Genomic DNA, 223,566 nt, shown 5'->3' with positions numbered 1-223,566 from the left:
GGAGCCGTGGCGGTCGTGTCCTACCTGCTGATCCTCAGCGGTCTGGTCGGTGGTTTCGGCGTCGGAGCAGCGGATTTCACGCAGCGGCTCAGCGGTGCCGGGGTGGCCTGGTGGTGGTTCTCGGCCGCCGCGATCGTGCTGGTCGCGGTGCTCGGCCTGCAGCGCATCGACGTCAACGGTCGCGTCCTCGCGCTGCTCCTGCTGGCCGAGGTGTGCGTCCTGATCGTCTACGACGTGGCCTTCTTCGTGACACCGGCGTCCGGAGCGGGAGTCGGCTCGCTGGATCCCGCGGTGCTGCTGACCGGGTCCTCGGGGGCGATCGTGCTGATCGCCTTCAGCGGCTTCATCGGTTTCGCCAACCTCACCGTGCTCGCCCAGCAGGCCCGCGACCTGCGCACCGTCCTGAACGCCGGGTACCTGTCGCTGCTGGTCCTGGGCGTGCTGTTCTCGGTGTCCACCTGGGCGATCGCCGCGGTGACCGGAACGGGCGGCGTGGTGGCCGCGGCTGACGGGCATTCCACGGGGCTGCTGTTCGCACTGGCCGCGGAGCGGTTGCCGGTCGCCCTGGTGGACCTGGGCAACTGCCTCTACCTGACCTCGTTGTTCGCCGCCGCGCTGGCGTTCCACCACGTGTGCGCCCGCTACCTGTTCTCCCTCGGCCGCGAAGGGGTGGGCTTGTCCTGGTGGGCGCGGACCAGCACGCGCACCGCCGCACCGGTCGCGGGCTCGTTGATCGCGACCGCGGTGGCGACGGTCGCCGTGGTGCTCACCGGCGGGCTGGAGCTGGACCCGGCCGTGCACCTGTTCTTCTGGAGCATCATCACGGGTGCTCTGGGGGTCTTGCTGCTGGTCCTGCTGACGTCGGTCGCCGTGGTCGGCTACTTCCGCGGCGTCGCCGGTCACGGGCACGGCGCGTGGCCCACCGCGGTCGCGCCCTCGGTCGCGGCGGTCCTGCTGGCGATCGCGCTGGTGCTGGCCGTGTCGTCCTACGGCACCACGCTCGGCCTCGCGCCCGGGCACGTGCTGGGCTGGGTCGTGCCCTCGGGCATGGCCGCGGTCTTCGCGGCCGGGCTGGCGTGGGGCGCGGTGCTCAAGCGGACCAGGCCGGAGGTCTACGCGCGCATCGGGATGGGCGCTCGGGCCACCGTCGTGCGCATGGGTCCCGAAGCGCTGGTCGGCCGTTGATCCAGGTCGCGGGAGGGCACCCGGCTCGGTGCCCTGCCGCGGCGACGAGGTGTCAGGTTTCGGCACCCACGTAGCGGAATACCCAGGTTCCATCACCGTTCTTGCCCGAGCGCTCGTAGATCAGCCGAGGTGGTACGGCTTCCGGGTTGCGAGCGCGCGCGGGCAGGGTGATGCGCGGGATCGGTTTTCCCGATGAGTCGGCCGAGACGGTCACTTCCTGACCGTCCTGCGGCCCTCCGCGGAGCCGGACCCGGATGTCTGGCACGGCGACCCCTTTCCTTCTCCCAAAGACGCGAGGACAACGACGTCGGCTAGGACCCGCGCGCCCTCCGCCCGGTTCCCGCGGTCACTTGATCGTGTGCGCGAGGAGATCATCACGTTCACCAGATCCAGCGGCTCATGCTGGAACATCCTGGTACAAACGACGGATGAACGTAGCACGAACGGTGCGATTGACCTTCACAGCCGGTGCGCTCGAATCCGGGACGCACACCAACCTCTCGGCCGTGCGCACCGACGGGGAGCACCTGTGGATCGCGGGCGACGAGACCGCCACGGTCGAGCGGCTCACCTGCGACGACCCGGGCAAGCCCACCGAGTACCGGGAGCACGTGAGCTTCCCGCTCGCCGACGTGATCGACCTTCCCGGTGAGGCCGACGAGGAGGTCGACGTCGAGGGGATCTCCCGCAACGGCCCGTTCCTGTGGGTGGTCGGATCGCACAGCGCCAAGCGCCGCAAGGTCAAGTCCCACCACTCCGACGCGAAGGCGGCCAAGCGGCTCGCCTCGGTCAGCGCCGAACCGAGCCGGCGCGTGCTCGCCCGGATCGCGCTCTCCGATGCCGTGCCCGCCGCGCGCACCGACGACGGCGCGCCCAGCGCGGCCCTCGGCAGGGGAGGGCTGTTCGACCTCCTGGCCGACGACGATCACCTGGCGCCGTTCCTGTCGATCCCGGGTAAGGACAACGGGCTGGACGTCGAAGGCATCGCCGTGCACGGCGAACCCGGTCACGAGCGCGTCTACCTCGGACTGCGCGGCCCGGTGCTGCGCGGCTGGGCCGTGGTGCTGCTGGTGGAACCCCGCGAGGACGACGGTGAGCTCGAGCTGCGCAAGCTCAACGGCCACCGCTACGCCAAGATCTTCCTCGACCTCGACGGCCTGGGCATCCGCGACATGTGCGTGCACGGCGACGACCTGCTGCTGCTCGCCGGTCCGTCGATGGACCTCGACGGACCGGTCCGCGTCTACCGCTGGCCGGGCGCGGCCACCCTCGACACGGCCGACGTCGTCCACCGCGCCGAGCTGCACCGCGAACTCGACCTGCCGCACGGCGAGGGCGACGACCACGCCGAAGGGCTGGCCCTGCTGCCCTCCGGCGAACTGCTCGTCGTCTACGACAGCCCCGCCGCTCACCGAGTGGACGAGGCGGGCACCGTCCTGGCCGACGTCGTCCCCCTCTGAGCCGCCTGGGTCAGGGCGCCGGGGCGACCAGGACGTGGAGCGTTCTCGGTCCGTGCACGCCCTCGACCCGCTTGAGCTCGATGTCGCTGGTGGCCGACGGCCCGCTGATGAACGTCGTCGGCCGGGCCGGGTCCAGCCGGGACATGGCCGCGGGAACGTCGTCGGCGACCTCGTGCTCGGCGACCACGCAGATGTGCACGTCCGGGACGAGGGTGACCGCGCGCCGGCCCTGTCCCGGACCGTGGTCGAGGACGATCGTGCCGGTCGAGGCGATGCCCACCGCGGCTGTGGTGATCACCGCGTCCACCTGCTCCAACGCCTCGGTGTCGGCCGCCGGGTCGACGAGTTCGAACTCCTCGCGCAGCGCCTCCGACCACGCGTGTGGTGCCCCCTCGGGGATCAGCAGGCGCCGCGCTCCGGACGCGCGCGCCGTCGTGGCGATCGCCGAGGGGACCGCGTCGGCGGCCACCCTGTCCACAGTGGCCTTGTAATCGGCGACCGCCTCGCAGAACAGCCCCACCAGGTCGTCCGCCGGGCGGGACGTGCGGTAGTCGCGGGGAACGGTCGACAGGGGCTGGCGCTCGGTGCCGCGCAGGGCTTCCCGCACGCGCCCCAGCACGGCTTCGCGAGCCGAATCCCTACTCATCCTTGCCTCCTCGGGTCCGCTCCCACCAGGACCGGAACGATTCCTGCGCCGGTGCCGGCGCGTCCCGCGCGTCCGTCCACCGCGACAGCGGTGCCGGCAGGCGCCCGATCTTCCCCTTGCGGCCGATGACCTTCCGGCTCAGCGAGGCCGCCTTCTGCGCCCACGCCAGCCGCTTCGCGTCACCCAGGACCCACGAGGCCACGCCCATCAGCGCGTCCAGCGGCTTGTCGCGGGCGCTGGAGTGCTCCTCGACGACGCGGGTCCGCAGGTGCACCAGCAGGTCCGGGATGTCGATGGCCACCGGGCACACGTCGTAGCACGCACCGCACAGGGAGGACGCGAACGGCAGCGATTTGTCCATTTCGGACTCGGTCCCGCGCAGCTGCGGGGTCAGCACCGCGCCGATCGGACCCGGGTACACCGAGCCGTAGGCGTGGCCGCCGGTGCGCTCGTAGACCGGGCACACGTTCAAGCAGGCCGAGCAGCGGATGCAGCGCAGCGCCTGCCGCCCGACCTCGTCGGCCAGCGCGTTGGTGCGACCGTTGTCCAGCAGCACCACGTGGAAGTTCTGCGGGCCGTCGCCCGCCGCGACGCCGGTCCAGGTCGAGGTGTAGGGGTTCATCCGCTCACCGGTGCTCGACCGGGGTAGCAGCTGCAGGAAGACCTCCAGGTCCTGCCACGTCGGCACGATCTTCTCGATGCCCACCACGCTGATCAGCGTTTCGGGCAGCGTAAGGCACATCCGGCCGTTGCCCTCGGATTCGACGACCACGAGGGTGCCGCTGTCGGCGACCGCGAAGTTGGCGCCCGAGACCGCCACCTTGGCGCGCAGGAACTTCTCCCGCAGGTGCCTGCGCGCGGCCTCGGCCAGCTTGGCCGGGTCGTCGGTGAGGTCCTCGGGAGCGGGGGTGCCGACCTTGCCCATCTCGTCGCGGAAGATCTCGCGGATCTCCGCGCGGTTGCGGTGGATCGCCGGCACCAGGATGTGGCTCGGGGTGTCGTGTCCCAGCTGGACGATCAACTCGGCCAGATCGGTCTCCCAGGCGTCGATCCCGGCTTCCTCCAAGGCGCCGTTGAGGTCGATCTCCTGGGTGGCCATCGACTTGACCTTGACCACCTCGCGCTCGCCGGTCTCCTGGACCAGCTCGGTGACGATCCGGTTGGCCTCGTCGGCGTCGCGGGCCCAGTGCACCGTGCCACCGGCGTTGGTCACCGCGGCCTCGAACTGCTCCAGGTAGGTGTCCAGGTTGGACAGCGCGTGCGCCTTGAGCGCCGCGCCGGACTCGCGCAGCTGCGGCCAGTCGTCGAGCTCGTCGACGACCTCGGCCCGCTTGTGGCGGATCGTGGTGGTGGCGTTGGCGAGGTTGTGCCGCAGCTGCGCGTTCGCGAGCTCGCGCTTGGCCGCGTGCGGGAAGGACGGCATTCCCAGGTGCGTGGCGCTCACAGCTCTCCTTCCGTCGAAGCCAGGATCTCGGCCAGGTGCAGCACCTGGACCCCGGACCGCTCGCGGGACAGCAACCCGCCGATGTGCATCAGGCACGAGGCGTCCCCGGCGCACAGCACCTCCGCACCGGTGTCGCGCACGTGCCGCGCCTTGTCGGAACCCATCGCCACCGACACGTCGGGGTTCTTCAGCGCGAACGTGCCGCCGAATCCGCAGCACTGCTCGGCGTCGGGCAGCTCCGCCAGTTCCAGCGATCGCACGGCGCGCAGCAGGCGCAGCGGCCGGTCGCCGACCCGCAGCAGCCGAGCCGAGTGGCAGGTCGGGTGATAGGTGACCCGGTGCGGGAAGTAGGCGCCGACGTCGGTGACGCCCAGGACGTCGACGAGGAACTCCGAGAGCTCGTGGACCTTCGGCGCGGTGTGATCGACCGCGCGGGAGAGCGCGCGGTCGCCGTCGGCGACCAGCGAGTGCTGGTGGCGGACGGAAGCGACGCACGAGCCCGACGGAGCCACGATCGCGTCGTAACCGTCGAAGGCCTCCACGAAGGTGCGCACCGAGGACTTCGCCTGCTTCCGGTACCCGGTGTTGGTGTGCATCTGCCCGCAGCAGGTCTGAGCGGCGGGGAAGTCCACTTCGCAGCCGAGCCGTTCCAGGACCTGCAGAGTGGCCTTCGGAGCTTCGGGGAACATCGTGTCCCCCAGGCAGGTCGCGAACAGTGCCACCTTCATGAACGCATCACCGGTTCCTCCTCCGTTGGCGGCTCGCGAGCATCTTCGCGCACTGCGCGCTGCGACACCGGATGTTGCGGACCATTCTGTGGTCGGACCATAGCAGGGCGGACGGGGATTTCCGAGGAGCGGTTCGCCGAGCGGAGGAGTCCCTCCGTCCGGTCAGCGGACCACCGCGCGGGACTGGGGCGAGACCGCCAGGTCAGCGGCGATGCGTCGGGTCGTCTCCAGCAGCGGCGGCAGCAGATCCTCCCGGGCCGCTTCGCGCGTGGTCCTGCTGGCGTGCGAGGAGATGTTGGCGGCGGCCACGATCCGGCCGTAGCGGTCGCGCACCGGGGCCGCGATCGAGCGCAGCCCCACCTCGAGCTCCTGATCGACCAGCGCCCAACCCTGCTCCCGGACGCGGGCGAGCTCCTCGACCAGCTCGGCCCGGGAGGTGATCGTGTGCGGGCCCAGCCGTGCGAGGTCGATTTGGTCGAGGTGGGCGCTGAGCTTGTCCTCGGGCAGGTCGGCCAGCATCACCCGGCCCATCGAGGTCGCGTAGGCGGGGAAGCGGGTGCCGATGTTGATCGAGACGGCCATGATCCGCGAGGTGGGAACGCGGGCGACGTAGACGATGTCGGTGCCGTCGAGCACCGACACCGACGCCGACTCGTGCACCTCGGAGACCAGCTGCTCCAGGTGGGGCTGGGCGATCTCCGGCAGCGACACGCTGGAGAGGTAGGCGAACCCGAGCTCCAGCACGCGCGGGGTCAGCGCGAACACCCGGCCGTCGGTCCACACGTAGCCCAGGTGCACCAGCGTGTGGAGGAAGCGGCGGGCGGCAGCGCGCGACAGGTCGGTCGCGCGGGCGACCTCCGAGAGGGTCATCTCCGGGTTGGACTCGTTGAACGCGCGGATCACCAGCAGTCCGCGCGCCAGCGACTGCACGTGGCCGGTGCTGTTGTCGGACTCGGAGTCCATCGATGATCCCCTCGTCGGCGGTGTCGCCCTGCGTCAGGAGCCGTTCCAGTATGCGGTGGCGGCCCCCGTTCCAGGTACAGCGCTCGGCTGGAATCGCGGTGCAGCCCGATCGTTCGGGCGAGAAGCCTACTCCGTTCGCTCTTCGGCGAGGACCGCATTGGCGATACCGAACGCCGTGTTGGCGCGCGGCACGCCCGCGTAGATGGCGACGTGCATCAGCACTTCCTTGATGCGCTCCGGTTCCAGCCCGTTGCGGCGGGCGGCGCGCACGTGCATCGCGAACTCGTCCTCGCAGCCGGTCGCGGCCAGGATCGCCAGCGTCAGCATGCTGCGGGTCGGCCGGTCCACGCCGTCGCCGGTCCACACCTCGCCCCACGCGTAGCGGGTGATGAAGTCCTGGAAGTCCGCGGTGAACTCGGTCTTGCGCTCGGTGGCGCGGTCCACGTGGGCGTCGCCGAGAACAGCGCGGCGCACCTGCATCCCCGCTTCGTGACGGGCTTCGTCGCTCATGCGGCTCCCCCGAAGTGCTCCAGCAGGAGCTCGTTGACGGCGTGCGGCTGCTCGGCGTTGGCCAGGTGCGCGGCCGGGGAGAGGACCTCGACGCGAGCGCCCGGCACGGCCTCGGCGATGCGCTCGGCGTGCGACGGGGGAGTGGCGGCGTCCTCGGCCCCGGCGATCACCAGGGTGGGGGCGGTGATCCCGGCAAGGCCGTCGAGCACGTCCATGCCGGCGATCGCCTCGCAGCAGGCCGCGTACCCCTCGGCGTCGGCCTTGACGATCATGTCCTCGAACTTCTCCCGGATGTCGGGGCGCTCCGCGGTGGCCGGGGTGAACCAGCGGGGCAGCGACGGCTCGACCATCGCCGCCATGCCCTGGGCGCGCACCTTCGCCGCGCGCTCCAGCCAGGGGGTGGTGCCCAGGTCGGCCGAGGTGCAGATCAGCGCCAGCCGGTCGATGCGCTCCGGCGCGCGCTCGGCCAGCCACATCCCGGTCATGCCGCCCAGCGACACCCCGGCGAAGTGGGCCTTGTCGATGTCCAGCCGGTCCAGCAGCTCCAGCACGTCGCCGCCGAGCTGGTCCAGCGAGTACGGGCCGGGCTCGGCGCCGGTGCCGCCGTGGCCGCGTTGGTCGTAGCGCAGCACGCGGAACCGCTCGGACAGCGCCGGTACCTGCTCGTCCCACAGGCGCAGGTCGGTGCCCAGCGAGTTGGACAGCACCACGACCGGGGCCCCGTCGGGCCCGGTCAGTTCGTGGTCGACGTTCACCGCTTCTCCCATCTGGTGTGCGATTCCAGTGCTCGGTCGATGAAAACCGATGCGGCGCCGAGGTAATCCTCAGGCGAGGTGGCCGAGACGATCTCGTCCTCGGTGAGCACGTTCCGGACCCTCGGTTCGGCGAGCAGTTCCGCGCGCAGCGAGCTGCCCCGCTCGACGGTGCGGCGGCACAGCTCCGCGACCAGGTCCTGGGCCCCGGTGCGCCCGAGCGCGCCGGACAGGTGGCCGGCGACGTTCTCGGCGAGCACCAGGCCTCGGGTGAGATCGAGGTTGGCGGCCATGCGGCCCGGGTGGATCCGCAGGTCCGCCAGCAGTTCCCGGGTGCGGTGCGCTGCGGCGGCGGTCAGCCGGAGCAGTTCGACCAGCGGCTCCCACTCCGACTGCCACTCCCCGGCCGCGCGCTCGTAGGCCTGCGGCATCGCCGAGAGCAGCGTCGCCACCAACCCGGGTGCCCGCTTGGTCGCGGCGCTGATCAGCACCGAGGTTGCGGGGTTGCGCTTGTGCGGCATGGCCGACGAGCCGCCGGGCTTGCCCTCGGTGAGCTCGCCGACCTCGGTCTGGGCGTGCAGCTCCACGTCCAGCGCGATCTTGCCCATCGCGCCGGAGGCCGCGCCCAGCGCGCCGGCGAGTTCGGCGATGCGGGTCCGATCGGTGTGCCAGGGAAGCACGGGTTCGGCGAGACCCAGCCGCGCGGCGAGGTCGCCCAGCACTTCGGGCCCGTTCGGTCCCAGCGACGCGAGGGTGCCCGCCGCGCCGCCGAACTGCACCGCCAGCGGGACGCGGCGCAGCGCGGCGATCGCCGAGTCCAGCGCGGTCAGCCATCCCGCGCAGCGCAGGCCGAAGGTGGTCGGGAGCGCCTGCTGCAGCAGCGATCTGGCCACGAGCGCGGTGTCGCGGTGCTCGTCGGCCAGCCGGGCGCACTCCTCGGCCGCCGCCCGCAGGTCGGTCAGGATCAGTTCCAGCACGTCGCGGGTGATCAGCACGGCTGCCGTGTCGAGGACGTCCTGGCTGGTCGCACCCCGGTGCACGTGCGGGCGCGAGCCGGGAGCGACCGCTGCCGCGAGGTCCGCGACCAGCGCGATCACGGGTGTCGCCGAGGCGGCCGCGCGCTCACCGATGGCGGCGGAGTCGAAGTCCTCGGCCCGGCAGTGCGCGGCGATGTCCGCGGCGGCGTCGGCGGGCACGATCCCGGCGCTCGCTTGGGCGGCGGCCAGCGCCGACTCGAAGTCCAGCATCGCCTGCAGCCACGCGTCGTCGCTGGTGCGCGCCGTGGCCTGCTGGGTGCTGAACATGGTGCGGAACAAGCCGGCCTCCCTCGATCCTGTGTGGACTCGCGGCACCATCAGACCGCGAAGAACACCGTTTCGCCATCGCCCTGCAGGCGGATGTCGAACCGCAGTCCCTCGGCGTCGGGGGTGGCGAGCAGCGTGTCCCGGCGTTCCGAGGGGACCCGCGAGAGGACGGGGTCGCTGGCGTTGGCCTGCTCGCCGGGGAAGTACACGCGGGTGACCACCCGGTTGAGCATGCCGCGCGCCAGCACGGTCACGTCGATGTGCGGTGCCTCGGTCCCGCCTTCCGGGGTGGGCAGCGGTCCGGGTGCGACCGTGCGGAACCAGAACCGGCCTTCGGCGTCGGTGGGGCAGCGGCCGAAGCCCTGCCATCCGGAGGATGCCGGGCGCGGGTCGGCGGGGTGGTCGAAGCGGCCCTGCTCGTCGGCCTGCCAGATCTCGATCACGCCGTCCGGCACGGGGTTCCCAGCGCCGTCGCGCAGAACGCCGTGCAGCACGAACGCGCCTTCGCGGCCGGAGGGGACGAGTTCGGGCCCGTCGTCCCACAGCATGCCGCCGGGCAGCGCGAAGAACGGGCCGATCGTCTGGGACGGGGTGGTGGCGGGTTCGGCCATCAGTCGTCGTCCTCCTCTTCCTCGTCCTCGAACACGGTGGCTTGGGGGCCGCGCAGCACGATGTCCCACGTGAAGCTCAACGCCCACTCGGGAACGGTCGAGTCGAGGTCGAACCGCGAGATCATCCGGTCTCGCGCCTTCTCGTCGCGCACCGAGTTGAAGATGGGGTCCTGGTAGAACAGCGGATCGCCCGGGAAGTACATCTGGGTGATCAGCCGCTGCGTGAACGCCTGCCCGAACAGCGAGAAGTGGATGTGCGCGGGCCGCCACGCGTTGTCGTGGTTGCGCCACGGGTAGGCGCCCGGCTTGATGGTGACGAACCGGTAGTTGCCCTCGGAGTCGGTCATGCAGCGGCCGGTCCCGGAGAAGTTCGGGTCCAGCGGAGCCGGGTGCCGGTCGCCCTGGTGCAGGTAGCGCCCGGCCGCGTTGGCCTGCCAGATCTCCACCAACGTGTTCGGGACCGGTTTCCCGGCCGAGTCCAGCACCTTCCCGCTGACGATGATCCGCTCGCCCAGCGGCTCGCCGTCGTGCTGGGCGGTCAGGTCGTCGTCGTGCTCACCGCACCGGTCCTGGCCCAGCAGCGGACCGGTCACCTCGGTCAGGTGCTGGGGCAGGTACTGCAGCGGTTGTTTCGGGTGCCGCAGCGCCGACGACCGGTACTCGGCGGAGTCCAGCGGCGGGTGCGAGGCATCGTCGGGCGCGTAATCCGGCAGGATGAGACCGGATTCGGACCGGGTCTCATGAACGGTCATGGGAAGGCTCCTCGGGCGGCTCTGCCAGTGGTTCTTGCGGTGTTCCCGCGGGCCGAAGCGCGGGATGGGGCGAGACGTCGGCGACGCTCACCAGGGCTCACACGGTAGCTTTCAGAGCCCGCAGGAATTCCAGCTCCTTTTCGCTGGGCGGATCCTGCTTCCCGAGGTCGTCGGCGATCTTGAGCTCCCACCCGACGGCCTCGCGGGCCTGCTCGACGGTGGAGCCGGGGCTGAGCTCGGTGAGCGTCAGCTCGCAGGTGTCCGGGTCCGGTCGCAGCACGCCGAGGTCGGTGATGACCTTGACGGGGCCCCGCCCGCGCAGGCCCAGCTCGTCGCGGTCGCCCTTGCCGGTGCCGTACCCCAGCGAGGTCACGAAGTCGACGCGGTCCACGAAGCTGCGGGGGCTCATCCGCATCACGATCAGCACCTCGCGGCACGAGGCCGCGATCTCCGGGGCACCGCCGGCTCCCGGCAACCGGACCTTCGGATTGCGGTAGTCGCCGCCGATGACGGTGGTGTTGATGTTGCCGAACCGGTCGACCTGCGCCCCGCCGAGGAAACCGATGTCGATGCGGCCGGGCTGCAACCAGTAGTTGAAGATCTCCGGGACGCTGATCACCGAGTCAGCGGTGTCGGCCAGCACGCCGTCGCCGATGGACAGCGGCAGCCGGTCCGGCTTGGCACCGAGAGTTCCCGATTCGTAGATCAGCACGAGGTTCGGCGCGTGCGTGCGGCGGGCGAGGTTGGCCGCGGTGCTGGGGAGGCCGATGCCCACGAAGCACTTCGCTCCGTCCTCCAGCGACCGGGCGGCGCCGACGGTCATCATCTCGTCGGAGGTGAACTCCTGGCTCATCGCGCGCTCCTGTTCGCACCGCGGACCTCGGTCTCCAGCCACTGCTCGAAGCGCTCGCGATCGCGGCCGATCGGGTCCCACTGCTGGTAGTAGTCGTTGTCCCGTTCGTAGTAGCCCTGCGCGTAGGACGGGTGCGCGCCGCGCGGGACCTCGGCGACCGCGGTGACCGCCCACTGCGGCAGCACCACGGACCCGGGGACCGGGGTGAGCTCGTCGACGATCTCCTCGACGGTGACCAGCGACCGCGCGGAGGCCAGCACGGTCTCCTTCTGCACGCCCGTGATGCCCCACATCTGCACGTTGCCCGCCCGGTCGGCGCGCTGCGCGTGGATGATGCCCACGTCCGGGTTGACGGCGGGCACGGCGGTGAGCCGCTCGCCGGTGAACGGGCACTCGATCGGCTTGATCGTCTCGGTCTGGTCGGGCAGGTCGGTCCCGGTGTAGCCGCGCAGCACCGCGAACGGCAGCCCGGAGGCTCCTGCCGCGTAGCGGTTGGCCATGCCGGCGTGGCTGTGCTCCTCGATCTCCAGCGGCACCGGCCACGAGTTCTGGATGGCGTCGCGGAAGCGGTGCAGCGAGCCGACGCCGGGGTTGCCGCCCCAGGAGAAGATCAGCTTGCGTGCGCAGCCGGCACCGATCATCTGGTCGTAGACGATGTCCGGCGTCATCCGGACCAGCGTGAGGTCCTTGCGGCTCTGCCGGATGATCTCGTGACCGGCGGCGACCGGGATGAGGTGCGTGAAGCCCTCCAGTGCCACCACGTCACCGTCGCGGACCAGTTCGGCGACCGCCTCGCGAAGGTCCAGGATGCGTGCCATCCCGACCACCTCTCGTTGTGCGCATAGTGAACAAATGTGCTCTATGCGAACGATAGTGGGCGGCAACGGGCCGGGTCAAGTCGATTTCGCCTGGTTGAGGCGCCCGGGGTGTCTAGAGCTCGCCGGTGGGCGGGAGTCCGTCGGCGGGGAGGCCGAGCACCTCGACGGCGGCTTCGGCGGCGGCGGTCGCCTGCAGGTACCCGGTCTCGCCCCAGGCGAGCAGGTCGCCGGCCTTGCTCGGGTTCACCAGCAGCCGCCGGTAGGTCCGCCCGCTGTCGGGGTCGGGAGCGGGCGGGTGCGCGCAGGAGATGAGCGCGGCCATCCGGACCTGGGCGTAGGGGGAGACGCTGTCGTTGACGCACTGGTAGCCGAGGTAGTGCGGGTCGTGGATGTCGACCGTGACCTCTTCCATGGCCTCGCGGCGCAGGATGTCGGCGTAGGCGACCTCGCCCGGCTCCGGCCGCCCGCCGGGCAGGGTGTGCTTGCTGCCGTCGAGGCGGATCAGCAATCGCCCGTCCGGGACGAACAGGAACCCGTACACCTGCCGCACCGCCAGACCCGCCGGAACGGGATCGGTGTGCCAGGAGAACTTGGGCATCGGTGCGGGTCCCTTCGACAAGCTGCCAGAAACGATCACTTTACCCGAGGGCCGTCGTCCAGCACCCGCGTTCGAAAGGGTGTTTCCACTGCGGACGACGGTCGTTTCGGACATACGGGATGAGCCCGCTCGCGTGACCCGGTTCACCGGTCGGCGATGCGGTCCGGCCCTGCCGGGGCGGGGGCTCCGAGTCCTGCCGCGACGTCGCTCCCGGAACAGTCCACAGTGGTCTGGGTGGTGCTCAGCCCTCCGGGCTCAGCACCACCCAGACCTGGCCGGGGGCGACGGGCAGCGGTGCGCCCGCGCGGTCGGTGTAGGTGGTGGGCGCTTCGGGCGAGGGGCGGTTCCAGGTGCCCTCGAAGCTCTTGCCCTCGCGCAGCACCACGGCCGGGCCGCTGCCGATGGTCTCGGCCACCGGTGACGGGTTGCCCGCGGCGTCGCGGACCACCGACTCGTGGGTGCGGACCTTCTGGATGATCACCGTGGACACGCCGACCCGGCCGCTGTGCACGGCGGCGTAGGGGTCGCCGTCCATCGAGACCATCCAGCGCTGCGAGGGGTGGTGGTAGAAGAACCCGACGGTCGCGGCGGGGTAGCGGACTTCGTAGCGCTCGGCGGGTGCGCCGCCCTGGGGAAGGTCGCCGATCATCGGCCGGGCGGCTCCGGGCCACGGCTGCGCGGGCGGGAGCCGGGTGGTGTCGACGAAGAGGTTGTGCGGGACGGGGCGCGCGTCGTCCCGGGAGTAGGCGTCGGGGACGTGGGCGTCAGAGGCGTCGGTGAGCGGGGCCGCTTGGATCGTCGGCAGCACCTCGGGTGCCGCGCCGGAGTAGGCGAGGGTGGGCCTGCCGTACTGCGGAAGGATTTCGGCGTCGGTCTCACGGGCGCTGCGCACCGGACCGACCGTCTGGGGCTTGTGGGTCGCGAAGATCGCCAGGATGCGGCTCAGGCCGCCTTCGACGGGTTCGACGTAGACCACGTCCGCCGCGTCGATGCCCACCGGCGGACGCCCTTCCGGCGAGTTGTCGATCTTCACCGCGGTCACCGGGGGTCCGTCCGGTGCCGATCCACCGCCCTGCTGCCCGGACGTCGTGCCGCCGCCCTGCGGTGGCGGCGGTGGTGGTGACGGCTGGCAGCCGGTGGCGCCCAGCAGCGCGAGCATGAACAGCACGGCCAGGAGCGTGCGCGAGCGGGTGAGCATGGTGCAGGCGAACTCCTTCCCCCGCTGTCCGAGGCTACGGATGCGGAAAGAATTCGCATTTTGATCGAGGTCGCACGGGGTCGTGAGGGGCGCGCCGCTGAATAAGTTAGCCTGGCTAATAGTTGATTCGAAGCAACCGTTCTCCTCGGGTGCGCGGTGCACGACAGCGCCGAGACGAAGGAGGTTCTTTGACCGAGGCAGACCCGCCCTCGACGGTCCGCACACTGGTCAGCACCCTGTGGTTCCCCGCGTTCTTCATCTGCGGCTTCATGCTGTGCTACCTGCTGCCGATGCACGCCCCCGCACCGCACCACATGCCGGTCGTGATCGTCGGTGACCAGGCCGCCCACCAGCTCGCCGCGAGCTTCCAGACCAGCGCCCCGGGGGCGTTCGACATGACCGCGGTTCCCGACGAGGCCGGCGCGCGGCAGGCAGTCACCCAGCGCGAAGCGGTCGCCGGGTACGACCCGGACAACGGGGAACTGCTCTACGCCAAGGCCAACGGGTCCGCGCTGATGATGGTCCTGCAGCAGATCTTCACGCCGGTCGCCGCCGCCACCGGGCATCACCTGGTGCTCACCGACCTCGCTCCGTCCGCTCCGGGCGACGTGATGGGAACCGGGCTGCTGTACTGCCTCCTGGCGATGAACATCCCGCCCTACGTGACGGTGATGATGCTGCTGCGGGCCGAGCTGCGCGTCCGTCAGAAGCTCGCCGCTCTGGTCGGGGTCGGTGCGTTCGCCTCGGTCGTCTGCTACCTCGCCGCGCTGTCGATGGGCGTGATCTACAACGAGCCGTCGCTGCTGCTGGTCGGGTTCCTGCTGACGCAGGCGGTCGGGTGGACCTCGTTCGGGCTCGTCCCGCTGGTCAAGCAGTTCCTGCCCGGGGTGGCGATGGGGTTGTTCGTCCTGCTGAGCATGCCGTCGTCGGGCGGTGCGATCCCGAAGGAGCTCGTGCCGCCGTTCTTCCAGGCGCTGCACGGAGTTCTGCCGCTGGGCCAGGCGGTCGACGCGATGCGCGGGATCCTCTACTTCGGCGGCGTCGGAGCTCCCCGCGCCGTCATCGGCTTGTGCTGCTGGCTCGCTCTGGGGATCGCGCTGGTCTTCGGGCACCGGTGGTGGGTGCTGCGCCGGGCGGGAACCGGCGCGGTGTCCGTCTCCGCCGGGACCTACGAGCACGAGGACGACAGCGGCGTGGTCCTCGATCCTGCGCTGGAGGCGCCGAAACCCCGCAAGCACCGCACGCTGTCGGGATCCGTGCGCGATCCCGGCGGAACTCCGGTGCCCGGCGCGATCCTGACCATCACCGACCAGTCCGGGCTGCAACTCGCGCGGCTGGTCGCCTCGACCGCCGGCGAGTACGCGGTGCACGACCTGCCGGAGGGCTTCGCGACGGTCGTGGTCTCGGCTCCCGGCAGGCGACCGTCCGTCGACCGGGTGCCGATCCGGTCCGGACGGCCGGGCCACCAGGACTTCACGCTGCGCTCCGAGCGGGAGGTCGCCGCGCGGAGGTGACCGTGCGGTATCAATGTGGCCATGAGCAACGCGCAGGTCGCAGTGGTGACGGGTGCCGGTACCGGGCTCGGGCGGGTGATCGCCCGGGCGCTGCTGGCCGAGGGGTACCGGGTGGCGCTGGCCGGACGGCGCCCCGAACCCCTCGCCGGTACCGCCGGGGATTTCGCCGAGGCCCACGCGATCCCCACCGACGTCACCGATCCTGACTCGGTGGCGGCGCTGTTCGACGCGGTGCGCGAGCGGTGGGGACGGCTGGACCTGCTGGTCAACAACGCCGGAACCTTCGGTCCCGCCGGCAACGTCGGCGAGCTCTCGGCGGCGGACTTCACCGGTGTGGTGCAGGCGAACCTCACCGGCTCCTTCCTGTGCGCCCACCACGCGTTCCGGATGATGGCCGATCAGGACCCGCGCGGTGGCCGCATCATCAACAACGGGTCGATCTCCGCGCACGCGCCCCGGCCGCGCAGCGTTGCCTACACGACGACCAAGCACGCCATCACCGGGCTGACGAAGTCGATCTCGCTGGACGGCCGGGCGCACGACATCGCCTGCGGCCAGATCGACATCGGCAACGCGGCGACCGACATGACCTCCGGCATCTCCACCGGTGCCGCCCAGGCCGACGGCTCGGTGCGCCCCGAACCCACCTTCGACCCCCGGCACGTCGCCGACGCCGTGCTCTACATGGCCGGTCTGCCGCTCGAGGCCAACGTGCAGTTCATGACCATCACCGCCACCGAGATGCCCTTCATCGGCCGCGGCTGACGCTCCCGCGCCTCACGTGCGGTTCCAGGACTTGGCGAGCAGCTCGTAGGAGCGGACCCGGTCGGCGTGGTCGTGGGTGATGGTGGTGACGACGAGCTCGTCGGCACCGGTCACCTCCTGCAAGGTGGCCAGCCGGTCGGTCACCTCCTCGGGCGTGCCGACGAACTGGGTGGCCAGCCGGTCGGCGACGATCTCCCGCGCCTCCTCGTCCCACGGGAATCCGGCGGCCTCGGCGGGGGAGGGGTACGGGATCGCCCCCGCGCCGGCCCGGATGCTGTGCACCCACGCCCCGTACGGAGACGCCAGCTCCCGCGCCCGCTCGGTGCTGTCGGCGAGGACAACGTCCGCCGAGACCACCACGTAGGGCTGGTCGAGCTGGTCGGAGGCGACGAAGTTCTCCCGGTAGGACTCCACCGTCTCCAGCACCGTCGCGGGCGTGATGTGGTAGCTGGCGGCGAACGGGATGCCGAGGCGTCCTGCGGTGACCGCGCTTTCGCCACCGCTGGAGCCCAGGATCCACAGGTCGAGGTCGGCTCCTTCAGCCGGGTTGGCGCGCACCGGCTCTCCGTCGGGCCCGGGGAACCCGCCGTCGAGGAACTGCCGCACGCGGGCCACCTGATCCCGGTAGTCCAGCTCTTCGGCCGGGGCCCCGACCAGTTCCGCCTGCTGGTGCAGCCGCGCCGCGTACTTCTCCGACCGAGCCACCGCACGGGGTTTCGAGGGCACGACCAGGCCGTCGACCGTGGAGCCCTCGTTGCGCGCGGGCGCGGTCAGCCGCTCGGTGAGCTCCTGCGTGCGCTTCTTGCCGGACCTGCCCACGCCCAGGTCCACGCGGCCGGGGTGGAGCTGGGCGAGGGTGCCGAACTGCTCGGCCACGGTCAGCGGCGAGTGCTGGCCCAGCAGCACCGCCGCCGAGCCGACGCGGATCGTGCTGGTCGCTCCGGCGATCGCGGTCAGCAGCACCGCCGGTGCCGCGGAAGCGACACCGTCGGTGAGGTGGTGCTCGGCCACCCAGTAGCGGCGGTAACCGAACGCCTCGGTCCGGCGCGCCAGATCGAGGGTGTTGTGCAGGGCCTCCTTCGCGGTCCGCCCGGAGACGATGGGCGAGAGGTCCAGGACCGACAGCGGGACCGACATCGAGTACCTCCGGGGCATGACTGGTTGTTTCAGGGTCGGTTTGCGTGGCGGAACCTGACCCGTCTTCTGGGCTCCGCAGTCTGAACTGACCCCTCAGTGAACGGGTTCGGGTGCCAGGCCGAGGTTCTCGCGCAACGTGGACCCCGGGTACTCGGTGCGGTAAACGCCGAGTTCCTGGAGGATCGGCACGACCTGCTCGACGAAGTCGTCCAGACCGCCGGGCGTCAGGTGCGGTACCAGGATGAACCCGTCGGAGGCATCCTCCTGCACGAAGCGGTTCATCTCCTCGGCCACCGTGGTGGCGCTCCCGATGAACGACTGCCGCGCGGTGACCTCGATGATCAGCTCGCGGATCGAGAGCCGCTTGGACTCGGCGAGCTCGCGCCAGCTCCGGGCCGTGGCGAGCCGGTCGCCGAACATCCGCGTGCTGGCCCGGCCCTTGCTGATCGCATCACCGTCGACGACCGGGTCGAAGCCGGGCAGCGGGCCGTCCGGGTCGAGCTCGCTGAGGTCTGCGTTCCACAGCTGCTCCAGGAAGGAGATCGCGGTCGGTCCGCTGACCTGCTGCTTGCGGATGAGCGCGGCCTGCTCCCGCGCGTCGGCGTCGGTGTCGCCGACGACCACGGTCGTCGCCGGGAACACCAGCAGGTCCTCCGGCGAGCGGCCGTGGGCGGCCAAGCGCGACTTGACGTCGGCGTAGAAGTCCTTGCCCGCCTGCAGGGTTCCGTGCCGGGTGAAGATCGCATCGGCCGCCGACGCGGCGAACTCCCGCCCGGTCTCCGAATCCCCGGCCTGGAAGATCACCGGCCGCCCCTGCGGGCTGCGGGGAACGGTGAACCGGCCGCGGATGTCGAAGTGCGCGTCGGAGTGCTCGAACGCGCCCGCGCGCGGATCGGTGAGGAACCGCCCGGAGTCCTTGTCGGCCGCGATCTCGTCCCCGCGCCAGGAGTCGAACAGCTCGGTGGCCGTGCGCAGGAACTGCCGAGCGCGCTCGTAGCGCTGGTCCTCGGGCAGGAACCCGCCGCGCCGGAAGTTCTCGCCGGTGAAGGCGTCCCACGAGGTCACCACGTTCCACGCCGCCCGTCCCTCCGAGAGGTGGTCGAGGCTGGCGAACTGCCGCGCGACCTCGTAGGGCTCGTTGAACGTGGAGTTGATGGTGCCCGCCAAGCCGAGCTTCTCGGTCACCCCGGCCAGCGCCGCGAGCACCGTGAAGGTGTCCGGGCGGCCCACCACGTCCAGGTCGTGGATCTTGCCCGCGTGCTCGCGTAACCGCAGTCCCTCGGCGAGGAACAGGAAGTCGAACTTGGCCCGCTCGGCGGTCTCGGCGAGGTGCGTGAACGAGGAGAACTCGATCTGGCTCAGCGAACGCGGATCGCTCCACACCGTGGTGTTGTTGACGCCGGGGAAGTGGGCGGCCAGGTGGATCTGCTTGGTCACGACGTGCCTCCAGCGGTCGCGTAGCGGTTGGCCGGGCGGTCCAAGCCGAGCCGCGAGCGCAGCGAGCCTGACTCGTAGGTGCTTCGGAAGAGCCCGCGCCGCTGCAGTTCCGGCACGAGCTCGTCGGTGATCGCCGCGAGGTCGTGCGGCAGTTCCCCCGGAAGCAACCGGAACCCGGTGAGGCCGCCTTCCGCCAGGGACCGCAGGAGGTCGGCGAGCTCCCCGGCCTCGCCCGCGAAGACCGGTGCGTCCGAAGTAGACGGCCGATCGAGCGCGTCGAGCCGTGCCCGGCGATCGGCCGAGCCGGAGCCCAGGAACACCACGACATCACCGAAGACGTGCGGCGATGCGCCCGAACCGGCGTGCGTTCCCACCTCGGTCACCGCTCGATCGGCCGCGGCCGGGCCGGCTGCGGCGGTGAACACGACGTCGGCGGCCTGGGCGGCGAACCGGTACTCAGCGGGATCGGTGGCCCTCGCGGTCACCAGCGGTTGGCCCTGCGGCGGGCGGGGTGTGATCGACGGTCCCTTGACGTCGAACCACCTGCCGCGGAAGTCGATGTGGTGCAGCTTGTCCCGGTCGATGAACCGGCCGGTGGCCACGTCGCGGATCTCCGCGTCGTCCTCCCAGGAGTCCCACAGCCGGCGGACGACCTCCACGTGGTCGGCGGCCTCCTCGAGCAGCTCCGCGGGCGCGATCGCGCGGCGGCCGAAGTGCGCGTTGTCGCCGCCGCTCGCGCTGACCTGGGGCAGCCATCCGGCGCGGCCGCCCGACACGTAGTCGAGGGTCGCGACGGACTTCGAGACGTGGAACGGCTCGGTGTGGGTGACCACGACTTCCGGCACCAGCCCGACGTGCCGGGTCCGGGGAGCGATGCGCGCGGCGATGAGGCCGGCGTCCAACCGGCCGCGCACGCGGTCGGTGCGTTCGTCGGGTCCGGCCGGTGAACTCGACTGCGGGCCCAGCGAATCGGCGAGTGTGACGAAGTCCAGCAGTCCGGACTCGGCTCGCCGCACCAGGTCGAGCCAGTAGCCGGCGGTGAACAGCTCGGTGGGTCTGGCGTGCGCGGATCGCCAGGAGGCCGGATGCCAGCCGGTCCCGTCGAGTCCCACGGCCAAGTGCCACTGCGTTCGATGAACCATCCTCGTGTCCTCCCTGCGCGACGGCGCGGGTCGAGGGGTGGGAGCACCGCTGCGGTGCGATGTGGTGGAGAACCGCTGCGCGCCAACGGCGATCAGCCGGGGCGTGCGGAACGGAGCGAGAGGAGCGGCGAAGCCGGTTACCGCTGACAGGCGGCGGCGATCACCCGGAGCAGGTCGATGTGGTCGCGCGTGACCAATCGCAGCCGGAGAGCCATGTGCACCAAGCTAGAACCGCCGATCGGGGTCGTCAACGCGGTTCACCATGTGGGCAGCGAGATCGGTGCCGGTCAGCGCAGGACGACGCGGGTGCCGTCCTCGCGGCCGGGCAGCACGCGGCCGATCACCGGGAAACCGGGCACTTCGCCGACCACCAGCAGGCCGCCGGAGGTCTGCGCGTCGGCGAGCAGCAGCACGTCGTCCTCGCCGGTGCTGCCCGCGTCGAGGTGGGGCCGCACCCAGTCGAGGTTGCGCCGGGTGCCTCCGCTGACGAAACCGTCGCGGACCGCCTCCCGCGCGCCCTCCAGGAGCGGCACGGCCGCGACGTCGACCTCGGCCGTCGTGCCGGAGGCCCGCATGGTCTTGAAGAGGTGTCCGAGGAGCCCGAAACCCGTCACGTCGGTGGCGCACACGGCCCCGGCGCGCAGCGCTGCCCGGGAGGCGTCGCGGTTGAGCTCGGTCATCGTGGCCACGGCGTGGGCGAACCGCTGTCCCGTCTGCTTGTGCCGGGTGTTGAGCACCCCGATGCCCAGCGGCTTGGTCAACGTCAGCGGAAGGCCCGGTCGCGCCGCGTCGTTGCGCAACATCCGGTCGGGATCCACCAGGCCCGTGACCGCGAGCCCGTACTTGGGTTCCGGATCGTCCACGCTGTGACCGCCGCCCAGGTGGCATCCGGCGGCACCGGCCACCTCCGCACCACCGCGCAGCACTTCACCGGCCAGGTCGAACGGCAGCACGTCGCGCGGCCAGCCCAGCAGGTTCACGCCGAGGACGGGAGTCCCGCCCATCGCGTAGACGTCGGACAGCGCGTTCGCCGCCGCGATCCGGCCCCAGTCGCACGCGTCGTCGACCACGGGCGTGAAGAAGTCGGTGGTCACCACGATCCCGGTGCCCTGATCGGTGCGCACGACCGCCGCGTCATCCCCGGTGTCCAACCCGACGACGAGCTTCGCGTTCGGCTCGGCGACCTCCGGCACGATGCCGGCGACCACGTCCTCCAACTCGCCCGGCGGGATCTTGCAGGCGCACCCGCCGCCGTGCGCGTACTGGGTCAACCGGTACCCGCTCATCAAAGGTCCTCGCAGCCGGTGACAGGAAGCTGGCGGAGACGGACGGGAATCGAACCCGCCGCGCCGAGCTGCTCGGCGCCATCGGCTTTGAAGGCCGTGGAGGCCACCAGACCCCAAACGTCTCCGGCACCCACTCTAGGAGAGATCGTCCACCGGCACAGATCAGCCGGTCACCGACTCCGGGAGGCCGAACTTGGCGAAGTCGACGTCGAAGAACGACACGACGTGGCTGATCCGGTGCTCGCCCAGTTCGAGGACGTGCAGCTGAAAGGGACGGAAGACGTCGTCGTCACCGCGCAGGTAGACGCCGAAGGCGAGCTGCCCGTTGGCGCGGGTGGGACGCAGCCGCAGCCCGTCCGGGCCCGCCGGGCACTGCCGGGCGTTGAGCTGCCCGATCCGCTCGCCACCGCGCACCCACAGCCGGAAGGGCGGCATCTCCCAGACGGCCTCGTCGGTGAACAACTCGACGATGGCCGGCACGTCCTTGGCCTGGAACGCCGCGACGTAGCGCTGCAGCAGCCGCTCCTGCTCGGCCGACAGCGGCTGGGGCCGGTCGTCCTGCGAGGGGGCCACGTCGGCGAGCTGCGCGCGGGCGCGCTGCAGGACGCTGTTGACCGCGGCGGTGGAGATCGCCAGCGCGTCGGCGACCTCGGCGGCGCGCCACTTCAGCACGTCGCGCAGGACGAGCACGGCCCGCTGCCGCGCGGGCAGGTGCTGGAGGGCGGCGATGAACGCCAGCCGGGTGCTCTCCCGCAGCCCCACGATCGCTGCCGGGTCGGTGGCGGTGTCGGCGATCATCCCGTCGGGGACCGGCTGCAGCCACGGGACCTCGCCGGAGTCGACGAGCTTCTCGTGCGGTACCTCGTCGGCCGGGGCACCCAGACCGCTGGGCAGCGGACGTCGCTTCCGGCTCTCCAACGCCGTCAGGCAGGTCGTCGTGGCGATCTTGTACAGCCAGGTGCGCAGCGAGCTCCGGCCTTCGAAGCGGTCGTAGGACCGCCAGGCCTTGATGTAGGTCTCCTGCACGAGATCCTCTGCGTCCTGCAGCGATCCGAGCATCCGGTAGCAGTGCGCGAGTAGCTCCCGGCGATAGGAGTCGGCCTGCGCGACGAAGTCGTCGGTGGGTGCGGTCGAGGTGACTGGCATGGCGCTGGTCCTTCGGCGTGAGGTGGCCCTACCCGATGTCGACGACCGTAGCGCGGCGGTCCGACAAAAGGGTCAGCAACGACCCTCGCGCCAATAGCCCATGAACGCCACTGAGTGCTTGGGGATGCCGTGGTCGTTGACCAGCAGTCGGCGCAGCCCCTTGATCACCGCCGCCTCCCCGGCCAGGAAGCCGTAGATCGAGCCCGACGACCCCTCGGGCACCTCCCAGAGCGTCCGGGCGTCCACGTCGACGTCGTCGAGGTCGGCCGAGCTCGCTGCCGCGTCGCGCACCGGCCGCAGCTCGCGCAGCGCCTCGGCGACCCCTTCGCCGAGCATCTTGCCGTGCGGCGCTCCGGCGCGGGCGTACCAGCGGACGTCGACCCCGGCCGGTCGCTGCCACTCCTGCTCGTCGCCGTCGGCGGGGACCTCCACGCACACCACGCCGCGCGCGTCGGAGGGGAGCGATTCGACGATCGCGGCGAGCGCGGGCACCGCCGTCTCGTCCCCGGCCAGCACGAGCCGGTCGGCGGAGGCCGGGGGAGACCACTCGCAGCCCCACATCCGGCCCGAGCCCGGGCGGTCCGGCGCGAACAGGCCGATGACCTGCCCCGGACGTGCGCTCGCGGCGAAGGCCGAGGCCGGGCCGGCGTGCCCGTCGTCGAGCCCGTGCAGCACGAAGTCGACGTCGACCTCGCAGGCCTCCGGCCGGTAGTCGCGCACGGTGTAGGTCCGCAGGTCCGGGCGGATCTCCTCGGGGAGCTCCAGCCAGCGCGGGTACCAGTCGTCGCCCTCGGGGAAGTCGTCGAGGGAGCGGCCCTGCTTGGGCAGCACGACCTTGATCCGCTGGTCGTGACCACCGAACCCGAACCCGGACAAGCACGCGCCGCTGAAGGTGATCCGGACGAAGCTCGGACCGAGTCGACGCACGCCGGCGACCTCGACGGGGAACAGCTGATACGCCGGTCGCGCGTCGACGTGTGGCCTGGTTCGCGTCACTGTCATCCGAAACCTCCTGATCGTTCTGCTAGGTTAGCCTAACCTAATAGCAGCAGGAGGTCGACCTTGCGTCACTCGATCCGGGCCGTCGCGTTGGCCGCGGTCTCGCTCACGGCAGTCGGAGCGCTGTCCGCGTGCGGATCATCGCAGCCCGAACAAGCCGGCGGCGGCTGGTCCTACACCGACGATCGCGGCGTCGCGGTGACCCGTCCCGAGCGCCCGCAGCAGATCGTCGCACAGGTCTCGGCCGGGGCGGCGCTGCAGGACTTCGGTGTCACGATCGCCGGGACGTTCGGGCCTCTCGTGCGCGACGACGGCTCCGTCGAACCGGAAGCCGGTTCCCTCGACCCGCGGCAGGTCGCCGACGTCACCGGCGCCGGTTATGGCGAGGTCAACCTGGAGCGGTTGGCCTCCCTGCACCCGGACGTCCTGGTCAGCGGCAAGTACGCGGAATACCCGGGTCTGTGGCATCTGGTCGAGGACCAGGAGCAGAAGGTCCGCCAGATCGTCCCGACGCTGGGCGTCGCGCAGTCCGGCATCGCTCTGCCCGCCGCCATCGAGAAGTACCGGGAGCTCGCCCGGGCGCTGGGCGCGGACGTGGAGTCCCCGAAGGTCAAGGCCGACGAGCAGGCGTTCGACGACGCCGCCGGGCGCCTGCGCGACCTCGGTGCGCGGATGAAGGCGCAGGGCAAGACGATCCTGCCGATCGGCGGCACGAAGGAGGAGTTCTTCGTCGTCGTGCCCGCCCGCAACCCCGACCTCGACTACTACGTCAAGGAGCTCGGCTTGCCGATCACCTCGCCTCGCGAGCCCGACCAGGCGAGCGGCGGCTACTACGAGCGGCTGTCCTGGGAGAAGGCCAACGCCTACCCGGCCGACATCATGCTCTGGGACGCGCGGTCGGCGTCGATGACGCCCGAGCAGATGAAGCAGAACCCGGTCTTCGCCGCGACTCCGGCCGCTGCCGCGAACCGGTTCGTCGAGTGGGACGCGGTCGCCCCGATGAGCCACGCCAGCTACGCCAAGATCATGAACAAGCTGGCCGACCAGATCGAATCCCACCTCACGCCGTGAGAGGCCTCGCCCACTCCCGGTTTTAGTCCGAACTGAGCCGACATTTCGGGCACGATTGCCGCCTGATTAGGACTAAGGAGTCGTTTCAGAATGCGGCGGAGCCGCTGTTTCAGGTGTGGGACTCAGCTGGCACCGCCGCGGGTTCTCACACGTCGTCTGGCGAGTACGCCGCGACGCCGTGTATTGGCATACATCAGGAGTGGCGCACGGAGTCCAGGCGGCGTGTGAGGTTCCGCTACCCGCACCGCCAAGCAAGGTGATTCTGCAACGACCCCTAAAACCGGGAGATGCCGAGGTAGGAGGCTTCCGGGACGGTCCGGTGGGGCTGGAGGTCAGCCTTTGAGGTCTCGGACTTCTGCTAGGAGTTCGAGGGAGCGGAGCCAGGCAGCGCGGTCCACGGCGGACGAGACGACCATCAGCTCGTCCGCTTGGGCCTGCTTGGCGAACTTCTCCAGGTAGTCGTCCACCTCGGCCGGGGTGCCCACCGCCGAGTAGCGGGCCATCGACTCGACCTGACGTCCCGCCGGCGAGGCCAGCAGCGCGTCGATCTCCTCGGTGCTGAGCGAGCGGCCCTGCGCGAGCATCCGACTCGCCCGGTAGCGCTTGGCCTCCAGGAACTGGTGCTCGGCGTCATCGCCGCTGTCGGCGGCGATGACGTTGACCCCGGCGATGACGTGCGGCTCGGACAGCTGCGCCGAGGGCTGGAACTCACGCCGGTAGTGCGCCGTTGCCGCCTCCAGGGCGTCCGGCGCGAAGTGCGAGGCGAACGCGTAGGGCAGGCCCAGCAGGGCGGCGAGCTGCGCGCCGAACATCGACGAGCCCAGCACGTACAGCGGCACGCGGGTGCCGTACCCGGGCGTGGCGTTGACCCCGGAGATGCGGGTGTCACCGGCCAGGTAGCCCTGCAGCTCCAGCACGTCCTGCGGGAAGGCGTCGGCGGCGGTCGGGTCGCGGCGCAGCGCCCGCATCGTGCGCTGATCGCTGCCCGGGGCACGTCCCAGGCCGAGGTCGATGCGTCCCGGGAACAGCGTCTCCAGCGTTCCGAACTGCTCGGCGATGGTCAGCGGCGCGTGGTTGGGCAGCATGATGCCGCCCGCGCCGAGCCGGATCCGGCTGGTCTGGGCCGCGACGTGACCGATCAGCACGCTGGTCGCCGAGGACGCGATGGTGGGCATGTTGTGGTGCTCGGCGTACCAGATTCGGTGGTAGCCCCACCGCTCGGCGCGCTGGGCCATGTCGACGCTGGCGGTGAAGCTGTCCACAGCGGTCTCCCCCTCACCGATGTGAGCCAGGTCGAGAACGGAGAGATCCACGGTCACGGCAGCATCAGCCCTTTCACGCACGCACCACGGGCCGGGACCACGCGCCCCGGCCACCCCGGGCAACACCGCAGCGACCGCCGATATTTCCGCCGCCCGCGTGAGCGGCGCCGCACCTCTCAGGCCCTGGGGCCGGTGCTCGCGCGGATGACGAGGTCGGTGGCCAGCTCGACCCGGTTGGTCTCGAACCGTCCGGTGTCGGCGTGACGCAGCAGTGCCCTGGCCGCTTCGGCGGCCATCGTGGCGACGGGCTGGTCGACGGTCGTCAGCGCGGGCGAGATCCATTGCGCCATCGGCACGTTGTCGAACCCGACGACGCTGAGGTCCTCCGGGATGCGCAGCCCGCGCTGCTCGGCGGCGCGGTAGGCGCCCAGGGCCTGCAGGTCGTTGGCGGCGAAGATCGCCGAGGGCGGGTCCGGGAGGGCGAGCAGGTCGGTCGCCGCCTGCTGGCCCCGGTCGAGCGTGAAGTTGCCGTCGGAGATGAGCTCGTCGGTGACCGCGATGCCCGCGCTCATCAGCGCCGAGCGGTAGCCGTCGAGCCGCGCGACGGAGCACTGCAGCTGCGGTGGCCCGCCGATGAAACCGATCCGCTCGTGCCCCAGCGCGACGAGGTGCTCGACGGCGGCGCGGGCACCGCTCCAGTTCGTCGCCCCGACCGAGGCCACCTGCTGATCCGGCTGGCCCAGCGAGTCGATGATGATCACCGGCACGCCGAGGCCGTGCAGCTGCTCGGCGTGCCGCGGACCGAGTTCGGTGACCGCGAGGATGATGCCGTCGGAGCGGCGCGCGGTGAGGTTGTCCAGCCACGCTCGTTCTGTCTTGCGCCCGTCGTGCACGGCCGAGACCACCACGCCCACACCGGCGTCGTGGGTGACGCCCTCGACGCCGCGCACGATCTCCAGCGCCCACTCGTTGTCGAGCGTGTGGAAGACGAGGTCGATGAGCCCGGCGCGACCGCTGCCGTGGTTGGCCCTGCGCGAGTAGTTGTGCCGGGTGATGAGCTTCTCGACCCGTTCGCGGGTGCGGGCGGCGACTTCGGGGCGGCCGTTGAGGACCTTCGAGACGGTCGGGACCGAAACACCGGCCTCCCGCGCGATGTCGCTGATGGTCACGCGGTTCTTCTTGGCCTCCGCCACCGTGCCTCCTCGCTGGACCGCCGCCACCGTACCTGAAAGTTTCGGAGCCTCCGCCCTCGTCATCCCGACACCGTCACCGGTGTGTCGAGGACGCGATCGGGACCCACCTCGCGCACCTCGCCGATCAGGCGGAACTCGCCGGAGAGGCGCGATGTGGCGCTGTCGCCGCCGACGTGGACCTCGATGGTGCCGGGCTCGACGATGCGCCGTCCACGCGCACCGGTGTAGGCGGTCCGGTCCGCGTGCAGCCGGAACGACACCGTGCGGGAGCCGCCTGCGGGCACCGGAACCCGGCCGAACCCGGCGAGCTGGCGGAGCGGACGGGTCACCTGCGCGACCGGGTCGCGCAGGTAGAGCTGCACCACCTCGTCGCCGTCGCGGCTCCCGGTGTTGGTGATCGTGCAGGAGATGTCCACCGCCGCGTCGGTGGGCACCTCCTCGGCGCTGATCGTGAGGTCCGAGTACTCGAAGGTGGTGTAGGACAGGCCGTGACCGAAGGGGAACAGGGCTGTCGGGTCCAGCGAGCTGACCTCGCTCGCCGCGCCTAGGGGAGCGGTCAGGTAGGTGCCGGGGTTTCCGCCCGGGGTGGCCGGGACGGACACCGGCAGCCTGCCCGAGGGGTTCACCTCGCCGGTGAGCGCTCCGGTGAGCGCCGCCGCACCGGCCTCGCCCGGGAAGAACACCTGCACCACGGCCGCGACCCGGTCGGCGAGCTCGCCCAGGGCGTAGGGACGACCGCTGGACACCACCAGCACCACGGGTGTTCCGGTGTCCACCAGTTGTTCCACCAGTGCCTGCTGGTCTCCGGGCAATCGCAGGTCGGCCGCGTCGCAGCCCTCGCCTGAGGTGCCGCGGCCGAACAGGCCGGCCCGGTCGCCGACCACGGCGATGCACAGGTCGGCGGCGGTCGCCGCGGCCCGTGCCGCAGCGAAGTCGGTGCGGCCATCGGGCAGCTCGCACCCCTGGACGTGGTCGACGTGCGCTGCGACGCAGGCGATCTCGTTGCGGAAGGTGGGCAGGTCGATGCCGTGCGGCCAGTCCGGGTAGGACGCGCCGACGTGCGCCGGGAACGAGTAGCAGCCCAGCAGCGCGAACGGGTCGTCGGCGAGCGGGCCCACCAGCGCCACGCTGCCCGGCTCGCGCACCGGCAGCGTGCCGTCGTTGGTGAGCAGCACGACCGACTCCTCGGCGAGACGCCGGGCCAGGTCCCGGTTCCGGGCGGAGTCGAGCTCGCTGGGCCCGGGCGTCTCGGGCGACCAGTCGGGGTCGAGCAACCCCAGCTCGACCTTCTGCCGGAGCACCCTGGTCAGCGCCCGGTCCACCAGCGCTTCGCCGACCTCGCCGGAGCGGACGAGCCGGGCCAGCGGTTCGGCGTAGCAGCGCGCGTTGGGCAGTTCCACGTCGACTCCGGCGCGCAGCGCGGTGGCGCCCGCGGTTCCGGGGTCCTCGGCCACGCCGTGCAGCTCGTGCAGGAACGACACGCCGAAGTAGTCGGCGACGACGGTTCCGGTGAATCCCAGCTCGCCGCGGAGCAGATCGGTCAGCAGCGCTTCGTCGGCAGCCGAGGGCATCCCGTCCACGTCGGTGTAGGAGTGCATCACCGAGCGGGCGCCGCCGAGCCGCAGCGCCATCTCGAACGGCGGCAGGACGACGTCGGCGAACTCGCGCGGTCCCATGCTCACCGGTGCGAGGTTGCGGCCCGCGCGGGAAGCCGAGTATCCCGCGAAGTGCTTGAGAGTGGCCACGATTCCGCTGGATTCCAGCCCGGCGACGTAGGCCGACCCGATGGTGCCGATCAGGTAGGGGTCTTCGCCGATGGTCTCCTCGACCCGCCCCCAGCGCAGGTCCCGGGCCACGTCGAGGACCGGGGCGAGTCCCTGGTGGACACCCGCCGAGCGCATGTCGGCGCCGATGCGGGCGGCCATCTCGCCCACGAGGTCCGGGTCGAACGAGGCGCCCCAGGACAGCGGGACCGGGTAGGCCGTGGCTCCCCACGCGGTGAACCCGGCGAGGCATTCCTCGTGCGCGAGCGCGGGGATCGCGAAGCGGCCGGCGGTGGTGATCTCGCGCTGCAGCCGGGTGAGCGCGGCGGCGCCGCGCGCGGGTTCGACGGGTGCGCTGCCGAACACGCGGGTGAGCTGTCCCAGCCCGTTCTTGATCATCTCGTCCCACGCCGGGGTGTCGTCGGCGAAATCCGCCTGGTGCGGTGCGACTCGCTCTTCCGCGCCCGAGACGTAGATCCACATCCCGACGAGCTGGTTGAGCTTCTCCTCCAGCGTCAGGCGGGCCACCAGGTCGGCGACCCGCTCCTCGGCCGGGAGCTCGGGATCGCGGTAGGGCGGGCGGTCCTCGGTCGGACGCGACTGCGGCATGTGCGGCGACTCCCGTCGTGGTCGGGCGGACGACACCGCCCGAAACAGTTTCGGTCACGGCGTCCCGAAATGGCTTTCGTCGAGCGCCAGAGTGCCACATCGTCCGTCGAGAATGCCGTTGAAACAAGGATCGAGGGTGCAATGATCGCGGGCCGAAATGTTTCGGAAAACTGATGCTTGTCGATCTGCTCGCGGCTGCGGTACCGTCTCGCCGACCGGAACCGGCTGTGACCGCGAGCACACGGCATCCGGCTCTCCGCGAGCTCCGCACCCCTGCGACGGGAGTTGACGATGCGTGGACTGCGACGTCTGAGCGCGGTGGCGGCGGTGCTGGCGGCGGCGCTGACCTCGACCGGCTGCGCCGTGCTCCTCCCGCCGAGCGAAGGCAGCACCGGGGTGATCACGTCGTGGGCGATCAGCGGCGGCGGCGAGGAGGAGCTGATGCCCGGCCAGGGCGAGCGGTTCCAGCAGCGGACCGGGCGGCCGGTGCAGACCCAGTTCTTCCAGAACGACCCGTACAAGAACAAGCTCTGGGTCTCGATGGGCTCGGGCACGCCCCCGGACGCGTTCTTCGGCTGGGGCGGCGGTGCGCTGGAAGAGTTCATCGAGGCCGGCCGGGTCGCCGACCTGGCGCCGGCGATGCGCGAGCACCCCGAGTGGCGGCAGAACTTCCTGCCCAGCGTGATGAGCCCGGTCGACATCGGCGGCGGCACCTACGGCATTCCCGTCGGAGGCATCCAGCCCGTCCTGCTGTACTTCAACGAGGACGTCTACGCCGAGACCGGGCTGCGACCGCCGCGCTCGTGGAACGAGCTGCTCGACCAGGTTCCCCGGCTCCAGGAGGCCGGATACCTGCCGATCGCGTTGGGCGGCGCGGATTCCTGGACCTACCTGATGTGGGAGGAAGCGATCGTCGACCGGGTCGCCGGGCCCGGGGCCTTCCAGGCCGTGCTCGACGGTGAACCCGGCGCGTGGCTCAACCCGGACATCATCAGGGCCAACACGATGTTGCAGAACCTGGTGCGCAGGGGAGCGTTCGGCAACGCCTTCGCCTCCACCAGCGCCGAACTCGGCCAGCAGCGCACCCTGCTGGCCAGCGGACGTGCCGCGATGATGGTCCACCTCGGCTCCGGTTACTCCGATCTCCTCGGCGATGACGAGGACTGGGTCCGCGAAGGGCATCTCGGCTGGGCCCCGTTCCCCGCGGTCGAGGGAGGCAAGGGCGATCCGGCCAACCTCGTCGGCAACCCCACCACCTTCATGTCGGCCACCGCCGGGCCGGACGCCGAAGAGGCCGTGGACTTCCTGCGCCAGGAGCTCTCCAGCGACGCCTTCACCCAGGGCCGCCTGGCGCGCGGTGACGTGCCGCCGGTGACGGGAATCGAAGACCAGCTGCGCGCCTCGGACGACGCCGACTACATGACCTTCGTCTACGACCTGGCCAAGAACGCACCGCACTTCCAGCAGTCCTGGGACCAGGCGCTGCCGCCCGGTCCAGCGCAGAACGTGCTGATCAACCTGCAGAAGCTGTTCCTGGAGCAGATCAGCCCGCAAGAGTTCTCCGAGCTGATGGAGGAGTCCTCGAGATGACCGCCACCGAGCTCCTGCGGCCGGCCACCCCGACCCCGGATCCGAAGCCGCGCCGCTCCACGCGGCACTGGACCGAACCCTCGACCTGGTTCGCCGCGCCCGCGATGCTGTTCTTCGCGGCGTTCGTCATCGCTCCGATCGTCGTCGTCATCGTTCTGTCCATGATGGACTGGAACGGCATCGCCGATCCGCGCTTCAACGCCGGGGAGAACTGGGGCGAGCTGGCCGCGGACTCCGGCATGTGGCACTCCGTGTGGGTGTCGCTGCAGGTGATGGTGCTGAGCTGGGTGGTGCAAACCCCGATCAGCGTCCTGCTCGGCGTCTACGTCGCCGGGCAGCAGCGGTTCCGGGCGGTGCTCGCCGCGCTGTTCTTCCTGCCGCTGGTGCTGTCCTCGACCGGTATCGGGATCGTGTGGCGCAACCTCGTCGACCCCGAGTTCGGGGTGCTGCCCGCCCTCGGGCTTCCCGGGCTGAACCTGCTGGGCGATGCCGACCTCGCGCTGCTCACCCTCATCTTCGTGGTGTCGTGGCAGTTCATCCCGTTCCACACGCTGCTCTACCAGGCCGGGGTCCGGCAGATCCCGGCCCAGCTGCACGAAGCCGCCGAGCTCGACGGAGCGGGTCCGGTGCAGCGGTTCTTCCGGATCACCCTGCCGCAGCTGCGCAACACCCTCGTCACCTCCAGCACCCTGATGCTGGTCGGGTCGCTGACCTACTTCGACCTGTTCTACGTGCTCAGCGAAGGTGGTCCCGGTGATGCCACCAGGATCCTCCCGGTGACCATGTACGTCACCGGTTTCCAGCAGTACCAGCTCGGCTACGCCAGTGCGATCGCGCTGCTGCTCGTGGCGCTGGGCACCGCGCTGTCGCTGGGACTGACCAAGTACTCCGGCTTCGCCCGGATGCGCAGCGATCAGGAGGGCGCGTGATGCTGCGAATCAGAGGTCGGCTACCCGACGCGGTCGCGCTGCTGTGGGCGCTGCTGGTGGCCGTTCCGCTGTACTACGTGGTGGTCACCAGCCTGCGCTCCGAGCAGGCGGCCACCACCGGGAACCCGCTGGCGCTGCCCGGTTCTCCGACGCTGGAGAACTACGGGCTGGTGTTCTCCGACGGCTTCCTCGCGTTCCTGCTCAACAGCGTGCTGACCACGGGTCTCACCGTCGTGGTCGTGCTCGCCACCGCGCTGCCCGCCGCCTACGTGGTGGTGCGCGGCAAGCGGCGGCGGCACCAGTGGTTGTTCCGGATGTTCCTGGCGGGCCTCGCGATCCCGCTGCAGGCCACGATCATCCCGGTGTACGTGATGATCGTGGAAGCGGGGCTCTACGACAGCCTGCTGGCGATCGTCCTGCCCGCGATCGCCTTCGCGATGCCGCTGTCGGTGCTGATCCTCAGCAACTTCCTGCGCGACATCCCCGAGGAGCTCTACGAATCGATGTGCCTGGACGGCGCGGGGCAGTTCCGGGTGCTGGTGAACCTGGTCCTGCCGCTCTCGCGGCCCGCGCTGCTGGCGGTGGGCATCTACCAGGCGCTGCAGGTGTGGAACGGCCTGCTGTTCCCGCTGATCCTCACCCAGCGCGAGGAAACCGCGATGCTGCCGGTGATGCTGTGGCAGTTCCAGGGCCAGTACACGGTGAACGTGCCGGCGATCATGGCCGGTGTGGTGCTCTCGGCGATCCCGGTGCTGGTGCTCTACGTGCTCGGCAGGCGGTTCATGATCGCCGGGCTGACGGCGGGGGCGGGTCGCTGACCCGGCGTCAGCGCGTCCGGGAACGCTCCAGGTACCGCAGCACCGCGGTGTCGGCGCAGGCGGCCGGCCCGCACGATCAGCCCGAGCGGGCCGGCCTCGACCCCCCGAGCGGTCGAGGCCGACCCACGACCGGTCAGGACTTCAGCTCGACCACCTCGACGCCGTAGGGCGCCAGGGTCACCTCCGACACCGCTTCACCGTTGAAGCTCCGCAGCGAGCCCGCGGTGCGCGGAGTCGCGGTCGCTTCGCCCGGGTGCTGGCTCACCAGCCACGCGAAGCGGCGTCCGTCCTCGTGCACGAGGACGTCGGTGAGCACGCGCGGATCGTCGACCACGACCTCCCGGTCGACTCCGGCGATGTCGGCCAGCGCGGCGTAGAGCCGGTGCGCGTCGTCCGGGTTCACCCGCGTGCTGCGGGCCGCGAACAGCTCGACCGGGTAGGTGCACAGCACGGCTTCGCCCTGGCCCGAGGCGTGGCGCAGCAGCGCGGGGTTGCCGTGCGCATCGGTGGCGACGACCTTCGCGCCGTCCGGGACGACCGGCAGGAACGCGCGGCTGTGCTCGTTGCCCGACACCCGGAAGCGCAGGGTGTCACCTTCCTCGATGCCGCCGAAGTCCTCGGTGAAGGTGAAGCGCACCTCGTCGTCGTCGACCTCGTCGACCACGCCGTAGGTGATCTGCTTGCGCACGCCGAAGGTCTCGTCGAAGTAGGGGATCCACGGCTGCCGGTGGTGGCCCACCTCGCCGGCCGTGTAGGACAGGTACAGCACGGCGCCCTCGGCGACCCGCTCGCGGAGCCGCTGCCAGGTCGGTCCCTGGATCTGCTTCACGCACGGCAGCAGGTAGAGGTCGCAGTCGGCCTCGACGCCGTCGCGCTCCGGCACGAAACCCACCGGCAGGTCGGCTTCCCGCGCCGCCACGTACGCCTGGTGCAGGGTGTCGAAGATCAGCGGCCGGTCGTCGTCCTGGGTGAAGGGATACCCGCGCTCGAGGTACTCGGTGACCAGCAGCCCGGCCCGGGCCTCGCTGCGTTCGCAGTGCGCGAAGTCGACCTGCTCCAGCACCTCGGCGAACGCGGCCAGTTCCCGCAGCGGCGGTTTCGGCGCTCCGGTGCGGTCGGTGATGCCGAAGTGCATCTCGAACGGGTGGTGCGAGTAGGGGCCCTGGGCGATCAGGTCGTCGTAGTCGGTGTTGTTCCAGGCCACCCAGCCCGTCGAACCCGCCAGCAGCGAGTTGTGCAGCGTCTGCCGGTAGTAGTGCGCGGCGTTGTCCGGCGAGACCTGGTCGCTGGAGAGCCCGAACTCCTCCAGCACCACCGGTTTGCCCGCCACCGCCGACAACTCGCAGATGAACGCGGCGATGAGGTTCTGGCGCACCGGGTCGCTGTCGATCCGGTAGACGTGCGGGCCCACGAAGTCCACCATCGCGCCGGTCTCGCGCACCGAGAACCCGTTGTCGACCCCGGTGACCTCGATGCCCCAGGCGCCGTCGCCCAGCGACACCGGCTGCGTCCCGCCGCCTGCGCGCACGGCCTGCACCATGAGCCGGGACCACGCGCTGACGTGCTCGGTCGGCGCCTTCGGCTCGTGCCGCAGCCTGCCGTAGATCGGCATCTCGTTGCTGAGCAGCCAGCCGGCCACCGCCGGGTGCTCGGCGAACCGCGCGGTCATCTGCTGCACGAACCAGGCCTGCTGGGACACCAGCCAGACGTCGGCGTAGAGGTCCCGGCCGCCGCGCCACTGCGGGTCCCAGTTGTCGCCGGACATGTGGCCGACGATGAAGGTGGGGATCGACGTCATCCCGGTTTCGGTGTGAGCGTCCAGGAAATCCCGGTAGTGCGCGACCTTCTCCTCGTCCACCGTGTCCGGTTCGGGCATGAAGTCGGGCCAGTAGAAGAACGAGCGAGTCTGCCGCAGGCCGTGCGAGTGGAGCACCCGCAGCTCCTCGCGCACGACCTCGGGGGAGTAGTTGCGCCACATCAGCGGGCCACCGGTGCGCGACCAGAAGTTCGCGCCCAGCCACACCTGGGGCTGTCCGTCCACGGTCACTTTTGCGGAATTGCGTCGCATGAGGAACCTTTCGCAGTGGTGGAACCTGCACGGCGTGCGACACCGCGAGGTGCGTCGGAGACCGGTCGCGGATCAGCGGTCCGCGACCGGCCGCGTCACTTGACGGCGCCGGCTGTCAGCCCCTGCGCGAGGTAGCGCTGCAACGCCAGGAACCCGATGACCACCGGGATGCTGACCACCAGGGAAGCGGCCATCACCTCGTTCCAGTACACCGAGGTCTCGGTGGAGTACTCGCGCAGCCCGACCGCCAGCGTTCGCGAGTCGGAGTCGGTCATGATCGACGCGAAGAGCGTTTCGCCCCAGGCCGTCATGAACGCGTAGATGCCGACCGCGGCGATGCCCGGGCGCGCCGCGGGCAGCACGACCCGCCACAGCGCGCCCAGCGGGCTGGCACCGTCGATCAGCGCGGCCTCGTCGAGATCGCGCGGGATGGTGTCGAAGTAGCCGACCATCATCCAGATCGCGAACGGCAGGGAGAAGGTGAGGTAGGTGACGATCAGCCCGAGGTGGCTGCCGTAGAGCTCGATCCCCGTGTAGCGGCCGATCGTGGCGTAGATCAGGTACAGCGGCAGCAGGAACAGGATGCCCGGGAACATCTGCGTGGACAGCACCACGATCCGGAAGCCGTCTCGCCCCCGGAACCGGTACCGGCTCACCGCGTAGGCCGCCAGGATCGCCAGCGCCAGCGACACCAGCGCTGCTCCCAGCGCCACGATCGCGCTGTTGATGAAGTAGTCGGCCAGGTCGATCGTGGACCACATGTCCACGAAGGGCTCGAAGGTGAGCTCCTCGGGGATCCACTGGAACCGGTCTCGCACGGATCCCAGCGGTTTCAGCGCCGAGGTCACCATCACGTACAGCGGCACCAGGGTGAACAGCGTCAGCAGCGTCAGGCCCACGACCCGCAGGACGCGGAACCACCTCGGCTCAGGCATCCTTCATCCTCCGCGATGTGAAGGCCAGGTACCCGGCCGTGACGACCAGCAGGAACAGCAGCAGCAACGTCGACATCGCCGAACCGAGACCGAAGTTCCAGGTGATGAACGAGTTGTTGTAGATGTGGATCGACAGCAGGTTCGCCGCGTTCGGCACCGACTTGTCGAACAGGATGTAGGGGACGTTGAAGTCGTTGAACGTCCACAGGAACAGCACCAGCACCAGCACCTGGTTGACCGGGCGCAGCATCGGCAGCGTGATCGAGCGGAACTGCTGCCACAGCCCGGCGCCGTCCACGGTGGCCGATTCGTAGACGTCGTGCGGGATCGACTGCATGCCCGCCATCAGGACCAGGAACGCGAACGGCCACAACCGCCACGTCGCCGTCGCGACCGTCGCCAGGAACGCGTTGTCGCCCAGCAGCCAGAACGTCTCGCCGTCGGTGAGCCCCAGCCCGCCCAGCGTCGCGTTGAGCATGCCGTCGTCCTGGTCCAGCAGGAACTTCCAGACCATCGCAGCGGTGTAGACCGGTAGCGCGTAGGGCACCAGGAACAGCGTGCGCAGCACCGCGCGGCCCCGGAACGACCGCTGCAGCAGGGTCGCCGCGAAGACGCCGAGCAGCCAGGAGAGCCCGACCGTGAGGATCGAGAAACCGGCCGTCACCGCGAACGAGCGCAGCAGCGTGACGCCGACCGCGCTGTCGAAGTCCAGCGCGAACCGGAAGTTGGCCAGTCCGGCCAGCGGTGCGTTCAACCAGTCCCGCAGGTAGAACTGGGTCAGCTCCAGCACGCTCATGTACAGGCCGCCGAGCATCGGCAGCAGGTGCACCAGCAGCTCGAAGCACAGGGCCGGGGCCACCAGGAGGTAGGGCAGGAGCTTGCGGCTCGGCGTCCACTTGCGTCGCGGCGGAGCCGGAGGTGGCGCCGTAGGCCGGGCGGGGGAAGGGGCAGCGGTACTGGTCATCCTCCGGTACCTCGCATCTTCTGCTCGGCGTCGGCCAGCGCCGCCCGCACGTCGTCGGTGGTGACCTCGCGGCCCGTGGCGATCTCGGCGAACAGGTCGCGCATCGCCGACCCCACCGTGGTCTCAAAGTGCGCCTCGGTGGGGATCATCGGCGCGGGCTCGGAGTAGTTGGCCAGCACGTCGGAGAAGACCTCGTCGCGCTCGGTGTGGAACGCGGGATCGTCGTAGGCGTCGGTGACCACCGGCAGCGTCCCGTACTTCTTGTTCAGCGAGGCCTGGATGTCCTTGCTGGTCAGGAATTCCACGAGCTCCAGAGCCTGCTCGCGCTTGGGGCTGTCGGCGAACACCGCGACGTTGGAGCCCGCCACGTGGCTCAGCGCGGGCGTCCCGCCGGGTGGCAGCGGGTCGGGCGCGGGAAGCCGCACCACGCCGTAGGCGTCGGAGGACATCCCGTTGTCCTCCAGCGTGGGGATCACGCTGTTCTGCGCGATGAGCATCGCGGCGTTGCCGTCGGTGAAGTCCTCTGCGGCGCTGGAGGTGTTGCCCTCCTCGGCGTCGCTGGGGCTGACCACCTCGTGCCTCGACATCAGGTCCAGGTAGCGCTCGACGGCGGTCACCGCACCGGGGGAGTCGAACTCGGGCCCGTTCTCGGTGATCAGGTCGACGCCCTCCCACCGCGCGAACATGAAGGCGAAGTGCGAGTTCTCGGTGTAGCTGGCGCCGGGGAGGGTCAGTCCCCAGCGGTTGCGGGCGGGATCGGTGAGCCGCTGGGCCGCCTCGGTGAACTCGTCCCAGGTGCGGGGTGGCGCCAGGCCGGCTTCGGCGAAGAGCTTCTTGTTGTAGAACACGCCGTAGCTCAGCCCGTACAGCGGCAGCGAGGTCGGGACCTGGCCGGCCATGCCCGTCGAGGACATGCTGCTGTCCAGGAACCGCTCCCGGCCGCCGAAGCGCTGCATCATGGCGTCGTCGAACGGCACGAAAGCGCCGGTGGCCTGCAGCGACGCGGCCCAGGTGTTGCCCAGGTTCACCACGTCGGGCCCGACCCCGGAGGTCGCCGCGCCCAGGATCCGGTTCAGCAGATCGGACCAGCCGATGACCTCGACGTTCACCTCGATGCCCGTTTGGGCGGTGAACTGCGCCAGTTCGTCGTGCAGGATCTCCATGTCCTGCTCGGCGCTCTTGCCCTGGTTGCTGGCCCAGTAGGTGATCGTGTTCGGGTCGTCGGCCGAGCCGGCGCATGCCGTCAGCGTCCCGGCGAGCAGGGTCGCGATCAGCGACACCGCCGCGAGTGAGCGTTTGATCACGAAACGACTCCTCGGCCTCGTCGGACCCGTCGTTGGGCCCGCCGCTCAAACTAGGGACTTAACCGGTTAAGCAGAAGAGTCGGGCGTTTCGGCGTGACCGATTCGTTACTCGTGGTGTTCGCGGGCTGCTCCGGTCGGCGCAGCCGTCACCCGGAGGCCGCGGCCGTGCTCTCGCGCGCGATCAGCTTCCTGGGCTGCAGTCGGGAGTCGTCGGCGATGCCGGTCTCGATGAGCTCCAGCAACATCAGCGCCGCGCTCGCCGCCGCCGCGCCCACGTCGTGCGAGAACGCGGTGATGGCGGGGCGAACCACCCGGCACAGCATCGAGTCGTCCCACGCCAGGACCGAGAGCTCCCCGGGAACCCGCACTCCGAGCTCCTCCGCCCGGGCCACCGAGGCCACCGCCATCACGTCGTTGTCGAAGATGACCGCGGTCGGCGGATCGGGCGCGTCCAGCAGCCGCGCGGTGGCGGCCACGCCTCCGCTCTCCGTGTAGTCGCCGTGGTCGCGCACCAGCGTCACCCCGGGGAACTCCGCCGCCGCCCGGCGCAGTTCGCGCTTCCGGCGGGCCGTGTGCCGCAACTCCTCCGGGCCCTGCACGTGCCCGATCCGGCGGTGGCCCAAGCCGGCCAGGTGACCGATCGCGCTGTCGGCGATGTCGTGCTCGTCGACCCACAGCACCGGGATCCCGGCCATCGGCCGCTCGGTCCCGAAGAACACCGCCGGAACCCGCAACTCCCGCAGCAGAGCGGGTCTCGGGTCCTGCACGCGCAGATCCGTCAGCAGCACCCCGTCGACCCGGCGTTCCGCCCACCACCGGCGGTAGGTCTCCAGCTCCGTGGCCGGATCGGAGGCCAGCGCCAGCTGCAGCGAGAACCCGTGCGCCGAGAGGGTCTGCTCTAGACCGGCGACCACCTGCATGAAGAACGGCTCGGTGCGCAGCACCTCCGGCGACCGCGCGAGCACCACGCCCACGGTGGCGGCCCGGTCGCTGGACAAGGCCCGCGCGGCGCTGCTCGCCCGCCAGCCGAGTTCCGCGGCCACGTCGAGGATCCGGTCGCGCGTCTCGGGCGACACTCCGCCGCGACCGTTCAACGCGTAGGAGACGGCGGCTTTGGACACGCCCACCTCGCGCGCGATGTCGATGATCGTCGGTCGCTTCACGCGCCGCAGTATGCAGGTCCGCACGCGTGCGACGCGAAAACGGGCTCCGCGCCCGCTGATCCGGGCAGGGGCAGCGGTAGCATCCGATCCACCCGATCGCCGACTTCCCGACGGGACGACGCCATGGCCGATTCCGACACGCCGCCCGCCTCCACGGACTTCCCGTGGTTCGAGCGAACCCGGGTCTTCGTCGTGGAAGGCGAGGTGCTCGCTTCCGCCCACCGACCGGCGGAGCCCGACGAGGATCGCTTGTTGCCGCACCGTTCGACCTGCTAGAGCTCGAAGCAGGATCGGGGCGAGCGGAGGGCTGACCGGTGAGCGCAGGGCATTTCGAGGGGCTGGCGGCGGTGGTCACCGGGGGAGGTGCCGGCATCGGGCTGGCCGTGGCGCGGACGCTGGCGGGCCGCGGAGCGACGGTCGCGGCGCTGGACCTGGATCCGGCCGCGGTCCCGGACGGGATCCTCGGGATCAAGTGCGATGTCACCGATGAGGACGCGGTGCGCGAGGCGGTGGAGCGGGCCGTCGAGAGGTGCGGTCACCTGGACGTGCTGGTCAACAACGCGGGCATCGGCGCGCAAGGCACGGTGGAGACCAACTCCTACGACGAGTGGCGACGGGTCTTCGACGTCAACGTCCTGGGCATCGTGCGCACGACTCGGGCCGCGCTGCCGCACCTGCGGAAGTCGCGGTCGGCCTCGATCGTGAACACCTGCTCCATCGCCGCGACCGCGGGTCTGCCCGACCGCGCGGCCTACAGCGCGAGCAAGGGCGCGGTGCTGTCGTTGACGCAGGCGATGGCCGCCGACCACCTCGCCGAGGGGATCCGGGTCAACTGCGTGAACCCGGGAACCGCCGACACGCCGTGGGTTCGACGACTGCTGGCGTCCGCGCCCGATCCGGACGCGGAGCTGTCCGCGCTCAACGCCCGCCAGCCTTCGGGGCGACTCGTCTCGGCCGACGAGGTGGCCGCGGCGATCGCCTACCTGGCCGGTCCTGCGGCCGGGGCCACCACTGGCACGTCGCTGGCCGTGGACGGCGGCATGCAGGGCCTCCGGTTGCGCAAGTGACAGCCCTGGGTGGATCCGGTGTGCGGGTGAGCGCACTGGGATTCGGCGGCGCGGTGATCGGGAACCTCTACCGCGCGGTGCCGGAGGACGTGGCTTCGCAGGCGGTGGCGGAGGCCTGGGACGCGGGGATCCGCTACTTCGACACCGCACCCCACTACGGGCTCGGGCTGGCGGAGCGACGGCTCGGGGAAGCGCTCGCAGGGCGTCCCCGGCACGAGTTCTCGGTGTCGACGAAGGTCGGTAGGATGCTCGACCCGATCGCGAACCCGGCCGGCAAGCGCGACGTCGAAGGCGGTTTCGACGTCCTGGCGGACTTCGCGCGGCGCTGGGACTTCAGCGCCGACGGCGTCCGGCGCTCCCTGGAGTCCAGCGTGGACAGGATGGGTCTCGACCGGGTCGACCTGGTGCTGCTGCATGACCCGGACGAGCACTGGCAGCAGGTCCTCGACGAGGCGTACCCGGCGCTGCACGCCCTGCGCGAGCAGGGCGTCGTCGGCGCGATCGGCGTCGGCATGAACCAGTGGCCGATGCTGCGCCGCTTCGTGACCGACACGGATCTCGACGCCGTGATGCTCGCCGGGCGGTACACGCTGCTGGACGACTCCGGCGAGCCGCTGCTGGCGGAGTGCGCGCGACGTGGTGTGCCGGTGCTGGCGGCGGGAGTGTTCAACGGCGGGTTGCTGGCCACCGACGACCCGGCGGGCAACGCGGTCTACGACTACCGCCCGGCCTCGCCGGAGCTGGTGGCCGAAGCGCAGCGGGTGGGGGAGATCTGCCACGCCCACGGTGTCGCGCTGCCGCAGGCGGCGATCGCCCACGCCGCGCGGCACCCGGCCGTGGCCTCGGTGGTGCTCGGAGCCCGCACGCCGCAGGAGGTCCGCCGCAACGCCGAGCTGTTCCGCGCACCGGTGCCGAACGCCCTGTGGGCCGATCTGGCGGACGGGGACCGGCCGGTCAGAAGAGGATGACGAGCCGGCCGCGGGTGCCGCCGGCTTCGAGCCGCCGGTGGGTCTCGGCGCCCTGCTCGGGCGGGTAGGTGTCGGCCACGCGCAAGGTCACCGCGCCGTCCTCGACCTGCCGGCGCAGCCGGTCGAGCTCGCCGCGCTCCTCGCGATAGTCGGCGACGAGCACCGGGTAGTACCGGATGCCGCGCTCGGCCTCCGCCGTGAAGAAGCGGACGGTGGCGATGCCTCCGCCGTCGCGCACCGCCGGCTCGACCTTGTCGTTGAGCACCGCCGCGTCCACGACGGCGTCGACTCCCTCCGGTGCGATCTCGCGGATGCGGGTGGCGACGTCGTCGCCGCGCTCGACGATCTCGTCGGCGCCGAGGGCGGCCACCAGGTCGCGGTCGCTCGCCTTGGCGTCGGCGATGACCCGGAGACCGTCGGCCTTGGCGAGCTGGATGACGTAGCCGCCGAGGGCCCCGGCGGCACCGGTCACGGCGAGCAGGCTTCCGGGCGGGAGGGCCAGCTGGTCGAGGGCGAGCCGCGCCGTGAGCCCGTTCATCGGCAGCGTCGACGCGGCGGCGTGACCGGCGCCGGACGGCGCGCGGGCGACCGACTCCGCGGGCAGCACGAGGCTCTCGGAGTACGCGCCGTGCCCGCCGGACGGGATGACGATGGCCATCACGTCGTCGCCGACCCGCAGATCGGTGTCGGTGCCCTCGCCGATCTCGTCGACGACACCGGCGGCGTCCATGCCCGGCACGTAGGGCGGCGCGTGCTCGCGGTAGCGGCCGGGCATCCAGCCCGCGCGGCCTGCGGTGTCGGTCGGGTTGACCGCCGCCGCCCGCACCCGGACCCGCACCTCTCCGGGACCGGCGTGCCGCTCCGGCACCTCGTGGACGTTCAGGACCTCCGGACCGCCGAACTCGGCGAAACCCACCACGCGCATGGTGATCACAACCCGCAGCGGTCGCTCGCTATTCCCGAGGTGCCCGCTCGGGTGGCGTCGCGGCGATCGGGCCCGGTCCGGTTATGGTCATGCCCCATGCGGAAGTTTCAGCAGGTGGACGTCTTCACCGACACCCCTTACTACGGCAACCCGGTCGCGGTGGTGCTCGACGCGGAGGGCCTCTCGGACGAGGAGATGCAGCGCTTCGCCGCGTGGACGAACCTGTCGGAGACGACCTTCGTGCTCCCTCCGGTCGCCGACGGTGCCGACTACCGGGTGCGGATCTTCACACCGTCCTCCGAGCTCCCGTTCGCGGGCCACCCGACGCTGGGGACCTGCCACGCGTGGCAGGCGGTTCACGGTGAGCGCGACACGACGGTCCAGGAGTGCGAAGCCGGTCTCGTGACCGTGCGGCGCACGGGCGAGGGGCTGGCGTTCGCCGCTCCGCCGCTGCTGCGCTCCGGGCCGGTGGAACCGGACCTGCTGCGGCGCATCGCAACGGCGCTGGGCGTCGGGCTCGACGAGATCGTCGACGCGCAGTGGGCGGACAACGGGCCAGGCTGGGTCGCCGTGCTGCTCGCCGACGCCGACGCGGTGCTCGCGCTGGACCCGGGTTTCCGGGATGCGCTGCACATCGGTGTCGCCGGCCCGCATCCCGAGGGCGGTCCGGCCCGCTACGAGGTCCGCGCGTTCGCGCCTCTGGGCGGGGGTGGCTGCGTCGAGGACCCGGTCACCGGCAGCCTCAACGCCTCCCTCGCACAATGGTTGCTGGGTTCCGGCCGGACGACGGCCCCCTACACCGCGCGGCAGGGAACGGCCCTCGGCCGCGCGGGTCAGGTCCGCATCGATACCGACGAGCAGGACCGGATCTGGGTCGGAGGCAGCACCGTCACCTGCATCGAGGGCACCGTGGTCATCTGAAACCCGAGCCGGGCTGAGCCGTCCGAGTGGGCGCAGCGCTGTTCGGCTGACACCTCGGCGTTGCCCTGCGATGCTGCGTCGTATCGCGGGACATGAGGAACTTCGGGGCAGATCAGCGATGACCGGGCTGGGCATCGGGGTGCTCGTGGCTGTGCTGGCCGCGGGCCTCTCGGTGTGGTGGTGGGTGGCGCGCCCCGGTGAGCAGCGGCGGGAGGTCTCGCCCGCCGAGCTGGTCGACGTCGCGCCGCCCGCCGTGCCGGGTCTTCGGCCCGGCGGGACGGTGGACCCCGGCCGGTTGTCCTCGGACTGGGGCGCGCAGCAGCAGGCGACCGCCAGCTGGCAGAGCGGTGAGAGCGTCGAGATCGATCGCACCGTGCGCCGCTACGCCGCGCCGCGGTGGGCGGACTGGGCGTTCGGCCGCGTCGATCCGCGCGGTGACGAGCGGTTCGACGACACCCCGCAGCGGTTCCCGGACCGCGCACCGGCCGGTGCCGACGAGGCGCGGTACGTGTGCGGTGAGATCACCGGCAGGCCAGGATCGTGCGACACCTGGTGGGTCGACCTGCGTTACGGGCAGTACCTGGTGCAGGTGCAGGGCACCGGCGTGCCCGGCGCCGACCAGGAGATCCCGCCCTGGCTCGATCAGGAGGTCGCGCGCATCGAGGCGCAGTTCGCGGCCGTTGTTCCCCTCGCGCAGCGGTAGCGTCGCACACCGAAAGCCGGTTCGTCAGCGTCACTTTCGCGGTGTCCGGCCTTCGATCAGGACGGCGAGGCCGTCGATGATGCGGTGCAGGCCGAATTCGTATGCGTGCTGGGGGTTGTGCGCGGCCTGGAGCTCGGTGCCCGCGGCCGAACCGATGCGGGCCGCGTGGGGGTATTCGTCGGGGTCGAAGACCTCCGCCAGCAGCGGTTCGTTGGCGCGCCACCACTGCTCGTCGGTGGTGGCGCTGTCGTGCTGCGCCGCAGCGGCCTGGGCGGCGGCGAGCTCGGCGGAGTGGACGAAGTCGAGCACCAGCGTGAGCGCGGAGTCGATGCGCACGTCGTCCAGCCCGACGTCGAGGAACGCCCCCAGCTCGTGCTCGTACTTGGCCATCAGGCCAGGACCCAGGGGAGGGCGGCTCGTGGAGACCCGCAACGCCCAGGGATGCCGCTGGTAGAGCGCTCGGTTCTGCGCCGCGACCGCCTCGACGCGCTCCCGCCACGGCAGGCCCTCCAGCGGTTCTCGCGGCATCCGCTGGTAGATGCCGTCGAGCATCAGGTCCAGCAGCTCGGCCTTGCCGGGGACGTAGGTGTACATCGACATCGTGGACACCTCGAGCCGCTCGGCGACCCGGCGCATCGTCACCGCCGCGAGGCCGTCGGCGTCGGCCAGCGCGATCGCGGCGTCCACGACCTGATCGATGCTCAGCCCCTTGCGCGGGCCGCGCTGCGGGGCCCGCTCGCCGAGCTTGTGCCGCCACAGCAGTGCGAGGGTCTTGCCGGGGTCTCCGGCGCTGCTGCGCTCAACCACCACGAACCACCTCCGTACCATGTACAGTGTACGTGGTACGGGAAAATGCGCAGAAGGGGGTTCGGGATGCGGATCAAGGCTGCGGCGGTGTCGCTGAACGTTGAGGACGTGGCGGCTTCCAGCCGGTTCCTGGTGGAGCACTTCGGTTTCGACGAGGCGATGGCCGCCGACGGCTTCGCCTCGCTGAACAGGCAGGACTCCGGGGTCAACGTGGTGTTCCTGCGGCGCGGCCTGGCATCGCTGCCCGAGGACCAGCGCGACGACCACGCCGCCGGGTTGATCCTGGCGTTCGAGGTCGACGACCTGGAGGGTGAGCTCGCGCGGCTGCAGGCGGAAGGGGTCGCGATCACCATGCCGCTCACCTCCGAGGAATGGGGCGAACGGGCCTTTCAGGTCCGCGACCCCAACGGCGTGATCGTCCAACTCGTCGACTGGAACGGCTGAGCCGCGCCCTCGGGCACAGAGGTCGTTCCAGTGCTCGTCCCGCCGGGTGCGGAGCGGGAGGGCGTCGAGGGCGGGCGCGGCATATCCTCGCGGGCATGCAGCTAGATCTTTCGGGGCGCACCGCGCTGATCACCGGTTCCACGCAGGGGATCGGGTACTCCATCGCTCAGGGGCTGGCCCGCGCCGGAGCCCGGGTCGCCATCAACGGGCGCACTCCGGAGCGGGTCGAGGAGGCCGTGCGTCAGCTCCAGCAGGACGTTCCCGGCGCGGACGCAGTCGCGGCGGCGGCCGACGTCACCAGCGAGTCCGGTACCGCAGACCTGGCCCGGGCGCTGCCGCAGGTCGACGTGCTGATCAACAACCTCGGCATCTTCGGCGCCCAGCCCGCGATGGAGATCACCGACGACGACTGGCGCCGCTACTTCGAGGTCAACGTGCTCTCCGCGTTGCGCCTCACCCGGGCCTACCTGCCGGGGATGACGAGTGCGGGGTGGGGCCGCGTCCAGTACATCGCCAGCGACTCGGCGGTGGTCATCCCGGCCGAGATGATCCACTACGGGATGTCGAAGACCGCGCTGCTCGCGGCCTCGCGCGGGTTCGCCAAGGAGGCCGCGGGAACCGGGGTGACCGTGAACTCGGTGATCGCCGGGCCGACGCACACCGGTGGTGTGGAGAAGTTCGTCTACGAGCTCGTCGACCCGTCTTTGCCGTGGGACCAGGCGCAGCGCCAATTCATGCTCGAACACCGGCCGCAGTCGCTGCTGCAGCGGCTCATCGAGCCGGAGGAGATCGCGAACATGGTGGTTTACCTCAGCTCGCCGCTGGCCTCGGCGACCACGGGTGCGGCGGTGCGCGTCGACGGCGGTTACGTGGACTCGATCCTGCCCTGATGGCCGTTGCCGGGCTCAGGGTTCGGCGAGCGCACGCGAGATGGCCCGTCCGGCGGCGCGCACGAGTGAGCTGAGCGAGTTCGAGGTGGAACCGCCGTGCCGCACGACCAGCGAGACCGCGGCGACGACCTCGCCGCGGTGGTCGTGCACCGGCGCGGCCACCGACAGCGCGTCGTCGGTGACCTGCCGGTCGCTGACCGAGTACCCGCACGCGCGGGTCTCGGCCAGCATCCGGCGCAGCACCGCCGGATCGGTCACGGTCAGGTCGGTGAAGCGCGGGATCGCCTCGCCGAGGACGTCGTCCTGGATCTCGCGGGGCGCGTGCGCCAGCAGCACCAGCCCGACGCCCGTCGCGGTCATCGCGAACCGCCCGCCCACGCGGGTGCGCACCGGAACGGCTCCGCTGCCCGCGATGCGTTCGACGAAGACCACCTCGCTGCCCTCGCGAATCGCCAGTTGCACGTTCTCCCTGGTCACCGCGGAGAGGTCTTCCATTGTGGGCAGTGCGCGCTCGCGCAGCCCGAGACCGCGCGGTGCCAGCGCGGCCAGTTCCCACAACCGCAGGCCGACCCGGTAGGTGCCGTCCTCGCCGCGTTCCAGGGCGCCCCAGGCCACGAGGTCGCCGAGCATCCGGTAGGCGGTCGACGTCGGAAGTCCCGCCCTGCGGGCGAGTTCGCTGAGCGACAGCGCCGTGCGTTCCGGAGAGAAGGCGTCGAGCAGGTGCAGCGTGCGGCGCACCACCGGGCCGGTCGCTCCGGCCGGACGTCCTCGCCGCTCGGCCATCACAGCCCGATCGTGCGTCTGAGGAATGCGTTCCCGAACTTGCCTGACGGGTCGAAGCGGCGTGCGAGCGAGCGGAAGTCGGCCAGCTTCGGGTACAGCAGGTCCAGGTCGGCGGGCTCGGTGGTGAACAGCTTGCCCCAGTGCGGGCGGCCGCCGAACGGTTCCAGCGCCGCTTCGATGTCCGGCAGCAGCCGCTGCACCGACTGCTGCTGCGGATGCCAGGTGAAGTGGAAGGCCACCGAATCGGAGGCGTGCGCGGGGCTCAGCCACAGGTCGTCGGCGGCGATGGTGCGCACCTCGCCGATGTGCAGCAGCGGAGCCATCTTGTCGGCGAGCGGGTGCAGCGCCGCCAGTGCCGAGGCGCCGTGCTCAGCGGGCACGAAGTACTCGCTCTGCAGCTCGTCACCGTGGCTCGGCGTGAAACCGGGCTTGAAGTGCGGCAACCGCTCGTGCGACGCGCCCGCGACGCCCAGCTGCTCGGTGAGGTTGTCGATCGCGCTGCCGCGCAGCATGTGGGTGGTCGTCGCGGCCGGGTGGGTGCCGCGCGGTGGGGCCGGAACGTCCACGGCCACGCGAGATTTCGCCCAGACCTGCACGACATCGTCGAAGTCGGTGAACACGCTGACGCTGTAGGCCGACGAGGTGATCGCCGCGAAGTCGTTCAGCAGCGAATCCCAGTCCAGGCCGAGGTGCACGGTCGTGGCGACGTCGAAGGCCGGTTGGATCCGCAGTCCGACGCGGGTCACGATGCCCAGCGCGCCGAGATGCACCACGGCGCCGGGGAATTCGGGGTCTTCGGGGCGCAGGCGGACCAGTTCGCCGTCGGCGCGGACGAGGTCCAGCCCGGCCACCGCAGCGCTGAGCGAACCGTTGCGCACGCCGGAACCGTGGGTGCCGGTCGCGGTCGCCCCGGCGATGGTGATGTGGGGCAGCGAAGCCAAGTTGTGCAATGCGTGACCGGAAGCGGCCAGGTGCGCGGCGAGTTCGCCGTAGCGCATGCCCGCCGGAACCCAGGCGACCTCACCGTCGATGTCGACGTCGCGGGGCAGCGCGTCCAGCGAGAGGTGATCCGCCGTGGTGTCGGCGATGTCGTTGAAGCAATGTCGCGAGCCCAGCGCCTTGATCCGCTCGGTCTCGGAGACGATCCGCCGCACTTCGTCGACGCTCGAAGGTCGGTGCGTCCGCTGCGCGCGGTAGGTGAGGTTCTTCGCCCAGTTCGTCGTGCCGGCCACGCGAAGACGTTAACCCGCGAGGGCCCGGCAGCGGTACGGCCTGCGGCCGGACCGCCCCAGGAGGCCTCAGGCGGAGATGTTCGCGGTGAGCTTGCCCAGCGCCGTCCTGAGCTGCTCGACGACCTCCGGGTCGTCGGCCGGGTGGGTCTCGGCGAAGCGGGTCATGGAGCCGGGGATGCTCAGCTTGATCTCGTCGACGACCGAGGCGCCTGCGATGCCCGCGGACTTGCGGGTCTCGTCTTGCGCCCAGACCCCGCCGTACTGGCCGAAGGCGGTGCCGATGACGGCGGTGGGCTTGTCGGACAGCGCGCCCGCGCCGAACGGGCGGGACAGCCAGTCGATCGCGTTCTTCAGCACGGCGGGGATGGTGCCGTTGTACTCGGGCGAGAACAGCAGGAACGCGTCGGACGAACCGGCGACCTCGCGCAGCCGGGTGGCGGCTGCGGGCACGTCGGCCTCGGTGTCGATGTCCTCGTTGTAGAAGGGCAGGTCGCCGAGACCGTCGAAGATCACGATCTCTGCGTCGCTGGGGGCGAGGTCGCGCGCGGCCTCGGCGAGCTGGCGGTTGTGCGAACCGGAGCGGAGGCTGCCGACGAGCGCGAGGATCTTGACGGACATTGGTATCTCTCCAGTTGAGGAGTACGGTGAAGGACAAGCGGACCGTGGTCCGGATCCATTTCTACCACGCAAGCGGACTGCGGTCCAGATAGAGGTGGGAGGCGTTACGCTGTGCGCATGGGTGCTGGCATGCCGCCGATCGAGCCGACCGGAGACGTCTTGCGCGGACCGGCCGAGCTGGACGTGACGGTCTCGGACGGAAGCCGTCGACCGCGCGCCGACGCCGTCCGCAACCGGGCCAAGCTGCTCGACGCCGCGGCCCGCCTGATGAACGGCGGCTGCGGTGCGGCGAACCTGACCATGGACGCCGTCGCCGCCGAGGCCGAAGTCGGCAAGGGCACGGTGTTCCGCCGCTTCGGCGACCGCAACGGACTGCTGCTGGCCCTGCTCGACCACGTCGAGCAGCGACTGCAGGAGGCGTTCCTGTCCGGGCCGCCCCCGCTGGGTCCCGGGGCGCCGGCCATCGAGCGGCTGCGCGCCTTCGGTCCCGCCGTGATGCGCCACGAGCTCGACAACATGGACCTCTACCTGGCCGCGCAGCCACCCGTGGAACGCCGTTGCCAGGTGCCCGCGCGCGGCCTGCGCCGCAGCCACCTGGCGATCCTGCTCCGCCAGAGCGAGGCCACCACCGACATCGAGCTCGCCGCCGAGACGCTGCTGGCCTCGCTCGACACGGCCCTGCTGCACCACCTGGTGGAGCAGCGCGGCTTCAGCCGGTCCCGGCTCGACGCAGGCTGGCAGGACCTGGTGACCAGGCTCGCGACACCCCTGCCGTGATCTTCCGCTGAACGGGAAGCCCGATTTGGCGAATCGGTGTTCGCGGTGCGAACCTCCGGCGGCTCAAGCGTGAAGGGAGTCCGCCGGTGCACGACCCGGGATTCGAGTTGCCGCCCCCAGGGTTCCGCGGGAGTCCGCGATGAGCGCACTGCCCAGGCGCACCTTCCTCGCCGCGGCCGGGCTGGGCGCGCTCGCCGGGGTCGCGGGCTGCGCGCCGGGCGCGCACCGGCCGGTCGCCGCCACCTACCTGACCACCTCCTACGACGACCTGTACCCGGGCGTGGAGATGTTCCTCGGGAAGGCGCGCGAACTCGGCGGATTCGACTTCGACGTGTTCCCCTCCGGGCAGCTGCTCGGAGCCGAGGAGCTCGTCCCCGGCATGTTGCACGGCGTCGCCGACGTGGTCGTGCAGACCAGCTCCTACGTGTCCTCCAGCTTCCCGATCCTCGGCGCGCTCGAACTCCCCTTCACCGCTCACGACTTCGGGCGCTACCTGCGCGCGTGCGACCCCGAGAGCGGTGCGTCGCGGCTGATCAACGAGGAGCTCGGCAGGCAGAACATGCGCGTGCTCGGCGGGATGGCCACCGGGTTCGAATACCTCTGGACCATCGACAAGCCGATTCGCACCCCCGAGGACGTGCGGGGACTGCGGATGCGCGTCGCCGGTGAGATCGAGGGCGAAACCGTCAAGGCGCTGGGCGGTGCGCCGGTGTTCCTCGGTTCGGCCGAGCTCTACCAAGCCCTGGAACGCGGGACGATCGACGGGATGATGAGCTACCTGGGCACCGTGGTCTCCCGCGACCTGCAGGAGATCCTGCGCTACGGCACCGCCGCTCACTTCGGGGCGTACACGGTGGACGCCTACTGCCGCAGCGACTGGTACGACTCGCTCGCCGGGCAGCAGCGCCACGCCCTGGACGAAGCCGGGCGGGTGCTCTTCCACGACGGGACCGCGAAGCTCATCGACGTGCACGAGCACGACTACCTGCCCGCGGTGCGCGCGGCCGGGGTGGAGCTGATCGAGCTCGACGAAGCGCAGCAGAGGCCGTTCCAGGACGCGGCGTCGGCCGTGCACCAGCGATGGCGCGACCTGCTCGGCGACCCGATCGCCGCGCAGCGGGCGCTCGACCTGATCCGCGAAGCCTGAGGAGCGCTGATGCTCGACCACCTCCGCCGCCTCGTGCTGATCGGAACCCGGTCGCTGGCCGTGCTCGCCATGATCACGACCGGGCTGATGATGCTGTCGATCAGCTACGACGTCATCGCCCGCTACGCCTTCCGGGCGCCGACGGACTGGGCCTACCCGCTCAACTCCAGCGCCGTGCTGGCCGTGACCGTGCTGGCGATACCGCACCTGTACGCCACCGGGCACCACATCTCGATGGACCTGGTGCACCGGTCGCTGCCGCCGAAGCTGCGGCGGGTCGCCGACGCGGTGACCGCGCTCGCCGCCGCGCTGCTCGGACTGGTGCTGGCGGTGACCGGCTTCCAGTCCGTGCTGGTGTCCTACGGCCACGGACTCACCGGCTCCGGGACCTTCAGCGTTCCACTGTGGATACCGGACCTGATCCTCTGCGCCTCCGGCGCGTTCCTGCTGCTGGTCGCGGTGCTCTTCCCGCCGCACGCGGAGCCGGAGCTCGCCGCGACCGCTGCGGGCGCCGACCCCGCGCAGGACGGAGCGAACGCGTGATCCTCTCCCACGGACTGGTCGTCGCGCTGGCGGTCCTCCTGCTGCTGGTGCTCATCGCGATGCGCACGCCGATCTTCATCGCCCTGTCGGTGTCGGGCATCGCCGGTCTGCTGTGCCTCTCGGGGCCGGACGGCCTCAAGCTCGTCCCGCTGGCCATGGGCGCTCAGCTGCAGGAGTACGCGCTGGTGGCCGCGCCGCTCTACATCCTGCTCGGCGAAGCCCTGGCCGTGACCGGGCTCGGGCGCGACCTCTTCGGCGCTGCGCACCGCTGGTTCACTCGGGTTCCCGGCGGGCTCGGGTCCTCGGCGATCGCGTCCTCCACGCTGTTCGGCGCGATGTCGGGGGTCAGCATCTCCTCGGTGGCGCTGATCGGGAAGATGGCCGTGCCCGAGATGCTCTCGCGCGGGTACCGGCCCGGCTTCGCGGCCGGCTCGGTGGCCGCTTCCGGTGCGCTGGCCATGCTCATCCCGCCGAGCCTGATGTTCATCCTCTACGCCTCGGTCACCGGTGAGAGCGTCGCCTCGCTGTTCGCCGGTGGCATCGTGCCGGGTCTGCTGCTGGCGACCCTGATGATCGGGTACGTCGTGGTGCGCGCCAAGCTCAACCCCGACAGCGCGCCGCGCGACGGCGAGCGCTTCAGCTGGCGGGAGCGGTGGGCGGCCATCGGCAAGATCACCCCGGCGCTGGTGCTCATCGTGCTGGTGCTCGGCTCGATCTACACCGGCTTCGCCACGCCCACCGAGGCGGCGGCGATCGGAGCCCTGCTGGCGTTCGCGATGACCGGGCTGGTGTACCGGAAGCTGGGATGGCAGAACCTCAAGCTCATCTTCGCCTCCACCGCCACGGTCTCCGCGGCGATGCTGGCGATCGTCGGGTCGGCGTTCGTGTTCACCCAGATGCTCGTCGTGGCGCGGGTTCCCGAGACGCTCACCGACTTCGTGGTGGGTCTGGACGTGCACCCCTACGTCGTGCTGATCGGGATCATGCTGGTGCTGATCCTGCTCGGATGCCTGGTGGACGCGGCGTCCCTGCTGCTGGTGGTGACGCCGATCCTGGTCCCGGCCATCGAGGAGCTCGGCTTCGACCCGCTGTGGTTCGGCGTGCTGCTGGTGGTGAACCTGGAGATGGCGGTGATCACGCCGCCGGTCGGTCTCAACCTCTACACGATGAAGTCGGTGGTCCCGGAGCTCGACCTCGGCGACATCTTCAGGGGGATCGCCCCGTACCTCGCGATCGAGTTCGCCCTGATCCTCCTCATGATCGCCGTACCGGGCACGGCCACCTACCTCCCCAGCCTCATCACCTGACCCGGCCAGTTCTAGGAGTCATCTCCCGACTTCCCAGTTTTAGTCCAAACCGAGCCATGATCATGTCCGAAATGTCGGCTCAGTTTGGACTAAAACTGGGAAATGCCGGGGACGTCTCGGGTCAGAGCCAGGTTGGGCGGGCTGCTCCTCGGGGGAGGAGGACGTGGCGGTAGTGGCCCGGGGTGGCCGTCATGCGGACCTGGTCGGTGACGCCCTGGTAGTGGCCGAGAGGTGTGTCGGCGGTGAAGGTCTCGGGGTCCAGGTAGCGGTGCTGCTCGTCGATCCCGGCGACCTCGGCCGCGTACTGCCGGTCGAAGACGCCGAGGCTGAGGATCCACAGGGCCGCGCGGGTCAGCGAGACGTGGACCCGCCAGCTGCCGCCCTCGGTGGCGCGGCGGGCCAACGCGCTGCTGATCCCCGCGGTCAGCAGCCACGACACGATGTAGTCGTTGACCACCAGGATCGGTGAGAGCTTGGGCCTGGTGCCGTCGCCCTCCAGGTGCATCATCCCGACGAGGCTGCCCGCGGTCTGGTCGAAACCGACGCGGTCGGCCCACGGACCGCTCTCGCCGTTGAGGGTGGTGGTCGCGTGCACGATCCCCGGTCGCAGCTCCGCGGCTTCGGCCGGCGAGAGCCCGAGCTCGCCGAGGTAGCCGGGGCGCCGGTTGGCGTAGAAGACGTCGGCGCCCGCCAGCAGATCGGCAACGGTCTGCCGGTGCGTCCGGGGATCGACCGTCGCCGAGCGCACGCCGACGTTGGCGCTCATGTAGGCGCCCTCGTGCTCGAACTCGCCCGGTCGCCACAGGTTCAGCACGTCGGCGCCGTGCAGCGCCAGCGCGCGACCGGTCCCGGCCCCGGCGATGACGTGCCCCATCCCGAGCGCGCGGATGCCCGAGAGCGGTTGCTCGGCACCGGGTGCGAGCGGTTCGGGTTCGGCGTCGCCGATGCGCTCGATCTCCACCAGCGGCATGCCGGCGAAGTGCTCGGTGTACTGCGGTTCGGCGAGGATCTCCTCGGCGGTGCGCAGCATCGGCATCACCACGCCCGCCTCGACGCCCGCGTCCTCGAGGTCCCGGGCGTTCCACCGGCCAATCGCCGCCGCGACGGCCTGGGAGTCCTCGGGTGCGTTGAGCAGCTTCTGCGCACCGGCCTTGATCTTCGGGTACGGGTTGAGCGGCATCACCCAGCGGTCGTCGGCGGTGGGGTAGAAGCGGAACCCCAAGGCCTGGTTGGATTCCCCGCCACCGGGATATCCGTTGAGCAGCTCCCACTTGCGGTCGTAGAACGGGCACAGCCGGTGCGGTGCGGACCGCAGGTCGACCTCGATGTCCTGGCCCTCGCCGCCGCGCATCCGCCAGAGCCGCGCGATGGCGGCGGACTTGGCGGCCAGCGTGATCGCCGCCGCGCCGCCCAGCCGCAGCGTGCTGGGCACGACCGGGTCGGCGCCCAGGAAGCGGACCTGGCCACCGGTGTCCGAGGGGCTCATCCCGATCCCGGCCAGGACGTCGGTGAACTCGGCGTGCGCGTCGAAGTCGTCGTCGGTGCGGGGTTTGGCCACCGCTGCGGTGATCCGGTCGGTCAGCGTCACAGGTCGCTCCCGTCTGGGACGTGTTCGGACGTTCGGCCCGGTTACTGCGGAAACTGGGAGGTGGCGAGGAAGATCTGGGAGCTCCACTCGACGATCTCGGACTCGGTGGCGTCCAGCTCGCCGTCGAGCCAGGTGGTCAGCGTCTGGGCGAGCCCGCCGACCAGGAACCCCGACAGCAGCTCCAGCCGGGCGCCGCCCTGCACGCCGTAGACCTGGCGCGCTTGCGTGCCGAGCAGCTGGGTGAACAACCGCGTCGACTCGGTCCGCCGGTGCACGAGCGGGGTGCCGGACAGGAACGGCGAGAACAGCAGCCTGCCGCGTCGCGGATCGTCGGCGATCAGCCGCACGATCCTGGCCAGTCCGGTGCGCACCTTCTCCTCGGGTTCCTCCACCGCGGACACGGCGTCGAGAGCGGTGGTGGCGATCTCGTTGACGACGTGGTCGTAGACGGCGGTCGCCAGCTCGTCGCGGTCGGTGAAGCTCTCGTAGAAGTAGCGGTTGGCCAGCCCGGCCTGGCGGCAGACGCCGCGCACGGTCAGCGCCGCGTCGCCGTCGGGGGAGCCGAGCAGTTCCAGCCCGGACTCGATGAACAGGGCGCGACGCTCGGCCTGGCGGTCCGAGCCCGCGACGCCGCCGTAGACGCGCAGAGGAGTGGTGGCCACCGACCCATCTTGACATCTCGGGCGGCTACTCGTCTCATGTATGTGAGAACGAACGTTTCCAAAAATGTCGCCGGGTGGTCGCGGAGGACGTGCGATGCAGCGAAGCAGCAGCGTGGACGATTCGGTCCTGGGCGCCGGCCTGCTGGCCGGTGCGGCGAACGTGATCATGCAGCTCAGCCACCCCGGTGTCGGCCACGGCGTGGTGGAGAGCCGGGTCGACAGCGGCAACCTGTTCAAGCACCCGGTCAAGCGAACCCGCACCACGATCACCTACATCGCCGTCGCCACGCTGGGCTCCGACGAGGAGCGCAAGGCCTACCGGCGCGCGGTCAACAAGCAGCACGCGCAGGTCCGCTCCACCGACGACAGCCCGGTGTCCTACAACGCGTTCGACCCCGAGCTGCAGCTGTGGGTCGCCGCCTGCCTGTACAGGGGCATCGAGGACATCTACCGCCTCTTCGGCGACGTCTCCGATCCCGACCTCGACGAGGTCTACCGGTCTTCCTCCGCGCTCGGCACGACGCTGCAGGTGCGCGAGGAGAACTGGCCGGCCGACCGCGCCGAGTTCGAGCGGTACTGGAACGAGCAGCTCGACAAGGTGCACATCGACGACACCGTGCGCGAATTCCTGCACGACGTGGCGGCGCTGAAGTTCCTGCCCGCGCCGATCAACGCGGTGTTCGGGCCGTTCAACGTGTTCATGACCACCGGGTTCCTGCCGCCGAGGTTCCGCGAGGAGATGCGCCTGGAGTGGACGACGCGCGACCAGGAGCGGTTCGACCGCATCATCTCGGTCGTCTCGGGCGTGCTCGGCGTGACGCCTCGCCCGCTGCGCCGCTTCCCGTTCAACCTGGCGCTGTGGGACCTGCGGACGCGGATGCGGCGCGGAAAGCCGCTGGCCTGAGCGGGATCCGCGAACTCCGCCGAAAATCCCCCCGCCGACAACCGAACCTGCCGGGCTCGACGCCCGTTGGGTGAGAGGACGACGGTGTCGGCGAGGAGAGGACCTGCGATGTCGCTGCGGGGGAAGAGGTTCGTGGTCCTGCTGGCGGTCGTGGCCGCCGCAGCAGGGGGCGCCACCGCCACGGCCCAGCCCGGACGGCCCGAGACCCGGTGCGCCGCTCCGGACGGCGACAGTGCGGCCACCAGGGTTGAACCCGGCGCCGTCGACCTCGACCCGGCGGCCGTCCGCGACGCCCTCACCTACGCCAACACGCACCTGCGCGCCTCGGTGCAGGTCTTCCGGCACGACTGCCTGGTCGGCACCGGCGCCCTCGACCCCGTCACCCAGAACGTCCCGGTCAACGTGTGGAGCTCCACGAAATCGGTCGTCTCGCTGCTCACCGGGATCGCGAGGGATCGAGGGCAGCTCCAGCTCGACGACCCCATCGACCGGTACCTGCCGCAGGGACCCGGCTGGGGCGATGCCGCGCATCGGGCGATCACCGTCCGGCAGCTGCTCACCCAGACCAGCGGGATCCGCCAGGCGATCGCCAGCGAAGCGGCCACCACCGGCACCGACGTCGACATCGCCCGGGAAGCGCTCGCGCAACCGCTGGTGCGCGAACCGGGCAGCGCGTTCGAGTACAGCCAGCGCGGAGTGGACCTGCTGGCCTTCGTCGTCCAGCGCGCCGTCGGACGCGACCTCCAGGAATTCGCGCAGGAGGCGCTGTTCGCGCCGGTCGGCATCGCCGCGCACGACTACGTCTGGCTCCGCGACCGCTCCGGCAACACCTACGGCTACGCACACCTGTTCATCCCGCCCGAGCGGTTCGCCCGGCTCGGCCTGCTGATGGCCCACGACGGTGAGTGGAACGGCACCAGGGTCGTGTCCGCCGACTACGTCTCGCAGCTCCGGCAACCCACCGCCACCAACGGCTGCTACGGCTTCCTGTTCTGGACCAACGCGGGCAAGCCCTGCACGAGCGCGAACGTGCCGCACGCCCAGACCGTGGACCGGCAGATGATCACCAGCGCTCCCGCCGACCTCTACGCGATGGTCGGCGCCTTCCACCAGAACAACTTCGTCATCCCCAGCCTGGGCATCGTGGTGACCTGGACCGGGCTGCTCGGCGACACCGCGCCGAACGCCGCCGGGATCGCCAGTTCGCTGCCCGCCGACCTGTACCACAACTTCTTCCGGATCCTGCTGCGCGGAATCCGCGACCAGCACGTCCCGGACCCGGGTCCGTACCAGAACCCCCCGTTCGACTTCGACTTCAACCCGATCAACTACGCCGATCCGAGGGTGCTGCTCACGGACCTCGCGCCGCACCCGCAGTGCAACGTGCTCGTCTGCGACGGCACGGTTCCGCTCCGCGGCCTGGCCCAGAACGGCGAGGCGGTCCTGGGCTCGGTCCTCGGCCGGTGACCTCGGCCGCTCGGTCAGGGTTGGGGAAGTTTTCATGAAAACTTCCCCAACCCTGACCGGCAGTGCGGGCCTCCGTCCCGGGGCGAAGCGCGGACTCTCTTCGGGGGATCGTCCTCGCTCGCGGCTGCGATCGGCGGCATGCTGGTGATGGCCTGCGCCGCCCGACCGGCGGCCGTTCCGGGGAGGACGCATGACCATCGCCGAGCAGCCCGCCACCGCGACCATCCACCCGCTGGACCCGATGACCGCGCAGGAGGTGACCCGAGTTCGCGAGGTGCTCGACGAGGCCGGGCTGCTCGGCGAGCACGTCCGGTTCACCTTCGTCGCGCTGGAGGAGCCGGACAAGACCGCAGTGCTGGAGCACCGGCCGGGTCAGGAGGTGGACCGCCGGTTCCGGGCGATCCTGCTGGACCTGGCCACCGGTGCCTCGCACGACACCGTCGTCTCCACATCGCGGTCCACCGTGGACCAAGTCCGACGGCTCGACCCCGCGGTCGACGGGCAACCCCCGATCATCGATTCCGAGTTCGAGCTGGTCGAGGAGATCGTCAACGCCGACGAGCGCTGGACCTCCGCCCTGCGCAAGCGCGGGATCGACCCGGCGACGGTGCGCCCCGCACCGCTGTCGGCCGGGGTGTACGACGAGCCGGGGGAGCGGGGCAAGCGGATCATCCGGTCGCTCGGGTTCCAGCAGTTCCACGCGGCCGACCACCCGTGGGCCCACCCGGTCGACGGCCTGTGCGCCTACATCGACCTCACCGGCCGCGAGGTCACCCGGGTCATCGACCACCGCGAGTTCCCGGTCCCGCAGGAATCCGGCAACTACGACGACCCGGAGGTCACCGGCCCGCAGCGCACGAGCCTCAAGCCCATCGAGATCACCCAGCCCGAAGGCCCCAGCTTCACCGTCGAGGGCAACCGGGTGCGCTGGGAGAACTGGGACGTGCGGCTCGGCTTCAACGAGCGCGAGGGCCTCACGCTGCACCAGCTGTCGTTCCACGAGCGGCCCGTGCTGCACCGCGCGTCGATCGCCGAAATGGTGGTTCCCTACGCCGACCCGTCGCCGGTGCGGTTCTGGCAGAACTACTTCGACTGCGGCGAGTACATGTTCGCCCGCTACACCAACTCGCTGGAACTGGGCTGCGACTGCCTGGGCGAGATCCACTACTTCGACGCCGTGGTCGCCGACGACTTCGGGCTCCCGCGCACCATCCGCAACGGGATCTGTTTGCACGAGGAGGACTTCGGGGTGCTGTGGAAGCACACCGACCTGTTCACCGGCTCGCAGGAGACCCGGCGGCAGCGCAGGCTGGTGATCTCGTTCTTCACCACCGTCGGCAACTACGACTACGGCTTCTACTGGTACCTCTACCTGGACGGCACCATCCAGCTGGAGTGCAAGGCCACCGGCATCACCTTCACCTCGGCCTACCCCGAGGAGGGTCACGACCACGCCAGCCAGATCGGGCCGGGCCTGGGAGCTCCGTTCCACCAGCACCTGTTCTGCGCCAGGCTCGACGTGGCGGTGGACGGCCTGCGCAACGCGGTGGACGAGGTGGAGGCCGAGAGCGTCCCGGTCAGCGACATCAACCCGCGCGGAAACGCCTTCCGCGCCAAGCGAACCCGGCTGACCACCGAACGAGAAGGTGCGCGGCTCGCCGACAACGCCAAGGCCCGCACCTGGCACATCGTCAACCCCGAACGGCAGAACCGCTACGGCGGCAACACCTCCTACGTGCTGCACCCCGAGGGGCAGCCGGTCATGCTCGCCGACCAGTCCTCGTCGGTGCACGCCAGGGGAACGTTCGCCACCAAGCACCTGTGGGTCACCCGCTACGACCCGGACCAGCGCTTCCCCGCGGGCGATCTCGTCAACCAGAACCCGGGTGGCGCCGGCCTGCCCGCCTGGACAGCCGAGGATCGCGACATCGACGGAGAGGACATCGTCGTGTGGCACACCTTCGGCCTGACCCACTTCCCCCGGCCCGAGGACTGGCCGATCATGCCGGTGGACCGCGCGGGATTCGCTCTCAGGCCCGTCGGCTTCTTCGACCGGAACCCCACGCTCGACGTCCCGCGCACGACCGGCTCGCACTGCCGGGAGGACTGACGACCGGGCTCACCGGCCTCGGACCTGCAGGGACCCGAGGAGCTTGGCGGTGGCGCGCTCGATCTCGTCCACCGCCTGTTCGAAGCTCTCGGCGTTGTGGGCGGCGGGCGCCCGGAATCCGGAGATCTTGCGGACGTACTGCAGGGCGGCAGCGCGGACGTCGGCGTCGGTGACCTGCTCGGCGTAGGGCGGGCGGAGGGTCTTGATGCTGCGGCACATGCCGCCATCATCCGCCTGTCCCAGGTCGGTGACCAGCGGTAGCGTGGGCCGGTCACCGAATCCTGGGGAGGGAACATGGCTCTGCCGATCTGCGTCACCTGCGGGATGCAGTACGCAGAACCCCGCGAGGACTGCCCGGTGTGCGAGGACGAGCGCCAGTGGGTCCCGCGCGACGGTCAGCAGTGGACCGACCTCGACGCCCTCCGCGCCGAGCACAGCGCGGTGCTCCGCGAGGAGGGCGATGTGCTGGGCATCGGGTGCGAGCCGAAGTTCGCCATCGGCCAGCGCGCGCTGCTGGTGCGCACCGAGCACGGCAACGTGCTCTGGGACTGCGCGGCCTACCTGGACGACGAGATCGTCAGCGCCATCAACGATCTGGGCGGTCTGATCGGCATCGCGATCAGCCACCCGCACTACTACACGACGATGGTCGAGTGGGCCCGCGCCTTCGACGTGCCCGTCCACCTGCACGAAGCCGACCGGCAGTGGGTGGGCCGCCCGGACCCGGCGATCCGGTTCTGGAGCGGCACAACACACGAGATCGTCCCCGGCTTGACGTTGATCAACCTCGGCGTCCACTTCGCGGGCGGTACGGTCCTGCACCGCGCCGCCGGGAGGGGGTCGCTGTTCAGCGGCGACATCGTCCAGGTCATCCCGGACCGCACGCACGTCGGCTTCATGTACAGCTACCCGAACCTCATCCCGGAACGGCCCTCCGTCGTCCAGCGGGCCGCCGAGCTCCTCGACGAACTCACCTTCGACTCCCTCCACGGGGCCTGGTGGGACACCGTGATCCCCACCGGCGCCCACGAGATCGTCCAGCGCTCGGCGACCCGCTACCTGCGCTTCGTGCGCGAGGAGTGAGGCGCGGGGCTACGCGGGCGCGCGACGCAGCGGCACCGGCTTCCACCAGGTCGCGCTGCGCAGCGCCCACTCCGCGGGGCCGTACCGGAACTTCCCGAGCCACCAGTGGCTGAAGCCGGTCTGCGCGGCGAGCACGCTCAGCGCCAGCACCAGCGCGGTGGACCAGTCGGTGGATTCGCGCAGGCCCAGCGGACCGGACGCGGCGACGACGAGCAACGTGGCCGTGAGGTAGTTCGTCAGCGCCATCCTGCCGAGCGGTTCCACCAGAGCCGCCACCGGCCGGCCGATCCTGGTGCGGATCACGAGCAGGAAGGCCGAGGCGTAGGCGACCGCGCCGAGAACACCGGCCCCCGCGGTGATGCGGGTCGCCAGCGGACCGTCCGGCGGGTACACCAGCTGCGCCCAGACGGCCGCCACGCTCAGCAGCAGCGCGACGCCCAGCACCGCGGCGAGCTGCCCGGGACGGCGGTCGATCGTCCGCGCGATCCCGCTCCGGGCGCAGACCAGCCCCAGCAGGAAGAGCCCCGGGATGCCGAGGATCCCGCCCGAGACCACGGTGAACCCGGCGATGGTGACGAGAGCGCTCGCGGGCAGCAGAACCCAGGTCGGCAACCACGACGCGGGCAGCAGGACCAGCAGCCCGAAGATCGCGTAGGGCAGCAGCGCTTCACCGGGCTGCAGCACGTGGTGGGCGGCGCCGATGAGCCCGAGGACGAGCAGCCTGCGCGCCAGCATCAGGCGCGGGCGGCGGGCGCGTTGCTGAGCGCCCTCCAGGAACAGCGAGAAGCTCAGCCCGAACAGGAACGCGAAGATCGGGAAGAAGTGCTGCTCCACCAGCATCCCGAGGCCGGTCGAGATGAGGTGCGAGGCGCCGCTCTCGGCGCCGTGGGTCATGTGGTTGATCTGCGGGATGTTGACGAGCAGGATGCCGCACAGCGCAAGACCGCGGAGGGCGTCCCACTCGGTGACCCGGCGCGGCGCGGTCCCGCCGGTGTCGTTAGGAGACGGGTGGTTCGGGCTCGAACCGGCGGGGCGGGGAGGTCGTGGATCGGCGGTCCGGGCCGCGCCCGCCCGGGAGGATTCGCTTCCTGAGGTGCTCATGACGACCACGGTGCCTCGCGAGCGCCGCTGCGCGCCTCGGCCCGCGGGACGATCTCGATCAGCCGAAAGTCCGGAATCCGGCCGACCGTCAGCCGGTGTGGTCGGCGGTGACGGCGCCGGTCGACCACGCCCACGCCGCGATCTCCACCCGGTTGCGGGTCCCCAGCTTGGACTGGACGTTGGTCAGGTGGGTCTTGACCGTCCCGAGCGAGACGTACAGCTCGGCGCAGATCTCCTGGTTGGTGCGGCCCACCGCGACCAGCCGCGCCACGTCCAGTTCGCGCTCGGACAGCACCGCGGGCGGCGCCTGCGCCGGACCCGGCGCTTCCTGGGGTTCCAGCCGGTGCAGCAGCCGGACCGTGACCGCCGGGGAGATCAGCGCGTCCCCGCGGTGCGCGGCTTCGACGGCTTCGACCAGCAGCGCGGGGCTGGCGTCCTTGAGCAGGAACCCGCAGGCGCCGTTGCGCAACGCCTGGTGCACGTAGTCGTCCTGGTCGAAAGTGGTCACGACCACCACGCGCATCGGTTCGGTGGTGCCGGGGCCGGCCAGCAGCCGGGTCACCTCCAGGCCGTCGAGCTCCGGCATCCGGATGTCGACCAGGCAGACGTCCGGGCGGAGCCGCCTGGCCAGCTCGACGCACTCGACGCCGTCGGCGGCCTCGCCGACCACCTCGATGTCCGGCCGGGCGTCGAGGATCATCCGGAAACCGCTGCGCACCAGCCGCTGGTCGTCGGCGATGAGCACGCGTGTCGGGGTGTCGCTCACGCCGACGAGTCTGGCACGCCCAGCACGGGGAAGTCGGCGGCGATGCGCCAACCGCCGTCGGGCGTGGCGCCCGCCTCCATCGTGCCGTCCACGGCGGACACCCGTTCGCGCAGGCCGACGACGCCGAAACCGCCGTGGCCGCCCACGGGTGGCGCGGTCCGCTCGGCGGGTGCCGTGTTGGCGACCTCCACCCGCAGCCGGTCGTCGGCCAGGTCGACCCGCACCGACACCACCGCGCCGGGCGCGTGCCGCCGCGCGTTGGTCAACGACTCCTGCACCAGCCGGTGCACGGAGGTCTCCACCTCGGGAGCGAGCCGCGCGCCGCGAGCGGCCGCGGCGATCGACAGCGTCGCGCGCTGGTCGTCGCCGCTGCTGAAATCGCTGACCAGCGCGGCGATCTCGCTGAACAGCTCGCCGTGGCGCCGGGGCGGTCCGTCGACCTCCCGCAGCACCCGGACCAGCCGCCGCATCGAGTCGAGCGTCTCGGCCCCCGCGTCGTGGATGTCGGTCAGGATCGCGTCGATCTGCTCGGGCGCGGTCTCGCGGATCGCGCGCGCCGCGTTGGCCTGCACCACGATCCCGGTGACGTGGTGGGCGACGAAGTCGTGCAGGTCGCGCGCCAGTTCCAGGCGTTCGCCCTGCCGCACCGACTCCACCGCGCGGGCGCGGCGGGAGTCGAGCACGCGCAGGTAGCAGCCGAGGCCGATCACGCCACCTGCGGCGAAGGTGAGCAGGAACGAGAAGCTGAGCAGAGAGGTGAACTCCTCCCGGTCCCAGCTGAAGAGCCGCGCCGGTCCGGTGATGACGGCCAGTCCGAGCGGCAGCGCGACCAGCGGCACCGGGATCCGGCGGCACGCCCGGCCGAGCAGGATCAGCAGGCAGAACGACTCCGTCACGCCCCAGCTGCCTTGAACCCCGGTCGTCAGCAGCATCGTCGCGGTGAGCGCCAGCGAGCCGACCGCGGCGATCCAGGAACGCCGGTTCAGCGAGAGGTACCGGTCGGGGACGAGCAGCAGCAGCGCGGCGGCTGCTCCGGCGACCAGCGGCGGGATCCAGTTGTTGTCCGCGTCGCGGATGCCGTCGGAGGACTCCAGGTCGAGCAACCACACGAACAGCAGCGCCCCGCACAACCCGGCGGTGAGCGCGTGCCGTGCGGGGCGGGGGAGGGCAGCGCCCTCGGCGGGAACCTCGTTGTGCACGTCGAGAGGCTATGACATGCGGATTCCCCACCGGATCAGCCGCGCGGACGAGGTGACGCTGCGGGCATCGGCCACGCGGCCGATGCCCGCTCCGCGCTCAGGCCGCGTCGTGGGCGACGTTGAGGTCGCGATCCTTGGTCTCCGGAGCGATCAGCGAGGCGGCGAAGCTGATGGCCATCATCACCATCATGTAGATCGCGACCGGGACCCACGATCCGCCGAACGCGGCCATCAGGCCCGCGCAGATCAGCGGCGCGACACCACCGCCCAGGACCGCCGAGAACTCACGGCCCAACGCCACGCCCGCGTAGCGGTAGCGGTTGCCGAACAGCTCGGGGAAGTAGCTCATCTGCACCCCGACCGAACCGTGGCAGGCCAGGACGAATCCGAGCACGATCGCCACCGTGATGGCGACCGGGGACCCGGTGTTGAGCGCGACGAAGGTCGGCACGGGCAGCAGCACCAGGGCACCCATGATCGTGGCGTAGACGTTCTTGCGGCCGACCACATCGGACAGCGCGCCGAAGCCGAACGCCGCGATCCCACCGCAGATCGCGCCCAGCAGCAGCACCTTCGGCACGAACGCCTTGTCCACGCCGACGGTCGAGACCAGGTAGGAGGCCATGAACACCTGGTAGGTGTAGGACTGGGCGTTGGAACCGACGTTGAGGAAGAACGCCAGCAGCAGAGGCTTGCGGCCCTTGCGGAACGTTTCGGAGATCGGTGCGCGGGTTTCGCCGACCTGCTCCTTGAGCTCCTGGAACACCGGGCTCTCGTTGAGCTTCCGGCGGATGATCAGCGCGGCGATCGTCACCAGCAGGCTGCTGCCGAACACCAGCCGCCATCCCCAGGTCATCAGCGCTTCCTCTGGAAGCGACTGGGCCAGGATCCAGGCGACGGCGCCGAGCGCGGTGCCCAGCGCGGCACCGGTCATCACCAGCGAGGCCAGCGCACCGCGCTTGCCCCTGCCCGCCGTCTCGGTGAGCAGCGTCGCGCCACCTGCCTGCTCGGCCCCGGCTCCCATGCCCTGGAAGAACCGGCACGCCACCAGCAGGACCGGAGCCAGCAGCCCCACCTGCGAGTAGGTCGGCAGCAGGCCGATGGCCAGCGTGGATCCGCCCATCAGCAGCAGCGTGGCCACCAGCACCCACTTGCGGCCGAGCCGGTCACCGAAGCGGGAGAAGATCAGCCCGCCGAGCGGGCGCGCGGCGAAACCCACCGCGTAGGCGCTGAAGGAGGCCAGGATGCCTGCGATAGGGGAGATGTTGGGGAAGAACAGCTTGCTGAAGATCAGCGCCGACGCCGTGCCGTAGATGACGAAGTCGTACTGCTCCAGCGTCGTGCCGATCAGTCCGGCCCACGCTGCGCGCCGGACGGCCTTGCGGTCCGGTGGCGCCTCGGTGGTCGTGTCCGCTGCGGAACTTCTTTGTTCGCTCATTCGGGTCCACGCAATCTGGTCGTGCTGCGTCAGTTCTGGGCTTGCAGGGCTTCTTCGGTCGCCGCGGCGACCCCGTGGGCGGCGAGCACGTCGACGAACTCCGCGACGCGCGCCTGGAACTCCCGGTGCGCGGCGAGCGCGTCGCCGAGCAGGCCGTCGCGCAGTGCGGCGGCGACGAAATCACCAGTGCCCGAGGCACTGTCGTGAGCGGTGCGGATCCGTTCGGCGGCCGGGTCGGCGAGGGCCGCGGTGTGCTCGGTGGCCCTCGGTGCGGTCGTGCAGCGCAGGTAGGCGGCCACGCACAACGCGAGGTGCTGCGGCATCCGACCGGCCTCCAGGTGCAGCGCGGCAGCTTCGGGCACGCGCTGGGCGAGCTTGGTGGACCCGTCGGAGCCGACCTGGCGCGTGCGGTGGCCCAGCGCGCTGTTGCTCCAGCGCGTGAACAGCTGCTTGGAGTAGTCCTCGAACTCGATGCCGGAGGGCATCGTCAGCGTCGGCAGGTAGTCCTCGCGCATCAGCCGGTCGGCCGCTTCGGCGATGTGCGGGCGCGCGGTGGACTCGGCGATCAGGTCGCAGCCGTCGAGCGCGCCCAGGTAGGCGATCAGCGAGTGGGTGCCGTTGAGCAGCCGCAACTTCATCAGCTCGAAGGGCTCGACGTCGTCGGTGAAGGTGGCTCCGCCGTGCTCCCAGGCCGGGCGTCCCGCGGCGAAGCGGTCCTCGAGCACCCACATGCTGAACGGCTCGGCGGGCACCGGGACCTCGTCGCGCAACCCGAGGCGATCGGCGACGGCCTCGCGGTAGGCGTCGGTGGTGGCGGGCACGATCCGGTCGACCATGCCGTTCGGGAAGGTCACCGAGGTGCGCAGGTAGGCGAGCAGGTCCTCGCGCTCGGCGGCGGGAAGCGCCTCGGCGAACTCGCGCACCAGCTTCCCGGTGAGCTCACCGTTGCCGGTGAGGTTGTCGCAGCTGAGGATCGACACCGGCGAAGCATGCGCGGCGCGGCGCTGCAGCGCGCGGGCGAGCCGGCCGATCGTGGTGCGCGGTGACCCGCCCGCCAGGTCGGCGCGGACACCGGGGTCGTCCAGGTCGAGACCCCGGGTGCGCGGCGAGCAGGTGTAGCCCTTCTCGGTGATCGTCAGGGTGACGATGCGGGTCTCGCGGGCCGCCAGCGCGTCGAGAACCGCGTCCGGGTGGTGCGCCGCGACCAGGACGTCGCTGTGCACGGCAGGCACCCCGACCTCGGTGCGCTCGGGCGAGATCTCCACGACCCCGTAGCGCATCTCCTGCTCGCGCATCGCTTCGGCGACGGTGGCCGAGGAGTTCGCGACGCCGACGATCGCCCACGGCCCCTCGGTGTGCTCCAGCGCGCGGGCGGTGTGCACGGCCTGGTGGGCGCGGTGGAAGTTGCCGAGCCCGAGGTGGACGATGCCGGGCGCGCCCAGCGCGCGGTGGTGCTGCAGCGCGGAGACGGGCGTGGTGGAGGCGTTGAGACGGTGCATGGTGGGCCAATCGACGGACGGGTTCAGCGGGCGGCGGGGGCTGTGGAGTCGCGCACCACGAGCTGCGCGGGCAGCTGGTGGTGGCGTGGAGGCGGCCGGTTCCCGCCCAGGATCGGGCCGAGGAGTTCCACGCTCAGCGCGCCCGCCTTGGACCACGGGATCGAGATGCTGGTCAGCGAGGGACGGGAGACGTCGGTGAGCGCCACGTCGTCGATCCCGATGACGCTGAGGCCGTCGGGCACCTGCACGCCCAGGGCGCGGGCCCCCTTGATCACGCCGAACGCGACGAGATCGTTGTGGGTGATCACGGCGGTGGCGCCGGTGGCCAGCACGCTGGCGGCCACGGCGGTCCCGGACGCGACGGTCTCGGCCTGCCAGCCGAGGACTTCCAGCTCGATTCCCGCTTCGGCGGCCAAGGTTTCGACCAGCTGCACGCGGCGGGGGCTGGACCAGGAGTGCGGTGAGCCGGAGACGAACGCGAGGCGTTCGTGGCCCAGCGCGCAGAGGTAGTCGATGGCCTGGCGGAGGCCCTCGCCCGCGTCGGCGAGCACGCAGTCGACGCCGGAGTGCTCCTGGTTGATCAGCACGGCCGGCGTCGATCCGCACAGCTCGACCAGCTCGTCGGCGGGCAGCCGGGACGAGCACACCGCGATGGCCGCGACCTGGCTGCGCAGGTGGGCGATCGCCTCGCGCTCGCGATTCGGGTCGCGGTCGGTGTCGTGCAGCACGAGGGTCTGCTTGCGGCGCCGCCCTTCGCCCTGCGCCGCCTTGACCAGCGTCCCGTACACCGGGTTGGCGATGTCCGGGACGACCATCGCGACGGTCGATCCGGCGACCTGGGCCTCAGCGGACTTGGTCGCCTGGTAGCCCAGGTCCTGGGCGGCGTCGAGGACCTTGCGCAAGGTGCCCGGTCCGAGCCGCTGCGGATCGCTGAAGGCGCGCGACGCGGTGGACAGGGCGACGTCGGCCCGCTTGGCCACGTCGGTCAAGGTCGGCGCCATCGCCCCTCCGCTCCGTCACGCCCCGGCGGTGCACCGGGTGGAGCAGATATTGACCAACCTTGCGCAAACTTGTCAACTCGCTTGCCGAGCTCACTCGGCCAGCGCGCGGCGCAGCACCTGCCCGACCTCGGCGATCTGCCGCTGCGAGACCTCGGCGGACAGGATCGCCTGCGAGCCGTGGAACGTGCCCGCCCACTGGTGCAGCTCGACCCCGACGCCCGCCTGCAACAGGCGCTGGGCGTACTCCAGGGCCTCGTCGCGCAGCGGGTCGAACTCCGCGGTGGCCACGTAGGCCGGGGGCAGTCCCGACAGGTCGGTGGCTCGGGCCGGTGCCGCGTAGGCCGTGGGCGTTGCCGAACCGAGGTAGTGCCGCCACGTCGTGGCCTGCTTCTCGGAGGTCATCCAGGGCGTGTCGGTGAAGTTGCGGGACGACCAGGACCGCATCCGGTCGTCGAGCTCGGGCTGGTTGAGCAGCTGGAAGCGCAGCGCCGGTCCGTCCTGGTCGCGGGCGCGCAACGCGACGGCCGCCGCCAGGCACGCGCCCGCGCTGTGCCCGCCGACGGCGATGCGCGCCCGGTCGACGCCGAACTCCGCGGCGTGCTCGGCGGTCCACAGCAGCGCGGCGTAGGAGTCGTCCAAGCCGGCGGGGTACGGGTTCTCCGGAGCGAGCCGGTAGCCGACCGAGATCACGGTGGTGCCCGCCAGCTCGGCGATGCGGCCGGCCCACGGGTGCTCCGTGTCGAGGTCGCCCATGACGAAACCGCCGCCGTGCAACCACACCAGCGCGCCCTGGGCCCGTTGGGGCCGGTAGATCCGCACCGGGACGTCGACGTCGCCGGGCACCAGCCGGTCGGTGACCTCCATCCGGGAGGTGTCCGGTGGCGCGGCCGCGGAGGCGAGCTCGGCGAGCCCCTTGCGGGCGGCGGCCGGATCGCTGAGGTCGGCCTGCGGGAACAGCGGGATGAATGCTTCGAGTTCGGGATCCATACCGGTAGCCTTCCCTGCCTCGCGCCGTCGATCAGCCGCCACGCGTCGCGCGTTCCGGCTGACCCGCGCACCGGATGTCGCCTAGTCTGCGAACCATGGAAGCACTGGCCGCGCGGCTCTCGCACCTGGATGCGGAAGCGGGCGGAGCGGTCCGAGTCGTGATGTTCTACGACACGCTGATGCGCAGGAGGGTCGATCTGCCCGCGCTAGTGCGCGCCTCGGCGAACCTCGCCGAGTGCGTCGCCGCCGTGCGCCTCGACGGCAACGCCCGCACCGTCCGCATGGCCCCCGACGGCAGGCCCGCGCCGGAGCCCCCGCTGCTGCCGTCGGCGACCGTGCCGATCACCCTCGACGACGAGCGCGTCGGATGCGTCTGGCTGGAGCGCGCGGGGACCCCGGCGAAGCTCGACGACCTGCTGCTGGACCGGCTCGCGATCGCGGCGGCAGCGGTGGTCGAGCGGCACGGACCGGTGCCCACGACCATAGCCGACCCCGCGTTGGTGGAGCTCGTGATCAGCGCCGGCGTCGACGAGCCGCCCCGCACCCGCGCGCTCAAGCTGCTGGGACTGCCCACCGACCTGCCGCTGCGGGTGGCCGCGATCCGCAGCACGCGTCACCTCGACCAGGTCGCGGCCGCGCTCTGCCCGACGCGACCGGTGAAAGCCGCGACGCTGGGCGACATCGGCGTCGTGCTCGCGACCACGGTGGACGCGCATCGCCTCCCACCGGACGTGCGGGCGGGAATCGGCGCGGACGAGAGCGTCGACCGGTCCTGGTGTCAGGCACGCACCGCGCTGCGCTTCACCGCCCCGCACCGTCCCGTGGTGCACCACCGCGACCTGGGCGCCGCAGCGCTTCTCGAACACGCGACGCCGGAAGCGTTGCGGGCCAACGGAGATGTCGCCGCGATCGAGCGGCTCGCCGCCGATCCCGACGACCTGGCCACCCTCGACGCCTACTGCGCGACCGGATCCCGCCGGCGCGCCGCCGAACTGCTGCACCTGCACCACAGCAGCGTCGCCAGGCGGATCGAACGCCTCGGCACCGAGCTGGGCATGGAACTCACCGAGTCCTCCGGACTCGTCCGAGCCACGCTCGCGCTCACCGCCTGGCGACTGACCTCGGGGTGAGCCCCCGCCCACGCCGCACCGCAACTCCTAGGAGCTGTTGATGAGTTGTTTTGCTTGGCGGTGCGGGTAGCGGAAACCCCCGAACGGGAAAGCGCAGCGTCTTCGTGGACTCCGTGCGCCGCTCCTGATGTCTTCCGCTTACCCCGGGGTGGACATCGGCGTCGGCGGCGTACTCGCCACGAAGGCGCTGGCGAACCCGCGGCGGTGCAGGCTGAGTCCCACACCTGAAACAGCGGCTCCGCCGCAATCCTCAAGAACTCCTAGTCGAGGGTCGAGCCTGGTTGGCCGAGGGCTTCGCCGAGGCGGAGCCGGTAGAGGCGGGTCGGGCGGCCGCGCCGGGTGGGCTGCGCGCTCCCCTCGGAGGTGACGAGCTCGGCGGTCCCGAGCTTGCGGATCAGCCGCCTGCCGCTCGGATCGGTGATGCCCAGGAGCGTGGCGAGCTCGCTGGGGGAGACCGCGCGGCCGCGCAGCTCGCGCTCCAGCGCCACCAGGCGCGACAGGGTGGTGGCGCTCAGGCCGACCTCCCGCGCCAGGCTCTCCAGCTCGGTGCTGTGATCTCGGTAGGCGAATTCGGCGCGACGACCCGACCCGCCGATCGGCCCGATGATCACCCCGCTGTCGTGGATGACGAATCCGCACGAGTTCGGTTCGGCCTCGGCCCGCACCGCGGCGCGCTCGGCGAGCGCGATCCCGGCCCGCACCGAAGCACCCAACCCGAAACCGGCGGCGACGCGCACGTCCATGCTCCGCTCGGCCTGCTGCAACGCCGGCACCACCTGCCAGTCCGAGGTCGCGCGTTCCAGCAGCGCCTTGTGGGCGAACACGACCAACCCGCGCTTGCCCCGGTTCTCCAACCAGGACCCGGCCAATTGCGGGTCCTGCAGCAGGAGTTCGCGTAAGCCCGCCCGGGCGCGCTCGACGTCGTCACCATCGCGGACGTGGAACACGCCCGCGGCGAATCGCGCACCGTCGGCCTGGCCGGAGCTCACGTGCAGCAGCAGGTCCTGCAGCTCGCCGCGCACCGAATCCGCGGTCAGGTCGGCGTCGACCACTGGCGCCTCGGCGCGCAGCGCTTCGGCGACCGCCTGGCGCGGCGTGATCACCACCCCGCCGTTGCGCAGCGCCGTGCGGTGGTGCGCCAGGATCTCCTCGACCGGCTGCCCCGACGCGTAGGGGAGGGCGGAGTGCCGGAGGCCCAGGGACCCGGTGACCTCCTGGATGACGTCGGGTTCGAACGTGTCGATGCTGGCTCGCCGGTGCTCCGGGAAGTCGTTGCGCATCCTGGCCACCGCCAGCGCGAGCTCGAGCGCGCCCGGCCGGGTCACCGTCACCGGCAGTCCGTCCGGGAGCCGACCGCGCACGACCTCGTAGGAACCCGGACCGACCAGCAGGCCGTTCATCCCCGGCGAGGACAGCAGCTCCTCCAGCCGGTCGCCTGCCTGGTCGCTGTCACGCCACACGCCCCAGCGCAGGGTTGCGCCGGTGATGGTGCTCGCGGCCTGGCGGAAGACGTCTTGGTGCCGCGCGTGCACCAACACGCCGATCACCACGCTCATGTCGCCACCTGGATTCAGTTCGCTGACGAAACTTCACCAGGATTGCGCGATCAGTGTTCGCGGTCAACGCGATCGTGCTAGTCGGTGATGATTCGGATGCGGTCGGCGTGATCGAGACGATAGCCGACTCCGCGCACCGTCGTGATGAGATCCAGCTCAGGGCCCAGCTTGTTGCGGATCCGCCGGACGTGGACGTCGACCGTGCGAGTCCTGGGCTCGCTGGAGAAGTCCCACACGGCCGCGAGCAGCGTGTTGCGGTGGTGCACCCGTCCGGGATTGCGCGCGAGGAACACCAGCAGGTCGAACTCCAGCCGGGTGAACCCGATCCGGGTGCCGTCCTGGCGGATGATCTGCCTGGCGGCCACGAGGATTCGCAGCTTCGGCGGATCGGCCGCCTCGGTGTCCACCGTGGACTGCGCCGGGATCGTTTCGCGCAGCTCGGCGTTGCGGGTCAGTATGCTCTCCAGAAGACCCAGGTCTTCGCGGGTGACGACGAATCGGGCGGTGACTTCGACGAGACCGGCGTCCTCCGGCGCGAAGTCCGCTGGTGTCGGGTCCAGCGTCATGGCACGTTTCTCCATTGCTGCGGGGTGTGAACGGGCGGGAGCGGTAGAGCTCAACCGCGCGGACACGCAGCGGAGGCGACCCACAGCAGGTCGATGTGCGCACGCTGCACCAGCAGCGGTCCCGTTGCCATGCCACCAGATGCAATCAGGAGCGGTGACGCCAGTCAAAAGCGCCCGCGCAGTGGGAACGACCAGGTCAGCGTTGGAACCAGCGCCGCACGCGCGACTTCGGCCTGGTCGGCGCGGGCTGCGGTTCAGGTTCAGCGGACAGGGGAGCGACGCGCTGGGCCCGCCAGCCCTCGACGAGGGCGTCCACGTCGACGGGTGCCACGGCCACCTGCGGCCCCTCCGGGGCGCGCAGGTGCTCCACGATGCGCCGGTTGAGCTCGGCCGCGACGTCGCGCACCGCCTGCTCGGTCGTCAGGTCGGCGACGGTCTCGGGAAGCTCGCCGACCTCGCGCCGCAAGCGCAGGGAAGTGGGCAGCAGCGCGCTACCGGAGAGACCTTCGCGGCGCAGCTGCTCCTTGATCCACCACTGCTCCTCCAGCGGAGCACCGGCACCGGGCAACGGCTTGCCCGCACCGGGAAGGTCGTCGAACTCGCCGCGCTCCTGGGCGGTGCGGATCTGCCGGTCCACCCACGACTCGAAGGTGACCCCGGGAGGCTTGCGCTCGGCCATGTCGCGATTGTCCAGCACCGACGTGCTCAGCCGCCACCCCCGGCGGCCGTCACCGGCTGCGGCGGAGGAAACCGTTGAGCAGCGCCGCCTGCCCGGCGTGCTGCAGGTCGTCGGCGATCACGCTCACCAGCCGAACGCCGAGGGTGACCGGCGGTGACCAGCTGGCGTCGATCACCTCGTCCAGGTCGGCGTCGCCGAGTCCGGTGACGAACCGCAGGGTCTGCTCGTGCACGGCGTCGTAGTAGCCGGTCAGCAGCTCAGCGGAGGCCCGCACCGACTCCACCTGGTCGGAGTCGTGGCCGTAGCCGGTGTCCTCCTCGTCCAGCGGCAGCTCGAAGCGGGTCGCCCAGTTCTGCACCAGCCACACCTGCTCGGTTTCGGCGACGTCGGCGATGTGGTCGTCCTGCACCCGCGCGAGGTGCCACAGCAACCAGGCGATCGAGTTGCTCTCGGGATCGATGCGGTGCGCCAGGGCCTCCTCGTCGAGGCCCTCGACCGCGTCGTGCACGACCCCCTGAATCCGGCTGAACGCATCGACGAGCACATCGGCGCTGGTCATCCGGTTCCGCTCCTCACGTACGGCGGCACGAGCTTGGGCACACGGTACGACCCATCACCTCGCGCGGCAGTGGAGCGGCCACGGCGTGTTCCGTTTTCACCGGCGCCGGGGGACCGCGATGCGGTCGAGGTCCGAGGCCACCACGATCGTGCCGTCGAAGACCTCCGCGGCCTCGTCGTGGAACCGGCGAGGATCGGTGTAGCGCTGGGAGAAGTGGGTCAGCACCAGGCACCGCACACCGCTCTCGGCCGCGACCCGCGCCGCCTGCTTCGCGGTGAGGTGCCGGTACCGCTCGGCGAGGTCGGCGTCCTGGTCGAGGAAGGTCGACTCGATGACCAGCATGTCGGCGTTCTCGGCTAGCGCGAACACGTTGTCGCACAGCCGGGTGTCCATCACGAAGGCGAAGCGCTGCCCGGCGCGCACCTCGCTGACCTCTCGCGGATCCACCGTCCGCCCGCCGACTCGCACCGACTCACCGCGCTGCACCCGGCCGATGTCGGATCCCCGCACGCCCCACCGCGCCAGCGCCTCGGGCAGCATCCTGCGGCCGTCGGGCTCCTCCAGCCGGTAGCCGAACGCATCGATCCGGTGATCCAGCCGCATCGCGCGCAGCGTGCCGAACTCGTCCCGTGCGATCTCGCCGCCACCGGTGATCGGGTGCTCGTCGAGCTGCACCGCGTCGTCGTGCGCGGAGGCGTGGCGCAGGTGGTGGAAGTGCTCGGCGCCGGAAGCGGGGTAGTGCGCGTGCACCGCGCCGCGCACCCGGTCGGAGGCCATCCGGTGCACCACCCCGGGCACGCCCAGGCAGTGATCGCCGTGGAAGTGCGTGAGGCACAGGTGGTCGACGTCGTTGGAGCTGACGCCGGCGAACGTCATCTGCCGCTGCGTGCCCTCGCCGGGGTCGAACAGGAGCCCCTGCCCGTCCCAGCGCAGCAGGTAGCCGTTGTGGTTGCGGGTACGGGTCGGCGCCTGGCTGGCCGTGCCGAGCACGACGAGTTCCCGGTTGGACACGTCCGGCACCCTATGCGCCGGACCGGCGTCCGCGGAGCCGAACTCAATCTTCGGGCGGGTGTGGACGACCGGATTTCACCTCCGATTCCTCGTCGCGTTCCGCCGCGTCCTCCAGCGCCCGGGTCTCCTCGGGCGGGTCGGGGCGCAGCAGGCTGCCCGGCACGGAGTGGCCCGCGGCGCCGAGCTGGTTCATCTTCTTCGGTACCGGCGCGCCCTGGTAGTCCAGCGGCTCGGGGTGGCCGTGCTCGTCGACCGGGCCGAGCGGCTGGTGGATCTCGATGAACTCGCCGTGCGGCAACCGCTTGATGATGCCGGTCTCGACGCCGTGGTCGAGCACTTCGAGGTCGCTGCGCTCCAGGCCGAGGCAGATCCGGTAGGTCACGTAGTAGGCCAGCGGAGGCGCCACGAGCAACGCGATGCGCCCGGCCCAGGTCATCATGTTCAGCGACAGCCCGAACTGGAAGGCCACCACGTCGTTCATCCCGGAGATCAGCACGACGACGAAGAACGCGATCGCCATCGCGCCCAGCGAGGTGCGCACCGGGTTGTCGCGGGGCCGCTGGAGCAGGTTGTGGTGGGCGTCGTCGCCGCTCAGCTTGCGCTCGAGCATCGGGTAGATCGCGGCGATGGTGAACACCAGCCCCATGCCCAGGATCAGCGGGAAGAACGGCGCCGGGATCGTGAACGGGCCCAGGTAGACCTCCCACGGCGGCCACAGGCGTCCCATCCCGTCGGTCCACATCATGTACCAGTCGGGCTGCGAGGCGGAGGACACCTGCGAGGCGACGTAGGGGCCGAAGTTCCAGATCCCGTTGATCTGGAAGATGCCGCTCATGACGGCCAGCACACCGGTGACGATCAGGAAGAACCCGGTGGCCTTCACCGCGAACGCCGGCATGATGCGAACGCCGATGACGTTGGACTCGGTCCGCCGCGGGCCCGGGTACTGGGTGTGCTTCTGGTACCAGACGATCGCCAGGTGCACCGCCACCAGCGCGAGGATGATCCCGGGCAGCAAGAAGATGTGGAAGAGGTAGAACCGCTGGATGATCTCGGTCCCCGGGAACTCCGCGCCGAACAGCAGCCAGTGCAGCCACGTGCCGATGACCGGGATGGACAGCAGGATGCCGGAGGCGATCCGCAGGCCCGTACCGGAGAGCAGGTCGTCGGGCAGCGAGTAGCCGATGAACCCCTCGAACATCCCGAGCACGAACAGGCTGATGCCGATGAGCCAGTTGGTCTCGCGCGGTCGCCGGAACGCGCCGGTGAAGAAGATCCGGAACATGTGCGCGACGATCGCCGCCATGAAGATCAGCGCGCCCCAGTGGTGCAGCTGGCGCGCGAACAAGCCGCCGCGCACCTCGAAGGAGATGTCGAGCGTGCTCTCGAACGCCCGCGACATCTCGACGCCGCGCAGGTTGGCGAACCGGCCGTCGTAGACGACCTCCGACATCGACGGGTCGAAGAAGAAGGCCAGGTAGGTGCCGGTGAGAAGCAGCACGATGAAGCTGTACAGCGCGATCTCGCCGAGCAGGAAACCCCAGTTGGTGGGGAAGACCTTGTTCAGCTGCCGTCGTATCCCTGGTGCCGCGCGGAAGCGCTGGTCGAGCCCGTCGGCGCCGTCGGCCACCGAACGGGACAGCCTGCTCTCCGACCGCGTCGGCTGGGTCAGCTTGCTCATGTCGACTCCAGGCATCGCCGGAATTCAGACATTGCCAACCCAGGTTACTGCTCCCCGCGCTGCGCAGCAGGTGTCAGCGTGCTACTTGGCGTGGAACAGAGCCTCGAAGAACGTCGTCAGCGACGTCACGACCGTGGTGAGGGCGCCGAAAACGGTGGTGACCGCGTTGCGCACGGCTTCGGCGGCCGAGACCGGGTCCCGCACCAGCAGTGAGCCGCAGACCAGCACCACGAGAATCACGATCACGGTCACGGCTTTGCGGTTCATGCTTTTAAGCCTCCGTCGGTCCGCCCGGCGCGCCGCAGGAACCCTACCTCGCTCATCCGCCACTCCCGTCACACAACCGGGTCACGCGTGTCACGTCTGGGACACGCTTGCCGGCCCTGGGGCGGCGGGGCGGTGTGACCTGCTACGAGGTGACGGGGCGAGCGGCGAGTCGTGTGGTCACCGGCGGTCGGCGCTGAGAGGCTTCGCGCGTGCAGGACGAGATCGCTGACGGACGTTCCATCCGCCGCTGGCGTCGGCGGCTCGCCGACGAGCGCGAGGAAGCCCGCGTCTACCGGAGCCTGGCGGACCGCCGCAGCGGCGAGGAGCGCGACATCCTCCTCGGGCTGGCCGAGGCCGAGGAGCGCCACGCCCGCTACTGGGAGGACCTGCTCGGCGATGAGATCGGCCCGCGCAGGCGGGGGCATTTCCGGATGCGGCTCCTGGTCGCGCTGGCCCGTCGCTTCGGGTCGGTGTTCGTGCTCGCCCTCGCGCAGCGTGCGGAGAGCCGTTCGCCCTACCACTACGACCAGGACGTCCCCCAGTCGATGGCGGCCGACGAGCGCATCCACGAGGAGGTCGTGCGCGCCTTGGCGGCTCGCGGGCGGGCCCGGGTCTCGGGGTCGTTCCGCGCGGCGGTCTTCGGAGCCAACGACGGCCTGGTCAGCAACCTCGCTCTCGTGCTGGGCGTGATCGGCGGGAACCTGCCGACCAGCGTCGTCCTGCTGACCGGGCTTTCCGGCCTGCTGGCGGGCGCCCTGTCGATGGGGGCGGGGGAGTACATCTCGGTCCGCTCCCAGCGGGAGCTCCTCGCGGCCGCGACGCCTGATCCTCAGGCGCGCGCGGTCGTGCCGCACCTGGACGTCGACGCCAACGAGCTGGCCCTGGTCTACCGGGCCAGGGGCATGGACGAGGACGAGGCGCAGGACCGCGCTGACGCGTTGCTGCGGCGCTTCCAGCCGAACCCGCCTGCCCCGAAGGAGGATTCCGCGGCCTCCTCCGGAACCGCGCGTGAGTCGAGTGCCGCGGGCGATTCCGGTGAGCACGAGGTCGTGGGATCCGGCTTGAACGCGGCGGTGTCGAGCTTCGTGTTCTTCGGCTCCGGCGCGCTGATCCCGGTGCTGCCCTTCCTGTTCGGGCTCAGCGGGGTGCCGGCGGTCGTGCTCGCCGTGGTGCTCGTCGGTCTGGCGCTGATGCTCACCGGTGCGACTGTCGGCGTCCTGTCCGGAGCGGCGCCGCTGCCGCGCGCCCTGCGCCAGCTGGCGATCGGCCTGGGGGCGGCCGCGGTGACCTACCTGCTCGGCGTTCTGTTCGGCGCGACCGCGGGGTGACGCCGCTTCCTGGCCCGTTCCGGCCCTGCGGCGAGGTGCGCGCGTTGATACTTCCCGGGTGACGACGCAGAAGTACATGTTCAACACGGCGGAGGACGGCGAGTACCTGCGCCTGCTCGGTCAGGCGCAGCTGTGGGACCGGCTGACCTTCCGCAGGCTCGAGGGCCTGGGCGTCGGCGAGGGTTCCCGATGCCTGGAGGTGGGTGCGGGCCCCGGGACGGTGGTGCGCTGGCTCGCCGACCGCGTCGGCTCGACGGGACGTGTGGTCGCCACGGATCTCCAACCGAACTGGCTGCGCGCCGTCGAGGCCCCGAACGTCGAAGCCCTCGAGCACGACATCGGCACCGAGCCGCTGGGTTCGGAGGCCTACGACGTGATCAACCTCCGCCTGGTCCTCATGCACCAGGCCGATGAGCAGGCGGTGCTGCGCAAGCTCGTCGACGCGCTCGTGCCGGGCGGCCGGCTGCTGGTGGAGGAGTACGACATGCGCAGCCTTCCGGTGTGCCACCCGCCGGACGACACCTGGCACACCGTCGCCGGGGCCTCGGTCGAGCTCGTCGACAGGGCGGGTGCGGACGTGCAGCTGGGCATCAAGCTGCAGGGGCTGCTGGAGGGCGCGGGCCTGCTCGACGTGGACGCCGAGGCCGTGGCGTTCCCCCGGCGCGTCCCGGACATCCAGGCATGGCGCCGGCAGTTCGTCGAGGTCGGCCCCCGCCTCGTCGAGGGTGGCTGGGCGACCGTCGAGCAGGTCGACAGCGTCATCGCGCTCTTCGACGATCCGGACTGCGAGCTCGTCGTCTACGGCCCCACCCTCGTCTCGGTCACCGGCCGCAAACCGGAGTGATGCGCGCCGTGAAGGCGCGGTGAAAGGCCGCGCGCGGACTCTGCGGCGATGACGACTCAGCACTACATCTTCAACACGGCCGAGGACGGTGAGCACGAGCGGCTGCGGGTCCAGGCGGAGATGTGCGACCGGCTGACGCGCCGCCGGATTCAGGAGATCGGGATCGGCGAGGGGTGGTCCTGCCTGGAGGTGGGTGGCGGGATCGGGACGGTGACGAGGTGGCTCACCGGTCAGGCCGGGAGCACCGGCCGCGTCGTGGCCACGGACCTCGAACCCCACTGGCTGCGGGAGTTGGACGCGGACAACCTCGAGGTCCTCCGCCACGACGTGTCGGCAGATCCGCTCGGGGAAGCCGAGTTCGACCTGATCACCGTGCGGCTGGTGCTCGTGCACCTTCAGGATCCCCGCGCGGTTCTGGACAAGCTCATCACGGCCCTCAAACCCGGTGGCACCCTGCTGGTGGAGGAGTGCGACCTGAGCACGATGCCGCTGTCGGACCCGCCGGACGACACCTGGCACGAGGTCATCAGCGCGCTGGTCTCCCTGTTGGCGAGCATGGGTCCAGACCCGTACCTGGGGCGGAGGCTGACGCGCATGATGCTCGACGCGGGCCTTCACGACGTGGACTCCGAGGTGGTGGCCTATCCGCGACTCATGCCCGAGAGCCCCAGCCTGCAGGTGCAGGTCGTGAAGATGCGGGACCCGCTGATCGAATCGGGGCGCGTGAGCCAGGGCGCCGTCGACGAGCTTATCGCCCGGTTCGGCGACCCCACCTGCGATCTCGTGCTCCACAACAGCACGATCCACTCGGTCTGCGGGCGAAAGCCCCGCTGATACTGCACGCGCGAGAGCTACGAGGAATGCCTCCTGATCGCGCGAGAACTGGGCGCAGACCTGGGCCACCCGGCTGACGGGTGTCCAACCGGCGGCCGGTGGACACTCGCCGGAGTCAGCGGTCCAGTCTGGACATGCCGTCCGGGTGGTAGCGCTCGCCCGCCGCTGTGCCCGGCGGGAACTGGGCGGAAAGCTTCGCGACGAGGTCCGGTGCGAGGTCGAGGTCGGCGGCCTGGACGTTCGCGCGGACGCGGTCGAGGTTGCGGCTGCCCGGGATCGGCAGGACCTCGTTCCCCTGCGCCAGCAGCCACGCCAGCGCCAGCTGCGCCGGGGTGACGCCCAGGGCGTCGGCGTGGTCCCGCAGCGGCCGGGTGAGCTCGATGTTGCGCTGCAGGCTTCCCTCCTGGAAGCGCGGGTAGCGCTGGCTGCGGACCTCCAGGTTCTCCACGTCGGAGACGCTGGTGAAGGCGCCGGTGAGCACGCCGCGCCCCAGCGGGGAGTAGGCGACCAGGCTCACGCCCAGCTCGCGCACCGCAGGCAGGACCTCGGCTTCGAGATCGCGGGTGAACAGCGAGTACTCCTGCTGCACGGCGGTGATCGGGTGGACCGCGTGCGCCCGGCGCAGCGTGGCGGCGCTGATCTCCGAGAGCCCCACGTAGCGGATCTTGCCCTCGGCCACGAGCTCGCCCATCGCGCCCACGGTGTCCTCGATGGGCGTGGTGCGGTCCAGCCGGTGCAGGTAGTAGAGGTCGATGTGATCGGTGCCCAGCCGCGACAGGCTGGCCTCGACCGCCTGGCGGACGTACTCGGGCCTGCCGCCGCCGGTGTCCTGGTTCGCGCCGAACTTGGTGGCCAGCACGACCTCGTCGCGCCGGTCGGCCAGCAGGGAGCTGATCAGCTTCTCGTTGTGGCCGTCGCCGTAGACGTCGGCGGTGTCGAGGAAGTTCACCCCGAGGTCGAGCAGGTCGTTCAGCAGCTGCCGGGACGCGGCGTCGTCGGCGGTGCCGTACACGCCGGACAGACCCATCGCGCCGTAACCGATGGCGCTGACCTCGGGACCGCCTCGGCCGAGTCGGCGACGCGGGGGAATCGTGGGCACGGATCGGCTCCTGATCGGGTAGGGGGTGATCGCGGCCAGCCTAGTCGCGGCCGCCGCGGGTGCTCGTCGTGCGGAAGAGGTGCTCAGAGCTCGAAACCCGCTCGGCGCTCGGCGGGCACCAGGTCGAGGTAGTCGGAGTGCTTGGCGATCCAGCCGCGCACGTAGGGGCAGAACGGCAGGACGCGCAGCTCGCGGTTCCTTGCCTCGTCCAGCGCCGCGCGCACCAGCTTGCCCGCCAGGCCCTGGCCGCTGAAGCGGTCGTCGACCTCGGTGTGGGTGAACGAGATCTGGCCGGTCTTGAGCTTGTACTCGGCGAAACCCGCGAGTTCGCCGTCCACGCGGATCTCGAACCGGTCGGCGTCGGGGTTGTCCTTGATCTCGGGCTCGGTGCTCACTGACGTGCTCCCGTCGACGAGTGGATGATGCTTCAACCATGATTGTGCACGCGCGCCGTCGGTGGAGGAGCCTGAGGACGAACCCGATGTGCTGTCGGCGGTGCCGCCCGCGGGCGCGTCCGGAACCGGTCGTGATCAATCCGCCGTCGCCGTCGGCGGAGCACCGTCGTAGAGTCCGGGGAAAGTGTTCCGATGAAAGGATCAGTTGATGAGCAAGGGCTTGGAGATCCGCCTCGCGTCCCGTCCGCAGGGGCTGCCGACGATGGAGAACTTCGACTTCGTCGAGGTGGAGGCTTCGCAGCCGGGTGAGGGCGAAGTCCTGGTGCGCAACCTGGTCATGAGCGTCGACCCGTACATGCGCGGCCGGATGAACGAGGGCAAGTCCTACGTGCCGCCCTTCGAGGTCGGCAAGGCCCTCCAGGGCGGTGCCGTCGGCGAGGTCGTCACCAGCAACGCCGAGGGCTACGAGCCCGGCGACCTCGTGCTGCACATGCTGGGCTGGCGCGACTACGCGGTGGTGCCCACCAAGCACGCCACCAAGGTCGACGCGAACGTCGCGCCGCCGAGCGCCTACCTCTACGTGCTCGGCATGCCCGGCATGACCGCCTACGCCGGTCTGGTCGACGTCGCCGAGCAGAAGGAGGGCGACGTCGTGTTCGTCTCCGGCGCCGCCGGAGCCGTCGGCTCGCTGGTCGGCCAGATCGCCAAGCTGCGCGGCGCCAAGAAGGTGATCGGCAGCGCGGGTTCGGCCGAGAAGGTCAAGTACCTGCTCGACGAGGTCGGCTTCGACGCGGCGTTCAACTACAACGACGGCCCGGTCCGCAAGCAGCTCGCCGAGGCCGCTCCCGACGGAATCGACGTGTACTTCGACAACGTCGGCGGTGAACACCTCGAAGCCGCGATCTTCGCGTTCAACGACTTCGGCCGCGCCGCCGAGTGCGGGATGATCTCGCAGTACAACAACGAGAGCCCGCAGCCCGGCCCGCGGAACCTGATGATGATCGTGCAGAAGCGGTTGAAGGTGCAGGGCTTCATCGTGGGCGACCACGCGCACGTCAAGGACGCGTTCTTCAACGAGGTCGGGACCTGGCTGGCCGAAGGCAAGATCAACTACCGCGAGACGGTCGTCGAGGGCCTGCGCAACGCCCCGGACGCGTTCCTCGGCCTGATGCGCGGTGACAACACCGGCAAGATGCTGGTCAAGATCGCCTGATCACCCTCACTGGGCGGGGTGGTCGCGCAGCCACTCCGCCCAGGTGGTCCGGCCGTGCCGGTCGTTCGGGCAGGTCAAGTCGGATGCGATGCGCCGCAGGCGTTTCGGCGCCGGGACGTGGAAGGTCCGAAGGTTCGCGCCACGCGCGTCCCGCCAGCTGCGCACCACCTGGTCCAGCGTCAGCACCTCGGGCCCGCCGAAGTCCGCGCGCCGCCCCGCGGGGCCCTCGGCCACGCATCGGGCGAGGTGGTCGGCGAAATCGCGGTCGTCCACCGGCTGGGTGGGAAGCGACCCCGGCAGCGGGACGGCGGGCAGCCGGGCCGCGCGCCCGAGCATCCGGTCCAGCAGCCAGTGGAACTGGGTGGCGCGCGCGATCGACCACGGCACGTCGGCCACGCCGACCAGCTCCTCGGCCGTGTGCTTGAGCCGCAGGTAGGGTAGCGGCGGCCGGTCGATGCCGACGATCGAGACGTAGAGGAAGTGCCCGGCGCCGTTCGACGTCGCGGCCTCGATCAGCCGTGACGTGCCGTCGACGTCGACCTCGGGAGGGCTGCTCCAGAAGTCCGCCGGGTGGAGGTACCCGCGCTGGGCGGACGGTGACGAGGTCGCCGCGTGCACCACGGTCCCCGCCCCCGCCACGAGCTCGTCGACGCCGGCGCCGGTGGCCAGATCTCCCAGCACCCACTGGACTTCGGTGTCCGTGCCCGGGTGCCGGGTGAGCACCCGCACGCGGTGCGTGGGTTTGAGCAGGCGTACCAGCTGACGTCCCAGGTGGCCGGTGCCACCGGTGATCGCGACCGTGTCCATGGGCCGGCACCTCCTGGGATCGACGATCCCACCGGTGGCCGCGCCCGCGAGCGGCGTCAGCGCCCCAGCAGCGGATCCGTGAGGCCGTCCACCACGCCGCCGACCAGCGGCAGCAGGCCCGGCTGGGAGGGCTTGCTCGGTTCGGTCGTCTCGTCCGGTTGCGAGGGCTGCGTGGGCTCCGAGGTCGGGGGCGCCGTCGTCTCGCTCGGTTCGGGGGGCGCGGTCGTCTCGGAGGGCTGCGAGGGTTCCGTGCTCGGCTGGCTCGGAACGGGCGTGCTGGTCACCGGCGGCGAGCTCGGCTGCTCGGACGTCGTCGGCGGGGTGGGCTCGCGCGTGGCGGAGGGCTCGGTCGAGGAGGTGAGGGCCACCGGCTCGGGCTCGGCGATCGCCTGCGTCGTCGGTGCGGGCGGCGGCGCGCCTGGCAGCGACGGGGGAGTGGAGGGGCTCTGCTCCGGGAGCGTCAGCTGCGGCAGGTACTGCCTGGCCGGAGCTGCGCCCTGGGCTCGTGCGGCGTTGGCGGTCCCGGGTGCCGCGACCTCGTCCGCGCGGGTCTGCGAGTAGTGCGCGCTGGTGATCGCGATGACCGCGAGAACCGCTGCGGTCGTGTACCCGAGCACCGGTGCGGTGTACCGCGCGACGGCACCGCGGCGGTGGCGCCCACGCCGGGATCGCGCCAACGACGACCTGCCCACTGCAACTCACCCCACTGTCGGATGATCCGTTCTGACCAAGGCCGCTCACCCGAAAGAGTGAGGGCCGGTCGAACCCTACGTCACGAGCACGCCCACTCGCCAGCACCGCCCCGCCACTCGGCGGCGAGGTCGTTCGCCCGGTGGCGGGGCGATGTTCGGCTCGCGGACGCGAGGCGTGCCCTGTTCGGAGCGCTATGTTGCCGTCGAGGCGAACGAGAGGTGCGACGTGAATCTGCTCGACGACCCCGACGACGCGCTGCCCACCGATCGCGACGGGGCGACCCTCGTCGGTCGGCTGCACGATCCGCAGGAGGCCGGCCCGGCGGTCGTCGCGCTGCGCGGCGACGAGCTCGTCGACCTCACCGGCGTGACGCCGACACTTGCCGACCTGCTCGAACACCACGATGCCGTCGGGTTGGCGCGCGGTGGCCCCGGCCGCAAGAGCTGGCCGTGGGAGGAGGTGCTGGCCGAAACCCTCAGCGGCGGACCGGGACCGAAGCTGCTGGCGCCCGCGGACCTGCAGGTGCTCAAGGCGGCGGGCGTCACCTTCGTCCAGAGCATGCTGGAGCGGGTCATCGAGGAGCGTGCCGCCGGCGACGTGACCCGGTCGGCGGAGATCCGCGAGCTGGTCGAATCAGCGATCGGCGGCACTCTCGCGGCCGTGCGGCCGGGCTCGGCCGAGGCTCGCGCGGTGAAGGAAGTGCTGGTGCGCGACGGACTGTGGTCGCAGTACCTGGAGGTCGGGCTGGGACCGGACCCGGAGATCTTCACGAAAGCGCCGCTGCTGTCGGCGGTGGGCACCGGTGCCGACGTCGGCATCGCGGAGGGCTCGGACTGGAACAACCCCGAGCCCGAGGTGGCGCTGGCGATCCGCAGCGACGGGACGATCGTGGGGGCGACGCTCGGCAACGACGTGAACCTGCGCGACGTCGAAGGTCGCAGCGCCCTGCTGCTGCCCAAGGCCAAGGACAACAACGCCTCGGCGGCGCTCGGACCGTTCCTGCGGCTCTTCGACGACGGTTTCGGGCTGGACGACGTGCGGGGTCTGGACGTGCGGCTGGAGGTCCGCGGTGAGGACGGGTTCGTGCTCGACGGGCGCAGCTCCATGCGGGAGATCAGCCGGGACCCCGAGGACCTGGCCGCCGCCGCGCTCGGGCGGCACCACCAGTACCCGGACGGGCTGATCCTCTACACCGGAACCCTCTTCGCCCCCACCGAGGACCGCGGCGCGCCCGGCAAGGGCTTCACCCACCAGGTCGGTGACGTGGTGCGGATTTCCACCCCGAAGCTCGGCACCCTCGCCAACCGGGTCGACCGCAGCGAGCGGTGTCCGCAGTGGACCTTCGGCGTGCGCTCCCTGCTCGCCAACCTGGTCCACCGCGGACTGCTCTAACTCCCCCTGGGGCCACCGCGGTCGAACGCCCGCGGTGGGACGACCGCGCTCAGTGGTGGTCGGACAGGCGAGCGTTGCGCTTCACCTGCACGGCCAGATCCTTGAGCCCCCGCCGGGTGCTCATCGACCCGGTGCCGTCCAGCGCGTCGGTGAACATCACGAACCCCAGAACCAGAACCAGCAGCATTGCCACGACGACGACGAACACTTTTCCTCCCCTTCTCGATTGCGCTATCGAGCTCTCGCAATCCCTCGTTACTACTGGGACGCGCTTCACCCGCTAAGGTGGCGCAAGATCACCCAAATGTGATGCACAACACTGAGAGTGGTCGCGTCATGTCGCGTGCCAACGGGTGCATAGGATCGTTCGCGGAGGCCCGAACGGCGGCCTCCTGAGCACTGCGACGAGGACTAACCTGGAGACATGGCGAGCACCCCGCCCGCGCCGGCATCGCGACCCAACGCGGCGCAATGGGTCTGGTACGCCTTCGGCGGCAAGCTGCCGGACCGGTGCGCCGAGTGGGTGCTGCACGACGTCACCTGCCGCACCTGGGTCCTGCGCCACCTCGCCCGCGCCCTGACCCAGCTCGCCCCGCTCTGCGCCGTGCTGATGCTGCTGCCCGGTCCGATGTGGATCCGGTTGAGCTCGCTGGTCCTCGGTCTCCTGGTGGGGTTGTTCTACTCGGTCTGCTACATGGGCGAGACCGGCGAGCACCGAGCCATCAAGCACGGCTTCCCACCCGGCGTCGCCCGCGACACCCGGACCCTGCGCCGGGACGTCGATCGCGCCAACAAGCACGGCGTCGGTTACCGCCCCTGGTGGGAGTGAGCCGCGCGCGCGAGAACTCGCTGTGACGCCGCGTGATCTCCCGGTGATGCGGGTGCTCAGTACTCGGCCTACGTTCGGTTCACCCCGCCCGGGATCCGGCGGGGGAGTCCGAGCGAGGAGGGCCGCCCGATGTCACACGTCGTTCGCGCAGCGCTCGTGCAGGCCAAGTGGACCGGGGACACCGGGAGCATGGTCGAGGTCCACGAGGAGCACGCCAGGAGCGCGGCAGCGCGGGGCGCCCGGATCATCGGCTTCCAGGAGATGTTCAACGCGCCCTACTTCTGCCAGGTCCAGGACGACGAGCACCACCGCTGGGCCGAGCCGGTGCCCGACGGACCGACCGTGGAACGGATGCGGGCGCTCGCCCGCGAGCTGTCGATGGTCGTCGTGGTGCCGATCTTCGAGGTCGACGGACCCGGCTTCTACTACAACACCGCCGCGGTGATCGACGCCGACGGCAGCTACCTCGGCAAGTACCGCAAGCACCACCTGCCGCACCTGCCCGGGTTCTGGGAGAAGTACTACTTCCGCCCCGGCAACCTCGGATGGCCGGTCTTCGACACCGCCGTGGGCCGCGTCGGCGTCTACATCTGCTACGACCGGCACTTCCCGGAGGGCTGGCGCGCGTTCGGCCTAGCGGGGGCGCAGATCGTCTACAACCCCTCGGCGACCAGCCGCGGGCTGTCGTCGTACCTGTGGAAGCTCGAACAACCCGCCGCGGCCGTGGCCAACGAGTACTTCGTCGCGGCCATCAACCGAGTCGGCGTCGAGGAGTACGGCGACAACGACTTCTACGGCACCAGCTACTTCGTCGACCCCTACGGCCAGTTCGTCGGCGATCCCGCAGGCGACGCCGACGAGGAGCTGCTGGTCCGGGACCTGGACCTGGAGGTCATCAACGAGGTCCGCCGCAAGTGGGCCTTCTACCGGGACCGCCGCCCCGACGCCTACGGCCCGCTGACCCGGCCCTGAAGGAGTGCCGCGATGAGCAGAACAGTCATCCGAGGCGGCCTGGTGATCACCGCGACCGAGGAGGTCCGGGCCGACGTCCTCATCGAGGACGAGACGATCGCCGCCGTAGCCGCGCCCGGTGTGGCGCAGGAGTGGACCGCCGACGTGGTCCTCGACGCCACCGACCGCTACGTGATCCCCGGCGGGGTGGACGCCCACACCCACATGGAGATGCCGTTCGGCGGCACCTTCGCCGCCGACACCTTCGAGACCGGCACGCGCGCAGCGGCTTTCGGCGGGACCACCACCATCATCGACTTCGCGATCCAGCCCGTCGGCGGCACGCTGCGCGAGGGCGTCGAGGCGTGGCACGCCAAGGCCGACGACCAGTGCGCCATCGACTACGGCTTCCACGGCATCCTCTCCGACGTCGGAGACGGCGTGCTCAAGGAGATGGACGCGCTCGTGGGCGAGGGCATCACCAGCTTCAAGATGTTCATGGCCTACCCGGGCGTGTTCTACAGCGACGACGGGCAGATCCTGCGCGCCATGCAGCAGGCCGGTGACAACGGCGCGCTGATCATGATGCACGCCGAGAACGGCATCGCGATCGACGTGCTGGTCCGCCAGGCGCTGGAAGCCGGCCGAACCGGTCCCGAGCAGCACGGCCGCGTGCGCCACCCGCTGCTGGAGGCCGAGGCGACCCACCGCGCGATCCAGCTGTCCAGAGTGGCCGGTTCGCCGCTGTACGTGGTGCACGTGTCGGCCACCGAATCGGTCGCCGAGATCACCCGCGCCCGCCACGAGGGCTTCCCCGTCTTCGGCGAGACCTGCCCGCAGTACCTGTTCCTGACCGTCGACGAGCTCGACGCCCCGGAGTTCGAAGGCGCGAAGTACGTCTGCTCCACACCGCTGCGACCGGCCGAGCACCAGGCATCGCTGTGGCGGGCGCTGCGCACCGACGACATGTCGGTGGTCTCCACCGACCACTGCCCGTTCTGCTTCGCCGGGCAGAAGGAGCTGGGGCGCGAGGACTTCTCCAAGATCCCCAACGGCATCCCCGGCGTGGAGAACCGGCTGGACCTGCTTCACGACGCCGTCGTCGCCGGCCGGATCAGCCGCCGCCGCTGGGTGGAGCTGGCGAGCACGGCACCGGCCCGGATGTTCGGGCTGCACCCGCGCAAGGGCACCATCGCGCCCGGCGCGGACGCCGACATCGTGCTCTACGACCCGGCCGCCGAGCAGATCCTCTCGGCCGAAACGCACCACATGAACGTCGACTACAACGCCTACGAGGGCAGGTGGGTCACCGGCCGCGCCCGCACGGTCCTCTCGCGCGGCGAGGTCGTCGTCGACGACGGCGACTACCGGGGACGCCCGGGCAGAGGCCGGTTCCTGCGGCGCGAGACCTGCGGCTACCTGACCTAGGGCTTCGTCGGGATGTGGCGGAGCCGCATCCTCTTCCGTGGGGTGGGGGAAGTTTTCATGAAAACTTCCCCACCTACACGACATGCAGCAGGACCACCGAGACGCAGAGCAAGTCCTCGACATTTCTCAGGGGAGTGGCCATGGAGTTCGGAGTCGTCCTGCAGACCGACCCGCCGGCGTCCGAGGTGGTGCGGCGGATGCAGCAGGCCGAGGAGCTCGGCTTCACCCACGGCTGGACGTTCGACTCGTGCGTGCTCTGGCAGGAACCGTTCGTGATCTACAGCCGCGTCCTGGCCGCCACCGAGCGCTTGCGGGTCGGCACGATGGTCACCAACCCCAGCACCCGCGACTGGACGGTCACCGCGTCGCTGTTCGCCACCCTCAACGACATGTACGGCCCGCGGACCGTCTGCGGCATCGGACGCGGTGACTCGGCCGTGCGCGTCACCGGCGGGAATCCGGCCACGCTCGCCACGCTGGCCGAGGCGATGGCGGTGATCAAGGACCTCGCCGAAGGACGCGAGGCGTCACCGGGCGGCACGCCCGTCCGGCTCCCGTGGGTCCGCGACGGGCACCTGCCGGTGTGGATGGGCGCCTACGGGCCGAAGGCCCTGGAACTGGCGGGCGGTCAGGCCGATGGGTTCATCCTGCAGCTCGCCGACCCGGACCTGACCCGGTGGATGGTCGAGCACGTGCGCGACGCCGCGCGACGAGCCGGGCGCGACCCGAGCGAGATCACCATCTGCGCGGCAGCACCGGCCTACGTCGGCGACGACCTCGCGCACGCTCGCGATCAGTGCCGCTGGTTCGGCGGCATGGTCGGCAACCACGTCGCCGACCTGGTGGCCCGCTACGGCGACACCGGCAAGTCCGTGCCCGCCGCGCTCACCGACTACATCAAAGGCCGCGACGGCTACGACTACTCGCACCACGGCCGGGCAGGCAACGCCAGCACCGACTTCGTGCCGGACGAGATCGTGGACCGGTTCTGCCTGATCGGGCCCGCGACCGCGCACCGGGAGCGGCTCGCCGAGCTCCGTGAGGCCGGTGTCGACCAGTTCGCCGTCTACGCCATGCACGACGCGATCGACGAGACGCTGCGCGCCTACGGGGACGAGGTGATCGGCTCCCGTCCTTGACCGGCTCCGCGACCGGCGGGCGCGGCGGCGATCACACCCCGGCCGGTTTGTAGAGTTCCGCTCGGTTCAGCGGTCCCGCGCTGCGGGTGGAACGAGGAAGGTTTGCCATGCGGCAGGGACTGGGCGCCAAGCTGGGCATCGGCTGGCGACTGCACGGCGACGGCGGAACGCCTCGCCCCGGCGACGCCGTCGCGCCGGACGAGCGGCTCTCCTGGGGCCGGACCATCGGCCTCGGCGCGCAGCACGTGGTGGCGATGTTCGGGGCGACCTTCGTCTTCCCGGTCCTGATGGGGCTGGACCCGAACCTGGCGATCATGGTCTCCGGCGTGGCCACGATCCTGTTCCTGCTCATCGTGCAGGGCAAGATCCCCAGCTACCTCGGCTCCAGCGCCTCGTTCGTGGGCGCGGTGACCGTCATCCGCGCCGGCGGCGGGGACAGCTCCGCGGTCACCGGCGCGATCCTGATCTGCGCGCTCGTGCTCGGTGCCGTCGGGCTTCTCGTGCACTTCCTCGGCACCCGGGCGATCCACCGGATCCTGCCCCCGGCGGTGTCCGGCGCCGTGGTGATGCTGATCGGGTTCAACCTCGCGCCCGTGGTCGCCGAGACCTACTGGCCGCAGGACCAGTGGGTCGCGCTGCTGACCATGATGATCGTGCTGGCGGCCAGCGTGCTGCTGCGCGGCTTCTGGGGGCGCATCGCCGTGTTCCTCGGCCTGGCCTCCGGGTACGCGCTGTCGTGGGCGTTCGACGTCGCCTTCGGACCGATTACCGCGCCCGACGCGGACGGCAACGTCAGCACTCACCCGCGGCTGGATTTCAGCGGCGTCGCCGACGCGCCCTGGTTCGGGCTGCCGCAGTTCCACGCGCCGTCGTTCGACCTGGCGGCGATCGTCGTCGTGCTCCCGGCCGTGATCGCGCTGATCGCGGAGAACACCGGTCACGTCAAGGCGGTCGAGCAGATGACCGGCAGCAGGCTCGACGGCAGCCTCGGCCGCGCGATCTTCGCCGACGGCTTCGCCAGCGCCCTCTCCAGCGCCGTAGGCGGCCCACCGACGACCACCTACGCCGAGAACATCGGCGTCATGGCCGCCACCAGGGTCTACTCCACCGCCGCCTACTGGGTGGCGGCGATCGTGGCCATCGCCTTCGGGCTGTGCCCGAAGTTCGGCGCGGTCATCGCCGCCACACCAGGCGGAGTGCTGGGCGGCATCACCGTGGTGCTGTACGGGATGATCGGCCTGCTAGGCGCCAAGATCTGGGTGGAGAGCCGCGTCGACTTCGCCGATCCGGTCAACCTGCTGCCGCTGGCGGCCGGGCTCGTCGCCGGCATCGGCGGGGTGTCCCTGCAGATCACCCCGTCGTTCGAGTTCAGCGGCATCGCCCTGGGCACGCTGGTCACGCTCATCGGCTACCACGTGCTCCGCGCGGCCCGCGCGCGCAGGAGCTGACTCAGTCCTCGCGCTCGGGGGTGCGGATCACGACCTCCTGTGCGGTGATCGGCCTGCCGGGCAGCGGACGGCTGTTCTCGGCGCGCAGCCCGTCGAGCAGCACCGCGATGTAGCGGGCGGGGGCGAGGTTGCGCAGCTCCTCGGGCAGCGACTGCATGCCCTGCAGCGCCAGCGAGCTCAGCACCGCGATGTCGCCGGTGCTGATGTCCTCGCGCAGGGCACCGTCCGCCTGGGCGCGCCTGACCAAGCCGTCCACCAGCAGCAGGAACTCGTTGTTCACCGCTTCGGTGTTGGGATCGGAGTTGATGATCGCCCGGGCCCTGGCGGACAGCACGGTCAGCCGGACCACGGTGCGCAGCGCCATGCCGCGGTGCATGATCTGGCTCAGCGCACGCCACGCGTCGGGCTCCTGCTCGATGGTGGCGCGGGTGTCCTGCAAAACCGTGTCGAACGCGTCGTGGGCGACGGCACGGATCAGCGAGTCGCGGTCGGGGAAGCGCCGGTAGAGCGTGCCGACCCCGACACCGGCGGTGCGGGCGACCTCCTCCATGGGCACCTCGGTTCCGCGTTCGGTGAACACGGCCTGAGCGGCGGTGATGATCCGGTCCCGGTTCCGGCGTGCGTCTGCGCGCAGTCGCGGCGTCGTTTCGGTGGTCATGATCCTCGATTCGGCCCTGGTGTGCTTCCGGCGGATTGTCGCACGCCGGGTACTCCGTTAAGGGGATGCGCGACATCCATTTTCCCAGGCGGCAGGAAGTTTCGCCCTACCTGCGGCGTTGAGGTCACCAGCGGTCGCGAGACGGCCGCCGTGATCGACTGTTCGAGTGTCACGCAGATTACAACTGCCCGGTTTGGGTAAAAGCGAAACGCGGTCGTACTATTGGTGCGTACCGGGTTATTACCCAAACCTCCTTCCGATCGACCTGCCTCGGCGGGTATCTGTGCGTGCGCGCGTTCGGGAGGCGGGGCGGACAGTGGAGAGGAGGCAAGTTAAGTGGCAACGGTGTGGGTGGCCCTGGCGGCCGAAGCGATCGTTCTTCTGGGCGCGGCCGGAGCGCTGGCCAGCTGGGCACGGCGTTCCAACGACGCTCCGGACCCGATCGTCGAGCCCGCCGGGCAGATCGCCTGAAGGTAAGCGCGCGCACGGGCTTGCTCCCGCTCGGGAACAAGCCCGTGGAGCTTTTCCATCGTTCTCGCGAACGCATTCGTTACGCGTTTTCCGGCGCAATTTCACGCCGCTTCTCCGCGACCGGATTTCGGCTCCCCGGTGAATTGCGGAAGAATTGATCTCGACTCCGCGCCCGGTGGCGTGGCGCACTGCTGTGCGCCCGGTCGCTGATCGCCCGATAGGCTGGTGACCACCAACGACCGGCACCACCGATCGGGAAGGCATCCGTGACCTCACGAAGCACGCCCAACAGCCCTGACCCCTCGACGACGCGTCCTGCGGGACGGGGGAGCGGGCGAGGCGGCGGATCGGTGCTGCACAACTACCGGACCTTCCTCCAGCGCGCGGTGAGCAAGCCCGGCCAGGTCGGCGCGGTCGCCCCCAGCTCGCCGCACCTGGCCCGCGAGATGGGGTCGGTGATCCCGCGCACCGGCAATCCCGTGGTCGTGGAGCTGGGGCCGGGAACCGGGGCCCTGAGCTCGGCCATCGCCAACCGGCTGCCCGCGGGCGGCCGTCACGTGGCGATCGAGCTGGACTCGGGCATGGTCGCGCACCTCAACCGGGAGCTGCCGTGGCTGGAGGTCATCCAGGGCGATGCCACGCACCTGGGCTCGCTGCTGTCGGCGGCCGGCATCGACCGGGTGGACGCGGTCGTCAGCGGCCTGCCGTGGTCGATCTTCCCCGCGAACCTGCAGCACGACATCCTGCAGCAGGTCGGCGCGGTGCTGACCCCCGGCGGAGCGTTCACGACCTTCGCCTACCTGCACGCACTGGGCATGTCGGGCGCCCGCCAGTTCCGCCGCCGCCTCGACGTCAGCTTCGACGAGGTCCTCACCACCCGCACGGTCTGGCGCAACATGCCCCCGGCCAGGACTTACGTCTGCCGCAGGCCCAACATCGCCTGAACCGGCAGAACCCCCGGCACTCGTCAGGCAACCGGCGAAGCCGGTTTCTCCGTGCCCCACCAAAGCAACTCGCACCGCCGCGGGTTCTGAGCGGTGTCGTGGCGAGCACGCCTCGACGCCGTGTACTGGCATACATCAGTCGGGCGCGCGGAGTCCACGACGCCGGTCAGGTTCCGCTGCCCGCGCCGCTACGCAGAACGACCACAGAGTCTTGTCGGTGAACAGAAGAGCAGGCCCGGCGGAAGCTTGTGGCTTCCACCGGGCCTGCTCTCAAAGGTCCTGCCGGGGTCGGCAGGGGATCAGGAGCGGATCATCTTGCGCAGCACGTACTGCAGGATGCCGCCGTTGCGGTAGTAGTCCGCCTCACCGGGGGTGTCGATGCGGACCTTGGCGTCGAACTCCACCATCGAGCCGTCGGCCTTGGCAGCGGTGACCTTCACGGTCTCCGGGGTCTCACCGTCGTTGAGCTTGGTGATGCCGGAGAAGTCGAAGGTCTCGGTGCCGTCCAGGCCCAGCGACTTGGCCGTGGAGCCCTCCGGGAACTGCAGCGGGATGACGCCCATGCCGATGAGGTTCGAGCGGTGGATGCGCTCGAAGGACTCGGCGATGACGGCGCGCACGCCCAGCAGGCGGGTGCCCTTGGCGGCCCAGTCGCGGGACGAACCGGAGCCGTACTCCTTGCCGCCCAGCACGACCAGCGGGGTGTCCTGCGCGGCGTAGTTCTGCGCGGCGTCGTAGATGAACGCCTGCGGAGCGCCTTCCTGGGTGAAGTCCCGGGTGTAGCCGCCCTGCACGTCGTCCAGCAGCAGGTTGCGCAGCCGGATGTTGGCGAAGGTCCCGCGGATCATGACCTCGTGGTTGCCGCGGCGGGAACCGTAGGAGTTGAAGTCCTTGCGGTCGATGCCGTGGTCGGAGAGGTACTTGCCCGCGGGGGAGTCCGGCTTGATGGCACCGGCCGGGGAGATGTGGTCGGTGGTGACCGAGTCGCCCAGCAGCGCCAGCACGCGGGCACCGGAGATGTCGGTGACCGGCGAGGGCTCCATCGCCATGCCGTCGAAGTACGGGGGCTTGCGCACGTAGGTGCTCTCGGCGTCCCACTCGAAGGTCTCGCCCTCCGGGGTGGGGAGGGAGCGCCAGCGCTCGTCGCCCTTGAAGACGTCCGCGTAGTCCTTGGTGAACATCTCCTGGGTGATCGCCGAGTCGATGGTCTCCTGGACCTCTTGCGGCGTCGGCCAGATCTCCTTGAGGAACACCGGCTTGCCGTCGGTGTCGTGACCCAGCGGGTCGGTCTCGAAGTCGAAGTCCATCGTCCCGGCGAGGGCGTAGGCGATGACCAGCGGCGGCGAGGCCAGGTAGTTCATCTTGACGTCGGGGTTGATCCGGCCCTCGAAGTTCCGGTTGCCCGACAGCACGGAGGTGACCGACAGGTCGTTGCGCTGCACCGCGGCGGAGATCTCCTCCGGCAGCGGGCCGGAGTTGCCGATGCAGGTGGTGCAGCCGTAGCCGACCAGGTGGAAGCCCAGCTTCTCCAGGTACGGCCAGAGACCGGCCTTCTCGTAGTAGTCGGTGACGACCTGCGAGCCCGGCGCCATCGAGGTCTTGACCCAGGGCTTGCGGGTGAGGCCCTTGTCGACGGCGTTGCGGGCGAGCAGCGCCGCACCGAGCATGACCGACGGGTTCGAGGTGTTGGTGCAGGAGGTGATCGAGGCGATCACCACGGCACCGTGGTCGAGCTCGAACTCGCCCAGCTCGTCCGAGGACACCGTGATCGGGTTCGTCGAGCGGCCGGAGGCGCCGTCGGCGGCCGAGACCAGGCGCGGCTTGTCACCCTCGCCGTGGTGGGTCACCGAAACCGGGTCGCTGGCGGGGAAGGACTCCTCACCGGCCTCGTCCAGCGCCGCGTCGTCGGCGTTCTGCGTCTGCACGTAGTCGGTGAGCGACTTGCGGAACGACGGCTTGGCGTCGGAGACCTCGATGCGGTCCTGCGGGCGCTTCGGGCCGGCGATGGACGGCACGACCGTGGACAGGTCGAGCTCGAGGTACTCGGAGTACTCCGGCTCGCGGTCGGCGTCGTGCCAGAGGCCCTGCTCCTTGGCGTAGGCCTCGACCAGGGCGACCTGGTCGGCCGGACGGCCGGTGAGCTTGAGGTAGCGCAGGGTCTCGTCGTCGATCGGGAAGATCGCGGCGGTGGAGCCGAACTCCGGGCTCATGTTGCCGATGGTGGCGCGGTTGGCCAGCGGCACGGAGGCCACACCCGAGCCGTAGAACTCGACAAACTTGCCGACGACGCCGTGCTTGCGCAGCATCTCGGTGATCGTGAGCACCACGTCGGTGGCGGTGGCGCCGGCCGGGATCTCGCCGGTGAGCTTGAAGCCGACCACGCGCGGGATGAGCATCGACACGGGCTGGCCGAGCATCGCGGCCTCCGCCTCGATGCCGCCGACGCCCCAGCCGAGCACGCCCAGGCCGTTGACCATGGTGGTGTGCGAGTCGGTGCCGACGCAGGAGTCGGGGTAGGCCTGGCCGTTGCGCGACATGACGGTGCGGGCCAGGTGCTCGATGTTGACCTGGTGCACGATGCCGGTGCCCGGGGGGACGACCTTGAACTCGTCGAAGGCGCCCTGGCCCCAGCGCAGGAACTGGTAGCGCTCCTTGTTGCGGCCGTACTCGAACTCGACGTTGCGCTCGAAGGCGTCGGGCTTGCCGAACACGTCGATGATCACCGAGTGGTCGATGACCAGCTCGGCCGGCGCCAGCGGGTTGACCTTGGAGGTGTCGCCGCCGAGGTCGGCGACGGCCTCACGCATGGTGGCGAGGTCAACGACGCAGGGGACGCCGGTGAAGTCCTGCATGATCACCCGGGCGGGGGTGAACTGGATTTCGGTGGCGGGTTCCGCCTTGGAATCCCAGCCGGCCAGCGCGCGCACGTGGTCGGCGGTGATGTTGGCACCGTCTTCGGTGCGCAGCAGGTTCTCCAGGAGGATCTTGAGGCTGTAGGGCAGCCGCTCGGCACCTTCGACGGCGCTGAGCCGGAACACCTCGTAAGAGGCGTCGCCGACGTTCAGCGTGCCGCGTGCGCCGAAGCTGTCCTTGCTCGCAGGTGCAGTCACGTTCAACTCCATCTCGCGACGGGCGCAAGTTCGGGAACGAATGCGAGTCTCGCGCACGTCAGCTGAGCGTGCGCGGGGACTCGCGCTCTTCACCGCTAACAGTACGCGCGTCCTGTAAAGGCGTTCAACAAAGGGTTGCCTGAGTGTCGGGAGCTTCTGCCGGTTTCGTTAAAAACGTCGAGTGTTTCCGGTCTGGAACACCGCGTTTCCGATCGCGATCAAGCTTCGGGAGCCGATTCTTCGCCGCCGCGGCAAACTCCGCATGGCTCGAGCGGTCCACCGGCGAGGTGTGGCACGTGCGTACCGGAGTGATCGACCGGCGTGCTTCGATGTGCCGGTGCGCTTGCTGACCCGTGATCCCCGTGCCGCCGGTGTGGCGGTCGCCGTGGCCTCCGCGATCTTCTTCGGCGGATCGGGCCCGTTCGCCAAACCGCTCATCACCGCGGGGCTGAGCCCGCTGCACGTGGCCTGGCTGCGGTTGGCCGGCGGCGCTCTGGTGATGCTGCCGCTGGCCCTCCGGCACGTCTCCGCCCTGCGCCGCGCGCCGGGACTGATCATCGGTTATGGGCTGTTCGCCGTCGCGGGCGTGCAGGTCTCCTACTTCGCCGCGATCGCCACCGTGCCGGTCGGGGTCGCGCTGCTGATCGAGTTCCTGGGACCGGTGCTGGTGCTGGGCTGGATCCGGTTCGTCCGCAGAGCGCCGGTGAGCCGGTCCGCGGTGACCGGGGTGCTGCTGGCGGTGGTCGGGCTCGCCTTCGTCGTCGAGCTGTTCTCCGGGCTCAGCTTCAACCCGCTCGGACTGCTGCTGAGCCTGGGCGCCGCCGCCTGCCAGGCGACCTACTTCCTGCTGTCGGACTCGGCCGAGGACGTGAACCCCTTCGCGCTGGCCGGGTTCGGGCTGCTGGTGGGCGCTGCGGCGGTCACCGCGCTCGCGCGCCCCTGGGAGATCGACTTCGCGCTGCTGGCCGGTTCGGTGGACCTCGCCGGCCACCAGGTCCCGGCCCTCGGTGCGGTGGCCTGGGTCGTGCTGGGAAGCACCGTGCTGGCCTACCTCACCGGGATCGTCGCAGTGCGCAGGCTGTCGCCGCAGATCGCCGGGGCGGTGGCGTTCCTCGAACCCGTCGTCGCCACGGTGCTGGCGTGGGTGCTGCTGTCCGAGGAGCTGGGCCCGGCGCAGCTGATCGGTGGTGCGCTGATTCTCGTCGGCGCCTACGTCGCGCAACGCGCCGCTCCCGCCGACCGCACTGCCGGAGCCGTGAGCACGCCTGCGGGCTGAGCGCTCAGGCGGTGCGCGTCGCGGACTTGACGAGGTGCACGACCAGCCGTTCGAGCAGGGCGATCGCGACGCCGGTGAAGATCGTGGTCAGGAACGTGGGCATGTCGGGCTCGCATCCTCTTCGGTGGTGCTTCGACGCCTCCGACTGTCCGGCGACCGGGTTAGGCCTGCTTCGAACCGAGGTGGCCAGGAGGTGAACCCGCACCCAAATCTGCAGGTCCGGGTGCGGTGGCGCGCCCCTCCCGCCACAACTGCCACACCCGCACCGCCAGCGCCACCGCGACCGAGGCGCTCAGCGCGACGGCCCACTGGTGGGGCAGCAGCGGACTGCTGCCGAAGAAGTGGCTGACCCCGGGAACCTGCACCAGGGCGAGCAGCACCAGCACCGAACCGGCGGCCGCGAGCACGACCAGCGGTGTGCGCCCGCGCGAGGTCACCGTCTGCGCCAGCTGCGCCGAGACCAGCGCGACGAGTCCGGCGGTGCGCGCCTGCGACGCGGTGGCCAGCGGCCGGGTGAGCAACCAGGCCAGCCCGGCCGCGGTCGCGGTGGCCACCGCCCGCGCGCCGACCTCGCGTGCCAGCGCCGCGCCCAGCGAGGCGTCCGGTCCTTCGGCGAGCAGCCGCTCCGGCGTGCGGTCGGCCGGCGGGCGCACGGCGATCGCGATGGTGGGCAGCACGTCGGTGAGCATGTTGACCACCAGCAGCTGCCGGGCGTTGAGCGCGGCGGTCGGGCTCAGCAGGCCGGTTCCCAGGGCGTAGCCGATCTCCCCGAGGTTGCCGCCCAGCAGCACCGCCAGGGCTTCGCGCACCGAGGTCCACATGCCGCGGCCTTCCACGATGCCGTCGGTGAGCGTCTCGATGCGGTCGTCGGCGACCACGAGATCCGCCGCATCGCGCGCGGCGGGCGTCGCGCGCGAGCCGAACGCGATGCCCACGTGCGCCAGGTTGATCGCCGGCACGTCGTTGGCGCCGTCGCCGGTCATGGCCACCACGCGGCCCGCGTCGCGCAGGCAGCGCACGATCCGCGCCTTCTGCGCCGGGCTGACGCGGGCGAACACCGAGACCTTCGGGGCTTCACCCGCGAGCTGCTCGTCGTCGAGCTCGTCGAGCTCGGCTCCGGTGAGAACCCGCTTGCCGCCCAGCATCCCGAGCTCCGCGGCGATCGCCTCGGCGGTGCTCGGGTGGTCCCCGGTGATCATGATCACGTCGACGCCCGCGCGGTCGAGCTGCTCGACGGCTTCCGCAGCGCTGGCGTGCACCGGGTCGGCCAGCCCGAGAAGCCCGACCAGCTCCAGCTCGTCGACCTCGTTCTCGGCCAACGCGAAGTCGTCCGGGACGTGGCGTTCGGCGACGGCGAGCAGCCGGAAACCGCGCAGCGCCAGCCGTTCCACCTCCGCGTCCAGATCGGCGCGGGCTTCCTCGTCGAAGGGGCCCGAGGAACCGTTGCGCCGCCAGCGGGTGCAGCGGTCCAGCACCACCTCGGGCGCGCCCTTGACCGACAGCAGCCGGGGCGAGTGCACCGCGTGGAAACCGCGCGAGGGTTCGAAGGGGAGCTCTGCCAGCACGTTTCCGCCGGGTTCGAGGCCGAGCTCGCGCGCGCCGTCGAGCACCGCGCGGTCCGTCGGGTGCGGCAGCGGCTGGTCGTCCTGCGGCCGGGGGTTCGCCCGGAGGGCGGCGGCCACGACCTCCAGGTGCGGGCGCTGCAGGTCCTCGACGCCGCGCGAGCCGCGTCCGTCGGAGACCTCGCCGAGCGCGATCCTGCCCTGCGTGAGGGTGCCGGTCTTGTCGAAGCACAGCGCGTCGACGCGACCCAGCGCCTCGATCGTCGCGGGGCTGCGGACCAGCACGCCGCGCCGGGACATCCGGCGCGCGGCGGCGAGTTCGGCGAGCGTCGCGACGAACGGCAGGCCCTCGGGCACGGCGGCCACCGCGAGCCCGACCGAGCGCGCCACCGTCCTGCCGACCGGAACGCCGCGCAGGAGGTCGGCGGCGAACAGCAGCGCACCCGCTCCGACCGAGACCGGCAGAACCTTCTCGGTCAACTCCGCCAGCCGGGTCTCCACACCGGTCGCGGTATCGGCCCCGGTGGCCTGAGCCGTGGTCCACCCGAGCTCGGTGTGGGCGCCGACCGCCACCGCCACGGCGACGCCGGTGCCGCTGGCGACGACCGTGCCCTGGTAGAGCATGCAGGTGCGGTCGGCGATCGCCGGGGCGGTGGCGGCGGCGACGTCCTTGGTCACCAGCTGCGATTCGCCGGTCAGCCCCGACTCGTCGATTTCCAGCGATTCCGCCGACAGCACGCGGCAGTCGGCGGGAATCCCGTCGCCGGCCCGGAGCTCGATCACGTCGCCGGGCACGAGCTGGTCGGCCGGGACGATCTCGATGCGCCCCTCGCGGCGCAGACGCGCGGGCGTGCGCCCTTCGGCCAGCAGCCTGCCGAGCTCGCGGTCGGTGGCCGCGCGCTGCACGCCGTCGATCAGCGCGCTGATCAGCAGCACGCCGCAGATCAGCACGGCGTCGATGACCGATCCCAGACCGGCCGAGATGACGGCACCGGCGCCGAGCACCGGTGTGATCGGGGTGATGAGGCCCTCGACGGTCGCCCCGAGCACGCCCACCGGAGCGCGCCCGTCGTCCTGCGGCCGGTGCCGTTCGGCCGCTGCCTGTTCAGACAGCCCGCGCTCGGAACTTTCCAACGTGGACAGCACTGCCGAGGCCGGCATCGCGTGCCACGGCGTGCGTTCGCGCGGCAGGGGTGGCGGCCGGTTGGCGGCGCGCATCGCCGACCAGGTTCCGGTGGCACAGGCGAAAAGCGTGGCCGCGTGCACGGGCATCGATGCCCGCGCGGGGGCTCCGGCGGCAGGGCCGAACGCGGCGAACAGAGCTCCGAGGAACGCGCCCGCCGCCGAGATCGCCGCGGCGTACCTGCTGGCGGTGCGCGCGTGCTCGGCAGAACCGAGCAGCGCGTGCAGAGCCGAGGGGTGCGGGCAGATCACGTCCGCTGCCCAGCCCACGCAGTCCGTTGTGGACAGACCGATGCCGAGGTCGGCGGCGGCCAGGCCGGTTCCGCAGTCGTGCGAGAGGACGGCGACGACCGCCCCGTCCCGCTGCAGGTCGCGCACCGGGTCGGCCAGGTCGCGGCCGCCCGGGAGCGCGCCGTCCAGCGGCAGCCTCCGGTCGAGGCTTGCGTTCTCGCCACCGACCAGTACCCGTTCGGCGACGCCGCGCGCGGTGTCGACCAGGGCTTCGGCAAGCGGGTCGAGCTCGTCGGCGACGGTCACCAGAGCGACCGCCCGTCCCTCGTGAACGAGCGCGAGAACCGTGGCGCCGCGCGCTCTCTCGGCCTCCGCGATCCGGCGGGTCCGGCTCGGGTGAGATCCGGTGAGCGGCGCGACCGACCAGCTCCCGCTGCTGCGCGCGGCCGTGAGGTCAGCGGGATCGACGAGCTCACCGGCCCGTGCGAACAGCGCGGCGGAATCCTCGTCATCGTCGAGCGCGATCACCGAGTCGACCACTCGACGGCCGGTCAGCAAGGTCGGGGCGTCGAAGACGATGGTGTCGACCCGGTCCAGCAGCCGCAGCGAGTCCGGTTCCAGCACGAGCGCACCGCGGGAGGCCAACGTCGTGCTCAGTGACGTCGCGAAGGCCTCGCGCCCGGCCGAGGCGGGCTTGGGGACAGCCGCCAGCAGGGCGGCCAGCCCTCGCTGCGGTGCGCGGGACAGCGCGTACACGGCGGCGGCTCCGCCGAGCGCGGCGCCGCCCGAGGCGTTGGCCACGCGTTCCACCGGGCCATCGGGAACCGGTCGCGGCCGTGCGGGGTCCGCGAGAGCGGGGCAGCCGTGCGGGAGAGCGTCCTCCCAGTCCTGCCAGGCCAGGTGACGGGCGAGGGTTTCGCGCGCGGTGAGAAAACGTCCGCACAGATCGGTCATCGCCCCCAGCGGCCGTCCCGCCATCCCTTGCCCGGCCGCGCCGCCGAGAGCAAGCGCCACGTCCAGCGGCGCGCGGCCGACGACGCGCTGCGCGCTGCCGCGCAGCCACGGCACCACGTCCACGAGCGACACCGCGGCGGGCACCAGCGGGGAGACCACCCGCGCGGGGATGAGGGCGCCCAGGCTCGCGTAGCCGAGACCGAGGACGCCGAGAGCGAACGCCCCGGCATCGCGCACCACTGCTTCGGAGTTGCCCGGGTGCCGTTCGCTGCGGCCGGCGATCGAGTGATCGCCCAACCCGTAACCGGACTCGACCTCGCCGATGACCCTGATCGGCTCGTCGAGCCCCGGCAGATCGGGTCCGTGCTCGATCACCACCCGCCCGAGCACGCCGTTGACCTCGGCGCGGCGGACTCCGGCGAGCTCGCCCAACCGGCGCTCCACCTCGCGCGCGGCCGCCGCGCTGTCGGGCAGGTGCACGCCGCGCATCTCCAGGTGGCTTCGCTCCCGGCCTCGCCACACGCGGCGATCGACGGGGGAGGAGGTGAGGGTGCGAGCAGCTCGGAGGACAGGTGCGGCGACGTCGGCGGATCGTGCCAGCAGCCAGCGCAGCGGCATCAACGCTCCTCGGCTGTCAGGCCTGCTCGTGGTCCTGGTTCGCGCTGCGGCGCACCACGGCAGCGCCGATGCCGATGGCGGCGGCGACGGGCCACTCGATCACGCTCAGCGCGGCAGCCGCGGTGAGCCCGCTGTAGAACAGCAGCTGATCGCGGGAGGGCAGCGCGGAGCGCACGGCGGTGACCGTCGAGGTGAGGTTCTCCCGCCCGGGCAGCTCGGGCAGGTCGGGAAGCGAGATCTGGGCCGTGCGCAGCTGCGCCGTCACGTAGGGAACGGGGATCGAAGCACCAGACGACTTCGGCGCCGGCTTGGCCGTGGCGGATTTCGTCGAGGAAGACCTGGTGGTGGCAGCGGCGCTCGTCGAGGACCGGGTGGTCTTGGCGGTCGACGACCGCTTCGCCGTCGACCGGCTCGACGGCTTGGCGGCTGAAGCCTTGGTCGCCGATGTCGTGGTGGAGCCGCTCCGCCGCTGGCCCGACCCCGTGCGACCGCGTTGCGCGCTCCCAGAACTGGTGGTGGGCATGGCGATGGCCTCCTCTGCTGCGTGACGACCAGCTCAGGTTACGACGAACGGAGCAGTCGCGTTCGGTGAGCGAGGACGACGGTCCGGTCAGGCGGCGAAGACGTCGTCGCGCACCGCGCGGCGGTAGCGCCGCGCGATCAGGTCCACGACCGCCGGGTGCGCTCCAATCGGATCGGCGACCCCGGCGACCGGCAGCCGCGCGAGCGTGCGGTGGAACAGGCCGGGCGCCAGCAGGTACGGCGAGAGGAACTCGTCCGCGCGGCACACTTGCTCGGTCGCCGGGGCCGCCGTGCTGATGTAGCTGGGGTTGAGCCACTGCCCGCAGCGGCGGCCGAGGTCGCGCGCCGCGGCGCGCACGTCGGTGAGCGCGCGATCGTCGGAGGACCCGGCGGCGGAGAGCAGGACCCGGCGCCCGGGACGCCAGCCCGCTTCGCGCAACCGGTCGACCAGCGCGTCGGTGATCTCGGGAGCGGGACCGAGCGGGCCGGTGATGGCCACGTCGGTGCGACCGGTGGAGGTGATCTGCTCGGGCAGGTCGGTGCGCACGTGGTAGCCGGCGGCCAGGAACGCAGGCACCGCCACGACGGGGCCAGGGATCCGGGCCAGCGCTTCGGCCACCGTCGGACCGATGACGTCGACGTAGCCGACGTGCACGGGCGCGCCCGCGCGCGTCGCGGCCGCCGCCGCCAGCGCTTCGATCACCCGCGGCCCTTCGGGGGCGCGGGTTCCGTGGGCCACCAGCAACAGCGACGGGTTCACGGCAACGGGTCGGCGCATCTCGGAGAATCCCCCATCGGTTCCAGCGGAAGTCGGTATCCGCGCTTGATCACGGTCTGCACCAGCTGCGGGGCGCCCAGCGCCGAGCGCAGCCGTGCCACCGCCTGCTCGACGGCGTGCACGTCGGCGGATCCTCCGGCGCACTGGAGGGCGTCGGCCAGCGCGACCCGGGACACGACCCGTCCGGGCCGTTCGGCCAGCGCCCGCAGCAACGTCCGCCCCTGCGGGGACAGCTGTTTGAGCTCGCCGTCGAGCACGGCTGCGTGTCCGCGCAGCTGGAGGCTGTGCCCGGCGACCGGCAACGTCGGCGAGCGCAGCGGCAACGCCTCGCACAGCGTCCGCACCAGCGCGCCGATCCGGAAGCGCTCCGGGATCACCGCCGGCACGCCGTGGTCGGCCAGCGGTGCGTGCGTCACCGGACCCACGCAGGCCGCCAGCACGGGACCGCGCAGCGCGGCCAGCAGCGGCTCCCGGCACCCGCGCTCGCCCGCCAGCGACAGCAGGCTCGCCGCCGCCGGTGCGCTGGTGAAGGTCACCGCGTCGATCTGTTGCGCGCACACCGACGCGAGCAGGTTCTCCAGCGCGGTGAGGTCGGCGGGCGCCGTCCACCGGTACACCGGCACCTCGATGACCTGCGCACCGGCGTGCTCCAGCGCTTCGACGAAGTCCGGTAGCGGTGTCCCGTGCAGCTGCACCGCGATCCGCGTCCCGTCCAGCGGTGCGCCGAGCAGGTGTTCCAGGAGCTCCGCCGAGGACTCCGAGGTCGGTGACCACGGATCGGGCAGCCCGGCCGCCCGCACCGCGCCACGTGCCTTCGGGCCGCGGGCCAGCGGGCGGGCCGAGCTCAGCGCCGCCAGCAGGGCTTCGCCCACGCCCCACCCGTCGGCGGCCTCGATCCAGCCGCGGAAACCGATGCCGGTCGTGGCGACCACGGCGTCGGGCGGGTCGGCGAGGCACTCGTCGGTGACCCGCCGAAGCTCGGTGTCGTCGGCCAGCGGCAGGATCCGCAGCGCCGGGCCGTGCACGACGCGGGCGCCGCGCCGTTCGAGCAGCGAGCCGAGCTCGTCGGCCCGGCGGGCGGCGGTCACCGCGACCGTGTACCCGGTGAGTTCGTCCCTCAAGGAAGCGCGACCTCCACGAACGCCTCGCGCCGCCGCACCCGGAACACCGGCAGGCGGGCTTCCGGGTCGTCCAGGCACAGTCCGGTGCGCAGCGAGAACACCTGCTTGAGCATGGGGGAGGCCACGGTCGGTTCCCCTCCGCGATCACCGACGATGCCGCGGCTGATCACCCCGGCCCCGCAGAACGGATCGACGTTGCCCACCGCGAACAGCTCGTCGTCATGGGTGCGGAACAGCGCGACCGAGTTGTCGCCGACCAGCGCCGGCATCCCGTGTTCGGGTGCCAGCAGGTCGAGTGCGCAGATCTGGTGCCAGTTCACGAGTGGACCTCCTCGTTGCGGGGGCTGATCGAGGGCATCGGCAGACCGACCGGGCCGGGCCGGATCTGACCGCGCTCGGAGATGAAGCGGATGGTGGGATCCGGTGCCTCCGGAGCGTTGACGAAGGACACGAACCGCGAGAGCTTGCCCGGATCTGACAGCACCCCGGCCCACTCGTCGGAGTAGGTGTCGACGTGGCGCTGCATCGCGGCCTCCAGCTCGGCGCCGATGCCGAGCGAGTCTTCGACGACGACCTCCTTGAGGTGCTCCAGCCCGCCGTCGAGGGATTCGACCCAGGCGGACGTGCGCTGCAGCCGGTCGGCTGTGCGCACGTAGAACATGAGGAACCGGTCGATGAGCCGGATCAGCCGCTCGTCGTCGAGGTCGGCGGCCAGCAGCTCGGCGTGGCGCGGGCTGAACCCGCCGTTGCCGCCGACGTAGAGGTTCCAGCCCTCGTCGGTGGCGATGACGCCGAAGTCCTTCCCGCGGGCCTCCGCGCACTCGCGGGCGCAGCCCGACACCGCCGACTTGAGCTTGTGCGGTGAGCGCAGGCCCCGGTAGCGCAGCTCCAGCCGGATCGCCATGCTCACCGAGTCCTGCACGCCGTAGCGGCACCAGTCGTCGCCGACGCAGGACTTCACCGTCCGCAGCGCCTTGCCGTAGGCGTGCCCGGACTCGAACCCGGCGTCGACCAGCCGCGTCCAGATCTGGGGCAGCTGCTCCACCCGCGCGCCGAAGAGGTCGATGCGCTGACCACCGGTGATCTTGGTGTAGAGCCCGAACTCCTTGGCCACTTCGCCGAGCACGATGAGCTTGTCGGGGGTGATCTCGCCGCCGGGCACCCGGGGCACCACCGAGTAGGTGCCGTTGCGCTGGATGTTGGCGAGGAACCGGTCGTTGGTGTCCTGCAGGGCCGCCTGCTCGCCGTCGAGGATGTGGCCGTTGCCGAGGCTGGCCAGGATCGAGGCCACGGCGGGTTTGCAGATGTCGCAGCCGCGACCGGAACCGTGCTTGGCGATCAGCTCGGAGAACGACCCGGCCCCGGTCGCACGGACGATCTCGAAGAGCTCGGCCCGGGACTGGCCGAAGTGCTCGCACAGCGCCTTGGAGGTCACCACGCCGCATTCGCCCAGCAGCCTCCCCAGCATCGGCACGCACGATCCGCAGCTGGTCCCGGCCCTGGTGCAGGACTTGACCTCCGCGACACCGGTGAGCCCGTGCTCGGCGATGGCGCTGGTGATCCGCCCCTTGGTGACGTTGTTGCACGAGCACACCGCGGCGTCGTCCGGCAGCGCGCCTGAATCGGTGCCCGACCCGGCGGGCAGCAGCAGTTGCTCGGGCGGCGCCGGGAGCTGCCGGCCGACCAGCGGGCGCAGCACCGAGTAGGCGCCGGCGTCGCCGACCAGGACGCCGCCGAGCAGCACCTGCGCGTCGTCGGAGAGCACGAGCTTGGCGTAGGTCCCGGCGGCGTTGTTGGCGTAGACGACTTCCAGCGCGCCCTCGGCGGTGCCGTGGGCGTCGCCGAAGCTGGCCACGTCGACGCCGAGGAGCTTGAGCTTCGTCGACATGTCGGCACCGGGGAAAGTTCCCCCGCCCAGCTCCAGGAGCTGATCGGCGACGCCCTCGGCCATGGCGTAGCCGGGCGCGACCAGCCCGTAGCAGCGGCCCTCGACGGCCGCGCACTCGCCGATCGCCCACACCCGGTCGGCACCGGTCCGGCACGCTTCGTCGACCAGGAACCCGCCGCGCTCGCCGCGCGCCACACCGGCTGTCTCGGCGAGCTCGTCGCGAGGCCGAACACCGGCGGAGAACACGACCAGGTCGGTGTCGATGACGGTGCCGTCGTCCAGGGTCACCCCGGTGACGTGCTCCTCGCCGTCGACGGAGCGCGTCGCGGCACCGGTGTGCACGGTCAGCCCCAGCTCCTCGACCAGCGCTCGCAGCACCTGCCCGCCGCCCTCGTCGACCTGCAGCGGCATCAGCCGCGGCGCCATCTCCACCACGTGCGGGCGCATTCCCAGCAGCCGCAACGCGTTCGCGGCTTCCAGACCCAGCAGGCCGCCGCCGATGACCACACCGTCGGCGCCTCCGGTCGCGGCGTCGCGGATGGCGTCCAGATCTTCCAGGGTGCGGTAGACGAAGGTGCCCTGGAGGCGATGTCCGGGCACCGGCGGGACGAACGGCGTCGACCCGGTGGCCAGCACCAGCGCGTCGTAGCCCAGCGACTCACCTCCCGCCAGCGCGACCACCCGGGCTTCGGTGTCCACATCGGACACCCGAGTGCCCGGCCGCAGCTCGACCAGCGGGTCGTCGAGGACGTCTTGCCCGGTCAGGCTCAGGTGCTCGGCGCTCTTGTCGTCCAGGTAGGACGACAGCGCGACTCGGTCGTAAGCGGGACGGGGTTCCTCGCCGAGCACGACGATCCGCCAGGTGCCGGCCTCGTCGCGCTGACGGAGCGATTCGACGAGCCGGTGGCCGACCATCCCGTGGCCGACGACGACGAGCGTGCGAGTCATGCCGCGCCCTTCCTCTCTGGTTCGATGCGATCGGCCAGCGCGCTGCACAGCAGGCCGACGTCGTCGACGCAGCCGCCGCACCCGGTGGTCGCGCGCGTGGCTCCGGCCAGCGCGTCGACCGAGCGGGCACCGCTGTGCCACGCGCTGATCAGGGACTTCTTGGTGACGTTGGAGCAGCGGCACAGCACCGCGTCCTCGGGCAGCTCCACCGGTCCACCCGGCACGGCGGCAGGAGTGCCCAGCAGCAGCGACAACCGGTCGGCGGGCATCGGCAGGCCCCGCTCGTGCAACCGGCCGATCGCGGGGATCGCGGCGGGCAACCCCAGCAGCACCGCGCCGGAGACCCGTCCGGAGCGCAGCGCGAGCGCGGCGTAGCGGCCCCGCGCCGTGTCGGAGAACGTGACGATCTCGGCGTCGGCGGAACCCAGCGCGCGCGTCGCACCGAGGGAGGCGAGGTCGAGGCCGCGCGTCCTGAGCCGGGTCACCACCTCGGATCCGGTGTAGCGAGCGCCGCCTCCGGTGAGGTGCTCGGCCAGCACCTCCGCCTGCTCCCAGGCCGAGGTGATCAGGCCGGTCGCCGCGCCCCGGTGCTCCGCGCAATCGCCCAGGGCGTGGATGTGCGGATCGCTGGTGCGCAGCTGATCGTCGACCACGACACCGCGGTTGACCGACACACCGGCGCGCTGCGCGAGGCGGACCTCCGGCCACACGCCGGTGCAGGCCACCACGACATCGGCCGCGACCTCGGAACCGTCGGTGAGCTTCAGCGTCCCGGCTCGGTGCGCGCGGGCCTTCACCCCGAGCCGGACGTCGGCACCCGACGCGCGCACCCGCTCGGCCAGTATCCGGCCGGAGGTGTCGTCGAGGTGGCGCTCCATCAGGTGCGCCCCGCGGTGCACCACGGTCACCTGACGTCCGCGATCCCGCAGCGCCAGGGCCACTTCCACCCCGAGCACGCCGCCGCCGAGGACGCTGACAGGACCCGGGGTGCGCTCCAGACGAGCGCAATCGGCGAGCGTGCGCAGCGGGGTGAGCCGATCGGGAGCCAACCCGATGATCTCCGGCAGCAGCGGCCGCGCACCGGTGGCCAGGACCAGCGCGTCGTAGCCGAACTCGCGGCCGCCCTCGGTGCGCACGACGCGCCGCACCCGGTCGATGCCGGTCACCGGGCAGCCCAGCAGCACCTCGGCGTCGACGTCGGGCAGCGCCACCGCGGACGGGGGCAACGAACCGTCGAGCACCGAGCCGAGCAGGACGCGGTTGTAAGCGGCGTGCCGTTCGGCGCCCAGCACGGTGATCTGCCCGTCGTGGCCGTGCGCTCGCAGCTTCTCCACCAGCCGGTGCGCGGCCGGGCCGTTGCCGACCACGACCACCCGGCCCGCCACGGGGTTCAGCGCGCTCACGGCGACACCACCTCCCGGTGGGGTTCGATGCGCACCGCGCTGACCTTGAACTCGGGCATCCTGCTGCGCGGGTCCAGCGCGTCGCCGGTGATCAGGTTGGCGCGCCCGTCGCCGGGGAAGTGGAACGGCAGGAAGACGGTGTCGGTGCGCATCGTGGGAACCACCCGCACCTCGGCGATCGCGGTGCCGCGCGCCGAGGTGACCCTCGCCAGCACCCCGTGCGCCAGACCCGCGCGGGACGCGGTGTCGGGGTGGACCTCCACGAACGCGGCGGGCGACGCGTCGTTGAGCTCGGCGACGCGCCTCGTCTGCGCCCCCGACTGGTACTGGGCCAGCACCCGCCCGGTGGTCGCCGTCAGCGGGAACAGCTCCGTCGGCAGCTCACCGGCGTCGCGGTGCTCGACCGCGGCGAACCGGGCCCGCCCGCCGGGGTGGGCGAAACGCTCCAGGAACAGCCTCGGGGTCCCGGGGTGCCGCACGTCCGGGCACGGCCAGTGCAGCGCTTCGCCCGCGTCGAGCCGCTCGTAGCTGATGCCCGCGTAATCGGCTTTGCCGCCGGCCGAGGCGCGGCGCAGCTCCTCGAAGACCTCGCGCGGCCGGGTCGGGTAGCGGTGGCCCGGCTCGCCCAGTCGGGTCGCGAGGCCGTGCAGCACCTCCAGGTCGCTGCGCGCGTGCCCCGGGGCCTGCCGCAACGGCCGCCGCCGTAGGAGGCGGCCCTCCAGGTTGGTCATGGTGCCCTCCTCCTCGGCCCACTGGGTCACCGGCAGCACCACGTCGGCCAGCTCGGTGGTCTCCGACGGCACGAAATCGGCCACCACAAGCAGGTCCAGCGACCTCAGCCGATCGGCCACATGCGCGGCTCGGGGCGCCGAGACCACCGGGTTGGAGCCGAACACCAGCAGCGCGCTCGGACCGCCCTCGGTGCCCAGCGCGTCGAGCAGCTCGTAGGCCGAGCGGCCCGGACCCGGCAGCACCTCCGGTGGCACGCCCCAGACCTCGGCGACGTGCTCGCGCGCGGACTGGTCGGTGATCATCCGGTAGCCGGGCAGCTGATCGGCCTTCTGGCCGTGCTCCCGGCCGCCCTGCCCGTTGCCCTGACCGGTCAGGCAGCCGTAGCCGCGACCGAGCCGTCCCGGAAGTCCCAGCGCGAGCGCGAGGTTGATGAACCCGGAGACCACGTCCACACCCGTGCTGTGCTGCTCGGCGCCACGCCCGGTGAGCACGTAGGCGCTGTCGGCGCTCGCGAGCATCCGCACCGCCTCGCGCTGGTCGGCCACCGGAACCCCGGTCACCCGCTCGGCTCGCTCCGGCCACCAGGACATCGCCCGACGCCACGCGGCGTCGAACCCGTCGGTGCGGTCGCGGACGAAGTCGTCGTCGACGTGGCCGTCGACCACCGCGACGTGCAGCAGTCCCAGCGCCAGCGCCAGATCCGTGCCCGGCAGCGGCTGCAGGTGCAGCGCGGCCCGCTCGGCGGTCGCCGTCCTGCGCGGATCCACCACGATCAGCTCCGGGGAGCGCAGGTGCTGCATCAGCGGCGGCATGGTCTCCGCCGGGTTGGCCCCGGCCAGCAGCACCACGTCCGCGCCGCCCAGGTCGGTCACCGGGAACGGCAGCCCGCGGTCCAGGCCGAACGCGGCCGTCCCGGCGGCGGCCGCCGAGGACATGCAGAACCGGCCGTTGTAGTCGATCTGGCTCGTGCCCAGCGCGAGCCGCGCGAACTTGCCCAGCAGGTAGGCCTTCTCGTTGGTCAGGCCTCCGCCGCCGAACACCCCGACCGAGTCCGGACCGCGCTCGCGCCGAGCTCGGGCGAGGCCGGAGGCGACGGTGTCGAGCGCCGCGTCCCAGGAGGACGGCACGAGCTCCCCGCCCCGGCGCACCTGCGGCAGGCGCAGCCGGTCGGGGACCTCCAGCAGGGCGGGTGCGGTCCAGCCCTTCTGGCAGAGCCCACCTCGGTTGACCGGGAAGTCCGTCGGCCGCACCGACACCGCGCTGCGCTCCTGCGCGAGCCGGGTGCCGCACTGCAAGGCGCAGTACGGGCAGTGGGTGTTCACGGCGCGAAGCTCAGGCACGACCGGCCTCCGCGGTCCGCTCCCGGGCGAGCGCCGCCGGTTCCTGCCCCGGCCCGCGCGCGCCGCGCAGGTACACCCGCCAGGTCACCAGGACGCACACCGCGTAGTAGCCGAGGAACACGGCCAGAGCGCCGTCACCGCTGGCCGCCGCGCCGCCGTAGGAAGCGCGGAACGCCAGGTTGATGCCCACGCCGCCCAGCGCGCCGATCGCACCGGCGATCCCGATGACCGCACCCGAGTACCGCCGCGCCTTCGCGAAGGCCGCCTCGGCCTCGCCGCCCGCGGTGATCTCGCGCTCGGCCTCCTCGGCGAACACCGCGGGGATCATCTTGTAGGTCGAGCCGTTGCCCAGGCCGGTCAGCAGGAACAGCGCGATGAACGCCGTCACGTACAGCGCGAACGAACCCCACGCGGAGGCCACCAGCAGCACCGCCGTCCCGGCCGCCATCAGCGCGAAGCTCCACAGCGTCACCCGCGCACCGCCGAATCGGTCGGCCAGCAGGCCGCCCAGCGGCCGCGACAGCGACCCCACCAGCGGACCGAGGAACGTCCAGCTCGCCGCCTGCAGCGGCGTGAAGCCGAACTCCGTCTGCAGCACCAGCCCGAACGCGAAGCTGTAGCCGATGAACGACCCGAAGGTGCCCACGTACAACGCCGAGATCCACCAGGTGTGCCTGGTGCCGCAGGCCTCCCGCAGCGCGCCCGGAGCGGCCCTGATGCTGTCGACGTTGTCCATGCCCAGCGCCGCGCACACCGCTGCCACCGCGATCAACGGCAGGTAGATCGCGGCCACGTATGCCGGATGGGTGTTGCCCGCGAAGGCGATCACGAGGAGCCCGATCACCTGGATCGCCGCCACGCCGAGGTTGCCACCACCGGCGTTGAGCCCCAGCGCCCAGCCCTGGAGCCGCTGCGGGAAGAAGGTCGTGATGTTGGCCATCGACGAGGCGAAGTTCCCGCCGCCCACGCCGGCCGCGGCACCGATCAGCACGAACACCCACAGCGGAGTGCCCGGCTGCTGCACGAAGTGCAGGGCCAGCACCGTCGGCACCAGCAGCAGAGCCGAGCTGACGATCGTCCAGTTCCGGCCGCCGAAGCGGGTCACCGCCGCCGCGTAGGGCAGGCGCAGCACGGCGCCCACCAGGTTCGGCGTGATCACCAGCAGGAACTTCTCCGACGCGGTGAACGGCAGGCCGATGTCGGGACCCATGAACAGCACCAGGACCGACCAGATGCTCCAGACGGAGAACCCGATGTGCTCGGAGAGGATCGAGAAGATCAGGTTGCGGCGCGCGATGCGCTTGCCGGTGGACTCCCAGAGGACCTCGTTCTCCGGGTCCCAGCCCTCGATCCAGCGGCCTCTCGCCGATCGTGCGTTCGTCGTCAACGCGGCTCCTCTCAACGGGTTGCTCCGAAGGTAGGAACCGGCTGTTTCCGCCTTGCTCGTCGCGCGTTACCGCGAAGCAAAACGCTCTTCACAGGACCGGCCCGGCGCCGGTCAGGAACTCGGTGACCGGCAACACACGGCGGCCCGGTGCGCCGAGCGGCGTCGCGTCCGTGGCACCTTGTGGAGGTGACGCAACGAGGCTCGGAGGCCGACGACACCGCGACGTGGCAGCGCGCCCGACAACTCTTCGGCGCCGCCCGGCGCATCACCGCGCTCACCGGCGCGGGCGTGTCCACCGCGTCCGGCATTCCCGACTTCCGGGGGCCGGAGGGCGTGTGGACCCGCAACCCGCAGGCCGCCCGGCTCAGCGACATCGACAGCTACCTCGCCGACGAGGACGTCCGGGCGCAGGCCTGGCGCGCGCGAGCCGAGAACCCCGCATGGCACGCCGAACCCAACGCCGCGCACCAGGCGTTCGTCGACCTGGAGGCCTCGGGCCGGTTGGGCGCGCTGCTCACCCAGAACATCGACGAACTGCACCAGCGCGCCGGTCTGAGCCGCGACCGCGTCCTGGAGCTGCACGGCACGATGCGCCGCACTGTCTGCGTGCACTGCGGCGCCTCCGGCGACATGCGCAAGGTGCTGCAGCGGGTCGCCGACGGCGAGCGCGACCCGGATTGCCGGTCGTGCGGCGGAATCCTCAAGTCGGCGACGGTGTTCTTCGGCCAGACGCTCGACGGCGAGGTGCTGCGGGAGGCGCGGCGCGCGTCGCTGGACTGCGACCTGTTCGTCGCCGCGGGCACTTCCTTGTCGGTGTACCCGGCGGCGGCCTTCGCGGAGATGGCCGCCAAGGCGGGCGCGAAGCTGATCATCTGCAACGCAGAGCCGACCCCTTACGACGAGATCGCCGACGCGGTGCTGCGCGGCCCGCTCACCGAGGTGCTGCCCGGTCTCGCCCACGCGCCGCTGATCGACTCCGACGAGCCGCTGCGAACCTGGGGTGATCCCAGCACCTGGGATCAGATGTGACACGAGTGGTTGACGTTGCAAGAGAAACGTCCGTTTCGTGTGGTGCGAATGAGGCGCTGATGCAAAACTCCGGCTAATTGTGACTCCGTTCGGTCTAAGTTCCTGTACCGAACGGGTGCATCTGCTGGAGGTGACGGGTGTTGTCCACGAATCGAGGCGCGCGCAGGATCGGCGTGCTGGTGCTGCTCTGCGCGGTCGGTTTGGGCGCCACCGGCACCGGTGCGGCCGTCCCGCCGCCCCCGCCGAACCCCAGCGATGCCGAGATCCAGGCGGGCAAGACCGACGCGCAGCGCACCGCGGGCCAGGCCGGTGAGCTCGCCAACCGGCTCGCCGAGGCCGAATCCCGCCTCGTGGGCTTGCAGTCCCAGGTCGAGGTGCAGATGGAGGGCGCGAACAAGGCCCGCGTCGATCTCCAGCGCGCGGAGGACGACTACGGCCGCTCGCGCACCGCCGCCGATGCCGCCGCCGCGGACGCGCGCGTCGCGGCCGAGCGGATCGAATCGCAGCGCCACCGGCTCGACCAGTTCGCCGCCAGCAGCTACCGCCAGGGCAGCAAGCTCGGCTCGATCACCGCCTACGCCGGTGCCCGGAACCCGGAGGAGATGCTCGAACGGGCCTCCCTGCTCGACGCCATCAGCGACTCGCAGCTCGACGTCCTCGAGGATCTCGAGAAGGCGCGCATCGAGAAGGTCAACAAGGATTCGATGACCCGGGCCGCGCTGGAGGAGGCCGAGGCCAAGCGCCAGGCCGCCGACGAAGCGCGGGCGGCCGCCGAAGCCGCCCAGCAGGCGGCGATCCAGGCGCGGGCGCAGCAGGTGACGCAGGCCGAAGGGCTGCAGGCCGATCGCGACTCGGTGCAGGCGGAGCTCGATTCGGCCCGCTCGCGAGTGTCCGGGCTGCAGGCCCAGCGCGCCGATTACGAGGACTGGCAGGACGAGAAGGCCCAGGAGGAGCAGGCGGCGGCCAGCGCCCGCCCGGTCGCCGATCACCAGGCCGGGAGCAGCGAGCCGTCCTCCTCCGGTGACGTCGAGGCCGTGGTGTCGCGGGCGCTGTCCCAGCTGGGGATGCCCTACGCGTGGGGCGGCGGCAACTCGCGAGGGCCGACCCGCGGCATCCGGGACGGGGGAGTGGCCGATTCCTACGGCGACTACGCCAAGATCGGCTTCGACTGCTCGGGGCTGATGATCTACGCGTTCGCCGGTGCCGGCGTCTCGCTCGACCACTACAGCGGCTACCAGGCGCAGTCGGGCAAGCGGGTCCCGCTGTCGCAGATGCAGCGCGGCGACATGCTGTTCTGGAACGACGGCGGCTCCATCCACCACGTCGCGCTCTACCTGGGCAACGGGAAGATGGTCGAGGCGCCGTACTCGGGTTCGCGGGTGCGCGTGGCGCCCGTTCGCTACGGCGGCATCTACCCCTACGCGGTGCGCCCGCTCTGACGGCCCGGCTGGTCGGGGCCTTTCGCGGGCTGCAAGCATGGCGACGTGGCGGATTTCGCGGCGGTGCTGCTGGCCGGGGGTGGAGCGCGGCGGCTCGGCGGCGTGGACAAGGTGATGCTGCCGGTGGGCGGCCGGACGCTGCTGGACCGCACGATCGACGCCGTGGCCGGAGCGGATCCCGTCGTGGTGGTCGGTCCTGAGCGGCCGACGGCCACGCCCGTCCGCTGGACCGCTGAGGAGCCGGCCGGGGGAGGGCCGCTCGCGGCGGTCGACGCCGGACTGCGCCTCATCGGCGACACCGGCGGGCTCGTGGCGGTCCTGGCCGCCGATCACCCCCACCTCACCCCGGGCACCCTCGTGCGCCTGCGGGCCGCGCTGACCGATCAGCCGACGGCCGGGGGAGCGGTGCTGGCTGATCCCGGTGGCAGGGCGCAATGGCTGATCGGCCTCTGGCGGGTGCGGGCGCTGCGGGATTCGATGCCATCGGAAGTCCGGAGCCGCCCGGTGCGGGCGCTCTTCGCGCCGCTGGACCCGCTGCGGATTCCCGCCACCACACCTGAGGTGTCCGATGTGGACACGCCGGGGGACCTGCGCAGAGCGCGCACGCCGGAATCCTGAGATCGTCCCCGGAGCCCCGTCGGACAGGCGCGTCGGCTAAATACTTAATAACATCTATGACTTCAGTGTTAACTGAAATTAATGCCGTTCGGCCAGGCCTCACGACCAGCCCGGAGAACGAAAGCGGTTCGGCTTCACAGCGGTCATACCGGTGATGAGGTTGGGTGGGGTTCGATGCGCCCCCTCGTGCGCGGGGAGTCAGCGGCGTGCCAGGATCTTGATCGGCCGGAAGCGGCCGCATCGACGAGGAGGCTGGGAGAAGTGACCGAGGCTGGCAACGGTGAGAGCGGGGGCGCCGGAGCCGCTGCGGCGCGTCCAGCAGGTCAGGCGGGAGCGTCGAGCACCCCGGCGCGCGACGCGCAGCTGCTCGAGCGCACCGTCTTCGAAGTCAAGCGCGTCATCGTCGGCCAGGACCGCCTGGTCGAGCGGATGCTGACCGGTCTGCTGGCCAAGGGGCACATCCTGCTCGAAGGCGTGCCCGGTGTCGCCAAGACCCTCGCGGTGGAGACCTTCGCCCGCGTGGTCGGCGGCTCGTTCTCCCGCCTGCAGTTCACCCCGGACCTGGTGCCGGCCGACATCCTCGGTACCCGCATCTACCGGCAGGGCAGCGAGCGCTTCGACGTCGAGCTCGGCCCCGTGCTGGCGAACTTCGTGCTCGCCGACGAGATCAACCGCGCGCCCGCCAAGGTGCAGTCGGCGCTGCTGGAGGTCATGGCCGAGCGGCACGTGTCCATCGGCGGGCAGAGCTTCCCGATGCCCGCGCCGTTCCTGGTGCTGGCCACCCAGAACCCCATCGAGAACGAGGGCGTCTACCCGCTGCCGGAAGCCCAGCGCGACCGCTTCCTGTTCAAGCTCCCGGTCGAATACCCGACCGCGGAGGAGGAGCGCGAGATCATCTACCGGATGGGCGTGGCCCCGCCCGAGCCCAACGGGGTACTCAGCCCCGAGGAGCTGATCCGGCTGCAGGACGTCGCCGCGGGCGTGTTCGTGCACCACGCGCTGGTCGACTACGTGGTGCGGCTCGTGGTGGCCACCCGGATGCCCAACGATCACGGGCTGGCCGACATCGCGGGCTGGGTCTCCTACGGCGCCTCCCCGCGAGCCAGCCTCGGGATCATCGCCGCCGCCCGCGCCCTGGCGCTGGTGCGCGGCCGCGACTACGTGCTGCCGCAGGACGTGGTCGACGTCGTGCCGGACGTGCTGCGCCACCGGCTGGTGCTGTCCTACGACGCGCTCGCCGACGGCATCCCGGTCGAGCACATCGTGGCCCGGGTGCTGCAGACGGTTCCGCTGCCGCAGGTCTCCGCTCGTCCGCAGGGCGGTCCGCAGCAGCCGGCGCCGGTCGGTCCCGCCGGGCAGCCCGGCTACGGCCAGCCGCCGATGCCACCGCACCAGTGAGGGGAGGGGCAGACGTGGCGGTACCCGCGGACTCCGGCGGTGACCGCCCGGCCTGGGCACCACCGGCCCTGGAGACCGGGCGCATGGAGGTCGCGCTGCGCGCCCTCGAACTCACCGTTCGCGGGCGGCTCGACGGTCTCCTGCAGGGCAACCACCTCGGTCTGGTGCCCGGACCGGGCAGCGAACCGGGGGAGGCCCGCAGCTACCAGCCCGGCGACGACGTGCGGCGGATGGACTGGGCGGTCACCGCGCGCATGGCCGAGCCGCACATCCGGCAGACGGTCGCCGACCGCGAGTTGGAGACGTGGGTGGCGATGGACCTCTCGCCGAGCCTCGACTTCGGCACGGCCGCCTGCGACAAGCGGGAGCTGGCGGTCGCCGCGCTCGCCGCGGTGATGTTCTTGACCAGCGGTGGTGGCAACCGGATCGGCGCTGTGGTGGACAACGGGACCGGGCAGCACCGGCTGCCCGCGCGCGGTGGTGCCGCCTACGCGCGGGCGTTGCTGAAGAAGGTCGCCGAGACCCCGCGGGCCCCGGAGGGAACCCGCGGTGATCTCCCGGGGCTGCTGGAATCCCTGCGGCGCCCGCCGCGCCGCAGGGGGCTGGCCGTGGTTGTCTCCGACTTCCTCGGCGGCACCGAGTGGCAGCGCGCACTGCGCGGACTCGGCGCCCGGCACTCGCTGCTGGCGATCGAGGTGATCGACCCGCGGGACGTGGAGCTGCCCGACGTGGGCACGGTCCTGCTGTCCGACCCGGAGACGGGCAAGCGCCGCGAGGTGCACACGACTCCGGTGCTGCGCAAGGAGTTCGCCGCTGCGGCGGCCGCGCACCGGGAGGACGTGGCGAGGGTCCTGCGCAGGGCCGGGTGCGCTCACCTGGTGCTGCGCACCGATTCCGACTGGATCGCCGATGTCGTGCGGTTCGTGATGGCCCGCAAGCGCGGTTGGTCCGGCGGAGGAGCTGGGTGATGTTGAGTCTGACCGGGTTCACCACGCCGTGGTGGTTCCTGCTGCTGTTCCTCGTCGCCGGTCTGGTCGCCGGGTACGTGTGGGCGATGCGCCGCGGGCGGCGGGACACGCTGAAGTTCTCCAACCTGGAGGTGCTGGACCGGGTCGCCTCCAGCAAGCAGGGCTGGTGGAAGCACGTGCCGCCGGCGCTGCTTGGGGTGGCGCTGATCTTCCTGACGGTGGCGTTGTCGGGTCCGACCGCGGAGCAGCGGATCCCGCGCAACCGGGCCACGGTCATGCTGACCGTGGACGTGTCGCTGTCGATGAAGGCCACCGACGTCGAGCCGAACCGGTTGGAGGCGGCGAAGGTCGCGGCCAAGGAGTTCGCCGACAAGCTGACGCCGGGCATCAACCTCGGTCTGGTGTCCTTCGCCGGGACGGCGACGGTGCTGGTCATGCCGACCACCGATCGGTCCAGCGTCAAGCAGGCGATCGACACCCTGAAGCTGGCCGAGGCGACCGCGACGGGCGACGGCATCAACGCGTCGATGCAGGCCATCGACTCGTTCGGCAAGATGGTCGGCGGTCCGGCCGGTGCGCCTCCGGCGCGGATCGTGCTGATGGCCGATGGCGGGCAGACCATTCCGCGCGAGATGGACGCGCCCCGCGGCGCTTATACGAAGGCCGGCGAGGCGAAGAAGTCGGGCGTGCCGATCTCGACGATCTCCTTCGGCACCAAGCACGGCTCGATCGAGATCGAGGGCGAGCAGGAGTGGGTCGAGGTCGACGACGACGCGATGCAGGAGATCGCGCGCCTGTCCGGCGGTGAGTTCCACAAGGCTTCCAGCGCTGAACAGCTGCGCGAGGTCTACGAGACCCTCGGCGAGCAGATCGGCTACGAGACCAAGCACACAGACGCCAGCAAGTCGTGGCTGGTGCTGGGTACTCTCTGCGCGATCATCGCGGCCGGGATCTCCCTGTTCGCCGGTCGAAGACTGCCTTGAGGGCGGGCGCGCCCGTCCCTACGACGACGGGAGCAGCGTCGCCTTGAGCACGGCAGCTCGTTTCTTGTGGGAATTCGTCAAGTCGCCGACCACGACCGCCGCCGTGGGCCCGAGTTCGCGGGCCCTGGCGGAGCAGATGGTGGCCCCGATCCCGCTGACCGGTGATCCGGTGGTGGTGGAGCTGGGGCCGGGCACGGGGGCGTTCACCGAGGTGATCCAGCGGAGCCTGGGCGGTCGCGGGATGCACCTGGCGGTGGAGCTCAACGAGGGGTGGGCGGCGGATCTGGGTCGCCGGTTCCCCGGGGTGGAGTCGGTGTGCGGTGACGCGCGCAGCGTTCCGGATCTGCTGGCCGAGCGCGGCCTGGGCGAGGCCGATGTCGTGGTCAGCGGGCTGCCGTGGGTGGCGCACGCGTCAGTGGGCGGTGTGCCGCTGGTGGAGCTGCTGGCGGGTTCGATGGCTCCGGACGGCGTCTTCACGCAGTTCGCCTACACCTGGACCCGGTGGGCGCCGCCGGCGCGCAGGCAGCACGCGGATCTGAAGGCGACCTTCGAGGAGACGGTGGTCAGCCGGACGGTGTGGCGCAACCTGCCGCCCGCGGTGGTGTACCTGGCCCGGCGGCCGCGTCGCGCGTAGCCGCGGGCCGCCTGTGGCGGTGTTAGTTTGCTGGGATGCCTGCTGATGCTGTGGTGACGGGGCTCGACGAGTTACCGCTGCTGGTGGAGCTGGGGACGGCGCTGCTGTTCTCCAGCCTCATCGGTCTGGAGCGGGAGATTCGCGCCAAGAGCGCCGGGCTGCGCACCCACGCGCTGGTCGGGGTGGGCGCGGGTCTGTTCATGCTGGTGTCCAAGTACGCCTTCGGCGATCTGCTGGTGTTCGACCGGGTGTCGCTGGACCCGTCGCGGGTGGCGGCGCAGATCGTCTCGGGCATCGGGTTCATCGGCGGTGGCCTGATCTTCGTGCGGCGGGACGCCGTGCGGGGTCTGACCACGGCGGCGTCGGTGTGGCTGGTGGCCGCCGTGGGGATGGCCTGCGGCGGGGGACTGGTGCTGCTGGCGGCCGCGACGACGGGCGTGCACTTCCTGGTGGCGATCGGGTTTCCGTACCTGCTGCGGTTCGCCCGGCCGGGGTTGCGGGAGCCGCAGGTGATGCGGGTCGGCTACCTGGACGGGTACGGGGTGCTGCGCAACGTGCTGACGATGTGCACGAGTCGTGGGTGGACGCTGCTGGACCTGCAGGTCGAGCGTGAGGATTCCGACGACGAGCAGCGCACGGCGGTGGTGGCGCTGCGGCTGCGCGGGAAGAGCCCGGTGGCGGCGCTGGTCGAGGAGATCAGCTCGTTGCCGGGGGTGTTGCACGCGGCGGCCGGGGAGTCGGCCGAGGGCGGGTTCTGACGGAGGGCGGTGCCGGGCCCGCGGGCCCGGCACCGGCGGATCACTCCGCCTCCGCCTCCGCGTCCTTCTTCACCTCGTCCATGTCGAGCCCGCGGGCCTGGCCCACGAGGTCTTCGAAGACGTTCTCGGGCAGGGCGCCCGGCTGCTGGAAGACCAGGACCTTGTCCCGGATGATCGCCAGCGTCGGGATCGACTGGACGTCGAAGGCGGCGGCGAGCTCGGGCTGGTCTTCGGTGTCGACCTTGGCGAAGACGATGTCGTCGTGGGTTTCCGAGCCCTTCTCGAAGACCGGCGCGAACTGCTTGCACGGGCCGCACCAGGAGGCCCAGAAGTCGATGATGACGAACTTGTCGTCGCCGACGACCTCGTCGAAGTTGTCCTTGGTCAGTTCCACCGTGGCCATGGGATACCTCTTCGCAGTGGTGGGCAGTATTCGGGCAACGTCGGCCGCGGGACCGCGCATTCCCCCAGGTACGTGTTGGGTGCACCACGCTCGTGGTGATCACCGCGAGCGTGGTGGGCCACGGTACTGGCCGTGGGGCCGGTCCGGCGTGCACGGGGTGCCTCGGTGTGTAGGCACGCCACCAGAATGGGGCACTTTTTATGTGCGGAGTCGATGAGCGGTGGTGCTCGCCGAGCGGATAATGTCGCGGCTGAAACGAATCTTGACGTGTTCGATGGGAGATCCACAGTGGCACGGTCCGTACTGGTGACCGGCGGTAACCGCGGCATCGGCCTGGCGATCGCGAGGGCGTTCGAGGCCGCCGGGGACAAGGTCGCGGTCACGCACCGCGGATCGGGTGCGCCTGAGGGCTTGTTCGGCGTGCAGTGCGACGTCACCGATCCGGACCAGGTCGCTGCGGCCTTCGACGAGGTGGAGGACGCGCACGGGCGGGTGGAGGTGCTGGTGGCCAACGCCGGCATCACCGACGACACGCTGCTGCTGCGGATGAGCGAGGAGCAGTTCGGTCGGGTCATCGACGCGAACCTGGCGGGTTCCTACCGGGTGGCCAAGCGCGCGGCCAGCAGCATGCTGCGCAACCGGTGGGGCCGGATGATCTTCATCTCCTCGGTGGTGGGTCTGTCCGGTGGGCCTGGTCAGGTCAACTACGCGGCGAGCAAGGCGGGTCTGGTGGGCATGTCCCGCTCGATCGCCCGGGAGCTCGGTTCGCGCAAGATCACCGCGAACGTGGTGGCGCCGGGTTACGTCGCCACGGACATGACCGAGGAGCTGTCCGAGGAGCGCAAGAAGGAGATCCTCGCCCAGGTCCCGCTGTCGCGGATGGCCGACCCGGAGGAGGTCGCGGGCGCGGTGCGCTGGTTGGCCTCCGACGAGGCCGGTTACATCACCGGTGCGGTGATCCCGGTCGACGGCGGTCTTGGGATGGGTCACTGACGGCCCTGCTGCGGGTACGAGGACGTTCCGGCACGGCGCTGGTGCCGGTGACCACGGGTGCGCAGGCGCCCGGCATGTGATTTCGAAGGGGTTTTCTCGTGAGCGGATTGCTCGAAGGCAAGCGGATCCTGGTCACCGGGGTGATCACCGACGCGTCGATCGCGTTCCACGCGGCCAAGGCCGCGCAGGAGCAGGGCGCTGAGGTGGTGCTGACCGGTTTCGGCCGGTTGAGCCTGGTGGAGCGGATCGCCAACCGGCTCCCGAAGCCGGCGCCGGTGCTGGAGCTGGACGTCACCAACGCCGAGCACCTGGAGACCTTGCCGGAGCGGGTGCGCCAGCACGTGAGCGGCCTGGACGGGGTGCTGCACTCGATCGGCTACGCGCCGCCGTCGTGCCTGGGCGAGCCGTTCCTGGACGCGCCGTGGGAGGACGTGGCCACCGGGGTGGAGATCTCGGCGTACTCGTTGAAGTCGTTGAGCACCGCGGTGCTGCCGCTGATGGGCGAGGGCGGCTCGATCGTGGGCATGGACTTCGACGCCCGCGTGGCGTGGCCGGCCTACAACTGGATGGGCGTGGCGAAGGCGGCGCTGGAGTCGACGTCGCGGTACCTGGCGCGCGAGCTGGGGCCGAAGGGCGTCCGGGTGAACCTGGTGTCGGCGGGGCCGGTGCGCACGATGGCGGCCAAGTCCATCCCGGGCTTCTCCGAGCTGGAGGCGGGCTGGGGCGACCGGGCTCCGCTGGGCTGGGACGTCAACGACCCGACGCCGGTGGCGAAGTCGATCTGCGCGGTGCTGTCGGATTGGCTGCCCGCGACGACCGGCTCGATGATCATGGTCGACGGCGGTGTCCACTCGCTCGGGATCTGATCCCGGCGAAGGCGCTGCGACGGGGTGGTGGTTCCGCTGGGAACCGCCACCCCGTTCGTCGTCCGCGGAGGCACTTCCCGGTTTTAGTCCAAACTGAGCCGACATTTTGGACATGATCATGGCTCGGTTTTGACTAGAACCGGGAGATGTCGGGGATCGGGGACCGCGAGTGGGTTCACATCGCGTGCGCCCCGGTTGCGCGGTGGTGTTCGCGCGGCGCGATGATGGCGCGGTGAGCTTTGACGCGTTGCTGTTCTTGTCATTCGGGGGGCCGGAGGGCCCGGAGGAAGTGCGGCCGTTCCTGGAGAACGTGACTCGGGGCAGGGGAGTGCCGCCGGAGCGCCTCGACGAGGTGGCCGAGCACTACCTGCACTTCGGCGGGGTGTCGCCGATCAACCGGTTGAACCAGGACATCATGGCCGCGCTGCGCGCCGAGCTGGCGGCGCAGGGCCGGGATCTGCCGGTCTACTTCGGCAACCGCAACTGGCACCCGATGATCGAGGACACCGTCGCGCAGATGGCCGAGGACGGGGTCGAGCGGGCGCTGGTGTTCGCCACCTCGGCGTGGGGCGGGTACTCGGGCTGCAAGCAGTACCACGAGGACATCGCGCGGGCGCGGGAGTCGGTCGGGCAGCGGGCCCCGGAGCTGGTGAAGCTCCGGCAGTTCTTCGACCACCCGCTGTTCGTCGAGGCCAACGCCGACGCGGTGCGCGCGGCCTACGAGCGTTTGGGGCAGCGCGACGAGCAGCCGCGGCTGGTGTTCACCGCCCACTCCATCCCGTTGCGCGCCGACGAGCAGCCGGGTGCCGACGGTCTGCCGCGCTGGTACTCGCGTCAGGTGGCCGAGGCCTCCCGGCTGGTGGCCGAGCGGGTGGGCGTGGACGCCTACGACGTGGTGTGGCAGTCGCGTTCGGGGCCGCCGCAGGTGCCGTGGCTGGAGCCGGACGTCTGCGATCACCTGGAGGACCTGCACGCCAAGGGCGTGGGATCGGTGGTGGTCAGCCCGATCGGTTTCGTCTCCGACCACCTCGAGGTGATCTGGGACCTGGACAACGAGGCCGAGGAAGCGGCCGCCGAGATGGGGATGGGCTTCGCCCGCGCGGCCACGGCGGGCACCGATCCGCGGTTCGCGAAGATGATCGTGGAGCTGATCGCGGAGCACACGGAGGACGCTCCGGTGTGCAAGCTCTCGGAGATGCTGGCCGCGGGTTCGACGGCCAACGGCCGGCTCTGCGCTCCGGGCTGCTGCTGAACCGCGCCACGTGAGGAGGGGGCGTTCCCGAGCCGGGAACGCCCCACTCCTCACGTGGGTCAGGAGCTGGTGGCCTGGTCGGCCAGGACGCGCACCATCTCGGCGATCGAGGCGCGGCGGGCGGCGCGCACGGCGTCGAAGAGGGGCCGCAGCGCGTCGGTGCGGGCGCGGATGGCCGAGGCCGACAGCGCGCCGCCGGGGGAGTCGTCGGTGGCCACCCACAGGATCGCTTCGACCTCGGTGGCCCGCTGCAGGATGCGCAGCGTGCGCTGGGGGATGGTCTCCGGCCAGTCCGGGGCGGGTTTGTCGGCGATGGTCCGGGCGATCTCCTCGCGCACGCCGGGGCGCTGCTTGGCGACGCCGAGGTCGATGAGGACGGTGGCGGCTTCGCGCATCGCGGAGGCCATGCCGTGTTCGGCTTCGCCGATGGGCATGTGCTCGGCGGGCGGCATCTCGCCGGTGTCGAACACGGTCCAGCGCCGGACGCCGTCGGCGATGCGCTCGGGCACCAGGCCCAGTTCGGCTTCGGGCAGCACGGCTGCTTCACCGACGCGCATCGCGAGCTTCGAGAAGGCGGTGGCTCCGCCGAGTCCGCGGACGTCGCCCGGCACGGGCAGCGCCAGTTCGCCGGTGGAGACACCGGCCTTGCGCAGGGCTGCGAGCAGCAGGGCGGGGCCGGCGGGCGCGTCGTGGGGGCCGGGCAGGTCCAGGCGTGCGGCGAGCTCGTCGTCGGCAGCGCGGAACTCCTGCACCTCGCCCCAGGTCTGCACGGCATCGAGCACGTCGTCGGAGGCGGCAGCACCGTGCAGCCAGGCGGACGACCAGACAATCAGAGTGGCGCTTGGGCATGGCACGTCGCTAGAGGGTACGGATCGAAAACCGTTGCCGCGTCCGGGGGGAGGTGGGGTGTGACGCCGCCCATGAGTCGGGTGCGCGGTGATCGTCCGGCGTGGCGGCGCCCTCAGCCGCCACGATCGGATTACGGTGTTGATCGTGCGGTCGGTTGATTATGGACGGGACATCCTCTCGGGCTCGCGGCGCAAGAAGGTGCCCGAGGTCCCCGCTGAACCGGGTCTGGTGGTGGAGGACGCGGCCAGCGGTTTCTGCGGTGCGGTGCTGAGGGTGGAGAAGGGCAACGTCGTGCTGGAGGACCGGCACGGCAAGCAGCGGCTGTTCCCGATGCGCCCGGCGGCGTTCCTGCACGAGGGCAAGCCCGCGACGCTGGTTCCGACCGCCGCGGTGCCGGAGGCGGCGCCGAGGCAGTCGGCCTCGGGTTCGGTGAGGGTCGAGGGCTTGCGGGCCCGCACGGCCCGGGGGAGCCGGATCTGGGTCGAGGGCCTGCACGACGCGGAGCTGGTGGAGCGGATCTGGGGTCATGACCTGCGGGTGGAAGGCGTGGTCGTGGAGCCGTTGCACGGCGTGGACGATCTGCCGGGTCTGCTGGCGGAGTTCGGGCCGGAGCCGGGCAGGCGGGTCGGCGTGCTGGTCGACCACCTGGTGCCCGGTAGCAAGGAGTCCCGCCTCGTCGAGGGCATCTCCGACGAGCACGTCATGATCACCGGCCATCCCTACGTGGACGTGTGGGAAGCGGTGAAGCCCGCCGCGGTGGGGATCCGGGAGTGGCCGACGGTGCCGCGCGGGCAGGACTGGAAGCAGGGGGTGTGCTCCCGCCTGGGTTGGGGCGAGCCGGCGGAGGGCTGGCGGCGCGTGCTGGCCGGGGCCACCAGCTTCCGGGACGTCGAGGCGCCGCTGCTGTCGGCGGTCGAGCAGCTGATCGATTTCGTGACCGTCCCGGAGTGAGGCGGTCACGCCTTGATCACGTGGCCGCGAATGCCGGGAATACCTGGGGCGGGCGTGCCACGATGGGGACATGACTCCTGCGCTGCTGTGGCTGATCGCCGGGGTGCTGCTGATCGGCGCCGAGGTGCTCTCCGGCGATTTCGTGCTGGTCATGGTCGGTGCCGCGGCTCTGGGGGCCGCCGGTAGCTCGGCGCTCGGGATGCCCCTGGGCGTGGACGTCGCGGTGTTCGCGGTGCTGGCGCTGGGGCTGGTGCTGATGGCTCGGCCGGCGTTGAAGCGGCGGATGACCGAGCAGCGGGAGCTCAAGACGAACGTGGACGCGCTCGTGGGCAAGCAGGCGCGGGTGGAGTCCACAGTGGATGGGCAGGGTGGCCGGGTCAGCATCGAGGGCCAGCTGTGGTCGGCGAGGTCGCTGGACGACACCCAGGTAATCGAGGTCGGTCGCACGGTCACCGTCATGGAGATCGCGGGCGCCACTGCGGTGGTGTGGGCCGAGCCCTGAGGGAGATGAGGCTTTGTGGGGATGCCTGAACTGATCGCGCTCGTGGTCGTGGTGCTGCTGGTGCTCATCGTCGTGGTGAAGGCCGTGATGGTGGTGCCGCAGGCGCAGTCGGCGGTGGTCGAGCGGTTGGGCCGCTTCCGGACGGTGGCGCAGCCGGGCCTGAACATGCTGGTGCCGTTCTTCGACAAGGTGCGGGCGCGCATCGACCTGCGGGAGCAGGTCGTGTCGTTCCCGCCGCAGCCGGTGATCACCCAGGACAACTTGACGGTGTCGATCGACACCGTGGTGTACTTCCAGGTCACCGATGCGCGGGCGGCGGTCTACGAGATTTCCAACTACATCGTGGCCGTCGAGCAGCTGACCACCACGACGCTGCGCAACGTGGTCGGTGCGATGAGCCTGGAGGAGACGCTGACCTCGCGGGACGCGATCAACACGCAGCTGCGCGGGGTTCTGGACACCGAGACCGGCCGGTGGGGCATCCGGGTCGCCCGGGTGGAGCTCAAGGCGATCGACCCGCCGCCGTCGATCAAGGACTCGATGGAGAAGCAGATGCGCGCCGACCGGGAGAAGCGCGCGATGATCCTCAACGCGGAGGGCACGCGGGAGTCGTCGATCAAGACGGCCGAGGGGCAGAAGCAGTCGGCGATCCTGGCGGCGGAAGGCGAGAAGCAGGCCGCGATCCTGGCCGCCGAGGCCGACCGGCAGTCCAGCATCCTGCGGGCGCAGGGTGAGCGGGCCAGCCAGTACCTGCAGTCGCAGGGGCAGGCCAAGGCCATCGAGAAGGTCTTCGCGGCGGTCAAGCGCTCCAAGCCGACGCCGGAGCTGCTGGCCTACCAGTACCTGCAGACGTTGCCGCAGATGGCCCAGGGCGACGCCAACAAGGTGTGGGTGGTGCCCAGCGACTTCGGCAAGTCCCTGGAGGGCTTCGCGAAGATGCTCGGCGAACCGGGCGCCGACGGCGTGTTCCGCTACGAACCCTCGGAGGACACGACCGAAGCTCCGCCGGCCGAGGCGGTGGAGGAGTCCGTGCAGGCGTGGTTCGACACCACCACCAACCCCGAGGTCGCCGAAGCGGTGCGCGCCGCGGAGGCGGTGGCGCGCAAGGAGGTTCCGCCTGCGAACGTGTCGCAGCCGCCGGAACAGGCCTGATTCGCCGTTGTTCGCGTCCCGGTGCCGGCTATCCGGCGCCGGGACGCACTTGTTGGGCGGGTGCGGTGATGGGTGTGAACGGCTGCGCGTCCTGGTGTGATGGCGCGTAGGTGGCGACCGCGCCGATGGCGTTGCCGAAGGGGTCGCGCAGGACGCTGAAAACGCCGGGGAAGACCCTGATCTCGCCGTCGGCGCAGACGACCGGCAGGTGGGCGGCGGTGCCTTCGAGCTTGGCTCGGGCGGTCCGCATCGCGCGGTGGAAGCCCTCCCAGTGAGCTTGCTGGTGCTCCGGGGGCACGATCAGGTCGAGCGAGGCACCGAGCGCGTCGTCCGCGGTGTGCCCGAAAAGCAGTTCTGCGTCTTGGTTGAAGTGGGCGATCCGGCCGCTGGTGTCGGCGACGACCACGGCCGATCGGCGCTCGGTGTTGTCCATGAACGAAGAATGCTGTCTGATCAGCACGTCCGCTCTACATTATTGCATCTGTAACTTCAGTGCAGAATGAAATTAATGCTCCGCAGCCAAGATCAAGCACGCCCCGTGCCTCAAAAGCCGCCCCGACAGGAGAGCTCGGCTCAGGTGTCGGTGGGGTCGAGGTAGGGGCCTCCGGAGATGCCCAGTGCCCGGACGGTTCCCAGCAGGTGCTCGCGGAGCAGTTCCTTGGTGGCCGCGGCGTCGCCGGCGGCGAGGGTGCCGGCGAGTTCGGCGTGCTGGTGGGTGATGCGATCGCGGTGGGAGTGGGTGCGGGCCGTGGAGGTGATGCGCATCTGCTTGTCGCGCAGGGTGTTGTAGAGGTCGGTGACCACGGGGTTGGCCGCGGCGTCGACCAAGGTGGCGTGGAAGGCGCGGTCGGCCACGTGCATCTCGGCATCGCTGAGCTCGGTGCCGTCGCAGGCGGGGTGTTCGGCCAGTCGGCGGCCGATGTCCGACATCGCTTCGGGGCCTTCGATGGCGAGCTTGTCGATGGCGAAGCTCTCCAATGCCAACCGGGCCTCGATCAGCGCGCGGGCCTCGTTCGCGGTGACCGGGACGACGAGGGCGCCGCGCTTGGGGTAGAGCTTGAGGAATCCCTCCGATTGCAGGCGCAGGAAGGCCTCGCGGACGGGTGTGCGCGACATCTGCAGGGCGCCGGCCACCTCTCCTTCGCTGAGCAGCTCGCCGTCGGGGAAGCTGCCGTCGAGGAGTCCGGTCTTGACGTGCTGGTACGCGCGGTCGGCTGCCGGCGTTTCGGATGTTGTTGCGCTCGACACGTGAGCATCCTACTTCCACCCCTCTTGTATCTATGATGGATACAAGTCTTTTCCAGGGAGGGGTCGCACGGTGTCCACGACGGTCGAAGCGCCACCGCCGCAAGCGGGTGCCCAGCAGCGAGGGGCCGGCACGCGCACGGCCTGGCTGATCTGGGGTGTGGGAGCGCTCTGCTACTGCGCTGCGCTGTTTCACCGGGCCGGCCTGGGCGTGGCCGCACCGGAGGCGCTGCAGCGCTTCGACTCCGGGCCGGGCGTGCTGGCGCTGTTCTCCGCGCTGCAGCTGGGCGTGTACCTGGTGCTGCAGATCCCGGCGGGTCTGCTGGCCGACCGCCTCGGCCCCCGCAAGGTCATCACCGGCGGCATGGTCGCTCTGGCGCTCGGCTCTGCGGTGTTCGCGCTGAGCGGGTCGATCGTCGGCGGGATCGCCGGGCGGATGCTGATCGGGTTCGGCGACGCCTTCATGTTCACCAACGTGCTGAGGCTGGCCGCGCACTGGTTCCCGCCGCACCGCTACGGCAAGGTCGCCGCGCTGACCGGGCTGGCGGGCGGTCTCGGGCAGATCGTCTCGACGCTGCCGCTGAGCCTGTCGCTGCACTCGCTGGGGTGGGTGCCGACGTTCCTGGGTGCTGCGGCGCTGACCGCCGCGCTGGGCCTGGCCGCCGCGTTGATCATCCGCGATCGTGCGGTTGCCGGGCACGATCGCGCGGAGGATCCGGAGCCGGTGTCCGAGCGGATCCGCCACAGCTTGCGGGTGGTCGTCGCGCAGCGCGGCACCCAGCACTCGTTCTGGACGCACTTCGTGCTGATGGCCCAGTTCGTCGCGATCACCACGTTGTGGGGCGGTCCGTGGCTGAGCTCGGCGCAGGGGCACGGCCAGTCGGAGGTCGGATCCCTGCTGCTGCTGAGCGTGCTCGGCTTCGTCGTGGGCACGTGGTTCGCCGGCCAGTACGTGTCGGGGCGGCCGCGCCGTCGTGAGCGCTACACCTTCGGGTTGTCGTTGGTGGTGGTCGTCGTGTGGGCGGTGATGGTCGGCTGGCCGGGTGTTCTGCCGACGCCGGTGCTGGTGGTGGCGTTGCTGGCCGTCGGTGTGTCCGGTGGTGCGGCGATGCTGGCCTTCGACGGTGCGCGCACGGCCAACGCCGAGCACCGGTCGGGCACTGCCACGGGTGTGGTGAACATGGGTGGTTTCAGCGCTGCGGTGCTGATCCAGCTGCTGGTGGGCGGTGTGCTGGAGCTGGTGTCGGGTCTGGATCCGGCGGTGGGTTACCGGTGGGCGTTCGCTCCGGTGCTGGCGCTGCTGGTGGTCGGTTCGGCGTCGCAGTGGTGGTTGCGGGACCGCTCCCTGACGTGAGCTGGTGGCGTTAGCCTCGGTGGGTGGCCGGCCAGCGGCGGTCGGCTTCGGTTACGGAGGCGTGTGGCGTGACGGCGTGGGAACTGCGCAACCTCGTGGGTGGCAAGTCCGCGGTGGCGGCTGATGGTGCGACGTTGCCGGTCCTGGATCCCAGCACCGGTGAGCAGTACGCGACGGCGCCGTTGACCCGGTGGGTGGATGTCGATGCGGTGATGCCGGTGGCGGCGGAGGCGTTCGAGTCCTGGTCGCAGGTCACGCCGCGGCGGCGGCAGGAGGCGTTGCTGGGCATCGCCGATGCGGTGGAGGAGCGCAGCGAGCAGCTGGTGTTGGCGGAGTGCCGCAACACGGGCAAGCCGTTCGAGGTGGTGCGGTCGCAGGAGTTGCCGATGGCGGTGGATCTGCTGCGCTTCTACGCCGGGGCTGCGCGGGTGGAGGGTGCGGCGGCGGGTGGTGAGTACCTGCCGGGGCACACGTCGTTCACGCGTCGGGAGCCGATCGGGGTGTGCGCGGCGGTGACGTCGTGGACGCATCCGCTGTTGCAGGCGGCGGCGAAGGTGGGGCCTGCGGTGGCGGCGGGCAACGCGGTGGTGCTCAAGCCTGCGGAGACGACGCCGGTGAGCGCGGTGTTGTTGGGTGAGTTGGCGGGGGAGTTCTTGCCGCCGGGTGTGCTCAACGTGGTGTGCGGTGATCGTGACAGCGGTCGGGCGATGGTGGCGCACGAGGTGCCGGGGATGTTCTCGATCACCGGGACGGTGCGGTCGGGGATGGAGGTCGCGGGTTCGGCTGCGGCGGATTTGAAGCGGGCGCATCTGCAGTTGGGCGGTAAGGCGCCTGCGGTGGTGTTCGCGGATGCGGATCTGGATCGGGCGGCGGAGCGGATCGCGGTGGCGGCGTTCGGCAACGCGGGTCAGAGCTGCACTGCGGCGAGCAGGGTGCTGGTGGCCGCGGAGGTGCGGGAGGAGTTCGTGGGGCGGTTGGTGGAGTGGGCGGGCTGGTTGCGGCCTGGTCCTCCGCAGGACGCGGATGCGGCGTTCGGTCCGCTCAACAGCGCGGGTCAGTTGGAGTTGGTGCTGGAGCGGTTGGAGCGGTTGCCGGAGCGTGCGCGCGTGGTGGCCGGGGGGCGGCGTCGTGGTGAGCGGGGTTTCTTCTTGGAGGCCACGGTGGTGGCGGGTGTGGAGCAGGACGACGAGCTGGTGCAGCACGAGGTGTTGGGGCCGGTGGTGGCGGTGCAGTCGTTCGCCGATGAGGCGGAGGCGGTGCGGTTGGCCAACGGGGTGCGGTACGGGTTGACGGCGAGCGTGTGGACGCGGGATCACGGTCGTGCGATGCGGTTGTCGCGGGGGTTGCAGGCGGGCACGGTGTGGATCAACGCGCACGATTGCCTGGTGGCGGAGATGCCGCATTCGGGTTTCAAGCATTCGGCGTCGGCGCGGGATTTCGGGTCGCACGGCTTGGAGGACTACACGCGCATCAAGCACGTGATGTCGGCGTGGGAGTGAGCGCCGGTCAGTGCTGGCGGGGTGTGGTGGTGCGCGTCCAGGGGTTGGCCTGTTCGTAGGCGTGGGCGGCGCGCAGGACGAGGGCGTCGTTGTGGCGTGGGGCGATGATCTGCAGGCCGATGGGCAGGCCGTCGTCGGTGTGGCCGCAGGGGATGCTGGCGGCGGGTTGCTGGGTCATGTTGAAGGGGTAGGTGAAGGGCGTCCAGGTGGTCCAGCGGTCGCCTTCGGTGGGTGATTCGCCGCGGTCTGCCTGGAAGGGCGGGATGCCGACGGTGGGGGTCAGCAGCAGGTCGTAGGTCTGGTGGAAGGCGCCCATGCGCTGGCCGAGGGTCATGCGGGTGTTGGTGGCTTCGAGGTAGTCCTGGGCGGTGTAGGTGAGGCCTTGGCGGCAGATGTCGGCGAGGCCGGGGTCGAGGAGTTCGCGCTGGGTGTCGGTGAGGTGTTCGGTGGCTTTGGCGGCGCCGGCGAACCAGAGCACGTGGAAGTCCTCGATGGGGTCGGTGATGTCGGGGTCGGCTTGGTCGACGTGGGCGCCGAGCTCGCTGAAGGTGCGGGCGGCTCGGGTGATGGCGTGGGTGATCTGGGGGTCGACGCGGGTGGTGAAGCCGAGGTCGGTGCTCACGGCGATGCGCAGGCCGGCGACTCCGCCGCCGAGGTGGTCGATGTAGGAGTCGGCGGGTGGGGGTAGTGCTGACCAGTCGCGGGTGTCGGGTTGGGCGAGGACGTCGAGCATGAGGGCGGCGTCGGTGATGGTGGTGGTCATCGGGCCGGCGTGGGAGAGGGTGCCGAAGGGGCTGGCGGGGTAGAGGGGGATGCGTCCGTAGGTGGGTTTGATGGTGGCGATGCCGCAGAAGGCGGCGGGGATGCGCACGGATCCGCCGCCGTCGGTGCCCAGTGCGAGGGGGCCCATGCCGGTGGCGACGGCTGCTGCTGCTCCGCCGGAGGAGCCTCCTGCGGTGAGGGTGGTGTTCCAGGGGTTGCGGGTGGTGCCGTGGCGGGGGCTGTCGGTGACGGCTTTCCAGGCGAGTTCGGGCATGGTGGTTTTGCCGAGCAGGACTGGGTTTTCGCGGCGGAGGTTGCGCACGGCGGGGGCGTCTTCGGTCCAGGGGCCTGCGGCGTCGACGGTGCGGGAGCCGCGCAGGGTGGGCCAGCCGCGGGTGAGGAAGATGTCCTTGACGGAGGTGGGGACTCCGTCGAGGCGGCCGATGGGTTGGCCGTGGTGCCAGCGGTTCTCGGATTCGCGGGCGGCCTGCAGCGCGGTGTCGGGGTCGATGAGGCAGTAGGCGTTGACGGCCGCGTCGTGGTCGTTGATGCGTTGCAGGGCGGCTTCGCAGGCTTCGACGGGCGAGAGGGTTCCGGCGGCGTAGGCGGCCAGCAGCTCGGTGGCGGGCAGCTCGGCGGGCTGGGTGTTGGCCATGGCGTCTCCCTGGTGTGCGCCCGGGTGGGTGTCAGCTGGTGACGTAGCCGCGTTGTTTGTCGACGACGTTGCGCAGGTCGGTGTCGTCGGTGAAGGCGCGCAGGTTGGTCAGGAACAGGTCGACGAGTTCGTCGGTCCATCCGACGGTGTCGCCGGACATGTGGGGGGAGATCAGCACGTTGGGCATGTCCCACAGGGGTGATTCCTGGGGGAGGGGTTCGGTGTCGAAGACGTCGAGGGCGGCGCCGGCGAGCTGTTGTTGCTGGAGGGCTTTGATGAGGGCGGGTTCGTCGACGAGTTCGCCGCGGCCGACGTTGATGAACCGGGCGGTGGGGCGCATGGCGGCGAGGACGTCGGCGTTGATGAGGCCGTGGGTTTGTGGCGTGAGGGGTGCGGCGAGCACGAGGTGGTCGTAGTCGCCTGCGATGGCGGGCAGGTCGTCGGAGGGGTGGACGTCGCCGAAGTCGGGGTCGTCGGTGCGGGCGGTGCGTCCGGCGCCGGTGACGCGCAGTCCTGCTGCGGTGAGTTGGCGGGCGATGGCGCGTCCGATGGGTCCGGTGCCGATGACGAGGGCGGTTTTGCCTTCGATGCGTTCGGTGACGCGGTGCTTCCACTGCTTGGCGTCTTGCAGGCGCAGGGTGGTGTGCATGTCCTTGGCGAAGGTGAGCACGGTGCCGAGGACGTATTCGGCGATGGGCTGGTCGAACACGCCGCGGGAGTTGGTGAGCTCCACGGGGGAGTCGCGCAGTTCGGGGAACAGGAGGCGGTCGACTCCGGCGCTGGCGGAGTGGATCCAGCGGAGCCTGTCGGCGTGCGTCCAGGCGTCGGCGATGGCTTGGGAGCGGAAGGCCCACACGAACATGGCGTCGGCGCCGGGCAGGGCTTCGGGGAGCTGGTCGCCGGTGGCGTAGCGCAGTTCGGCGTGCTCGGCGATGCGGGCCATCTCGTCGGGGGCGTCTCCGTCGTGGAGGACGACGACGGTGGGGCGGGTGTTGACCATGGCGATGACCTTAAGGCCGAAGGGGTGTCCGGTGATCGTCTCCCACGCCGGTGGGGTGCGTGTTTGCCCTGCGCTGGGCGGGTGACGATGAGCATCGGTGAAGGCATTGACACGCTAGGAACGGTTCGTAGGATTGTCAACAATCCACTGGTGACGCCGGTCCGGTCCTGGCGGAGAATTGATGGTGCCCCACTGCGAGGAATGGATCACGGATGCCCAGGTACTTGTCGATCACGCTGGAGAAGCGCGGCGTGTCCTGCGTCGCGGAGCTGCTCGACGCCGATGCTCCCCGGACGTGCGAGGCGGTGTGGAACGCGCTGCCGCAGGTCGGGCCGGTGCACCACGCCAAGTACGCCCGCAACGAGATCTACACGATGGTGCCGCGCTTCGCCGAGGACGAGCCCGGCCAGGAGAACCCGACGGTCACGCCGATCCCGGGTGACGTCGTCTACTTCTCCTTCCCAGGCGGGATGCTGGACCGGGAGTTCAAGCAGGACAAGGGGATCGAGAGCCTGCCCGGGGTGATCGACCTGGCGATCTTCTACGGGCGCAACAACCTGCTGCTCAACGGTGATGTGGGCTGGGTGCCAGGCAACGTCTACGCCACGATCGTGGAGGGCTTGGCCGAGATGGCCGAGGCGTGCAACGACGTGTGGCGTTCCGGCAGCGTCGGGGAAACCCTGCGCTACGAGCGCTTCGAGGGTTCGGTCGGGGGTCGCCATGCCACTTGATGATTTTCTCGGTGCGGTGAGCGGCCCGGTGCGGCAGCGGGGCGTGGGTGTGATCGCCCCGTTCGACCTGGCGCTGGACCGCGAGCTGTGGCGGTGGGTGCCGGAGGGGGTGTCGTTGCACCTCACGCGCACGGCGTTCGTGCCGGTGCCGGTCAGCGTCGAGCAGGCCAACCTGGTCTCCGACGAGGCCTCGGTGCACGCGGCCACCCGCGACCTGCTGGTGCCGGAACCGGAGGTGGTGGCCTACGCGTGCACCTCCGGCAGTTTCGTCGACGGCGCCGGTGGGCAGCGGCGGCTGGTGGAGGTCATGCGCGATGCCGGTGCGCCGGCGGCGGTGACCACCTCCGGTGCGCTGGTGCAGGCGCTGGAGGTGCTCGGGGTGAGCAGCGTGTCGATCGCGACGCCCTACGTCGTGAGCATCACCGACCGGTTGCGCGCCTTCCTGGGTGAGCACGGGGTCGAGGTGGTCGCGAGCGTCGGGCTGGGGTTGCACGGTCAGATCTGGAAGACCGGTTACCGGGACGTGGTGGAGATCGTGCGGGCCGCGGACCGGCCCGAGGCCGAGGCGATGTTCATCTCGTGCACCAACCTGCCCACCTACGACCTGATCGGTCCGCTGGAGCAGGAGTTGGGCAAGCCGGTGCTGACGGCCAACCAGGTGACGATCTGGGCGGCGCTGCGCGAGATGGGGCTGCGGGCGATGGGCCCGGAGCAGCGGTTGATGCAGGCGGTGGACGCTCCGGCCGCGTGAGCGGGGCGGTAAAGATGACGTCACGAACGTTCCGGTGGCCGGGAACCCTGCGGTAACATTGTCAACAATCGACACCTCGTTCCGGTGTGCCGGGCGAGGGTTCGCAGGGTCGTGGTCGTTGGACGTCGAGAACAGGATGGAGCTCCCCGGTGCCGCACACCGCAGGAATTCTGTATCCCGGCTACAGCGCCGAAGACGACTACCCGACCTTGGAGCGGATGCTGGGCGAGGACGTCCGGCTCCCGCTGGTGCACACGCTGATGCGCGAGGACGCCCACCGGGTGGACGCGCTGCTGGACGTGGGTTCCGACGAGGTCTTGGCCGAGGGTGCGCGGGCGTTGGGCCCGGTGGACTCGGTGATCTGGGCGTGCACCTCCGGCAGTTTCGTCTTCGGCTGGTCCGGTGCGCGCGAGCAGGTGGAGAAGTTGCAGGCGGTGACGGGGCTGCCCACTTCGAGCACGTCGTTCGCGTTCGTGCACGCCGCTGCTCTGCTGGGGTTGCGGCGGGTCGCGGTGGCCGCCACGTATCCGGCTGATGTGGCCGATCGGTTCGTGGACTTCCTGCGTGCCGGGGACCTGGAGGTGGTCCGGCTCTCCAGCAGGGGGATCGTGACCGCCGCCGAGGTGGGCACGCTGGGTCGCGAGCAGGTGCTGGCCTTCGCCGAGGCCAACGATGATGACCAGGCCGAGGCGTTGCTCATGCCCGACACCGCGCTGCACACCGCGGCGTGGCTGGAGGAGATCGAGCAGCGGCTGGGCAAACCGGTGTTGACCGCCAACCAGGTCAGTGCCTGGGAGGCGTTGCGGCTGGCCGGGGCGGGCTTGTCGCGCGAGGGATTGGGAACGCTGTTCCGGACTGGAGCAGGCCGGTGACCCCGGTGGTCGTCGGCGAACAAGGAAATGGTGAGCGGAGTGCTCGGGACCGAGGAGCAGCATCAGCCGGGTGATCTGGAGCCGGTGCAGCGCAAGTCGACGGCGGCGATCGTGGCCGATCAGCTGCGGGCGGCGATCATGTACGGGTCGTTGCCGCCCGGGTCGCAGCTGGGTGAGGCGGAGTTGGCGGCGCGGCTGGGAGTGAGCCGGGGACCGTTGCGTGAGGCGATGCAGCGTCTGGTCGCCGAGGGGTTATTGCGCAGCGAGCCGCATCGAGGGTTGTTCGTGATGGATCTGCACACCGAGGACGTGGCCGACATCTACGTGGCGCGGCTGGCGGTGGAGCGGGCGGCGTGCGAGCAGATCGTGCGGCATCACCGGGTGGAGGCGGTCGCGGAGCTCACGGCGGCGCAGTCGCGGATGGTGGCGGCAGCGGGCAAGGGCGATGCGATCGAGCTGGCCGACGCCGATCAGGAGTTCCACGAGACGCTGGTGCGGGTCTCGGGCAGCCCGAGGTTGCAGCGGATGGCGCAGACGTTGCTGGTGGAGAAGCGGATGTGCCTGACGGCGTTGCAGGACAAGTACCACGCCGATGTTCAGGCGCTGGTCGACGAGCACAAGGGCTTGGTGGATGCCATCGAGTCCGGTGACGAGGCGTTGCTGCTCTCGCGCCTGTCGGAGCACATGAACGACGCCCTCGACCGTCTCAACGGTTCCATGGCCGAGTGACCGCGTTCCTCCGGGGACGTGTGCGAGGCCGGTCCCAGTTTTAGTCCAAACCGAGCCATGATCGTGTCCGAAATGTCGGCTCAGTTTGGACTAAAACTGGGAAATGCCACGAAAGGGGGGTGGGTGAGATCCCGTGCGGGGTCTCACCCACCCCCCTTTTTTTCTCCGTCGTCGTGGTGCGGTCAGAGTCCGCCGATGGAGACGTACTTGGTCTCCAGGAACTCGTCGATGCCGACCTTGCCGCCTTCGCGACCCAGACCGGAGGCCTTCACGCCGCCGAAGGGTGCGGCCGGGTTGGACACGATGCCCTGGTTGAGCCCGACCATGCCGGTGTCGAGCGCTTCGGTGACTCGCAGGCCGCGCTGCAGGTTCTGCGTGAACAGGTAGCTGACCAGCCCGTACTCGGTGTTGTTGGCGTGAGCGACGGCTTCGCGCTCGTCGGTGAAGGTGGTGATCGGGGCGACCGGCCCGAAGATCTCCTCGTGGCCCATGCGCGCGCCGGTGGGCACGTCGGTGAGCACGGTGGGGGTGTAGAAGTAGCCGTCGCCGCCGTGCTTGCCGCCGCCGGTGATGACCTGGGCGCCTTGGGCGACGGCGTCGGAGACGAGATCGGTGACCTTGTCGAGCTGCTTGCCGTCGATGAGCGGGCCGACCTGGATGTCGTCGGAGACGCCGCGACCGATGGTCAGCGAGGACATCCGCTCGGCGAGCTTGTCGGAGAAGGCCTGGGCGACGTCGGCGTGGACGTAGAAGCGGTTGGCGGCGGTGCAGGCTTCGCCGATGTTGCGCATCTTGGCCTGCATGGCGCCTTCCACCGCGGCATCGAGGTCGGCGTCGTCGAAGACGAGGAACGGGGCGTTGCCGCCGAGTTCGAGGGAGACCTTGAGGACCTGCTGGGCGGACTGCTCGATGAGCTTGCGGCCGATCGCGGTGGAACCGGTGAACGACAGCTTGCGGGCGCGCGGGTCGCGGATCATGGGTTCCATGACGCCGCCGGCGTTGGCGGAGGTGACGACGTTGAGCACGCCGTCGGGCAGTCCGGCTTCGCGCAGGATGTCGGCCAGCGCCAGCATCGACAGCGGCGTCTGGTGGGCGGGTTTGATCACCGAGGTGCAGCCGGCGGCGATGGCGGGCCCGATCTTGCGGGTGCCCATGGCCATGGGGAAGTTCCACGGGGTGATCAGCAGGGCGGGGCCGACGGGCTGGTGGGTGACCAGGAAGCGGCCGGAGCCGTTGGGGGCCACGGCGTAGTCGCCGCCGATGCGCACGCCCTCTTCGGCGAACCAGCGGAAGAACTCGGCGGCGTAGGTGATCTCGCCGCGTGCTTCGGGCAGCGGTTTGCCCATCTCCAGGGTCATGAGCAGGGCGAGGTCTTCGCGGCGCTCGATGAGGATCTCGTAGGCGCGGCGCAGGATTTCGCCGCGTTCGCGGGGCGGGTGCTTGGCCCAGTCGGCTTGGGCGTCGTGCGCGGCGGCCAGGGCGGCCAGGGCGTCGTCGGGGGAGGCGTCGGCGACCTGGCAGAGAGTGGCCCCGGTGGCGGGGTCTTCGACGGCGAAGGTGCGTTCACCGGTGGCGTCGCGCCACTTTCCCGCGATGAACAGCTGCTTGGGGGCGGCCTCGACGACGGTCGCCTCGCGGGGGTGCGTTGGGGTGGTGGTCATCGCTGCCTGAACCCTCCTGGGTGTCGACTGGATGTGCTCGAGTGCCAACCTAGTCCGCTTCGGTTGTGGACACCGGGTGTTGCTGATGGTTGCATGACTGCCTAGATTGTCAACAATCCTACATTCTGCACGCTTGGAGTCGATCATGACGGAGCTCTCCCCGGCGCTCAAGCAGGCGACCCCGGTGCTGGCCGCACGCGGCGAAGGGGTCTACCTCTACGACGAGTCCGACCGCCGCTACCTGGACTTCACCGCCGGCATCGGTGTCACCAGCACCGGACACTGCCACCCGCGCGTGGTCGAGGCCGCCCAGCGCCAGGTCGGCACCCTCATCCACGGCCAGTACACAACGGTCATGCATAAACCGCTGCTGGAGCTGACCGACCGGCTCGGTCAGGTGCTGCCCGAGGGTCTCGACCGCCTCTTCTACGTCAACTCCGGCAGTGAAGCCGTCGAAGCCTCGGTGCGGTTGGCGCGACACGCCACCGGACGGGCGAACATCATCGCCTTCCAGGGCGGCTTCCACGGGCGCACGATGGGTGCGGCCGCGCTGACCTCTTCCGGGGTGAAGGTGCGCGCCGGGATCGGGCCGATGATGCCGGGCGTGGTGTTCACCCCGTTCCCGGAGGCCTACCGGCAGCAGTGCAGCACCGAGGAAGCGGTGCGCCGCGCGCTGGCGGAGTTCGACCAGCTGCTGGTCACCCAGACCTCGCCGCGCGACACCGCCGCGATCATCATCGAGCCCGTGCTGGGCGAAGGCGGCTACATCCCGGCACCGCCGGAGTTCCTGGCCGGTCTGCGCCAGCGCGCCGACGCCCACGGCATCCTGCTCATCGTCGACGAGGTGCAGACCGGCGTGGGCCGCACCGGCCGCTTCTGGGGCCACGACCACGCCGGCATCCGCCCCGACATCCTCATCACCGCCAAGGGCCTGGCCAGTGGCTTCCCGATCTCGGCGATCGCCGCCGGCGAGGAGCTGATGAGCAAGGCGTGGCCGGGTTCGCAGGGCGGCACCTACGGCGGCAACGCCGTGGCGGCGGCCGCGGCGCTGGCGACTCTCGAGGTGGTGGAGCAGGAAGGGCTCGTGGCCAACGCCGACGAGCAGGGAGCGCGGCTGGCCGAAGGGCTGCGCAAGGTCGCCGCCGACCACCCCGTCATCGGTGACGTGCGCGGACTCGGGCTGATGCTGGGCAACGAGTTCACCACGCCCGAGGGTGCCCCGGACGGCGCCACCGCCGCCCGCGCGCACGCCGCCGCGGCCGAGGCCGGTCTGCTGCTGCTCACGTGCGGACCGCACGGCAACGTGGTGCGGATGATCCCGCCGCTGATCGTCACCGCCGAGCAGGTCGACGCCGCCATCGAACTGTGGGCGACCGCCGTCCGCTCCGCCGTGGCAAGCTAGGGCGAGCGCTGGTGGTGGGTGTGAGATCTTGCTCGCACCCACCACCAGCACAAACCCCGAACCTCGGATTACTGTTCGATAGCGGCGGCCACCTGCGCCACGTGCTTCTGAAATGCTGCACGCCACACGGCGGCGCGTGCGGGACGCGTCGCCAACAACCGACGCAGGTGTGCACATGAGCGACTGGTCGGCGGGTGGACCGCCGAGGCGAAGGCCGCAAGGCGGCGGCAACAGGTACGACTACTACCGCGGCGCCGAGCCCCCGCAGGGGCGGCGCCCGGGGCCGCCACCGCCACCTGGAGGGCGTCCGCGCGGCGACCGTCCCCAGCCACCGCCGCCGCGCAGGCCACCGCCGCGCAAGAAGGCCGGCTGGGGCAAGCGCATCGGTGTCGCGCTGCTGATCGTCGCGGTGCTGCTGGGTGCGCTGGTGTTCTACTTCGACAGCATGCTGCAGCGCACCGCCGCGCTGGACTTCGAGGGGCAGGCCGGCGACTCGGCGGGCACCAACTGGCTGCTGGTGGGCTCGGACTCCCGGGAAGGCCTCGACGACGCGCAGCGCGAAGAGCTCTCCGCCGGCGACGCCGGGGGCCGCCGCACCGACTCGATGATGCTGGTGCACATCCCCAGCGGCGGTGGGCAGCCCGCGCTGATCAGCCTCCCGCGCGACTCCTACGTGTCCATCCCCGGCCACGGCAAGACCAAGCTCAACTCGGCGTTCTCCTTCGGCGGGCCGCAGCTGCTGGCCCAGACCGTCGAGCAGAACACCGGCGTGCACATCGACCACTACGCCGAGATCGGGTTCGGCGGCTTCGCCGACCTCGTCGACGCCGTGGGCGGGGTGGACCTGTGCCTGGACAAGCCCATGGAAGACCCCATGGCCAACGTCCACCTGCCCGCCGGCTGCCAGGAGCTCGACGGTCCGCAGGCGCTCGGCTTCGTCCGCGCCCGCTACTCCCTCGACGGCGGTGACCTCGAACGCGCCGAGAACCAGCGCAAGCTGCTGGGCGCCCTGGTCGACCGGGGCACCAGCCCCGCCACGCTGATCAACCCCTTCCGGCTGTTCCCGCTGGCCTCCGGGGCGAGCAAGACGTTCCTGGTCAACGACAACGACCACATCTGGCACCTCATGTCGCTGGCACTGGCCATGGGTGATGTCAGCAGCGGCCAGGGCGTGACCACGCAGGTGCCCTTCGGCAAGTTCGGCGAGGACTCCAACGGCGGCTCGGTCATCGTCTGGGACAAGGACGAGGCCAGCCAGATGTTCGAGGCGATCAACAACGATCAGCCCATCCCGAAGGAACTCCTCGGCCCCTGACCGCCGACGACGATGAAGAGGGCCACCCCCGCCATCCGGGGGTGGCCCTCTTCGTCGTGCGCGGCCTGCTCTACCCGGCCAGACCGTTGAGCTGACCCATGTCGCCGTTGAAGGCGTCCTGCCCGCCGGGCAGCGGACCGGCGTCGCTGTGCTGCCAGATCGACTGGAAGGACCAGCCCGCGGGAAGCGGCCCGATCTCCGGGGCGTACCGGGCGATCCACAGTGGATTGTTCACCGCGAAGTCCGGGTTGCCGCCGGTGCACTGGTTCCACCACGACGCCGTCGTGTAGATCATCGGGAACCGGCCCGTGCGCGCCTGGTAGGTGCTGGAGAAGTCCGCGATCCAGTGCGACATCCCCACCGGGTCCAGCCCGTAGCAGGTCTCGCCGTAGGGGTTGTGCTCGATGTCGAGGACCCCCGGCAACGTCCCCGTGCCCGGCGCCCACCCACCGCCGTTGTCGGCGAAGAAGTGCGCCTGCGCACCGCCGGGAGAGCGGTCCGGCAACGCGAAGTGGTAAGCACCGCGCACCATCCCCGCCGCCGCGGCCCCGTGGTACTGCGAGGCGTAGGAGGAACTGCGGAACCCGGTGCCCTCGGTGGCCTTGACGTAGGCGAACCGCGCACCGTCGGCGTAGGCCCGCGACCAGTCGATCTGCCCCTGGTGACCGCTGACGTCCATCCCGGCCACCGCCCCCGCCGGGACCTGACCCGAGGCGCGATCACCGGAAGCGCTGCGGCCCGCGCTGTAGCCGCTCCAGGCACCGTTGGGGTCGTTGGGATCCAGCCTGGGCGCAGCGGCCTGAGCCGGCGAGGCCACCCCCACCAGGGCGGCCACCACCGCCAGTAACACCATCGAGCCCGCGCGCCGGGGCGATGCCGCGCGACGCCGGTGACGACCGGGCTGTGGGAACATCTCTGGCCTCCTCACTGGACACCGGCACCCCCTGGGCCGGGATGCCGGTGCGCAAAGCGGGTGGTGCCGCGGAGGAAAACCCCCACCGCGGCCTGCCCGAAAGGTCGTTGACGGCTGATCTTGCGCGCGCCCGCAGAGGATAACCCGACGTCACCACCCACGCCGGATACCGACGCGCGAGTGTTTCGCATTTCAGCGAAAACCCGCCGCCCAGAAGGGTCCACTGTGTATCCACTGTGGCCCGGATCATCGTGGATTGGAGATTCCGGCGCCGCTGAGGTAGCCCTGTGCACATGGCACAGCGATACGGCGGCCGGGGCGGCCCCCGGCACGGCGGCCCCCGGAACTCACAGGCCCAGCAGCAACGCGACCCCGGCGCGCAGCGCGGCGACGCCCACCAGCTTCGGCGCGAGCTGCAGGGCATGCACGGCGCCAGCTACGGCCGCTACAAGTCGCTGACCGGAACGTGGCGCTTCGACGGGTTCACCCTGCAGGTCCAGCGCATCCAGCCCGACCCCTACGCCCCGGCCAGCCGCGTGCAGGTCACCGTCGACGCCGAGCACGCCGGCCTGCCCGCCCGGCTGTGGGACACCCCGGTGCGCGCCCGCGCGCTGGCCGGCTACCTGGGGCGCGCCCTGCACCGCGAGCTGGGCAAGAGCAGGCTGCGCGTCGACGCCGGCGGCCAGCAGGTGCTCGACCGCTCCTCCTGCCAGATCCGCGACGGCGCGATCCAGGTGCGGATGGGCATCGACATGCCCGGCCGGGGCCGCACCATCGACGGCCGCGCCGCCGAGGACACCCTCTGCGACGAACTGCCCGCAGCCGTGGACGCCGCGCTGCGGTGGGCGGCGGCCGATCACAAGCGGGCGGAGGCCTTCGTCGACAGCGTCGAGGACACCCACGCGCTGCGCGCCGGGCTCGACGAGCGCGGGCTGGTGGCGTTCGTGGCCGACGGCGCGATCCTGCCGCGCCGCAGCGGCATCGACGAACGCCCGCTGACCAGCGGTGTTCCGTTCTCCTCACCGGAATCGATGCGCGTGACGGTGCACCTGCCCCACCGCGGCGAGATCACCGGCATGGGCGTGCCCGAAGGCATCACCCTGGTCGTCGGCGGCGGCTTCCACGGCAAGTCCACGCTGCTGCGCGCCTTGGAGCAGGGCGTCTACGACCACGTTCCCGGCGATGGCCGCGAGCTGGTGGTGGCCCGGGCCGACACCGTCAAGATCCGCTCGGAGGACGGCAGGCGCGTGCACCGGGTCGATGTCAGCCCGTTCGTGTCGCACCTGCCCACCGGCGCCGACACGCGCGACTTCTCCACCGACAACGCCTCGGGGTCGACCTCGCAGGCCGCGGCGATCACCGAGGCCGTCGAGGCCGGGGCGGGCGTGCTGCTGGTCGACGAGGACACCGCGGCCACCAACCTGATGATCCGCGACGCCCGCATGCAGGCGCTGGTGGCCAAGGACGCCGAACCGCTGACGCCGTTCGTGGACCTCATCCGCCCGCTGCACAGCACCCACGGGGTCTCCACGGTGCTGGTGATGGGCGGTTCCGGCGACTACATGGACGTCGCCGACCAGGTGCTGATGCTCGACGCCTACCGGGCGCGGGACGTCACCGGCCGGGCCCGGGAACTCTCGGCCGAGAACCCCACGGGACGGCGCAGCGAGGCCGACGGCTATCCGCCGCTGCACCACCGGGTGGTCGAGCCGCGCTGCATCCCGACCGAGCGCCCGAAGATCCGCGCCCGCGGCACCGACGCGCTGAGCATCGGCGAGTCCACTGTGGAACTGCGCGGTGTGGAGCAGATCGTCGATCCCTCGCAGGTCACCGGGATCGGGCTGATGCTGGTGAGCTCGGTGCGCCGGGGCGTGCTCGACGGGCAGCGCAGCATCGCCGAGGTGCTGGAGGCGCTGGCCGCCGACATCGCCGAGCGAGGCGTGGAGGCGGTGGACGAGAAGTTCGTGGGTGATTTCGCCGTGCCCAGGCCCTTGGAGGTCGCCGCGGCGCTCAACCGGTTGCGGGTGCTGCAGGTGCGGGAACTGCGGGGCTGATGCCGGTTTGCCCGCCCCAGCCGGGTGGGCAACCTGGGGTGGCCCCGATGTGGTGGGAGGCGCGCTGATGCCTCGAATGCGCTCACGGCACCCCGGCGCGACCGGATACGCCGACCGCGCCCACGCCGGTCAGGTCCTGGCCGGTCACCTGCACGGCCTCGACCTGGTCGATCCGGTGGTGTTCGGGCTCGCGCGCGGTGGTGTGCCGGTGGCCGCGGAGGTGGCCCGCGAGCTGGGTGCCGCGCTGCGGGTGTGCGTGGCCCGCAAGATCGGCGCCCCGGGGCAGCCCGAGCTGGCGCTGGGCGCGGTGACAGCGCACGGCCCGCCCAGCTACGACCAGGCTCTGGTGCGGTCCTTCGGGCTCGACGAGCAGGACCTGGCAGGGGCGTGCGAGCGGGAGCGGGCCGAGGCCGCGCGCCGCGAGGAGCTCTACCGCGGTGCGCCGGCGGCGCTGGAGGGCCGGGACGCGGTGCTGGTCGATGACGGGCTGGCCACCGGTGCCACGGCGCGGGCGGCGTTGCGGATGCTGGCCGAGGCAGGGCCGCGGCACCTGGTGCTGGCGGTTCCGGTGGGGTCGCCGGAGTCGGTGCGGGCGTTGCGCGGGGAGGCCGATGTGGTGGTGTGCGTGCTGCAGCCGGTGCGCTTCGCCGCGGTCGGCCAGTGGTACCGGGATTTCGCCGCCACCGGTGACGCGGAGATCAACGCGCTGCTGAGCGAGCTCGGCGAGGGCGGCTGACGCCTTCACGATGCGCGCAGCGGCGGGCGCGGTGGGTGATCTTCGCTGGTGGCGTCGAGCGGGCCGTGGGGTGGCCGGGATGGGTTCAGCGGGGTCTGAAGATAATGCTTGCGCATCGCCTTCACCACGCTCGGCGTCGACGCGCTAACCTCTCCGCACCTACTCCTGTGCTGCGACAAGCCCGGGATCCGGCACAGCCCGTGCCAGATCGCCGGGGTGTGTGGTGGTCGGGGTGGAGTTGGTATTGGATTCGGGTTGATTGGTTCGCTATGACTGCCGCTGGACATTCCGACCACTCGTCGTCACAGGCGGGGAAGCACGGCCCGCCGTCGCGTCGCTCGGGCAGACGCGGTGAGGACGCGGGAGGCGAGTCGGGTTACTCCTCGGAGGTCGCCCGTCAGGTCGGTGAGGCGACTGTGGCGCTGGGTGAGCGGCTGCGCGATCCGGGTGTGGCGCACAGCGTCGAGGAGATCGAGAAGGTCATGCGTGGTTTCTCGCTGACCGTGGAGGGCATGTCGGGTGGCTTGTCGGGGGTCACCGAGTGGCTGCGCGCGGCCGGTCACGTCGGGCCGCTGTCGGGGCACGCGAGCGTGATGTCGGAGCGCTTGTCGCACATCGGCAAGGAGCTCTCGCGACTGGCCGATGCCATAGAGCAGGCGCAACAGCGCGCGAGCTGAGCGCCGCGCACCCGCTGGAGGGGTGCGCGGCCCGGCCGTGCCACAATGATCATGCGCGGTCCGCGCCGACCATCCGGCGCGGTCGGGGAACCGTGCGCAGGGGTTTTGCGGGCGACGCCGAGGGGCGCCGGGCATCCCGGTGGGTCGTTGTCACCGGTCGAGGCTGCGGTGCTGGGCGGGGTCGGTGCTCGCCGGTGGAAGTTCGTCATCGCCTGCCGCGCCCGGTGTCGCCGGGTGCGCGGCGGGTGGTCGTCGTGTGTGGAGGTGTCCCGGTTGGATCGCGGCAGTGCCGGAGACTCCTCGGCCGCCTTCGATTCGCTGTTTCGCGATGTGCTCTCGGGTTCGGGTGAGTCGGCGGCGCAGTCGGCCGCGTTGAGCACGCTGCTCGACGAGCAGGCGCACGAGGTGGTGTCCCGGGCGGTTCGGGCCACCGTGGACTGGGGTTCGCGGGAGCTGGACGGCGCTCATCTGCTGTGGGCGGTGACGCAGGTTCCGGCCACGGCGGCGTTGCTGACCTCTTCGGGTGTGCGGGTGGGTGAGCTGGCCGAGGCGGTGCGTTCGGCGGTGATCGCCGTGCAGGAACCGCTGCTGCAGGGTTCGCCGGTGCTGGCGCCCGCGGCGCGGCGCGCGCTGCTGGGGGCCTACCGGCAGGCGCTGTCGGAGGGCGCGGACGTGGTCGGCGCGCGGCACGTGGTGCTGGGCTTGGCCGCCGACGCCGATTCGGTGGCCGGGCGGGCGCTGGCGCGGGCCATCGAGCTCGGCGAGGGCGGTGATGGCCGCAGCGTGCTGAGCTTGACGCCGCGGCTGGACGAGTTCGGGATGGATCTGACGGAGCTGGCACGAGCGGGCAAGCTCGATCCCGTGGTGGGCCGCGACGAGGTGATCGAGCAGGCCGTGGAGGTGCTGGGCCGCCGTTCGAAGAACAACCCGGTGTTCGTGGGTGACCCGGGCGTGGGCAAGACGGCGATCGTGGAGGGCTTGGCGCGGCGGATCGTGGCCGGTGAGGTGCCGTGGTCGCTGGCGGATCTGCGGGTGGTGTCGCTGGATCTGGCGGGCATGGTGGCCGGGGCGAAGTACCGGGGTGAGTTCGAGTCGCGGTTCCGCGACGTGCTCGCCGAGATCCGCGCCAACCGCGACAGCGTGCTGGTGTTCATCGACGAGCTGCACAGCATCGTCGGCGCCGGTGCCGGTGAGGGGTCGATGGACGCCGGCACGATGCTCAAGCCCGCGCTGGCCCGCGGCGAGGTGCGCCTGGTGGGGGCCACCACCGTGGAGGAGTACCGCAAGCACGTCGAGAAGGACCCGGCGCTGGAGCGGCGTTTCGCGCCGATCATGGTCGGTGAGCCGTCGGTGGCCGAGACCGTGGTGGTGCTGCGGGGTTTGCGGGAGCGCTACCAGTCGCATCACCGGGTGCGCATCGACGAGGCGGCGTTGCAGGCGGCCGCGGAGCTCTCGCAGCGCTACATCGCCGACCGGTTCCTGCCCGACAAGGCGGTGGATCTGCTGGACCAGGCGTGCAGCCGGGTGCGGTTGCGGCGCGGCGGGCAGGTGCGGTCGGCGGCGGTGTTCGAACCGACGGTGGTGGCCGATGACGTGGCCGACGTGGTGGCCACCCGCACCGGCATCCCGGTCGCCGATGTCAGCGCCGAGGACGTCTCGCGGCTGCTGGCGCTGGAGGAGCAGCTGCGGGCCAAGGTCGTGGGCCAGGACGCGGCGGTGCTGGCGGTGGCCGAGGCGGTGCGCCGCGCGCGGGTGGGGCTGGCCGATCCGGAGCGGCCGATCGGCAACTTCCTGTTCCTGGGGCCCACCGGTGTCGGCAAGACCGAGCTGGCGCGCGCTCTGGCGCAGGCGTTGTTCGGCGATCCGGGCCGGTTGCTGCGCCTGGACATGGGGGAGTTCCAGGAGAAGCACTCGGTGTCGCGGCTGATCGGCGCCCCGCCCGGTTACGTCGGCTACGGCGAGTCGGGGCAGTTGACCGACCGGGTGCGCCGCCAGCCCTACTCGGTGGTGCTGCTCGACGAGGTGGAGAAGGCCCACCCGGACGTGTTCAACACGTTGCTGCAGGTGCTGGATGCCGGCCGGTTGACCGATTCGCAGGGCAGGCTGGTGGATTTCCGCAACGTGGTGGTCATCATGACCTCCAACCTGGGGGCCGATCGCATCCTGGATTCCGGTGCGGACGCGTCCTCGTCGGCGGCGGTGGTGCTGGAGGAGCTGCGCGGGTTCTTCCGGCCGGAGTTCATCAACCGCATCGACGACGTGGTGGTGTTCCAGCCGCTGGGCACCGAGCAGCTGCGCCGCATCGGGCACCTGCTTCTGGAGCGCACGCGCGCGCAGCTGGAGGCCAAGGGCATGCGGTTGTCGGTGACCGAGGCGGGTGTGGACTGGCTGGTCGAGCGCGGGCACCAGCCGGAGTTCGGTGCGCGGCCGTTGCGGCGGGTGATCTCCCGGGAGCTCGACACGCGGCTGGCGCGGATGGTGCTGGCCGGTGAGGCCGCGGCCGGTGATGAGGTCACCGTGGACGCCGACGACGGGCGGTTGCGGTTGTCGGTGGGGCAGGTGTGGCGGCCGGTGGCGGGGGGAAGGCATGCCGCGCCCGGCGAGAACTCGCCACTTCCCGCCCAGCGCTCGGGTGCGTTCGGGTGATCGTCTTCCCAGACGGGTTCGATCTTGGCATGGTGGGTTCTTGATCGTTTCCGGTGTGGAGGTGGTGGCGGGTGCGGCTGGGTTGGCTGAGCGTGGCGGCCGGTGCTGCGGGGCTGTGGGGGATGCTCGCCGCACCGCGCGCGGGCGGCGGGCAGCCGTACGTGGTGATGCGGGAGCTGGTGTACGCGCCCAGGGTCGGCAACGCCCACCGCATGGATCTCTACCTGCCCGCCGAGGCGACGGGCCCGTGCCCGGTGGTGGTGTGGAGCGCGGGTTCGTCGTGGCTGGCCGACAACGGCAACACCGGTGGTGAGCGGGTGGCGCGCGCGTTGTGCGCCCGGGGCTACGCGGTGGCGGCGGTGGCGGTGCGCTCCAGCGAGCAGGCGCGGTTTCCCGCCCAGGTGCACGACGGCAAGGCGGCGGTGCGGTGGTTGCGGTCCCAGGCCCAGCGCTACGGGCTCGACGGTGAGCGCATCGCGGTGATGGGCAACGCCGCGGGTGGGTGGCTGGCCAGCATGCTCGGCGCCACCGCGGGTGTGGTGGCGCTGGAGGGAGACCTGGGGCCCGCAGGGGTTTCCAGCGAGGTGCAGGCGGTCGTCGACCTGTACGGGCCGACGGATTTCCTGCTGATGAACGGCCACATGCCCGAGGGAGCGATCGAGCGGTTCAACGGGATCACCGGTGGTGTGCGCGGGCACGACGACGCCGTCTCACCGGAGTCGCGGTTGATCGGCGCGGAGATCCAGACGGTGCCCGAACGGGTCGCTGAGGCCGATCCGTCGCGGTGGGTGCGCCCGGGCGGGCCGCCGTGGCTGATCCTGCACGGCGCGAGCGATCCGCTGGTGCCCTTCCACCAGAGCGCGCTGCTGCTGCGCGCGCTGGAGGCGGCGGGGGTGCCCGCGACGCTCTACGAGATGAGCGGGCGGGTGCACGAGCACGACTACCTCGACGAGACCCGCGACTTCACGCCACGGCAGGTCCACCACGCCGCCGGGGGAGGCGTGTCCGGCCGCGCGCCCGCGACGTGGGGGCTCATCGCCGACTTCCTCGACGCCGCCCTGCACTGACCTGGTCTCACACGAAAGTGGCAGCGCTTGTTGTCCGGTGGTGGTGGCTCCTACGGTGGTTGCAGCGTCCCCGGCCGCATCGGCGGGATGCGATCTTCCCAGCGCAGGGGCGGTTGCTCGACGCGGTGCGCGTGCGTGCACCAGACACCTGAGTTCGCCCACGATAGGGGGTAGCGTGATCGTCTCCAGATCCATGCCCGCAGAGGCCTCCCGCGGGGACGGCGACATCGTCGCACCGCGGGCCGCCGCCGATCCGGCCCTCGACACCGGTGCGCGGCGCACGGAGTTAACCGTGCGCGTGCAGTGGCCCCGGCGAGGGCTGGTGCTGGTGAGCGTCGGCGGCGAGGTCGACATGGCCAGCCTGCCGCGCATCACCGAGATCGTCCGCCAGCGGCTCACGGCCGCGCGCCTGCAGACCGCGATCGTGGACCTCTCGCAGGTCGCGTTCGCCAGCAGCGCGGCGCTGGAGCTGCTGATGCTGGCCTACAACGCCGCCGGCCGCCGCGAGGTGCAGCTGCTGGTGGTGCCGGGCACCGGGCCGGTGCGCAGGCTGCTGGAGCTGACCGGTCTGTCGGCGCTGTTCGAGCAGGCCGAGACCGTCGAAGACGCGCTGCAACTGGCCTCCCACTAGCCGGGGGTGCTCGCGGCGGGCAGGATCTGCTGGTGGGCACTTACGTGGCGTTGTTGCGGGCGGTCAACCTCGGTGCGCACGCGCGGCTGCCGATGGCGCGGCTGCGTGAGCTGATCGGCGAGCTCGGCTACACCGGGGCACGCACCTACCTGCAGAGCGGCAACGCGGTGTTCACCGCCGCGCTCGACGATCCCGGCCGGGTGGCCCGCTCGCTGCGGGAGGCGCTGGCCGCCGACGGGTTGAGCACCGAGGTCATGGTCCGCACCGGCGCGCAGCTCCAGGCGGTGGTCGAGTCCGGGCATCCTTTCGCCGGAGCCGAGGTGGAGCACACGAAGCTGCAGGTCGCCTTCCCGCTCGATCCCGTGACGCCCGGGCGGTTGCGCGGCCTGCCGAGTCCGGGCGGCGAGTCGGCGATGGCCCGCGACGGCGAGGTCTTCCTGCACTACCCGCAGGGGGTCGGCGTGTCGAAGCTGACCACCGCGACGCTGCAACGCCACCTGGGAACCCCGGTGACCTGCCGCAACTGGAAGACCGTGTCGGCGCTGGCGGGGATGTGCTGAAAATTCGGGTGCGGGCCCCGCGGGGGTGCCGGTAGCATCCGTGAGGTCCTGTTGCCGCCGAGAGAGGTGCCCGTTGCTCGACTGAGGTCCGCGATCACCACGCGAGACACCCCGCACGACCCCGCGCTTTCGCGAACGGGTTGTGGTGGACGGTGCGCGTGGATGCGACCTCGGTGACCGGGACGCCAGCACTCCGCCGGTGCTTCTCGCAGGAACCTCGCCGCGTGGTGCTCGCCGCACATGTTGTCCCCCTGCTTGCACGGCGAAGGCGAGACCCGCATGTCCACACCCGCACCCACGACGGTCACCTGCAGTGATCTGACGTTCACCTGGCCCGATGGTGGCAGCGTGTTCACCGGCCTCAACGCCGGATTCCCCACCGGAACCACCGGCCTCATCGGCGGCAACGGCAGCGGCAAGACCACCTTGCTGCGGCTGCTGACCGGACAGCTGGCGCCCACGGCCGGATCCATCAGCATGCCCGCCGCACCCGCCTACCTGCCGCAGACCATCACCACCCGCCTGCACGTGCGGGTGGCCGAAGCGCTGGGCATCGACGCGAAGCTGCGCGCGCTGGCGGCCATCGAAGCCGGCGAGGCCACCGAGGAGCACTGGGACACCATCGGCCAGGACTGGGACGTCGAACAGCGCGCCCAGGCCCTGCTCGGCGGGCTAGGCCTGGAGGGCATCGGGCTGCACCGGCGCGTGGAGGAGCTCTCCGGCGGGCAGACGGTGCTGCTGCACCTGGCGGCGCTGATGCTGGCCCGCCCCCAGGTGCTGCTGCTGGACGAACCCACCAACAACCTCGACCGCCCGGCCCGCCACCGGCTGCGCGAGGCGGTGCGCGGCTGGCGGCACGGAACGCTGATCGTGGTCTCCCACGACCGCGAACTGCTCGAAGACCTCGACCGCATCGCCGAACTGCGCGCCGGGGAGATCACCTTCCACGGCGGCGGGTTCTCCGCCTACCAGCAGGCGGTGGCCACCCAGCAGGCCGCGGCCGAACGCGACCTGCGCGCCGCCGAGGCCGACGAGCGCCGCCAGCAGCGCGAACTGGCCGAGAGCCAGGTGAAGCTGGCGCGCCGCAAACGCCAGGGCGCCAAAGCCTCCGAGAACATGCCCAAGATCCTCGCCGGTGCCCGCCAGCGCGCCGCGCAGGAATCAGCCGGCAAGCTCACCGGTGTGCAGCAGGAACGCCTGCAGGCGGCCCGCGACAAGCGTCGCGACGCGCAGCAGGCCGTGCGCAGCGACGAACGCCTGCGCCTGGACCTGCCCGCCACGCGGGTGCCCGCCGGTCGCGATGTGGCTCGGGTGAGCGAGGTGGTGCTGCCGCACTCCCACGCCCGGGTGGAGCTGGAGGTGCACGGGCCGCAACGCATCGCGCTGCTGGGCGGCAACGGCACCGGCAAGACCACCCTGCTGCGCGTGCTGGAGGGGACGGTGCCGCCGCTGGAAGGGCAGGTGTCGGTGCCGGTGACCGCCCGGTTGATGCCGCAGCGCCTGGACGTGCTGGACCCGGAGTTGAGCGTGGCCGGCAACCTGGCGCGGGCGGCACCGGGTCTTGAGCACAACGAGGTGCGGGCGCACCTGGCGCGGCTGCTGTTCACCGGAGACCGCGCCCAGCAGAAGGCGGGCACGCTCTCCGGTGGCCAGGCGCTGCGGGCGAGCCTGGCGGCGGTGCTGCTGGCCGAACCCGCACCGCAGCTGCTGATGCTCGACGAACCCACCAACAACCTCGACCTCGACGCCACCGGGCAACTGGCGTCCGCGCTGCGCGCTTTCGAAGGGGCGCTGATCGTGGCCGGTCACGACGTGGAGTTCCTGCGCGAGATCGAACCGACCCGGTGGCTGCTGCTGACCGACGCCCTCACCGAGATCACCGAGCAGGAAGCCGAGGGAATCTAGCGGCCGGTCCAGGTGTGGGGGGTCTTGTCCAAGAAGGCCCGGACACCGTGGTGGAAGTCGTCGCTGCCGAACACGGTGCGCACCAGGTCGTCGCCCTCGGGCACGGTGGCCAGCCGCAACCGGCGGACCGCTTCCTTGCCCGCCCACATCGTCAAGGGGGCGTGCCCGGCCAGCCGGTCGGTCATCGTCGCCACCACGTCGTCGAGTTCACCGACCTGGCACAGCTCGGTGACGAACCCCGCGCCGTGGGCTTCCTCGGCGGAGAACAACCGGGCCCGCAGCAGCAGATCCTTGGTGCGCGCGGGACCGAGGTGGAACACCAGCATGGAGTAGGTGTTCATCGCCAGGCAGTTGCCCAGGGTGCGCGCCACGGGCACCCCGAAGCGGCCCGTGGTGGTCGACACCCGCAGGTCGCACGCGGCGGCCAGGGCGATGCCCGCGCCGACGCAGAACCCGGAGATCGCCGCCACCGTCGGCACGGTGGCGGCCTCCAGGCGCCCGAACACCGCTTCCATGCGCCGCTCGTAGGCCACCCCGTCGTCCCCGCTGGTGAACTCGGCGAACTGGGCGATGTCGGTGCCGGCCACGAACGCCTCGTCCCCGGCCCCCCGCAGCACCATCACCCGGATGTCGGGATCGGTCTCGGCGCGTTCGATCGCGGACACCAGACCGTCGTACATCGCCCAGCTCATGGCGTTGCGCTGGGCGGGGCGGTTGAACGTCACGCGCAGCACGGGCCCGTCGGCGCTCACCAGCAGTTCATCGGACATCGGTGCGTTCCTTCCTGCCCGCGAGGCGGGTCACCATCGGTGCGGCCGCCATGGCCGCGGTCACGAGTCCGATCACCACGGCGATCGGCTGGGTGAACAGCAGCCACATGTTGCCGTCCAGCAGCGCCGAGGACTGCACGAGCGCTTTCTCCATCAGCCCGCCGATGACCACGCCCACCACCAGCGGCGCCATCGGCAATTCCAGGCGCTTCATGCCGTAGCCGACGAACCCGAAGATCAGCACGAGCACGACGCTGAAGAAGTTGTTGTCGATGGCGAAGGCACCGACGAAGCTGGTCACCAGGATCATCGGGTAGAGCAATCCGTAGGGCACTCGCAGCAGTTGGGCGAACACCGGGGCCAGCGGCAGGTTGAGCACCAGCAGAATCAGGTTGCCGATGAAGAACGACACCAGCAGCCCCCACACCAGCTCGGGCTGCTCGGTGAACAGCAGCGGGCCCGGCTGGATGCCGTAGACCGTCAACGCGCCCAAAAGGACCGCGGTGGTCGCGCCACCGGGGATGCCGAGGGTGAGGGTGGGGATGAAGTTGGCGTTGGCGGCGGCGTTGTTGGCGCTCTCCGGTGCCGCCACACCCTGGATGGCGCCGTGGCCGAACTGCGCGCGGTTGCGCGACACCCGCTTCTCCACCCCGTAGGCCAGGAACGACGCGAGGGTGGATCCGGCGCCGGGCAGCGTTCCCAGGGCGAAACCGATGAGGCTGCCGCGCCCGATCGCACCGGCCGAGTCGCGGATGTCGCGGCGCCGGATCACCAGATCCGCGAAACGGGCTCGGATCGGCCGCGCCCCGCCCACCCGAACCTGGTGCAGCACCTCGCCCACGGCGAACAGGCCGATGACGACCTCGACGTAGGGGATCCCGGAGAGCAGGTTGATGCTGCCGAAGGTGTAGCGGGCCTGACCGGTGCCCGCGTCGATGCCCACGCACGCGATCAGCACCCCGACGCACGCCATGGCCGCCGCGCGCAGCGTGGAACCGGTCGTGAGCACCACCATCGTCACCAGCGCCAGCACCATCACCGCCAGGTTCTCCGGCGGCCCGAACCGCAACGCGACCTGCGCGATCGGCGGTGCCAGCGCCGCCAGCAGCACCAGCGACAGGATCGCGGCCGCGAACGAGCCGATCGCCGCGATCGCCAGCGCCGCACCGGCCCGGCCCTGACGCGCCATCTGGTAACCGTCCAACGTGGTCACCACGCTGGCGGCCTCGCCCGGGGTGGACAGCAGCACCGAGGTGATCGTGCCGCCGTACTGGGCGCCGTAGTAGATCCCGGCCAGCAGGATCAGCGCCGTGACCGGCTCGACGGTCAACGTCAGCGGGATCAGGATCGCCACCCCGGTCGCCGACCCCATGCCCGGCAGCAACCCGATGACCGTGCCCAGCACGACCCCGGCGAAGCACCACAGCAGGTTCGTCGGCGTCAACGCCGTCGACGCGCCCAGCAGCAGGTTCTCCAGCACCGAGCTCACCTCCCCGCCCTAGAAGCTGTTTAGGAATGCGGCGGAGCCGCTGTTTCAGGTGTGGGACTCAGCCCGCACCGCCGCGGGTTCTGAGCGCCTTCGTGGCGAGTACGCCGGGACGCCTCGTATTGGCATACTCAAGGAGCGGCGCACGGAGTCCACGAAGGCGCTCAGGTTCCGCTACCCGCACCGCCAAGCAAAACAATTCATAAACAGCTCCTAGAACCCGAAGATCCCGGTCGGCAGCGGCACCGAGAGCACCACCGCGAAGATCAGCCACACCGCGCCGGCCGCGGCCACCGCGAAGACCAGTGAGGGCACCGGGCGCCTGCCCTCCAGCCAGGTGGAGATCACCAGCACCAGCGCCCCGAACGCCACCACCATGCCCAGCAGCGGAACCGCCAGCACCGTCACCGGCAGCAGCACGAACACCCGCCGCAGGATCCACGACCGCTCCCGCGCCGTGCGCCCGAAATCGTCCGCACCCGCCTCGTCGTCGCGCGCCACGGCCGGGCCCGTGAGCTGCCGGTGCAGCAGGACGGCCGCCAGCAGCGCCAGCACCCCGCCCGCCGCCAACGGCACGAAACCCGGCCCGATGCGGCCCTGCTCGCCGAACACCCCGTAGACCGGTGCCGAGATCGCCACCCCCGCGCCCAGCACCACCAGGCCGATCCACGTCCACACCTGCGCCCGATCGGTGCTCACCGGTTCACCACCTGCTCCAGCTCGCCCTGCGCGCCGGCCAGGTAGTGGCCGAACTCCGCACCGAAAGCCGGTCGCGCCTGCAGGAATTCCGAGGCCACGTAGTCGTCGTAGGCGGGGGAGTCGGCGAAGCGCCGCGCGGCGGCCACCCAGAACTGCTGCGCCTGCGGGTTGAGCCCGCCCGGGGCGATCACCCCGCGAAACTGCGCGAACACCACCGGAACCCCCTGCTCCACCGACGTGGGAACACCGGCGAGCTCGGGGTAGGTGTAGCGCTGGTCGGCGAACACGCACAACGCCTTGAGCTCACCGGCCCGCAGCTGCCCGATCACCTCGCTGGGGTTGAGCGAGGCCACCTCGACCTGCCCGCCGAGCACCGCGGCCATCGACTCACCACCGCCCTCGTAGGGCACGGTGTCCACATCGGCACCGGTCTTGGCGCGGATCTGGGAGAACACCACCGCATCCGGGCCCATCGCCCCGGAGATCGCCGCCAGCAACCGCCGGTGCCGGGCCTGCGCCACGGCATCCGCGCAGCTCTCAAGCGGCGAGTCGGGCCGGGCCACCAGCATCGTGTAGTCGTCGCCGACCTTCATGATCGGCGTGAACGAGCGGTGCGAGAAAGCCACTTCCACCGACGCCGGCAACGACAGCAGCGACGTCTCGGTGGCCAGCAGGTACTGCGGCGAACCCGTCTTGCCCAACAGGTAGGAGTAGCCGACCGCGCCCTGCCCGCCGTCGCGGTTGTCGACGCTGACCGACAGGCCAGGGGTCACCGACACCAGCCCGTCGGCCACCGCGCGCCCGGCGATGTCGCTGCCGCCCCCGGCGGCGAATGGCACCACCATCGTCACCGGCCCGACCGGGCGCCCGGCACCCGCGGCATCCTCACCGGACGACCCGCCACCGCACCCGGCCAGCACACCGGAACCCGCGAGAACCGCCATGATCAGGGATAACGCACGCATCGCTCCTCCTCGAGCTCGCGCCGCACGACTCCTCAGGACTCGCCGATGACCCCCGCCCGCGCCAGCCCGGCGATCTCCTCGGCACCCACACCCAGTTCGGCCAGCACCTGCGCGGTGTCGGCACCCAGCACCGGCCCCGCCGAGACCCGCTGAGGCGGGGTGGACGACAACCGCATCGGCGAACCGATCTGACGCACCGCACCCAGCTCCGGATGCGGGGCGTCCCAGAAGAACTCGCGCTCGGTGAGGTGCTCGTCGGTGAACACCTCACCGGTCTCGGCGATCGGCGCGCACGGCACCCCGGCCTCCACCAGCACCGCCACGACCTCCGCCGCAGACCACCCAGCGGTGGTGCGCTCGATCGCGGCGATCAACTCCTCCCGGTGGTGATAGCGGTCGTAGGAGGATCCGTAGCGCTCGTCGTCGAGCAACTCCGCCAACCCCAGCGCCGCGCAGAACGCCGGCCACGTCTTCGGCGTCGTCGCACCGACCGTCACCCACCCGTCCGCGCAGCGCACCGCCTGGTACGGAGCGCTGTTCTGATGCGCCGAACCGTGCTTGCGGCCGCTGGCACCCGTGGCGAAGAACGTCCCGGCCTCCCACACCGCCAGCGACGCCCCGGCCTCGAACAACGACACGTCGGCGACCTGGCCCTGCCCGGTGCGCTCCCGCGCCCGCAACCCGGCCATCGCGCTCATCGCCGCGTACAGGCCGCACACCAGATCGCACACCGGGACCCCGACCTTCACCGGGGCACCGCCCGGCTCGCCGGTGATGCTCATCAGCCCCGCCCGGGCCTGGGCCATGATGTCCAGCCCCGGCTGCGAGGCCAGAGGACCGTCCTGCCCCCACCCGGACACCGCGACGTACACCAGCCGCGGGTACTGCTCGCGCACCACCTCGGGCCCGAAGCCCAAGGCCCGCAACGCCCCCGGACGCAGGTTCTCGATGAGCACGTCCGCGGTGTCCAGCAACCGCCCCAGCAGCCGCTTTCCCTCCTCGGTCTTGAGATCCACCGCCACGGAACGCTTGTTGCGGTTGAGCCGCACGAAGGGGGAGGAGTGGCCCTGCAGGAACGGCCCGGTCTGGCGCACCGGATCACCGCCCGAGGGGTTCTCCACCTTCACCACGTCGGCCCCGAGGTCGGCCAGCTGCATCGCCGCGTAGGGCGCCGCCATGAACGCGCCGATCTCGACCACGCGCACACCGGCCAGCGGAGCTGACTCTGATCGGGTGTTCATCCACGCCTCCCACCACACCGGGGCGACACGGCGACTACCGTGATCGGCCTCACCTGACTTTTGTCTACAGCAGTCAGACGAGGGCTGACAACCTCGACGCCACAGGTTGCTCCACCCGAGGCAACTAAGATCGCGGCGAGCGATGAAGGAGAACCGTGACCGGATCCGTGGACAACCCCAGCAGCGCCCCGCACATCGTCGGGCCACCCAGCCTCGTCGAACTCGCCGCCGCCACCCTGCGGCGCATGATCGTCGGCGGCGACCTGCTGTGCGGCCAGCGCATCGTGGAGAACCGGCTCACCGGTCAGCTCGGCATCTCCCGGCCACCCCTGCGCGAAGCCCTGCGCGTCCTCGAACGCGAAGGCCTCGTGCGCCAGGTCCCCCGCAAGGGCGTGATCGTCACCCCGCTGACGCTGCACGACATCTACGAGATCTGCACCCTGCGCGCCGAATTCGAACGCCTCGCCATCCGCCTGGGAGTCCCGGTCACCGACCCGGCCCGCCGCGCCCGCTGCCACCAGGCGCTGCAGGAGATGACCACCGCCGCCCGCAACGGAGACCGCCCCGCCTACCTCGAGCGCTCCTTCGAGTTCCACGTCTCGGTCGTCGGACTGTCCGGGCACGCCCGCCTCGAAGAGGCCTACCGCTCGCTGCAACTCCAGCTGATGCTGTCGATGGCCCTCAACCGCCGCGCCCGCGAGGAGCACGAAACCCTCGACGGCGACGTCGCCCGCCACTCCCACCTGCTGGAGATCATCGACACCGGCGACCCCGCGGCCGTCCTCGACGAACTGGCCACCCACGGAGACCGCAGCTTCCTCGACGGCATCGAGGACAAAGTGGACGGACACACCGAAGTCGCGCTGGCCTGGCTCGCCGACCAGCGCAGCACCGAAAGGACCCCCCGTTGAACGAGCCGCTGACCGTCACCGTCGACGGCATCACCCCCGAGATCGACCCCGCCGCCTTCGTCGCCCCCGGCACCAGCCTCATCGGCCGCGTGACGATCGCACCCCGCGCCAGCATCTGGTACGGCGCCGTCCTGCGAGGCGACCAGGAGAACATCACCATCGGCGAGGCCACCAACATCCAGGACGGCAGCGTCATCCACGCCGACCCCGGATTCCCCGCCGACATCCACCCCGAGGTCACCGTCGGACACCGCGCCGTCCTGCACGGCTGCACCGTGGAATCCGGCAGCCTCATCGGCATGGGCTCGGTCGTGCTCAACGGAGCCCGCATCGGCGCCGGCTCGCTGGTGGCCGCCGGGGCGGTGGTGCTGGAAGGCACCGACATCCCACCCGGCTCCCTCGTCGCCGGAACCCCCGGCAAGGTCCGCCGCGAACTCACCGACGACGAGCAGGCCGCCCTGAAGCTCTCCGTCGAGCAGTACCTCACCCTCGCCGCCAAGCACCACAAAGCCCTCGGCTGAAACGACCCGTCCCCGGTGAGCCCGAAAGCCGGTCGCGCCCGGAGCTCACCAGGGGGCGGTTTTGGTCCGAACTGACCGGGCAAAGCCGACATCGATCATGGACGGTTCGGACCAAAACCGCCCCCAACCCCGCAAACACCGGCCACGCCCGAGCCGAACCCGCAACGCACCAATCCCCTGCCGGGAACCCCAGATCGGGCAGGGGAGTGGCGGAACCCTAGGCCACCAACCCGCGCACCACCGTGGCATCCAGCTCCTCGCACCGCGACACCCACGGCACCAGACCCGCCGCGCTCATCAACTCCGCGGTCCCCGCCGCCTGCTCCCGCGAGGTCTCCACCAGCAGCACACCACCCGCCGCCAACCAGCGCGGCGCCTCGGCGATCACCCGCGCCTGCACCGCAAGACCATCCGCCCCGCCGTCCAAAGCCACCCGCGGCTCGTGATCCCGCGCCTCCGGCGGCATCAACCCCACCTGCCCGCTGGGCACGTAAGGCGCATTGGCCGTGATCACCCGCACCCGCCCCGACAGCTCCGAGGGCAACGGCGAGAACAGATCCCCCGCAGCCACCCGGCCTCCCACCACGTTCACCCGCGCGCACCCCACCGCGCGCTCATCGACATCCACCGCCCACACCACCGCATCCGGGCACTCCGCCAGCACCGACGAGGCCACGGCACCCGAACCGCAGCACACGTCCACCACCACATCACCGGCACCCAACGCCTCCACCGCCAGCTCCACCACGTGCTCGGTGCGGCGCCGCGGCACGAAAACCCCAGGCGCCACCACGATCCGCGCACCCCGGAACCACGCCCACCCCACGACCTGCTCCAACGGCAACCCCGACACGCGCTCGGCGAGCATCCGCTCCAGCCGCACCTCATCGCCGCCGGCCTCGCCCAGCAGCAGCTCCGCCTCGTCCTCGGCGAACACGCACCCGGCAGCCCGCAACCGCCCGGTCACCTCATCCCGATCCACGAAAACCCTTCCCCAACAGCGCGAACCCCAACAGCGCGAACCCCGACGGCGCGAACCCCGACAGCCCGCACCATCTTCGCACCCGCACCCCGAAACGACGTCTGCCGCGCCCCCGGATACCGGGAACGCGGCAGACGTGAAGTCATCTTCGGTTGTGCGCTACCAGGACCTCACCCACGCGGAAAACGCGTGAAGGCCTGCGAGCGGGGGTGACGGCGCATCGTCGCGCGGGCGCGTGAAAGCTCCCGCGAGAAACCGCCCAGCCAGCGAACCATGCTTGCCATACGGCGACCTCCATACTGCTTCATTGGGACTGATGTGGAGTTGACGGTCTTCCCGCTCGTTGTCAACACCCGGATCCGCGGAAACCCACTGATCCGGCCGAGTTCATCCCCGTCACCCCGGATGTCGTCGCAGGTCGTCCGCGTGTTTCAACCGTGACATAACAGAACGGTCACAACAAGGAGCAAGCGGTCACACTCCGACGGACGAACACCCCCGCCACACCGAGTAGCGATCACACCGGATGCGCCCCCACCGCATCCCGCAACTCGGCGGCAACCTCCACATCCGACTGACGCGCACAGTGCGCACAGCAGAAGAAACGCCCGCTCGCCTCCACACCATGACCCAGGATCCGGCACCCGCAGTGCTCGCACTGCGGCGCCAACCGCTGCGCCGCGCACTCGAACGAGTCGAACACGTGGACCCCGCCGCCCACGGTGCGCACCTCGAAACTCATCCAGTAGTCATTCCCGCAGACCTCGCAGGTAGCCATCTCCAACCGCCCTCCACATCGAGGAAATCCCACAACACCGCAGAGCATGCGTGCTGCCCCCACCACCGGCAACCGCAACCACCACCACCCAAAAGCGAGCAGATTTCACCTCGGACGCACCCCAACCCATGTGCCAGCATGATCAGCACCACACCCACCCGCCGAGCCACGGAGCCGCCCCATGCACGACGACCGCCACATCGTCGAACAACGCCTCGACCGCGTCCTGCACCAACGCCTCAAACCCGCCCAGCACACCCACACCCAACCCATGGACATCGCCGTCTGGCACACCCCAGGCGAACCCGTCGACGTCACCGAAGCCCTCAACGCCACCTACGAACCCACCCACATCGGCCAACCCTGGGGACCCGCCTGGGGCACCGCCTGGTTCCGGCTCACCGCCACCATCCCCGAAAGCTGGGCCGGCCACACCGTCGAAGCACTCATCAACCTCGGCTCCACCGACGAACGCCCCGGCTTCCAATGCGAAGGCCTCTGCTACACCCCCGACGGCACCCCGCTGAAAGCCATCAACCCCCTCAACACCTACCTCCCACTCCCATCAACCCCCGGCACCCACACCATCTACGTCGAAGCCGCCGCCAACCCCGACATCCTCGGACCCCGCGGCTTCCAACCCACCCACCTCGGCGACAAACCCACCCCCAACGGCCCACCCCTCTACCAACTCCACCAAGCCGACATCGCCCTCCGCCACACCGAAACCGCTGCCCTCCACCACGACGCCGAAGTCCTCGACCAACTCATGCGGCAACTCCCCGAGAACTCACCCCGCCGCCACCACATACTCCGAGCCCTCGAACGCATGCTCGACACCCTCGACCTCCACGACATCCCCGGCACCGCCACCCAAGCCCGCGCACAACTCACCGACGTCCTCACCTCACCAGCACACCCCAGCGCCCACCACATCTCCGCCATCGGCCACGCCCACATCGACTCCGCCTGGCTCTGGCCCATCCGCGAAACCATCCGCAAAGTCGCCCGCACCATCGCCAACGTCACCACACTGCTCGACCACCACGACTTCCACTTCGCCATGTCCCAGGCCCAACAACTCGCCTGGATCAAAGACCACCACCCCAAGCTCTACGACCGCGTCCGCCACCACATCAACCAAGGCGCATTCATCCCCGTCGGCGGAATGTGGGTCGAATCCGACACCAACATGCCCGGCGGCGAAGCCCTCGCCCGCCAACTCATCCACGGCAAACGCTTCTTCCTCGACGAATTCAACATCGAAACCCGCGAAGTCTGGCTACCCGACTCCTTCGGCTACAGCGCCGCACTCCCACAACTCATCCACCAATCCGGCTCCACCTGGTTCCTCACCCAAAAACTCTCCTGGAACCAGATCAACCGCTTCCCCCACCACACCTTCAACTGGGAAGGCATCGACGGCACCCGCATCTTCACCCACTTCCCACCCGCCGACACCTACAACGCCGAAATCACCGGAGCCGAACTCGCCCGCGCCCAGAACAACTACGCCGAACACGGCTACGCCAACCACTCACTCCTGCCCTTCGGCCACGGCGACGGCGGGGGAGGACCCACCCGCGACATGCTCGAACGCGCCCACCGCACCCACAACCTCGAAGGCTCACCCCAAGTCCACCTCCACACCCCAGCCCAGTTCTTCACCACCGCCCAAGCCGACCACACCCAACCACCCGTCTACTCCGGCGAGCTCTACCTCGAACTCCACCGCGGCACCTACACCTCCCAAGCCCGCACCAAACAAGGCAACCGCCGCAGCGAACACCTCCTGCGCGAAGCCGAACTCTGGTGCACCACCGCCACCCTCAACACCGGCACCCCCTACCCCCACGACGAACTAGACACCCTCTGGAAACAAGTCCTCCTCCACCAATTCCACGACATCCTCCCCGGATCCTCCATCGCCTGGGTCCACCGCGAAGCCGAAGCCACCTACACCGACATCGCCCACCGACTCACCACCCTCATCGACCAAGCCCAACACGCACTCACCGGCGACGGCGACCAACCCATCACCTTCAACCCCACACCCCACACCCACGACGGCATCCCCGCCCTCGGAGCCGCACCCGCACCCCACACCACCCCCACAACCCCGCACACGCAACCCGACGGCACCACCACCCTCGACAACGGACACATCCGCGCCACCATCGACACCCGCGGACTCATCACCTCCATCCACGACCACCACAACGACCGCGAAGCACTCGCCGCCCCCGCCAACCTCCTCCAACTCCACCCAGACCACCCCAACCACTGGGACGCCTGGGACATCGACGGCTTCTACCGCAACACCACCCACGACCTCACCGACATCGACACCCTCCACACCACCGACGACGCCATCGTCATCCACCGCAGCTTCGGCAACTCCACCCTCACCCAAACCCTCACCATGCCCCCCGACGAAAAACGCCTCGACATCACCACCGACATCGACTGGCACGAATCCGAGAAGCTCCTCAAAGCCACCTTCCCCCTCGACGTCCACGCCGACCGCTCCGCCTCCGAAACCCAATTCGGCCACGTCATGCGCCCCACCCACACCAACACCTCATGGGACGCCGCCCGCTTCGAGATCTGCGCCCACCGCTACCTCCACGTCGCCGAACCCGGCTACGGCCACACCCTCGTCAACGACTCCACCTACGGCCACGACGTCACCCGCCACACCCGAGACGACGGCGCCACCACCACAACCGTCCGCCTCTCACTCCTGCGCGCACCCCGATTCCCCGACCCCGACACCGACCACGGCCACCACACCCTCAAATACGCCCTCTGCATCGGCACCGACATCACCGAATCCGCCCGCCAGGGCTACCGCATCAACCTCCCCACCCGAACCCGCAACGGCACCCACCCCGTCACACCCCTCATCACCCTCGACAACCCGAACGTCATCACCGAAGCCGTCAAACTCGCCGACGACCACAGCGGCGACCTCATCGTCCGCCTCTACGAAGCCCGAGGCGCCCAAGCCCGAACCCACCTCACCACCAGCTTCCCCGCAGCCACCATCACCCGCACCGACCTCCTCGAACGCCCCACCCACGACCCCCAACCACCAGACACACCCCTCAAACTCCGCCCCTTCGAAATCCGCACCCTCCGCATCACCCGCGCATGAAAGAACCCGGGGTGGACCGCACCGCGATCCACCCCGGGCACACACCAGAGGAGAGGGATCAGGCCAGCAAACCCTGCCAACTCGCCCGATCCACACCACCCGAGACGACCAGACCGCTCGCCGCCTGGAAATCACGCACCGCCGCGACCATCCGGTCACCGAACACGCCATCCACCGGCACGTAATGCCCACGCGAGGTCAACAACACCTGCGCCGCACGCACCGCCTCACCGCCAGAACCCGAACCCAGCCCCGGCGTCACCGCCTCCCACGCGAACCCACCGAACAACCCCGGCTCATCCAACCGCGCACCGAAGCACGACGGACCGCTCGCACCCCGCTCAACCGACACCTGCGACGCCGCACGCTGCGTCGCCTCGCCGAACACGCCATCCACCGGCACCGACAACCCACGCGCACCCAACAGCATCTGCAACGCCGTCACGTTCGGTCCCTGCGCACCCGGACGCAACAACGTCCAGCTCAACGGCTGCACCACGACCTTGCCCGTCGCCTTGCCCACCGACTCGCGCAACTCCGGCAACCGCTTGTAGAGCACATCACCAGGGCACTCCGTGGACATGTAGTCCCGGTGCCCGTAGATCGCCCCCGCCTCGATCCCGTACTGGGACACCATGTAGCAGCACAACGACACCAGCGAATCCCACAACGAACCCGGAACCGACGCCGAGGTGTAGGTGCCCTCGTTCTCGATGCCCAGCGCCACCGAGTTCTGCTCACCGGCGTGCGCACCCTTGACGTGCTGCGAACCACCCTGCAGCGCGGAAAGGCTCTTGTGCCGGCCCTCCATCAGGTGGCCACCGCGGGAGTTGGTGAAGTTCTGGCCCGTGTCCGACCAGCCGTTGGAGTCCATGTGGAAGTCTTGGATCTGTCTCGATAACTCGAAGGCGTGCGACTGCGAGGTGTCGTCGCTGTTGGGCGTCGCCGTGTGGTGAACGATGATCTTCGTCGGCTTCGAGTCCAACACCTCGATCGAGCCGGAGGCGTCCCGGGCCTTCCAGTCCGAGGTCGAGGAGATCGACGGAGCCGCGGAGCTCCGCACCGCCGCACCCGCGGGCAGGCCGGTGAAACCCACCGCCGACACCGCGAGCCCGCCGGCCAGCACCGCACGTCGAGCCACTCGTACTTGTCGTTGCGCCATAACTCTTCCCACTCCCGAAATCCGGTCAGCGATCACGAAACAGGGCCCGTGCCCCCGGGGATCGCCACGCTACGCAGCCGATCACGCGATGGGGAATTCCTGGCGATAAGCCGCCATGAGTTCGCAAGAAAGTCACCAAACGACAATTCCGCCGCAACACGTCATCACCCGAGCCTTCGCGCGTCACCGCTGTGGACCGAGATCGACACCGGGCCAGACCCGGACGGGGAACCAGGGGAGACCGCAACGATGGACCGCTTCGTCCAGTTCCTGCGCCGCCAGATCCACATCGACCTGGAGCTGCACGGCCAGGACCGCCACGACGAGGAGAACGGCAACGCCGTCCACCGCTGCCACATCGGCCCCCAGCGCGGGTTCCGGGAATGCGAGCTCAAGACCCGCGTGCTCGCCCAGCACCACGACTGCGGCACCGGGCGCGGACCGTGCGACACCCTCGGGCAGAGCTACCCGCCGGAGGATCAGCGCGGATGCCCCACGCTGGCCCTGCTCGGCCTGCCCTACGTCGACCGCCCCGGATACGCCTCCCGCTGGCGCCCGTAGCGGGCTGATCGTCGCAGGTCAGGGGGCAGCGCGGAGCCATCGAGGGCCTGTTCGAATCGTGTTCGAGAAGCTGGGGTGGGGTAGAGGGCCAGGGGATTCTCGGGGAGGGGAGCGGCAGGAGGTCTCGCGCTGGAGGCGGGGAGCCGCGCGGCGAGGAAACCCTCAGGCGCTGTGGTGAGCAACGCGCCCGAGTTGCTCACCAGACTTGCTCTGCCGCAGCGTGTTTGATAAGTCGATCATGATAAGTGCTGCATAATCTACGTTATCCATCAATCGGAGATGTGCCAACCCCGAGTCTGCGGACGTCGTCTCCCGGGGGATCGAAGCACCACCGCGATCCCGGGGTCAGCCTCCCGCCGCCCACGCTGGCCGCATCGTCGATCTCGCCGTGTCGCCGTCACGACCCTGCGTTGTGCCGCGCCCGGCGACCGCCAATCCGGCCACGCCTCGGCGGCTGGTGATCAACTGGTCGATGAACTCCAGATGCCCTGACCAGAGCCACGTTTCGAGGTCCAGCCAGACCAACCCACTTACGTCACTGTGACGCTATTAGGGGTCGCTAGGGGCTCCGATGGACAAGGGGAGATACCGGTCGGTGGGCCGGACGGCCACAGCGCTCGGCGCACCACGCCGCCCCTGCGGCCAAGGCTCGGCCGGGGCCTTCGAAGCTGATCCGCTGCGGCTTCCGAAGACCTGAGTCGGAACTTCCCGGCCGCCGACGGCTCACCACCAGCGCCCTGCGGCAACAGCAGCAGCTGCACGGGCTCGCCGCGTGACACGTCGACGTCCACGGCGAAACAGTCGACAAGCACTGCGCAGCAGCCCCTCTCAGCTCACCGCCGCAGGTGCCCGTAATGCCGATAATGCACATTATGTTAAGTGAAGTTTTTCGGCCCCTATCAACGACCAGGTGCCCGTGTATGTTGCAGGGGCTGCTCAGTCACGCATCAGCGCTTGCTAAGGCAGTCCGAGCAGTCGGCGTTGTACAACACGAGCGCGTTCCTGTCCCTGTACGTTCCCTCAGCGAGGGTCTTGCCGCACACGGTCTCGACTCGGCTGTTCGAGAAGGACCAAAACCCCTTGTGCGTCACGCCCTTGTGGATGGCTTCAATCTTGAACTTGAACACGACGCCCTCGCTCTCCGGTCGCCACTGATGGATTACGGAGTCGCGAGACTAGCTACGCGTAGTGATGTTGGATAGGTCAACTGGTGGGTAATTCACCGCATGGCTGCTTCATTACGGTGAACGGGCGAGGCTTGATCTGCGCCACCAGTCACCTATGGTGATCATTTTCGTCGGCGAACGGTTACTCCCCTCCCCTGCGCCCTGCCATGTCGAGGGCTGCGAGGTGGCTGAAGACCATGCAGGCGCCGATGGGGTTTCCGCCGCCGGGATAGGTGGTTCCGGACACCGCAGCCATGGAGTTTCCCGCTGCGTAGAGGCCGGGGATGACCTGGCCTCGGGTGTCCAGCACGCGGGCGTGTTCGTCGGTGCGCAGGCCGCCCTTGGTGCCGAGGTCGGAGACTCCGAAGGCTGCCGCGTGGAAGGGGCCTTTCTCGATGGGGACGAGCGGTGAGGCGCCTTCGGTGAAGACGCGGTCGAACGGTTCGTCGCCGCGGTGGAAGTCCTCGTCGGTCTTGTCGGCGGCGAAGGTGTTGAACCGTTCGACGGTGCGCGCGAGGTTCTCGGCGGGGACGCCGATCTTGGCGGCGAGTTCGTCCAGGGTGTCGGCGGTGTGCCAGAGCCCTGCGTCGACGAAGTCCTGGGTGGGCCCCATCGGGACGCTGGTGGATTGGACCGGGGGCCTCTCCCCTGCCCGGTCGTCGTAGATCATCCAGAACGGCAGGTTCATGCGGCCGGCGGCGATGCGGCCGAGGACTTCGCGGCCGATGCGGTCGTAGGCGGCGGATTCGTTGACGAACCGGTCGCCGTGCTGGTCGACGAAGATCCCTCCGGTGAGCCAGAGGGAGAAGGTGGAGGTGCCGTCGGGGTGGGTGATGCCGGGTGACCACCAGGCTTCGGACATGAGGTCTGTGTCGGCGCCTGCGGCGATGCCGGCGAGGGTGGCCAGTCCGCGGTTGCTGGGTGGGCCCATGGCGTCTCGGCTGGTGCCGGGGACGGCGTGTTCATCGCGCATCGGCTGGTTGTGCTCGAAGCCGCCTGCGGCGATGAGGACTCCGTGGCGGGCGTGGATGTGGCGGCGCCGGCCGTCCTGGGTGACCACGGCGCCGGTGGTTCTGCCGTCGGTGAGCAGGAGTTCGTCGCAGGTGGCGTTGCGTCGCAGCTCGGTGTTGGGCTGTTTGGACAGGGCGATGAGCAGTCGTGCGAGGAGTGCTTGGCCGCCGAAGAGTCCGTCGGGCAGGGGTTCTCCGGCGCGTTCGGTGCCCAGTGGTGGGCGCAGGTGGTCGCGGAGTTCGCCGAGCTTCTCGGGTTTGACGGGTTTGGCCATGATGTGGCGTCCGGTGGGGCTGGCTTTGGGTGCGGAGCCGAAGTAGTCGGGCCACGGGAAGGGTGCGAACTTGAAGCCGGTGTCGGCTTCGAGGTAGTCGACGAGCGGGGCGCCGGTGTTGAGGAAGGCGTCCTGGAGGGCGGTGGGTGTGCGGTCGCCGACGACGGCGTGGAAGTAGGTGCGGGCGTCGTCGAGGGTGTCGGTGTCGCCTGCGCGTTGGAGTGCGGCGTTGCAGGGGAACCACATGCCGCCGCCTGAGTAGGCGGTGGTGCCGCCGAAGTGGGTTGATGCTTCAGCGACGATGACTGACAGTCCTTCTCGGGCGGCGGTGTAGGCGCCGGTGAGCGCGCCTGCGCCGGATCCGATGACGAGGACGTCGCATTCGTCGTCGGGTTCATGCGTGATCGCCATGCACCCAAGTAGAACATGTTTCATTTTCGGTGGCGAGAGCTTGATCGGGAAAGTTCCTGTGTGGTGGGGGTGGGTGGGGAAGTTTTCATGAAAACTTCCCCACCCACCCCCACCACACACCCCGTGAGCGGCCTCGCCGGGTCTCAGGGTGGGATCGGGTGCTTCCCGGAGTCGTGGGCGTCGGCGGGTGCCTAGCTTTTGCGGCATGACTTCGCCCATGCCTCTTCGGTTGAACTGGTCGCTGATCGTGCTGCTCGGGATGTTCGCCCTGGTGCGGCTGCTGCTGAACATCACGGGCGGGATGGACCTGATCGGCAGGCCGGTCGGGCCGGTGCTGCTGACGGTCTTGATCTCGGTCGTCTGGGTCGCTGTGGTGGTGTGGCGGCGAAGTCCTCGTCCGGTGCTGACCTTGACCTGCGCGGGCCTGGTGTACGCGGTGCTGGCCGTGGCGCTGAGCGCGGTGCTCTCGCCGGTGCTGGACGGTGAGCTCACGGGTCCGCTGGCCACGCCCGGTGGGATCGGTGTGGTGATGATGTTGGTGGTCAACGCGGGCTGGGGCGCGGCCGCGGGTCTGGTGGCGCTGGCGGTGGATTCGCGTCGTGCGAGCCTGCGACGGTGAGTCGCGTTCATCGGTGTTCGAAGGTGACTTCGGGGTTTTCGGGCGTGGGGCCGTCCAGCAGTGGTTGCGGTGTTGCGCGCAGGTGCTGGTCGAAGAAGGCGGCGACGTAGTCGCGGGTGATCTGGGTGGTGCGGTGGCTGTGGAGGCCTTCGCCGGGCAGGTTGCTGCCGAGCTGCTCGAAGAGGCTTGAGAAGTCGGTGAACGAGGAGTGGTCGGTCGCTGCGACGGTGAGCCAGCGTCGCCAGCCGGTGAGGTGGGTCCAGCTGGTGTCCCATGTGGGGTCGATGCCGCCGGGCCGGTGTTCGGGGGTGCCGATGAGCATGAAGGGTCGGTCGAGGTCTTCGGTGAGGGGTGGGGCGAAGGTTCCGTCGAGGTTGACCCCCGCGGTGACGCGGGGGTCGTTGTGCAGGACCTGGGTGGTGGTGGCGCCTCCGGTGGAGTGGCCGGCCATGCCGATCCGGTTCGGGCGCAGTGGTGTTCGTCGGGGTAGTTCGTCGAGCAGGAAGGTGACGTCGTCGGCGCGGGTGCGTTGGACGGTGGCCTGGTCGTTGGCCTCGCAGGCGATGCAGGTGGTGAGGCGTCCGTCGGGGAATTCGGTGGCGTCGGCTTCGTGGTTGTGACCGATGGCGGCGACGGTGTAGCCGCGGCTGGCGAGGTCTTCGGCGAGGCCGGTGAGCGCGGCGCGGGGTTGGGTGAAGCCGGGTGAGAGCACGATGAGCGGGAGCGTGGGGGCGATCGGTGGGGCGGGCGGTCGGTGAGTGCTAGGTTTTCGGCGGCCGTGCGGTGTTTCGAGGAGGTGGTACCCGTGATCGCAGTGTTGACGTGGGTGCTCCCTTCCCGGGCCGAGGTCGGGCGATAGGCAGGTCGTCCGGGAGCGCCGTTGTAGCGACTCCTGAAGGGCACGACCATGCATTTCACTTCTGAGTCCCGTCTTGATGGCGGTGTTGTCGAGCGCGGTTTCACCTTGGCCGGGGTTCCCGGTCTTGTCTGGACGCCGGCACGGGTGAGCGAGCCGGTGCCGGTGGTTCTGCTCGGTGTCCCTCCCCTGGGTTTGTCCGCGATGCGTTCACGGCTGGTTGCCCGGGCGGAGGCCTGCGCGGCGGAGGGGTTGGCCGCGGTTGCCCTTGAGCTTCCGGGAAGCGGTGATCGGCCGCCGTTGCCGGGTGTGGAGCGGGCCCGCTCCGAGCTGCGGCGGTTGAGGGCGGTTGGTGAGCCGGTCGGTGACGAGCTCGTGGACTCCTTGGTGCTGCCGCTGGTGGATGCGGCGGTTCCGGAGGCGCGGGCGTTGTTGGACGCGGTGCTGGGGTTGCAGGAGATCGGTGGTCCGGTGGGCTTGTCCGGTGGGGTGATCTCGCTCGGTGTGCGGTTGTTGGTGACCGAGCCGCGGATCGCGGCGGCGGTGCTGTTCGCCGGGAGCCTGGTGCCTCAGGTGATGTTCGGGGAGGCCGCGCGGGTGCGTGTTCCGCTGCACGTGCTGTTGCAGTGGGATGATGAGGGCAACGATCGGCAGGCGTCGCTGGAGTTGTTCGACGCTTTCGGCTCGGCGGAGAAGTCCCTGCACGCCAACATGGGCGGGCATACCGGGGTCCCGGCGTCCGAAGGACTGGCGGCCACGCAGTTCCTCGTCCGGCACTTGAGGTGAGGCCAGGTCGGTGGTCGGGCCGTGTTCAGGGGTGGCTGGAACGGCCGATGTCTTCGCTGGTGCTCCCCTGCTGGTCCGTCACAGGCCGTCGACGAAGGTGACGCGCCTGTCGAGCGCTTGCTCCCGCACCCGGAGGGGCTTCGGCGTACTCGGGCGAGGCGTACCACTCGTGCGCGCGTTGCATGGAGGGGAACTCGGCGACGATCACGCGTTGTCCGGCGGGTCTGGCGCCCTCGACGACTTCGGTCGTGCCACCTCTGGCGAGGTAGCGCCCGCCGTAGAGGGCGATGGACGTTTCCGCGAGGGCTTGGTACCTGCCGACCGATGACTCGTCGACGATCTGGACCTCGGAGATCACGTATGCGGTCACCTCCCGATCATCGCAGGAGCGCAGGTGGATGTGCTGTTGTCGAGCCCAGGGCGCGTGTCCTGTGGTGGTGTGGCCGTTCTCCTGGGTGCGGGTTGCCGGAGTCGGTGACCTAGGAGGGAGTGGGTTGTGCGGTCTGTTCTGCGGCGGTTGCTGGATCACCTGGTGACGGTGGGGGTTTTCGACTTCGATGAGCACTCGGGCCGGTTTCGGCCGGCGGGTGCGGTTTGGTGCTGCGGGGTTGTTCGCAAGTGTCGGAGGGGCGCACGGCGGTGGAGTTCGTGGCGGGGTGAGGGGTCGGGTGGAACCGGGGTTGGGGTGTGGTGCGTCGGAGCGGTGAGTGCGCCGGTTCGAGAGGAGTGCCGTGGTGAACGACGCTTGGCCCGAGATGGTGGATGGTTGGGAGTTGGCCCGTTCTCAGGGGCGGGAGACCTATCGGATGCGGTTGGCCAACAACGTGACGGTGTTCGCGATCTGGGAGGCGGCTGCGGGTGTGGGCCGGGTCAAGGCGCGGGTGGGTTCCTCGGGGTTGGGACGGGAGCTGACCTGCAGCCGGACGGATTTCCGGGATCGCGAGGCGTTCTGGTCGGCGGCGTGGTGCGTGGTGGAGATGGCGGCGAATCTGCCGCTGTTCGAGGGGGATCGTGAGAGCACTGCGGAGTCGCTGGTGCGGGAGCGGGTGGCCGGGTGCGTGGAGGTCGACGCGGAGTCGTTGACGTTCACGCTGGTCAGCGGCCGGAAGGTGACTGTCGTGCTGGCGGATGCGCAGGTGGCGGACTTGTCCCGGGCGTTGCAGGTGGCCGGTCGCGTGGGTGCGTGACCGGCCACCTGCTGGTGGGTCAGAACCCGACGGTGCGGCCTTCCGTGGCGGCTTGTTGGGCGGTGTAGGTGACGCCGTGGACCTTGCGGCCCTGGGGGTCCAGGACGGTGATCTGGCCGCCGTCGTTGCCGAGCTGGAATCCCTCGGTGGCGGGGATCTGCAGGGTTTGTCCGGCGGCGATGTCGGGCACGGGCAGGGGCATCGTGTTCTTCTGGGCGTCGGCGAGGGTCCAGCCGGTCAGGGAGATCGTGTGGTCGGCGGTGTTGAGCAGGGTGATGGTTTCGTTCTCCCTGCCGCCTCCGACGGGGTTGACCATGGCGGCCACGACGCGCAGTGAGGCGGGTTCGTCGCGTTCGGGGGTTGCGAGGGCGTGGCCGGTGTCGTCGTCGGTGTGCCAGGACTGGGTCTGGAAGGCGAGGAACACCGCGACCCAGCGGTTCTCGTCGGCGAAGTGCAGCAGCAGTGCGCCGTCCTGCCAGACGCCGTCGTCCTCCTGGAACTGCTCGCTGTTGCCCTGGTTCATGTGGATGTTGTGGACGCCGTTGCCGGGCTGGAAACCGAAGATCTTGTCGGGGGTGTCTTCCGGTCCCCAGGGTTCGCCGTGGAGGTAGGCGGTGGCGGTGGGGTCTTGCTGGGCGCGGCGGACGTAGTGGTCGAGGAAGTCGGCGAGGTCGTTGTCGGGGCCTTCGGCGTCGGGCGGGACGGGCCGCATCTGCTCGCGGGTGACGGCGTTGGCGCGCACGTAGTCCAGTGCGGCGCCACCGGGTTGGGCATCGAGCTTGGTCCAGCCCGATCCTGCGGGCGGGAGGGCGGCGGTGAGCGGGTGCTGGAAGTCCTCGGCGGCGAAGTAGAGCAGGTCCGAGGGCTGTTGGCTGGATTCGACGTTGACCGCGGCGCGGTAGTGGCGTTCGTCGTTGTCGACGAGGTGGATCTGGTAGTGTGGGGTGTAGCCGGTTTCGCGGCGGACGTCGATGACGCGTGCGCTGAGCACGCCGTAGGACTGCAACGGCATGGCGGTCTCCCCCATCGAGCTGGTCGGCGCTGTGCGGTGATCACCTTGGTCGGGCCGAAGGCAGCAGGGCAATAGGCTCTTCGGCTGATTGACGGTGGTTCGCGCGGCGTTCACCTGCGGTTCAGGGACGGGAGGCCGGCCGGTGGGCTGCGGGTGGCGGCCACGAGCGTTGACTTCCAGTTATCTCGAGGTTTTAGCGTGACTTCGACGATGACGGAGGGGGTTCACGTGAGTGGCGAGCGGGGTTTCGGCCGGGTCGGTGTGGCGTTGGACGTCGACGGGGATGGTGATTACCTGCGGCAGGCCGTGGAAGCCGAAGCCCTCGGCTGCTCGGCGCTGTGGGTGCTGGGTGGGCAGTTGGACACCCTCGATCCGCTCGCGGAGCTGGTGCGCGCGACCCGGGCGGTGGCGGTGGCGCCGGGGATCATCCCGCTGGACCGCTTCGGTACCGATGAGGTGGCGGAGCTGTTCGGGCGCGTGGAGGCCGAGGCGCCGGGCAGGCTGTGGCCCGGTTTCGGTGGGTTGCAGGCTCGTCCCGTCTCGGCGCCCCGGGAGGTCTTGGACGGGCTGGACGGTCGGATTCCCGTGTCGAGGCGGCTGCTGGCCGCGCTCGGCCCGCGCAAGCTGGAACTGGCCCGCGACAGTGCGGCGGGCGCGATCACCATGCTGGTCACGCCGGAGTACACCGCTCAGGCCCGCAGGCGGCTGGGGCCTGATGCGGTTCTGGTCGTCTGCCAGCTGGTGGCGCTCGATGAGGACCGGGCCCGAGCCCGGGACGCGGTGCGGGGTCCGCTGGGATTTCTGGTCGGTTCGGAGGTGGCCGGCTATGCGGCGAACCTGCGGCGCATGGGGTTCGGCGACGCCGAGATCACCGGTCTCGGCGACCGGCTCGTCGACGCCGTCACCTCGAACGGGCAGCCCGCCGCGGTGGCCGCGGACGTGGCGGCCCATCTGCGGGCCGGAGCGGACCACGTCGTGCTCTGCGCGCAGTCCGACGGTCACCAGCCCGGTCCGATCCAGCTGGCCCGCACGATGGCGGGTCTTCTCCCCCAGCTGCGGGACGGTCACATCCCGGGGGCGGCGCGCGTCATGCAGGGCAGGGACGGGTCGTGAAGGGATGTGGGTGATGTTCGTCGTCTACGTGATGGTGGTGGCCGTGACCGCGCTGCTCAACGCCGTGAGCGCGGGTCTGGACTTCGCCGGTTACCGGCAGGTCCGGGACAACGCGGAGGCCAACGGGGTGCCGGTGGCGTGGTTGCCGATGCTCGGTGTGCTCAAGTGTGCCGGGGCCGTGGGGCTCGTGGCCGGGCTGGTGGGTGTGCCGGTGGTCGGGGCGCTGGCCGCGGCGGGTTTGGTGGTGTTCTTCGTCGGCGCGATGGTGGTGCACGCCCGCGCCCGCACGTGGGGCACGAGCGGGCCTGCGGTGCTGTTCCTCGCCTTGGCGGGCGGTTCGCTGGGGCTGGTGCTGGCGGTGTGAGCCGGGCCCTCAGTGCTGCGGGAGCGCCGTGCCGGTTTCCAGGAGGGTTTTCAGGCTGGAGATCAGGGCCGGCCAGCCCTGGCTGATCATCGTGCGCAGGGTGGAATCGCTGATGAGGTCGGTGTGGGTCACGGTCAGCTTCACCGTGTCCTCGCCTGCGGCTTCGATGTCGAAGAGGACCTTGCTGCGGGGTTCGGCGGCCAGTCGCGCGCGCAGGTCTTCGTCGATGCCGCTGGCGGCGGCCCAGTCGGTGGTGAAGGTGTGCCAGGTGTAGGCCAGCCGGTGGGGTGGGTCTGATTCCAGGACGACTTGTTCGGGGTCGGTGATGGTGGCGGAGTTCTCCTCCCAGGTGATCTGGGAGCCGGGTCGCCAGTCGCTGCGCAGGCTCGTTCCCCAGTACTGGCGGGTGAACTCCGGGCTGGTCAGCGCTTCCCACAGCTTCTCCGGCGTGGTGCGGATGTGGGTCTGGTACACGAAGTCGGTGTCGGGCACGGGGTTCTCCAAGGTGGTGGCCAGGTCGTGCAGGGCGTGGACGTGCTGCTGGTGGTAGCGGCTGATCCAGCGTTCGGAGACCGCCGCGATGGGTGCGGTGTTGAGGTGGTGGAGCTTCTCCCGGCCGCGTCGGGTGGTGGTGATCAGCGCTGCGCCTTCCAGGACGGCGAGGTGCTTGCTCACCGATTGGCGGGTCATCTCCAGCTCGCCGCACAGTTCGCGCAGCGTTTGCCCGTTGGTGCGCCGCAGGCTGTCGAGCAGTCGTCGGCGGCCGGGGTCGGCCAGGGCGCGGAAGACCTCGTCCATGCCGTTCCCCCTCCTCTCGCGGTGCTCGATCCTGCCCCACCAATATAGGCAGCCATTTGGTTGCATTTCAAGTCGGAGAAGAGGGCTCCGGGCCGTGCTCGCCCGAAGCCCTCCCCGCTCAGACCCGGCTTACTCCACGGCCATCTCGCCCAGCAGGGACCAGTCGTCCTGCTCCAGCGAGGCGTTGATGACCCGCGGCGTCTCGACGAGGTGCTGCGGCAGCGTCTGCTGCGCGTGCCGGAAGTGCTCGCTCTGGACGTGCGCGGCACCGGCCTCGCCGTCGCGGAAGGCCTCCACCAGCACGTACTCGTTCGGGTCTTCCACGCTGCGCGACCAGTCGAACCACAGGCAGCCCGGTTCGTTGCGGGTGGCGTTGGTGAACCCGGCGGAGATCTGCGGCCACTGGTCGGCGTGCTCCGGCTTCACCCGGAACTTGGCGGTAATGAAGATCATGCTCGCTCTCCTGATGGCTGCGGCGCGATTCGGACGACGACCATCCTAAGTGGCCGATCACCACGACCCCGACACGACGATCCCCTTCTCGGGTGATCAGCCGAGCGCGGCGGCGTAGTGGGCGCGCAGCGCCTCGGTGCGCTCGGCCGGCCACGGGCAGCGGATGTCGCCGTGCAGGGCGGCGAACAACAGCTCCAGGTGGGTGTGCCAGGCCGCCAGCAGGCTCGCCCGGGCGTGCGGGTCGGTGACGGTGTGGGTGAGCACCAGGCGCGTGCCGATCGGGTGCTGCTCGCGCAGCTCGAACCGGACCTGCCCGCCGTCCGCCCACGAATACACCAGCCCTCGGGCGGGCTCGGCTTCCACGATGGCTCCCGCGTCGCCGTAGCCGTGGGTGGCCGGAAGGGGCGCCGGGTCGCCGGGTGCGAGCACCTCGCCGCCGGAGAGCAGCTCCCACACCTGGTGCGGGGGCTGCACGAGGTCGCGCTCGAAGCGGATCGTCCAGTCCTCCCGCCCGGCCAGCACCTGGCCCTCGCCGAGCCCGAAGAGTTCGACGAGCTCTTCGGCGCGGGCGAACCAGACCGCCATGTCGAACTCGGCGCTCGTACCCTCCAGCCCGGCGTTCAGGGCGTCCAGGCAGATCAGCCAGCCGGCGCCGTGGCGAGCGGCCGAGGGCCGGTCGCTGTCGGGGTCGCGCAGGGTGTGGGTGAACACCAGCAGGCAGCCCCGCTCGTGCGGCAGCAGCTCGCAGCGGATGACGTCGGTGTTCCAGCGGAAGGCGAAGACCTTCGGCTCGTCGGCCTCCAGGACCTCGCCCTCGTCGGGGGTCTCGCCGGGTTCGCCGCCGTCGAAGTGGAAGGTCATCGCCGAACCCGGTGCGGCGGTGGCCAACTCCACACGGGCCGGGAACCACTCCGAGAGCTGCTGCGGGTCGGTGATCGCCCGCCAGACCCTCTCCGGCGGGTGGTTCAGGACGCGCTGCAGGCGCAGCACCGGGTGGCCGTTGATCATCGAGAGCTCAGGTGTCATCGCGGGTCCTCATCCATGGTCTCGAGGTGGCGCTCCAGTGCGTCGAGGTGCCGCTCCCACAGGTGCCGGTAGGGCCGCAGCCAGGAGTCGATCTCGGCGAGCGGTTCCGGGCGCAGCCGGTACCAGCGGCGCTGGGCGTCCTGGCGGACCTCCACCAGCCCGGCCTCGCGCAGCACCTTGAGGTGCTTGGACACCGTGGGCTGACTCAGCGGGAGCCGCTCGACCAGATCGCCGACGGCCCGTTCGCCGCTGCGCAGCAGGTCCAGGATGTCGCGACGGTGCGGCTCGGCCAGCACCTCGAACGTAGTTGCCACACCACGAATATAGACCGGATGGAATATGCCGTCGAGGTCAGTGCGCCTCGGTCTCCAGGATCTCGCGGGCGGCGGCCACCAGCTCGGCGTTGTCGGCGGCGATCTGCCCGTCCGGCAGCACCAGCGTGTCCTCCAGCCCGATGCGCGTGCCGAAGCCCCGGCGGGCGGCCACCCTCAGCACCGGCCACGCCCCGGCCGCCTCCCCGTGCAGCAGGATCGGCGCCGAAGCCGGGTGCAAGCGGGCCAGCAGCGCCTCGGCGGTCGTCGCCGCTCCCCCGGCCGTGCGGTCGGTGACCTCGGCCAGCACCCGCACCACCCTGTTGCGGTAGGGCGAGAGCCGGAAGTGGTGATCCCCGTCGGTGCCCGAGAACACCCCGGCCTCCACGCCCACCCCGCGCTCCAGCAGCGCCCCGGCGACCTCGTCGGCACCCGGCTCGTGCCAGTTGACCGAGGCGTGGTCGGGCAGCAACGTCCACGCCTTGATCGCCCGCACCCGCGAGGCGGTGTCCGGCGCCGTCCACGCCCCGGTGGTCACCCCCACCGGCACCCCCGGAGCCGCGGCCCGCACCGCGCGCAACGCCGCGGCCACCGAGTGCGGATCGAGGCTGTCGGTGCCATCAGCCGATTTGGGGTGCAGGTGCACGTCGGTGGCACCGGCCGACACCGCATCAGCCGCCGCCTTGGCCAACTCCTCCGGCCGCACCGGCAGGTGGAAGTGCTCGCGCGGTGACCGGGCGCCGTTGAGGCAAACCTGCAGCATTCACCGATTGTCGCCCCACCCGGCACACCTGCGGTAGTTGATGAACTCGTTTCGTGATCAACACGCGCCCGCTCTGGAGCCTGCCGGGCGGGCGCTAGCGTGGGAGGGGTGTTGAGCGACCGGATCGCCCGCGGGGTGGCCGCAGGCGAGATCACCGAGACCTACTTCCGCTGGCCCAGCCCGCACGCCCGCCCCGGCGCCCGCGTGCCCACCCGCCGCGGACTCGTCGAGATCACCTCGGTCACCGAGATCGACCCCGCCTCGCTCACCGACCACGACGCGGCCCGCGCCGGTTTCACCACCGCCGCGGGCCTGCACGCCTCCCTCGACCGCCACCGCGGCCGCACGTACCGGCTCGCCCTGGCCCACCTCGGACCGGTCGAGCAACCCCACCCGGCACCCGAAGCCCTCGACGAGCGCACCCGCGGCCGGCTCCAGGCCCAGCTCGCCCGCCTGGACCTCGCGACACCGCGCGGACCCTGGACCCGCCACGTCCTGGAGGCCCTGCGCCGCCACCCCGGCCTCTCGCCCGCCGAACTGGCCGACCAGCAGCAACGCCCCGTCTCCCGGGCCAAGACCGACATCTGGCGGCTGCGGGAACTCGGGCTCATCGACACCACCGGCCAGGGACTGCACCTGTCGGCCCTGGCGCTGTCCTACCTGGAGGCCCCGTAGACCGTGCCCATCGCCTCCCGCACCTCCGCCAGCGTGACCTCGGCGCGCTCGTTGGCGCGAGCGTTGCCCCGCGCCAGCACCTCACGCAGGTAGCCCGGATCGGCCAGCAGCTCGGCCCGTCGCTCCCGCGAGGCCGCGAAGTGCTCGTTGACCGCCTCGGTCACCACCGCCTTGAGCGCCTTCGCCCCACCCGAACCGATGCTCTCGGCCAACTCCACCGGATCCCGCCCGCTGCACAACGCCCCCAGCAGCACCAGGCTCGCCACCTCCGGTCGCGCCTGCGGCTCGTAGGTGATGTGGCGCTGCGCGTCGGTCCGGGCCGACCGGATCAACCGCGCGGTCTCCTCCGCCGAGGAACCCAGCATGATCGCGTTGCCGCGGCTCTTGCTCATCTTCGCCCCGTCGGTGCCCAGCAGCAGCGGCGCCGCCGACAACAGCGCCTCCGGCTCCGGGAACACCGGTCCGTAGCGGTCGTTGAAGCGCCGGGCGATCGCGCGGGTCACCTCCAGGTGCGGCAGCTGATCCGACCCGACCGGCACCAGATTGGCCTTGCAGAACAGGATGTCGGCCGCCTGATGCGCGGGGTAGGTGAACATCAGCCCCGACACACCCGACTGGCGGGAATGGGCGATCTCGTCCTTGACCGTCGGGTTGCGCTGCAGCTCCGAGACCGTCACCAGGCTCAGGAACGGCAGCAGCAACTGGTTGAGCGCCGCCACCTGGCTGTGGGTGAAGATCATCGCCTCGTCCGGGTCGATGCCCGCCGCCAGGTAGTCGGCGATCAGGCTCGTGACGTGCCCGGAGAGGTCCTCGGCCACGTCACGATCGGTGAGCACCTGGTAGTCGGCGATCACCAGGCTCAGGTGGACCCCCTGGCGCTGCAACCGCACCCGGTTGTGCAAGGTCCCGAAGTAGTGGCCCAGGTGAAGCGGTCCTGTGGGCCGGTCACCGGTGAGGATCCGGAACCGCGACGGGTCCGCCGAGATCTCGGATTCCAGTTCGCTGCTGCGCCGAGCAGCCGGGGAGATGTCGACCGCGGTGGTCATGAGGTGTTCCTCTCGTGGCAGGTCCGGCGCCGTCCGCCGAAAACCCGCACCGAGCGCGAGAGCACGCACGAAAAGAGGGCCGTCGGTCGAACGGCCCTCGGAGATCTGGGGATGTGACGCAGTGGGTGGCCGCTCCTAGCAGGAGCGCCACCAAGCCATGTGAGAACTGCAGGTCACCTCAGCACTGTAACCCATCGCCGGTCACGACAGCGCGAAGGTCATGGTCGTTTCGGTGATCTCGAATCCCAACCGCCGGTAGAGCCGCTGCGCGGGGTTGCCGACCGTCACCGCCAAACCCGCCAGCGAGAACCGTCCCGAAAGCCCCGCCACCGCCCGGCGCAGCAGCAGCCCGCCCAGCCCGGCGTAGGCGGGACCACGACGGCGGAAGACGTCGCCGACCCACGCGGTGCCGGCCCGGTCGTTGACGATCAGGCCCGCCACCACCCTGCCCCGTCCGTCGACGACCAAGGCGCTGGCCTCCAGCAGCGGGCCCAGCACCCTGCCCGACAGCAGCGGCTGCAGCAGTTCGGTGCGCAGCGCCCGGTCATCGGCGATGACGTGATCAGGGTGCCCCGGCGGGTAGGCCTCGCGCCACGCCTCAAGCAGCGCTTCCGGCGGCCGGTCGCAGGCGGTGACCCGCAGCGGGGCCGGCGGCTCACCCCGCGCCCAGTCCGGTGGTGGCGGGTCGGCGATCAGGTCGCGGCGCATGGTGTGGGCGTGACGGCGCAACCGGGCGCCTGCGGCCAGCAACCGCTGACCGGCGGCCAGGTCGGTCACCACGCTCCAGTCGGGAAGCCGCTGACGCAGCAGCCCCAGCACGTCCGGCCCCTCGGCGCTGATCAGGCGGATCATGCGCGGCGCACCGGTCATCGGCACGTAGCGCAGCGTCGTGGTCCGGTCGGTCAGCGACATGACCTCGCCGGTTCCGCTCTCGTGCAGCATTCACAGACCACTACACCCCGCATTCCCCCACGGCAAGCGGTTTTTCGCGATCGGGGCGGGTCAGGGCCGGTCGTCGGCGCCGAAGCGGGTGGTCAGATCGCCCAGCAGCACCCGCAGCAGACCAGTGAGCTGCTCGCGCTGCTCGTCCGACAGCGACGAGAGCAGCGTTTCCTCGTAGCGCAGCAGATCCTCCACGTGGTCCTGCACCAGCGCGTGGCCTGCGTCGGTGAGCTGCACCTGCACGGTGCGGCCGTCCTGCCCTCGGCTGCGGACCACCAGGCCGCGCTGCTCGGCACGCGCCACCCGCTGCGAGATCGCCCCCGCGCTGACCAGCGATTGGCGGGCGATCTCACCGGCCGCGAGGCGATAGGGCGGGCCCGAGCGGCGCAGCGTTGAGAGCAGATCGCGGGTCGCGGCGTCCACACCGGCGCGGGAATCGGAGCGGCGGCGCTGGTCTTCGAGGAGTTTCGCGATGCGCCAGATCCGGGTGATCACGCCGATGGACTCCACGGGCATGCCCGGGCGTTCCCGCCGCCACGCCGCCTGAATGCGATCGACCCCGTCCTCACCATGACCCATGCCCCCACAGCCTAAGGGGTCCTTGCGGAATCGCCTTGCTCGGCGGTGCGGGTGGCGGAACCTCACATGGGAAGGCCACAGTGGTGCCGGCTGAGCCCCACACCTGGAACAACGGCTCCGCCGCATCCTGAAACGACCCCAAGAGCCACCCTGCCCGGTCCGGTTCTCGCGGGGCGGACGATGATCAGGGCATGATCGACCCGCGACTGCGCGATCGCGTCGCCGTCATCACCGGCACCGACAACGCCCTGGGCATCGGTGCGGCCATCGCCCGCGCCCTGGCCCGCCAGGACGCCCGGCTGCTGCTGGTCAACCCGCCCGGCAGCAGCGACCACCTCACCCCCGCCCTGCGCGCCGACGGCCACACCGCCCACTCCATCACCGCCGATCTGGCCGCCCCCGACGTCCCGGCCCGCGTCTACGACGAGGCCGAAGCGCTGCTGGGCCCGGTGGAGATCCTGGTGGCCAACGCCGCCCACAACCAGCCCGACACCTTCACCACCGCCCGCGGTGCCCGCCCGGTCAGCGCCGCCGGCCTCGACGCGCACCACGCCGTCAACACCCGGGCACCGGCGCTGCTGATGGCCGAGCACCACCGGCGTCACCAGCGCCGCCGCGCCGACTGGGGCCGCATCATCACCCTGTCGACCGATGCCGCCGACGGCGCGCCGGGCGAGGTCTCCTACTGGGCCACCAAGAACGCGCTGGAATCGCTGTCGCGTTCGGCGGCCGCGGAGTTCGGGCCCGCGGGCATCACCGTCAACATCATCGCGCCCGGCCCGGTGCAGACCGGCTGGATCAGCCGCGACATGAACGCCCGCTTCGCCGAGTTCAGCCCTCTCGGCCGCGTCGGGCACCCCGACGACATCGCCGACATCGCGGTGTTCCTGGCCTCCCACCAAGCCCGCTGGCTCACCGGGCAAACCCTCTACGCGGGCGGCGGCAAGCGCATGAGCTGAAGCAGGTGCCGCGCTCAACCCGCCGGGCGGGCGCGGTCGGTCAGCAGCCGCACGGCCAGACCGGCCAGCACCGCGGACATCAGCCACCGCTGCACCCGCAACCACACCGGGCGTCCGGCCAGCACGCGCGCCACCGATCCCGCTGCGAGCACGATCAGGGCGTTGACCGCCAGAGCCACCCCGATCTGCACCCCGGCCAGCAGCAGCGACTGCGCGGCCACCGACCCGCGCGCCGGATCGACGAACTGCGGCAGCAGCGACACGTAGAGCACCGCGATCTTCGGGTTGAGCAGGTTGGTCACCAAACCCATCGCGAACAACCGGCCGGCCCCCGCAGGCTCGACGGGGGCCGGCTCGAACACCGAGACCGCACCCGGGCGCAGCGCCTGCCACGCCAACCACGCCAGATATCCCGCTCCGGCCACCTGCAGCACCATGTAGAGCACCGGGACCAGAGCGAACATCGTGGACAGCCCCGCGGTGGCCGCGGCGGCGTAGACGGCGAAACCCGCGGCCACACCGCACAACGACACCGCGCCCGCACGACGGCCCTGGGTCAGCGTCCGCGACACCAGGTAGACCATGTTCGGCCCCGGGGTCAGCACCATCCCCAAGGCCACCACCGCGATTCCGGTCACCGCGCCACCACCGACCACCACGCACCCCTCCCGGTTGACGACCAACGCCAACCTAGGCACCACAGGCCGGGTGGAAAACGGCCAATGCCGACGCTGTGGCCACCTCACGTGTGGTGCGGATCTCGGCTGCTGAATCGGTCCCGGAGGCGTTCACCTGTGATCCCTGACGGGTCTCCCACACCCCCGCGGGACTGCCGATAGCATCCCCGGCAGAGCCAACACCACCCGTCGAGCAGGAGAACGAGACCTCATGACCAAAGCTCCCGTCACCGTGACCGTCACCGGTGCGGCCGGTCAGATCGGCTACGCGTTGCTGTTCCGGATCGCCTCCGGTCAGCTCATCGACGCCGAGACCCCGATCAAGCTTCGCCTGCTGGAGATCCCGCAGGCGGTCAAGGCTGCCGAGGGCACCGCGATGGAGCTCGACGACTGCGCCTTCCCGCTGCTGGAGAGCATCGACATCACCGACGACGCGCGCACCGCCTTCGACGGCACCAACGTCGCGCTGCTGGTCGGTGCCCGCCCCCGCGCCAAGGGCATGGAGCGCGGCGACCTGCTCGAGGCCAACGGCGGCATCTTCAAGCCCCAGGGCGAGGCCATCAACGCCGGTGCCGCTGACGACGTGCGCGTGCTGGTGGTCGGCAACCCCGCCAACACCAACGCCCTGATCGCCCAGGCCCACGCGCCGGACGTCCCGGCCGAGCGCTTCACCGCCATGACCCGCCTGGACCACAACCGGGCGCAGACGCAGCTCGCCCAGAAGCTGGGCGTGTCGGTCACCGACATCAAGAAGCTGACGATCTGGGGCAACCACTCCGCCACCCAGTACCCCGACCTCTTCCACGCCGAGGTCGGCGGCAAGATCGCCGCCGAGCAGGTCGAGCAGTCCTGGCTGGCCGACGAGTTCATCCCCACCGTCGCCAAGCGCGGCGCGGCGATCATCGACGCCCGCGGCGCCTCCTCCGCGGCCTCGGCCGCCAACGCCGCCATCGACCACGTCCACACCTGGGTCAACGGCACCCCCGAGGGTGACTGGACCTCGGCCGGTGTCGTCTCCGACGGCTCCTACGGCGTGCCGGAGGGCCTGATCTCCTCGTTCCCCGTCACCGCCCGCGACGGCAAGTTCGAGATCGTGCAGGGCCTGGAGATCGACGAGTTCTCCCGCGGCCGCATCGACGCCTCGGTCGGCGAGCTCACCGAGGAGCGCGACACCGTCAGCAAGCTCGGCCTCATCTGATCGAGAGCCACCCAGCACGACCGAGCGGGGCGCCATTGCCGGAGATCACCGGGGATCGCGCCCCGCTCGCGCGTTCGGGGCAGGAAACCGCTTGCGACCTGCGGTGGCCACCGAGCAGCATCACGGGCATGACCCGCCCGCAGGAACGCATCCCGGTGCCCGGCGCGCTGCTGCGCCGACCGACCTCGGCCGACACCGCCGCGTTGCAGCAGGCCGTCACCGAATCCCTGCAGCACCTGCGGCCCTGGATGCCGTGGGCGGAAGGCGACTACCCGGTCTCGGCCGCGGTGGAGTTCATCGACACCGCCACCCGCCACTGGCACAGCGGTGACGGCTACACCTACCTGATCACCCGAGGCGGCCACATCGCCGGCACGATCTCCCTGGAGCGGCGCATCGGCGACGGCGGCCTGGAGATCGGCTACTGGCTGCACCCCGAACACACCGGGCGCGGCCTGATGACCGCCGCCGCACGCGCGCTCACCGACCAGGCCTTCGCGCTGCCAGGCGTGGACCGCGTCGAGATCTGGCACGACGCCGCCAACACCGCCAGCCGGCGCATCCCCGAACGCCTCGGATTCGACTGCGTCGACCCGCACCGCCCGCCCCGCTTCGCCCCCGCACCAGGACGAGCCGGGGTCGACGTCGTGTGGCGCATGGCCCGGCAGGTGCGCTGAGGGGTACTCGCTCGGCGGCGCGCTTGCCTTCGAGCGCGCTCACACCTCTAGCGTCCCGGTCATGGAACCGGACGAGACGTTGCGGGAAGCGCTTCGGCTGGCGGTGGATCCGCCCGGCGGCCACTCGATCGAGGCGTTGCGCGCACTCGCTCGCCGACATCAACCCAGCGCTCGGCCACCACATCGCCGCGTTCGGATTCGGCGACATCGACGACCGCCGGGCTTGGACCCCCGCAGCCGCCAGCTCGTCACCCTCGGCTCCTTGATCGCGCTCGGCGGCTGCGAACCACAGCTCAAGGTCCACATCGGTGCAGCGCTCAACGCCGGCGTCAGCCGCCAGGAGATCACCGAGGTCATCCTGCACGCCGCCTGCTACTGCGGATTCCCGCGCGCGGTCAACGCCACCTTCGCAGCACGCGAGGTCTTCGCCGAACGGGACTCCGCCGGCTGAACCCACCCCCTCATACGGGCCACGCCCGGCTAGTCGGCCGAGCCGGTTTCGGTGGGGCGCAGTGCCCGCAGTTCCTCGTGGGCGGTGTCGAGCTGGGTCTCGGCCCGCTGCGCGCGGGCCTGGGCCTGATCGCGCGCGTCTTCCACGGCGGCCAGCCGCTGGGCGTGCGCGTCGCGCTCGGAGCGCAACCGCTCGGCGGCGTCCTCGCGCAGCCGCTGAACCTCGGTGGTGTGCTGCTCGCGCAGCGCGGCCAGTTCGGTGCGCTGGCGCTCGATCTCCGCGCGGGAGGACTCGGCGGCCGCGCGCAGTTCGGTGACCTGTTCGCGGGCGGTCTCTGCGGCCGTTTCCGCGCGCGCGGCGCGTTCCCCCGCCTCGGCCTTGCGATCGGCGGCCTCGGCGATCTCCCGCTGGGCTTGCTGCTGAGCGGAGAGCACCTGCGCGGCCGCGTCGGTGCGCGCGGTCTCCAGGGCGCTGTGGGCTTCGGCGATGTCGGTGCGCGCGTCGTGGCGGGCGCGGGCCACCAGTTCCTCGGCCTGGCGCTGCGCCGCGGCGGTGGCGACTTCGGCTTCGTTGCGGGCCGCCTCGACGTCAGCCGCCGCGTCGCTTCGCGCCTGCTCGGCCTCGGCGCACGCCTGGTCGCGCTGCGCCTGGGCGGAGTCGGCGTCCCGCGCGGCCTGCTCGGCTTCGGCCACGGCGTCCTCGGCTGCCTCCTCGGCGTTCTGGCGGGCCTGCTCGGCGTTCTGGCGGGCCTGCTCGGCGTCGCGGCGCTGCTGCTGGGCGGTGGCCAGCGCCTGCTCGGCCTGGGCGACGCGGTGCGCGGCTTCGGCTTGGGCAGCCTGGATCTGGGCTTCGGCGGCCGAGGGATCGGTGAGCGTGGCCAACTCCTCCAGGCCCGCGCGCAGGTTGCGGCCCAGCTGTTCCGACAGCAGCCGGTACTGGCGCAGCAATTCCTCGGCGCGCATCCGCGCCCCGTCGAACTCGCTGGCGCTCTCCGAGGTGGTGCTCGGGGTTTGCTCGGCCACCGCCTGGAGGCGTTGCCGCTGCTTCCAGGCGCGCCACCGGGTGTGTTCGGGCAGGTCGCAGTACTCCGGGGGGCGTCCCGGGCCGCTGGGGCGCTCCACCGGGCGTTCGCACCCCGGGAAGCGGCAGATGCCCTCGGCGGTGTCCTCGGCGGATCGCGGCTGCTCACTCACGAGCAGTGACCGTACCAACGGCCCCGGTCGAGGCGATCACCGCTGGTGAGCGGACAATCTTCCCCATGGGTGAGAGTCAGGACCTGCGGGCCGATTGCGCGCGGTGCTTCGGGTTGTGCTGCGTGGCACTGCCCTTCTCCGCTTCGGCGGATTTCGCGGTGGACAAGCCCGGTGGGCGTCCGTGCCACAACCTGCTGGCCGACTTCTCCTGCGGGATTCACGCGAACCTGCGCGACGAGGGCTTCGCCGGGTGCACGGTGTTCGACTGCTTCGGTGCCGGGCAGCACCTCTCGCAGCACACCTTCGGTGGTGTGTCGTGGCGGGAGGCCCCGGAGACGGCGGAGTCGATGTTCGCGGCGTTCGAGGTGATGCGCGGCCTGCACGAACTGCTGTGGTACCTCGACGACGCGCTGGGACGTGAGGCCACCGCAGCCCTGCACGAAGATCTGCGAGCGCGCCGCGGCGAGGTCCGCGCACTCACCGAGCTGGCGGCCGGACCACTGGCCGAAGTGGACCTGGGCGCCCAACGCGGGCGCACCGGTGACCTGCTCGGCGAGGCCAGCATCCTGGTGCGCGGCCCTCGCGGCGCGCAGCACCGCGGTGCCGATCTGGTGGGCCGCCGTCTGCGCGGCACGCACCTGCGCTCGGCGAACCTGCGCGGTGCGCTGCTGATCGCCGCCGATCTGCGCGGCGCGGACCTGGGTTTCGCCGACCTGCTGGGCGCGGACCTGCGCGATACCGATCTGCGCGGCGCAGAACTCACCGGCGCGCTCTACCTCACCCAACCGCAGGTGTCGGCGGCCCGAGGCAACGACACCACCCGCCTGCCCGCGGGGCTGCAGCGCCCCGCGCACTGGCGCTGACCCCGGGGCTCGCTCAGGCGATCGGCTCGGAACCTCCGCGGAGGCCGGCCAGGGGGTGGCGCAGGAAGTGCTCGGTGCCGAACAACTGCCTGCGGGTGCCGGGGTCGAGGTCACCGACCAGCGCGGGAAGCGCGCCGCGCTGCACCTCGCTGCGGTGAGCCAGGACCGCTTCGGTCTTGCTGTCCAGCCAGCGGCTGATGTCGACCGACGCGCTCAGCTGCTCGTCGGGCACCGTGTGGGCGGCTTTCGGGGCCCCCACCAGGCCGCGGTAGGCGGCCAGCTCCGAGTGCGGGTGGGTCACCGAGTACAGCGCCCCCACCTGCCACGCCTCGCCCGCCTCCGGATGCAGCTGTTCGAGGGCGGCCGCGTGCACCGCGAGCATCGTGATGCGGTGGGTGTGCACGTGATCGGGGTGCCCGGAGATGCCGCCGTAGCCGTCGTGGGTGATCACCACGTCCGGGCGGAACTCCCGCAGGTGGCCCACCAGCCGGTGCACGGCTTCCTGCAGCGGGGAATCGACCAGTCGCGCGCAGCCCGGCGCTGATTCGGGCACCCGCGCGTCGGCGTAGCCCAGCAGGCGCGGTTTGCCCGCGCCGAGGATCCGCAGTGCCTCTCCCAGTTCCCCGGCCCGGTGGGTGTCGTCCACCCAGGTCGCGGTCACCACACCGGTGCGGGCTCCCGCCTCGGCCTGGCGGGCCAGCACACCCCCGGCCGACAGCGACTCGTCGTCGGGATGGGCGAAGACCCCGAGCAGACTGGGCACCGGCATCGCGAACCACCTTCCAGGGCAAAGGAGGCCCGGAGCATAGCCAGCTCCCGCACCACCCCGCGACGCCTGCCAGCGGGGTTGGCTTGTTCACGCAACCCGCCTGTCCGATGCGGGTCGGACGAGCGCCCCTGTCGCATGTGGACCGCGACCACCCGCGCGACGGGATCACAGGCCGGGGAACTCTCCTGGTACCGGCATCACCAGGAACTCCCCGCCGCCCCGGATTCCGGTCAGCCTGGTCGAGTTCACCGGCACGGAGACGCGAAGGCGTCAGCACGTGCTTCCACGGCAGAAGGACGGCCAGCCATGGCGGAAAACCAGTCCACCGCTCACGCGGACCTCTTCGACCTGAGTGGCAGGAGCGCACTCGTCACCGGTGGCACCCGGGGAATCGGGTTGATGATCGCGCGCGGTCTCCTGCGAGCGGGCGCGCGCGTGTTCATCAGCTCGCGCACGGCGGACGCGTGCGCGGGGGCGCAACACCTGCTGTCGGAATTCGGCGACGTGCGGGCCGTGCCCGCCGACCTCTCCCACCTCGACGAGTGCCTTCGCCTCGCTGATCGCGTCGCAGACGACTCCGAACAGCTGGACATTCTCGTCAACAACGCGGGAGCGATGTGGCGCGAGCCGCTGGAGACGTTCCCGGCCGAGGCCTGGGACTCGGTGCTCGACCTCAACCTCAAAGCACCGTTCCGGCTGGTACAAGCACTGCTGCCGACGCTTAGCAGGGCGGGTGCGGCCGATGATCCCGCGCGGATCATCAACATCGGCAGCATCGCGGCCATCCACGTCGCCGAATCCCCCAACTACTCCTACGCAGGCAGCAAAGCAGCGCTGCACCAACTCACCCGCGTGCTCGCCCGGGAACTGGGACCGCAGCACGTCGCGGTGAACGCGGTGGCCCCGGGGCCGTTCCCCTCGCAGATGATGGCCGCGACGCTCGATGCCCACGGCGAGACGATCGCGGCGAAGGCACCGCTGCGCCGGCTCGGCCGCGACGACGACATGGCAGGCGTCGCCGTCTTCCTCGCCAGCCGGGCAGCGGCCTACCTCACCGGCACCATCATCGCGGTCGACGGCGGCATCGCCACGACCGCGACCGGCACCTAGACACGGCACGAACCCCGGACGCCCACCGCGGGTGAGGGGCACCAGCAGAACCTCCCTTCACCTGTCGGTGGCGCCTACGGTGATGGGGTGACCACGAGCGACCTGCGCACCGAGATCAAGGCGTTCCTGGGGTCGCGGCGCGCGCGCCTCACGCCCGAACGCGCGGGTCTGCCCGCCTACGGGGCCAACCGCCGCGTCGCGGGCCTGCGTCGCGAAGAAGTGGCTCTGCTGGCCGGTGTGTCGGTCGACTACTACGTGCGCATGGAGCGTGGCAGTCTCACCGGCACTTCCGACGGGGTACTCGACGCACTGGCCTCGGCGTTGCAACTCGACCAGGCCGAACGCGATCACCTCTTCCACCTCGCGCGTCGATCCGGGACCTCCAGCGGTCCCCGACGACCTGCCGTGACGGTGCGTCCCGCGCTGCAGCAGGTGCTCGACGCGCTGGCCGATGCGCCCGCTGTGATCTGCAACGGCCACTACAACGTCCTGGCCATGAACCGCCCCGCCCGAGCGCTGTACTCACCAGTGCTGGCCGACCCGCGACGACCGGCCAACACCGCGCGGTTCCTGTACCTGGAACCCGAAGCGGCACGAGCGTTGTTCGTCGACTACGACCGGATCGCCTCCGACGTGGCGGCGAAGCTGCGCATGCAGGCCGGCCGCGCTCCGCACGACCGGGAACTGCTCGCCCTCGTTGGTGAGCTGTCGGCCCGCAGTGCGCTGTTCCGGCAGCGGTGGGCCTCCCACGACGTCCGGTTGCACCGGTCCGGCCGCAAGCGGATGCAACACCCGGTCGTGGGTGATCTCGAGCTGGACGTCGAGTCGATGGAGCTTCCCGCCGAACCCGGCCTGCTGCTCAACGTCTACACCGCCCCCGCAGGCACGCCGACCGCGGACGCTCTGGCCCTGCTGACGTCGTGGGCGGCCGGTCAGGAACTGCGCGCACTCACCTGATGCCCGCGCGCTCCGGGGGCGCTGCCCCGACCGATCACCGATGGGCCATCCGGGCGGGAGCGGATTGGGCCGAAACGTGCTCCCGCTGAGCGGGTCTGCTGGGAAACTCCACCGCATGGCTCTCGCACACCCGGTGTCCACGGGCGCGCACCGACGTCGCGGCGCCGTGCGCGCCGCGCTGATCGCCGTGGCCTGCGGACTGGCCGCAGGAGGGGTCACCGCCGTCGCGCAAGGCGCGCTGCCCGCGCCGGTGGCATCGCTGGCCAACTCCAGCGGAGCGTGGACGCTGCTGGCCTTCGCCCTGGCGCTGCCCGCACCGACGGCGCTGGCGGGAGCGGTGTGCGGGGCGCTGTCGCTGGCGGGGATGCTCGCCGGTTACGTGCTCACCGACCTGCTGCGCGGCTACCCCTCCTCCACCGGGCTGATGGTGTTCTGGGGTGCTGCGGCGCTGCTGGCCGGACCCGTGCTGGGGCTGGGTGCGCAGTGGCTGCGGAGGGGACCGGGAACCCGTGCGGCCCTGGGGCTTTCAGCGCTGTGTGGTGTGCTGATTGGCGAGGCGGGTTACGGGCTGCTCGTCCTCGCCGAGAGCACGCACCCGCTCTACTGGTGGGGTCAGGCCGGTGTCGGTGCGCTGCTGCTGGCGGCGGGTGCGGTGTGGAAGCTGCGCGGGGCAGGCGTGATCGTGCAGGTGCTGCTGTTCACCGCCGCGGTGGCCACCGCGTTCCCGGTGCTCTACATGCACGGCAGCGTCGTGCTGCTGCTGGTGCCGTGACCCGCTCACCTGTCCCGATCTTGATGAGGTCATGGGTGCTCACAGCAGGGCGCCGCCGGAAACTTCGATGCGCTGGGCGGTGACCCAGCGCAGTCCCTCGGAGGCCATCGTGGCGATGGCGTCGCCGATCTCGTCGGGTTCGCCGACTCGGCCGAGCACGGTCTGGTCGGCCAGAGCCTGGCGCAGCCCGGCGTCGTCGCGCATCGCTCCGCCGTTGAAGTCGGTGGCGGTCGGGCCCGGGGCGACCGAGTTGACCCGGATGCCGCGAGGCCCGAGTTCCGCGGCGAGGTTGCGGCTGAGCGCTTCGACGGCGGCCTTCGATGCGGCGTAGAGGGAGGTGGTGGGCCTGGTGTGGCGGGTCGCTGACGAGGAGACGTTGATGATCTGGCCGCCCTGGCCCAGCAGCGGCACGAGCGATTGGATGAGGAAGAACGTGCCCCGGACGTTGGTGCCCATCACCGCGTCGAAGTCCTCGAGCGTGACACTCTCCAGCGGCCCGAAGATCCCCACTCCCGCGTTGTTGACCAGGACGTCGAGCCGCGAAGCCCCCCAGCGCCGCAGCTGCGCGCCCACCTCGGAGGTGAAGGACTCGAAGGAGCCGACATCGCTGATGTCGAGCCGGACGACGGCGACGGTCCCACCCGAAGCCCGCACCTGCTCGGCGGTCTCCTCCGCCCCGGCCGCATCACCGCGGTGGGTGATCACGACCCGCGCCCCGCGGGTGGCCAGAGCGATGGCCGTGCTGCGCCCGAGACCACGATTCGCACCGGTCACCACAGCGCTCTTGTCGATGGTCATGCCTTCCTCCCCAGATGCGAGTCACCCGACTCGCCTTGTTGGTGCAGCGTGAGCGGACACGCGATCACCACCGCGGCCACGCACACCGTTCGTGGAGCGCGGCTGCGACCGCACCTCCCCAGCACGGGTCGCCGACATCGCCGGGGTCTCGAAGTCCACCCTGTTCAAGCAGTTTCCCACCAAAGCGGCCCTGTTCGGGGCCATCATCACCGAATCCTGGCAGCGCGACGCAGGCGATGCCGTCACGCGTCCGGAGACCGGCGATCTGCGCTCCGGGCTGAGGACCATCGGCCGGCCCGCATGACGGGTCCGTTCCGGATCGTCATCGCCTCAGCGGCGGTAGAGCTCGGTGAGCAGGTCGACGACCTTGCCCGCGTGCAGCGGCCGCTCGCCGCGCCACCAGATGACCCGCACCGGGATCGGCGGTGCGTCGCGGACGGGCCGGAACACCACCCCGCTGCGCCGGTACTGGGTGAGCGTGGCCTCGGAGGTGATGCCCACGACCCGCCCGCTGGAAACAGCGGTCAGCCAGTCGTCGACGTCGGCGGTGTCCTCGAAGACCGGTTGCCGGTCGTCCGGCCACAGCTGCGGCGTCGTGGAACCCGCACGCCGGTCGATGAGCACCGTGCGTTCGGCCAGATCGCTCAACCGCACGAAACGGCGCCGCGCCCACGCGTCATCGGTGGCCATCGCGCAGTACCGGCGTTCCAGGCCTACCACCACGCCGGAGAAGCGGCGCCGGTCGGGCTCGGTGCGCACCACCGCCAGATCGCAGGCGCCTTCGGCCAGCCCGCCGGTGCCGGAGTTGGTGCGCACCAGCTGCACCCGCACCTCCGGTGAGCTGAGCGCCCAGCGACGTTGGAAGGCCACCGTGTGCTTGCCCAACGCCGACCAGGCATGACCGAGCCGCAGCGTCGAATCACCGGTCTTGGCCTCGTGCACCAGCTCGTCGGCCTCGGCCAGCACGCGCCGGGCGCGGGAGAGCACGCGCGTTCCCGCAGCGGTGGGGGCGACCTGGCGGCTGGTGCGGCGCAGCAGCCGCACGCCGAGGGCGTTCTCCAGCCCGGCCAGCGTGCGCGAGACCTGAGCTTGGGAGAGGCCGAGTTCGGCGGCAGCGTCGGTGAAGGTGCCGGCCTCGACGATCGCGACCAGGCACTTGAGCTGCCGCAACTCCACATCCATACCTCCAGCGTATCTTTGGCGCGGCGCATGCATTAGGTGCAACAGTGCCCCGGGCCCCAGGGTGGCGGGCATGTCGACCGCGCGCACCGCTCCCGCCCCGACCGTCCCGGATGCCTCCCGAGGTGCGGGGGTGGCGTTGATGACGGGCAGCGCCCTGTCCAACCAGACCGGCGCCGCGATCGGATCCCTGGCCTTCGACACCATCACCCCGGCCGGTGTGGTGGCCGTGCGCCAGTGGATCGCCGCGCTGGTCCTACCGGCCGCCACCCGCCCCAGGTTCAGGCAGTTCACCGCGGCCCAGCGGCGGCTGGTGCTCGCGCTGGCCCTGGTGCTGCCGGTCATCAACCTCGCGCTCTACAGCGCCATCGACCGCATCGGGCTCGGTCTGGCGGTCACCTTGGAGTTCCTGGGGCCGCTGGCGGTCGCCCTGGCCGGGTCCCGCCGCCGCGTCGACCTGGCCTGCGCGGTGCTGGCCGCGGGCGGTGTCGTGGTGCTGATGCGCCCGCAACCCACCACCGACTACCTCGGGATGGGGCTGGCGCTGCTGGCCGCGGCTTGCTGGGCCTGCTACATCCTGCTCAACCACGCCTTGAGCGGTTCCCTGCCCGGCGGTCAGGGAACCGCCTGCGCGTGCGGGATCTCCGGGCTGCTGTTCCTGCCGGTCGGCATCGGCGTGCTGGTCACCCATCCGCCCACTGCCGCTGCGCTGGGTTTCGCGGTGACCGCCGGCGTGCTGTCCTCGGCGGTACCGTTTCTGTGCGACGCGCTGGCGCTGGGCAGGGTGCCCGCTCCACTGTTCGCGATCTTCATGAGCCTCAACCCGGTGCTGGCGGCCACCGCCGGACTGCTGCTGGGCCAGCACCTCGACGCCTGGCAGTGGGCCTCGATCGCCGCCATCGTCACCGCGAACACCACCACGATCCTCACCCGGCGGTGAGCACCCCAGCTGCAGCCTCCGCCGCGACGCGACCGGTGAGCGGGTCGGCGTGCCACCGGAGGGCACGCCGACCCGCTCATGGGAGGCGTCAGGAGTTGGTGTCGACGACGGCGATGTGGTTGCCGTCGGGGTCGCTGAGCATGAACAGCAGCGGTGCGCCTGGCCCGGATTCGGGTGCGGAGTCCAGTTGCACGTCGCCGAGGGCCCGAAGGCGCTCGTACTCGCCGTGCACGTCGCTGGTTTCCACCCCGATCGCGCTGCCGCCGGGTTCCACGCCCATGGGCGAGTTGAGGGCGAGCCGCGCGGTGGATCCCGGGGGTGCGACCTCCAGCCACCGGTATTCGCCGTTGGGCCCGAACCGGGTGTCGCTGCGGACCTCGAACCCGAGCTTGCGGGTGTAGAACTCCAGGGCCGGGTCCTGGTCGGCGACGGTGAACATGGCGACGCCGAGGTTGTTGATGGTCGTGGACGTGTGCGTGTTGGTAGCCATGCCATGGGGACTACCCCACTGCGCGAAAATCATCGGCCCACACCACGATTTAACGTCACCGTGACGTATCGGGTGAAGGTCCTTGATCGTCCTCGCCCCGGGCTTCCGGGGCCGCTGTGGCGCGGGAGACCAGGTGCGCCGGGTCGCGCGAGAGCGACAGCGCCACGTGGTCGTAGAGCTGGGTGACCGCCGCCGAGGAATGCCCGAGTGCGTCGCGGCGGTCCTCCAGGGCCGCTCCGTGCTGGCGGGCGATGGTGTTGAAGGTGTGGCGCATCGAGTGCGGGGTGATGCGCTGCGGCATCGCGACCCCGGCTCGTGCGGCCATGGTCTGCACGAGCCGGTAGATCTGGTGACGGTTGACCCTGGTGCCCTCGCGAGTGATCACCAGCGCGTCGGTGTCGGCGTCCGGGCGCTGCTGCAGGTAGGCCTCCAGCACACCGTGCAGCGCCTGCGGGATGGGGCGCGTGCGGACCTTGCCGCCTTTCATCCGCACCGTCAGCACCCGCATCCCCTCGCGCTGGCCGAGATCGGACACATCGGCGTCGCACAGCTCTGACACGCGCACGCCCAGGTCGATGAGCAGGGCCATCACCAGCGCCGCGGCCTGCGGGCCGAGGGTGCGGTGCCGGTAGTCGCGGCTTCCCGCCAGCATCGCGCTCGCCTGCTCGGCCGTGACGCTCGTGGTGGGCGAGTGCCTGCGGTCGTAGCGGGGCCGCGCGGCATCCCGGGCCGGGTTGGCGTCGATGGCGCCGGCGCGCACGAGGTAGGTGTAGAAGCTGGACACGGCGGCGAGCTTGCGGGCCCGGGTGGAGGCCGCCGCGGGGCGCCCGGTGCGCGGGTTCGGTGTCGCGGCCAGCTCCGCCCCGTACATCTGCACCTCCGGCAACCGCACGCTCATCGGGTCCAGCCCGCGGTGGGTGCACCAGTCGAGGTAGTCGCGCAGGTCGCGCGAGTAGGCGCCCCGGGTGTCGGCGGACTCGGCGAACGAGCCCAGCCAGGAGGCGATCAGCGCCGCCAGGGTGTGGCCTGTGCGCGTCGGCGAGCGCAGGAGTTCCGTTTGCGCCCGCTTCCCCACCACGTCCGCGTCGGACACCGCTCGCTGCTCCATGCGACCACCCTACCGCACATAAGCGCGATTATGCGTGCCATCCCCATGTCCGATTTTCCTGATTGTGATTCCGTTTTCGTTTTAAGAGAAACGTTATTAACGTAACTGGGTCAATGGTTGGCTGAGACCGTGCGATACCTGCCGGAGTTCTCCGCGCCAGCGAACCCGGCACTGCGACCGCACGCTCCCCTACCCCGCCGCGGCTATGTAGGCGATCCATTTCGTCAGGTGACATTTCCGTCGAGGAGGCCGGTGGGCGTCGGGTTCTGGCTTGACGTCGACGACCGGAAATTTCCGTTGTCGTCTACTCCGGACTGATACGGCACCTCGGTTGCGGGATCACCGTCCGGCGGTCGCGCGGGACGGGTTAACGTCGGACGATGCGCCAGGGCTGGGAAGCACGCCGCGCCAACGGGCAGTTCATCCGTCACATCCGCCTGGACGAGGCTTCCGACACCGGCGCCTACCCCTTCACACTGCCGGTGGTCGCCTCGCTGGCCGCGAGCGACGGACTGGACCTGGATTCGTCAGTGACTTTCCTGGTCGGGGAGAACGGGACCGGCAAGTCCACGCTCATCGAGGCGATCGGCACCGCCGCGGGGTTCAACCCCGAAGGCGGATCGCAGTCCTTCCGCTTCGCCACCCGCGCCACCGAATCCAGCCTCGGCGATCACCTGATCCTGCGCTGGAACCGCAAACCGCGCACCGGGTTCTTCCTGCGCGCCGAGTCCTACTACAACGTCGCCAGCGAGATCGAACGGCTCGACGAGGACCCGTACTCGCCGTCGCTGCTGCCGGCCTACGGCGGTGTGTCGCCGCACGAGCGCTCCCACGGCGAGTCGTTCCTGGACCTGGCCACCCACCGGTTCGGCCCGCGCGGGCTCTACGTCCTCGACGAACCGGAAGCGGCGCTGTCGGTGCGCGGCTGCATGGCGTTGCTGGCGCGCCTGACCGAGCTGGCCCGGCAGGGAAGCCAGATCATCATCGCCACCCACTCCCCCGTCCTACTCGCGCTGCCGGGCGCCCGGATCTTCGAGATCGATGAGGACGGCACGATCAACGCCACCGACTACGACCACGCCCTGCCGGTCCGCTTCACCCGCGACTTCCTCAACTCCCCCGACAAGTACCTCCGCCACTTGCTCGACGAGCACTGACCTGAGCGCTCGACGAGCAAGTTCGTGCGCTGTCATTCGGCTTCGACGGGCAGCCACAGCTCGCAGGTGGCGGTGCTGAAGTCCTCGGCACGGTCGAGGACCGCGACGATCGACGGGCCGGGTCGCAGCCGCCAGGGCTGGGACGGGAACCACTCGGTGGCCGTGGCCGCCCAGGTGTCCTGCAGGACCTGCGGGTGCGGGCCGGAGGTGTGGAACACCGCCCACCGGCCCGCCGGCACCTCGATCACCTCGAGATCGTCCGGGGACGCGCTGCGCTCCGACACGGCGACACCGTGCAGGTAGGTCAGCTCGGTGCCTTCCCTGCCGTCGGGGTCGAGGTCGTCGCAGACCTGCAGCAGGCCGCTCGGCTCGGTGTTGCCGAGGGCTTTGAGCCGCGCGTGCTCCTGCTGCGGCAACGAGGTGACGTGCCGCTGGATGTGCGGGTTGATGCCTTCGTGAATGAGCGGGACCCGGGCGGCGTGGCCGATGAGCCGGATCGCGGGCTGGTCGACGATGCGGGTGTCCATGGGGGTGTTCCCTTCGACGGTCAGGCGGAACCTGAGCTGCGGCTGTGACCGAAGGGGGCCTCCGTCGCGGCGCACATCGCTGGGCCGCGCGCCGTGGACAGCGCGAAACGCCCGCCCGAACGCCTCCGTGGAGCCGTATCCGTGGCGGACGGCGATGTCGAGCAGATCCCCCTCGCCCCGCACGAGATCGGCGGCGGCCGCGGTCATCCGGCGACGCCGCACGTACTCCGACAGCGGCATGCCCGACAACGACGAGAACATCCGGCGCAGGTGGTACTCGGTGGTGCCGAGCGTCCTGGCGGCCTCGCCAACGTCGAACTCCTCCCCGAGGTGTTCCTCGACGAGATCCACGAGCCGGTTGAGATCCGAGATCATGGGCCCTCCTTCCGGCATCCACCCTGGCCGACAGGATCCCGGCGATGCCCGACCGTTGCCGTCCGATCCGATCATCCGAGCAACCGCGCCCTGCGGGCTCCCCTCCCGGGCGGTGCGGTGAAACGGGCCCGAGCGGCGGCGGGCCCTGCGACGATGTCGGAGCTGACCCGGGGCTTCCGGGGAGACCGACAGGAGACGACCATCCGCACCGCAACGCTCACCCTCGACGACGTGGCACTCGACTACCGCGATCAGGGCGACGGTCCGCCGCTGCTGCTGCTCCCGGGTGGTACCGGCCAGGCGGCGATGCTCGACGGGCTCGCCGCGCACCTGGCCGAGCACCACCGGGTGGTGGCGCTCTCCAGCCGCGTGGCCTCGGCCGCTCCGGGAACCATCGGCACCGACCAGCGGCCGGAGGACCACGCGCGGGACGCGCTGCGGGCGATCGAGACGCTCTTCGACGAGCCGCCGGTCGTGTTCGGCTTCAGCGCCGGGGCCATCACCACCCTCGAACTGCTGGCCCGCCATCCCGAGCGCGTTGGCCTCGGGGTCGTGCACGAGCCACCGGTCCTCGGGCTGCTGCCGGATCCGGGGACCCATCGGGACGCGCTCGAAGCAGTGCGGTCCGCCGCACGCGACGGGGATCCCGACGAAGCGGCACGGCTGATGACCGACACCATGACCGCAACGGAAACCGTTGTGGCGCAACCGGCTCTGCGGCATCCCGGCGAATGGCTGGAAGGCTACGGCGAGACCGATCCCGAACCGCCCACCCCGCAGCTGCTGGAGGTGCTGGCCCAGGCCGCCGATCTCCAGCAGCTGTTCCTGGAGCACGTCCTGGTCCCGTTCACCACCACCGAGGTCGACGTGCCGGCGCTGGCCGCCGCGGGCTCCCGCCTGGTGTGCGCCGCGGGCATCGACTCGCGGGGACAGCTCGCCCACCGCGCCGCCTCAGGGCTCGCGATCGCCCTGGGGCACGTCCTCGTGGAGTTCCCCGGAGGTCACCTCGGACCCGTCGAGCGCCCCACCCAGGTCGCCCACGCGCTGCGGGCACTTCTCGCGCAACGCTGAACCGGGGGGGTGTCAGCTCTGCGCGGTGGGACGGACGATGATCTCGCCGACATCGACCCCGGGAGGTTGCTCGATGGCGTAGGCCACGGCGCGGGCGATCGCCGACGGCGGCTGCGCGATCGAGCGCACGCGCGAGGCGGTCTGCTCGTCGGTGGCCCCTGAGCGCACGCCCTCGGTGTCGGTCATGCCCGGTGACACGACCGTCACGCGCAGATCCGGGCCCGCTTCCTGCCGCAACGCCTCCGAGAGCACCCGCACCGCCGTCTTCGTGGCGGCGTAGACGCCCTGGGTGGGCACGATCCGGTGCGCCGAGGTCGAGGACATGTGGATGAAGTGCCCCGACCCCTGCGCGCGGAACACCGGTAGTGCGGCGCCGATCCCGTTGAGGACTCCGGTGAGGTTGGTCGCGACCATGTCGTCCCAGTCGTCCTGGCGTAGCTCGTCGAACCCGGAGATCGTCATGCTGCCCGCGTTGGAGACCAGGACGTCGAGCCGGCCGTGGCGCTGCTGGGCCGCGGCGACCAGGCGCGCGAGGTCCTCGCGGCGCCGCACGTCGACCTCGACGGCCAACGCCACCCCGCCCGCGGATTCGATGCGCGCGACCACCTCGGCGAGCCGATCCCGGCTACGCGCCCCGAGCAGGACGGTCGCGCCGCGCTGCGCGAGGTGTTCGGCGATGGCCGCACCGATGCCGCTGCCGGCACCCGTGATGGCCACGACCTTGCCTTCCACGCCGTCGGCGGGGTTGTGCTCGCTCATCGGTCCTCCTCAAAGCCCCTGGCGGTCGCTCGTGCGCGCTCGCCGGATGAGTGTCCGCCTGCGATCTCCAGGAGGCGAGGCCGGTCACAGGCCGCGAGATTCCCGAGGACGTCCGGCGCATCGCGGTGGACGCGGCCACCGATCTCGGCCAGGCCGATCGGCTCGACGAGAAGACCCTGGCCATCACCGATGCCTACGACGACACCGAGGCCGGGCTGTGGACCGAGCGGCCCACCTCCGACAGGCAGGACATCGACGAGTGGTTCGCCCAGCTGCTCGGCCCGCGGGACGCGATCGTGCTCGTGGTGGCGTTCCAGCCGGTGCGCATCATGATCGACGAGTTGCGCCGCCGGCTGCGCCGCAGCCTGGGGCTTCGCGCGAGCCGCTCCTCCCGCAGCTCCCGCACCAGCTGAATCCGTCGCTTTCGTTGTGGGGGTGGGGAAGTTTTCATGAAAACTTCCCCACCCCCCACGACAGTGCCGTCTGGTCTTGACGTCATGTCGGCACTGAGGGGCAGCACGGCGGACGGCGTCGGCGGCCTCGCGGGCCTGAGCCGGCGGCGGGCGCCCGGCGGTGTCAGCTTTCGAGGTGGTTGCGCACGGCGGTGAACAGCGTCGAGCAGGTGTCGACGAGTTCGGCGGGGGTTTCCCGCTGCCCGCGGTGCAGCCAGTCGACGAGCAGGTGGTTGACCGCGCCGACCAGTCCGATGGCCGCGAGCCGCTGCGGATCGGTGGGGCCGGTGCGCTCGGCCAGCCGGGACCACACGGCGGTGGTGAGTTCGGCGAAGTCCCGCAGGACCGCGTGCCTGCGCTGTTCCAGTTCCGCCGAGGCTCCCACCACTTCCAGCAGCACCACGCGGGCGCGGCGGGAGTCGGCGGTGAGGTAGTCGATGAAGGCCCTGAGCGCGCTGCGCACGATCTCCTCGTCCGGGCGGCCTTCGGCGTCGTCGATCGCGGCGGTGGTGGACGTCCGCAGCTGCTCGGCGAGTTCGGTGTAGAGGGCGATCAGGCAGGCGTGGCGGTCGCGGAAGGATTCGTAGAAGTAGCGCTCGGTGAGACCCGCTTCGCGGCAGATCTGCTTGACCGAGGTCGACGGGTAGCCCTGGTCGGCGAACAGCTCCAGCGCGGCGGCCAGCAGCGCGGTGCGCCGCTGGCGCGTGCGCTCGGCGGCGTCCTGCCCCGAGTAGCGGCGCCCTTGCTGGCGCGTCGCGGTCCGGTCGGTCATCGCACTTCCCCTGGCTCGGCTGCTGTGGCAGTCTATCCGAATATCTGACACACGCCCGTGTCAGATGGTGGTGGTGCCACGATCGGAGGACGAGTATGTCGTTGCCGGTGAGCGGCCGCGTGATCGCGGTGACCGGAGGTGCCCGCGGGATCGGACGCGCGATCGCCGCACGCCTGGCCTCGGCCGGGGCGCGCGTGGCCATCGGCGACCTCGACGGCGCCGCCGCGCGGGCCACCGCGAGCGAGTTGTCGCCCCGCGTGGGGGGTTTCGCCTGCGACGTGACCGACACCGATTCCTTCGCCGCGTTCCTGCGGGCCGTGGAGAACACCTGGGGTCCGGTGGAGGTTCTGGTCAACAACGCGGGCGTGATGTGGGTCGGTGCCTTCGACGAGGAACCGGAGGCCGCGACCGAACGCCAGCTCGCGGTCAACCTCCACGGCGTGATCCGCGGGGTGAAGCTGGCGGCGCCTGCGATGCGCGCCCGCGGCAGCGGCCACATCGTCACGGTGGCCTCCGCAGCCGCCAAGCTCTCCCCCGCCGGCGAGTCGACCTACGCGGCCACCAAGCACGGCGTCTACGGCTACCTCGCCGGGGTGCGCGCGGAGCTGCGCTCCAGCGGTGTGGAGCTGTCGGTGGTGATGCCGGGCGTGGTCGACACCGAGCTGGCCGCGGGAACGGCCACCGGCGCGGCCAAGCTGCTCACCCCCGACGACGTGGCCGAGGCCGTGGCGGCGGTCATCGGCCGCCCGCGCTTCGAGGTGAGCCTGCCGCGCCACGTGGGTCCCCTGGTGCGCTTGAGCAACCTCTTCCCGCAGCGCGTCCGCGACCACCTGCTCCGCCTGATGGTGCCCGACCAGGTCGCGGCCGCAGGCGACAAGACGGCCCGCGCGGGCTACGAGACCCGCACGTTGGCCGACCCCGACGACCGAGGGAGCACAGCATGAGCATGTCCCTGCCGGCCCAGGCCGCCCGCCCGATCCCGGAGTTCGAGGGGGTGCACGACATCTGGCCGCGCGGCAAGCGGCTGGAGGCGGTGCGCGAGGCCGCCCGCGCCTACCGCGAGCGCTTCCTGGCGCAAGGACAGGTCGCGGCGATCAAGAGCGTCGACATCGCCGCCGCCCCGTATCCGGCGCGGTTCGCCTTCCAGGGCTACGCGGTTCAGCTCAACCCGGTCATCTCGATCATCAACCGCATGTTCATCATCCAGTTCGAGGGCTTCGACGGTGAGCTCAAGACGCTGGTGTGGGAGCCGACGGTCTCGGCGGGCTCGGCCGAAGCACCGTTCTACGCGAAACTGCAGGCGCTGGGCCAGAAGCTGCGGGCCGAGCGCCTGTTCGCCCGGTACTACAACGACCCCGACACCGTGCTGCCGCGCCTGGGCCTGAGCAACAGCGACGTCGATTACCTCAGCTTCGACCACCTGCACGTCCAGGACGTGCGCATGATCCTGGGCAGCGACAAGCCGATCCCCGGCGAAACCGCGCCCCGCGAACCGCTGTTCCCGCACGCGAAGCTGCTGGTGCACCGCAAGGAGCTGGGCACGTTCGAGTCGACCCACCCCATGCAGTGGGCGTGGTACGTCGAGGGCGGCATGGACGGCATTCCCGAGCAGCGCCTGGAGGTCATCGACGGCGACGTCGAGCTGGGCGTGGGCGTGAGCCTGCTGTGGACGCCCGGGCACACCGACGGCAACCACTCGCTGGTGGTCAACACGCCCGACGGGGTGTGGGTGTCGTCGGAGAACGGCATGGCCGCCGACAGCTGGCAGCCGGAGCTGTCGAAGATCCCGGGCGTCAAGCAGCACGCGAAGTTCTACGGCCGCGAGGTCGTGCTCAACGCCAACACCCTCGAGGACTCCCTGGACCAGTACGACTCCATGGTCAAGGAGAAGACCCTGGCCTCCCGGTCGCCGAGCGCACCGCAGTGGCTGCAGATCATCCCCTCCTCGGAGTGCGCGGCGTGGAAGCGCCAGTGGCCGGTGATGCCCACGCACACCCACGGCGGCCTGAACTACGGCACCATCACCCCACCCCGCCGCGAGCGCTGAAACACCCGGGGAGCCTCCGCCTGCTCTCACCCGTCGAGGGCCACGAGCAGGCGGAGTTCGGCTTCGCCGCAGCGCGATTCCCGCTACAGTCCGGAGCATGTCTCGACCAGTGGTGACCGCCGAGGACCTCGCCGACTCGGTGCGACTGTCTGTGCAGGTGCTGGGCGAGGTTCCCGGGCACGCCTGGCGCGACCGGGCGGGAACGCTGGAGTGGGATCGGTGGGAAACCGTGGAACACCTCAGCGACGACCTGTTCTCCTACGCCGTCCAGCTCGGTCCCGCCCGGCCGTCGGAGCGGGACCTGGTGCCGTTCGTGTGGCATCCGCGCCGGGAGGGCGGACCGTGGAACGCGGTGCACGCCGATCCGGATGCCGGGCCCGCCGGGCTGCTGCAGACCCTGGAGGCGACCGCGGCGCTGCTGGTGGCGATGGTGCGCACCTGCTCGCCCGAGGTGCGCAGCTACCACGCTTACGGCGTGTCGGATCCCGAAGGTTTCGCGGCGATGGGCATCGTGGAAACGCTGGTGCACACCCACGACGTCGTCGACGGGCTCGGGCTGAGCCGGCACCCCTCGTCGCAGGTGTGCGCGAAGGTGCTCGACCGGCTCTTCCCCGACGCACCCGCAGGCGACCCGTGGACGGTCCTGCTGTTCTCGACCGGCCGCGCGGAGCTTCCCGGCCGCGCCCGCCTGACGAGCTGGCGGTGGGACGGCACGGTGCGCGAGCCGGGGGTCAGTGGGCGAGCTTGAGGCCCACGACGCAGGTGATCAGGCCCAGCAGCAGGGCGAGCTTGAGCGGGGAGATCGTTTCGTCGCCGGTGGCCATCGAGTAGCCGACGGTGAGCACCGCGCCCACGGCCACCCACACCGCGTAGGAGGTGCCGGTGGGCAGCGTCCGCATGGCCAGGGCCAGTCCCCCCATGCTGATCGCGAGGGCGACGACGAACACCAGCGAGGGCGCCAGGCGGCTGAAACCTTCGGATTTGCCCAGGGCCACGGCCCAGACAGCTTCGAACATGCCGGAGATGATCAGGACGATCCATGCCATGATGTCGCGCGCTCCCACGCGCCTGCACCGTCTTTGCATGGCCAGGTACGGTGCGCCTCGTCCGGATCCCGCTTCACCGGTGATTCTGCCCGACGGGCGCGCTCGGCGTGCGCCCGGGAGCTGGTGAATCCGGCCACCGGCTCGTGGTGGGCCCGCCGGCCTGCGCCCCGAGGTGAGGTGGCACACCTCGGGGCGACCCGGGTGGATAACCATACAGTCCATCGCATAAACTTTCCGCATGTCCAAGGTTCTGACGTCTCTGCCGGTCGGCCACCGGGTCGGCATCGCCTTCTCCGGAGGTCTCGACACCTCCGTCGCCGTGGCCTGGATGCGCGACAAGGGCGCCGTGCCGTGCTCCTACACCGCCGACATCGGGCAATACGACGAGTCCGACATCGCCTCGATCCCGGGCCGGGCCAAGGACTACGGCGCCGAGATCGCGCGCATGGTCGACTGCCGCGAAGCGCTCGTCGAGGAGGGGCTCACCGCGCTGTCGTGCGGCGCGTTCCACATCCGCTCGGGCGGCCGCACCTACTTCAACACCACTCCCCTGGGCCGCGCGGTGACCGCGACGCTGCTGGTGCGCGCCATGCTCGCCGACGACGTGCAGATCTGGGGCGACGGGTCGACGTTCAAGGGCAACGACATCGAGCGGTTCTACCGCTACGGGCTGATGGCCAACCCGCGGCTGCGCATCTACAAGCCGTGGCTGGACGAGGACTTCGTGCAGCAGCTGGGCGGCCGGCAGGAGATGTCGGAGTGGCTGGTCGAGCACGGCCTGCCCTACCGCGACTCCGCGGAGAAGGCCTACTCCACCGACGCCAACATCTGGGGCGCCACCCACGAGGCCAAGTCGCTGGAGCACCTGGACACCGGCATCGAGATCGTCGACCCGATCATGGGCGTGCGGTTCTGGGACGAGTCGGTGGCCATCGCGCCCGAGGACGTCACGATCTCCTTCGTGCAGGGCCGGCCGGTGGCCATCAACGGCGAGGAGTTCTCCTCGCCGGTCGACCTGGTGCACCAGGCCAACGCGATCGGCGGCCGCCACGGGCTGGGCATGAGCGACCAGATCGAGAACCGCATCATCGAGGCCAAGAGCCGCGGCATCTACGAGGCCCCGGGCATGGCGCTGCTGTTCACCGCCTACGAGCGGCTGGTCAACGCCATCCACAACGAGGACACCGTCGCCAGCTACCACAACGAGGGCCGCAAGCTGGGCCGCTTGATGTACGAGGGCCGCTGGTTCGACCCGCAGGCGCTGATGCTGCGCGAGTCGCTGCAGCGCTGGGTCGGCTCGGCGATCACCGGTGAGGTGACGCTGCGGCTGCGCCGGGGCGAGGACTACTCGATCCTCGACACCCGGGGCCCGGCGTTCTCCTACCACCCGGACAAGCTGTCGATGGAGCGCACCGAGGACGCCGCGTTCGGCCCGACCGACCGGATCGGCCAGCTCACGATGCGCAACCTCGACATCGCCGACTCGCGCGCCAAGCTGGAGGGCTACGCGCAGCTGGGCATGGTCGGCAAGGCCCAGACCGAGCTGGTGGGCTCGTTGCAGGCCGGTGGCGCGGAGGCGATCGCCTCGGTGGGCGCCGAGGAATCGGAGTCGCAGGCGCTGGATCGCGCGGCGATGGAGTCGGGCACCGACTGAGACCCTCGTGGCCGCTCGTGCGAAGACCGCTTCGCGCGAGCGGCCATGATCGCATTCCGTCGCGGGAACTCAGCGCTGGGGGCGCTGGGTTCGGGGCGCCCGGGCGTTGTCGTTAGGGTCCCGGGGATGAACCGGGGTCGGGTTGCGGAGGTGCGAGTTGTCGGGTGACCGGCCGAGTGCGCAAGAGCTGGAGGCCGCCAGCGGTGCCACGATCGACGACGTGCTGGCACCGGACCTCGCCGTGCTGTTCTGCGGGATCAACCCGGGATTGTGGTCCGGTGCCACCGGATTCCACTTCGCCCGCCCCGGCAACCGCTTCTGGCCGGTGCTGCACGCCAGCGGTTTCACGCCGCGCGAGCTCGCCCCGCCGGAGCAGTCGGAACTGCTGGGACTGGGACTGGGCATCACCAACCTGGTCTCGCGCGCCAGCGCGAAAGCCGCTGAGCTCTCCGAGCAGGAACTGGCCGCCGGCGCGGATGCGCTGACCGCCAAGGTGCAGCAGTACCGGCCACGTTGGGTGGCCGTCGTGGGCATCACCGCCTACCGCAAGGCCTTCGGCGCCAAGCGCGCCACCTTCGGTGCGCAGGACCGGACGATCGGTGACACCGGGGTGTGGGTCCTGCCCAATCCCAGCGGCCTCAACGCGCATTGGAGCGCCGCGACGCTCGCAGCCGAGTTCGGCCAGCTCAGACAAGCGGTCATGGCCGGAGAGGAATGCCCCTGCGGGTGAGTGATCGGACTGGTCGTGATCGCTCGCGGGTGGCTTAGGGAACACGGGGGTGTGCTTTACCGGTCCGTGACCGGTAGGGTCTGCTCCGCCGGAACGGAAGTCCCCGATCCGGTGACATTGGCCGTTTGCTGACGCAGAGTCGATACGGATGACTATTCAAGACGATCTTGCTCGACCGTGGTTCCAGCCCGTGGTCCCTTCGGAAGCGCAACAGCAGCAACCGGATACGGGATCGCCGACGACACGCATGATGGGCCAGCTGCCCGTCGACGAGGCCAGCTCCCCCGGCCCGTCCGAAACCGGCCCCATGCCCGCCCCGGCGCCCGCACCGCAGCGGACCGAGTTCCACACCCCCGCCCCGCAGCCCCCGACGCGCGAGACCCCGCAGAACTCCCGACCGCAGCGCCCGAGCACCACGATGTCGCAAGGCACGACCTTCGCCGAGGCGCTCAACCCCGGTTCCGCACCCCAGTGGGCCCCCGCCCCGGACCCCGCCGGCCACGAGGGCATCGCCGGGGACACGGCGTTCCAGGCCTTCTACAGCGACGAACCGGTCTCCTCACCTTCGATGCCCTCGATGCCTCCGGGCCCGCCGATGGCGCCGCCACCGGTGCCCGAGCACGTCGAGGTCACCCAGCCCTACATCCCCGCGATCCGCGACGAGCAGCCGGAATTCGCCAAGCGGCTGGACACCGAGTCGGCCGCATCCCCGACGGCGCTGACCGGACCGCAGCCCGCGGTGGCCGAACGCCCGGCCGCCCCGGTGCGCAAGCGCGGCATCATGCGCAGAGCGGTGCGCCGCATCATCGGCCCCGACCTGCTGCGCAAGGACCCGCCGAGGAAGCGGCGCTAGAACCCCACTTCCTCACCCGCGGTGGTCCTGGCACGGGCGCAGACCTGCATCCTGCGCCCGTGCCAGGACCACCGTTTTTCATGCCCGCACACCGGCGCGAGTGGCCGCGCGCGCGTGCCAGCGGCCGTGATCGCGCGTGATGTGCACCGGGTGCCCGAAGCACTCGCTGACGTGATCGCTGGTGATCACCTCGCCGACCTCACCCGCGGCCAGGCAACGACCCTCGCGCAGCAGCATCGCGTGAGTGGTGCCGGAGGGAAGCTCCTCCAGATGATGGGTCACCAGCACCGTGGCCCAGCCCCGGATGCTCGACGCGCAGCTGATCGAGGCTGGTCAGCAGTTGTTCCCGCGCGGCCAGGTCCAGCCCGGTGGCTGGTTCGTCGAGCAGCAGCAACCGCGGGTCGGGCATCAAGGCGCGGGCGATGAGCACGCGACCGCGTTCGCCCTGCGACAAGGTGTTCCAGACCGCCTCAGCCCGCTCGGCGATGCCCAGCACACCGATCAACCGCTCGGCGCGGGCGCTTTCGGCGTCGCTGGGAACCCAGCGCGGCACCAGCTCGGTGGTGTTGGTGGCCCCGGTGAGCACGACCTGACGGGCCGTGAGCGCGCTGTGCAGCAGGTGACGAGGGTTGACGTGGCCCACGAAGCTGCGCAGCGCCCGCATGTCCACCGCCCCCAAGCGATGCCCCAGGACCTCCACGCTGCCGCGCGTGGGGTGCTGGTGGGCGCCCAGCAGGCTCAGCAGCGTGGACTTGCCGGCACCGTTGGCGCCCAGCAGCGCCCAGTGCTGGCCGGGGTGGACCTGCAGGCCGATCTCGCGCAGCAGGTGCCGGCCGTCGCGGACGACGTCGACGTCGTGGGCGCGCAGCACGGGGCCGCGCTCGCCGGGGCGGGGGTGGTTCACAAGGGGTTCCTTCGGGCGCCGTGGTGCGGGGCGGTGAGGTGGCGCGGGGTGTCGCGGATCCTCGGGTGATCAAGCCGGCCTGCGGGCGGCGATCAACGCGGTGTCGTGAGCCTAGCAAACGGATCGGTGGTGGCCGGGCGGGAGCGCGGGCGCACTAGGCTGAGCACCACCGAACCGCCACCCGCACCCGAGGATTCGATGTCGCGCTCCGCTGTGCCCACCCCGACGCTGGCCGACAGCGTCCGGCTCGACGACGACGGCGTGCACGTCCTGGACCGGCGGGTGTTCCCCTTCGAGCACCGCTGGGTCCACGCGCGCACGGTCGAGGAGGTCGCCCGGACCATCGAGGACATGGTCACCCAGTCCTCCGGCCCGTACTTCGCGGTCCTGTGGGGCCTGGTGCTGGCCGCCCGCGACGCCGGCGACCAGCCGCCGGACACCGCGCGCGCCCGCATCGGCGAGGCGGCCCAGCGGCTGATCGCCACCCGCCCCACCAACGACCAGCCGCGCAAAGCAGCCGCATTCGTGCTCGAGGCGATCGCGCAGCGCGACGACGTGGCCGCGGCCGCGTTGCAGGGCGCCCGCGACGGCGACGCCGACTACCGGCGCCGCTGCCGGGAGATGGGCCGGGCAGGTGCGGCGCAGCTGGAGCACGGCGCCCGCATCCTCACCCACTGCTGGGGCGATCTCTACCTGCTGGGACTGGTGGAAGCCCTGCTGGAGCAGGACAAGCAGCCGGAGTTCTTCTGCACCGAAACCCGCCCGTACCTGCAGGGCGCGCGGCTGACCGCCGAATCGCTGGCCGAGATGGACGTGCCCACCACGCTGGTCACCGACGGCATGCCCGCCTCGCTGATGCGCGAAGGCCGGGTGGACGCGTTGGTCACCGCCAGCGACCGGATCACCACCGACGGCTCGGTGGTCAACAAGGTGGGCACCCTGCAGCTGGCGACCGCTGCGCAGGCCTTCGGGGTCCCCTTCCACGCGCTGTGCCACGCCCCCGACCCCCACACCACCTCCGGCTCGCAGGTGCCCATCGAGTACCGCGACGGCCAGGACGTCCTGCACACCCTGGGACGCCGCAGCGCCAGCAACAAGGTGACCGGCCTGTACCCCGCCTTCGACGTCACCGACCCGCACCTGGTCACCAAGGTGATCACCGACCGCGGCGCGTTCGCCCCGGCGGAGCTGCACCGCTACTGGTCCTGATCGCCCCGGTGCACCCGCGCCAGCAACATCAGCAGCAACTCGCGCTCGGTGACGCTCAGCGGAGCCAGCAGCCGCTGGTTGGCCTCGTCGGCCAGCGCTGAGCAGCGGCGCAGGCACTCCAGGCCGGCGGGCGTGACCGACACGGCGTTCTTGCGGCGGTCGCGCGGGTCGGGCCTGCGCTGCACGAGCCCCTTGTCCTGCAGTTCGTTGATCAGCCCCACGACGTCCTTGGCGTCGATGTCCAACCGGCGCACCACTTCGGCTTGGGCCAGCGGACCGTGCTCGGCGACCGCGGCCAGCACGGCGTGCTGGCTCAGCCGCAGGCCCTCACCGGCCAGCGCACCGGCCACCAGCTCGCGTCCGCGCGCGGCGACGCGGCCGGTCAGCCAGCTGGGCAGGGACTGGATGTGCTGGAGCGCCCGGAGGTCCTCGGAATCGGCCACACGCACAGCCTAACCGAAAATCGTTGGACACCCCAACGAGTCTGCTCCTACTCTCGGAACCGTTGGTGACCCCATCGAATTCGAGGAGGCAGCGATGCGACGCATCATCCACACCCTCAACGGCGGACCCGAAGTCCTCCACGTCGACAACGCCCCCACCCCCACACCGGGACCCGGGCAGCTGCTGGTGCGCTGCGAAGCCATCGGCGTCACCCTGCCCACCGTCCGCCGCGTGCGCGAAGGCCCCGAGCCCATACCCCTCGGAGGGGAGATCGCCGGGATCGTCGAAGCCCTCGGCCCCGGCGTGCGCGACTTCCAGCTCGGCGAGCGAGTCACCGGCCTGTGCTTCGAGCACGCCTACGCCGACTGCGCGCTGCTGGAGGAGACCATGACCTCCCGGGTGCCCGGCGGCGCCGACCCGATCACCGCCGTGGCGCTGGTGCGCAGCGGCCTGGTGGCGCGCCGGGCGTGCACGGCGGGCTCGCTCGGCCACGGTGAATCAGTCCTGATCACCGCCGCGGCCGGCGCCATCGGAACCATGGCCGTCCAACTGGCCCGCGCCCACGGAGCCCGCGTGATCGCCGCCGCCGGCACGACGGTCGACAAGCGGCCCCACCTGCGGGCCCTCGGAGCTGATGCGGTCGTGTCCTACGACGAAGACACCTGGGGTGACCCGGTCGATGTCGTGCTGGACTCCGTCGGAGGCACCCTGCTGGCCAAAGCCACCCGCGCCCTGGCTCACCGCGGCCGGCTGGTGACCTTCGGCTCCGAGACCGGCCCCATCCACTCCCACGAGCTGATCAGCCGATCCGCCTCGGCCACCGGGTTCCGCATGGGCTCCCCGGCCGCCCCGGCACTGATGGCCTGCTGGCGCGACGAGCTGTGGGACTGGCACCGGGACGGCCGCCTGCGCACCTGGGTCCACGAACTGGTCCCCCTGGAACAAGCGGCACGAGCCCACGAGATCGTCGAAGCCCGCGCCAACCTCGGCAAGGTGGTCCTCGTGCCCGGCTAGCCCGCCGGTGGCACGTCGCGCGGATCGAGCGATCGTGGCCCCAGGTCGCTCGATCCGCGCGACACCGTCAGCCTTCACGAGTGTCAGGTGAGAACACGAGCCCCGTTCTCGGTGATCGCGACGGTGTGCCCGCTGTGGGCCGCACGCGCCTCATCTCCGGTGCGCACCATCGACGACTCGGTGTCGAGGTGGTCGTGGCCGCCGGCGGTGAAGATCGGTTCGACGCTGAACACCAGACCGGGCCGCAACGGCATCCCGCGCGCCGGATGCCCGTCGTTGGGCACCAGCGGATCCTGCCTCGGCTGCCTGCCCACACCGCACCCGCCCACCGGCGGAACACCGAAACCCGCACTGCGACCCACCAGCCCGATCGCCCGGCACACCTCACCCAGCCGGGCACCCGGGCGCGCTGAAGCCACACCATCGGCCAGCGCCTGCCGAGTCGCCTCGATCAACCGCCGATCGCTCTCGCAGCCGGCACCGGCCGTCCAGCTTGAGGCAGCCCGGGCGAACCACCCACCCACCTCCAGCACGCATACGACGCTGAGCAGATCACCGGCCGCCAGAACCCGCCCGTCCGGGACGCCCCCGACGATCTCGTCGTTGACCGACGTCGAGATCACCGCACCACCGACCGGCCGCGCACCCGAACCAGCCGCCACCCCACGAGCGACCTCATCGAGCTCACCCAGCCTCACACCAGCCGCCACGTGCTCGCCGACCCCGGCCAGCACCGCCGACACAACCGACCCGGTCACGGCCAGCGCCTCGACCTCACCTCGGCTGCGCAGCTCGATCACCATGCCGCGATCATGCACCTCACCGCCGACACGCACGCCCCGGCCGCGACTACTCCTGCTTGCCGGTGCTCCCGCCCACCACAGCATCCGAGGACTGCGACTCCGCCGGCGGCAACAACCCCGACACGTCCCCACCCGTGTCGTTGACCTTCAGCACGAACGGCCGCGTCTCGGTGTAGCGCACCACGCTCACCGAACACGGATCCACCACGATCCGCTGGAACGAATCCAAGTGCAGCCCCAGCGCATCCGCCAGCACCGACTTGATCACATCACCATGACTGCACAACAACCACACGTCCCGCTCACCGAGCGTCCGGTCGTGCTCGCGCACCGCGGCCACCGCCCGCGCCTGCACCTGCGCCAAACCCTCGCCACCCGGGAACACCGCCGCAGACGGGTGCTGCTGCACCACCCTCCACAGCTCCTGGTCGGTCAGCTCGCTGATCTTGCGGCCCGTCCAGTCCCCGTAATCGACCTCCGCCAGCCGCTCCTCGACCACCGGCTCGATCTCCCGCTGCCCCACCAGGCCCGACACCGTCTCCTGACAGCGCTGCAGCGGAGACACCACGACCCGGCTCAACGGCACGCCCTCCAGGCGCGCAGCAAGACCCGCGGCCTGGCCGCGTCCCGTCTCATCGAGACCCACACCGGGCGTGCGCCCGGCCAGAACACCAGAACCGTTGGCCGCCGAACGAGCGTGCCGAAGCAGAATGAGAGTCGCCACGTCCGCCGAGGGTAGGCGTCACCACCGGACCCACCGCCCGCAGGCCGCCCGAAAAGACATCGGGGCGGCCCGGCGGGCCGCCCCGATGTCACCGTCGTCCGACGTCAGCGCCTCACGGCTGCATCGCACCGAAACCCAGCAGCGCGAACAACGCCGCGCCCAGAGCGATCCGGTACCAGACGAACAGGTACACGCTGTGCTTCTCCACGAACCGCAGCAACCACGCGATCACCGCGTAGCCGATGACCCCGGCCACCACGGTCGCCACGATCATCTGCGCGCCCGACGGCTGCAGCCCGTACGGACTCGGCTCGAACACGTGCGAGACCTCCGACAACCCCGCGGCGAACACCGCCGGGATCGCCAGCAAGAACGAGAACCGCACCGCCGTGGCCCGCGTCAGACCCAGCGACAGACCCGCCGTGATCGTCCCGCCGGAACGCGACACACCCGGGATCAGCGCCAACGCCTGCGCGAAACCCATCAGCACACCATCGCTGAGCCGCAACTGGGCCTGCTCGCGCAACTGCTTGCCGTACCGCTCGGCCAGACCCATCAGCACACCGAAGATCACCAGCGTCGCCGCCGTGATCCACAGGCTGCGCAACGTCGACCGGATGTAGTCCTGGAAGAAGAAGCCCAGGATCCCGATCGGCAAGCTGCCCACGATCACGTACCAGGCCAGCTTGTAGTCCTGGGTGGCGCGCACCTCGGCGTTGAACAACCCGCGGAACCACACCGCGACCAGCCGGACGATGTCTCCGATGAAGTAGATGACCACCGCCAGCTCGGTACCGATCTGCGTCACCGCGGTGAACGACGCACCCGCGTCCTCGCCGAAGAACAACTTCGACACGATCGACAGATGCCCTGACGAGGAAATCGGCAGGAACTCGGTGAGCCCCTGGACCACGGCCAACACCATGGCCTGCAACCACGACACGAAACCCACTCCACATGCTCGACAAGGGAAACCGGGCCGCACCCGGAACTTCCGGCCCGGTCCCCAGATCTTCCAGCATCCCCAGGAGCTCGAACCCCCCACCCTTGATCACCCCGTCGGGGCAGGTCAGCCAGGAACCGATCACCCAACGCAGCCGAGCACGCGACACACCACCACACGTGTGATACACACCACGTCACATCGGACCCGCCGAGCCGACCTCACCACCCACAATCCCCGCAGCGCATACCCTGCAACACCGTGGAACAGCGACAACTCGGCCGCAGCGGCCTCCGCGTCTCCCGACTCGCACTCGGCACCATGACCTGGGGCCTCGACGTCGACGCCGACGAAGCAGCCGACCAGCTGACCACCTTCCACGCCGCAGGCGGCACCCTCATCGACACCGCCGACGTCTACCAGGACGGACACGCCGAAGAACTCCTCGGCACCCTGCTCACCCACCACATCCCCCGCGACGACATCATCCTCGCCACCAAAGCCGCCGCCCGCCGCAAACCCGGCCCCTTCGGCGGCGGCGCCTCCCGCGGCTCACTCCTGAGCGCCCTCGACGACTCCCTCCGCCGCCTGGGCACCGACCACATCGACCTCTGGCAAGTCCAAGCCTGGGACCCCGCAGTCCCCCTCGACGAAACCCTCGCCGCACTCGACACCGCCGTCACCACCGGCCGCGTCCGCTACACCGGCATCGCCAACTACACCGGCTGGCAAACCGCCACCGCCGCCGCCCACCAGCAACACCACCCCCTCCGCACACCACTCATCTCCACCCAAGTCGAGTACTCCCTGCTCGAACGCGGCACCGAACGCGAAGTCGTCCCCGCCGCCGCCCACCACGGACTCGGCATCCTCGCCTGGGCCCCACTCGGCCGCGGCGTCCTCACCGGCAAATACCGCAACACCACCCCACCCGACTCCCGCGGCGCCACCACCCACCTCTCCGGCTACGTCGAACACCACCGCACCGAACGCGCCGCCCGCATCGTCCAAGCCCTGCTCACCGCAGCCGAAGGCCTCAACACCTCACCCGCACAAGTCGCCCTCGCCTGGATCCGCGACCGCCCCGGCGTCACCGCCCCCGTCCTCGGCGCCCGCACCACCACCCAACTCAAAACAGCCCTCACCGCCGAAGACCTCACCCTCCCCCCGGCCATCCGCGCCGCGCTCGACGACATCAGCGCACCCCGACTCGGCTACCCCGAGAACCACTAGCCGACCACCAAGCCCACTTCCCGCGACCCCTCCGACGTGCCAAGCTGATGGGTCACCCCCAGGGGCGGCCTGCACCCCCGTCCCCCGATCAGGGATGCTGGAGGAAGCAGCAACCACCCAGCGGAACCACAAACACCGCAGGGAAGCACCACCACAGGAGGGCCTCGTTGCGTCGTCTGGTCATCACCTGCCTCACCCTCACCCTGCTCGCCGGGTGCGGCATGGACGACAACACCGACCCCCTCCAAGTCACCGACACCCTCACCGAAGCGCGACCCGCGACCGCACCACCCGCGACCACCCCGCCCGCAGGCACCGCGCACCCCGCACCACCCACCCAGCACACGGCCTACGACCGCGACACCCGCACCCTCGTGCTCGCCACCGGCCCCCAGCTGCAGCTCATCGACACCACCAACGGCAACCGCCGCACCGTCGACCTCCCCGCAGCACCCACCAACCTCCACGCGCGCAACGGCCAACTCCTCGCAGCCCTGCCCGACGCCGGCCAGATCACCCGCGTCGACCTGCGCACCGCCACCGCACACCCCACCCCCGTGCCCGGCGGACCCGTCGACGCCCTCGACCTCGACGCCCAGCGCACCGCCGTCATCCAGCGCGACACCGCCACCGTCACCATCCTCACCAACGGCCAACCCGGCGTCACCACCGAGAAGTTCCAAGGCCCCGCGCAACTGCTCGACCACGCCGGCCAGCTCTACGTCCTCGACCGCCTCACCACCGCGATCACCCCCATCAACCCCACCAACGGCGAAAAAGGCGCAGGCCTGCGCGCAGGACAAGGCGCCACCCACGCCCTCCAAGACCGCTACGGCCGCATCCTCACCATCGACACCCGCGGCCAAGCGCTCCTCGCCTTCAGCACCGACCCCCTCATCCTCAAGCAGCGCTACCCCGTCCCCGGTGCCCCGTACGCACTCGCCTACGACCCCACCACCGACACCGCCTGGGTCACCCTCACCGCCACCAACGAACTCGTCGGATACGACATCGCAGGCGGCGAACCCCGCGAAATCCGCCGCATCCCCACCGTCAGCCAACCCGACTCCCTCGCGATCGACCCCGACAACCGGACCCTCTACATCGCCTCCGCCAACGGCGCCGGATACCAGGTGGTGACAATGTGAGCGCACACACCGACGAAGTCGAGACCGATCCCGACTGGGAATACCGGCCGCTGCGCCTCCCACCCGGCATCACCCGGATCAGCGCCGCGACCCAACTCAGCATCCACGCCGAGTACTCCGGCTGGGAACTCTCCCGCGTGCTCCTCTACGCCGACGGCACCCGCAAGATCTGGCTCCGCCGCAAGCGCAACACACCCGGCGTCCCCAACATCATCACCTGACCGCGCCACGACGCCCCTCAGGAAGGCGCAGGGATGACCGAGCTGCTCACCGGAGCCCTCCTCGCCGACGGCACCGGACACCCGCTGCGACCCGCCGACGTCCTCATCGAACGCGACCGCATCACCGCCGTCGCACCACCCGGAACGCTGCCCGCGCACCACCCGCGCCGCGACCTCACCGGCCTCGTCCTGGCACCCGGGTTCATCGACGTCCACTCCCACGCCGACAACGCGCCGCTGCTCACCGAGCACGACACAACCAAGATCCTCCAAGGCGTCACCACCGAGGTCGTCGGCAACTGCGGCTTCAGCCTCGCACCGCGCAGCACCACCCACGCCGAGGTCCACGACGGGTTCCTGCAACGCCTCTTCCCACCCCTCGACGTCACCTGGAACCGCTTCGCCGAGCTCCTCGCCGCCACCGACGCCGCAGGCCACGTCACCAACCACTGCCCACTCATCGGCCACGGCACCCTCCGCGTCGCCGCCACCGGCATGAGCGACGCCGCCCCGGACGCCGACGCGCTGCACCGCATGCGCGAGATGCTCGACGAAGCCATGAGCGCAGGCGCTTTCGGCCTCTCCACCGGCCTCATCTACCCACCCGCCCTGTTCGCGGGCACCGACGAGCTCACCGCGCTCGCCCGCACCCTCGGCGGCCACGGCCTCTACGCCACGCACATGCGCGACGAAGGCGACCACCTACTCGACGCCATCGACGAGGCCCTGCGCATCGGCCAGGTCGCCGGCCGCACCCACCTGTCCCACCTCAAGGCGACCGCACCGCGCAACTGGGGCAAGATGCCCTCCGCCCTCGACCGGATCCACCAGGCGCGCGAACACGGCCACGACGTCGCCCAGGACGTCTACCCCTACACCGCCTCCTCCACGACCCTCACCTCCGTGCTGCCCAGCGACTACCTCGGCGGCAGCGGTGAGCACACCCTCGCCAAGCTCACCGCGCCCACCGCGCACGCGGAGCTGACCGCCGCGATCGGCCGCACAACGCACTTCGACCGCATCCTCATCGCCACCACGAGCAGCCATCGCGAGGAAGGACGCACCCTCGCCGAGATCGCCGAGGCCCGCAGTTGCGACCCGGTCCGAGCACTGATCGACCTCCTGGTGACCGAGGAGCTGCGGGTGGCGATGATCCACTTCTCTATGCACGAGGACGACCTCGAACTCGCCCTGCGCGACCCGCACACCATGATCGGCTCCGACGGTCTCCCACCCGGCAACGGCGGACGACCCCACCCGCGCATGACCGGCACTTTCCCCCGAGTGCTCGGCCGGTACGTCCGCGAGCGCGAAGTCCTCCCGCTCCCCGACGCCGTCCGGCGCATGACCGCGCTGCCCGCCGAGACCTTCCGCATTCCCGACCGCGGGCTGGTCGCACCGGGCCGCATCGCCGACCTCGTCGCCTTCGACCCCGCCACCGTCACCGACGTCGGCGACTACCAGGACCCGATGCGCCCGCCAGCAGGGATTCCCTGGGTGTGCCTCGGAGGCCGGACCGTCGTGGAAGCAGGCCGATTCCTCGGCGAACGAGCCGGCACCCGCCTCAGTCCGAAAGCCTGATCTCCCTTGTGGCGGTCTTTGTCCGACGTGCTGGCCGGTGCGTGCGGAGCATTCTTTTCACCAATCACTGAAGTTACAGAAGTTAATATCCAGGACTGAGCTGCTCTTCCGAGGGATTCCGGAAACCCAGTGGCGCGTCCCACATGCGATCTGTCCAGCAGGGACGGACGATCGGCCGGTGAAATCCGTTGCCGAGAGGAGCCCGGCATGACGCTCTCAGATCATCGAGTCGCCCAGCAGGACTCCTTTGACCCGGACATCGACCTGGACCTGCCGGTCCAGTCGCGCCGGGAGTCAGTCGAGACCGAAGACGACGAAAGCCACGTCATCCGCGGCTACGACTGACGACGAGCGGGCGCGCCGTCCAGGCCACAGCACGACCTCCCAGGACCAGGCGGCGCGCCACTGCTCTCCCCCTCGTTGCGTAGTTGCTGGTCGTTCCGCGATCGGTTCAATTTCGGTCTGCACTGAAGCAGTAGAGGTACTTGAGACTCTGAGAGCCTGTCGAGCGCGCGCTCCAGCTCCACCCCCTGGACCGTCCACGATCCCTACGTGGAAGCATTCGCCCCGGCCTCCAGCGCCTCCGGCACGTGGGCCGAACGTCTGTCGGACCAAAACCGCCCACGACCCAGTCCCGACGGCCGGAAGGTGAGATGAGTGAGCACCCACTCATTGACATGAGTGAGCACTCACTCCTATCGTGGTGCGGTGACCGCAGAACAACCGCGTCGACGCGCCTCGGCGATGAGTCCCGACCAGCGGCGCGAGGCGATCGTGGCGGCCGTCCTGCCGCTCGTGCGCGAGCACGGCGCGCACGTCACCACCAAGCAGATCGCCCAAGCCGCCGGGATCGCTGAAGGAACCGTGTTCCGCGCCTTCAGCGACAAGACCGAGCTCCTCCAGGCCTGCGTCACCGCAGCCCTGCGCCCGGACGAGCTGTGCGCGACCGTTCGAGCGGTCCCCCGCGACACCGACGTCGCCGAACGGCTGACCGAAGCCGCCCAGCTGTTCCTCGACCACTTCACCCGCTTCGGAGAACTCGTCCACACCCTCGCCGCCTCCGGCTTCGACCTGCGGGGCGGCCCCGACCGCAAGCCGGCCGGACTGCCCGAGGTGCGCGAGCAGTTCATCCGCGACCTCAACGAGGCGGTGGTCTCCCTGGTCGATCCGCAGGAGCTGCGGATCCCGCCGGAGGACCTCGCCGACTACCTGCAGTCGCTCGTGCTCGGCATCCGCTTCACCGCCACCGCGCAGAGCACGGCGGACACCGATCACACGGCCGCGATCCGCGCGCGCGTCGACGTGCTGCTGCACGGCGCCCTCGCCGAGACCGCCCACACCACTGGGGAGTCCTCATGACCGATCCGATCATCGAAGCCCACCACATCACCCAGAAGTTCGGGGACGTCACCGCCCTCGACGACGTCAGCATCTCCGTCGGCCAGGGCAGCGTCCTCGGTCTGCTCGGCCACAACGGAGCGGGCAAGACCACGCTGATCAACGTCCTGAGCACGCTGCTACCGCCGACCAGCGGCACCGCCCGCATCGCGGGCCTCGACGTCGTCACCCACCGGCGCGAGGTCACCGCCCGCATCGGGCTCACCGGGCAGTTCGCCTCCGTCGACGAGCAGCTCTCCGGCTACGACAACCTCGTCCTCATCGCCCGGCTGCTCGGCGCGAGCCGCCGCGAGGCCAAGCAGCGCGCCGACGAGCTGCTGACCACCTTCGACCTCGCCGAAGCCGGGCGCCGCCCGGCCCGGACCTACTCCGGCGGCATGCGCCGGAGGCTCGACATCGCCGCGAGCCTCGTCGGCCGTCCTGACGTGATCTTCCTGGACGAGCCCACCACCGGGCTCGACCCCGTCAGCAGGCTCAACCTCTGGCAGATCGTGGAAGACCTCGTCGCCGAGGGCACCACCGTCCTGCTGACCACCCAGTACCTCGACGAAGCCGACCGGCTCGCCGACTCCATCACCGTGCTCTCGGCGGGCAAGGTCGTGGCCACCGGCACGGCCGACCAGCTCAAGGCCCAGGTCGGGCAGCGCACCGTCAACGCCACCCTCACCGACGGATCGCGCACCACCGAGGCGCTGCGCTCCCTACGGGCCGCCGGGTTCGACCCGGTGCACGAGGACGCGCGGGTGACCATCCCCATCAGCGCCTCCCGCCAGCTCGCCGACGTGGTGCGCGCGCTCGACGACACCGGCATCGACATCGGCGACCTGGGACTCGGCGAACCGACCCTGGACGACGTCTACCTGGCCCTCGCCCACCACACGCCCACCGCCGCCTGAGGGGACCTCCATGACCACCACCTTGACCGCTCCACCGAGCGCCCCCGCGCCCACCGCACGCCGGTGGCGCGGCGCCTCCTACCCCACCCAGATCCTCGTGCTGACCGGCCGATCGCTGCGCGCCGTCGTCAAGGACCCGCGCGTGGTCATCTTCAGCCTGCTGCAACCGCTGATCATGCTGGTGCTGTTCAGCCAGGTCTTCGGCAAGGCGATGATGGGCAACGTCGCCGACCAGGGCGGCAGCTACATCAACTACCTCATGCCGGCCATCCTGGTGACCACCGGCATCGGCGCGGCCATGCAGTCCGGGGTGGGCCTGGTCACCGACATGAAGAACGGCGTCATCGCCCGTTTCCGCGCCCTGCCCATCGGCATGAGCGCGGTGCTCATCGCGCGCAGCCTCTCGGACCTGGCCCGCACCGCGGTGCAGCTGATCGTGCTGCTGTCGGTCGCGTCGCTGGTCTTCGGCTTCGCCCCTGCCGGCGGGTTCGGCGGGACGCTCGGCGCGTTCTGCCTCGCGCTGTTCGTCAGCTGGTCGCTGTCGTGGATCTTCCTGGCGCTGGGCTCCTGGCTGCGCAAGGAGGAGGTCATGCAGAGCATCGGCTTTCTGGCCATGTTCCCGCTGATGTTCGCCTCCAGCGCGTTCGTGCCCGTGCAGTCGCTGCCGACCTGGCTCAGCGTCGTGGCCAAGATCAACCCGCTGACCTACGCCGTGGACGCTTCCCGCAACCTCTCGCTCGCGCTGCCCACCGGCGCCGGCGTGATCTCCGCGCTGGCCACCAGCGCACTGCTGTGCGCGGTCGGCATCACCGTCGCGGTCCGCGGCTTCCGCCGCCCGCTCTGACCCTTCTCGAGGAGCTATGAAGAAGCACTTCTTGTTCACCAGCGTGCCCGCCTTCGGGCACGTGAACCCCACGCTGGCACTGGTCAGCGAGCTGCTCGACCGGGGCCACCGGGTCACCTACGCGGTCGGTGCCGACGCGCTGGAGGCCGTGCGCGCCACCGGCGCCGAGGTGCTGGAGCTGCCGACGAAGATGCCCGACATCGCCGGACAGGGGAACGTCTTCACCCCCGAGCGCATGCGGACGATGATGGAGTTCTTCATCGACGACGTCCGCCAGTGCATGCCGGTGCTGCTGGAGCGCTTCGCCGACGCACCGCCGGACGCGGTGTGCAGCGACGTCATGACCAGCTACGGCCGGATGCTGGCCGACAAGCTCGGCATCCCGGCGATCTCGCTGGTCCCCAACCTCGCCAGCAACGAGAACTTCGACCTGCGCTCCTCCGTGATGGCCGAGCACGCCCCGACGATCGGCCCGGCGCAAGCCGACGCCATGACCAAGATCCACGAGGCGATGACCGAGATCGGCCGGGAGTTCGGCGTCGAAGCCGCTCCCCTGATCGGTGCTGCTCCGACCGGGCTGAACCTGGTGTTCCTGCCCGAGGAGTTCCAGCTGGCGCGCGAGACGTTCGACGAGCGCTTCCGGTTCATCGGCCCGCTCGTGGGCGACCGCGCGGACGAGGACTACTCCCCCGCCGACCCGCAGCGCCCGCTGGTCTACATCGCGCTGGGCACCGCGTTCAACGAGCGCCCGGACTTCTACCGCCTGTGCTTCGAAGCCTTCTCCGAGGGACCGTGGCAGGTCGCGCTGTCGATCGGGTCGCGCGTGGATCCGGCCGAGTTGGGCGAGATCCCGGCCAACTTCGACGTGCGCCCCTCGTTCCCGCAGCCCGCGGTGCTGCGGCACGCCGAGGCGTTCGTCTCGCACACCGGGATGAACTCGACCATGGAGTCGCTGCACAGCGGAGTTCCGCTGATCGCGGTGCCGCAGATGCCCGAGCAGTCGGCGAACGCCGCCCGAGCGGAAGAGCTCGGTCTCGGCGTCAAGCTCGATCCGGAGACCGTCACCGCCGCGGAGCTGCGCGCGGCCGTCGACCGGATGTCCTCCGATCCCGACGTGCGCACCAACCTCGACCGGATGCGCGAGGTTGTGCGCTCGACCGGAGGTGCCTCCGCCGGGGCCGACGCGATGGAAGCCTTCGTGGCGTGACCCGCGCTCGCTGACTCCTCTTCCCCGCGTGGGTGGTTCTTTCCTCCCGCGCGGGGTTGCTTTCATTCGGCACTGAAGCCACGAATGTAATCGATGTGCGATGCGCGGTGATCACTTCCGGCACTGAGTGCCGAGTGATCACCGTTCGACGTCGCGCAGAGCCTCCTGGACCCGCTCCAGAACCGCACCCGCCGAGGCGGAAGTGCGCACGGCGGCCACCACGACCGATCCCCGATCCGCGTCGGTCGCTCCGCCGGGCCACTGCCCCGACAGCGCCTCGCGCACCTGCTCGGTGGCGTGCCGCAGCGTCGCCCCGGCATCGAGCTCTCCCCCGCTGCGCAGCCACTGGCGCAGCACGTGGTTGTGCGCCGCGACCACCGCCGAGGCCGCGACCGCCGCGTGCAGCTCGGCGTCGGGCTGGCCGGCGAAGCGGGCGCGCAGGTACCGCGCGAAGACCCGCTGGTACCGGTCGATGCTCGCGATCTCCTTGTCCCGCAAGGCCGGGACCTGCCTGGTCAGCTCCGAGCGCTTGAGCGAGACCTCGGGCTCTTCCAAGTACATCCCCAGCACGAACTCCGCGGCCTCCCCCAGGACCCGCAGCGCGTCGGCGTCCGGAGCCGCGGATTCCAGCAGCTCCACGACGTCGGTCAGCCGCTCGTCGTGCCCGGGGAACACGACGTCCTCCTTGGACCGGAAGTAGCGGAAGAAGGTTCGCCTCCCGACTCCGGCGGCCTCGGCGATCTGATCCACGGTGGTCGCCTCGAAGCCCTGCTCGGCGAACCTCTCCAGCGCCGCGACCGCGATCGCGCTGCGCACCTTCCGGCGGCCGTGCGGAGTGCGTCCGGAACGGGGCTTGGGAGTCGCAACGACTGCCTCGGACATGGCAGCGAATGTAGCACCGCGGAATTGCTAGTGGCACTCAGTGCCGTTACGATGATGACGACATCAGGTCCGCCGCGTTACGCGGGCGGCATGCGACAAGACCCCCGCTCGCGGCTGTGCGACGGGACTAGGGAGGGACCCCGGTGGACCCGAACTTCGGCACCTACCAGCTCGCCGAGGAGCACGACGCGCTGCGCGAGGCGGTGCGCGCCCTCGCCGAGAAGGAGATCGCGCCCCACGCGACCGAGGTCGACGAGCAGGAGCGCTACCCGAAGGAAGCCCTCGACGCGCTGGTCAAGGCGGGCTTCGCCGCGACCCACATCCCCGAGGAGTACGGCGGCGAGGGCGCCGACTCGGTGGCCACCTGCATCGTCATCGAAGAGGTCGCCCGGGTCTGCGGCTCGTCCTCGCTGATCCCCGCCGTCAACAAGCTCGGCACGATGCCGATCATCCTGTCGGCCTCCGAAGACCTCAAGAAGCAGGTCCTTCCCTCGATCGCCTCCGGCGAGACCACCGCGTCCTACGCGCTGTCCGAGCGCGAGGCGGGCTCCGACGCCGCGGCGATGAAGACCCGCGCCGTCCGCGACGGCGACAACTGGGTGCTCAACGGCAGCAAGTGCTGGATCACCAACGGTGGCGTGTCGAAGTGGTACACGGTCATGGCCGTGACCGACGCGGAGAAGGGCGCCAACGGCATCAGCGCCTTCGCGGTGCACGCCGACGACCCGGGCTTCACCGTCGGCCCTAAGGAGAAGAAGCTCGGCATCAAGGGTTCGCCCACCGTCGAGCTGTACTTCGAGGACGCCACCATCCCGGCCGACCGGATCATCGGCGAGCCGGGCACCGGCTTCAAGACGGCGCTCAAGACCCTCGACCACACGCGGCCCACGATCGGCGCCCAGGCCGTCGGCATCGCGCAGGGGGCGCTGGACCAGGCGCTGGCCTACGTCAAGGAGCGCAAGCAGTTCGGCAAGTCCATCGCCGAGTTCCAGGGCGTGCAGTTCATGCTCGCCGACATGGCGATGAAGGTCGAGTCCGCGCGTCAGATGGTCTACGTGGCCGCGGCCCGCGCCGAGCGCGGTGAGCCCAACCTCGGCTTCATCTCGGCGGCGGCGAAGTGCTTCGCCTCGGACGTGGCCATGGAGGTCACCACCGACGCCGTCCAGCTCTTCGGCGGCGCCGGCTACACCCGCGACTTCCCGGTCGAGCGCATGATGCGCGACGCCAAGATCACGCAGATCTACGAGGGCACCAACCAGGTCCAGCGCATGGTGATGGCGCGCAACCTCCTCAAGTGAGGTCCTCCTAGTAGCTGTTCGTGAGTTGCGTTGCGTGGCGGTGCGGGTAGCGGTGCAGGCTGAGTCTCACACCTGAAACAGCGGCTCCGCCGCAATCCTCAACAGCTCCTAGCGCGAGTGCCCCGGTGGAACCGCCGTTCCGCCGGGGCACTTCCGCGTTCAGCGGAGCTGACGCGCTGAGCCCGAGATGACGGCCGAGTCGATCACGCCGACACTGGGAGGACCCGCACAGCACAGGAGTAGGCATGAACGCGCTTCGCAGCTCGTTCACCCTCATCGGCCGCGTCGGCGTGGGGATCGTCCTCATCGCGCACGGCTGGCAGAAGCTCGTGACCTGGGGAGTTCCGGCCACCGCGCAGAACTTCGGCGCGATGGGCGTGCCGCTGCCGCAGGTCGCCGCCTGGTACGCGACGCTCGTGGAGCTCATCGGCGGTGTGCTGCTGGTCCTCGGCATCGCGCTGCCGCTGGTCGGACTGGCGGTGGCGCTCGACATGGCCGGAGCGATCCTCTTCGTCCACCTGCCGCACGGCCTGTTCGCACCGGACGGGTTCGAACTGCCCCTGGCCATCGGCGCGGCCGCGCTCGCGATGGGGTTCAACGCCGGGAACTGGTCCCTCGACCACGCGATGTTCGGCCGGCGGGCGAAGCGCGAGTCGAAGTACGTCGCACCGTCGGCGGGCGATCCAGGGCGCTGAGGTCCGCCGCTACTCCCCCGGCTCGACCTCGCGCGGGCGCTCGCGGCCGGCGAGGTAGTTGCCCGACTCCGCGTAGAGGCTGCTCAGCAACCAGCTGGCGACTCCGATGTCGTCGCCGATGCCCAGCAGCGGCAGGAAGTCCGGGATGAAGTCGATCGGCGAGACGAGGTAGACCAGGGCGATGAGCCACAGCAAGGCCTGGTAGCGCGGGAGCTCGGGGTTCCGGCCGCGCGCGGTCGACCCGACCATCGACGGCACTGCCTTGACGCGGTCGAACGGGGATCCCGCCGCCCCCGCGCGATGCGCCCGGACCGCGGCCCGCACGGGCGACCGGCGCAGCCGGGCGACCAGCCCGGCGAGGCTGATCCCCGCCCCCGCGGCCATCAGGCCCACCGGCAGCAACCAGCCACCCGCGTCGCCGCCGAAGGCGATCGCCACCACCGCACCGGCGACCAGCAGGACGACACCGAACACGATCACGCGCGCACCCCTTTCACAGGCCTCTCGATCAGCGTGCCACGGAACCGGTTCACCCGGCGAGAGCGGGTGTTTCGTGGCACCTTCAGCATCGAACGAGCCGATGGGAGGGGCTACGTGGTCGATCAGGCCAAGACCGGTGTCCGAAGCCCCTCACTGGCCCGTGCGAGCGCGGCCATGGCCGTGGCCACCGCGACCAGCAGGATCAGCGGCCTGCTCGCCAAGGTCCTGCTCGTGGTGGTCCTCGGGCTGGGCATGGTCAACGACTCCTACACCGTGGCCAACACGCTGCCCACCGTCGTCAACGAGCTGCTGCTGGGCGGGGTGCTCACCAGCATCGCCGTTCCGCTGCTGGTGCGCGCGCAGCAGGAGGGGCCCGAGCACGGCCAGTCCTACGCGCAGTGGATGATCACCATGGGCGCGGTGCTTCTCGGCGTCGCCACCGCCGTCGCGGTGGCCGGCGCCGGACTGCTCACCGCTCTGTACCTGGGGCCCGACACCCGCGCCAACGCGGAGCTGACCACCGCGTTCGCCTACCTGCTGCTGCCAGGCATCGTCTGCTACGGCATGTCGGCACTGCTGCAGGCGATCCTCAACGTCCGCGGGCTGTTCGGCACTCCCGCGTGGGCCCCGGTGTGCAACAACCTC

The 223,566-nt window shown here is 70.8% G+C and carries 223 protein-coding genes, 1 tRNA gene and 1 riboswitch (2 of these 225 only partly in view); of the genes, 110 read left to right on the top strand and 114 right to left on the bottom strand.

Features of this window, described 5'->3' with window-relative positions:
* Window positions 1–1,185: the 3' portion of an APC family permease gene (locus ACYVF3_RS22925; protein WP_461156305.1), read on the top strand. 291 nt of this gene lie to the left of the window's left edge; only the last 1,185 of its 1,476 coding nucleotides appear in the window; its start codon lies beyond the left edge, outside the window; it ends in the stop codon at window positions 1,183–1,185.
* 52 nt (window positions 1,186–1,237) lie between these two features.
* Here the strand turns inward: ACYVF3_RS22925 and ACYVF3_RS22920 are convergent, their stop codons facing one another.
* Window positions 1,238–1,450, bottom strand: coding sequence for a hypothetical protein (locus ACYVF3_RS22920; protein WP_461156304.1), 213 nt, complete (start codon window positions 1,448–1,450; stop codon window positions 1,238–1,240).
* A 163-nt stretch (window positions 1,451–1,613) separates the two neighbouring features.
* Between ACYVF3_RS22920 and ACYVF3_RS22915 the strand changes: the two genes are divergently transcribed.
* Complete coding sequence (locus ACYVF3_RS22915) at window positions 1,614–2,645, top strand: DUF3616 domain-containing protein (protein WP_461156303.1); 1,032 nt, start codon at window positions 1,614–1,616, stop codon at window positions 2,643–2,645.
* A gap of 10 nt (window positions 2,646–2,655) precedes the next feature.
* Here the strand turns inward: ACYVF3_RS22915 and ACYVF3_RS22910 are convergent, their stop codons facing one another.
* The 13 genes from ACYVF3_RS22910 to ACYVF3_RS22850 form a co-directional block, all read right to left on the bottom strand.
* Window positions 2,656–3,291, bottom strand: a complete 636-nt coding sequence (locus tag ACYVF3_RS22910; protein ID WP_461156302.1) for a LutC/YkgG family protein — start codon at window positions 3,289–3,291, stop codon at window positions 2,656–2,658.
* Window positions 3,284–4,714, bottom strand: coding sequence for a LutB/LldF family L-lactate oxidation iron-sulfur protein (locus tag ACYVF3_RS22905; RefSeq protein ID WP_461156387.1), 1,431 nt, complete (start codon window positions 4,712–4,714; stop codon window positions 3,284–3,286). The genes ACYVF3_RS22910 and ACYVF3_RS22905 overlap by 8 nt, the downstream gene beginning before the upstream one ends.
* A 17-nt stretch (window positions 4,715–4,731) precedes the next feature.
* A complete protein-coding gene (locus ACYVF3_RS22900; RefSeq protein WP_461156301.1) occupies window positions 4,732–5,463 on the bottom strand; it encodes a (Fe-S)-binding protein in 732 nt (243 codons plus the stop codon).
* Between the two features lie 162 nt (window positions 5,464–5,625).
* Window positions 5,626–6,426 carry an IclR family transcriptional regulator gene (locus tag ACYVF3_RS22895; protein WP_461156300.1) on the bottom strand — a complete coding sequence of 267 codons (801 nt, stop codon included), beginning with the start codon at window positions 6,424–6,426 and terminating at the stop codon, window positions 5,626–5,628.
* A 126-nt stretch (window positions 6,427–6,552) separates the two neighbouring features.
* Window positions 6,553–6,936 carry a 4-carboxymuconolactone decarboxylase gene (gene pcaC / locus ACYVF3_RS22890; protein WP_461156299.1) on the bottom strand — a complete coding sequence of 128 codons (384 nt, stop codon included), beginning with the start codon at window positions 6,934–6,936 and terminating at the stop codon, window positions 6,553–6,555.
* Window positions 6,933–7,691 (bottom strand): 3-oxoadipate enol-lactonase, encoded by a 759-nt coding sequence (pcaD, locus tag ACYVF3_RS22885; RefSeq protein WP_461156298.1) that lies wholly within the window; start codon window positions 7,689–7,691, stop codon window positions 6,933–6,935. Before pcaD ends, pcaC begins: the two co-directional genes overlap by 4 nt.
* The gene (pcaB, locus tag ACYVF3_RS22880) at window positions 7,688–9,004 is read right to left on the bottom strand and encodes a 3-carboxy-cis,cis-muconate cycloisomerase (protein WP_461156297.1); all 1,317 of its coding nucleotides are present in this window, start codon (window positions 9,002–9,004) and stop codon (window positions 7,688–7,690) included. Before pcaB ends, pcaD begins: the two co-directional genes overlap by 4 nt.
* 38 nt (window positions 9,005–9,042) lie before the next feature.
* Window positions 9,043–9,603: a protocatechuate 3,4-dioxygenase subunit alpha gene (gene pcaG / locus ACYVF3_RS22875; RefSeq protein ID WP_461156296.1), complete on the bottom strand. Its 561-nt coding sequence runs from the start codon at window positions 9,601–9,603 to the stop codon at window positions 9,043–9,045.
* Window positions 9,603–10,355 (bottom strand): protocatechuate 3,4-dioxygenase subunit beta, encoded by a 753-nt coding sequence (gene pcaH / locus ACYVF3_RS22870; protein ID WP_461156295.1) that lies wholly within the window; start codon window positions 10,353–10,355, stop codon window positions 9,603–9,605. The genes pcaG and pcaH overlap by 1 nt, the downstream gene beginning before the upstream one ends.
* A gap of 97 nt (window positions 10,356–10,452) precedes the next feature.
* On the bottom strand, window positions 10,453–11,208 hold the full coding sequence (locus ACYVF3_RS22865; protein WP_461156294.1) for a CoA-transferase subunit beta: 756 nt from the start codon (window positions 11,206–11,208) through the stop codon (window positions 10,453–10,455).
* Window positions 11,205–12,026: a CoA transferase subunit A gene (locus tag ACYVF3_RS22860; protein ID WP_461156293.1), complete on the bottom strand. Its 822-nt coding sequence runs from the start codon at window positions 12,024–12,026 to the stop codon at window positions 11,205–11,207. Before ACYVF3_RS22860 ends, ACYVF3_RS22865 begins: the two co-directional genes overlap by 4 nt.
* Window positions 12,027–12,138: 112 nt before the next feature.
* Window positions 12,139–12,624, bottom strand: a complete 486-nt coding sequence (locus ACYVF3_RS22855) for an NUDIX domain-containing protein (RefSeq protein WP_461156292.1) — start codon at window positions 12,622–12,624, stop codon at window positions 12,139–12,141.
* Window positions 12,625–12,865: 241 nt separating this feature from the next.
* The gene (locus ACYVF3_RS22850; protein ID WP_461156291.1) at window positions 12,866–13,822 is read right to left on the bottom strand and encodes a DUF3048 domain-containing protein; all 957 of its coding nucleotides are present in this window, start codon (window positions 13,820–13,822) and stop codon (window positions 12,866–12,868) included.
* Between the two features lie 188 nt (window positions 13,823–14,010).
* Between ACYVF3_RS22850 and ACYVF3_RS22845 the strand changes: the two genes are divergently transcribed.
* Window positions 14,011–15,336: a carboxypeptidase regulatory-like domain-containing protein gene (locus ACYVF3_RS22845; RefSeq protein ID WP_461156290.1), complete on the top strand. Its 1,326-nt coding sequence runs from the start codon at window positions 14,011–14,013 to the stop codon at window positions 15,334–15,336.
* Between the two features lie 21 nt (window positions 15,337–15,357).
* Window positions 15,358–16,101, top strand: coding sequence for an SDR family oxidoreductase (locus ACYVF3_RS22840; RefSeq protein ID WP_461156289.1), 744 nt, complete (start codon window positions 15,358–15,360; stop codon window positions 16,099–16,101).
* A 12-nt stretch (window positions 16,102–16,113) separates the two neighbouring features.
* On the opposite strand, the gene ACYVF3_RS22835 is transcribed toward ACYVF3_RS22840, so the two are convergent.
* The 7 genes from ACYVF3_RS22835 to ACYVF3_RS22805 all read right to left on the bottom strand — a co-directional run bounded on the left by ACYVF3_RS22835 (window position 16,114) and on the right by ACYVF3_RS22805 (window position 23,251).
* Window positions 16,114–17,238 carry an LLM class flavin-dependent oxidoreductase gene (locus tag ACYVF3_RS22835; protein ID WP_461156288.1) on the bottom strand — a complete coding sequence of 375 codons (1,125 nt, stop codon included), beginning with the start codon at window positions 17,236–17,238 and terminating at the stop codon, window positions 16,114–16,116.
* A 93-nt stretch (window positions 17,239–17,331) separates the two neighbouring features.
* Window positions 17,332–18,675 (bottom strand): NtaA/DmoA family FMN-dependent monooxygenase, encoded by a 1,344-nt coding sequence (locus ACYVF3_RS22830; protein ID WP_461156287.1) that lies wholly within the window; start codon window positions 18,673–18,675, stop codon window positions 17,332–17,334.
* Complete coding sequence (locus ACYVF3_RS22825; protein ID WP_461156286.1) at window positions 18,672–19,817, bottom strand: LLM class flavin-dependent oxidoreductase; 1,146 nt, start codon at window positions 19,815–19,817, stop codon at window positions 18,672–18,674. Before ACYVF3_RS22825 ends, ACYVF3_RS22830 begins: the two co-directional genes overlap by 4 nt.
* A gap of 287 nt (window positions 19,818–20,104) precedes the next feature.
* Window positions 20,105–21,103 (bottom strand): selenide, water dikinase SelD, encoded by a 999-nt coding sequence (gene selD, locus ACYVF3_RS22820; RefSeq protein WP_461156285.1) that lies wholly within the window; start codon window positions 21,101–21,103, stop codon window positions 20,105–20,107.
* A 30-nt stretch (window positions 21,104–21,133) separates the two neighbouring features.
* Window positions 21,134–21,228 (bottom strand) — tRNA-Sec (locus tag ACYVF3_RS22815).
* A 37-nt stretch (window positions 21,229–21,265) separates the two neighbouring features.
* Window positions 21,266–22,249 (bottom strand): sigma-70 family RNA polymerase sigma factor, encoded by a 984-nt coding sequence (locus ACYVF3_RS22810; protein WP_461156284.1) that lies wholly within the window; start codon window positions 22,247–22,249, stop codon window positions 21,266–21,268.
* A gap of 72 nt (window positions 22,250–22,321) precedes the next feature.
* Window positions 22,322–23,251, bottom strand: a complete 930-nt coding sequence (locus ACYVF3_RS22805; protein WP_461156283.1) for a siderophore-interacting protein — start codon at window positions 23,249–23,251, stop codon at window positions 22,322–22,324.
* 60 nt (window positions 23,252–23,311) lie between these two features.
* Here ACYVF3_RS22805 and ACYVF3_RS22800 point away from each other — a divergent pair, with 60 nt between their 5' ends.
* Entirely contained in the window at window positions 23,312–24,319 is a 1,008-nt protein-coding gene (locus ACYVF3_RS22800) for an ABC transporter substrate-binding protein (RefSeq protein ID WP_461156282.1), read from the top strand.
* Window positions 24,320–24,651: 332 nt separating this feature from the next.
* Here the strand turns inward: ACYVF3_RS22800 and ACYVF3_RS22795 are convergent, their stop codons facing one another.
* The 3 genes from ACYVF3_RS22795 to ACYVF3_RS22785 form a co-directional block, all read right to left on the bottom strand.
* Window positions 24,652–25,638, bottom strand: coding sequence for an LLM class flavin-dependent oxidoreductase (locus ACYVF3_RS22795; RefSeq protein WP_461156281.1), 987 nt, complete (start codon window positions 25,636–25,638; stop codon window positions 24,652–24,654).
* Between the two features lie 119 nt (window positions 25,639–25,757).
* Window positions 25,758–26,774: a LacI family DNA-binding transcriptional regulator gene (locus tag ACYVF3_RS22790; RefSeq protein ID WP_461156280.1), complete on the bottom strand. Its 1,017-nt coding sequence runs from the start codon at window positions 26,772–26,774 to the stop codon at window positions 25,758–25,760.
* A 59-nt stretch (window positions 26,775–26,833) separates the two neighbouring features.
* Window positions 26,834–29,146 (bottom strand): beta-xylosidase/alpha-l-arabinosidase, encoded by a 2,313-nt coding sequence (locus tag ACYVF3_RS22785; protein ID WP_461156279.1) that lies wholly within the window; start codon window positions 29,144–29,146, stop codon window positions 26,834–26,836.
* 291 nt (window positions 29,147–29,437) lie between these two features.
* Between ACYVF3_RS22785 and ACYVF3_RS22780 the strand changes: the two genes are divergently transcribed.
* Genes ACYVF3_RS22780 through ACYVF3_RS22770 form a run of 3 tightly spaced genes read left to right on the top strand, consistent with a single transcriptional unit; the run spans window position 29,438 to window position 32,483 of the window.
* Entirely contained in the window at window positions 29,438–30,736 is a 1,299-nt protein-coding gene (locus tag ACYVF3_RS22780; protein WP_461156278.1) for an ABC transporter substrate-binding protein, read from the top strand.
* On the top strand, window positions 30,733–31,665 hold the full coding sequence (locus ACYVF3_RS22775; protein ID WP_461156277.1) for a carbohydrate ABC transporter permease: 933 nt from the start codon (window positions 30,733–30,735) through the stop codon (window positions 31,663–31,665). Before ACYVF3_RS22780 ends, ACYVF3_RS22775 begins: the two co-directional genes overlap by 4 nt.
* Window positions 31,665–32,483 carry a carbohydrate ABC transporter permease gene (locus tag ACYVF3_RS22770; protein WP_461156276.1) on the top strand — a complete coding sequence of 273 codons (819 nt, stop codon included), beginning with the start codon at window positions 31,665–31,667 and terminating at the stop codon, window positions 32,481–32,483. The genes ACYVF3_RS22775 and ACYVF3_RS22770 overlap by 1 nt, the downstream gene beginning before the upstream one ends.
* A gap of 133 nt (window positions 32,484–32,616) precedes the next feature.
* On the opposite strand, the gene ACYVF3_RS22765 is transcribed toward ACYVF3_RS22770, so the two are convergent.
* The 5 genes from ACYVF3_RS22765 to ACYVF3_RS22745 all read right to left on the bottom strand — a co-directional run bounded on the left by ACYVF3_RS22765 (window position 32,617) and on the right by ACYVF3_RS22745 (window position 38,917).
* Complete coding sequence (locus ACYVF3_RS22765) at window positions 32,617–34,524, bottom strand: beta-galactosidase trimerization domain-containing protein (RefSeq protein WP_461156275.1); 1,908 nt, start codon at window positions 34,522–34,524, stop codon at window positions 32,617–32,619.
* 122 nt (window positions 34,525–34,646) lie between these two features.
* Window positions 34,647–35,486, bottom strand: coding sequence for a carbohydrate ABC transporter permease (locus ACYVF3_RS22760; protein ID WP_461156274.1), 840 nt, complete (start codon window positions 35,484–35,486; stop codon window positions 34,647–34,649).
* Window positions 35,479–36,450 (bottom strand): carbohydrate ABC transporter permease, encoded by a 972-nt coding sequence (locus tag ACYVF3_RS22755; RefSeq protein ID WP_461156273.1) that lies wholly within the window; start codon window positions 36,448–36,450, stop codon window positions 35,479–35,481. Before ACYVF3_RS22755 ends, ACYVF3_RS22760 begins: the two co-directional genes overlap by 8 nt.
* On the bottom strand, window positions 36,447–37,754 hold the full coding sequence (locus ACYVF3_RS22750; protein ID WP_461156272.1) for an ABC transporter substrate-binding protein: 1,308 nt from the start codon (window positions 37,752–37,754) through the stop codon (window positions 36,447–36,449). Before ACYVF3_RS22750 ends, ACYVF3_RS22755 begins: the two co-directional genes overlap by 4 nt.
* A gap of 146 nt (window positions 37,755–37,900) precedes the next feature.
* Window positions 37,901–38,917, bottom strand: coding sequence for a LacI family DNA-binding transcriptional regulator (locus tag ACYVF3_RS22745; RefSeq protein ID WP_461156271.1), 1,017 nt, complete (start codon window positions 38,915–38,917; stop codon window positions 37,901–37,903).
* Window positions 38,918–39,231: 314 nt separating this feature from the next.
* Here ACYVF3_RS22745 and ACYVF3_RS22740 point away from each other — a divergent pair, with 314 nt between their 5' ends.
* Both ACYVF3_RS22740 and ACYVF3_RS22735 read left to right on the top strand, forming a co-directional pair.
* A complete protein-coding gene (locus tag ACYVF3_RS22740) occupies window positions 39,232–39,984 on the top strand; it encodes an SDR family NAD(P)-dependent oxidoreductase (protein ID WP_461156270.1) in 753 nt (250 codons plus the stop codon).
* Between the two features lie 26 nt (window positions 39,985–40,010).
* The gene (locus ACYVF3_RS22735; protein ID WP_461156269.1) at window positions 40,011–40,952 is read left to right on the top strand and encodes an aldo/keto reductase; all 942 of its coding nucleotides are present in this window, start codon (window positions 40,011–40,013) and stop codon (window positions 40,950–40,952) included.
* Here ACYVF3_RS22735 and ACYVF3_RS22730 read toward each other — a convergent pair.
* Entirely contained in the window at window positions 40,939–41,877 is a 939-nt protein-coding gene (locus ACYVF3_RS22730; RefSeq protein WP_461156268.1) for an NADP-dependent oxidoreductase, read from the bottom strand. The genes ACYVF3_RS22735 and ACYVF3_RS22730 overlap by 14 nt on opposite strands.
* A gap of 96 nt (window positions 41,878–41,973) precedes the next feature.
* Between ACYVF3_RS22730 and ACYVF3_RS22725 the strand changes: the two genes are divergently transcribed.
* Together ACYVF3_RS22725 and ACYVF3_RS22720 are read left to right on the top strand one after the other, a co-directional pair.
* The gene (locus ACYVF3_RS22725; RefSeq protein ID WP_461156267.1) at window positions 41,974–42,798 is read left to right on the top strand and encodes a PhzF family phenazine biosynthesis protein; all 825 of its coding nucleotides are present in this window, start codon (window positions 41,974–41,976) and stop codon (window positions 42,796–42,798) included.
* 118 nt (window positions 42,799–42,916) lie between these two features.
* Window positions 42,917–43,501 (top strand): hypothetical protein, encoded by a 585-nt coding sequence (locus tag ACYVF3_RS22720; protein ID WP_461156266.1) that lies wholly within the window; start codon window positions 42,917–42,919, stop codon window positions 43,499–43,501.
* 30 nt (window positions 43,502–43,531) lie between these two features.
* Here the strand turns inward: ACYVF3_RS22720 and ACYVF3_RS22715 are convergent, their stop codons facing one another.
* A complete protein-coding gene (locus tag ACYVF3_RS22715; protein ID WP_461156265.1) occupies window positions 43,532–44,308 on the bottom strand; it encodes a TetR/AcrR family transcriptional regulator C-terminal domain-containing protein in 777 nt (258 codons plus the stop codon).
* Window positions 44,309–44,374: 66 nt separating this feature from the next.
* Between ACYVF3_RS22715 and ACYVF3_RS22710 the strand changes: the two genes are divergently transcribed.
* Together ACYVF3_RS22710 and ACYVF3_RS22705 are read left to right on the top strand one after the other, a co-directional pair.
* Window positions 44,375–44,752, top strand: coding sequence for a VOC family protein (locus tag ACYVF3_RS22710; protein WP_461156264.1), 378 nt, complete (start codon window positions 44,375–44,377; stop codon window positions 44,750–44,752).
* Window positions 44,753–44,847: 95 nt separating this feature from the next.
* A complete protein-coding gene (locus ACYVF3_RS22705; protein ID WP_461156263.1) occupies window positions 44,848–45,642 on the top strand; it encodes an SDR family NAD(P)-dependent oxidoreductase in 795 nt (264 codons plus the stop codon).
* A 15-nt stretch (window positions 45,643–45,657) separates the two neighbouring features.
* Here ACYVF3_RS22705 and ACYVF3_RS22700 read toward each other — a convergent pair whose 3' ends face one another.
* From ACYVF3_RS22700 to ACYVF3_RS22690, 3 genes are all read right to left on the bottom strand, one after another.
* Window positions 45,658–46,425 (bottom strand): IclR family transcriptional regulator, encoded by a 768-nt coding sequence (locus ACYVF3_RS22700; RefSeq protein ID WP_461156262.1) that lies wholly within the window; start codon window positions 46,423–46,425, stop codon window positions 45,658–45,660.
* Complete coding sequence (locus tag ACYVF3_RS22695; protein WP_461156261.1) at window positions 46,425–47,657, bottom strand: D-arabinono-1,4-lactone oxidase; 1,233 nt, start codon at window positions 47,655–47,657, stop codon at window positions 46,425–46,427. Before ACYVF3_RS22695 ends, ACYVF3_RS22700 begins: the two co-directional genes overlap by 1 nt.
* A 66-nt stretch (window positions 47,658–47,723) precedes the next feature.
* Complete coding sequence (locus ACYVF3_RS22690) at window positions 47,724–48,275, bottom strand: NADPH-dependent FMN reductase (RefSeq protein WP_461156260.1); 552 nt, start codon at window positions 48,273–48,275, stop codon at window positions 47,724–47,726.
* Between the two features lie 117 nt (window positions 48,276–48,392).
* On the opposite strand from ACYVF3_RS22690, the gene ACYVF3_RS22685 reads away from it, so the two are divergent.
* From ACYVF3_RS22685 to ACYVF3_RS22670, 4 genes are all read left to right on the top strand, one after another.
* Entirely contained in the window at window positions 48,393–49,052 is a 660-nt protein-coding gene (locus tag ACYVF3_RS22685; RefSeq protein WP_461156259.1) for a TetR/AcrR family transcriptional regulator, read from the top strand.
* 139 nt (window positions 49,053–49,191) lie between these two features.
* On the top strand, window positions 49,192–50,199 hold the full coding sequence (locus ACYVF3_RS22680) for a TRAP transporter substrate-binding protein (RefSeq protein WP_461156258.1): 1,008 nt from the start codon (window positions 49,192–49,194) through the stop codon (window positions 50,197–50,199).
* Window positions 50,200–50,208: 9 nt separating this feature from the next.
* A complete protein-coding gene (locus tag ACYVF3_RS22675) occupies window positions 50,209–50,742 on the top strand; it encodes a TRAP transporter small permease (protein WP_461156257.1) in 534 nt (177 codons plus the stop codon).
* A complete protein-coding gene (locus tag ACYVF3_RS22670) occupies window positions 50,739–52,049 on the top strand; it encodes a TRAP transporter large permease (protein ID WP_461156256.1) in 1,311 nt (436 codons plus the stop codon). Before ACYVF3_RS22675 ends, ACYVF3_RS22670 begins: the two co-directional genes overlap by 4 nt.
* Window positions 52,050–52,170: 121 nt before the next feature.
* On the opposite strand, the gene ACYVF3_RS22665 is transcribed toward ACYVF3_RS22670, so the two are convergent.
* Both ACYVF3_RS22665 and ACYVF3_RS22660 read right to left on the bottom strand, forming a co-directional pair.
* Entirely contained in the window at window positions 52,171–53,637 is a 1,467-nt protein-coding gene (locus tag ACYVF3_RS22665; RefSeq protein WP_461156255.1) for a CoA transferase, read from the bottom strand.
* A gap of 41 nt (window positions 53,638–53,678) precedes the next feature.
* Window positions 53,679–54,299, bottom strand: a complete 621-nt coding sequence (locus tag ACYVF3_RS22660; RefSeq protein WP_461156254.1) for a TetR/AcrR family transcriptional regulator — start codon at window positions 54,297–54,299, stop codon at window positions 53,679–53,681.
* Window positions 54,300–54,393: 94 nt separating this feature from the next.
* Between ACYVF3_RS22660 and ACYVF3_RS22655 the strand changes: the two genes are divergently transcribed.
* The 3 genes from ACYVF3_RS22655 (at window position 54,394) to ACYVF3_RS22645 (ending at window position 58,780) form a co-directional block, all read left to right on the top strand.
* Window positions 54,394–55,203 carry an oxygenase MpaB family protein gene (locus tag ACYVF3_RS22655; RefSeq protein ID WP_461156253.1) on the top strand — a complete coding sequence of 270 codons (810 nt, stop codon included), beginning with the start codon at window positions 54,394–54,396 and terminating at the stop codon, window positions 55,201–55,203.
* A gap of 108 nt (window positions 55,204–55,311) precedes the next feature.
* On the top strand, window positions 55,312–56,670 hold the full coding sequence (locus ACYVF3_RS22650; protein ID WP_461156252.1) for a serine hydrolase domain-containing protein: 1,359 nt from the start codon (window positions 55,312–55,314) through the stop codon (window positions 56,668–56,670).
* A gap of 190 nt (window positions 56,671–56,860) precedes the next feature.
* On the top strand, window positions 56,861–58,780 hold the full coding sequence (locus ACYVF3_RS22645; RefSeq protein WP_461156251.1) for a primary-amine oxidase: 1,920 nt from the start codon (window positions 56,861–56,863) through the stop codon (window positions 58,778–58,780).
* Window positions 58,781–58,789: 9 nt separating this feature from the next.
* On the opposite strand, the gene ACYVF3_RS22640 is transcribed toward ACYVF3_RS22645, so the two are convergent.
* Window positions 58,790–58,999, bottom strand: a complete 210-nt coding sequence (locus ACYVF3_RS22640) for a DUF2277 domain-containing protein (protein ID WP_132674176.1) — start codon at window positions 58,997–58,999, stop codon at window positions 58,790–58,792.
* 75 nt (window positions 59,000–59,074) lie between these two features.
* On the opposite strand from ACYVF3_RS22640, the gene ACYVF3_RS22635 reads away from it, so the two are divergent.
* Window positions 59,075–59,863: an MBL fold metallo-hydrolase gene (locus ACYVF3_RS22635; RefSeq protein ID WP_461156250.1), complete on the top strand. Its 789-nt coding sequence runs from the start codon at window positions 59,075–59,077 to the stop codon at window positions 59,861–59,863.
* A gap of 9 nt (window positions 59,864–59,872) precedes the next feature.
* Here ACYVF3_RS22635 and ACYVF3_RS22630 read toward each other — a convergent pair whose 3' ends face one another.
* The 7 genes from ACYVF3_RS22630 to ACYVF3_RS22600 form a co-directional block, all read right to left on the bottom strand.
* Window positions 59,873–60,964, bottom strand: a complete 1,092-nt coding sequence (locus tag ACYVF3_RS22630) for a DUF418 domain-containing protein (RefSeq protein ID WP_461156249.1) — start codon at window positions 60,962–60,964, stop codon at window positions 59,873–59,875.
* 88 nt (window positions 60,965–61,052) lie between these two features.
* Window positions 61,053–61,664, bottom strand: a complete 612-nt coding sequence (locus ACYVF3_RS22625) for a response regulator (RefSeq protein ID WP_461156386.1) — start codon at window positions 61,662–61,664, stop codon at window positions 61,053–61,055.
* Window positions 61,665–61,726: 62 nt separating this feature from the next.
* Window positions 61,727–62,929 (bottom strand): sensor histidine kinase, encoded by a 1,203-nt coding sequence (locus ACYVF3_RS22620; protein ID WP_461156248.1) that lies wholly within the window; start codon window positions 62,927–62,929, stop codon window positions 61,727–61,729.
* Window positions 62,930–63,026: 97 nt separating this feature from the next.
* A complete protein-coding gene (locus ACYVF3_RS22615) occupies window positions 63,027–64,367 on the bottom strand; it encodes an MFS transporter (RefSeq protein ID WP_461156247.1) in 1,341 nt (446 codons plus the stop codon).
* 29 nt (window positions 64,368–64,396) lie between these two features.
* Window positions 64,397–65,866, bottom strand: coding sequence for a mannitol dehydrogenase family protein (locus ACYVF3_RS22610; protein WP_461156246.1), 1,470 nt, complete (start codon window positions 65,864–65,866; stop codon window positions 64,397–64,399).
* Window positions 65,867–65,889: 23 nt separating this feature from the next.
* Window positions 65,890–66,867 carry a LacI family DNA-binding transcriptional regulator gene (locus ACYVF3_RS22605; RefSeq protein WP_461156245.1) on the bottom strand — a complete coding sequence of 326 codons (978 nt, stop codon included), beginning with the start codon at window positions 66,865–66,867 and terminating at the stop codon, window positions 65,890–65,892.
* Between the two features lie 90 nt (window positions 66,868–66,957).
* Complete coding sequence (locus ACYVF3_RS22600; RefSeq protein WP_461156244.1) at window positions 66,958–67,854, bottom strand: alpha/beta hydrolase; 897 nt, start codon at window positions 67,852–67,854, stop codon at window positions 66,958–66,960.
* Between the two features lie 95 nt (window positions 67,855–67,949).
* On the opposite strand from ACYVF3_RS22600, the gene ACYVF3_RS22595 reads away from it, so the two are divergent.
* A complete protein-coding gene (locus ACYVF3_RS22595) occupies window positions 67,950–68,984 on the top strand; it encodes a helix-turn-helix domain-containing protein (RefSeq protein WP_461156243.1) in 1,035 nt (344 codons plus the stop codon).
* A gap of 260 nt (window positions 68,985–69,244) precedes the next feature.
* Here the strand turns inward: ACYVF3_RS22595 and ACYVF3_RS22590 are convergent, their stop codons facing one another.
* The 7 genes from ACYVF3_RS22590 to ACYVF3_RS22560 all read right to left on the bottom strand — a co-directional run bounded on the left by ACYVF3_RS22590 (window position 69,245) and on the right by ACYVF3_RS22560 (window position 75,303).
* Complete coding sequence (locus ACYVF3_RS22590; RefSeq protein WP_461156242.1) at window positions 69,245–70,540, bottom strand: hypothetical protein; 1,296 nt, start codon at window positions 70,538–70,540, stop codon at window positions 69,245–69,247.
* 77 nt (window positions 70,541–70,617) lie between these two features.
* A complete protein-coding gene (locus tag ACYVF3_RS22585) occupies window positions 70,618–71,106 on the bottom strand; it encodes a winged helix-turn-helix domain-containing protein (RefSeq protein WP_461156241.1) in 489 nt (162 codons plus the stop codon).
* Between the two features lie 196 nt (window positions 71,107–71,302).
* Window positions 71,303–71,785, bottom strand: a complete 483-nt coding sequence (locus ACYVF3_RS22580; protein ID WP_461156240.1) for a DnaJ family domain-containing protein — start codon at window positions 71,783–71,785, stop codon at window positions 71,303–71,305.
* A 49-nt stretch (window positions 71,786–71,834) separates the two neighbouring features.
* Window positions 71,835–72,344, bottom strand: a complete 510-nt coding sequence (locus ACYVF3_RS22575) for a mycothiol transferase (protein ID WP_461156239.1) — start codon at window positions 72,342–72,344, stop codon at window positions 71,835–71,837.
* A 96-nt stretch (window positions 72,345–72,440) separates the two neighbouring features.
* Entirely contained in the window at window positions 72,441–73,355 is a 915-nt protein-coding gene (locus tag ACYVF3_RS22570; protein ID WP_461156238.1) for a ribonuclease Z, read from the bottom strand.
* A gap of 43 nt (window positions 73,356–73,398) precedes the next feature.
* The gene (qcrB, locus tag ACYVF3_RS22565) at window positions 73,399–75,036 is read right to left on the bottom strand and encodes a cytochrome bc1 complex cytochrome b subunit (protein ID WP_461156237.1); all 1,638 of its coding nucleotides are present in this window, start codon (window positions 75,034–75,036) and stop codon (window positions 73,399–73,401) included.
* An 81-nt stretch (window positions 75,037–75,117) separates the two neighbouring features.
* The gene (locus ACYVF3_RS22560) at window positions 75,118–75,303 is read right to left on the bottom strand and encodes a hypothetical protein (protein WP_145739025.1); all 186 of its coding nucleotides are present in this window, start codon (window positions 75,301–75,303) and stop codon (window positions 75,118–75,120) included.
* Window positions 75,304–75,512: 209 nt separating this feature from the next.
* On the opposite strand from ACYVF3_RS22560, the gene ACYVF3_RS22555 reads away from it, so the two are divergent.
* Genes ACYVF3_RS22555 through ACYVF3_RS22545 form a run of 3 tightly spaced genes read left to right on the top strand, consistent with a single transcriptional unit; the run spans window position 75,513 to window position 78,309 of the window.
* Window positions 75,513–76,631, top strand: a complete 1,119-nt coding sequence (locus tag ACYVF3_RS22555; RefSeq protein WP_461156236.1) for a VIT1/CCC1 transporter family protein — start codon at window positions 75,513–75,515, stop codon at window positions 76,629–76,631.
* Window positions 76,632–76,689: 58 nt separating this feature from the next.
* On the top strand, window positions 76,690–77,475 hold the full coding sequence (locus ACYVF3_RS22550) for a class I SAM-dependent methyltransferase (RefSeq protein ID WP_461156235.1): 786 nt from the start codon (window positions 76,690–76,692) through the stop codon (window positions 77,473–77,475).
* 48 nt (window positions 77,476–77,523) lie between these two features.
* The gene (locus tag ACYVF3_RS22545) at window positions 77,524–78,309 is read left to right on the top strand and encodes a methyltransferase domain-containing protein (RefSeq protein ID WP_461156234.1); all 786 of its coding nucleotides are present in this window, start codon (window positions 77,524–77,526) and stop codon (window positions 78,307–78,309) included.
* A gap of 115 nt (window positions 78,310–78,424) precedes the next feature.
* On the opposite strand, the gene ACYVF3_RS22540 is transcribed toward ACYVF3_RS22545, so the two are convergent.
* A complete protein-coding gene (locus ACYVF3_RS22540; protein ID WP_461156233.1) occupies window positions 78,425–79,408 on the bottom strand; it encodes an aldo/keto reductase in 984 nt (327 codons plus the stop codon).
* 83 nt (window positions 79,409–79,491) lie between these two features.
* The gene (locus ACYVF3_RS22535; RefSeq protein WP_461156232.1) at window positions 79,492–79,803 is read right to left on the bottom strand and encodes a GNAT family N-acetyltransferase; all 312 of its coding nucleotides are present in this window, start codon (window positions 79,801–79,803) and stop codon (window positions 79,492–79,494) included.
* Between the two features lie 208 nt (window positions 79,804–80,011).
* Here ACYVF3_RS22535 and ACYVF3_RS22530 point away from each other — a divergent pair, with 208 nt between their 5' ends.
* Window positions 80,012–81,016, top strand: coding sequence for an NADP-dependent oxidoreductase (locus tag ACYVF3_RS22530; RefSeq protein ID WP_461156231.1), 1,005 nt, complete (start codon window positions 80,012–80,014; stop codon window positions 81,014–81,016).
* A gap of 6 nt (window positions 81,017–81,022) precedes the next feature.
* Here ACYVF3_RS22530 and ACYVF3_RS22525 read toward each other — a convergent pair whose 3' ends face one another.
* Both ACYVF3_RS22525 and ACYVF3_RS22520 read right to left on the bottom strand, forming a co-directional pair.
* Window positions 81,023–81,823 carry an SDR family oxidoreductase gene (locus tag ACYVF3_RS22525; RefSeq protein ID WP_461156230.1) on the bottom strand — a complete coding sequence of 267 codons (801 nt, stop codon included), beginning with the start codon at window positions 81,821–81,823 and terminating at the stop codon, window positions 81,023–81,025.
* 56 nt (window positions 81,824–81,879) lie between these two features.
* Window positions 81,880–82,440, bottom strand: coding sequence for a hypothetical protein (locus tag ACYVF3_RS22520; protein WP_461156229.1), 561 nt, complete (start codon window positions 82,438–82,440; stop codon window positions 81,880–81,882).
* Window positions 82,441–82,741: 301 nt separating this feature from the next.
* Here ACYVF3_RS22520 and ACYVF3_RS22515 point away from each other — a divergent pair, with 301 nt between their 5' ends.
* On the top strand, window positions 82,742–83,908 hold the full coding sequence (locus ACYVF3_RS22515; protein ID WP_461156228.1) for a fumarylacetoacetate hydrolase family protein: 1,167 nt from the start codon (window positions 82,742–82,744) through the stop codon (window positions 83,906–83,908).
* Window positions 83,909–83,957: 49 nt separating this feature from the next.
* Here the strand turns inward: ACYVF3_RS22515 and ACYVF3_RS22510 are convergent, their stop codons facing one another.
* The gene (locus ACYVF3_RS22510) at window positions 83,958–84,116 is read right to left on the bottom strand and encodes a hypothetical protein (RefSeq protein WP_186459403.1); all 159 of its coding nucleotides are present in this window, start codon (window positions 84,114–84,116) and stop codon (window positions 83,958–83,960) included.
* A 216-nt stretch (window positions 84,117–84,332) separates the two neighbouring features.
* Between ACYVF3_RS22510 and ACYVF3_RS22505 the strand changes: the two genes are divergently transcribed.
* The 5 genes from ACYVF3_RS22505 to ACYVF3_RS22485 all read left to right on the top strand — a co-directional run bounded on the left by ACYVF3_RS22505 (window position 84,333) and on the right by ACYVF3_RS22485 (window position 89,703).
* The gene (locus ACYVF3_RS22505; protein WP_461156227.1) at window positions 84,333–84,737 is read left to right on the top strand and encodes a DUF5313 family protein; all 405 of its coding nucleotides are present in this window, start codon (window positions 84,333–84,335) and stop codon (window positions 84,735–84,737) included.
* A gap of 129 nt (window positions 84,738–84,866) precedes the next feature.
* Entirely contained in the window at window positions 84,867–85,709 is an 843-nt protein-coding gene (locus ACYVF3_RS22500; RefSeq protein WP_461156226.1) for a nitrilase-related carbon-nitrogen hydrolase, read from the top strand.
* Window positions 85,710–85,721: 12 nt separating this feature from the next.
* Window positions 85,722–87,116, top strand: coding sequence for a dihydropyrimidinase (gene hydA, locus ACYVF3_RS22495; protein WP_461156225.1), 1,395 nt, complete (start codon window positions 85,722–85,724; stop codon window positions 87,114–87,116).
* Window positions 87,117–87,256: 140 nt separating this feature from the next.
* Window positions 87,257–88,255: a TIGR03842 family LLM class F420-dependent oxidoreductase gene (locus tag ACYVF3_RS22490; RefSeq protein WP_461156224.1), complete on the top strand. Its 999-nt coding sequence runs from the start codon at window positions 87,257–87,259 to the stop codon at window positions 88,253–88,255.
* A gap of 107 nt (window positions 88,256–88,362) precedes the next feature.
* Window positions 88,363–89,703, top strand: coding sequence for a uracil-xanthine permease family protein (locus ACYVF3_RS22485; protein ID WP_461156223.1), 1,341 nt, complete (start codon window positions 88,363–88,365; stop codon window positions 89,701–89,703).
* 1 nt (window position 89,704) lies between these two features.
* On the opposite strand, the gene ACYVF3_RS22480 is transcribed toward ACYVF3_RS22485, so the two are convergent.
* Complete coding sequence (locus ACYVF3_RS22480) at window positions 89,705–90,361, bottom strand: TetR/AcrR family transcriptional regulator (protein ID WP_461156222.1); 657 nt, start codon at window positions 90,359–90,361, stop codon at window positions 89,705–89,707.
* A 336-nt stretch (window positions 90,362–90,697) separates the two neighbouring features.
* Here ACYVF3_RS22480 and ACYVF3_RS22475 point away from each other — a divergent pair, with 336 nt between their 5' ends.
* Window positions 90,698–90,832 (top strand): hypothetical protein, encoded by a 135-nt coding sequence (locus ACYVF3_RS22475; protein WP_461156221.1) that lies wholly within the window; start codon window positions 90,698–90,700, stop codon window positions 90,830–90,832.
* 386 nt (window positions 90,833–91,218) lie between these two features.
* On the top strand, window positions 91,219–91,776 hold the full coding sequence (locus tag ACYVF3_RS22470) for a class I SAM-dependent methyltransferase (RefSeq protein WP_461156385.1): 558 nt from the start codon (window positions 91,219–91,221) through the stop codon (window positions 91,774–91,776).
* A 299-nt stretch (window positions 91,777–92,075) separates the two neighbouring features.
* On the opposite strand, the gene ACYVF3_RS22465 is transcribed toward ACYVF3_RS22470, so the two are convergent.
* The gene (locus ACYVF3_RS22465) at window positions 92,076–94,898 is read right to left on the bottom strand and encodes an aconitate hydratase (RefSeq protein ID WP_461156220.1); all 2,823 of its coding nucleotides are present in this window, start codon (window positions 94,896–94,898) and stop codon (window positions 92,076–92,078) included.
* 325 nt (window positions 94,899–95,223) lie between these two features.
* Between ACYVF3_RS22465 and ACYVF3_RS22460 the strand changes: the two genes are divergently transcribed.
* On the top strand, window positions 95,224–96,162 hold the full coding sequence (locus ACYVF3_RS22460; protein WP_461156219.1) for an EamA family transporter: 939 nt from the start codon (window positions 95,224–95,226) through the stop codon (window positions 96,160–96,162).
* 161 nt (window positions 96,163–96,323) lie between these two features.
* On the opposite strand, the gene ACYVF3_RS22455 is transcribed toward ACYVF3_RS22460, so the two are convergent.
* Window positions 96,324–100,709 (bottom strand): cation-translocating P-type ATPase, encoded by a 4,386-nt coding sequence (locus ACYVF3_RS22455; protein WP_461156218.1) that lies wholly within the window; start codon window positions 100,707–100,709, stop codon window positions 96,324–96,326.
* Window positions 100,710–100,725: 16 nt separating this feature from the next.
* Window positions 100,726–100,974: a hypothetical protein gene (locus ACYVF3_RS22450; protein ID WP_461156217.1), complete on the bottom strand. Its 249-nt coding sequence runs from the start codon at window positions 100,972–100,974 to the stop codon at window positions 100,726–100,728.
* Between the two features lie 43 nt (window positions 100,975–101,017).
* On the opposite strand from ACYVF3_RS22450, the gene ACYVF3_RS22445 reads away from it, so the two are divergent.
* On the top strand, window positions 101,018–101,257 hold the full coding sequence (locus tag ACYVF3_RS22445) for a hypothetical protein (protein ID WP_461156216.1): 240 nt from the start codon (window positions 101,018–101,020) through the stop codon (window positions 101,255–101,257).
* A 62-nt stretch (window positions 101,258–101,319) separates the two neighbouring features.
* Here the strand turns inward: ACYVF3_RS22445 and ACYVF3_RS22440 are convergent, their stop codons facing one another.
* The 7 genes from ACYVF3_RS22440 to ACYVF3_RS22410 are packed head-to-tail and all read right to left on the bottom strand — an operon-like array spanning window position 101,320 to window position 110,828.
* On the bottom strand, window positions 101,320–102,009 hold the full coding sequence (locus tag ACYVF3_RS22440; protein WP_461156215.1) for a sirohydrochlorin chelatase: 690 nt from the start codon (window positions 102,007–102,009) through the stop codon (window positions 101,320–101,322).
* Entirely contained in the window at window positions 101,988–103,130 is a 1,143-nt protein-coding gene (locus ACYVF3_RS22435) for a uroporphyrinogen-III synthase (protein WP_461156214.1), read from the bottom strand. Before ACYVF3_RS22435 ends, ACYVF3_RS22440 begins: the two co-directional genes overlap by 22 nt.
* Complete coding sequence (nirD, locus tag ACYVF3_RS22430) at window positions 103,127–103,450, bottom strand: nitrite reductase small subunit NirD (RefSeq protein ID WP_461156213.1); 324 nt, start codon at window positions 103,448–103,450, stop codon at window positions 103,127–103,129. The genes ACYVF3_RS22435 and nirD overlap by 4 nt, the downstream gene beginning before the upstream one ends.
* Entirely contained in the window at window positions 103,447–105,966 is a 2,520-nt protein-coding gene (gene nirB, locus ACYVF3_RS22425) for a nitrite reductase large subunit NirB (protein ID WP_461156212.1), read from the bottom strand. The genes nirD and nirB overlap by 4 nt, the downstream gene beginning before the upstream one ends.
* Window positions 105,963–107,369, bottom strand: coding sequence for an FAD-dependent oxidoreductase (locus tag ACYVF3_RS22420; protein WP_461156211.1), 1,407 nt, complete (start codon window positions 107,367–107,369; stop codon window positions 105,963–105,965). The genes nirB and ACYVF3_RS22420 overlap by 4 nt, the downstream gene beginning before the upstream one ends.
* On the bottom strand, window positions 107,366–109,441 hold the full coding sequence (locus ACYVF3_RS22415) for a molybdopterin oxidoreductase family protein (protein WP_461156210.1): 2,076 nt from the start codon (window positions 109,439–109,441) through the stop codon (window positions 107,366–107,368). The genes ACYVF3_RS22420 and ACYVF3_RS22415 overlap by 4 nt, the downstream gene beginning before the upstream one ends.
* A complete protein-coding gene (locus ACYVF3_RS22410; protein WP_461156209.1) occupies window positions 109,434–110,828 on the bottom strand; it encodes a nitrate/nitrite transporter in 1,395 nt (464 codons plus the stop codon). Before ACYVF3_RS22410 ends, ACYVF3_RS22415 begins: the two co-directional genes overlap by 8 nt.
* A gap of 186 nt (window positions 110,829–111,014) precedes the next feature.
* Here ACYVF3_RS22410 and ACYVF3_RS22405 point away from each other — a divergent pair, with 186 nt between their 5' ends.
* The 8 genes from ACYVF3_RS22405 (at window position 111,015) to ACYVF3_RS22370 (ending at window position 118,655) form a co-directional block, all read left to right on the top strand.
* Window positions 111,015–111,857 carry an SIR2 family NAD-dependent protein deacylase gene (locus ACYVF3_RS22405; protein WP_461156208.1) on the top strand — a complete coding sequence of 281 codons (843 nt, stop codon included), beginning with the start codon at window positions 111,015–111,017 and terminating at the stop codon, window positions 111,855–111,857.
* A 137-nt stretch (window positions 111,858–111,994) separates the two neighbouring features.
* Window positions 111,995–113,296 (top strand): NlpC/P60 family protein, encoded by a 1,302-nt coding sequence (locus ACYVF3_RS22400; protein ID WP_461156207.1) that lies wholly within the window; start codon window positions 111,995–111,997, stop codon window positions 113,294–113,296.
* 45 nt (window positions 113,297–113,341) lie between these two features.
* Complete coding sequence (gene mobA, locus ACYVF3_RS22395) at window positions 113,342–113,914, top strand: molybdenum cofactor guanylyltransferase (RefSeq protein WP_461156206.1); 573 nt, start codon at window positions 113,342–113,344, stop codon at window positions 113,912–113,914.
* Window positions 113,915–114,175: 261 nt separating this feature from the next.
* On the top strand, window positions 114,176–115,312 hold the full coding sequence (locus ACYVF3_RS22390) for an AAA family ATPase (RefSeq protein WP_461156205.1): 1,137 nt from the start codon (window positions 114,176–114,178) through the stop codon (window positions 115,310–115,312).
* An 83-nt stretch (window positions 115,313–115,395) separates the two neighbouring features.
* Entirely contained in the window at window positions 115,396–116,280 is an 885-nt protein-coding gene (locus ACYVF3_RS22385; RefSeq protein ID WP_461156384.1) for a DUF58 domain-containing protein, read from the top strand.
* A 2-nt stretch (window positions 116,281–116,282) separates the two neighbouring features.
* Window positions 116,283–117,263 (top strand): VWA domain-containing protein, encoded by a 981-nt coding sequence (locus ACYVF3_RS22380; protein ID WP_461156383.1) that lies wholly within the window; start codon window positions 116,283–116,285, stop codon window positions 117,261–117,263.
* A gap of 43 nt (window positions 117,264–117,306) precedes the next feature.
* The gene (locus tag ACYVF3_RS22375) at window positions 117,307–117,897 is read left to right on the top strand and encodes a class I SAM-dependent methyltransferase (RefSeq protein ID WP_461156204.1); all 591 of its coding nucleotides are present in this window, start codon (window positions 117,307–117,309) and stop codon (window positions 117,895–117,897) included.
* Between the two features lie 35 nt (window positions 117,898–117,932).
* Window positions 117,933–118,655, top strand: a complete 723-nt coding sequence (locus tag ACYVF3_RS22370; protein WP_461156203.1) for an MgtC/SapB family protein — start codon at window positions 117,933–117,935, stop codon at window positions 118,653–118,655.
* Window positions 118,656–118,695: 40 nt separating this feature from the next.
* On the opposite strand, the gene trxA is transcribed toward ACYVF3_RS22370, so the two are convergent.
* Window positions 118,696–119,058, bottom strand: coding sequence for a thioredoxin (trxA, locus tag ACYVF3_RS22365; protein WP_145739111.1), 363 nt, complete (start codon window positions 119,056–119,058; stop codon window positions 118,696–118,698).
* A 288-nt stretch (window positions 119,059–119,346) separates the two neighbouring features.
* Here trxA and fabG point away from each other — a divergent pair, with 288 nt between their 5' ends.
* The 3 genes from fabG (at window position 119,347) to ACYVF3_RS22350 (ending at window position 122,169) form a co-directional block, all read left to right on the top strand.
* A complete protein-coding gene (fabG, locus tag ACYVF3_RS22360; protein WP_461156202.1) occupies window positions 119,347–120,051 on the top strand; it encodes a 3-oxoacyl-ACP reductase FabG in 705 nt (234 codons plus the stop codon).
* A 98-nt stretch (window positions 120,052–120,149) separates the two neighbouring features.
* Window positions 120,150–120,917 carry an enoyl-ACP reductase FabI gene (gene fabI / locus ACYVF3_RS22355; RefSeq protein ID WP_461156201.1) on the top strand — a complete coding sequence of 256 codons (768 nt, stop codon included), beginning with the start codon at window positions 120,150–120,152 and terminating at the stop codon, window positions 120,915–120,917.
* 232 nt (window positions 120,918–121,149) lie between these two features.
* Entirely contained in the window at window positions 121,150–122,169 is a 1,020-nt protein-coding gene (locus ACYVF3_RS22350) for a ferrochelatase (protein ID WP_461156200.1), read from the top strand.
* Window positions 122,170–122,228: 59 nt separating this feature from the next.
* Here the strand turns inward: ACYVF3_RS22350 and ACYVF3_RS22345 are convergent, their stop codons facing one another.
* Complete coding sequence (locus tag ACYVF3_RS22345) at window positions 122,229–123,023, bottom strand: hypothetical protein (protein ID WP_461156199.1); 795 nt, start codon at window positions 123,021–123,023, stop codon at window positions 122,229–122,231.
* A 139-nt stretch (window positions 123,024–123,162) separates the two neighbouring features.
* Here ACYVF3_RS22345 and ACYVF3_RS22340 point away from each other — a divergent pair, with 139 nt between their 5' ends.
* The 3 genes from ACYVF3_RS22340 to ACYVF3_RS22330 all read left to right on the top strand — a co-directional run bounded on the left by ACYVF3_RS22340 (window position 123,163) and on the right by ACYVF3_RS22330 (window position 125,623).
* Entirely contained in the window at window positions 123,163–123,969 is an 807-nt protein-coding gene (locus tag ACYVF3_RS22340) for a DUF3097 domain-containing protein (protein ID WP_461156198.1), read from the top strand.
* A gap of 70 nt (window positions 123,970–124,039) precedes the next feature.
* Entirely contained in the window at window positions 124,040–124,471 is a 432-nt protein-coding gene (locus ACYVF3_RS22335; RefSeq protein ID WP_461156197.1) for an NfeD family protein, read from the top strand.
* A gap of 21 nt (window positions 124,472–124,492) precedes the next feature.
* Entirely contained in the window at window positions 124,493–125,623 is a 1,131-nt protein-coding gene (locus ACYVF3_RS22330; RefSeq protein WP_461156196.1) for an SPFH domain-containing protein, read from the top strand.
* A gap of 28 nt (window positions 125,624–125,651) precedes the next feature.
* Here the strand turns inward: ACYVF3_RS22330 and ACYVF3_RS22325 are convergent, their stop codons facing one another.
* Complete coding sequence (locus ACYVF3_RS22325) at window positions 125,652–126,056, bottom strand: PAS domain S-box protein (RefSeq protein WP_461156195.1); 405 nt, start codon at window positions 126,054–126,056, stop codon at window positions 125,652–125,654.
* A 140-nt stretch (window positions 126,057–126,196) separates the two neighbouring features.
* The gene (locus ACYVF3_RS22320; protein WP_461156194.1) at window positions 126,197–126,871 is read right to left on the bottom strand and encodes a GntR family transcriptional regulator; all 675 of its coding nucleotides are present in this window, start codon (window positions 126,869–126,871) and stop codon (window positions 126,197–126,199) included.
* A 70-nt stretch (window positions 126,872–126,941) separates the two neighbouring features.
* On the opposite strand from ACYVF3_RS22320, the gene ACYVF3_RS22315 reads away from it, so the two are divergent.
* A complete protein-coding gene (locus tag ACYVF3_RS22315; protein ID WP_461156193.1) occupies window positions 126,942–128,222 on the top strand; it encodes an MFS transporter in 1,281 nt (426 codons plus the stop codon).
* A gap of 68 nt (window positions 128,223–128,290) precedes the next feature.
* Window positions 128,291–129,721 carry an aldehyde dehydrogenase family protein gene (locus ACYVF3_RS22310; RefSeq protein WP_461156192.1) on the top strand — a complete coding sequence of 477 codons (1,431 nt, stop codon included), beginning with the start codon at window positions 128,291–128,293 and terminating at the stop codon, window positions 129,719–129,721.
* Window positions 129,722–129,728: 7 nt separating this feature from the next.
* On the opposite strand, the gene ACYVF3_RS22305 is transcribed toward ACYVF3_RS22310, so the two are convergent.
* Window positions 129,729–131,138 carry an amidase gene (locus ACYVF3_RS22305; RefSeq protein WP_461156191.1) on the bottom strand — a complete coding sequence of 470 codons (1,410 nt, stop codon included), beginning with the start codon at window positions 131,136–131,138 and terminating at the stop codon, window positions 129,729–129,731.
* 31 nt (window positions 131,139–131,169) lie between these two features.
* Window positions 131,170–132,138: a D-2-hydroxyacid dehydrogenase gene (locus ACYVF3_RS22300; RefSeq protein ID WP_461156190.1), complete on the bottom strand. Its 969-nt coding sequence runs from the start codon at window positions 132,136–132,138 to the stop codon at window positions 131,170–131,172.
* Between the two features lie 212 nt (window positions 132,139–132,350).
* Between ACYVF3_RS22300 and ACYVF3_RS22295 the strand changes: the two genes are divergently transcribed.
* The 4 genes from ACYVF3_RS22295 (at window position 132,351) to ACYVF3_RS22280 (ending at window position 135,221) form a co-directional block, all read left to right on the top strand.
* Entirely contained in the window at window positions 132,351–132,869 is a 519-nt protein-coding gene (locus ACYVF3_RS22295; RefSeq protein ID WP_461156189.1) for a DUF3830 family protein, read from the top strand.
* Window positions 132,859–133,620 (top strand): maleate cis-trans isomerase family protein, encoded by a 762-nt coding sequence (locus ACYVF3_RS22290; RefSeq protein WP_461156188.1) that lies wholly within the window; start codon window positions 132,859–132,861, stop codon window positions 133,618–133,620. Before ACYVF3_RS22295 ends, ACYVF3_RS22290 begins: the two co-directional genes overlap by 11 nt.
* Window positions 133,621–133,769: 149 nt before the next feature.
* A complete protein-coding gene (locus ACYVF3_RS22285) occupies window positions 133,770–134,492 on the top strand; it encodes a maleate cis-trans isomerase family protein (RefSeq protein ID WP_461156187.1) in 723 nt (240 codons plus the stop codon).
* 39 nt (window positions 134,493–134,531) lie between these two features.
* Entirely contained in the window at window positions 134,532–135,221 is a 690-nt protein-coding gene (locus ACYVF3_RS22280) for a GntR family transcriptional regulator (protein ID WP_461156382.1), read from the top strand.
* Between the two features lie 182 nt (window positions 135,222–135,403).
* On the opposite strand, the gene ACYVF3_RS22275 is transcribed toward ACYVF3_RS22280, so the two are convergent.
* Window positions 135,404–136,882 (bottom strand): NAD-dependent succinate-semialdehyde dehydrogenase, encoded by a 1,479-nt coding sequence (locus tag ACYVF3_RS22275; RefSeq protein ID WP_461156186.1) that lies wholly within the window; start codon window positions 136,880–136,882, stop codon window positions 135,404–135,406.
* A 145-nt stretch (window positions 136,883–137,027) separates the two neighbouring features.
* Between ACYVF3_RS22275 and ACYVF3_RS22270 the strand changes: the two genes are divergently transcribed.
* Together ACYVF3_RS22270 and ACYVF3_RS22265 are read left to right on the top strand one after the other, a co-directional pair.
* Window positions 137,028–138,284: an aspartate aminotransferase family protein gene (locus ACYVF3_RS22270; RefSeq protein ID WP_461156185.1), complete on the top strand. Its 1,257-nt coding sequence runs from the start codon at window positions 137,028–137,030 to the stop codon at window positions 138,282–138,284.
* 175 nt (window positions 138,285–138,459) lie between these two features.
* Entirely contained in the window at window positions 138,460–139,599 is a 1,140-nt protein-coding gene (locus ACYVF3_RS22265; RefSeq protein ID WP_461156184.1) for an LCP family protein, read from the top strand.
* Window positions 139,600–139,669: 70 nt separating this feature from the next.
* Here ACYVF3_RS22265 and ACYVF3_RS22260 read toward each other — a convergent pair whose 3' ends face one another.
* On the bottom strand, window positions 139,670–140,512 hold the full coding sequence (locus ACYVF3_RS22260; protein ID WP_461156183.1) for a lysozyme: 843 nt from the start codon (window positions 140,510–140,512) through the stop codon (window positions 139,670–139,672).
* 293 nt (window positions 140,513–140,805) lie between these two features.
* Between ACYVF3_RS22260 and ACYVF3_RS22255 the strand changes: the two genes are divergently transcribed.
* The 8 genes from ACYVF3_RS22255 to ACYVF3_RS22220 all read left to right on the top strand — a co-directional run bounded on the left by ACYVF3_RS22255 (window position 140,806) and on the right by ACYVF3_RS22220 (window position 150,788).
* Window positions 140,806–142,566 carry an ABC-ATPase domain-containing protein gene (locus ACYVF3_RS22255; RefSeq protein WP_461156182.1) on the top strand — a complete coding sequence of 587 codons (1,761 nt, stop codon included), beginning with the start codon at window positions 140,806–140,808 and terminating at the stop codon, window positions 142,564–142,566.
* A gap of 76 nt (window positions 142,567–142,642) precedes the next feature.
* Entirely contained in the window at window positions 142,643–143,302 is a 660-nt protein-coding gene (locus tag ACYVF3_RS22250) for a phosphoribosyltransferase (RefSeq protein ID WP_461156381.1), read from the top strand.
* A 269-nt stretch (window positions 143,303–143,571) separates the two neighbouring features.
* Complete coding sequence (locus tag ACYVF3_RS22245; RefSeq protein WP_145739155.1) at window positions 143,572–143,979, top strand: hypothetical protein; 408 nt, start codon at window positions 143,572–143,574, stop codon at window positions 143,977–143,979.
* Between the two features lie 273 nt (window positions 143,980–144,252).
* The gene (locus ACYVF3_RS22240) at window positions 144,253–146,625 is read left to right on the top strand and encodes an ATP-dependent Clp protease ATP-binding subunit (RefSeq protein WP_461156181.1); all 2,373 of its coding nucleotides are present in this window, start codon (window positions 144,253–144,255) and stop codon (window positions 146,623–146,625) included.
* Window positions 146,626–146,696: 71 nt separating this feature from the next.
* Window positions 146,697–147,692, top strand: coding sequence for an alpha/beta hydrolase fold domain-containing protein (locus ACYVF3_RS22235; protein WP_461156180.1), 996 nt, complete (start codon window positions 146,697–146,699; stop codon window positions 147,690–147,692).
* Between the two features lie 175 nt (window positions 147,693–147,867).
* On the top strand, window positions 147,868–148,323 hold the full coding sequence (locus ACYVF3_RS22230; RefSeq protein ID WP_461156179.1) for an STAS domain-containing protein: 456 nt from the start codon (window positions 147,868–147,870) through the stop codon (window positions 148,321–148,323).
* 32 nt (window positions 148,324–148,355) lie between these two features.
* Window positions 148,356–148,883 (top strand): DUF1697 domain-containing protein, encoded by a 528-nt coding sequence (locus ACYVF3_RS22225; RefSeq protein WP_461156178.1) that lies wholly within the window; start codon window positions 148,356–148,358, stop codon window positions 148,881–148,883.
* A 279-nt stretch (window positions 148,884–149,162) separates the two neighbouring features.
* Window positions 149,163–150,788, top strand: a complete 1,626-nt coding sequence (locus tag ACYVF3_RS22220) for an ATP-binding cassette domain-containing protein (RefSeq protein ID WP_461156177.1) — start codon at window positions 149,163–149,165, stop codon at window positions 150,786–150,788.
* Here the strand turns inward: ACYVF3_RS22220 and ACYVF3_RS22215 are convergent.
* The 5 genes from ACYVF3_RS22215 to ACYVF3_RS22195 all read right to left on the bottom strand — a co-directional run bounded on the left by ACYVF3_RS22215 (window position 150,785) and on the right by ACYVF3_RS22195 (window position 155,949).
* Window positions 150,785–151,558, bottom strand: coding sequence for an enoyl-CoA hydratase/isomerase family protein (locus ACYVF3_RS22215; protein ID WP_461156176.1), 774 nt, complete (start codon window positions 151,556–151,558; stop codon window positions 150,785–150,787). The genes ACYVF3_RS22220 and ACYVF3_RS22215 overlap by 4 nt on opposite strands.
* A complete protein-coding gene (locus ACYVF3_RS22210; RefSeq protein ID WP_461156175.1) occupies window positions 151,548–153,038 on the bottom strand; it encodes a tripartite tricarboxylate transporter permease in 1,491 nt (496 codons plus the stop codon). Before ACYVF3_RS22210 ends, ACYVF3_RS22215 begins: the two co-directional genes overlap by 11 nt.
* A gap of 219 nt (window positions 153,039–153,257) precedes the next feature.
* A complete protein-coding gene (locus ACYVF3_RS22205) occupies window positions 153,258–153,743 on the bottom strand; it encodes a tripartite tricarboxylate transporter TctB family protein (protein WP_461156174.1) in 486 nt (161 codons plus the stop codon).
* Window positions 153,740–154,708 (bottom strand): tripartite tricarboxylate transporter substrate binding protein, encoded by a 969-nt coding sequence (locus tag ACYVF3_RS22200; RefSeq protein WP_461156173.1) that lies wholly within the window; start codon window positions 154,706–154,708, stop codon window positions 153,740–153,742. Before ACYVF3_RS22200 ends, ACYVF3_RS22205 begins: the two co-directional genes overlap by 4 nt.
* 32 nt (window positions 154,709–154,740) lie before the next feature.
* Window positions 154,741–155,949, bottom strand: a complete 1,209-nt coding sequence (locus ACYVF3_RS22195) for a CaiB/BaiF CoA transferase family protein (protein WP_461156172.1) — start codon at window positions 155,947–155,949, stop codon at window positions 154,741–154,743.
* A gap of 155 nt (window positions 155,950–156,104) precedes the next feature.
* Between ACYVF3_RS22195 and ACYVF3_RS22190 the strand changes: the two genes are divergently transcribed.
* Window positions 156,105–156,860, top strand: coding sequence for a GntR family transcriptional regulator (locus ACYVF3_RS22190; RefSeq protein WP_461156171.1), 756 nt, complete (start codon window positions 156,105–156,107; stop codon window positions 156,858–156,860).
* Window positions 156,857–157,381, top strand: a complete 525-nt coding sequence (locus ACYVF3_RS22185; protein ID WP_461156170.1) for a gamma carbonic anhydrase family protein — start codon at window positions 156,857–156,859, stop codon at window positions 157,379–157,381. Before ACYVF3_RS22190 ends, ACYVF3_RS22185 begins: the two co-directional genes overlap by 4 nt.
* Before the next feature lie 217 nt (window positions 157,382–157,598).
* Here ACYVF3_RS22185 and ACYVF3_RS22180 read toward each other — a convergent pair whose 3' ends face one another.
* Window positions 157,599–158,363 (bottom strand): putative protein N(5)-glutamine methyltransferase, encoded by a 765-nt coding sequence (locus ACYVF3_RS22180; protein ID WP_461156169.1) that lies wholly within the window; start codon window positions 158,361–158,363, stop codon window positions 157,599–157,601.
* A 517-nt stretch (window positions 158,364–158,880) separates the two neighbouring features.
* On the bottom strand, window positions 158,881–159,141 hold the full coding sequence (locus ACYVF3_RS22175; protein WP_461156168.1) for a Prokaryotic metallothionein: 261 nt from the start codon (window positions 159,139–159,141) through the stop codon (window positions 158,881–158,883).
* Between the two features lie 181 nt (window positions 159,142–159,322).
* Here ACYVF3_RS22175 and ACYVF3_RS22170 point away from each other — a divergent pair, with 181 nt between their 5' ends.
* Complete coding sequence (locus ACYVF3_RS22170; RefSeq protein WP_461156167.1) at window positions 159,323–162,298, top strand: alpha-mannosidase; 2,976 nt, start codon at window positions 159,323–159,325, stop codon at window positions 162,296–162,298.
* 58 nt (window positions 162,299–162,356) lie between these two features.
* Here ACYVF3_RS22170 and ACYVF3_RS22165 read toward each other — a convergent pair whose 3' ends face one another.
* Window positions 162,357–163,439 carry a peptidoglycan recognition protein family protein gene (locus ACYVF3_RS22165; protein ID WP_461156166.1) on the bottom strand — a complete coding sequence of 361 codons (1,083 nt, stop codon included), beginning with the start codon at window positions 163,437–163,439 and terminating at the stop codon, window positions 162,357–162,359.
* 270 nt (window positions 163,440–163,709) lie between these two features.
* On the opposite strand from ACYVF3_RS22165, the gene ACYVF3_RS22160 reads away from it, so the two are divergent.
* Window positions 163,710–164,021: a DUF6221 family protein gene (locus ACYVF3_RS22160; RefSeq protein WP_461156165.1), complete on the top strand. Its 312-nt coding sequence runs from the start codon at window positions 163,710–163,712 to the stop codon at window positions 164,019–164,021.
* Between the two features lie 1,308 nt (window positions 164,022–165,329).
* On the opposite strand, the gene ACYVF3_RS22155 is transcribed toward ACYVF3_RS22160, so the two are convergent.
* Window positions 165,330–166,883, bottom strand: coding sequence for an FAD-binding protein (locus tag ACYVF3_RS22155; RefSeq protein ID WP_461156164.1), 1,554 nt, complete (start codon window positions 166,881–166,883; stop codon window positions 165,330–165,332).
* A gap of 205 nt (window positions 166,884–167,088) precedes the next feature.
* On the opposite strand from ACYVF3_RS22155, the gene ACYVF3_RS22150 reads away from it, so the two are divergent.
* Complete coding sequence (locus ACYVF3_RS22150) at window positions 167,089–167,502, top strand: hypothetical protein (protein ID WP_461156163.1); 414 nt, start codon at window positions 167,089–167,091, stop codon at window positions 167,500–167,502.
* Window positions 167,503–167,509: 7 nt separating this feature from the next.
* On the opposite strand, the gene ACYVF3_RS22145 is transcribed toward ACYVF3_RS22150, so the two are convergent.
* Window positions 167,510–168,415 carry an alpha/beta hydrolase family protein gene (locus ACYVF3_RS22145; RefSeq protein WP_461156162.1) on the bottom strand — a complete coding sequence of 302 codons (906 nt, stop codon included), beginning with the start codon at window positions 168,413–168,415 and terminating at the stop codon, window positions 167,510–167,512.
* Between the two features lie 147 nt (window positions 168,416–168,562).
* On the opposite strand from ACYVF3_RS22145, the gene ACYVF3_RS22140 reads away from it, so the two are divergent.
* Window positions 168,563–169,144 (top strand): dienelactone hydrolase family protein, encoded by a 582-nt coding sequence (locus tag ACYVF3_RS22140; RefSeq protein WP_461156161.1) that lies wholly within the window; start codon window positions 168,563–168,565, stop codon window positions 169,142–169,144.
* 25 nt (window positions 169,145–169,169) lie between these two features.
* Here the strand turns inward: ACYVF3_RS22140 and ACYVF3_RS22135 are convergent, their stop codons facing one another.
* Window positions 169,170–169,514, bottom strand: coding sequence for a DUF1330 domain-containing protein (locus ACYVF3_RS22135; protein ID WP_461156160.1), 345 nt, complete (start codon window positions 169,512–169,514; stop codon window positions 169,170–169,172).
* A 364-nt stretch (window positions 169,515–169,878) separates the two neighbouring features.
* Here ACYVF3_RS22135 and ACYVF3_RS22130 point away from each other — a divergent pair, with 364 nt between their 5' ends.
* The gene (locus tag ACYVF3_RS22130) at window positions 169,879–170,331 is read left to right on the top strand and encodes a hypothetical protein (RefSeq protein ID WP_461156159.1); all 453 of its coding nucleotides are present in this window, start codon (window positions 169,879–169,881) and stop codon (window positions 170,329–170,331) included.
* A gap of 19 nt (window positions 170,332–170,350) precedes the next feature.
* Here ACYVF3_RS22130 and ACYVF3_RS22125 read toward each other — a convergent pair whose 3' ends face one another.
* Window positions 170,351–171,343 carry a DUF2278 family protein gene (locus ACYVF3_RS22125; protein ID WP_461156158.1) on the bottom strand — a complete coding sequence of 331 codons (993 nt, stop codon included), beginning with the start codon at window positions 171,341–171,343 and terminating at the stop codon, window positions 170,351–170,353.
* A gap of 228 nt (window positions 171,344–171,571) precedes the next feature.
* Between ACYVF3_RS22125 and ACYVF3_RS22120 the strand changes: the two genes are divergently transcribed.
* Window positions 171,572–172,456: a TIGR03620 family F420-dependent LLM class oxidoreductase gene (locus ACYVF3_RS22120; protein WP_461156157.1), complete on the top strand. Its 885-nt coding sequence runs from the start codon at window positions 171,572–171,574 to the stop codon at window positions 172,454–172,456.
* 13 nt (window positions 172,457–172,469) lie between these two features.
* On the top strand, window positions 172,470–172,820 hold the full coding sequence (locus tag ACYVF3_RS22115) for a DoxX family protein (protein WP_461156156.1): 351 nt from the start codon (window positions 172,470–172,472) through the stop codon (window positions 172,818–172,820).
* Window positions 172,821–172,829: 9 nt separating this feature from the next.
* Here ACYVF3_RS22115 and ACYVF3_RS22110 read toward each other — a convergent pair whose 3' ends face one another.
* From ACYVF3_RS22110 to ACYVF3_RS22090, 5 genes are all read right to left on the bottom strand, one after another.
* A complete protein-coding gene (locus tag ACYVF3_RS22110; RefSeq protein WP_461156155.1) occupies window positions 172,830–173,618 on the bottom strand; it encodes an ArsR/SmtB family transcription factor in 789 nt (262 codons plus the stop codon).
* Window positions 173,619–173,747: 129 nt separating this feature from the next.
* Entirely contained in the window at window positions 173,748–174,071 is a 324-nt protein-coding gene (locus ACYVF3_RS22105) for a putative quinol monooxygenase (RefSeq protein WP_461156154.1), read from the bottom strand.
* Window positions 174,072–174,167: 96 nt separating this feature from the next.
* Entirely contained in the window at window positions 174,168–175,097 is a 930-nt protein-coding gene (locus tag ACYVF3_RS22100) for an SRPBCC family protein (RefSeq protein ID WP_461156153.1), read from the bottom strand.
* Window positions 175,094–175,411: an ArsR/SmtB family transcription factor gene (locus ACYVF3_RS22095; protein ID WP_461156152.1), complete on the bottom strand. Its 318-nt coding sequence runs from the start codon at window positions 175,409–175,411 to the stop codon at window positions 175,094–175,096. The genes ACYVF3_RS22100 and ACYVF3_RS22095 overlap by 4 nt, the downstream gene beginning before the upstream one ends.
* Before the next feature lie 37 nt (window positions 175,412–175,448).
* Complete coding sequence (locus ACYVF3_RS22090; protein WP_461156151.1) at window positions 175,449–176,171, bottom strand: 3-keto-5-aminohexanoate cleavage protein; 723 nt, start codon at window positions 176,169–176,171, stop codon at window positions 175,449–175,451.
* A 108-nt stretch (window positions 176,172–176,279) separates the two neighbouring features.
* Between ACYVF3_RS22090 and ACYVF3_RS22085 the strand changes: the two genes are divergently transcribed.
* A complete protein-coding gene (locus tag ACYVF3_RS22085) occupies window positions 176,280–176,846 on the top strand; it encodes a hypothetical protein (protein ID WP_461156150.1) in 567 nt (188 codons plus the stop codon).
* On the opposite strand, the gene trpS is transcribed toward ACYVF3_RS22085, so the two are convergent.
* From trpS to ACYVF3_RS22070, 3 genes are all read right to left on the bottom strand, one after another.
* The gene (gene trpS, locus ACYVF3_RS22080) at window positions 176,828–177,892 is read right to left on the bottom strand and encodes a tryptophan--tRNA ligase (RefSeq protein ID WP_461156149.1); all 1,065 of its coding nucleotides are present in this window, start codon (window positions 177,890–177,892) and stop codon (window positions 176,828–176,830) included. The genes ACYVF3_RS22085 and trpS overlap by 19 nt on opposite strands.
* 201 nt (window positions 177,893–178,093) lie before the next feature.
* A complete protein-coding gene (locus ACYVF3_RS22075; RefSeq protein WP_461156148.1) occupies window positions 178,094–178,834 on the bottom strand; it encodes a GNAT family N-acetyltransferase in 741 nt (246 codons plus the stop codon).
* 60 nt (window positions 178,835–178,894) lie between these two features.
* Window positions 178,895–179,413 carry a MarR family winged helix-turn-helix transcriptional regulator gene (locus tag ACYVF3_RS22070; RefSeq protein WP_461156147.1) on the bottom strand — a complete coding sequence of 173 codons (519 nt, stop codon included), beginning with the start codon at window positions 179,411–179,413 and terminating at the stop codon, window positions 178,895–178,897.
* Window positions 179,414–179,604: 191 nt separating this feature from the next.
* Here ACYVF3_RS22070 and ACYVF3_RS22065 point away from each other — a divergent pair, with 191 nt between their 5' ends.
* Window positions 179,605–180,372 carry an SDR family NAD(P)-dependent oxidoreductase gene (locus ACYVF3_RS22065; protein WP_461156146.1) on the top strand — a complete coding sequence of 256 codons (768 nt, stop codon included), beginning with the start codon at window positions 179,605–179,607 and terminating at the stop codon, window positions 180,370–180,372.
* A 14-nt stretch (window positions 180,373–180,386) separates the two neighbouring features.
* Here the strand turns inward: ACYVF3_RS22065 and ACYVF3_RS22060 are convergent, their stop codons facing one another.
* Window positions 180,387–181,061, bottom strand: a complete 675-nt coding sequence (locus tag ACYVF3_RS22060; protein ID WP_461156145.1) for a LysE family translocator — start codon at window positions 181,059–181,061, stop codon at window positions 180,387–180,389.
* A 199-nt stretch (window positions 181,062–181,260) separates the two neighbouring features.
* Between ACYVF3_RS22060 and ACYVF3_RS22055 the strand changes: the two genes are divergently transcribed.
* The 3 genes from ACYVF3_RS22055 to ACYVF3_RS22045 all read left to right on the top strand — a co-directional run bounded on the left by ACYVF3_RS22055 (window position 181,261) and on the right by ACYVF3_RS22045 (window position 183,375).
* Window positions 181,261–182,247, top strand: coding sequence for a malate dehydrogenase (locus ACYVF3_RS22055; RefSeq protein ID WP_461156144.1), 987 nt, complete (start codon window positions 181,261–181,263; stop codon window positions 182,245–182,247).
* Between the two features lie 128 nt (window positions 182,248–182,375).
* The gene (locus tag ACYVF3_RS22050; RefSeq protein WP_461156143.1) at window positions 182,376–182,924 is read left to right on the top strand and encodes a GNAT family N-acetyltransferase; all 549 of its coding nucleotides are present in this window, start codon (window positions 182,376–182,378) and stop codon (window positions 182,922–182,924) included.
* A gap of 61 nt (window positions 182,925–182,985) precedes the next feature.
* Window positions 182,986–183,375, top strand: coding sequence for a carboxymuconolactone decarboxylase family protein (locus ACYVF3_RS22045; protein ID WP_461156142.1), 390 nt, complete (start codon window positions 182,986–182,988; stop codon window positions 183,373–183,375).
* Between the two features lie 29 nt (window positions 183,376–183,404).
* Here the strand turns inward: ACYVF3_RS22045 and ACYVF3_RS22040 are convergent, their stop codons facing one another.
* Window positions 183,405–184,568, bottom strand: coding sequence for a hypothetical protein (locus tag ACYVF3_RS22040; protein WP_461156141.1), 1,164 nt, complete (start codon window positions 184,566–184,568; stop codon window positions 183,405–183,407).
* A gap of 65 nt (window positions 184,569–184,633) precedes the next feature.
* Here ACYVF3_RS22040 and ACYVF3_RS22035 point away from each other — a divergent pair, with 65 nt between their 5' ends.
* Entirely contained in the window at window positions 184,634–185,431 is a 798-nt protein-coding gene (locus ACYVF3_RS22035; protein ID WP_461156140.1) for a pentapeptide repeat-containing protein, read from the top strand.
* Between the two features lie 13 nt (window positions 185,432–185,444).
* Here the strand turns inward: ACYVF3_RS22035 and ACYVF3_RS22030 are convergent, their stop codons facing one another.
* Window positions 185,445–186,200 carry a PIG-L deacetylase family protein gene (locus ACYVF3_RS22030; RefSeq protein WP_461156139.1) on the bottom strand — a complete coding sequence of 252 codons (756 nt, stop codon included), beginning with the start codon at window positions 186,198–186,200 and terminating at the stop codon, window positions 185,445–185,447.
* Between the two features lie 306 nt (window positions 186,201–186,506).
* Between ACYVF3_RS22030 and ACYVF3_RS22025 the strand changes: the two genes are divergently transcribed.
* From ACYVF3_RS22025 to ACYVF3_RS22015, 3 genes are all read left to right on the top strand, one after another.
* Entirely contained in the window at window positions 186,507–187,310 is an 804-nt protein-coding gene (locus tag ACYVF3_RS22025) for an SDR family oxidoreductase (protein ID WP_461156138.1), read from the top strand.
* An 87-nt stretch (window positions 187,311–187,397) separates the two neighbouring features.
* Window positions 187,398–188,267: a helix-turn-helix transcriptional regulator gene (locus ACYVF3_RS22020; RefSeq protein ID WP_461156137.1), complete on the top strand. Its 870-nt coding sequence runs from the start codon at window positions 187,398–187,400 to the stop codon at window positions 188,265–188,267.
* A gap of 115 nt (window positions 188,268–188,382) precedes the next feature.
* On the top strand, window positions 188,383–189,039 hold the full coding sequence (locus ACYVF3_RS22015) for a DUF6518 family protein (protein WP_461156136.1): 657 nt from the start codon (window positions 188,383–188,385) through the stop codon (window positions 189,037–189,039).
* A 39-nt stretch (window positions 189,040–189,078) separates the two neighbouring features.
* Here the strand turns inward: ACYVF3_RS22015 and ACYVF3_RS22010 are convergent, their stop codons facing one another.
* Window positions 189,079–189,837, bottom strand: coding sequence for an SDR family NAD(P)-dependent oxidoreductase (locus ACYVF3_RS22010; protein WP_461156135.1), 759 nt, complete (start codon window positions 189,835–189,837; stop codon window positions 189,079–189,081).
* A gap of 91 nt (window positions 189,838–189,928) precedes the next feature.
* Here ACYVF3_RS22010 and ACYVF3_RS22005 point away from each other — a divergent pair, with 91 nt between their 5' ends.
* Window positions 189,929–190,141 carry a TetR/AcrR family transcriptional regulator gene (locus ACYVF3_RS22005; protein WP_461156134.1) on the top strand — a complete coding sequence of 71 codons (213 nt, stop codon included), beginning with the start codon at window positions 189,929–189,931 and terminating at the stop codon, window positions 190,139–190,141.
* Between the two features lie 26 nt (window positions 190,142–190,167).
* Here the strand turns inward: ACYVF3_RS22005 and ACYVF3_RS22000 are convergent, their stop codons facing one another.
* Complete coding sequence (locus ACYVF3_RS22000; protein WP_461156133.1) at window positions 190,168–191,019, bottom strand: LysR family transcriptional regulator; 852 nt, start codon at window positions 191,017–191,019, stop codon at window positions 190,168–190,170.
* A 70-nt stretch (window positions 191,020–191,089) separates the two neighbouring features.
* Between ACYVF3_RS22000 and ACYVF3_RS21995 the strand changes: the two genes are divergently transcribed.
* Window positions 191,090–191,956, top strand: coding sequence for an EamA family transporter (locus tag ACYVF3_RS21995; protein ID WP_461156132.1), 867 nt, complete (start codon window positions 191,090–191,092; stop codon window positions 191,954–191,956).
* 88 nt (window positions 191,957–192,044) lie between these two features.
* On the opposite strand, the gene ACYVF3_RS21990 is transcribed toward ACYVF3_RS21995, so the two are convergent.
* Window positions 192,045–192,446 carry a VOC family protein gene (locus tag ACYVF3_RS21990; protein WP_461156131.1) on the bottom strand — a complete coding sequence of 134 codons (402 nt, stop codon included), beginning with the start codon at window positions 192,444–192,446 and terminating at the stop codon, window positions 192,045–192,047.
* Between the two features lie 55 nt (window positions 192,447–192,501).
* A complete protein-coding gene (locus ACYVF3_RS21985; RefSeq protein WP_461156130.1) occupies window positions 192,502–193,554 on the bottom strand; it encodes a tyrosine-type recombinase/integrase in 1,053 nt (350 codons plus the stop codon).
* A 380-nt stretch (window positions 193,555–193,934) separates the two neighbouring features.
* On the opposite strand from ACYVF3_RS21985, the gene ACYVF3_RS21980 reads away from it, so the two are divergent.
* Entirely contained in the window at window positions 193,935–194,711 is a 777-nt protein-coding gene (locus ACYVF3_RS21980; protein WP_461156129.1) for an AAA family ATPase, read from the top strand.
* A gap of 32 nt (window positions 194,712–194,743) precedes the next feature.
* Here ACYVF3_RS21980 and ACYVF3_RS21975 read toward each other — a convergent pair whose 3' ends face one another.
* Window positions 194,744–195,613, bottom strand: coding sequence for a GyrI-like domain-containing protein (locus ACYVF3_RS21975; protein WP_461156128.1), 870 nt, complete (start codon window positions 195,611–195,613; stop codon window positions 194,744–194,746).
* A gap of 153 nt (window positions 195,614–195,766) precedes the next feature.
* Between ACYVF3_RS21975 and ACYVF3_RS21970 the strand changes: the two genes are divergently transcribed.
* Window positions 195,767–196,684 carry an alpha/beta hydrolase gene (locus ACYVF3_RS21970; protein WP_461156127.1) on the top strand — a complete coding sequence of 306 codons (918 nt, stop codon included), beginning with the start codon at window positions 195,767–195,769 and terminating at the stop codon, window positions 196,682–196,684.
* A gap of 12 nt (window positions 196,685–196,696) precedes the next feature.
* On the opposite strand, the gene ACYVF3_RS21965 is transcribed toward ACYVF3_RS21970, so the two are convergent.
* Window positions 196,697–197,443: an SDR family oxidoreductase gene (locus ACYVF3_RS21965; RefSeq protein ID WP_461156126.1), complete on the bottom strand. Its 747-nt coding sequence runs from the start codon at window positions 197,441–197,443 to the stop codon at window positions 196,697–196,699.
* A gap of 50 nt (window positions 197,444–197,493) precedes the next feature.
* On the opposite strand from ACYVF3_RS21965, the gene ACYVF3_RS21960 reads away from it, so the two are divergent.
* Window positions 197,494–197,856: a hypothetical protein gene (locus ACYVF3_RS21960; protein ID WP_461156393.1), complete on the top strand. Its 363-nt coding sequence runs from the start codon at window positions 197,494–197,496 to the stop codon at window positions 197,854–197,856.
* 163 nt (window positions 197,857–198,019) lie between these two features.
* On the opposite strand, the gene ACYVF3_RS21955 is transcribed toward ACYVF3_RS21960, so the two are convergent.
* A complete protein-coding gene (locus ACYVF3_RS21955; protein WP_461156125.1) occupies window positions 198,020–198,667 on the bottom strand; it encodes a TetR/AcrR family transcriptional regulator in 648 nt (215 codons plus the stop codon).
* 95 nt (window positions 198,668–198,762) lie between these two features.
* On the opposite strand from ACYVF3_RS21955, the gene ACYVF3_RS21950 reads away from it, so the two are divergent.
* The 3 genes from ACYVF3_RS21950 to ACYVF3_RS21940 all read left to right on the top strand — a co-directional run bounded on the left by ACYVF3_RS21950 (window position 198,763) and on the right by ACYVF3_RS21940 (window position 201,462).
* Complete coding sequence (locus ACYVF3_RS21950; protein ID WP_461156124.1) at window positions 198,763–199,611, top strand: SDR family oxidoreductase; 849 nt, start codon at window positions 198,763–198,765, stop codon at window positions 199,609–199,611.
* Window positions 199,608–200,714: an MBL fold metallo-hydrolase gene (locus tag ACYVF3_RS21945; RefSeq protein ID WP_461156123.1), complete on the top strand. Its 1,107-nt coding sequence runs from the start codon at window positions 199,608–199,610 to the stop codon at window positions 200,712–200,714. Before ACYVF3_RS21950 ends, ACYVF3_RS21945 begins: the two co-directional genes overlap by 4 nt.
* 97 nt (window positions 200,715–200,811) lie before the next feature.
* Complete coding sequence (locus ACYVF3_RS21940; RefSeq protein WP_461156122.1) at window positions 200,812–201,462, top strand: hypothetical protein; 651 nt, start codon at window positions 200,812–200,814, stop codon at window positions 201,460–201,462.
* Here ACYVF3_RS21940 and ACYVF3_RS21935 read toward each other — a convergent pair.
* A complete protein-coding gene (locus ACYVF3_RS21935; RefSeq protein WP_461156121.1) occupies window positions 201,446–201,760 on the bottom strand; it encodes a DMT family transporter in 315 nt (104 codons plus the stop codon). The two genes, ACYVF3_RS21940 and ACYVF3_RS21935, sit on opposite strands and share 17 nt — an antisense overlap.
* Before the next feature lie 21 nt (window positions 201,761–201,781).
* A riboswitch (guanidine-III (ykkC-III) riboswitch) is annotated at window positions 201,782–201,846 on the bottom strand.
* Window positions 201,847–201,998: 152 nt separating this feature from the next.
* Between ACYVF3_RS21935 and argG the strand changes: the two genes are divergently transcribed.
* The 3 genes from argG (at window position 201,999) to ACYVF3_RS21920 (ending at window position 204,997) form a co-directional block, all read left to right on the top strand.
* Window positions 201,999–203,414, top strand: coding sequence for an argininosuccinate synthase (gene argG, locus ACYVF3_RS21930; RefSeq protein WP_461156120.1), 1,416 nt, complete (start codon window positions 201,999–202,001; stop codon window positions 203,412–203,414).
* A gap of 157 nt (window positions 203,415–203,571) precedes the next feature.
* Window positions 203,572–204,144, top strand: coding sequence for a G/U mismatch-specific DNA glycosylase (gene mug / locus ACYVF3_RS21925; RefSeq protein ID WP_461156119.1), 573 nt, complete (start codon window positions 203,572–203,574; stop codon window positions 204,142–204,144).
* A 250-nt stretch (window positions 204,145–204,394) separates the two neighbouring features.
* Complete coding sequence (locus ACYVF3_RS21920; RefSeq protein ID WP_461156118.1) at window positions 204,395–204,997, top strand: hypothetical protein; 603 nt, start codon at window positions 204,395–204,397, stop codon at window positions 204,995–204,997.
* A 78-nt stretch (window positions 204,998–205,075) separates the two neighbouring features.
* Here the strand turns inward: ACYVF3_RS21920 and ACYVF3_RS21915 are convergent, their stop codons facing one another.
* Entirely contained in the window at window positions 205,076–205,234 is a 159-nt protein-coding gene (locus ACYVF3_RS21915) for a hypothetical protein (RefSeq protein WP_461156117.1), read from the bottom strand.
* Window positions 205,197–205,901 carry an ABC transporter ATP-binding protein gene (locus ACYVF3_RS21910; protein WP_461156116.1) on the bottom strand — a complete coding sequence of 235 codons (705 nt, stop codon included), beginning with the start codon at window positions 205,899–205,901 and terminating at the stop codon, window positions 205,197–205,199. The genes ACYVF3_RS21915 and ACYVF3_RS21910 overlap by 38 nt, the downstream gene beginning before the upstream one ends.
* Window positions 205,902–206,099: 198 nt before the next feature.
* On the opposite strand from ACYVF3_RS21910, the gene ACYVF3_RS21905 reads away from it, so the two are divergent.
* The gene (locus tag ACYVF3_RS21905) at window positions 206,100–207,110 is read left to right on the top strand and encodes a translation initiation factor eIF-2B alpha/beta/delta subunit family protein (RefSeq protein WP_461156115.1); all 1,011 of its coding nucleotides are present in this window, start codon (window positions 206,100–206,102) and stop codon (window positions 207,108–207,110) included.
* Here ACYVF3_RS21905 and ACYVF3_RS21900 read toward each other — a convergent pair.
* Complete coding sequence (locus ACYVF3_RS21900) at window positions 207,098–207,553, bottom strand: MarR family winged helix-turn-helix transcriptional regulator (RefSeq protein WP_461156114.1); 456 nt, start codon at window positions 207,551–207,553, stop codon at window positions 207,098–207,100. The two genes, ACYVF3_RS21905 and ACYVF3_RS21900, sit on opposite strands and share 13 nt — an antisense overlap.
* A gap of 94 nt (window positions 207,554–207,647) precedes the next feature.
* Between ACYVF3_RS21900 and ACYVF3_RS21895 the strand changes: the two genes are divergently transcribed.
* Complete coding sequence (locus ACYVF3_RS21895; protein ID WP_461156113.1) at window positions 207,648–208,568, top strand: quinone oxidoreductase family protein; 921 nt, start codon at window positions 207,648–207,650, stop codon at window positions 208,566–208,568.
* An 83-nt stretch (window positions 208,569–208,651) separates the two neighbouring features.
* On the opposite strand, the gene ACYVF3_RS21890 is transcribed toward ACYVF3_RS21895, so the two are convergent.
* From ACYVF3_RS21890 to ACYVF3_RS21880, 3 genes are all read right to left on the bottom strand, one after another.
* On the bottom strand, window positions 208,652–209,371 hold the full coding sequence (locus ACYVF3_RS21890; RefSeq protein ID WP_461156112.1) for a M24 family metallopeptidase: 720 nt from the start codon (window positions 209,369–209,371) through the stop codon (window positions 208,652–208,654).
* Between the two features lie 46 nt (window positions 209,372–209,417).
* Window positions 209,418–210,095 (bottom strand): histidine phosphatase family protein, encoded by a 678-nt coding sequence (locus ACYVF3_RS21885; protein ID WP_461156111.1) that lies wholly within the window; start codon window positions 210,093–210,095, stop codon window positions 209,418–209,420.
* 112 nt (window positions 210,096–210,207) lie between these two features.
* Window positions 210,208–211,038 carry an undecaprenyl-diphosphate phosphatase gene (locus tag ACYVF3_RS21880; protein ID WP_461156110.1) on the bottom strand — a complete coding sequence of 277 codons (831 nt, stop codon included), beginning with the start codon at window positions 211,036–211,038 and terminating at the stop codon, window positions 210,208–210,210.
* 261 nt (window positions 211,039–211,299) lie between these two features.
* Between ACYVF3_RS21880 and ACYVF3_RS21875 the strand changes: the two genes are divergently transcribed.
* From ACYVF3_RS21875 to ACYVF3_RS21835, 9 genes are all read left to right on the top strand, one after another.
* Window positions 211,300–212,271 carry an aldo/keto reductase gene (locus ACYVF3_RS21875; protein WP_461156109.1) on the top strand — a complete coding sequence of 324 codons (972 nt, stop codon included), beginning with the start codon at window positions 211,300–211,302 and terminating at the stop codon, window positions 212,269–212,271.
* Between the two features lie 167 nt (window positions 212,272–212,438).
* Window positions 212,439–213,419 carry a YncE family protein gene (locus ACYVF3_RS21870; RefSeq protein ID WP_461156108.1) on the top strand — a complete coding sequence of 327 codons (981 nt, stop codon included), beginning with the start codon at window positions 212,439–212,441 and terminating at the stop codon, window positions 213,417–213,419.
* Window positions 213,416–213,640 carry a DUF5703 family protein gene (locus tag ACYVF3_RS21865; RefSeq protein ID WP_461156107.1) on the top strand — a complete coding sequence of 75 codons (225 nt, stop codon included), beginning with the start codon at window positions 213,416–213,418 and terminating at the stop codon, window positions 213,638–213,640. The genes ACYVF3_RS21870 and ACYVF3_RS21865 overlap by 4 nt, the downstream gene beginning before the upstream one ends.
* 33 nt (window positions 213,641–213,673) lie before the next feature.
* On the top strand, window positions 213,674–215,221 hold the full coding sequence (locus ACYVF3_RS21860) for an N-acyl-D-amino-acid deacylase family protein (RefSeq protein WP_461156106.1): 1,548 nt from the start codon (window positions 213,674–213,676) through the stop codon (window positions 215,219–215,221).
* 207 nt (window positions 215,222–215,428) lie between these two features.
* On the top strand, window positions 215,429–215,566 hold the full coding sequence (locus ACYVF3_RS21855) for a hypothetical protein (RefSeq protein ID WP_461156105.1): 138 nt from the start codon (window positions 215,429–215,431) through the stop codon (window positions 215,564–215,566).
* A gap of 363 nt (window positions 215,567–215,929) precedes the next feature.
* On the top strand, window positions 215,930–216,580 hold the full coding sequence (locus ACYVF3_RS21850; protein ID WP_461156104.1) for a TetR/AcrR family transcriptional regulator: 651 nt from the start codon (window positions 215,930–215,932) through the stop codon (window positions 216,578–216,580).
* Window positions 216,577–217,515: an ATP-binding cassette domain-containing protein gene (locus ACYVF3_RS21845; RefSeq protein ID WP_461156103.1), complete on the top strand. Its 939-nt coding sequence runs from the start codon at window positions 216,577–216,579 to the stop codon at window positions 217,513–217,515. Before ACYVF3_RS21850 ends, ACYVF3_RS21845 begins: the two co-directional genes overlap by 4 nt.
* Window positions 217,516–217,525: 10 nt before the next feature.
* Window positions 217,526–218,359 (top strand): ABC transporter permease, encoded by an 834-nt coding sequence (locus tag ACYVF3_RS21840; protein WP_461156102.1) that lies wholly within the window; start codon window positions 217,526–217,528, stop codon window positions 218,357–218,359.
* A gap of 16 nt (window positions 218,360–218,375) precedes the next feature.
* A complete protein-coding gene (locus ACYVF3_RS21835) occupies window positions 218,376–219,566 on the top strand; it encodes a macrolide family glycosyltransferase (RefSeq protein ID WP_461156101.1) in 1,191 nt (396 codons plus the stop codon).
* 138 nt (window positions 219,567–219,704) lie between these two features.
* Here ACYVF3_RS21835 and ACYVF3_RS21830 read toward each other — a convergent pair whose 3' ends face one another.
* Window positions 219,705–220,448: a TetR family transcriptional regulator gene (locus ACYVF3_RS21830; RefSeq protein ID WP_461156100.1), complete on the bottom strand. Its 744-nt coding sequence runs from the start codon at window positions 220,446–220,448 to the stop codon at window positions 219,705–219,707.
* Between the two features lie 143 nt (window positions 220,449–220,591).
* On the opposite strand from ACYVF3_RS21830, the gene ACYVF3_RS21825 reads away from it, so the two are divergent.
* Window positions 220,592–221,746, top strand: a complete 1,155-nt coding sequence (locus tag ACYVF3_RS21825) for an acyl-CoA dehydrogenase (protein ID WP_461156099.1) — start codon at window positions 220,592–220,594, stop codon at window positions 221,744–221,746.
* Window positions 221,747–221,991: 245 nt separating this feature from the next.
* On the top strand, window positions 221,992–222,441 hold the full coding sequence (locus ACYVF3_RS21820; protein WP_461156098.1) for a DoxX family protein: 450 nt from the start codon (window positions 221,992–221,994) through the stop codon (window positions 222,439–222,441).
* Window positions 222,442–222,450: 9 nt separating this feature from the next.
* On the opposite strand, the gene ACYVF3_RS21815 is transcribed toward ACYVF3_RS21820, so the two are convergent.
* Window positions 222,451–222,921, bottom strand: a complete 471-nt coding sequence (locus tag ACYVF3_RS21815) for a YkvA family protein (RefSeq protein ID WP_461156097.1) — start codon at window positions 222,919–222,921, stop codon at window positions 222,451–222,453.
* A gap of 114 nt (window positions 222,922–223,035) precedes the next feature.
* Between ACYVF3_RS21815 and murJ the strand changes: the two genes are divergently transcribed.
* Window positions 223,036–223,566 carry the 5' portion of a murein biosynthesis integral membrane protein MurJ gene (gene murJ, locus ACYVF3_RS21810; protein WP_461156096.1) on the top strand. The gene runs 1,095 nt beyond the window's last position, so the window shows 531 of its 1,626 coding nt (coding positions 1–531); its start codon is at window positions 223,036–223,038; its stop codon lies beyond the right edge, outside the window.

It is taken from the genome of Saccharopolyspora tripterygii, assembly GCF_054778355.1.
Note: the sequence above shows the minus strand (reverse complement) of the source record. Positions and strands in the feature narration are given on the sequence as shown.

Coding starts and splice junctions, on each gene's coding strand:
- ACYVF3_RS22915 (WP_461156303.1), top strand. CDS start 1,614: ATGAACGTAGCACGAACGGTGCGATTGACCTTCACAGCCGGTGCGCTC.
- ACYVF3_RS22910 (WP_461156302.1), bottom strand. CDS start 3,291: ATGAGTAGGGATTCGGCTCGCGAAGCCGTGCTGGGGCGCGTGCGGGAA.
- ACYVF3_RS22905 (WP_461156387.1), bottom strand. CDS start 4,714: ATGCCGTCCTTCCCGCACGCGGCCAAGCGCGAGCTCGCGAACGCGCAG.
- ACYVF3_RS22900 (WP_461156301.1), bottom strand. CDS start 5,463: ATGAAGGTGGCACTGTTCGCGACCTGCCTGGGGGACACGATGTTCCCC.
- ACYVF3_RS22895 (WP_461156300.1), bottom strand. CDS start 6,426: ATGGACTCCGAGTCCGACAACAGCACCGGCCACGTGCAGTCGCTGGCG.
- pcaC (WP_461156299.1), bottom strand. CDS start 6,936: ATGAGCGACGAAGCCCGTCACGAAGCGGGGATGCAGGTGCGCCGCGCT.
- pcaG (WP_461156296.1), bottom strand. CDS start 9,603: ATGGCCGAACCCGCCACCACCCCGTCCCAGACGATCGGCCCGTTCTTC.
- pcaH (WP_461156295.1), bottom strand. CDS start 10,355: ATGACCGTTCATGAGACCCGGTCCGAATCCGGTCTCATCCTGCCGGAT.
- ACYVF3_RS22865 (WP_461156294.1), bottom strand. CDS start 11,208: ATGAGCCAGGAGTTCACCTCCGACGAGATGATGACCGTCGGCGCCGCC.
- ACYVF3_RS22860 (WP_461156293.1), bottom strand. CDS start 12,026: ATGGCACGCATCCTGGACCTTCGCGAGGCGGTCGCCGAACTGGTCCGC.
- ACYVF3_RS22855 (WP_461156292.1), bottom strand. CDS start 12,624: ATGCCCAAGTTCTCCTGGCACACCGATCCCGTTCCGGCGGGTCTGGCG.
- ACYVF3_RS22850 (WP_461156291.1), bottom strand. CDS start 13,822: ATGCTCACCCGCTCGCGCACGCTCCTGGCCGTGCTGTTCATGCTCGCG.
- ACYVF3_RS22840 (WP_461156289.1), top strand. CDS start 15,358: ATGAGCAACGCGCAGGTCGCAGTGGTGACGGGTGCCGGTACCGGGCTC.
- ACYVF3_RS22835 (WP_461156288.1), bottom strand. CDS start 17,238: ATGTCGGTCCCGCTGTCGGTCCTGGACCTCTCGCCCATCGTCTCCGGG.
- ACYVF3_RS22825 (WP_461156286.1), bottom strand. CDS start 19,817: ATGGTTCATCGAACGCAGTGGCACTTGGCCGTGGGACTCGACGGGACC.
- selD (WP_461156285.1), bottom strand. CDS start 21,103: ATGAGCGGGTACCGGTTGACCCAGTACGCGCACGGCGGCGGGTGCGCC.
- ACYVF3_RS22810 (WP_461156284.1), bottom strand. CDS start 22,249: ATGCCAGTCACCTCGACCGCACCCACCGACGACTTCGTCGCGCAGGCC.
- ACYVF3_RS22805 (WP_461156283.1), bottom strand. CDS start 23,251: ATGACAGTGACGCGAACCAGGCCACACGTCGACGCGCGACCGGCGTAT.
- ACYVF3_RS22785 (WP_461156279.1), bottom strand. CDS start 29,146: ATGCCGCAGTCGCGTCCGACCGAGGACCGCCCGCCCTACCGCGATCCC.
- ACYVF3_RS22780 (WP_461156278.1), top strand. CDS start 29,438: ATGCGTGGACTGCGACGTCTGAGCGCGGTGGCGGCGGTGCTGGCGGCG.
- ACYVF3_RS22775 (WP_461156277.1), top strand. CDS start 30,733: ATGACCGCCACCGAGCTCCTGCGGCCGGCCACCCCGACCCCGGATCCG.
- ACYVF3_RS22770 (WP_461156276.1), top strand. CDS start 31,665: ATGCTGCGAATCAGAGGTCGGCTACCCGACGCGGTCGCGCTGCTGTGG.
- ACYVF3_RS22760 (WP_461156274.1), bottom strand. CDS start 35,486: ATGCCTGAGCCGAGGTGGTTCCGCGTCCTGCGGGTCGTGGGCCTGACG.
- ACYVF3_RS22755 (WP_461156273.1), bottom strand. CDS start 36,450: ATGACCAGTACCGCTGCCCCTTCCCCCGCCCGGCCTACGGCGCCACCT.
- ACYVF3_RS22730 (WP_461156268.1), bottom strand. CDS start 41,877: ATGCGCGTGGTGGGTTTCGCCGAGTTCGGCGGTCCGGAGGTCCTGAAC.
- ACYVF3_RS22725 (WP_461156267.1), top strand. CDS start 41,974: ATGCGGAAGTTTCAGCAGGTGGACGTCTTCACCGACACCCCTTACTAC.
- ACYVF3_RS22720 (WP_461156266.1), top strand. CDS start 42,917: ATGACCGGGCTGGGCATCGGGGTGCTCGTGGCTGTGCTGGCCGCGGGC.
- ACYVF3_RS22710 (WP_461156264.1), top strand. CDS start 44,375: ATGCGGATCAAGGCTGCGGCGGTGTCGCTGAACGTTGAGGACGTGGCG.
- ACYVF3_RS22705 (WP_461156263.1), top strand. CDS start 44,848: ATGCAGCTAGATCTTTCGGGGCGCACCGCGCTGATCACCGGTTCCACG.
- ACYVF3_RS22700 (WP_461156262.1), bottom strand. CDS start 46,425: ATGGCCGAGCGGCGAGGACGTCCGGCCGGAGCGACCGGCCCGGTGGTG.
- ACYVF3_RS22690 (WP_461156260.1), bottom strand. CDS start 48,275: ATGTCCGTCAAGATCCTCGCGCTCGTCGGCAGCCTCCGCTCCGGTTCG.
- ACYVF3_RS22685 (WP_461156259.1), top strand. CDS start 48,393: ATGGGTGCTGGCATGCCGCCGATCGAGCCGACCGGAGACGTCTTGCGC.
- ACYVF3_RS22680 (WP_461156258.1), top strand. CDS start 49,192: ATGAGCGCACTGCCCAGGCGCACCTTCCTCGCCGCGGCCGGGCTGGGC.
- ACYVF3_RS22675 (WP_461156257.1), top strand. CDS start 50,209: ATGCTCGACCACCTCCGCCGCCTCGTGCTGATCGGAACCCGGTCGCTG.
- ACYVF3_RS22655 (WP_461156253.1), top strand. CDS start 54,394: ATGCAGCGAAGCAGCAGCGTGGACGATTCGGTCCTGGGCGCCGGCCTG.
- ACYVF3_RS22650 (WP_461156252.1), top strand. CDS start 55,312: ATGTCGCTGCGGGGGAAGAGGTTCGTGGTCCTGCTGGCGGTCGTGGCC.
- ACYVF3_RS22645 (WP_461156251.1), top strand. CDS start 56,861: ATGACCATCGCCGAGCAGCCCGCCACCGCGACCATCCACCCGCTGGAC.
- ACYVF3_RS22640 (WP_132674176.1), bottom strand. CDS start 58,999: ATGTGCCGCAGCATCAAGACCCTCCGCCCGCCCTACGCCGAGCAGGTC.
- ACYVF3_RS22635 (WP_461156250.1), top strand. CDS start 59,075: ATGGCTCTGCCGATCTGCGTCACCTGCGGGATGCAGTACGCAGAACCC.
- ACYVF3_RS22630 (WP_461156249.1), bottom strand. CDS start 60,964: ATGAGCACCTCAGGAAGCGAATCCTCCCGGGCGGGCGCGGCCCGGACC.
- ACYVF3_RS22625 (WP_461156386.1), bottom strand. CDS start 61,664: ATGATCCTCGACGCCCGGCCGGACATCGAGGTGGTCGGCGAGGCCGCC.
- ACYVF3_RS22615 (WP_461156247.1), bottom strand. CDS start 64,367: ATGAGCGAACAAAGAAGTTCCGCAGCGGACACGACCACCGAGGCGCCA.
- ACYVF3_RS22610 (WP_461156246.1), bottom strand. CDS start 65,866: ATGCACCGTCTCAACGCCTCCACCACGCCCGTCTCCGCGCTGCAGCAC.
- ACYVF3_RS22605 (WP_461156245.1), bottom strand. CDS start 66,867: ATGGCGCCGACCTTGACCGACGTGGCCAAGCGGGCCGACGTCGCCCTG.
- ACYVF3_RS22600 (WP_461156244.1), bottom strand. CDS start 67,854: ATGGATCCCGAACTCGAAGCATTCATCCCGCTGTTCCCGCAGGCCGAC.
- ACYVF3_RS22595 (WP_461156243.1), top strand. CDS start 67,950: ATGGAAGCACTGGCCGCGCGGCTCTCGCACCTGGATGCGGAAGCGGGC.
- ACYVF3_RS22590 (WP_461156242.1), bottom strand. CDS start 70,540: ATGAGCGTGGTGATCGGCGTGTTGGTGCACGCGCGGCACCAAGACGTC.
- ACYVF3_RS22585 (WP_461156241.1), bottom strand. CDS start 71,106: ATGACGCTGGACCCGACACCAGCGGACTTCGCGCCGGAGGACGCCGGT.
- ACYVF3_RS22580 (WP_461156240.1), bottom strand. CDS start 71,785: ATGGCCGAGCGCAAGCCTCCCGGGGTCACCTTCGAGTCGTGGGTGGAC.
- ACYVF3_RS22575 (WP_461156239.1), bottom strand. CDS start 72,344: ATGACCAGCGCCGATGTGCTCGTCGATGCGTTCAGCCGGATTCAGGGG.
- qcrB (WP_461156237.1), bottom strand. CDS start 75,036: ATGAGCAAGCTGACCCAGCCGACGCGGTCGGAGAGCAGGCTGTCCCGT.
- ACYVF3_RS22560 (WP_145739025.1), bottom strand. CDS start 75,303: ATGAACCGCAAAGCCGTGACCGTGATCGTGATTCTCGTGGTGCTGGTC.
- ACYVF3_RS22545 (WP_461156234.1), top strand. CDS start 77,524: ATGACGACTCAGCACTACATCTTCAACACGGCCGAGGACGGTGAGCAC.
- ACYVF3_RS22530 (WP_461156231.1), top strand. CDS start 80,012: ATGAGCAAGGGCTTGGAGATCCGCCTCGCGTCCCGTCCGCAGGGGCTG.
- ACYVF3_RS22525 (WP_461156230.1), bottom strand. CDS start 81,823: ATGGACACGGTCGCGATCACCGGTGGCACCGGCCACCTGGGACGTCAG.
- ACYVF3_RS22505 (WP_461156227.1), top strand. CDS start 84,333: ATGGCGAGCACCCCGCCCGCGCCGGCATCGCGACCCAACGCGGCGCAA.
- ACYVF3_RS22500 (WP_461156226.1), top strand. CDS start 84,867: ATGTCACACGTCGTTCGCGCAGCGCTCGTGCAGGCCAAGTGGACCGGG.
- hydA (WP_461156225.1), top strand. CDS start 85,722: ATGAGCAGAACAGTCATCCGAGGCGGCCTGGTGATCACCGCGACCGAG.
- ACYVF3_RS22490 (WP_461156224.1), top strand. CDS start 87,257: ATGGAGTTCGGAGTCGTCCTGCAGACCGACCCGCCGGCGTCCGAGGTG.
- ACYVF3_RS22485 (WP_461156223.1), top strand. CDS start 88,363: ATGCGGCAGGGACTGGGCGCCAAGCTGGGCATCGGCTGGCGACTGCAC.
- ACYVF3_RS22480 (WP_461156222.1), bottom strand. CDS start 90,361: ATGACCACCGAAACGACGCCGCGACTGCGCGCAGACGCACGCCGGAAC.
- ACYVF3_RS22465 (WP_461156220.1), bottom strand. CDS start 94,898: ATGGAGTTGAACGTGACTGCACCTGCGAGCAAGGACAGCTTCGGCGCA.
- ACYVF3_RS22455 (WP_461156218.1), bottom strand. CDS start 100,709: ATGCCGCTGCGCTGGCTGCTGGCACGATCCGCCGACGTCGCCGCACCT.
- ACYVF3_RS22440 (WP_461156215.1), bottom strand. CDS start 102,009: ATGCGCCGACCCGTTGCCGTGAACCCGTCGCTGTTGCTGGTGGCCCAC.
- nirB (WP_461156212.1), bottom strand. CDS start 105,966: ATGACTCGCACGCTCGTCGTCGTCGGCCACGGGATGGTCGGCCACCGG.
- ACYVF3_RS22385 (WP_461156384.1), top strand. CDS start 115,396: ATGGAGGTCGCGCTGCGCGCCCTCGAACTCACCGTTCGCGGGCGGCTC.
- ACYVF3_RS22370 (WP_461156203.1), top strand. CDS start 117,933: ATGCCTGCTGATGCTGTGGTGACGGGGCTCGACGAGTTACCGCTGCTG.
- trxA (WP_145739111.1), bottom strand. CDS start 119,058: ATGGCCACGGTGGAACTGACCAAGGACAACTTCGACGAGGTCGTCGGC.
- ACYVF3_RS22335 (WP_461156197.1), top strand. CDS start 124,040: ATGACTCCTGCGCTGCTGTGGCTGATCGCCGGGGTGCTGCTGATCGGC.
- ACYVF3_RS22330 (WP_461156196.1), top strand. CDS start 124,493: ATGCCTGAACTGATCGCGCTCGTGGTCGTGGTGCTGCTGGTGCTCATC.
- ACYVF3_RS22325 (WP_461156195.1), bottom strand. CDS start 126,056: ATGGACAACACCGAGCGCCGATCGGCCGTGGTCGTCGCCGACACCAGC.
- ACYVF3_RS22305 (WP_461156191.1), bottom strand. CDS start 131,138: ATGGCCAACACCCAGCCCGCCGAGCTGCCCGCCACCGAGCTGCTGGCC.
- ACYVF3_RS22300 (WP_461156190.1), bottom strand. CDS start 132,138: ATGGTCAACACCCGCCCCACCGTCGTCGTCCTCCACGACGGAGACGCC.
- ACYVF3_RS22295 (WP_461156189.1), top strand. CDS start 132,351: ATGCCCAGGTACTTGTCGATCACGCTGGAGAAGCGCGGCGTGTCCTGC.
- ACYVF3_RS22290 (WP_461156188.1), top strand. CDS start 132,859: ATGCCACTTGATGATTTTCTCGGTGCGGTGAGCGGCCCGGTGCGGCAG.
- ACYVF3_RS22275 (WP_461156186.1), bottom strand. CDS start 136,882: ATGACCACCACCCCAACGCACCCCCGCGAGGCGACCGTCGTCGAGGCC.
- ACYVF3_RS22270 (WP_461156185.1), top strand. CDS start 137,028: ATGACGGAGCTCTCCCCGGCGCTCAAGCAGGCGACCCCGGTGCTGGCC.
- ACYVF3_RS22265 (WP_461156184.1), top strand. CDS start 138,460: ATGAGCGACTGGTCGGCGGGTGGACCGCCGAGGCGAAGGCCGCAAGGC.
- ACYVF3_RS22260 (WP_461156183.1), bottom strand. CDS start 140,512: ATGTTCCCACAGCCCGGTCGTCACCGGCGTCGCGCGGCATCGCCCCGG.
- ACYVF3_RS22255 (WP_461156182.1), top strand. CDS start 140,806: ATGGCACAGCGATACGGCGGCCGGGGCGGCCCCCGGCACGGCGGCCCC.
- ACYVF3_RS22250 (WP_461156381.1), top strand. CDS start 142,643: ATGCGCTCACGGCACCCCGGCGCGACCGGATACGCCGACCGCGCCCAC.
- ACYVF3_RS22245 (WP_145739155.1), top strand. CDS start 143,572: ATGACTGCCGCTGGACATTCCGACCACTCGTCGTCACAGGCGGGGAAG.
- ACYVF3_RS22220 (WP_461156177.1), top strand. CDS start 149,163: ATGTCCACACCCGCACCCACGACGGTCACCTGCAGTGATCTGACGTTC.
- ACYVF3_RS22215 (WP_461156176.1), bottom strand. CDS start 151,558: ATGTCCGATGAACTGCTGGTGAGCGCCGACGGGCCCGTGCTGCGCGTG.
- ACYVF3_RS22200 (WP_461156173.1), bottom strand. CDS start 154,708: ATGCGTGCGTTATCCCTGATCATGGCGGTTCTCGCGGGTTCCGGTGTG.
- ACYVF3_RS22195 (WP_461156172.1), bottom strand. CDS start 155,949: ATGAACACCCGATCAGAGTCAGCTCCGCTGGCCGGTGTGCGCGTGGTC.
- ACYVF3_RS22175 (WP_461156168.1), bottom strand. CDS start 159,141: ATGGCTACCTGCGAGGTCTGCGGGAATGACTACTGGATGAGTTTCGAG.
- ACYVF3_RS22170 (WP_461156167.1), top strand. CDS start 159,323: ATGCACGACGACCGCCACATCGTCGAACAACGCCTCGACCGCGTCCTG.
- ACYVF3_RS22160 (WP_461156165.1), top strand. CDS start 163,710: ATGGACCGCTTCGTCCAGTTCCTGCGCCGCCAGATCCACATCGACCTG.
- ACYVF3_RS22155 (WP_461156164.1), bottom strand. CDS start 166,883: ATGGCGATCACGCATGAACCCGACGACGAATGCGACGTCCTCGTCATC.
- ACYVF3_RS22150 (WP_461156163.1), top strand. CDS start 167,089: ATGACTTCGCCCATGCCTCTTCGGTTGAACTGGTCGCTGATCGTGCTG.
- ACYVF3_RS22145 (WP_461156162.1), bottom strand. CDS start 168,415: ATGCATGGTCGTGCCCTTCAGGAGTCGCTACAACGGCGCTCCCGGACG.
- ACYVF3_RS22140 (WP_461156161.1), top strand. CDS start 168,563: ATGCGTTCACGGCTGGTTGCCCGGGCGGAGGCCTGCGCGGCGGAGGGG.
- ACYVF3_RS22125 (WP_461156158.1), bottom strand. CDS start 171,343: ATGCCGTTGCAGTCCTACGGCGTGCTCAGCGCACGCGTCATCGACGTC.
- ACYVF3_RS22115 (WP_461156156.1), top strand. CDS start 172,470: ATGTTCGTCGTCTACGTGATGGTGGTGGCCGTGACCGCGCTGCTCAAC.
- ACYVF3_RS22110 (WP_461156155.1), bottom strand. CDS start 173,618: ATGGACGAGGTCTTCCGCGCCCTGGCCGACCCCGGCCGCCGACGACTG.
- ACYVF3_RS22105 (WP_461156154.1), bottom strand. CDS start 174,071: ATGATCTTCATTACCGCCAAGTTCCGGGTGAAGCCGGAGCACGCCGAC.
- ACYVF3_RS22100 (WP_461156153.1), bottom strand. CDS start 175,097: ATGACACCTGAGCTCTCGATGATCAACGGCCACCCGGTGCTGCGCCTG.
- ACYVF3_RS22090 (WP_461156151.1), bottom strand. CDS start 176,171: ATGCTGCAGGTTTGCCTCAACGGCGCCCGGTCACCGCGCGAGCACTTC.
- trpS (WP_461156149.1), bottom strand. CDS start 177,892: ATGACCACCGCGGTCGACATCTCCCCGGCTGCTCGGCGCAGCAGCGAA.
- ACYVF3_RS22075 (WP_461156148.1), bottom strand. CDS start 178,834: ATGCTGCACGAGAGCGGAACCGGCGAGGTCATGTCGCTGACCGACCGG.
- ACYVF3_RS22070 (WP_461156147.1), bottom strand. CDS start 179,413: ATGGGTCATGGTGAGGACGGGGTCGATCGCATTCAGGCGGCGTGGCGG.
- ACYVF3_RS22065 (WP_461156146.1), top strand. CDS start 179,605: ATGATCGACCCGCGACTGCGCGATCGCGTCGCCGTCATCACCGGCACC.
- ACYVF3_RS22055 (WP_461156144.1), top strand. CDS start 181,261: ATGACCAAAGCTCCCGTCACCGTGACCGTCACCGGTGCGGCCGGTCAG.
- ACYVF3_RS22050 (WP_461156143.1), top strand. CDS start 182,376: ATGACCCGCCCGCAGGAACGCATCCCGGTGCCCGGCGCGCTGCTGCGC.
- ACYVF3_RS22045 (WP_461156142.1), top strand. CDS start 182,986: ATGGAACCGGACGAGACGTTGCGGGAAGCGCTTCGGCTGGCGGTGGAT.
- ACYVF3_RS22035 (WP_461156140.1), top strand. CDS start 184,634: ATGGGTGAGAGTCAGGACCTGCGGGCCGATTGCGCGCGGTGCTTCGGG.
- ACYVF3_RS22030 (WP_461156139.1), bottom strand. CDS start 186,200: ATGCCGGTGCCCAGTCTGCTCGGGGTCTTCGCCCATCCCGACGACGAG.
- ACYVF3_RS22025 (WP_461156138.1), top strand. CDS start 186,507: ATGGCGGAAAACCAGTCCACCGCTCACGCGGACCTCTTCGACCTGAGT.
- ACYVF3_RS22015 (WP_461156136.1), top strand. CDS start 188,383: ATGGCTCTCGCACACCCGGTGTCCACGGGCGCGCACCGACGTCGCGGC.
- ACYVF3_RS22010 (WP_461156135.1), bottom strand. CDS start 189,837: ATGACCATCGACAAGAGCGCTGTGGTGACCGGTGCGAATCGTGGTCTC.
- ACYVF3_RS22000 (WP_461156133.1), bottom strand. CDS start 191,019: ATGGATGTGGAGTTGCGGCAGCTCAAGTGCCTGGTCGCGATCGTCGAG.
- ACYVF3_RS21995 (WP_461156132.1), top strand. CDS start 191,090: ATGTCGACCGCGCGCACCGCTCCCGCCCCGACCGTCCCGGATGCCTCC.
- ACYVF3_RS21990 (WP_461156131.1), bottom strand. CDS start 192,446: ATGGCTACCAACACGCACACGTCCACGACCATCAACAACCTCGGCGTC.
- ACYVF3_RS21985 (WP_461156130.1), bottom strand. CDS start 193,554: ATGGAGCAGCGAGCGGTGTCCGACGCGGACGTGGTGGGGAAGCGGGCG.
- ACYVF3_RS21980 (WP_461156129.1), top strand. CDS start 193,935: ATGCGCCAGGGCTGGGAAGCACGCCGCGCCAACGGGCAGTTCATCCGT.
- ACYVF3_RS21975 (WP_461156128.1), bottom strand. CDS start 195,613: ATGATCTCGGATCTCAACCGGCTCGTGGATCTCGTCGAGGAACACCTC.
- ACYVF3_RS21970 (WP_461156127.1), top strand. CDS start 195,767: ATGTCGGAGCTGACCCGGGGCTTCCGGGGAGACCGACAGGAGACGACC.
- ACYVF3_RS21965 (WP_461156126.1), bottom strand. CDS start 197,443: ATGAGCGAGCACAACCCCGCCGACGGCGTGGAAGGCAAGGTCGTGGCC.
- ACYVF3_RS21955 (WP_461156125.1), bottom strand. CDS start 198,667: ATGACCGACCGGACCGCGACGCGCCAGCAAGGGCGCCGCTACTCGGGG.
- ACYVF3_RS21950 (WP_461156124.1), top strand. CDS start 198,763: ATGTCGTTGCCGGTGAGCGGCCGCGTGATCGCGGTGACCGGAGGTGCC.
- ACYVF3_RS21945 (WP_461156123.1), top strand. CDS start 199,608: ATGAGCATGTCCCTGCCGGCCCAGGCCGCCCGCCCGATCCCGGAGTTC.
- ACYVF3_RS21940 (WP_461156122.1), top strand. CDS start 200,812: ATGTCTCGACCAGTGGTGACCGCCGAGGACCTCGCCGACTCGGTGCGA.
- ACYVF3_RS21935 (WP_461156121.1), bottom strand. CDS start 201,760: ATGGCATGGATCGTCCTGATCATCTCCGGCATGTTCGAAGCTGTCTGG.
- argG (WP_461156120.1), top strand. CDS start 201,999: ATGTCCAAGGTTCTGACGTCTCTGCCGGTCGGCCACCGGGTCGGCATC.
- ACYVF3_RS21920 (WP_461156118.1), top strand. CDS start 204,395: ATGGGCCAGCTGCCCGTCGACGAGGCCAGCTCCCCCGGCCCGTCCGAA.
- ACYVF3_RS21915 (WP_461156117.1), bottom strand. CDS start 205,234: ATGCTGCTGCGCGAGGGTCGTTGCCTGGCCGCGGGTGAGGTCGGCGAG.
- ACYVF3_RS21905 (WP_461156115.1), top strand. CDS start 206,100: ATGTCGCGCTCCGCTGTGCCCACCCCGACGCTGGCCGACAGCGTCCGG.
- ACYVF3_RS21895 (WP_461156113.1), top strand. CDS start 207,648: ATGCGACGCATCATCCACACCCTCAACGGCGGACCCGAAGTCCTCCAC.
- ACYVF3_RS21890 (WP_461156112.1), bottom strand. CDS start 209,371: ATGGTGATCGAGCTGCGCAGCCGAGGTGAGGTCGAGGCGCTGGCCGTG.
- ACYVF3_RS21860 (WP_461156106.1), top strand. CDS start 213,674: ATGACCGAGCTGCTCACCGGAGCCCTCCTCGCCGACGGCACCGGACAC.
- ACYVF3_RS21855 (WP_461156105.1), top strand. CDS start 215,429: ATGACGCTCTCAGATCATCGAGTCGCCCAGCAGGACTCCTTTGACCCG.
- ACYVF3_RS21845 (WP_461156103.1), top strand. CDS start 216,577: ATGACCGATCCGATCATCGAAGCCCACCACATCACCCAGAAGTTCGGG.
- ACYVF3_RS21840 (WP_461156102.1), top strand. CDS start 217,526: ATGACCACCACCTTGACCGCTCCACCGAGCGCCCCCGCGCCCACCGCA.
- ACYVF3_RS21835 (WP_461156101.1), top strand. CDS start 218,376: ATGAAGAAGCACTTCTTGTTCACCAGCGTGCCCGCCTTCGGGCACGTG.
- ACYVF3_RS21830 (WP_461156100.1), bottom strand. CDS start 220,448: ATGTCCGAGGCAGTCGTTGCGACTCCCAAGCCCCGTTCCGGACGCACT.
- ACYVF3_RS21820 (WP_461156098.1), top strand. CDS start 221,992: ATGAACGCGCTTCGCAGCTCGTTCACCCTCATCGGCCGCGTCGGCGTG.